The organism is Halobellus marinus (assembly GCF_032113415.1).
Lineage (GTDB): Archaea > Halobacteriota > Halobacteria > Halobacteriales > Haloferacaceae > Haloquadratum > Haloquadratum marinus.
This window is the reverse complement of record NZ_CP134946.1, coordinates 337,028-563,892: the sequence shown is the minus strand read 5'-3', so window position 1 is coordinate 563,892 and position 226,865 is coordinate 337,028. Positions and strand designations below refer to the sequence as shown.

The window sequence follows — 226,865 nt, the reverse complement described above, 5'->3', positions numbered from 1 at the left end:
CCGCGTTCGTGAGAACTACACCGATCGGCTGCCGGAACGTTTGCGGGAGACGTCTCAATCGACTGAAATGCACCGACGCGAACCCTTTTGAACGATCCCGGGCGTAGCTCTCGACGTGTCCGATCCCGCAGACGACTCCGACGCGTCGTTTCGGACTGTCGCCGATCCCGGGGAAGCCAGCTTCGAGGTGAGGGGTTCGGAGTTCATCGGCTACGTCGCACCCGCTAATACCGTCGAGGAAGCCGAATCGTTCGTCGAGACGATCCGCTCTCGACACCCTGACGCGACCCACAACGTCCCCGCGTACCGCGTGCCGGCGGGCGCGGACTCGTCCGGGGGCGAGACCAACGCAGACACCGGTGCCACGCCTCCCAACACCGGAGTGATGCTCCGAGAGTACCAGTCGGACGACGGGGAGCCGTCGGGATCGGCCGGCAAGCCCGCCCTGAACGTGCTCGTCCAGCGCGACGTCCGGAACGTCGCTGCGGTCGTCACCAGATACTACGGCGGGACGAACCTCGGCGTCGGCGGCCTCGCCCGCGCATACTCCCGCGCTGTCAACGACGCCGTCGACGACGCCGAGGTGGTTCTGACAGTCCCACACGAGCGGTTCGACGTCACCGTCGCCTACGACGACTCCGGGACAGTCCGCGGACTCCTCGAAAGTGCCGACGTCGAGTTCGATGCGACGTACGAGGCCGAGGTCTCGTTTTCGGTCCGCGCACCCGTCGCAGCGGCCTCGGAACTCCGCGATCGCATCCGAAGCGCGACCAGCGGGCGGGCAGATATCGACCAGTGACGCTGTTACCAGAGACGCACGACTGAAGTCGTGCGCTTCCGCCCTGTATATCGGTGAATACGGTATCTGTATCCAGCGATGCGGTTACAGAAACCCGACTATCGGGATGTATATTCTTCGGCAACAGAGCGAGTACCGCTTCTCCGAGTCAGGAACAGACCAGCTTGATTTTTGAGAGAGACGGCAGTAGTTTGCAGTGAGATGCCTGCCGAGAAGTCCTGTCCAGATTGTGAGACTCCACTAGAGCAGATGAGACTACAAGGGACCGACGCTATCGGAGAACTGTCTATCGTCTCAGAGTCGACGGACGATGGCTTCCTAAGCAGTCTCCGGGCGGACGAAATACTCACACCAGTTCCATATGTCTGCCCTGATTGCCGACGAACGCTTTTGTACGCCGAGGAGTGATCGGTGCTCGGTCGCCTTTTTCGATCACCAGTTTCGAGGCGGACCCCCCGGCCCCGAGGAGCGAGGGCTTCCGACAGGTCGGATGCGCGAAGCGAGTAGGCCGGAGAGGACAGCGCGAAGCGAGCAGGCCGAAGAGGACAGCGCGAAGCGAGTAGGCCGGAGAGGACAGCGCGAAGCGAGCAGGCCGAAGAGGACAGCGCGAAGCGAGTAGGCCGGAGAAGACAGCGCGAAGCGAGCAGGCCGAAGAGGACAGCGCGAAGCGAGTAGGCCGGGGAGGACAGCGCGGAACAGAGTTCCGCGGGCCGTGCGAGCGGGCAAAGCCCGCGAGCAGAAGCCGACACTCCAAAATACTAACCACGAGACAGTGGCTGTCTGATTCCTAAATCATAAAGTACCGTTGAAATAACATCTTAAATATGGAAGTCAGGCGTACCGCGCCGGTTAATTGTCGCTGTGGGCGGCTACCCCTGTTCGAGACGGTGAAAACCGGCGTGAGGATGTTCACGATGCTGGGACATCCGAGCGGGCGTTCAAATGGCTTGACAACGACGAGCGGAGAGCGAGTTATTCGAGGCTGAAACGTCGCTTTGTGCCACCCTTGGATACTTCATACGGGCTACTGTACCTACCAATATGGTCGACATCGACTCCGAGACGCTGTTCAACGGCGCGGCGGCGACGCTCACCACGATTGCCGTCCTCTTTTTTGTGTTCAACGTTGAGCTCAACTTCTCCCCGGTGACGAAGATCGCGATCGTCCTCGCCTTTCTCTCGCTCGTCCTCGCTATCTCCCAGCGCACCGCCGATCCGCAACTGACGATTCTCGGGTACGGCGTCGTCGTCATCTCGATCGTGGGGCTCTTTTTCGATCTCGTCAATACCTTCGATCTCGGGAGCGAACTGACGGTCCTCGGTCTGCTCGTCCTTGCGGCTATCCTCTTTGCGCTCAGGACCCGGTTCGATAGCCAGAATCGCCTTCTGAACCCGCAGCAGGCCAGATATCTCATCGCGGTCGTCTCCGTTCTCGCGGCCGTGATCCTCATCACCGACGTCGTGACTGGCGGCCTCGCCTACGAACTCCAACCCGAGAGCAGGATCGAAATCGACGAGTCGCCACGGGAGAGACTCCAGGTCGCGACCGTCACTGTCACCAACCCGACTCCCCTCCCGGAGCGAGTCGAGACCCCCGACTATTCGGCCTGTGCCGCGGGCGACTGGAGCGAGTACAGATATCCGGCAGATCCCGACCGGGAGGAGCGGCCGCCCGTCCGGGCGCACCTGAACGTCGAGGACGGCTACAACGAGCACGTGATGAGCTTCGGCTCGAAGACGTATCCGGTGAGACTCCACATCGAGGCGACGAACACGACCGGAGAAACGTTCCGCGTCGAGCGCACCGACGAGTGCCCCGACGACGATTCCGGTGCCCGGTACATCGCGATCTACGAGGGAGCCGGCAACGGGCCGCGAATGTTCCCGTAGACGTTTTCACATCGATTATCCACAACATCCAACCGGCTCGCCCCTGTCGCCGCCGTCAGTCGACGATAATGTCGGCGTCGTCGTCGCCGACGTTACGGCTTCGCGGCTGCATCTCGGTCCGATAGCGCTCGATCCAGTCGGCGAAACACCCCGGACAGAGCCGCTGGCTGTCCACTTCGGATCGATCGACGTTCAACTGTACCGTCCGCGCGAGGGGGTCGTCGGTCGGCTCGCCGCAGGCGTCACAGGGCTGGCTCCCGGCCATACGTCCCCCTGCGTAGCCCGTCGGTAAAGGTGTTCACCAGGTCCCGGCGGGATTCGACGTCGCAGCGGCGATCCCACTGGCCTCGAAGGCGGTAGCGCCACTCGCTCGTAACCCCACCCACTCATTATCAGGTCGTTCGGAACGCCCGATCCCCGGCGTCGCCCAGCCCGGGGATGATGTACCCGTCATCGTCCAGATGATCGTCGATAGCGACGGTCAGGAGATCGGCCCGAGGGAACTCCTCCCCGATTCGGAGGAGGCCGTCGGGCGCCGAGACCGCCGAGAGCACGAACACGTCGGCGGGCTCTGTGTCGCTGGCGTTGAGGACGTGATCGAGAACGGCACTCATCGTGGATCCGGTCGCGAGCATCGGATCGGCCACGATGACGGTGTCGTCTTCGGTGATCTCCGGCAGTTTGACGTAGTCGATGCTGATCGGGAACTCCCCAGCCTCGTTCATCCCCGCCTCCTCGTCGCGGCCGGCGCTGATGACGCCCTGTTTCGCTCGCGGGAACGCCTTCAACAACCCCTCGACGAACGGCGTCGCCGCCCGGAGGACGTTGACGATGACGACGTCGTCGAGCCCCTTGACCCGCTCGCCGGTCGTCTCGGTCAGCGGTGTCTCGACGCTGACGTACTCGGTTTCCATCGCGCCGTCGATGATCTCGTACCCGCAGATCCGACCGAGTTTCACCAGCCCCTTGCGGAACGCCACCTGCTCGGTTTCGACGTCCCGGAGTCGAGAGAGGGTGTCCTTCGCGAGTGCGTGCGTGATCAGATACGCGTCGTCGCGGTCTTCTATGGTCATCAGTTCCACAGTCGGGAGGCGGACCCACATAACTCACCGGGATCGTTCCGGCTGCCTGACCGAGCACGTCGGGCCGGCTGCCTGACCGAGCACGTCGGGCCGGTTTCCCACCTATCGGGTGATGATATGCGTCGCCGCCATAATGATCAGCGCCAGCGATCCCACGTTTACGAGCGTGAACTGCGCGATATCGACCAAGCTCAGTCCCCACACGACGAGGGTCGCAAACAGCGACGAGAGGACGAGGTTCATCGCGAAGAGCACGCGCGGGTCCCCTTGCGAAGTCGTCTCCATAGTCTGGTGTCGTGGCCGGCCTTCACATATTTTGCGCTGGCGCCCGAAACGGGAATGTGAACGTCCGCAATCGCGAGGGAGAACCCGTCGATCCGGTGCCGTTCGCCGTCGTCGCCGGGTCAGCGTGGCTGCTGTGTCTCTCGTTTGGTCCCCTCTACCTCGATGCGTTCGCCATCCCCTGGCCGCGCGGCCTCGCTATCTCGACGGCCATCGCGTTCCTTACCACTGTCTGGGCGTACCGGCGATACGTCTGGACCGTCGATCCCGTCGTCCGCCGCGAGGTCCCGGCGAAAGTCCGATTCCGGCAGATCTGTTACGGCGCACTCGTCTTCGGTATCGTCTTCCTCGTCTTGAGCGTTCTCGTCTTCGCTCGCGGCGCGTGAATTGCATTTCTCGTTCGACCCTTTGCTCTCCACCGGGTGACTTTTGCTTTGCCAGCGGATCAGACTCGCCTGTCGGCCGTGCGTGCCCCGCGGACGAGCGAGGCGGAATTAACAGGACGGACTCACATTTCCGGTGTATGGGACTGCTCGGAACGCTCAAAGACACGTTTGCGGCGTCGACGGAGTCGCCGAACCGGGGTGACGCGACTTCGTCCACGAGCGGCGCATACTGGTGTCACGACTGTGCCGAACGAACTCTTGCCGACGACGTCGCCGGCGACGCGCCGCCGACGTGCCCGGAGTGCGGCGACGAGATGGAACTCGAACGCTCGCCCGATTCGACGGGCTGTGCCTGCTGACTACGGGACATCTGTCGACTCCCGCTCCCGCGCAGATGATTCGGTCGGATCGGCGAGCGTGTACTCTTCGTCGGCCTCGGTCGGATAGCGATCGAGTCCCGACAGCGTCTCCCAGTCGCTTTCGAACTCCTCGTCGGTGAGGAGCGCGTCGTCGAGCCGTTTTCGCAGCGCCGCCTCGTCGATATCCTGTCCGATGAACACCAGTCCCGTCCGTCTGTCTCCCCACGTTTCGTCCCACTCGAATCCGAGATCCGACCGGTTGTTGCGGTAGCTTCGCTGCTCGAATTCGGGCAGGCTTGCGACCCAGCGACCGGTTGCCTCGACCGTCGCGGAGGGGCCCGCCTGCCCGTACGTCAGATGCGTTTCCTCCCGGCCAGCGACCCAAAGGTGGCCCTTCGACCGCAACACCGAGGGCGGAAGGTTGCCGAGCACGTCGGCAACCCGCTCGGGATGGAACGGCCGACGGCGCCGGTACGTGAACGAGGTGATCCCGTAGTCCTCCTCGGGATGAGTGTGGTCGTGATCGTCGTGACCGTCGTCGCGGTGGGCGTGATCGTCGTGACCGTCGTCGCGGTGGGCGTGATCGTCGTGACCATCGTCGCGGTGGGCGTGATCGTCGTGACTGTCGTCGCGGTGGGCGTGATCGTCGTGACTGTCGTCGCTGTGGGCGTGGTCGTCGTGACTGTCGTCGCGGTGGGCGTAGTCCTCAGAGTGTACACCCCCGCTCTCGGAGTTTGTGGCGGCGTCCGCGCTGCCGCCTCCTTCTTCGGCTGGGGCGTCCAACGCCTGCTTCCACCCGGCCTTCTCGCCTGCAGTCGCGGGATCGAACAGGTCTACCCCGAGCACCTGATCGATCTCGACGTCGCCGTAGGTGGTCCTGAGAATCCGCGCGTCCGGACGCAGCGATCGGACGACACCCTCGACTCGCTCCAACTCCGCGTCGTCGACGAGGTCGGTCTTGTTCAGGACGACCACGTCCGCGAACTCGACCTGTTCGACGAGCAGGTCAGACAGCGGTCGGCGGTCCCCGTCGCCGCCCTCCGCGACCGACTTCGTCGGGGTCGCATCAGCGTCAAACGTGTCGGCAAACAGCCGACTGTCGACGACGGCGACGACGGCGTCCATCCGGTACTTCGCTGCGGCGGGAGAGCCGCCGGTGAAGAGCCGGGCGACCGGTGCCGGCTCGCTGATGCCCGACGGTTCGACGACCAGGTGGTCGAAGGACCGCTCTCTGGCCAGTCGCACGACCGCAGTCTCCAGGTCGTCCCGCAGTTCACAGCAGATACAGCCGTTCGAGAGCTCCGTGACTGTCCCGTCGGCGACCGAGAGGTCCGACGCCTCGTCGACGAGGTCGGCGTCGACGTTCAGCTCCCCCATATCGTTCACCAGCACGGCGATGTTCCGATCCGAGGAGCCTTTCAGCAGCCGGTTGAGGAGCGTCGTCTTCCCGGCGCCGAGGCTCCCGCTGAGCACTGTCACTGGTGTCTCATCCGACGACTTCAGCATACGCTCTGTGGGCGCTGCCGACACTTCAACGTGCGGGCGCTGTTGTCGCAACGCACGTGCGCGACTGTATCGACCCGTTCTCCCCTCCCCACCCCGGTCTCCCGGTGCCGCGGGCATCCCGCTGGCGACGAGTTTGCGACTCCTGCGGACTGGCACGCTGGGCACATCCGGGCAATACGCTTTTGTTGCGGCGTCCGTACCTCGCGCTATGTCCCTTGTGGAACGGATCAGACGCTTCCGGACGGCTCTCGCCGAGTGGGCTCGGGGGCTCTACCACGGGATGATCTCCCATCCCGCCTACGAGAAGATCGAAAACGAAGCCGAGGACCTCGAAGACACGTTTATGCTCGCCTGCTTCCCGGAAGCCTTCGGGATCCCCTCGCCGGTGTCGTACTACACCGCCGAGTTGCTCCCGTATCTCGAAGACGAGTTCGAGGCCTGGGAACGGCGGATGTGGGATCGCGGGTCGATGCTCGAACGAAAAGGCCAGCAGTACCACTTCTGACGATGCACAAACACGTCTTTTTCGGCGGAAAGGGCGGGGTCGGGAAGACCACCGTCTCCTCGGCGTACGCGCTCCGGTGTGCCCGTGCAGACCTCCGCACACTGATCGTGTCGACGGATCCGGCCCACAGCACCTCCGACGTCTTCGATCAGCAGTTCGACGACGACCCCTCCTCCGTGGAGGGGATCGACGGTCTCGACGCGATGGAGATCGATCCCGAAGCCGAGACCGAGCGCCACCTGATGGAGACCAAACGCGCGATGACCGATCAGGTGAGCGCCGCGATGGTCAACGAGATCGATCGCCAAATCGAGATGGCCCACCAGACACCCGGTGCCTACGAGGCCGCGTTGATGGATCGCTTCATCGAGGTGATGCGCGAGGCCGACGAGTACGACCGCGTCGTCTTCGACACTTCGCCGACCGGCGGCACGCTCCGGTTGCTCTCGCTTCCGGAGATGCTCGAAGGGTGGATCGATCGGCTCGCACACAAGCGCGAACAGGCGATCGAGTTGTACGAACGAGCGGCGATCGGCAACAACGAACCCCGCCGGATGATGGACGGCGATCCGATCCTCGACCGACTGCGGACGCGCAAAGAGCGCTTCGAGTTCGCCGGACAGAAACTCAGAAACGACGCCGCCTTCTTCCTCGTCGTCAACCCCGACGAACTGTCGCTGCGGGAGACGAGCCGTGCCGTCGACGAACTCCAGTCGTACGGTCTCGACGTCCGCGGGCTGGCGATCAACCGGCTCACGCCGGAACCGGAACCCCACGAGGAGGGCCGCGGCGCGACCTTCCTCCGCGACCGGGTCGAAACCGAGCGGGAGCACCTCGAAACCCTCCACGAGGCGTTCGAGCCGCCTGTCGTCGCGGAGATCGAAACCCGCGTCTCCGAAGTGAAAGGGAGTATCCTCGAGACGGTCGCCTCGGAACTGGATATTGAGGTCCGTCCGGACCCGCCCTCGTCCTCGGCGGAGTGACCACACGAATCGGCCTCACTCACACACGAACAGGCTTCACTTTCAGACAGACAGGCTCCACTTTCGGACGACCTGGTCGCCGGCGGCTGTTTCTCCGGGACACCCTCTCCCGTTTGCTCACACCGAACCTGTAACCCGGACCGGTTTCATTACCAGCCCATTGATCGTTAACATTATACGTGATTCTTCCGCAACGATGTGTGGGGCAATCACAATATGGTCCAGGTACTATGGTTAGTCATAGCGATACTCGTGCTGTTCAGCATCGGGTATCTCGGATACTCGAGGTATCTCGCGCAGTTCGTCGACCTCGACGACGACCGCGAGACACCGGCACACAAGTATGAGGACGGCCAGGAGTACGTCCCATCGAAGAAGCCGGTGCTCCTCGGGCACCACTATTCGAGTATTGCAGGCGGCGCACCGATCGTCGGCCCGATCACGGCCGGCGTACTATGGGGGTGGCTTCCCGCCCTCGCGTGGATCGCGATCGGCAATCCGCTGATGGGGGCGGTGCACGACTTCTCCGCGCTGTCGGCCAGCCTCCGACACGAGGGGAAGTCGATCGGCTACATCATCGGGGAGTACATCGGCGAACGCGGCAAGAATATGCTGCTGTGGTTCGCGTTCCTGACGATCATCCTCGTCGTCGCCGTGTTCGCACTCGTCGTTGCCATCGTCTTCAACGCGTTCCCGCAGGCGGCGACAGCCAGTCTGATCTACATCGGACTGGCGGTGCTGCTCGGCGTGTGGCTGTACCAGTTAGATCTCCCGTTCCTCGTTGGGACCGGGTTGTTCGTCGCGCTGATGTTCGCCGGGGTCTGGGTCGGCATCCAGTACCCGCTCGCGCTGGTTCCGGGCGATTACCCCGCCGGAACGATCGTCCTCCTCGGATCGGGGATGTCGTGGCTCCCCGCTGCCGGCGCGTTCGGCGCCAACACGGCGGCGTGGATCCCGATCATCCTGATTTACGGCGCCATCGCGAGCGCCCTGCCGGTCTGGTTCCTGCTCCAGCCGCGTGACTACCTCTCGTCGTTCCTGCTGTACACCGGCGTCGGCGGCGCGCTCGTCGCCGTCATCGTGGGAACGCTCCTGGGTACGGCGAACCAGCCGCTCGTGACCAGCCTCGAACCGTTCTACGGCTTCATCGGCCGCAACGGCGCGCCGCTTTTCCCGCTGCTTTTCATCACGATCGCCTGCGGGACCATCAGCGGCTTCCACTCGCTGGTCTCCTCGGGGACCACCGCGAAGCAGCTGAACCGCGAAACCGACGCTCGCGCGATCGGATACGGCGGGATGCTCGGCGAAGGCCTGCTCGCGACGGTTGCACTCATCTGTGTCGCGGTCGTCGCGCCCGACGTCGGCGGCGGGATCGGCCTGGCGCTGCCGACGTTCGCGTCCGGTGGCGCCATCCTACTCACCAGCTTCGGCATCCCCACCTCGTTCGGGGGGCCGTTCATGGCGCTCGTGCTCGTGAGCTTCCTCCTCACGTCGACTGACACGGCCGTGCGCCTCGGCCGCTATATGATGGAGGAGATCGTCGGCACGCCCGAGACGTCCGTCGAGTCGTTCGCTTCGGACCGCTACGGCAACGCCGCGCTCCAGACGATCCCGGCGTACGTCCTCATCGCCAGCGGGTCGTGGGCGACGCTGTGGCAGCTGTTCGGCGGCGCGAATCAGCTGCTCGCGGCGCTTGCGCTCCTGACCGCGACGGTGTGGCTCGCGAACTGGGACGACTCGAAGCAGCTTCTCAGCACCGGCGGCCCGATGGCCGTGATGGTCGCCATCACCGTCTCCGGGCTCCTGTGGCTCGCCTTCCACAGCAACCTCTACACCAAGTTCCTCGATCCCTCGTGGATGGCCGAGGCGACGACGGTGCAGATGATCTCGGCGGTGACACAGATCGCCCTCGCGCTCGTGTTGGTGTATCTCGGCCTCTCCTTGGTCAAGATGGGCTACGACAACATCGACGAAGTCCGCAACGGCGAACGGGCGGGCGGCTTCTCGCCGGGCGACGACTGAGCGTCGGCCGCGAAACCGCATCGTACCAATTTTCCATTTCTTCACCCGGCGAGAGCGTCGTAGTTCCGCTGGAGTGGCTTACCGACTGTTCGTCTTCCTTTCTCGCAGGGGAGATTCTTTGTGAAGTTCGACATCCTGCCGACGCGTCTCACCGATTAGATTATTTACTGTCATATCTCTCTATCATCTATGGCTGAGTCGGCCTGTCACGTCTGTGGCTCGGAGACTACAGTTGATGGGATGCCATATCGGTGTGCGTACTGCGGAAACCCTGTCTGTACTGATCACAGACTGCCCGAGAACCACACCTGCACAGGTAGTCGACTTCCTGACGATGAATCTCCGGAGGGCCGTGAGTCGATGGCGATGCGTCTGAACGAGGACCAGACTGTCGGGACGACGCCGAGTGATATCGGTCAATCGAGCCCGGATGTTGCTCTCGATGGCTCCGTTGTTGGGGCGGAAGAGAAATCAGAGGTTACCGAATCGGATCCTTGGTGGCGACGACTGCTTCCGTGGTGAGTCCCGTTCCTCTCTTCACTCCTCAGTAACCAAACTTCGTATGCAGATAGTCTCATACAGACGTTTCCCAGACGAGAATCAATAATTGCTCACCACGGCTCGTCTCCCTATCGACGTAGTAACAAATAGATAATTAATTAGGAAAAACGTGATCAGTTCAGCAGTAAACCCTGCGAGCGTGGAAACGTCTACTCGGCAAAATCGACGCCTGTGATCTCGAACTGTGCCCCGCCGTCGGGGCTTTCTGTGATCTGTATCCTCCAGTTGTGTCCAGTGACGATCTGCTGGACGATGCTCAGTCCGAATCCAGTCCCGTTCTGCGCCGTCGTAAATCCTGTCTCGAAGACACGGTCGCGCTTCTTCTGGGAGATTCCCGGGCCGTTATCGGCGACGTAAAATCCGTCTGCCGTCGTCCCGACAGTCACGCGGACGTCCGGGCCGGCGTGTTCGACTGCATTCCGAAAGAGGTTCTCGAATAGTTGCTGGAGCCGAGAGTGGTCGGCCATCACTCGTGGATTCGATTCGGGCGACTGCAGGACCGCTTCCGAGGTATCTACATTGTCCCACGCCCTCCGTGCGACGATTTGAAGCGGGACTGGCGTCGTCTCACCGACCTTGTTCTCACTCTGTGCGAGTTCCAGAAGTTCGGTAATCAGCGCGCTCATCCGATCGAGCGCGTTGTCGACGAGTTGCAGTTCGTCCCGATCGATATCCTCTTGCAGAATATCAAGGTATCCCTGAGCGACATTCAGCGGGTTCCGTAGATCGTGTGAGACGACGCTTGCGAAGTTCTCGAGCCGTTCGTTCTGGCGCTCGATCTCTCGTTCCCGGGCTCTCCGTTTCGAGATGTCTTTGATCGTTCCAAAGTGATAGGCAATGCCGTCGATCGACCGCCGAGTTGTGACCGTTGCGACAGGAACCTCCCGATCGTTATATTTGTGCACCGTTTCGGCCTTTCGTGTCTCGCCGTCCGCAAACGACGACCAGTATCCGTCAAACTTGCTCGCTTCGACCTCCGGAACGATTTCCCACAGCGTCTTTCCGATCAAATCCGAGGGTGCGACATCGAACAGATCCGCGTACGACTGGTTGACGTAGGTGTATCGACCATTCTCCCCGTAGATCCCGACGCCGACGCCGACCGATTCGACCATTTTGGCGAAAAACTCGGGCGCCAGATCTGTTGACGAATCAGAAGTCACGTTGTCCGATGAATGATATTAAACGATTTAATATGTTCGCTCGGCCGTCCCCCGCTCCGGGACCTCGTCCCGAGGGACGATTCGACCAGCAAGCCTGCACACGGCCGTATGGACGGTCGACGACCGTACAACCACCGTATAGATATTCTGCGGTCGTGCCAACCACCGTATAGACATTTAGCAGCGTACCAACCACTGGATGGACATTCAGCGGTCGTAACAACTACAGGATAAACAGTCAGCGGTCGTCAACACGTTCTGGACGGTCTATGACTGGCTTCTGATTCCTACCCGTCGCCGAGTCGCCGCGCCACCGCGTCGCGGATCCGTCCGAGTACCGTGCGACGCTCGGCAGGCGGCACGTCGCGCCACAGCGCGAACGCCTCGGCCGAGGCCCCCTCCTCGCTTTTGACGATAGACTCGTGGTCGGGGACGACGACGGCGAGGTTGATCTCATAATGCCCGTAGTAGCCGAATTTCAGCAAGGTCCGATCGCGGAACCCGTCGACGAACTCCGCGACGTCCTCGGGGAGCGTCTCGGCGACGACGACGAACGTGAAGTCAGTCCCGAAGTGTTCTTCGTCGGGGACGAGCCAGTCGGCGTCGTCAGCCAGGTCGTGACCGAGGTCCACCAACCGCTCTAGGTCCGCGACGGTCGGCCGGTCGGTCCGGCGAGCGAAGATGAACTCCCTGTGCTCGTGGTTCGCGTAGTCTAACGCCGGATGGAAGAAATGCTTCTGGCTCTCCATCCGCATCTCCGCGAACAGGGGGAACCGCTCGCCGTTGACCATCTGGTCCTGTTCGAGATTGTAGTTGAACATCAGCCGATCGGAGACCCGATCCAGGTACTCGTCGTCCCAGACGGGGATCGACGAGCGGTCGATTCCGGCCTCCTCGGCCGCTTCGTCCGGATCGAACGGTTCGTGGGACTCGTCGGCCATTATTCGTCGTCGTACGGGACTGCGTCTCCGTCGACTGCCGGCGCCCCGACCGCGAGCACCACGACGTCCTCGGTCGAGTCCTCGGGGTTGTAGGCCCGCTGTGGGCTCTCGGGATCGACCGCGAACAGTTCGTCGGCGTCGACCTCGAACGTCTCCTCGGGCGTCTCGACCCGCAGCGTCCCCGAGAGGACGTAGAACGCCTCCTCCTGCTCTTCGTGGTAATGATACGTCAGCGGCAACTGCTCGCCCGGTTCGGCCCGGAAGCGGTTGATCGCGACGTTCGAGAGCTCCGCTGCCGTCCCGAGACGACGCAGTTCACACGGTCGGCCCTCGGCCAGCGGCACGTCCTCGGCATCGACGACTCGGTATCCCATACGGGGACACTCCACACACACACACAAAAGCCGCTCGGGAGGGATCCTCCCACAATTTTAATGTCGATTGGTGCCCACAATAGTGTAATGCGAACGAACAGTAACACTGAGTCCTGCGGCCGGTGTTCGATGTCGACAGTCGTGGAGGCGGCAGACGTCGAGAGCGAGGGTCCGTTCGATGGCGAGCGAATCGAAGTCGACGACGACACGCTCCGTCAGGTCTCGCCGGGCGCGTGGCTCGGTGGGGTCGTGGGCCGGCTGGATCGGTTCGCCACGCGATTCATCCACGGAAACCGCTGAATTCCGGATCACTCGCACCTCTGACGTCCGTTTTCGGCATTCGTTACGGACTGGCGGGTGTGTCGGACGCCCGCAAGACCCGGAGTAGAGTTTTATACTCCCGGGTCCCTACCTCGCCCGAGACGATGGAAGAGAGTGTCTCCGGATTCAAAGTTCGGGGGTCCTGGGGAGATGTCGTCGAACATGGCGAACGAATCACCCGCGCGCTGCGGGATGCCGGCGTCGACGGCGACGCCTTCGAGGAGTGGGACGAGTGGCGTCCGAAGTCGCACGAACGACTCGGGGAAGACGTCAACGAAAAGACCGCAGAGCAAGCCAGCGTCGCCGAGGGCGAAGGCGAGAAGGCGGGCAAGGGTCCTGACGAGGACCTCCAGACTGCCGGTGAGCGCCTCTCGGAATCGTACGAGCACGTCGAGGAGGGCAAAAGCGACGAGGCGGTCGAGCGCTGGTCCGAGTCACTCGGGTACGTCGCCCGCGCGGCAGACTCGGCGGGTCGCCGGGCTCTCCGTCGCGTGGAGAACACCGTCTACCGCCGGGTTATGACCCAGCTTGCCCCCTACTACTTCGACAACGAACTCGTCTCCGCCAACATCCAGAAGTCCACCCGCGGCGAGGGCGAGGTATCGTTCATCTTCGAGGTAAACATCAACGACGACGACCTGAAAGACGAAGTCAGTGATCGACTCAGCGAGTTCGACGAAGAAGTGACTCGCTGGCACGTCACTACCGAAAAGGAGACCGGAACCGCAGAGGCCGCCGAAGGCGTAGAACCGCCCCAGTCCGAGGACCGGACCCAGTCGACGACGAACTGACGCCCGTTTCCGGACCGCTACCGCCGTTCAGAAACGCGTTCGCTCCCGCTCACGCGTCCCCGTCGGACTGATGGGGCTCCCCGACTGCGTCCATCGGCAGGAGGCTCTGGAACTCCAGTGCCAGATCCGCACTCGACGTGAACTGGTCCGCCGTGGACCGCTCTATCACTTCGTCAACACGGACCGTCCCCTCCGCCAGTCTGACGACGACGTCGTCACACTCGGCTGCCACGTCTTCCGGACCGAGCGGATAGTCGAGTTCCTCGAAGACCGTTTCGATGCGATTGAGTTTGATCTGTTCGTTCACGACGGTAGGTACGTGCACAAACATAATAAATATATATTATATTTCTCGGGCCCTCGCTCCCTTGCGAGGAGTATAATGATACTTCTGGGGACGAATTGCCAGGTATGTCTCCCCCACTCCGCATCGAATCCGGTGAGCTGACCGCCGAGGAAATCATCGCTGTCCTCCAGGAGGGACGCCGTGTCATCGTCGAGGCGGAACTCCTCGGCGGCGTCCACGAGGTCTCCCTACGCCACGATGGCGAGACGTACTATTGTGACACGCCGACGACGCTGCACAAACATCCCGACGAGGAGGGGATGCGAACGTGCATCGAGCGGATGGGGTACGGACGGTCGGAGTAGGCTTTTTCCTCGTCAACACGCGGTCTGCCGTCGAGCGTCCTGCCGCCGCCGCGCCCTTTAATCGTGACGGCGCTGAAACAGACAGGTATGAGCGACGTGCCAGAGATGAGCGACCTCCTCGAAACCGAAGATCCGGGCTTTCAGCAGGTACTCGCCTGCGTCTTCGGCATTCAACGCCACGAGAGTCGGACGTATCTCGCACTCCTCGATCATCCGGGCAGCACCGTCGCGGAACTCGCGGACGTGCTCGACCGCGACCGGAGCAACGTCAATCGGTCGCTGACGACACTGATGGACAAAGGACTCGCAGAGCGGCGGCGTCGCCTGCTCGATTCGGGTGGGTACATCTACCAGTACACCGCGACCGAACTCCCGGAGGCCAAGGAGATGCTGCACGGCGCGCTCGACGAGTGGGTCGAACGCGTCCACCGGAGCATCGAGGAGTACGGCGCCGACGACGAGGCGGACGCCGCTACCGAATAGCGGAGGGCCCCTTCCGGAATCACGACGGTTGTCGCCGCTCCCGCGAGCGCCGGCGCTCGACGTCCCACGCTCGAACCGTCCCCCTTTTCACGGCTGAACGCGACGGTTTCGACAATGAGTCTCGAACTCACCGCACCCGCGCCCGACGCCCCGGCGGTCGCCGACGACGGGGTCTGGCTCGCGGACATCGAGACGGGCGAGACGTACGCTCCCTTCGACGAGATCCGGTACACCGGCGACGACGGCAACCTGCTGGAGGTGCGCTACGCCGACCCGCCGACGTTCGAGGACTTTCAGGGACAGGGCCGCGGCGTCTGGCGCTACCGCGCCGCGCTGCCGTTCGAGACGGGCGTCACGCTCCCCGAGGGCGACACGCCGCTGCACGAGGCCCCCGGACTCCGCGAGGAGATCGGCGTCCGAACGCTCCGTGTCAAACACGAGGGAATGAACCCGACGGGATCGTTCAAGGACCGCGGGATGACCGTCGGCGTCCGCGTCGCGAAGGAACTCGGGGTCGGCCGCCTGGCGTGTGCCTCGACGGGGAACACCTCGGCCGCGCTTGCGGCCTACGGCGCCCGCGGCAATATGCAGACGCTCGTGCTCCTTCCCGCCGGAAAGGTCGCGGCGGGGAAGATCGCGCAGGCCGCCCTCCACGACGCGCGCATCCTCGAAGTCGACGGCAACTTCGACTCCTGTCTCGACATCGTGCAGGACCTCGCCCGGCGCGGCGAGGTGTATCTCCTCAACTCGCTGAACCCCTTCCGCCTGGAGGGACAGAAGACCATCGGCCTCGAAATCTTAGAGGAGTTCCGCGACGACTACGGGCGGTTCCCCGACCGGATCGTCCTCCCGGTCGGCAACGCGGGCAACACCTCCGCGCTGTACAAGGCCTTCCGCGAACTGGTCCAGTCCGGCGCCCTCGATCCCAGCGAGGTCCCGAAACTCACGGGCGTCCAGGCCGAGGGCGCCGCCCCGATGGTCGAGGCGATCGAGAACGGCTGGGCGGACACCGAACGCTGGGAAGAGGTCGAGACGCGCGCGACCGCGATCCGGATCGGCAACCCGGTCAACGCCCCGAAGGCGCTGCCGGGCATCCGCGAGACCGGCGGCACCGCGGTCGCTGTCTCAGACGAGGCGATCACCGAGGCCCAGCGCGAACTCGCCCGCGAGGGGATCGGGGTCGAACCCGCCTCGGCGGCATCGGTCGCCGGGCTGAAGAAGCTCCGCGACCGCGGCGTCGTCGACGCCGACGAGGACGTCGTCTGTCTCACGACCGGCCACCTGCTGAAGGACCCCGACGCGGCGTTCGAGGCGGGCAACGAGCCCGAACCGGTCCCGAACGACACCGCGGCGGTGCTCGAACACATCGGCGCGCAGTAGCTGAGCGGGGTTCCGTTTTCCCGATTCAGTGGACTTCCGCGAGCGAGTCGAAGCCGGTCCAACACGCACAGTCGAGATCGTCCAGAGAGTCCACCTCGTCCGGCAGATCAGAGATCGGCATCCCGTCGTCGACTTCCTCACAGCCGTCGGCGTGAATCGTGAAATCGTCGCTCGACATAATCGGCATATGACACGATAGACACATCGGGCTCAAGAACCTTATTGCCACCCCGGCTCCGATGACTCGACGGCCTACTCGTCCTCGTCGCCGTTGAGCGTGAGGTACCGGACGTCGATCATCCGGTCGTCGTCGAGGAGCGTCTCGATCACCGACTGCGGTACGGGATCGTCGAGGTTGTAGACGGTGAGTGCCTCGCCACCCTGCTCGTCGCGACGGGCGTTGTACATCCCCGCGATGTTGATATCGTGGTCGCCGAGGACGGAGCCGATGAAGCCGATCACGCCGGGCTTGTCGGCGTTGCGGGCGACGAGCATCTTCCCGTGGGGGACGGCGTCGACCCGGTAGTCGTCGATCCGGACGATCCGCGGGTCGTCACCGGCAAAGAGCGTGCCACAGACGCCCAGCGACGTCTCGCCGTCGCCGACAGTGACAGTCACGAGGCTCTGGAAGTCCTCCGACTGGAGCCGTTTGGACTCGGTCACGTCGATCCCGCGCTCCTCGGCGATCGAGGGGGCGTTGACGGCGTTTACCTGCCACTCCAGTGGCTCGAAGACGCCTTTCAGCGCCGAGGCGGTGACGAGCTCGATGTCTTCTTCCGCGATGTCGCCCTCGTAGGAGACCTCGATCTCGGAGATGCGGCCGTCGAGCAACTGCGCGGCGATCTTCCCGGCCGTCTCGGCGAGGTCGATATACGGCCGGATGCGCGGGAAGACGCTCTCGTCGACCGACGGCGCGTTCAGCGCGTTCATAACCGGTTCACCCGCGAAGGCCGCGTCGATCTGGTCGGCGATCGAGGTCGCGACGTTCTCCTGGGCGGCCTCCGTCGAGGCGCCGAGATGCGGCGTGACGACGATCTCGTCGACGTCCAGCAGGGGACTGTCCGGCGAGACCGGTTCGTCGGCGAAGACGTCGATCGCGGCCCCGTCGAGCGTCCCGTTTTCGACGGCCGCCGCCAGCGCGTCCTCGTCGACAACGCCGCCGCGGGCGCAGTTGATGAGGAAGCCGCCGCCCATCAGTTCGAGTTCCTCAGTGGAAATCATCCCCTCGGTCTCGGGCGTCAGCGGCGTGTGAACAGTCAGGAAGTCCGCGCGCTCCAGACAGGCCTCGAACTCGACGAGTTCGGCGCCGAGGCGATCGGCGCGTTCCTCGCTGATGTAGGGATCGTAGGCGACGAGATCCATCCCGAGGCTGTCGAGGCGTTTGGCGACCTCCTGGCCGACCCGGCCGAGGCCGACGACGCCCAGCGTCTTGCCGTTGAGTTCGGTCCCGAGGTAGTCGCTTTTGGCCCACTCGCCCGTCTTCAGGCGGGCGTGCGCCTGCGGGATCGAGCGCGCGACCGCGAACGACATCGCGACGGTATGCTCGGCGGCGGCCCGTACGTTCCCCTCGGGCGCGTTCGCGACGATGATCCCGTGGTCGGTGGCGGCGTCGATGTCGATGTTGTCGACACCGATGCCCGCGCGGCCGACGATGACGAGGTCTTCGGCGGCCTCGAACACCGCCTCGGTCACGTCCGTTCCGGATCGGACGACGAGCGCGTTGGCGTCTGCGACTGCTTCGAGCAACGCCTCACCTTCGACGTCGTAGGCCGTCTCGACGTCGTGACCCGACGCCCGAAGCCGTTCGAGCCCCGCATCGTCGATCGGATCCGTAATAAGGACCTTCATATAGTAACCCATCCCCGGTCCGGGGTTAAACGTTTCTTCATCGGCCTGCACGGCCGTCTGTGGCCTGTTACCGACTGACGAGGGGCCGCCGGATAGGTGGCTTGAAAGCCTCCGCGGACGACGTCTGCGTATGCGTCTCGTGGCCTTCGACTTCGACGGAACGCTCTCGGATTCCGAGATGACGATCCTGCTCGGCGAGCGGATGGACGTCGCCGATCGGATGGCGGATATCACCGAACGGGCGATGAACGACGAACTCTCCTATGCCGAGAGCCTGCGGGAGCGCGCGTCACTCCTGGAGGGACTCTCCGAGGAGGACGCCGAGGCTGCCTTCGACGGGGTGCGCCTGCGCCCCGGCGCGGCTGACCTCATCGAACGACTCCACGACGCCGGCCACCACGTCGCGATCCTGACCGGCGGGTTCGAGCGCGGCGTCGAGCACGCCCTCGAACGCGAGGGCGTCTCTGTCGACACGATCGTCGCAAACCGGCTCCCGATCGAGGGCGGACGTCTCACGGGTGGTGTCGAAGGGCCGCTCGTGACGGGGACGAAGGACGAAGCACTCGAATCGCTCGCAGAGGACCTCGACGTCCCGCTCTCGCGAACCATCGCCGTCGGCGACGGCGCGAACGACCTCCCGATGCTCGAAGTCGCCGGCCTGTCCGTCGGCTACCTCCCGAAAGACGCCGTCCGGCCCGCCTGCGACGCCGTCGTCGCCTCGATGTACCGGCTCGGGAAGCTCTTCGAGGGACACGGCATCGTCCGACGAACCGAGCAGTGAGCGGGGATGCTGCCGTCACTGCACCGGTGACTCCTCGCCGGCTCATACTGCTTACGCTCGTCTCTTCCCGCCGAATGCCACCCCCGGTGGCGGCGCTCGGCGGTAACACGTGAGAGTAATCAGTATCAGAGCGTCCGCGACATCCGGTGTGTCATCCCCATTGGATTGACGGCGGAGAACCCGGCGCGGCTGTAAAACCGTTGCTGATACCGCTTCGTCTTCTCGACGGTTAGCCACACGTAGCCGACGCTGTCCTGCTGTGCCTGCCCCATCCCACCCGCCAGGAGATGGCTCCCGATTCCGGCCTGCTGGTAGTCCTGGTGGACGAACACGAAGAGTTCGTGACGACCGGTTCCGTCGGGCACGAACCCCACGTGGCCCACGATCCGGCCGTCGCAGGAGGCCACTACGTTCACGCCGTCGAGGACGTCCGAGAGCCACGACCGGATCCCGTCGATGGCGAGCGGGGGGACACCCTGGGCTCGCTGCGTCGGATCGAACGAATCGTACATTTCGACCAGTTCCGCGAAGTCGCTGTCACGGTACGGTCGGATCTCGATCTCTCGGCCGTCTGCGTCAGTCGCAGCGAACGGCGCACCCGTCGGTGTGATCTGCCGGGGCCGGAAGCGGGCGGCGAGTGTCCTGATGCCGTCGAGGAGTCGTGGGATCGAAGTCGAGTGGGTCGTGTCTGGTTTCATATGCGGAGAACAGTGTATTTTTGATGGTCGTTAGGCCATAATAGTGGCCGTATACCCACTATTTTGTCTCTATCTTCCTTGTCTATCCGATAATACTTAGATTTGTTGAAATATTGAACATACAAAATGATGAGGAAGACACGAGTCGCTGACGGCTGATCTGACCGCTTCAGCGTAATTCAAGGTGGAGCCTCCGGCCTCAAGGAGCGACCCAAGCGTGGCGAAGGGAGTGAGTAGGCCGGAGAGGAAACCGACATAGTCCGATGCAACTGGCATACTGCGACCGACCGACTCCCAAACGTATAAGAACCGTCGGCGTTCCTCTGAAGTATCGACGTGCGTCGAACCGCCGTCGTGAAACTCGCCGTTTCCGACGAGCAACGCGACGCGCTCCACCGAACTGCCGAGCAATACCTGTACTGCGCGAATCGAACCGCCGACTACTGTTGGTCCGATACCTCCTACACCGAGTGCAAAACCAACAAACGGCAGGTCCGAGACGCGCTCTACTCCGAACTTCGACAGGAGACAGAGTTACAGGCACAACTCGTCCAGGCCGCGATCAAACGCGCCGTCGAAGCCGTCAAAGGCGTTATCGAACGATGGAAGAAGGGACAGCGCGTCTCTTGTCCCACGTTCACCGCCGAAACGATGGACTATGACACGCGGAGCGCGACCTTCTACCGACGCAAGGTGTCGCTGGCGACTGTTGAGGGCCGGGTCGAACCGTCGTTTGTTCTCCCGGCAGACAGCCCGACGCCCTACGAGCAGTACGTACTCTCCGAAGACTACGAGTTCCGCGAGAGTACGCTTCGGTACGACGCAGCGACCGACGAGTTCTACCTCAACATCTCGACTCGGCGGAGTGACAGCCACAACGCGGAGGTTCCGGCAGATACGGGGCACCCCGACCAAACGGTCCTCGGTATCGACCTCGGCGTCAACAGTCTCGCGGTCGCCTCAACCGGGCGCTTCTGGCAGGGAGACGACTACGACCACTGGACCCGGGAGTTCGAGAAGCGGCGTGGTGAGATGCAACAGCGCGGCACCCAAGCCGCGCACAATGCCCTGCTTCGACTCGGAAAGCGTGAAGAAGCGTGGCGCAAACAGTACATCCACACGGTCGCTAACGAACTCGTCACGGAAGCCGTCGAACACGACTGCGACGTAATCGTGTTCGAGGACCTGACCGACATCCGCGAGCGGCTTCCAGAGGCGAAGTGGCACCACATCTGGGCGTTCCGACGCCTGTACGAGTACGTCTCCTATAAGGCACCTGAACAGGGTGTCTCCGTAGAGCAGGTCGAGCCAAACCACACGTCCCAACGCTGTTCTCGGACGGACTGTGGATTCACACACGACGACAACCGCTATGGTGAACACTTCAAGTGCCAGAAGTGCGGGTACGAGGTGAACGCGGACTACAACGGCGCGAAGAACATCGGACTACGATACGCTCGGAAGCGGACGCACAAACTCCGGTCCTCGCCCAAGTCGGGGAGCGGAGACGCAGAAGTAGACCTGCGTATAAATGGTGGGACGTTGAACGGCAAGAGTCACCGGCCTATTGCTGGCGACTGATTGCCAGGAGTCCACATCAAAGCCCCATCACCAGAAATCGGAGATTTCTGGTTAGCAGTCAGAAGCGGAGCTTCTGACGACACCCTCAAGGACCGAGGTGCGTATGCGCCGAGGGAGTAGGGTGGGGTAGTTTACTGCCGAAATTACCCGTGGAGACGGCTGCCGGAACACGCCGATGACTGTCTCTCGTACTGATTACTCTCACTTGATACCGCCGAGTGCCGTCAACGGGGTGGCGATCGGCGGAAAGACACGAACGTACTCAGTCTCAGTCCCCGTCCGCGACGGCGGTCCGCTCCATCGCGGCCAGGTCCTCGGCCAGCGCCGCCGCGACCGCCTTCGCGAGCCGCGGGGGGACGGCGTTGCCGACGACTTTCAACTGCGTGCTCTTGGGGCCCTGGAAGACGTAGTCGTCGGGGAACGACTGCAGGATCGCACATTCCCGGACGGTGCCGACGCGGTCCGCCTCGGGGTGGACGAACGGCGCGTTGTGGTTCTCCTTGATCGTGATCGACGGCTCGTCCCGCCGGAGCCGCCGCCAGCTGTCGCCGTAGCTCTCATAGAGGCTCTCGCCGGGTTCGACCTCGGCGATTCGCTCGACCATCTCCGCGGAGTGGTCCGTCGTCTCGTGGTTCGGCAGGGCTTCGATCGGTTCCTCGCCGTCGCGCTCTAAGAGCGCCTCCTCGACGGTCACGTACGGCTCCAACTGTTTCCCTGTGAGCGTCGTCTGCTTCGAGGGCCCGTGCGTCCGGTCGGGGTACGTCGGGATTGAGCCGTCGCGGCGGCCCTGAAAGATGACGCGGCGGCGCTTCTGCGGGACGCCGTAGTCGGCGGCGTTCAGCGTCTCGTAGGCCGGTTTCTCGAACCCGGCGCGCTCGAAGCCTTCGAGGATCGCCCGGAGCGTGTCACCGCCCTCCATCGACTTGATCCCTGGGACGTTCTCCATTACGAACGCGTCAGGCTGGACGAATTCGAGGAAGTCGATGAAACTCCCGACCAGATAGTTGCGCTCGTCGTCGGGGTCGCGGTGGCCCGCGATGCTGAACCCCTTGCACGGCGGCCCGCCGATCACGACGTCTACGCCGTCTGGATCGATCGGGTGGGTGTCGAAGAACTCCTCGGGGTCGACCGCAGCGAGGTCCGCCTGGATCGCCAGCGCGTCCTCGTGGTTGTGTTCGAAGGTGGCCAGGAAGTCCTCGTTCACGTCGACACCCGCGACGACGTCGTAGCCCGCCTGCAGGAAGCCCTCCGAGAGACCGCCGCCGCCGCAGAACAGATCGAGCACGGTGATCGTCGAGCGGTCGATGTCGGCGTCCGGCATTCGATGTCTGTCCGCATCTCTTCGCCGGTCGTATTTAACAGTTCGTTAGCGTGCCATCGAACAGCCGGCGTCCGCGACCGAGAGTGGGGTCTCGACCCGCCCGCCGAACCGGTCGGCAAGTCCTATATCCGTCGCCGACCCATCTGCGGATATGGACTCCGAGACTGACCCTGGCACTGAGACGGCATCTGAGGACCCTGATTCCGGGACTGACCCCGACACCGAGACGGCATCCGAGGACACCGACACCGAGACGGCGCCCGACGACGATGCCGAGGACCGGACGGTCATCCGATCCGGCCGGGAGTTCGAACAGGAGTACCGGCTCGACGCCGACGAGGCGGGCCAGTTCCTGATCGACCTGGGTGAACAGCTCCGCGACGGCGACGAGCTGACAATCGTCGAAGAAGAGTGGGAACTGCCCTTCGCGTTCGGCGAACCCGTCCGCCTCGAACTCGACTACGACGGCGTGGGCGAGCCGGAACTCGAGATCGAACTCGAACTCCCCGGCCGGACCGACCAGGCCGCGCCCGACGTCGAGTAGGTCCGTCGTTTCGGCCTCGACGGCGTCGTCCTTTCACACGGCCTCGACGGCGCCGACGGTCACCGCGTGTAATCGACCGATTTCGTTCCCTCCTCGCGCAGCACTTCGGTCGTTCGCGGCTCCGTCCGGGCGATCGGCTCCCCGTCCCGGAGCACGAGCGTCCGGGGGGCCTGCCTCCGGAGCGCGTTGAACGGGTCGGGGGCGTCGTAGACGACGAGCGATCCCTCGCCGCCCGCTTCCAGTCCGTACCCCTCCGCGCCGAACACCGCCGCGTTGGCCTCGGTCAACATCTCCCAGAGGGCGGCGACGTCGCCGTGGCCCGCCATATGGGCGTAGTGGGCGAGGATGAACGCCGCATCCAGCGGGTCGGCGGCGCCGTAGTGGTACCAGGGATCGAGCACCGAGTCGTGTCCGAGGCCCACGGTCACGCCCGCATCGCGGAGTTCGTCGATGCGGGTGTGGCCCCGCCGGCGCGGGTAGTCGTCGTACGACCCCTGGAGGACGGAGTTGTCCGGGGGGTTGGTCACGACCGTGATGCCGCTTTCGGCGATGAGTGAGATCAGTTTGCCGGCGTAGGCGTTGTTGTACGAATGCATCGCGGTCGTGTGACTCGCCGTGACGCGGTCGCCGATCCCGCGCTTCAGCGCCTCGCTTGCGAGCACCTCTGTGAACCGGGAGTTCGGATCGTCCGTCTCGTCGATGTGGAGATCCAGCGGCCGGTCGTGCCGCTCTGCGATGTCGCAGGCGATTTCGACGCTCTCGACCCCGTCGTCGCGGGTGTACTCGTTGTGCGGGATCGCCCCGACGAGATCGACGCCCATCTCCACCGCCTCCCGGAGGAGGTCCTCGTGGGACTCGTCGGTGAGGAGGCCGTCCTGCGGGAAGCCGACGACCTGGAGGTCGACGATGTCCGAGACCTGTGATTGCAGTTCCAGGAGCGCCTCGACTGTCGTCAGCGTCGGTTCGGTCGTGTCGGCGTGAGTGCGGATCCGCGTCACGCCGTTGGCCGCGTACCACTCGACGGTCTGTGTCGCACGCTCGACGATGTCCTCGACGGTGATGTCCTCCTTGTACGCCGCCCAGATGTCGATCCCCTCAGCGAGCGTCCCGCTGTCGTTCCACGAGGGGTCGCCCGCCGTCCCGGTCGCGTCGAGGTGGACGTGCGGTTCGATAAGCGGCGCCGTCACGAGGCGCCCGTCGGCGTCGTACCGGCGGTCGGCGGGGAACCGCTCCGGGTCTCCCTCGCCGGCGGGGACGACCCGCTCGATCGCCCCGTCGCGGATTTCGACGTCGACGGCGTCGCCATCGCGCGTCCTGGCGTCGGTCACGATGTACTCGGACATACCGGAATGCGACGCCGCACCGACGCTTGAGTGTTTGGACCGGGCGTTCGATCCGCTGCCTACCCAGGCTGACTCGCGTCCTACACGCCGCCGAAACGCATCCGAACTTCGCCCGAGCGACGATCGCCCCGCTGTCTCCCGCGGTTCTTTACAAACGCGAACGTGGCAGTCGGTATTCCGGAGTAGCGACAACTCTCTCGGCGTTCGGCCGTACGCTTCGCCCACTCGCGAACAAATGTGGACACAATCCCCAATTTTATCAAAGCGCGCGATGAGCCGAGACCGATGGCAACGGAAGACGACACGCCCGCGTGGCGACGGTTCGTGTTCGGTAACGAGGACCTCCCCGACCCCGACTATCCGCTGGATCACGTCCCGGGGGACGAACGAAAAGGGCTCGCGAGTATCTCGGCGGTCCTGCTCGGCTTCGTGTTCTTCGCCGGGACGCTGTGGGCCGGCGCTGAGGTCGGCGCCGCGATGGGATTCGGGCCGATGCTCACGGCGATGGCGGTCGGGTACGCAATCCTGGGCGTCTACGTCGCGACGCTGTGTGGCATCGCGGCGAAGGCCGGGCTGACGACGGTACTGCTCGCGCGGTACAGTTTCGGCCGCTGGGGCGCGAAGTTCGCCGACCTGATGCTCGGGGGCACGCAGGTCGGCTGGTTCGGCGTCACGATCCCGATGGTTGCGATTCCGACGGCGACCTTTTTCGGCCTCGACACGCCAACGTTCACGGGTGCGCTCATCCTGATCTGGGGCATCCTGCACCTCGCGACGGCCTACTTCGGCTACGAGGGGATGGAGCGGCTCTCCTTCGTGGCGGTCCCGATCCTGGTGATCGTCGGCCTGCTGTCGATCTTCATCGCAGTCGGCGACGTCGGCGGTATCGGCGGCCTGTTCAGTGGCGCTGCCGGCGGCGGGATGGGCTTTGCCGCCGCCGTGACGGTCGTCGTCGGCACGTTCATCAGCGGCGGGACCCAGGCGCCGAACTGGGCGCGCTTCGCCAGTAGCACCCGGGTCGGCTTCTGGGCGGGTCTGATCGCTTTCCTCGTCGGGAACGGTTTCCTCTTCCTGTCGGGCGCTGTCGGCGGTTCGGTCTACAGCGTCACGCCCGCCGGCGACCTCTACGAGGTGCTCGCGGCTCAGGGTCTCGCCGCAATCGGCCTCATCGCGCTGATCCTCAACATCTGGACGACCAACGACAACGCGGCCTACGCCTTCGGCGTCGCTGGCAGCGAGGCCTTCGAGTTCGACCGCAAGCGGCCGTTCATCCTGGCCGGCGGGTCGATCGGAATCGTCCTCGCGTTGGTCGGCGCCGACAGCCTGCTCATCCCGTGGCTGTCGACGCTCGGCCAGTACATCCCGCCGCTCGGCGGCGTGCTCATCGCGGACTTCCTGCTGTGCTGGCGGCTACAGGTCCCGAAAATGGACGACGTTCGCTTTGCGGGCGTCCGGTGGACCGGCATCCTCGCGTACGCCGTCGGGGCGGTCGTCGCAGTGCTGACGGCCGGACAGGTGGTTCCGGGCGTCCCGGCGCCGCAACTGATCCCGGGCGTCGCCGGCGCGGCGCTGAACGGTCTCGTCGCCGGCTTCCTCGCCCACGTCGCGGCGTACTACCTGCTCGAATCGACGGGTGTCCTGCCCGGCCACGAGATCGACCCCGACGCTGAGCGGCTGTGATCGGCGTCGAGAACTGAGCGGCGCAGAACGGGTCTTCCGCGCTGATCGCTCCGATTTCCGCGGATCAGCCGTCGAGTTCGTCCTGCAACGCCGCTCGCCACTTCTGGGGATTGTACCAGCCGCAGCCGACACAGCCGACCTCCTCTTCGTACTCCTCGCCGCCCTCGTAGTAGAAGTCGATCTGCATAAACGGCGGCCGCGTGCCGCTCTCGACGCAGGACTCGCACTTCCGGCTCTTCAGGAGGTTGTGCGTCCGCGTGAGGATCTGGAAGTGCTCGCGGATCTCCTCGTCGCTCATCGACTCGTAGTCGAAGCTCTCCGAGTCCTCCCAGCGGACCTCCGGCACGCGGTGGTCGACCTCGAGCGTCGTGCTCGGCGAGGAGCCGTCGAAGGCGTCGCGGTGGTCGTAGAGGTCGCGGACGCGCCGCTTGAACGAGTCGGGCATCTCCTGGCGCGTGATCGGCTTCTGCGTCGGAAACGGATACTTGAGTTTCCGGTGGAACGTGGTGGCGTCGCAGTTCTCGCAGTGTAGGTAGTCGCCCTGTCCCTGGCCGGTGTTCTGGACGAACTCGAAGCCCTCCTTCCGGAGCATCTGGATGTCCTTCGCCGGCTGTGAACTGGGGAGTTCACACGCCGAGCAGTGCCACTCGCAATCGGAGAGCGTCTCGAACGTGGCCGCGCGTTTGGTGCCCTCGTTGGAGGGGTTCCAGTCCCGCGTCGCGTACTCGTGGACGCGCTCGCCGAAGTCGGTGAGGCGGTACGTCGACCCATCGCGCTCGGCGATGCCGTCGTCGACGAACGCCGCGAGGATCGTTTCGGCGTCGGACCCCTCCGTGACGGTCTTCGGCCCCTCTGCGAGCTTCGAGAGCACCGCCCGTCGACGGGAGTCCTCCCGAACCGACAGGATCAACTCGGCCGTCGCCTCGTCCATTCCGGGCATACCGACGACTCGGGTGCGCGGGACCAAAGCCGTGTGGGAATTGCTGCCCCGACGTGTCTCACAGCGTGATCAGCGACAGGCGACTACACGGCCACTATCAATCATCCGATACCGCCCCGGCTGGCGCCGATCCGGCCCCTTCCAGCGAGCCGTCGATGGTCCGGTGGGGGTAGGGGATGGTGATCCCCTCCTCCTCGAACCGATCCGTAACCGCCTGCACGAACTGGCCGCGGATCCCCAGGAAGTCCGAGCCGCCGGGATCGCTGATCCAGATGCGGCTCTGCAGCCCGAACGACGCCTCGTTGATCTCGATCAGCCGGACGGACGGCTCGGGGTCCTCGAGGATGCCCTCCCGCTTCCGTGCCTCCTCGACGATGATGTCCGTCGCCCTGTCGACGTCGTCCTCGAAGCCGATCCGGAAGGTGAACTTCAAGCGGAGTGTCCCGTTCCGGTCGTAGTTCTTTATTACGCCGTCGGTCAGCTGGGAGTTCGGCACCGTGAGGTGTTCGTTGTCGAAGGTACGGACGCGGCTCACCCGGAGGCTGATGTCCTCGACGTAGCCGGAGTTGCCCTCCCACTCGATCCAATCGCCCGTCCGGAACGGCTCGTCCGTGTAGATGAACACCCCCGCGACGAAGTTTTTGATCACGTCCTGCATCGCAAAGCCGACCGCGAGGGTTGCGGCGGCCGTCACCGTCGAGAGTGCGATCAGGATGTTTCCGAAGCCGGCGACGGCGAAGGCGACCGCGACCGCGGCGAAGAGCAGCGCCCCGTAGATCACGAGCACCACCGGCTTCCGGACGTGTTCGTCGAGGCCGCGCCGATCGAGGAGGCGGGTGACGAGCGGGACGACCACGATCTTGCTGACGGCGTAGATCCCGAGAAATACCACCGCGAATACCACTGCTGCGGCGGCCGCGTCGGCTAACTGCGGCGGGAGCCCGATGTCAGATAGCACCTCACCGAGATAGCCCCCGATCCCCGTCGCCGCCTGGAGTCCCGCAACGGTCATTCTGCCCACCGCCTTGGCTGCGCTACCGTTTCCGTACCACCGGTACCTGGATCCAGCATATCCCGTTCATCACCCGGCCGGGTGTTGATACCATCGCACGGTCTGCCGGACGACTGCGCGGGCTCGGGCGGCCTGCTCTCGGACACTCTGGCTCACGGTGAGGTTTCCGGAGACAGCTCCAGGCGCCTCATCCGCCGGCCGCGCGGGCCTCGCGGCGCGCGGCGGCGACGCTCTTCCCGTCGCGGAGGACGGCGTCGACGAATAGCTCGCCGGCCTTGTAGGAGGACCGCACCATCGGTCCCGAGGCACAGTAGAGGAACCCGAGCTCCTCCTCGGCGACGCGTCGCCACGTCTCGAAGGCGTCGGGATGGACGTACTCGAAGACGTCCAGATGCGAGCGGGATGGCTGGAGGTACTGTCCCAGCGTGACCACGTCGACGTCGGCCTCCCGGAGGTCCGACAGCGTCCGGTAGATCTCGTGGTCGTACTCGCCGAGTCCGAGCATCAGGCTCGTCTTCGTGTAGATGTCCGACTCCTCGGAAACCTGTTCGAGCACCGACAGGGACTGCTCGTAGCCGGCGCGGCGGTCCCGGACCGGCCACTGGAGGCGTTCGACGGTCTCGACGTTGTGGGCGATCACGTCGGGGCCAGCGTCGATGATCTTCCGGACGAGGTCCGGTTCTCCCTGGAAGTCGGGGATGAGCACCTCCACGAGGATCCCCGGATCGCGGTCTTTGATCGCCCGGATCGTCCGCGCGAAGTGCCCCGCGCCCTGATCGGGCAGGTCGTCGCGGTCGACGGACGTGAGCACGACGTAGTCGAGGCCGATCTCGGCGACGGCGTCGGCCACGTCTGCGGGCTCGTCGGGATCGAGCGCCTCCATCCCGCCGGTCTCGACGTCGCAGAAGTTACAGCCCCGCGAGCAGCGATCCCCCATCAGCATAAACGTCGCCGTCCCCGGGCCGTCGCGGCCGCTCCAGCACTCGCCCATATTCGGGCAGTTCGCCTCCTCACAGACCGTATGCAGGTCCCGGTCGCGGAGCGTCTCCTTGATATCGGTGAACTGACGCCCCGACGGCGGGCGCATCTTCAGCCAGTCGGGTTTCCGCCTACCGCTCATACCACAGTCTTCGGCCGGTCGAGCAAAAGCCTGGGGGTCGGACCAGCACCCAGTCTGCAGTGCAAGCCAGTAACGGCAAATCAAAGCGAACAGTCGGCACAGCCGCTCTCCCCGCGCCGACGTGCCGAACAACCGCAGAGCGACGCGGGACAGTCGCTACGTCACAGGCGCGCTGGCCGCCCGATCGCATATAAACCTCGGCCGCTCGCGCCGTCGCGCCGGATGGAGAAACGACTTTGCCGCCGGAGGCCCCGGGTTCGCGTATGACTCGCTTCGCTTCCTGCTCTCGTCCATCCGGCTCGGTTCCGATCAGATCGGCTCCGAGCAGGTCTGTTCCGACGAGTGTCTCTCTCTCGCCGCCCGATCGGAGGTGCGACGCGTGAAAGTCGCCGAGGTCGTCCCCGAGTTCGCCGACGCGTTCGGCTTCGAGGAGTTCAACCGGATGCAACGGGAGGCCGCGCCGGCGATCCTCGACGGCGACGAGAACGTCGTCGCGGCCGCGCCGACCGCCAGCGGGAAGACCGCGCTCGCGGAACTCGCCATCTGCCGGACGCTCGCCGACGGCGGCACGGCGCTCTTCATCGCGCCGATGCGCGCGCTCACGAACGAGAAGGAGGCCGAGTGGGAGCGCTTCGAGGACCTGGGCTACTCCGTGTACGTCGTGACCGGCGAGCGGGATCTGAACCCCCGACGCGCCGAGCGCGCCGACATCCTGGTGATGACGCCGGAGAAGACCGACTCGGCGACGCGGAAACACGACTCCGCGCGGTACTCCTTCGTTGCCGACGTCGACTGCTGTGTCATCGACGAGGTCCACCTGCTGGACTCGGACACCCGCGGCGGCGTCCTCGAAGTGACCGTCTCGCGACTCCGCCGCATCTGTGACCCGCGGATCGTCGCGCTCTCAGCGACGATGCCGAACATCGAAGACGTCGCGGCGTGGCTGGACGCGCCCCCGGAGACGACCTTCGAGTTCGGCGAGGAGTACCGGCCGGTGAAACTCCACGCGGGCGTGAAGACGTACACCCACGGCGACAACGCCTTCGCCGACAAGTACCGGCGGCTCTACAGTGCGCTGGACCTCGCCGAGGAGCACATCCGCGAGGACGGCCAGGCGCTCGTGTTCGTCTCCTCGCGGCAGGACGCGGTGCGGGCCGCCGGCAAGGCCAGAGACGTGATCGCCGAGCGCGACATCCCGATGGGCGCCCGCGGCGACTTCGACTTCCACACCGAGGCGAAGGACCTCGACGACGACGACCTCGCGAAGGGCGCCCCCGACGGCGTCGCGTTCCACCACGCCGGCCTCTCGAAGGCCGACCGCGACCGGATCGAGGAGTGGTTCAAGGCCGGCAAGATCCAACTGCTCTTTTCGACGTCGACGCTGGCGTGGGGCGTGAACCTGCCGGCGCGCTGTGTCGTCATCCGCGACACGAAGTACCACGACCCCCTCGAAGGAGAAGTCGATATGTCGCCGCTGGACATCCTCCAGATGCTCGGCCGCGCGGGCCGGCCCGGTTACGACGACGTCGGCTACGGCTGGGTCGTCTGCGACCGCGCGGACGCCGACAAGTACCGACGGCTCCTCCGGGAGGGCAAGGAGATCGAATCGCGGCTGGCCGAGGACCTGGACTCCCATCTCAACGCCGAGATCGCGATGGGGACGATCCGCGACCTCGACGACGTGCTCTCGTGGCTGGAGACGACGTTCTACTACCGGCGGGCGCAGTCGAAGCCCGACGAGTACGACTTCGAGAACCTCCGCGAGCGCGTGCGTGAGACGCTCGAATCGCTCGTCGCGCGCGGCTTCGTCGAGATGGGAGAGGATCTCTCGGTTCGCGGGACCGCACTCGGCCGCCTCGCCTCGAAGTACTACCTCCGGCTCGAAACCGCGGAACGCTTCCACGACCTCTGTGCGCGCGAGACGATCGCCGCCGCCGGCATCCTGGAGGCCGTCGCGGGCGCCGCGGAGTTCCACTCGGTCTCCGCGCGGCAGTCCGAGGCCGACGCCGTCGACGCGGTGCTCTCGGACGTCGCGACCGACCTGGAGGACGGCCCCCGGAAGGTGCTCGCGATCCTCCACGCCGGAATGCAGAACAGCACGCCCGCGGACCTCCGCTCGGACGCGTGGATCATCCGCCAGAACGCCCTGCGGCTGCTCTCTGCGCTCCGGGAGTTCCTCGAGGAGTTCGCCGGGCCGCGAGCGGCCAACCTCGCCCGCCGGGTGGAAGCGCGCGTCGAACACGGCGTTCCCCGCGACGCCGTCGGTCTCACCGCGGTCGACGGGATCGGCCCGACCCGGGCGCGGACGCTCGCGACCGGCGGCCTCCACAGTCCCGCTGCGGTCGTCGACGCCGGCGCCGAGGAACTACAGCGCGCGGGCCTCTCGGCGGGCGTCGCCGAGCGGATCGTCGAGAACGCCCGCTCGTTCCCCGCGATCGACGTCTCGTGGGGCGACTTTCCGGACGTCATCGCACAGGGTCAAAACGAGATGTGCGAGGTCACCGTCCGCAACGATGGCGGCGGTGCGGCGGTCGGCGTCCGCGTGACCGTCAACGGCGTCGAGATGACGACGAAGGAGGCGTACCTCTCGGACGTGGTGACCGTGCCAGTCGGCGTCTTCGGCGCCGATACCGACGAACTGGCGTTCGCCGTCGAGGTGACGTTCCCCGACGAGCCGCTGCACCCCGTCGAGGCGACCCGGACGGTCGAGGTAGAATAGTCAGCCCAACAGGATTTCGCGGAGTTCCGCGGGACTTCCGACGACCGCATCGGCGCGGGAGAGGTCCGACCCGGCGTTGTGCGTCGACCGGTAGGCGATGGTAAAGGCCCCGGCGCGGACGGCGGCCTCGATGCCGTTGACCGAGTCCTCGATCACGACACACTCAGCGGGATCGAGGCCGAGTTCGGCCGCAGCGTGCTCGTAGACGTCCGGATCCGGCTTTCCAGGGACGTCGAGGTCTTTGGCGCTCGCGACGACATCGAGGGGATCGAGACCGAACCGCTCGCGGACGATATCGATCCACGCTTTGGGTGCCGAAGAGACAATCCCGAGGGAGCGCCCCGCGGCGCGCAGTTCGTCGAACAGTTCTCGGATGCCGTCTGTCAGGGTTACTTCGTCACCGTACAGTGATTCTGCGCGCTCCTCGTAGGCTCTGGCGAACGCAGCTTTCGTCACCGTCGTGCCGTACTCGGCGTCGAGGTAGTCGTAGATCTCGTCGTAGGGCGTCCCCGTGATCTCGTCGTGCTCGGGCGCGCCGTCGGCAACGGCCTCGGCGAACACCCACTCGTCTTCGAAGCGATCCCAGTAGGTCTCGGAGTCGATCAAGACGCCGTCCATATCGAACAGGACAGCGCCGGTGGGTACGTTCATACCTGCCTCTCACACTCGCCGGCAAAGACCTTCGCGGCGAGCAGACCGCGACCCCCCGGACGAGCCGTGGCCGGAGACGGCGAGGCGACAGTTTATGACCGATGACGGGACCACGACGCCCGTATGTCCGAGACGATCCGCGTCTTCGCCGGCGACTGTACGACGACGTTCGAGGGTGCCCGCACGCGAACCCAGCGGGGTCGCGTCGCAGTCGTGGTCAAGCCCGACCGCACGGTCCTCGTCCACGACGCCGACGGCTACCAGCCCGTGGCGTGGCTGACGCGTCCCGACTCGCTGACCGTCGAGAGCGACGAGGGCGGCTTCGGTCTCGTCGCCCGTGCCGACGAACAGGTCCTCAGAGTCGTGTCGCACGAGTCCACCGGCCGGGCGGAGTATCCCGTCACAGAGGCCGGCGTCCCGGTCGGGACCCGCCCCGAGACGGGCGACCCGCTGGTCCGCGCGGGCGGCGACGTCCGCGGCATCGACTCCGACGTCCGCTACTCGCTGCCGGCCGGCGCAGCCGTCCTGGAAGAAACCTGCACCGACTGCGGACTCCCGAAGATCCGCGCGGAGGCGGGCGCAGCCTTCGAGATTTGCCTCGATCGCTCGTGTGAGTCGCTCGACGACGCCGTCCGCGAGCGGTTCGACCGCGAGTGGACCTGTCCGGACTGCGGGTCGGATCTCCGGATCATCCGCCGCGGCGGGCGGCTGCTCGCGGGCTGTGACGCCTATCCGGACTGTGAGGCGGCGTTCTCCATCCCCGCGGGCGTCGTCGTCGACACCTGCGACTGCGGGCTGCCGGTCTTCGAGACCGCCCGCGGCCGGCGCTGTCTGGACGGGACCTGCGAGGCGTTCACGGACTGAGGAACGTCATCGGCCGCCCCGCAACATATGTCATCTGAGAGAAAAGATTTAGTTACCGACCTGCACAGTCGGTAGTATGGATAGATCGACCTCCATCGGGAGGCGCGGCTTTCTGTCCACCGCGGTGGGGACGGCGGCGGTCGTCGGCTGTGCCGGGACGAGTGGGGCAACGGTCGATCCGGGATTGAAAGGGCGTTCGGGACGGGTCGAGGGCGTCGTTCGGCTTGAAGCGGGAGCAGTCGACGAGGTCCGAAGCCGTCCGCCACGTGAACGGACAGTACCCGAACTCAGGCGACACGCGGCCCGGACACAGAGACCGGTCGTCGACTACGTCGCGGAGACACCGGGAATCGAAATACGGCGACAGTTCTGGGTTGCGAACGCAGTTTTGGTTGCCGTCGACACCGAACTGGCGTCGTTCGCCGACCTGTCCGCTCTCGACGGCGTCGATCGGGTCCACCGGACGGATTCCGGCCTCGACCGGCAGCGTCCGGAACTCGACAAATCCGGTTCCTCGGTTGCACAGACCGAATCGGACGGGATGGTCAGCTACGGCCTGGAGATGATGCACGTCCCGGACGTCTGGGAGCGGTTCGACACCCGCGGCGAGGGAGCGAAGGTCGCGATCATCGACACGGGCGTCGACGCTTCACACCCCGATATCGACCTCGCGGCGTGGGCGGAGTTCGACGCTGAGGGGGAGCGAGTCGATAGCGATCCTTACGACTCCCAGGGACACGGAACCGGGATGAGCAGTCTCGCGACCGGCGGCAACGCAAGCGGGACACAGATCGGGGTCGCACCCGAGGCCGAGTTGCTCGTCGCAAAGCTGGCACCGGACGGGATCTTCGCATCCTCTTTGGCCGCACTGGAGTGGGCCGTCGAGAACGGCGCCGACGCCGTCTCGATGAGCTTCGACGTCGGCCCGCTGAAACACGAGACCATCGAGGCCGTCGCAAACGCGAACGCGGCCGGAACCGTCGTCGTCTCGGCGGGATACGGACCGGACTCGTTTCTGTCGCCGGGCGCGCTGTACTCCGTGCTCAGTGCCGGGGCGATCGACAGCGAGCGGAACCCGTTCAGGGGCGGGAACGGTGGCGAGATACGGACCGAGCGGTACTGGCGCAGCAGCACCGTTCCCGACGACTGGCCGGATCGGTACACCGTCCCGGAGGTCGTGACCGCGGGTGTCGACGTCCTCGCGGCAGTCCCCGACAACGACGAGTTCGACGGCGGACACACTCGGGAGGACGGGTACAGCAACGGGCCGCCGCACGTCTCGGGGGTCGTCGCGCTCCTGCGCTCGCTGGAGGGTGATATCCCACCCGGGGAGATCCAGCGGATTCTTCGGGAGACCGCCGAGCAGCCGGGCGAGCCGCACGAGCATCCGGATCCGAACGGCGATTTCGGCCACGGGATCGTCAACGCGGCCGCGGCCGCCGCCGAGATTCGGGGCCGCGGCCGGGAGGTTTCGGGGGCGGTGACAGACCCCGACGGCAACCCTGTCGCCGGCGCGACCGTTTCGGCGGTGACCGGCGACACCGCCCGGACCGACGACCAGGGACGATACACGCTGTCAGTTCCGGAGGGGGAGGCGACGATCACCGCCGAAGCGGTGGGCTACGGGCCCGTCACCCGGCGCACCGCGCCCGGCGACGGTCGTGATCTGACCTTCGATGCCGAACGTCGGCCGGATATCCAGCGAGCGGGACGGCCGCCGACCCACGCCGCCCCCGGCGACTCGGTCTCCCTCGAGTTCGACGTCGAACACGCCGAGTTTGCCACTCTTCAGGGACGCGAGTCGCCGCACCTCATCGATCCGTCGGCAGTATCCGTGCGGATGAACGGCGAGCAGGCTCAGGTCGAACAACCGACGGACATCTCCGAGGCAGCGACACTCCGGATCGAACTCGATATCGACGACGGGGCCCGGGGGCTCGTCCCCCTGAGCGTCTCGCTGGCGAACGGCGAACAGAACACCAACGTCGACCTCGATCCGATTCACGTTCACGAACGGCCGCTGCGGGTCGCTGAGGGCGAGGACGTCCAGGCGGCCATCGACACTGCTGCCCCCGATACGACCGTCGCGCTGGCCGGCGACAGGTGGGAACTCCCGATCGAACCCTTCGAGTCGCCGCTGCCGGAGTCGCGGTTCGGGAATCCGATCTTCGACTCGACGCGCGAGGACGAGGCGGGGCTCGTGGTGGGGAACCCGATCACACTCGCGGCCGCCGAGGGACACGACCCGACGCTCGTCGCTCGCGGCGGGTCCGGAGACCGAACGTTCGGCGTCCGGATCGCTAGCCACTTCGCGACGCTCCGGGGAATCGAGGTGGTCGCTGAGGGCGCGACGGCCGCCGTGAGCGTCCTCGACGGCGACGGCGTCCGCCTCCGGAATCTGACGCTCTCCGGAGCCGCCAACGGCGTGTCCGCGCAGTTCACGAAGAGCCTCGTGGTGAGGGGGTGTCGGATCGCTGCGGGCGAGACCGGGGTCGCGCTGCGGGACCTCAGCGTCAACGGGCTGGTCCGGGACACCACCATCCAGGACGCCGACCAGGGGGTGTTCCTCAGCGGGCAGGTCGGCGAACGGCTGTTCGACGTGGACGCGACCGTGACGGGAAACACCTTCGAGAGCATCGGCACCGACATCGACACAGAAGGCCGGGCGACGATCACGGGCAGCGACGGGGAGAAGCGACAGCTCGGCGGGGCGCCACCGGGGGACTCACGGCTCGACCTCCTACTCTACGCCGCGACGGCGGGGGCCATCGGGGCCCTGTTTTACCCCTACGGGCGGCGGCGACTGGGGAACAAACGATGACGATGATAGAGACGAGCGGCCTGACAAAGGAGTACGGGGACGTGACTGCCGTAACGAACGTCGATCTGACGGTCGAACGCGGCGACATTCACGGCTTCGTCGGGCACAACGGCGCGGGCAAGACCACGACGATGCAGATGCTCACAGGGCTGGTCACGCCCACCCGCGGGGAGGCGTACATCGGCGGCGATCCCGCGGGGACCCGCGCGGCGACGAGAAAAATCGGATACGCACCACAGGATCCGGCGTTCTACGAGTCGATGACTGGCCGGGATTACCTCACCTATATGGGCAAACTCTCGGCGGTCGAGGGGTCGGCGCGGGACCGGGCCGACGAACTCCTAGAGCGACTGGACCTCACGGAGGCAGCCGACCAGGCCGTCGAGGGGTACAGCGGCGGGATGCTCCGTCGGCTGGCGGTCGGGCAGGCGATGCTCGGCGACCCCGAGTTACTGATCCTCGACGAGCCGACGGCGGCACTGGATCCCGAGGGGCGGGCGATGATCATCGACGCGCTCGAAACCCTGACTGACGACGGGACGACAATCTTCGTGAGCAGCCACGTGCTCACCGAACTGGAGCAGTTCATCGACACCGTCACGTTCCTCAAGGAGGGGGAGGTGGTGACCTCGGGACCGCTCGCCGAGGTGCTCTCGTCGACGGCGGCCGATCGGTACATTGTCGACGCCTCGAACAACGACCGCCTGGCCGACCTGCTCGCGGATCAGGAGTCGGTTTCCGGTATCGACCGCGCCGACGACGGGGAGCTCGTGGTCACGACCGACGATCCCGAGGCCTTCGCTGTCGCACTCCCGCGAGTACTCAGCGATGCGAACCTCGGACTCTACTCGGTGGATCGGGAGGGTGGCCTCGAGGAGCGATTCCTCGACATTCTCGACGACGGGGGTGAGGAGTGACGATGTTCCTCGCGATCTACCGGAAGACGCTGGGCGATCTCTCGGAGCCGAAGGCGATCCTCACGTATCTGGTCGTCTTCGCCGCCGTACTGTGGTTCCTGCTGCTGGGGTTCACGAACAACGAGATCCCCGACGCAGTCGCGGACCTCCCGCTGGCCGAGCAGGAACTGGAACTACTCGCGGCCTACGTTCCCCTGGCGTGGCTGTGGGGCGTCGGCATCGGACTGCTCGCCGCCGGGTCGCTGTTCGTCGCGCTCACCCTCGCGACGGAAGCCGACCGTGGCACCCTCGATCTGCTCTTGAGCAAGCCCGTCCGCCGCTGGGAGGTACTTTTCGCCACCTTCCTCGCGAACGTCTCCTTCCTGTTTGCCGTCGGGGTCGCCAGCCTGCTCCTCGTGGCCGTCTTCCTCTATCAGATGGGCGGGTTCAGCGCCGCGGCGCTCGGCGAGGGCGTGTTCGCGGTCCTCCCAGCGACGCTCCTGTATCTGCTCGTCGTCTGTGCGCTCGTCAACGCCGTGGGGATGGCGGCCAGCGTCGCCACGCGGAACCGGCTCCAGACTGCCGCCGTGACCGCTGTCGTCCCCGTGCTGTTTTTGGTCCTGTTCGTCGCCCGCCTCGTCCCCGGGAGCATCTACGAGGACTACTACCTCTACGCCGTCGACGTGAGCTACCACCTCGGCAACGTCTACGCGCTGCTTCTCGGGGCCGTCGGGGGCCCTATGCCGGTCGAGCTACAGGCACAGCTCGGGTTCTGGGCGGGCGTCTACGAAGTCCCCGGCGGGCAGGGGATGCCCGAGGAGTCGCTCGAACTGGTCGGCTACGTCGATCCCGCCGTCTCGCTTGCCCTGTGTCTGCTCTTGACGGGCGGGTTGCTCGCTGCCGCCCTGGTGAAATTCCAGCGGCTCGACGTCTGATACCGACTGTTGTAGTCTCCTTTCGGTGCTCGCCGGTACCGGGAGTGGCGAGCACCGGTAAACAGTCACAACAGCCATTTTGATGTATCGCAGCCCCTATGCCGACGCCAGCCGATCACACGGGTATGGACGGGACACTGGCCGACGGCGTGGTCCGCGTCGGCGGCGACGCCAGACAGCGGTTTCACGACGCCCGCGGGTACGGCCGCCCGCTCGACCGCAACCGCATCGAACTGGCGCCCGTCGAGGCGGCACACCTGCTGTCGCGCGGTGACCTCGACGCCGTCGCCGTGGCGGACGACGGCGACGGGGACGCCGAGGAGGACGAGAACGGTCCCGACGGCGACTCCCAAGAGCGCCTGGACTTCCGGGCGTTTCTGGCCCGAACCGGCGATCCGCTCCGGTTTACGGTCTACAAGGACCTCCGCGACCGCGGGTTCTACCTCTCGCCCGCGAGGGTCGAGTGGCCCGGCGTCGCCGGGGCGGCCGTGCCGGAGACGGACCCGGGCGAGGAGACCGCGAAGGCGGCCGGAGGCCTCGATTTCGTCGTCTATCCGCGAGGCAAGGGACCGTGGGACGAGGAGGTCGCCTACCGTGTCCGGGTCGTCGGCGAGCGCGCGGCCGTCCCCGCGGCCTCGCTGGGCGATATCGTCCTTGCGGTCGTCGACGAGGACGGGGAACTGACGTACTTCGAGGCCGATCCCGCTCCGGCGATCGGAAATGCGGACCGCGGCGACGGGGGGGACAACGGCGCCGCCGAGGGCGAGTCCGACGCTGCCGAAGGCGACTCCGATGGTGTCGAGTCCGACGCTGCCGAAGGCGACTCTGATTGTGTCGAGTCCGACGCTGCCGAAGGCGACTCTGATTGTGTCGAGTCCGACGCCCTGCTGCCTGCCGATGTCGATGCGGACCTGCTGGCGGACCGCGTGGTCTGCTACGAAGCGGCCGACGCCCTCTACGAGCGGCGGTTCTACGGTCAGCGACTGTTCGGACGCAACGCCGACTCGGGGCCGCTCCAGTTGTCGCTCGTCGAGGGCGCATACCTCGCTCAGCGGGACGTCGTCGGCGTCGATCCCGCGGCGGTCGTCGAGCGCGGCCGCGACGTCGAGGGCGACCGATTCGACAGACGGCTCCGGGTCTACGCCGCCCTGCGGGACCGCGGCGTCGTGCCGAAGAGCGGCTTCAAGTTCGGCGCCGACTTCCGGGTGTACACCGACTTCACCGACGTCGACTCGCTCAGCCACTCGACGGACCTCGTGCGGGTCCTCGACCCCGGTCACGACTTCTACCCGCGGGATCTCTCCCTGGACGTTCGGCTCGCGGGCGGGGTCCGGAAGCGAATGGTTTTTGCGCTGGCCGCGGCCAACGGCGAGATAGACTGGCTCTCGGTAGCCCGACTCACCCCATGACACGAGACCACGACGAACGCGACTCCGAGCGCGAGGACGCGCAGTCGACGCCCGACGGCGACGTATCGTCCGACTGCGACCGCCCCGTGACCGACGGCGGCACGGAACGCAGCGACGCCGGCACGGACAGCACCGACGGCGCGGCTGGCGCCGACGACGTCGCGCTCGACCCGTGGGGCTCTTCGACGGTCGCCGACTACCGGAAGCTCTTCGAGGAGTTCGGCATCGAGGAGTTCGACGAGCTTCTCCCCGAGGTGCCGAACCCCCACTACCTGATGCGCCGGGGGGTCATCTTCGGTCACCGCGATTACGACCCCGTCGCGGAGGCGCTCCGGGAGGGCGACGAGGCGGCCGTCCTCTCGGGCTTTATGCCGACGGGCGACCCCCACATCGGCCACAAACTCGTCTTCGACGAGATCATCTGGCACCAGGAGCAGGGCGCCGACGCCTACGCCCTGATCGCCGATCTGGAGGCACACGCTGCACGGGGGATGACGTGGACCGAGATCGACGAACACGCCCGCGATTACCTCCTCAGTCTGCTCGCGCTGGGATTCGACCCCGGGGAGGGCGAACTCTATCGGCAGTCCGACAACCGGGAGCTGCAGGATCTCGCCTTCGAGTTGGGCTCGAAGGCGAACTTCTCGGAGTTCCAGGGCATCTACGGTTTCGACGGCGAGACGCACGTCTCGCACATGCAGTCGGTCGTCACCCAGATGGCCGACATTCTCTACCCGCAACTGGAGGAGCCGAAACCGACCGTCATCCCCGTCGGGCCCGACCAGGATCCGCACGTCCGGTTCGCTCGTGACCTCGCGGCGCGGATGCGCTTCTTCAAGGTGACCGAGGCGTACGCGAGCTTCGAGCTCACCGACGCCGAGCGAGCGCTCGTCGCGGCCGTCTACGAGCAGCGCGAGGCGTACGCCGAGGACCCCGATCGGCCGCGCTGTGAGGAGGCCGGCGAGTGGCTCGCCGGGGCCGACGTCGAGACGCTCGACGAACTGGGCGTGGTCGTCGCCGACGACGTGCGCGAGTCCGCGGTCGCGAAACTCGACAACGGCGGGATGGAGCCGCTCCGCCCCCGGGTTCGCTTCCTCGACGCCAACGCCACCGACGAGGCCTTTGAAGCATTAATCGAGGCGATCGACGGCGAGAAGCGCCGCTACGACGAACACGTCGACGCCTTCGATCTGGACGCCGGGGCGGCCGAGGAACTCGCCCGCGAGGTCGAACTCGACCACGGCGGCTACGGCTTCGTCCCACCGTCGTCGATCTACCACCGCTTTATGACCGGGCTCACCGGCGGAAAGATGTCCTCGTCGGTCCCGGCCTCGCACATCTCGCTTCTGGACGATCCCGAGGAGGGCTACGAGAAGGTGAAGGCGGCGACGACCGGCGGCCGCGAGACGGCCGAAAAACAGCGGGAACTCGGCGGCGAGGCCGACGAGTGTCCGGTCTACGAGCTGTACGCCTACCTGCTTTCGGGCGACGACGACGAGTTTGCAAAGCGGGTCTACGACGAGTGCGTCGGCGGCGAGCGCCTCTGCGGCGGCTGCAAGGAGCAGGCCGCGGAGCTAATGTATGAGTTCCTCGAAGACCACCAGGAGAAGCGCGCGGAGGTCGAGGATGTGCTCGAGGACCTCGACATTTCGCTGGAGTCGCCGCGGCGGGGCGTCGCGCCCGGCGACGGGTGAAGCGCGGTCGCAGAAACGCTCTCGACCGGCTACTCGACCGCCAGTTGTCCTCGATCGCCAGGTGTCCTCGGCCGGCTACTCGACCGATAGCTCGCCGCCGCTCCCGCCGTTCTCCGCGCCTTCCGTCCACTCGATTTCGAGTTCGATGCTCAGTTCGCCGTCGCCGTCGGCCGGCCCCTCGCGTTCGGCTTTCACCTCGAACGTCGGCTGTGCGGGCGGCTCCATCGTCACCGACTGGTCGCCGGCCGAGAGCGTGATCGCCTCCCCGGCGTCCAGTTTGTCCGCGACGTCCCGCAGGTACGACGCGATCGCCTCTCTGCTCTGGCTGTGCTCCGATTTGAAGAGTACTTCTTCGACCATACTACACCATCGTTTTCCACCGTCATAAGCCCGCCTCCGTTGGCACTGCGCTCTGTCATCGCATCACACAGATTCCGGAACCGTTTAGTCCGGCCGTGCTATTCGATCACATATGCGCACCGGACCCACCCCGATTGGCGGCAGCGTCGCCATCGAACCGACCGAGAGCGACGGGTCCGGGTTCTTTTTCGGGATCGCGTGAGGGCAGCGGACCCTCCGACCGGCACGTCTCAGCCACACGCTGACACGTCGCGGTCGGGGGCGAAACCGCCCGGATCGATCCGCCGCGGACGCTCCCGCGTCCGCAGTCTTCGGAACTGCTAACTGCCGGCCGGTCGGTAGACGCGATAACGACCGGCTTACAGCCATCGATATTTCCCCACTACACAGAATGCAACTTCCCGAACCACAGGTCGCGGTGCTCAACACCGCGAGCGCGACGGACGAAACGCCGATCGACCGCCTCGCCGCGGAGGCGGAGCTGAAACCGGAGACGGCGACGCAGGCCGTCTTCGAACTCCGCGACGAGGGGCTGCTCGACGTCACCGAGTCCGAGGCGGTCGAGTACGAACTCACCGACGAGGGCCGCGAGTACGTCGACGCGGGCCTCCCCGAGATCCGACTCTACCGCTCGGCCGTCGAGGCCGGCGCCGACGAGGAGCCCGTCGAGATGGGACAAGTCATCGGCGCGGCCGACCTCGACAGCCCGGAAGTCGACATCGCCCTCGCGAACTTCGGCCGGAAGGGCTACGGCGAGATCGAGGCCGGCGAACTCGCGGCCGATCCCGACGCCGACGCGGACGAGGATCCCGAAGCGGCCGCACTCGCCACACTCGCCGGGGCCGCCGACGCCGACGACGGAAACGGCTCGCCCGACGACGCGGCCGACTCGTCCGCCGATACCGATGGAACTGACTCGCTCGCCGACGTCGACGACGCGGTCCTCGATCAACTCGTCTCCCGGAACCTCCTGGAGCGCCACGAGCGCACCGTGCGCTCGGTCACGCTCACCGACGCGGGTGTCACAGCGCTGATGGAGGGCGTCGAGGCGGCCGAGACGGTCGATCGGCTCACGCCCGAACTGCTCACCTCCGGCGAGTGGGAAGACGTCAAGTTCACCGAGTACAACGTCGAGGCCGACGCCCCGGAGGTCCGGAGCGGCAAGATGCACGTCCTGCGACAGACCGCAGAGCGCGTGAAGGACGTCCTCGTCGGGATGGGCTTCCAGGAGATGGAGGGCCCCCACGCCGACGCGGACTTCTGGATCAACGACTGTCTGTTTATGCCGCAGGACCACCCGGCGCGGACCCACTGGGACCGCTTCGCGCTCGACGTCCCGCCGATCGAGGACCTCCCCGAGGACCTCGTCGACCGCGTCGAGAGCGCCCACCGCGAGGGCGTCGGCGACGACGGCGACGGCTACCACTCGCCGTGGTCCGAGGACTTCGCGCGGGCGATCGCGCTCCGTGGCCACACCACGTCGCTGTCGATGCGGTATCTCTCCGGAACCGAAGTCGGCGAACTCGAACCCCCGCAGCGGTACTTCTCCGTCGAGAAGGTGTACCGCAACGACACCCTGGATGCGACCCACCTGCTGGAGTTCTTCCAGATCGAGGGGTGGGTGATGGCGGAGAACCTCTCGGTCCGAGACCTGATGGGGACGTTCGTGGAGTTCTACGAGCAGTTCGGCATCACCGACGTGCAGTTCAAGCCGCACTACAACCCTTACACGGAGCCGTCCTTCGAGCTGTTCGGCCGTCACCCCACGACCGGCGAACTCATCGAAATCGGCAATTCCGGAATGTTCCGCGACGAGGTGCTCGAACCGCTCGGCGTCGAACACGACGTGATGGCGTGGGGACTCGCCTTGGAACGCCTCGCGATGCTCACCACCGGCGCCGAGGACATCCGCGACCTGCACGGGACGCTTGCGGATCTTGAGTTCCTCCGCGGTGCGGAGGTGACCTACTGATGCCTGTCGTCGACATCGATCCTGACGAACTCAGGGAGCTGACCGGCCACGAGGAGAAAGGCGACGAGGAACTGAAATCGGACCTGTTCGGCCTCGGCCTCGAATTCGAAGGCGAGACCGAGGCGGGCCTGCTGCAGTTCGAGTTCGGTCCCGACCGGCTGGACCGGCTCTCCGTCGAGGGCGTCGCGCGCTCGCTGCGGTACCACTACGGCGACGACCGCGGCGTTGCCGTGCCCGACACGAACGACCCGGACTTCACGTTCGTCGTCGACGAGGACGTGCCCGACGAGAGGCCGTACGTCACGGGCGCGATCATCCGCGGCGTCGACCTCGACGAGGCCGCCCTGGATTCGCTGATCCAGTTGCAGGAGAAGCTTCACGCCACGATGGGCCGCAAGCGCGCCAAGGGCGCGATCGGGATCCACGACCTCGTGGCGATCAAAGGCGACAGCCTGACTGAGGATAGCGGCGGCAACTCGATCACCTACACGGGAATCGATCCCGACGGCGACACCTTCGTCCCGCTCGACAGCGACCGCGAACTGACGCCCGCAGAAGTGCTCGAAGAGCACTCGACCGGCCGGACGTACGCGGATCTGGTGGCCGACTACGACCGCTACCCGGCGATCTACGACGAACTCGGCCTCTTTTCGTTCCCGCCGGTCATCAACGGCCGCCGGACCGAGGTCTCGACCGACTCGCGGGAACTCCTGGTCGAACTCACCGGCACCGACCAGTGGACGATCGACCGGATGTGCAACATCATCTGCTATGCGCTGGCGGCCCGCGGCGCGACCATCGAGGCAGTCGAAGTCGAGTACGCGGGAGGCGGCGACGGCGAGTCAGCCGGGGGCGGCGACGGCGAGACGTCCGGCGACAGCGAGGCATCCGGTGACGGCCGAACGCTCCGACGGCCAGACTTCGAGGTGGAGACCAAATCCGTCTCCCACGACCGCATCGAGACGATGCTTGGCGTCGAGTTCGAGGAACGCGAGGTGATCGACCTCTTCGAGCGCTCCGGCCTCGAGGCGGTCGTCGCAGACGACGAGGAGAGCGCTACTGAGAGCGCGGAAGCGAGCGACGCGGACACCGTCTACGAGGTGTCCATCCCGCCGTACCGCACCGACGTCCTCCACCCGCTGGATCTGATCGACGACGTCGGCCGCGCGTACGGCTTCGGCGACCTCGAACCCCGGTACCCCGACGTCGGGACTGTCGGCGGCCGCCACGAGCGCTCGCGACTCGAATCGGCCACGCGGAGCGCCCTCACCGGCCTCGGCTTCGAGGACCTGCTGAACTTCCATATGACGAGCGAGGCGGAGGCGTACGATCAGATGAACGTCGAACCCGGCGACGACTACCTCGGCGGCGGCGACCCCGTCGAGATCACCGAACCGTACAGCGAGGACTACACGATCCTCCGGCAGTGGGTGCTGCCCTCGCTGGTGATGGTCTTAGAGAACAACACCCATCGTGCGTACCCGCAGGATCTCGCGGAGGTCGGTCTCGTGGCCGAGCGCGACGACGACGTCAACACCCGCGTCCGGGAGCGCCGCCACGTCGCGGGCGTGCTGGCACGTCACGACGCGACCTACGAGGACGCGAAGGCCCGCCTGCAGGCGCTCTGCCGGGACTTCGGCGTCGACCTCGCGACCCCACCGACGGCCCATCCCTCCTTCATCGACGGCCGCACTGCTGCCGTCGAGATCGACGGCGAAACCGTCGGTATCGTCGGCGAACTCCACCCGAAAGTGCTGGTCGAACACGACCTCGAACTGCCGGTGGCGGCCTTCGAGTTCGAGCTCGCGGCGTTAGGTGAGTAGGGACCGCTACAGGACGACCGTCTCGATCTCGTCGATATCGGCGAAGTCGGGATCGCCCGAGTAGAGGACGTCGCAGTCGTCGTGGACCACGGCAGTTGCGAGATGGATCGCGTCCGCGTAGGATGGTTCGCGTTCTCCCCCTTCGTAGTATTCGAATCGGAGTTCGGCGGCGTATTCCGCGATCTCGTCGATCAGGGGGACGCTGTCGATGTGTTCGTAGTCGTGGATCGCACGGACCGCTTCATCGGCCGTCCCGTCGTCATCGACGACGCGGAGTCGGTAGGAAACCTCCGCGAGCACCGTCGGTGTGATGATGCCGCCCTCTCCGGAGGTATTCGCTCGCTGGATGACAGCCTCGGCCTCGTCGTCGCTATCGCCGCCGAAGAGGTACTCCAGCCATACCCACGAGTCCAGAAAGATCACGCCTCGTCCCCGTCGTAGTGTGACTCCCACTCGGCCTTCGACTCGCGGCGCATCCTCTCGACGTCGACGTCGCGATCCGCTAACTGCTCTTTGATCGCCCGGAGACGGTCCATCGCGGGCTCCTTCTGTCGGACGCGGATCGTTCCGTCCTCTTCGAGGATGAACTCGACTTCCGTCCCCGCGTCGAGTCCGAGTTCATCGCGGATCCGTTTCGGAATCGTCACCTGCCCTTTGCTCGTGATCGTCGCGTCTTCTGAGACGACCATTTCCTTACTGAATTATCCCACTCTTACTATTAAAAACACGTCTTACTCCCGTGTCGCGCGGCGAGACCCTTTGCTCCCGGTCCCGAGTCGCCCGCGATGGGTCCGCAGGACGAGTAATCGAGTAACTTAACACGCCACCCGCCGGTATTTCCTCCCGAGAATGCCGAGCGGAGAATACGACCCGGAGACCGTCGAGGCGAAGTGGCAGGACCGGTGGGTCGAGGAGAACCTCTACGCCTACGAGGGCGACGCGGAGAACCCCGACACCGCCTTCTCGATCGACTCGCCGCCGCCGACGGTATCCGGGAGCCTGCACTGGGGCCACGTCTACGGCTTCACGCTGCAGGACTTCGTCGCTCGGTTCAATCGAATGTGCGGGAAAGACGTCTTCTTCCCGTTCGGCTACGACGACAACGGCATCGCCTCCGAGCGACTCGCGGAGGACGAACTCGACGTGCGCCACCAGGACTACGAGCGCCGGGAGTTCCAGCGGCTGACCCAGGAGGTCTGTGCGGAGTACGAGGCGGAGTTCACCGAGAAGATGCAGAGCCTCGGCATCTCGATCGACTGGAACCAGACGTACCAGACGATCTCCCCGCGGGTCAAGCGGATCTCGCAGCTCTCGTTCCTCGATCTCCACGAACAGGGCCGGGAGTACCGCCAGCGCGCGCCGGCGATCTGGTGTCCGGAGTGTGAGACGGCAATCTCGCAGGTCGAAACCGAGGACGACGAGCGGCCGAGTCACTTCCACGACATCGCCTTCGAGGTCGTCGAAACCGGCGGCGACCCCCCTGAGGGCGCCGACGTGGAGACGTTCACCATCTCGACGACGCGCCCGGAACTGCTGCCGGCGTGTGTCGCGGTCTTCGTCCACCCCGACGACGACGAAAACGAATATCTCGTCGGCGGCGAGGCCGAGGTCCCCCTCTTCGGGCAGACGGTGCCCATCCTCGAAGACGAGCGGGTCGATATGGAGACCGGCTCGGGCGTCGTGATGTGCTGTACCTTCGGTGACCAGACCGACATCGAGTGGTACCAGGCGCACGACCTGGACCTCCGGCTCGCGATCGACGAGTCGGGGACGCTGACCGACGTCGCCGGCGAGTACGAGGGGCTCTCCGCCGACGAGGCCCGGGAGGCGATCGTCGAGGACCTCGACGACGCGGGCGCACTCCTGGACCGCTGGGCGATCACGCACACGGTAAACGTCCACGAGCGCTGCGGCACGGGTGTCGAGTTCCTCGTCAAAGAGCAGTGGTACGTCGAACTGCTCGACAAGACCGACGAGTACCTCCAGGCGGGTCGGGAGATGGACTGGTACCCCGAAAAGATGTTCACGCGGTACAGAAACTGGATCGAGGGGCTCCAGTGGGACTGGGCGATCTCCCGGCAGCGCTCCTCGGGGATCCCGTTCCCGGTGTGGTACTGCGCCGACTGCGACGCCGTCGTCCTCGCGGAGAAGGCGGATCTGCCGGTCGACCCGCTGAGCGACGATCCGCCGGTCGACACCTGTCCCGAGTGCGGCCACGACGAGTTCGTCCCCGAGGACGACGTCCTCGACACGTGGGCGACGTCCTCGCTCACGCCGCTGATCAACGCGGGTTGGGACTGGGACGACGAGGCGGAGGAGTACACCTTCGAGAACCCTGAACTCTACCAGTTCGACCTCCGGCCGCAGGGCCACGACATCATCTCGTTTTGGCTCTTCCACACCGTCGTGAAGTGCTACGAACACACCGGCGAGGTGCCGTTCGACAGCGTGATGATAAACGGGATGGTCCTCGACGAAAATCGGGAGAAGATGTCGAAGTCGAAGGGCAACATCGTCGCGCCCGACGAGGTCGTCTCGAAGTTCCCCGTCGACGCCGCGCGCTACTGGGCGGCCGGGTCGGCCGTCGGCGACGACCTCCCCTACTCGGAGAAGGGCCTGCGGGCGGGCGAGAAGCTCCTCCGGAAGCTCTGGAACGCCTCGAAACTCGTCGAGAGCCTCACCGCCGAGGCGCCGGATCCCGACTCGGTCGATCACGACGACCTGCGGGAACTCGACCGCTGGCTGCTTGCCTCCTTAGATCGGGAGATCGAGCGGCTGACCGACCGATTCGAGAACCGGGAGTTCTCGAAGGCACGGGACGGCCTGCGGGGCTTCTTCTGGCACACGTTCTGTGACGACTACCTGGAGGTCGCAAAGCAGCGCGTCCGCGACGGCGGCGACGAGGCGGCAGCCTACACCCTGTCGGTCGCCCACCGGCGGTTCCTCAAGCTCTTCTCGCCGATCCTCGCACACGCGACGGAGGAACTGTGGCACGATATGCACGATACGGACACGAGCGTCCACCGGAGCGGCTGGCCGGAGCCGCTCGGAATCGACGCCGACGTCGAGGCCGGCGAGACGGCAATGGCCGTCGTCGGCGCCCTGCGGAAGTACAAGAGCGACACGAAGCTGTCGATGAACGCCGAACTCGACCGCGTCGAGGTCTGGGGCGAGGTCTCCGGCTTCGAGGCGGACATCTCCGGCGTGATGCACGTCGACGAACTGGAGATTCTCGAGGAGCGCCCCGCAGTCGAGTCGGTCGTGACCGGCGTCGACCTCGATTACTCGCTCGTCGGACCGGAGTTCGGCAGCCAGGTTGCCGACATCGACGACGGGATCGAGGCCGGCGACTACGAGGTCGTCGACGGCGAACTCCACGTCGCCGACGTCGCGCTCGACCCCGAGATGTTCGAGATTGAAGAGGAGCGGCAGTATTTGGGCGACGGCGAGATGATCGAGGCCGACGGCGCCATCGTTATCGTCCACCACGAGAGCGAGACGTAGCGCCGGCCGTCGTTTCGCGACCGCGTTTTTACGACCTACAGATCCGCACCGACGGCGTCTTCGACGCTCGCGAAGCCGTCCCGCTCCAGCAGTTCCAGCAGTCCCTCGTTGATGTCGCGGGCGAGCGTCGGCCCCTCGTAGACCAGCCCGGTGTACAACTGCACCAGACTCGCCCCCGCACGGATCTTCGCGTACGCGCCCGCGGCGTCGGCGACGCCGCCGACGCCCACTACGGGGACGTCGGTCCGCTCGGCGACGAACCGGACGGCCTCGGTCGCGCGCGCTTCGATCGGTGCGCCTGAGAGGCCGCCCCGCTCGGCGCGCTTCGGGCTCTGGAGGTCCGCCGGACGATCGGTCGTCGTGTTCGTGGCGATGACGCCGTCGAGGTCGAAGTCGTCGACGACCGCGAGCGCGTCCTCGATTGCGGGCTCGGGGAGATCCGGCGAGAGCTTCACGAGCAGCGGTTCGGCCCCGGCGTCGACGAGTGCGCCGACGATCGCCTCCAGAGAGTCGCGGTTCTGGAGCTCCCGCATCCCCTCGCTGTTGGGGCAGGAGACGTTGACCGCGAGGTAGTCCGCGGCGTCGGCGACCTGCTCGTAGGTGTAGCGGTAGTCCTCGGGGGCGTCGTCGGGGTCGGTCGCCTCCGAGAGCGCGACGTTGACGCCGACCGGGATTCCGGGGTCGGGGCTCGTCCGGAGGCGCTCGCCGACCGCGTCTGCGCCCTCGTTGTTGAGGCCCATCCGGTTGATCAGCGCCCGATCCGCGCGGAGACGGAACATTCGCGGGCGCGGGTTGCCCGGCTGGGCGCGTGCGGTGACCCCGCCGACCTCGACGTGGCCGAAGCCGAGCGCACCGAGGATCGAGGGGAGTTCGGCGTTCTTGTCGAAGCCGGCGGCGACGCCGACGGGGTTCGGGAACGACTGGTCGAAGGCGTCGACGTGGAGGCGGTCGTCGTCGACGCGGAGGCGGGCCCGGAGGGTAGACTCGATCGGCGTGTGTTGAATCGTCCGAAGTCCGGTGTGGACCGCCCGGTGGGCCGTCTCCGCGGGCAACGAGAAGAGTGCCGGTCTGAGCGTGCGGTACGCCGCGTGTATCACGGCGTCCTCCGCAGGTCCGTCGATCGATTCGGCGTCGGCCGGTCGGTGCCTGGGTTCATCGCCGTTCAGAGGTCGTGATCGACCGTATCCGGATCGGCCTTCTGGATGACGATCTTGCCGTCCCGAACCCGAACGAACACCTCGTCGCCGATCTCCATCCCCGCGACGGCGAGTTCGTCTTCGTGGAGGTTGACGTGAACGTTGTGGTACTCGCCGTCTTCGTCTTTCGCACCACTCGGGCTGAGCTTCTTTTTCCGGACCATCGGAGCTGTCTACCCGTAGCTTCGCCACAGGATATACATAAGTGTTGGTTACGCTTCGCCCCCGATTGACCGCGCAGGTCACTCCGTCTCCCAGATGGCTGATACTGATTATACTGTCGGCTGTAACTATTTCAAGATATTTGCGACCCCGAGGTCGCGAAATTCTTCACAGACGCACGGCTGACAGGATACTGTCGTCTCTTCCCGCCGAGCGCACCCCTGTTGACGGCGCTCATCGAGAAAAAGTGAGAGTAATCATTACGATCTCGACCCCGGCGCTGCAGCCTATTTTGCCGATATATTTATGCCATACTATGTGTTTCCTTGACATAGAGGTAGACACCTATGGTGCGCGAGGACGGCAAACGGAATTTCGTGATGCTCGAGGACGGGGAGAAAACCAAACAGTTCACCGGGCAGATGCCTCGGCAGGCGGCACTGAAGGCCGCCCGGCGACTCGAGGGGTACGACTCCTATGAGTCCGAGGAGGACGCAAAGGAGGATCCGACCGAGATCAGACTCCTCGAACGCGGGACTGACCGGGTGCACATCTACCACGCGTGGGCGTGGACGGACACCGCGCCGGACGACAAGCCCGGATGGATGCAGGAAAACGAGGTCTCGGCGGTCACACGCGGGAACGTGTCCAAACAGGGAATCGAACACCTCGACGACTGATACTGATTACTCTCACTTTTTACCGCCGAGCGCCGCCAACGGGGATGGCGCTCGGCGGGAAGAGACGAGAGTAATCATTATGGGGGTTCTCCCTCCGGCTACGCTGTGAGTGACGCACCAGGCCGCATCTGCGCGGCCGTAGTCCCGTCCATCGTCTCTTCGCACCCGACACTGCTTTGGGTGTCCCATCTTCACTCTCTCGTGCGCGGTTACTCTCCGGCGTGACCGAACGCGACCTGCGTGGGATGACGCGTCGGCCTCCGACCGCGCAACACGGGCCACTCGGTCCACTTTGTTGCTGCCGGGAAAGCAAAACCGGACGAATCACTGTCGACTCGAGATCCGCTCCCACGAGCGGTCGCTTCGCCTCGCTCGATCGGTCGGTTTTCCCAAACGATCAGCGCCAGCTCCCCCGTGACACGCTCGGGCGTTCGGTGTGAAATCGCATAACGAAGCGGGGACGGTTCGACGGTCTTTTATGTTACCCCGGCATTCGTTTAGATACGCGGAAGCCCACCCGGGAATACCCGGCCGGGTCCTTCGTCGGGCCGGTCTCGAACCGCCCGTCGGCGTCTCCGGTTCGCCGGGGGCGACACGACGGGCTTAAGTGTTCGACTCCGTTCCGGACGAATGCGAACGACACACCGCGACCGGGGACGGTTCGATTCCGCCCCCACTCGGACGCGCCGACTTCGGTCGGCGGCGGGGTCGGACCGGTGCCTTTATGGCTCCGTCCGTCCTACGCTTACGTCCGCAAGAGATGAGGATTCCACCCCTGCGGTCCGCCGTACAGATGGAATCTGATGTTAGCCTTGGTGGTTCGGTGACACCTGTCTGGTGGCACTGAACGACCAACGAACGGACCACGCAATGAAGTGATTTGATGGTGATTCCCTTCCCTCTGGGAAGGAATCCCGCCACACCCTCTTCCCCTCGCGGGGAAGAAACATTCCGGTTGATCCTGCCGGAGGCCATTGCTATCGGAGTCCGATTTAGCCATGCTAGTCGCACGAGGGTAACCTCGTGGCGGATAGCTCAGTAACACGTGGCCAAACTACCCTACAGAGCGGGACAACCTCGGGAAACTGAGGCTAATCCCGCATACGGCTCTCAGGTTTGAACGACAGAGAGTTCCAAACGCGTCAGCGCTGTAGGATGTGGCTGCGGCCGATTAGGTAGACGGTGGGGTAACGGCCCACCGTGCCCATAATCGGTACGGGTTGTGAGAGCAAGAGCCCGGAGACGGTATCTGAGACAAGATACCGGGCCCTACGGGGCGCAGCAGGCGCGAAACCTTTACACTGCACGCAAGTGCGATAAGGGGACTCCGAGTGCGAGGGCATATCGTCCTCGCTTTCGTGTACCGTAGGGTGGTACACAAACAAGAGCTGGGCAAGACCGGTGCCAGCCGCCGCGGTAATACCGGCAGCTCAAGTGATGGCCGATCTTATTGGGCCTAAAGCGTCCGTAGCTGGCCTCGCAAGTCCGTCGGGAAATCCACACGCCCAACGTGTGGGCGTCCGGCGGAAACTCCGAGGCTTGGGACCGGAAGGCTCGAGGGGTACGTCCGGGGTAGGAGTGAAATCCCGTAATCCCGGACGGACCACCGATGGCGAAAGCACCTCGAGAAGACGGATCCGACAGTGAGGGACGAAAGCTAGGGTCTCGAACCGGATTAGATACCCGGGTAGTCCTAGCCGTAAACGATGCTCGCTAGGTGTGGCACAGGCTACGCGCCTGTGCTGTGCCGTAGGGAAGCCGAGAAGCGAGCCGCCTGGGAAGTACGTCTGCAAGGATGAAACTTAAAGGAATTGGCGGGGGAGCACTACAACCGGAGGAGCCTGCGGTTTAATTGGACTCAACGCCGGACATCTCACCAGCTCCGACTACAGTAATGACGGTCAGGTTGATGACCTCATCACGAGCTGTAGAGAGGAGGTGCATGGCCGCCGTCAGCTCGTACCGTGAGGCGTCCTGTTAAGTCAGGCAACGAGCGAGACCCGCACTCCTAATTGCCAGCAGCAGTTTCGACTGGCTGGGTACATTAGGAGGACTGCCAGTGCCAAACTGGAGGAAGGAACGGGCAACGGTAGGTCAGTATGCCCCGAATGAGCTGGGCTACACGCGGGCTACAATGGCCGGGACAATGGGTTGCAACCGCGAAAGCGGGCGCTAATCTCCGAAACCCGGTCGTAGTTCGGACTGAGGGCTGAAACTCGCCCTCACGAAGCTGGATTCGGTAGTAATCGCATTTCACAAGAGTGCGGTGAATACGTCCCTGCTCCTTGCACACACCGCCCGTCAAAGCACCCGAGTGAGGTCCGGATGAGGCTGTCGCAAGACAGTCGAATCTGGGCTTCGCAAGGGGGCTTAAGTCGTAACAAGGTAGCCGTAGGGGAATCTGCGGCTGGATCACCTCCTACTGACCGGGATCAGGCCGACGGCCTGACCCACCTTTCACACTCATCACTCCATCGTGACCGATCGTTGGCACGCCACTGTCGCCAGACAGGCACTTTAGAACCACCAAGGCTAACAGGGCCCGTAGCTCAGCGGTAGAGCACCTCCTTTGCAAGGAGGACGCCCTGGGTTCAAATCCCAGCGGGTCCATGTTGGCGGCCTCAGTCTCACCACGAAACGTGCCCCTTAAGTGGGGCCGACGGTGAGGCTGAGTCCCCACCGAACTGATGCACTATCCCGTGAAAGCGCGGATAGGAAGGGTTCGACGGACGCTCCGGACGCCACCGGACGTTCCATGACAACCGTATGTACGCGTGCAATCCAGACGCCCACTGAACTCGTCTGGCCGACGTGACGTCAGTCACTCGCCCAGACGCAGTGTGGACGTCTACAGATCACCGTTGCCACAGTACGTGACAACGATGACGATTAACGACAACAGCAACACAGTAAACGACACTCAAACTGGCTACTGTGCTGGCTGGTGAATGGCTCGGCTCGAGAGCCGACGACGGACGTGCCAAGCTGCGAAAAGCCTGAGGGAGCCGCACGGAGGCAAAGAACTCAGGATCTCCGAATGGGAATCCCCACCGCAATTGCCTCGCGCAATGGGGAACGCACCGAATTGAAACATCTCAGTAGGTGCAGGAACAGAAAGCAACCGCGATATCGTTAGTAACCGCGAGTGAACGCGACACAGTCCAAACCGAATCCGCAAGGAAATGTGGTGTGACGGACTAGCCATAAGAGATCGACAACGCCGGAAAAATCTCCTGGAACGGAGTGCGACACAGGGTGACAGCCCCGTATCCGGTCGCGTCGATCTTGGGCTACCTCCAGAGTAGCGAGGGTTGGATATCCCTCGTGAATCCCGCAGGCATCCCCTGCGAAGACTAAACACTCCTCGAGACCGATAGCGAACAAGTAGCGTGAGCGAACGCTGAAAAGCACCCCGAACAGGGCGGTGCAATAGGGCCTGAACTCAGTCAGCGATAGAACGACGGGGCATACAAGGTCCCGAGATAAACGACCGTGGAGCGATCCACCAGTAGGACTCTCGGGAAGCCGATGTCGCGTCGTGCGTTTTGAAAAACGACCCAGGGAGTGCACTCACATGGCGAGTCTAACTGGATTATCCAGGCAGGCACAGGGAAACCGATACGGCCGCAGTCTCCGATTCTTCGGAGACCAGGGCCACCGTGCTCAAGCGCGGGGAGCCACGTGAGTGCGACCCGAAACCGAGTGATCTACGCGCGGGCAAGGTGAAGCGTGGCGAAAGCTGCGTGGAGGCCTGCAGGGATGGTGTCCTACAATACCCTCCCGTGACCCGTGCGTAGGGGTGAAAGGCCCATCGAACTCGGCAACAGCTGGTTCCAGCCGAAATATGTCGAAGCATGACCTCAGCCGAGGTAGTCTGCGAGGTAGAGCGACCGATTGGACGCCCCGCCTCCGAGAGGAGTCGGCCGTCCTGTCAAACTCCGAACTTGCAGACGCCGGAGACGCTGGGAATCCGGATTGCGGGGTAAGCCTGTGATCCGTGAGGGAGACAACCCAGAGCCGGGTTAAGGTCCCCAAGTGTGGATTAAGTGCGATCGAAGGTGGTCTCGAGCCCTAAACAGCCGGGAGGTGAGCTTAGAAGCAGCTACCCTCTAAGAAAAGCGTAACAGCTTACCGGCCGAGGTTCGAGGCGCCCAAAATGATCGGGGCTCAAATCCACCACCGAGACCTGGCAGCGTCCTTCATCGGACGACCTAGTAGGCTAGGCGTACTGATCGGGCGGAAGCACGGCCGAGAGTTCGTGTGGACCGATTAGTAACGAAAATCCTGGTCACAGTAGCAGCGAGAGTCGGGTGCGAACCCCGACGGCCAAACGAGCAAGGGTTCCTCGGCACTGCCACTCAGCCGAGGGTTAGCCGGTCCTAAGTCCTACCGTAACTCGACTAGGACAAACAGGGAAACTGGTTAATATTCCAGTGCCGCCGTACATTCTGTCGACGCTTTTGGAAACAGCGAGCGAGGCTTTCGCCTCGTCCAATCGCGGAAGATCGTGGACGCCGTAATGGCACGAAGCGATCGAAACGCGAGAGAGCGCAAGTCGCTGGTACCGAGAGCCCGTGAAAAGACGTACGGCGACCGTACCGAGATCCGACACAGGTGCTCAGGCGGAGAAAGCCACGGCCTGTCGGGAGCAACCGGCGTTAGGGAATTCGGCAAGTTAGTCCCGTACCTTCGGAAGAAGGGATGCCTGCTTTTGATCGAGCAGGTCGCAGTGACTCGGACGCTCCGACTGTCTAGTAACAACATAGGTGACCGCAAATCCGCAAGGACTCGTACGGTCACTGAATCCTGCCCAGTGCGGGTATCTGAACACCTCGTACAAGAGGACGAAGGACCCGTCAACGGCGGGGGTAACTATGACCCTCTTAAGGTAGCGTAGTACCTTGCCGCTTCAGTAGCGGCTTGCATGAATGGATCAACGAGAGCGTCACTGTCCCAACGCTGGGCCCGGTGAACTGTACGTTCCAGTGCGGAGTCTGGAGACCCCCAGGGGGAAGCGAAGACCCTATAGAGCTTTACTGCAGGCTGTCGCTGGGACATGGTCGCTGATGTGCAGGATAGGTAGGAGCCGTTACACAGGTACCCGCGCCAGCGGGCCACCGAGGCAGTCGTGAAATACTACCCGTCAGTGACTGTGACCCTCACTCCGGGAGGAGGACACCGGTAGCCGGGCAGTTTGACTGGGGCGGTACGCGCTCGAAAAGATATCGAGCGCGCCCAAAGGTTTCCTCAGGCGAGTCGGAAACTCGCCGGAGAGCGCAAGAGCACACGGAAGCCTGACAGTGATCTTCCCAACGAGGATCGCTGACGCGAAAGCGTGGTTTAGCGAACCAACGAGGCTCCAGGATGGGGCCCGTTGATGACAGAAAAGCTACCTTAGGGATAACAGAGTCGTCACCCGCAAGAGCACATATCGACCGGGTGGCTTGCTACCTCGATGTCGGTTCCCTCCATCCTGCCTGTGCAGAAGCAGGCAAGGGTGAGGTTGTTCGCCTATTAAAGGAGGTCGTGAGCTGGGTTTAGACCGTCGTGAGACAGGTCGGCTGCTATCTACTGGGGGTGTTATAGGTACCTGCGCGGAACGCTCGTATAGTACGAGAGGAACTACGAGTGGGTGCCACTGGTGTATCGGTTGTCCGAGAGGGCAGATGCCGAGCAGCCACGCACCACGGGGTAAGAGCTGAACGCATCTAAGCTCGAAACCCACCGCAAAAAGAGGTACCACCGAGGATACTCGTAGAAGACGAGTTAGATAGACTCGGGGTGTACGCACCGAGGCAACGAGGTGTTAAGCCCGCGAGCACTAACAATCCGAGCCACACTCATACCACAGAGGACATATCGAGTGTCACTGTGTTGGTAAAGTCGTGGACACTACCTTACTCGCAACGAACACGAGCAAGGTCTCTAAGACACAGCACTGCACTGTCTGGCCGAAGTGACCGGACGTCACTCGGGCAGGCGAGTTCAGGCGGAAACTGGATTGCACGCATATACATACGGTTGTAGTACGCAGCGAGCGTCCTGACCGACGATGGTCACCACGCGCTCTTTCGAGCGTGTGTAGACGGTTCGAGTCCGTCAGTCGGTTTTGAGGCGGCCACAGCGGCAGGGTCACACCCGTACCCATCCCGAACACGGAAGTTAAGCCTGCCAGCGTGTGAGGTAGTACTGGAGTGAGCGATCCTCTGGGAACACTGACTCGCCGCCTCGCCACTCATACTCATAATTTCAAGCGCCCACGGGGCAGTACAAGACTGTCCCGTGGGCGTTTTTCATTTCGAACGAGACCGCTAGGCTTAAGCGCCGAAACGGAATAGAATCACCTGTGCCAAGGTGGCAGAGTTCGGCCTAACGCGTCCGCCTGCAGAGCGGATCATCGCCGGTTCAAATCCGGCCCTTGGCTCTCACACGTTACCCTAAAGCCCAAGACGAAATTGTCTTGGCACGTCCCTCTTTTCTCATCGGAATATCTGGAATGCGACAATCCTACTCGAGTGGGTTGTCCAGCCGGATTCGCTCGTGTCGTCGTATCTTGACTGAGAAAGTCACCGTCACCGTCGATCTTCCAGAGCGTCGAGCGCACGTCGGAACTGCTCCTCGTTGATCCGCGGTTCGGACATCGCCTGTGCTTCGAGTGCGCCTGCGTATTGTTCGAATTCGCCGTCGCTTGGGTCGGCCGCGAGCACGCAGTCGACGTACCCATCGAGCGCGGACTGCAAGGCCTTGGCGTAGTGATCGTATGCGGCGTCGATGCGGACGTGGTTGTCGTCGATTCCCTCGAACAGCGCACGGTAGACGGTCACAGCCGCCCGGTAGCGCTCGCGCTCGCGGTACTGCTCGGCTACCTCGAAGAAGCGCGAGAAGTCGATGGCCTCGGTGACGACTGGATAGTGCTCGGTGTGCTGATCGAACAGCTCTTCGATCTCGTCACGGTACGCTTCGACCGACTTGTGGTCGTCGCCGAACCGTGCGAGAAACTGCTCACGCAGGTCCGGGTTTTCGGCAAGTGCATCGCGCACGAACGAGCGTAGGTCGTCGGACGAGACATCTTGCATAACCCTTTCGACGTGTTCGCTCTTGTCTTGGGGCGGATTGGCGACGACGTCCAGTAGCACCGCGACGACGTGCTTGCACTCGCCCGGTCCTTCGTAAGGACACGTACACCGCGCATCGACGGTGTTCTCGCCCAGTTCGACGGTCACATCGTACAGGCTCGATCCCCGAACCGCAGCTGTGACCACGTCGCCAAACCGTTCGATTCGCTGAATGCGTCCTTCATCCCGGTAGTTCCGCCCGCGCTCGAACACCGCGTCGGTACAGATCTCCCGGATGTTCACGTTCTCGGGGTCCATAACTGTAGAATGCTTCTGTAACCCGTTTTACCAGTCTGCAGCCCTATTTGTCTAGTAGTTCGGTGACGCTCTCGACGGGGGCGTAGTAGCCGCGTTCATCCTGCCAGACCTCTAGCCATTCGTCCGCAGTTTCGCTGTCGATACGCTCGCGTTTGATGCCGAGGAGGAGGCCTATCGATCCAGTGACTGGAACATCCAGTCCTGTCGAAAGACGGCGTGCTGCGATGTCATCGGTGCCGATAGTCCATTTCGTTCAACGGCTCCCCGCAACGCTTCTGTTTCTCTTGGATCAAGTCGCTTATGGAGGCTCACCCTTCCTATTTCGGGTAGAACGTCACTGACTGTCAGTCCGTTGTCGAACGCCTCGACGGCGCTGGTCAGATACTCGTGACCGTGTTTGACTCCCCGTTCAATCTCGTCACGGACTGCAGGGACTACGATTGGAGCTTCGGGTAGGTGAACGAGAAATTCGACCGAGCTCGTACTGGCGAAATTACTGATGACAGTTGCGTCGAGGAGAATCGGTTGTGGGTAGCCGTCCGGCATCTATTCGTCGAGGTCGAGTGCAACGTCGATCTCGCGCTGTAACTGGTCGTCAGTTCGTGGCCCGTAGAGCGACGTGAAGCCAGCGTCTTCCAGCACTTCTTCGAACTCCCACCGGGACAGTCCGGCCGCTTCCGCAGCACGTCCGAGCGAGAGGTCGCCGAGAACGTACCGACACACTGCGGTCGCAAGTTCGTCGGAGGACTTACTACTGGAAGAGGCCATCGTACGTAGTAATCGGATCCACCGATCTAATAATCTATCGTGGGACGGGACACTCGTCGACTCACCGGTTGCAATCCCCGTAGCAATCAAAGATAGAAACGTCGTTCTATCCATTATCTGGAGGGATCTGGCGATAATTCATTTGATGTGATGGTTTATAATACTTAAGCCAATGTCTTAATTGGGGTCCTTGGCTCTCACGTTCTCCCAAAGCTCGAGACGGCTACGTCTTGGCAAATCCTCTTATTTTGAGATACTGTGTGTGATCTCTGAGACGAATCCCGGAGAGGAAATTCTCTACTTCGAATCGGCGTCAGACTCGTCGCTCACTTCGAGAATCTCCGCTGCTACGTCTTTCACGTGCTCCCGGTGAGAAGTCGAAGTCTGGAGGCTTTGGGCCGCATCGAGCTGGTCGTTGACGACTGCGTTCTGCTGTGGTCCCCACGTCTCGGGGGGTTCGGACTCGATGTAATCGACCCAGCGCTTGATACCTTCGATGCGCTGCTCACGGTTGCGTTCGTGCTTCGCATCGAGGCGCTCACGCGCGTTTGAGTCGCTCATATTCGGCTTCGACGTCGAGTCGCGTTACCCACTCTTCGAGGCGGGGGACACTAAGACTTTCCTCGAAAAGGGCGTAGAGGTGGACCGCATCCTCGACGTCCTTCTGCGCGCCGAGGTAGAGTTTGTATGCGATCTGGAGCTCTATGGGGCCTATCGGAACTGTCTTTCCACCGATTCGGGCAGTGGTAGCGTTTTCGAGGGACGCGCGGTCGAACTCGTCACGCGTGAACTTGACTTCGAGGTGCGGCGTGATCTGATCCGTTGGCGCGACCCAGATGTTATCCCCGTTGTCGAGCATCTCGTACATCGACGTGAGTGGCATTGCCGGTCCCCAGAACCCCTTCTCGTCGAGCGTCTCTGCGAGTTCGTCTGCAGTTCCCTCGTTGATCCGTTCGATGAGGACGTCGACGTCTTCGGTAGAGCGCGCTCGACCAGCGAGGATGGAGACATACCCCGCAATGTAAACGTGCTGGATATCAAAGTGACCGAGAATCTCGGAGAACTCAATCGCCAACTCGTCGAGCTGATTCGGTTCACGCTCGACGACGAGTGTTCCGCTCCGTAGCTCGATACCGCCCATAGAGGTTCGTTTGCAGGCGGGCGCATAAATTGTCGGGAGTCGATAGTCAACTCCCGAATCCGACTTTGATTCTAGTAGTTGGTTCTCTGCTCGAAGGATCGTTCGGTACGGAGTGACCGAATCTTTTCCTGATATCTGACCGTCATCGTCGCTCTTCGAGGTCGTCGATCGCTCGGCAGAACTGTTCGGTGTTAGCCGGATGCTCCGACTCGCTTGATCTTCTATCGCACCGATGTACTTCTCGAACTCGTCTTGGTCAGGATCGGCCGCGAGCACGCAGTCGACGTATCCGTCGAGGGCAGACTGCAAGGCTTCGGCGTAGTGGTCGTACGAAGGCGTCGACGCGGACTTCGTTATCGTCGATCCGCTCGAACAGCGCGCGATAGACGGCCGCGGCATCAAGGTAGCGCTCGCGCTCACGGTACTGCTCGGCTACCTCGAAGAAGTGCGAGAAGTCGATGGCCTCGGTGACGACCCTCGGTTCACTCTTCACTTTGCCCGGGCGTAGAGGACGGTCTCGGATTCGTCCATCCGGACCGTTGAAAACCGTGACCGCCGGCACCTTCACCCGGGACCGGCGTTCTCGTCGTCGATAGCAAATTAGAGCTAAAATGGAAGCCGGCTCAAAATCTAGAATACTGATTGAGAGGTACTAATATGATAGCTAACGAAATATAACAGTGTCTCATAGAACCTCTGATGGAGGATAAGAAAATTTAAAAACACGGGTTTAATCTCAGGTAGTAGGAATCTATCTCACTGTTGATACAGACCAGATCCTACTGCGGGGTAACCGTGGGCTCGCTCTCACCCCTGTGGGGTAGCCGTCCGGTGGGAGACACGCTGCCACCGCGGGCGGAAGAGCCCGAAGCGACCGCAGAAGCAATCGATCTCGAACGTGACGACCGCTCCCGGAGGTTTCCGGAGCGACCACCCAGATGATGACACCCAAAGAGAAACGAGCCGAACCCCGCCATCGAGTAGCGAGGACGATCCCGGCCGAGCGGGCGATCAGGGTGTTACTTGTCGCCGACACGGACGCCCTCGATCCCGTCTCGACGTACCTCGACGACGAGCACGGCTGTGACGTCGCCACCGCAACGACCGCCGACGCTGCCCTCCAGCAAATCGCGGAGGCGCGAGTCGACTGCGTCGTGAGCGGGCACGCCGGGTCCGGTATCGACGGCCTCGCGCTCTTAGACGCCGTCAGGGACCGATCCCCGGATCTCCCGTTCGTGCTGTTCGCGACCGACGGGTCCGACGAGGTCGCACGGCGGGCGATCGAGCGAGGCGCCGACGACTACCTCGAACGCGGCGACGACGAGGTCCACTACGAACTGCTGGCCAGGCGCATCGAGGGCTGTGTCACGCTCGGCCGCCGACAGCAGAAACTGGAGAACATCTACGAGGCGATCGGGCACGCCGGCCACGCGATGTTCGTCACCGATCCCGACGGGACCATCACCTACGCCAACCCCACGATGGCGGAGGTCTCCGGCTACTCGCAGGAGGAACTCTTGGGGGCGACCCCGTCGCTCTTCAAATCGGGCGAACACGACGAGGCCTTCTACCGGGACCTCTGGGAGACGATACTGAACGGCGAGGTCTGGGAGAGCGAGGTGATAAACGAGCACAAGCAGGGCCACCAGTACGTCATCGACCAGACCATCGCGCCCATCACGGACGACGGCGACATCGAGGGGTTCGTCGCGATCAGTCGGGACATCACCGTCCGGAAGCGACGCGAGCGCAACCTCGCCTTTTTCCAGCAGGCCGTCGAACAGATGGGCTCCGGCATCGCCGCCTACGACGACACCGGAACGATCCGGTATGCAAACAGCGCGTACGCCGAGATGCTCGGAACGACGTCCGGAGACCTCGAAGGACGGCACGTCGCGGGCCTCAACCCCGAATTCGAAGCCGACCGGTTCCACGAGTACTGGGAGTCCTTCGGTCCTGGTGAAACCAAACGCCGAGAGACGCGCCACAGGCGATTCGACGACGGCACCACGTTCCCTGTCGCCACGACCACGACGCACATCACCGCGGGCGGCGACGAGTATCACGTCGGGACGATCCAGGACATCACGGAACGGAAAGCGCGCGAGCAGGAGCTCAGGATGTTCCGCGAGGCCGTCGAACAGGCCGGTCACGCCGTCATCGTCACCGACACCGACGGCGTCATCCAGTATGTCAACCCCGCCTTCGAGGAGCTGAGCGGCTACAGCGCGGCGGAGGCCATCGGACGAACGCCGGCCATCAACAAATCCGGCGAGCACGGGGATGATTTCTACGACGACCTCTGGGAGACGATCCTCGACGGTGAGGTCTGGACCGGCGAGATCGTCAACGAGCACAAGAACGGCGAGCGGTACGCCATCGACCAGACGGTCGCGCCGCTGACCGACGACGGCGAGATCACCCACTTCGTCGCGATCAACCGCGACATCTCCGAACTCAAAGAACAGCGTCGCGAACTCAAGCGGCAGAACGAACGGCTCGAAAAGTTCGGCCGGACCGTCGCCCACGACCTCCGGAACCCCCTGAACATCATCGACGCGCACCTCGATCGGGCGTCCCGGGCCGACGATCCCGCCGACGCCCACGAGCGGATGCAGACGGCGCTGGATCGGATGGGCGAACTCATCGAGGAGTTGCTCGCGCTGGCCGAACAGGGGAAGACGGTGCTGGACCCCGAACCGGCGGGGCTCGAGGCCGTCGCCACGAACGCCTGGGACCACGTCGACACCCGCGAGATGCGTCTCGAGGTGGTCGACGACGCGACGTTCCTGATGGACGATTCCCGGACCGAACAGCTGCTTGAGAACCTCTACCGGAACGCGCGCGAACACGCTGGAGAAGACTCGACCGTTCGGGTGGGGATGCTCGAGGACGGTTTCTACGTCGAGGACGACGGCCCCGGAATCCCCGAAGCGGATCGCGACAACGTCCTCGAATCGGGGTTCACAACCTCCGATGACGGAACCGGCTTCGGACTCGCGATCGTGAGCCAGATTGCCGACGCCCACGACTGGACGGTAGCGGTCACCGAGGGAAGCGATGGCGGGGCCCGGTTCATCTTCCGCGGCGTCGACGTCGAGTAAGCGATCGACGAGCGACCTAACCGAGTCGTTCGAGTGGGGTGACCCGATCCGGCGGGTCGACGTCGATCGAGATTCCGGTCCAGGCAAGCGGGGTGCGCTGTATACGGCGAATTTTCCGCGCATCGATCGTCAGGCGTCGATTCCCTCGGACGTGAGACGACGACTGGAGCCAGACACGGCTCGTCCGTGCCGTTGTTCTGTCGCTCGACGGTCCCACAGCGCAACCAGCGGCGAGGAGACGACACCAGTCCGTCTCATACTGGTTACTCTCACTTGTTCCAGCCGAGTGCCATCCCGGTCGACGGCGCTCGGCGGGAAGAGACGAGAGTAATATCAGAGCGACTGGAACGCAGCCCGCGGCTCCTCCTCGATGAGATCATCGAGCGTCTCGTTGAGTTCCGACCGAAGCGCCTCCATCCGGTCGACGAGCTCCTGATACTCCTCGCTGGCCGTGTGATCGAAGGAATCCTGGGTCTCGAGGGTGGCTCGCTTGGAGGCGAGCCGGTAGAATTCCCGACTCTTCCGGTCGAGGTGGGCCTGCGAGGCCAGGACGTCGATCTTCGCGAGCAACTCCTCACGGTCGATTGGCTTGACGAGGTAGTCGTCGAACGGCATCGTGATGATGTCTTCCTGGGGATCGACAGCCGTCACCATCATCACCGGAACGGTGTACCCTCGCTCGCGGAGCGTGTCCAGCACCTCACTGCCCGACATCCGCGGCATCCGGCGGTCCAGCAGAACGACGTCGACGTCGTCGTCCATCGTCGACAGCGCCGCCTCGCCGCCCGCTGCAATTCTCACCTCGTAAACTTCCTCGAGGAACATCGCATAGATCTCCCGGAGCGCAGGCTCGTCATCGACAGCCAGAATCGTCGTCTCGCCGCCGGTGGTGCCCATACTGCAAAGTGCAATATCTCTTTGTAAAATCTACCGGTACGTTATCGATATTGATAATCAGACGGAGGCTACATTCATTCCGAATGAACCCCCTGGAACAATTTCGGCAAGTCGACGCGGATCGGGCAGTTCGCTCGCGGCAGTTGCGAGAGCGCCGAGACGTACGCTCTGCCGACGCCACCCAAACTGTTAATCGGATCGGCAGCGACCCACGGCTGTGTCCCGATTTGTCATCTCCGATCACCATTTCGGCCACGCGAACATCATCGACTACTGTGACCGGCCGTTTTCCTCCCCCGGCGAGATGGACAGCGTGCTCCTCGATCGCCACTACGAGACGGTCGGCGCCGACGATCTCCTCGTGCATCTCGGCGACGTGGCGATGGATATGCGGGACGGCGAGGAGACGATCGACTACTTCCAGCGCCTCGATGGCGACCTCCTGATCCGGGGGAACCACGACGTCGGACTGGATCCGGCTGACGCGCCGTTTCCGGTCCTCGATTCGTGCACGCTGGAACACGGTGAATTCCAGTTTTACTGCACCCACCGGCCCGAGGACGTCCCCGACGACTGGGACGGGTGGGTCCTCCACGGCCACCACCACAACAACCGTCCCGAGGAGTATCCCTTCGTCGCTACCGACGCACAGCGGGTCAACGTCAGCAGCGAACTCCTGGAGTACCGGCCGCTGGCGCTCGATACGCTGACCACCCTCCTGCGGGAGTGTCCACCGGGGACCCGGCTCCGGGACGTCGCGGCCGCGCGGGAACACTTCCGGCTGTCGGGAACCTGATCCTGAGTCGTTGTCCCGGTTTTCCGCCCCTCCGACATCGTAACTGAAAACGATAACCGTTATACGCTACGTGGTCAAACCCGGAGATATGCAACGACGCGCCGCGGCGATCTACGTCGCACTCTTCATCGTTATCGGTGCGGCCTCGTATTCCCTCATCGCGACCGCACAGACGCCTGAGGTGGAGTTCCAGAACCCGGAGTACGAACTCACGGCGGGTGACGAACTCCAGGTCGGCGACCGGACGTACACGGTATCGAGCGCCTCGGACGGCTCGGGCGAACTCAGTTACACGGTCGAATCCGCGGAGTACACCGCCGTCTGGGAGAACGATTCGACGGTGACCTACGACGGCGAGGAGTGGCGCGTACTCGTCGAGGGCGGCGAGGATCCCTCGGCGTTCACGCTGGAAGAGGAGATCAACGAGACCGCGATCCTCCAGGAGGACCCCGACGCCAGCGAGGAGACGGTCGAACAGGACGGTGAACGCTACGTCGTGATCAACGGCTCCGAACTCGTCGCCGCCGACGAGTACTTCCCCGAACCCCAGACCCGGACGTACGCCGAAGGCGACTCCATCGAGTACGAGGGCAACACCTCCACCGTCGATTCGGTGACGACCTCAGAAGTCACACTGGCGTGGACAGCACCGCGGACGAACGCGGTCAGCGTCTCGGGAGGGGCGAACGTCACGCTGAACGGCGAGACGTACTTCGCGCACTTCGCGGACGACTCGACCCTGCAACTGACCCAGAACTTCGAGCGCTACAACGCACAGACCGACGATATCGACCGCTTCAACACCTACAAGAACGGTCTCTGGGGTGTGAGCATCGTCTCCTTCCTCACGGCGGTCTTTATGATCGGCTTCGCGTACCTCCCCTCGCGGTACTGATACTGTCGGCTGTAAGCCCCTGAAGAATTTCGCGACCCCGGTCGCGAATATCTTGAAATAGTTACAGCCGACAGTATGACGACGTCGACGGCCCGCGCGTTTTCGCCGCTCGTTCCCCCCGCTCCGGAGGGGGCTTTCCCTTTTTCACTCCCGGAAGGCCGATGTGGTGACACCGGTGTCACTCCGGCGTTTATGCCGACGGCGATCCTACTGGAGGTATGAGCGACGAGACGCCAGTCACCGCGGACCGACCCGACAGCCCGATCACGACGACCGGGACCGATCACATCACGATCTGGGGGAGCAACGAGGCGGACACGATCGCGTTCTACCGCGACCTCCTCGGGATGCCGCTTGTGCTCAGACAGCCGAACCTCGACGACCCCTCCCAGACACACCTGTTTTTCGACACGGGCGACGGCCGCATCCTGACGGTGTTCGTCGGCGACCGGGAGTCCCACCGCGGGCGGCAGCGCGGCGGCACCGGCTCTGTCCATCACCTCTGTTTCAGCGTCGCGCCCGAGGACTTCGAGGACGTCGCCGCTGCACTCGACGACGACGGCCGCAGTTACAACGTCTTCGACCGGGGGATCTTCTTCTCGCTGTACACGCACGACAACAACGGCCTGGTGATCGAACTCTCCACCGACAAGTACGACATCCCCGACGACCGCCGCGGCGAGGTCCTGGCGAAGGCCCAGGAACTGCGCGTCGAAGACGGGGAAGACTACGCCAAGGACGAACACCTCGCGGCCGCCCTCGAGGAACTCGGCCTCAATGCGGATCCCCACGACCTCCCTGACGCTGCCTCCGGCGTCGGCGGCGTGCAGTGAGGCGGGCTGTTAGAGCCCGAAACGGAAGCGAAACTCACCGGCGCCAACCTCTATCCCGGCTTACACTTCGACGAGCACCTTGATCGCCTCCCGCTCGTCCATCGCGCGATAGCCCTCGGCGACGTTCTCCAGGTCGACGGTCTTTGTGAACACCGGCGCGGGATCGAGCGTCCCCTGGAGGATGTCCGCCAGCAACTCCTCCGCGTAGGCGCGGACGGGCGCGACGCCGCCGCGGAGCGTGATGTTGTCGCCGAAGAAGGAAAAGAGGTCCAGCCCGCCGTCCAGCCCGTGAGGGACGCCGACGTAGCCGACAGTGCCGCCCGGTCGACAGACCGCCGCGGCCGTCTCCATCGACGAGGCGACGCCGACGCACTCGGCGACGTGCTCGGCCCCGCCGCCGGTCAGTTCGCGGATCCGCTCGATCCCCGCCTCGCCGCGCTCGGCGACGATGTCGGTCGCGCCGAACGACGCAGCCAGTTCGAGTCGGTCCTCGTGGTGGCCGACAGCCACAATCCGCTTGGCACCGAGACGGCGCGCCGCGAGCACCGCACAGAGGCCGACGGCGCCGTCGCCGACGACGACGCAGGTGTCGCCGGGGCCGACGCCCGCGCTGACGACGGCGTGGTGGCCCGTCCCCATCACGTCCGTCAGCGGGAGCAGCGACCGGAGCGCGTCCTCGTCGTCGGCGTAGCGATCGGGGACGCGAACGAGCGTCCCGTCGGCGTGGGGACAGCGGATCACCTCGCCCTGTGCGCCGCCGTTTTTGCCGCCCCAGCCCTCGCCGTTCACACACGAGGTGTGCAGCCCCGTCCGGCAGAACTCACAGCGCCCACAGCTGATCTTGAACGGCGCGAACACGCGGTCCCCCGGTTCGACCGAGCGGACGTCCTCGCCGACGGCCTCGACGATACCCATCGGTTCGTGACCGACCGTCGATCCCGGATCGCGGTCGCTCTCGCCGCGGTAAAACCAGAGGTCCGAGCCGCAGACCGCGGTGTGGGTCACGCGAACGATCGCGTCTGTCGGTGACTCCAGTTCAGGCTCCGGCAGGTCCTCGACCCGAACGTCGCGGGGCCCGTGATAAACAGCTGCACGCATACTTCTACTGCCGTCCGACGTGCGGAAAAACCCGCGGATCGGGGTGGTCCGACGCTCGGGACGCGTCCCGAGCGGAGCGAGCCGTAACCGTTATGACATTGTTTAGGCATACCTAAAACTATGCTCGATGACGGATCGATCTGGAGCGCGATTGACGCCCGTTCGGCGCTCGTGGCCGTCGTTCCGACCGACTGCCGGGGTGAATGCAACCGTGTCTGACCTCGAAGCGGCCGTCGGTGACCTGACTGCGGCCCGTCGCCTCGTTCGGGAAGAGCGGCGTGTGACAGAGCGGCAGCAGCGCGGTTTCGAGCAGTTCCGCCGGACTGTCGCCGACGTCGAGCCCGCCTCTCCCGCGGACGCCGCCGGCGCGACCGGGTCGGTTTCGCCGGGGTGGACCACAGGATCGGCGGCCTCCGTCGACACCCGATGTCGTCGCGTCCGGGCAGCCTTCGAGGAACAGATTATGCCCCACGTCGACGACGAAGCGACGGACGTCTACGAGACGCTGGCCGCGGAACTGAGCGGCGACATCGCCGTCGCGCTCGCTTCGGAGGGTGGCGGCAATCAGTTCACCGAGCCACTCCGGCGGGCGATCCTCGAGCACGTCGACCAGCGCCTCGCGGAGAGCCGTGTGATGGTCCGCGCTCTGGCGCAGGAACGGACCGCGCTCGACGACGCGATCGGGACGCTCAAGGCCGTCTCCGAGTCGATCCCGGCGGTCGACGAGTCCGTCAGAATCCTGTGTGCCGACGGGGAACTGTGGGAACGCCGGACGCGGGTCGTCTCGCTCGAAGCGGAGATCGATCGGGCGGTCCGGGAGCGACAGTCGACGCTCGACGACGTGACCGCCGCCGACATCAAGGCCGGGATCAGCCACGACACCGTCGTGGAGTATCTTTTCGCCGACCACGATACCACGTATCCCGCGCTCGACGCGCTCGCCCGTGGCGCGCGGGAATGCCGCCGCCGTCGGGACGTCCTCGATACTGCGCTCGGGGAGTAGCTGTTCACGCTCCTCGCGCCGGGGGAGGGGTGCCGCGTCCACCGGGCGAGACGACAGCAATCCGAATGAAGTCGCTGCCGGACGGGAAAATGCTTAACTCGTCGTATCTATATAAGCTATATAGTGAAATTACTAGTATATATCTACGGGGTTTCCCGTGACTTACTGCGAACGGTAGGTGATGAGGATGGCGATCGGCCCTGAGAGCCTCCTCGTCGACGACACCATCTTCCGCCTCTTCGTCGCGGGAGCGCTGGGTATGCTTCTCGGCCTCGAACGGGAGTGGTCGAACAAGTCCGCCGGGATCCGGACGTTCACGCTGACGAGCCTCGTCGGCGTGGCGGCGGCGACGGTCGGCGAACCGATCCTGCTGGCCCTCGGCGGGGTGCTGGTCCTCGTCCAGGGGCTCTTGCTCGGCGCCCGCGGGGTGCTCGTCGACGCCCAACTCTACGACGAGGAGTCGGAGGATGGCCCGGGACTCGCCCTGACGACGTCGACGTCGCTGCTCGTCGCGTACGTCGTCGGCGTGCTCGTCGGCTTGGAGTACGTCCTCGTCGGCGTCGTGATCGCGATCACCTCGTCGTTCCTGCTCGTGTTGCGCCGGGAGCTCCACGGGTTCGCGAGCCAGCTCTCCCACCAGGAGGTCCGCGGCGCGGCGGAGTTCGCCATCATCGCGTTCGTGGTCTACCCGCTGCTCCCCGCGGGGACGTACGGCCCCTGGGAGGCGATCGACCCCCAGCTCATCTGGATGCTGGTGATCGCCGTCAGCGGGATCGGCTTTGCGAACTACGCGATTATGCAGCGCTACGGCGGCCGCGGGATGCTCCTCACGGGCTTTTTCGGCGGCCTCGTCAACTCCACGGCGGTCATCGGCGAGATCGCAAACCGGGCGAAGGCGAACACCGGCATCCTGGATCTCGCGGTGGCGACGATCCTCGTCGCCGACGCCGCGATGGCCGTCCGGAACCTCGTGATCGTCGTCGCGTTCGTTCCCGAGTCGGCGCTCAGCGTCGGCCTCCCGCTCGGCCTCATCGCCGTCGGCGGCGTGGGGCTTGCGGCCTACGAGCGAAACTGGACCGGCGAGATCGATCTCGACCTCGACTCGCCGTTCAGCAGCAAGAACGCGCTGACCTTCGGCGGGCTGTTCCTGCTCGTGCTTCTCCTGACCGCGGGCGCCCAGCAGATGTTCGGGACCGCCGGTTTCCTGGCCACGAGTTTCCTCAGTGGCCTCCTCTCCAGTGGCACCACGACGACGACGGCTGTCTCGCTTGCGAGTACCGGGCAGATCACCCCCGACGTCGCCGCCCAGGGTGTCCTGGCCGGAACCCTCGCGAGTATTATCGTGAAAGTCTGGCTTGCTGTCGGGATCAACCGATCCCTGTTCGGCCCGGTAGTCGTGCGCGCGGCGTATCTCGCCTTACTCGGCGTCGCCGGCGTGGGCGCCGTTCAATTGCTCTGATACTGATTCCTCTCACTGTTTACCGCCGAGCGCTACCCCCGGTGACGGCGCTGGGCAGGAAGAGACGAGCGTAATCAGTATGAGGTCTGCTGTCCCCCCCTTGCGGGCGTCGCTCCGGCGGGACTCACTCCTCGACGGCGTCGACGACCTTGTAGCTGATGTTCTCCTCGCGGAGGTTGTCGGTGTGCGTCGAGAGCGCGTCCGCGGTGGCCAAAAGCAGCACGTCGAGTCCCTTGGCGGCTACCTCCTTGACAGCCGCGGCGGTCCCGAACCGGATGTCGGGTTCGAGTCCCACGGCCCGGACGGCGACGAGCGCCTCGACCCCGCTGACCGCGATCAGATCGTGACGTTCGGCCATCCCGCCGAGGTCCTCGGATTCGACCGCCCGACTGCCGCCGTTCTGGACGCGCGGCACCGAGACCACTGTTACCGTCCCCAGTTCGTAATCGAGGACGCCCTGGAAGTCGGTGACGCCGACGTCCCGGCCCGCCTCTGCGTCCGAGACTGCGACCGCGGTCGCCGTCCCGCTCTCGCCGGCGATCGCTCGGAGCACCCCGTCCTGCATCGCCAGGCTGACCGTCTCGCCTTCCTCGATCGCGGTCGTGGCGATCGCCGTCTCGACGTCGACCTGCCCGATCACGTCCTCGGAGACGTGCTGGACGAACGCCCGCAACTCGTCGGTCTGTGAGATCAGCCAGTCGACGCCCTCCTTCGTGACCTCGTAGCGCCCCCGACCGTGTTTCTCGACGTACCCTTCCTCGTCCAGTTGCCGGAGGTAGTCGCTGACGGCCTGGGCGGTGATCCCGATTGCGTCGGCGATCTCCTGTTGGTTCACCGCTGGCTGTCGTTCGGCGATCTCTACGAGAATCTGATACCGCGTGGCGTTCCGCTTGCTCCGGAGCACGCCGAACTCCTCGGCCGCCTCCGTGTTCTTCGCCATCATCGGTGTTCCGGCGCTCGGCGGGAAATACCTTTTGTCGAATGAGGGTTGAGTTGGGTAAACACCCCGAATTAGTTGAATTTGAACAAGTGAATTTGTACCGAGGCGAGTGTGCGGCGATCACTCGGTACGAGCGGCCTCATAGCGACTCACTGTTTCCCGCCGAGCGGCGCCAGCGGGGATGGCGCTCGGCGGGAAGAGACGGGAGTGATCATTATCACTCGCCGCGACAGACCGCCGCGAGGTCACAGTCCTCGATCACGATGCCGTCGACGCCCCGTGCTCGCAGCGCACGCACCTCGGTTTCGGTTTCGGCGGTCCAGGCGTTGACCGCGAGGCTGCGGGCGTGGGCGTCGCCGACGACGTCGGTTTCCAGACAGAGCGCGACCTCGGGGTGGGCGTACTCACACCCGAGATCGACCGCGGTATCGAGGGCGTCGGCGACGTCGAAGTCGGCCGTGTCGTCCGCGGCGAACAGATACGCCAGCGCCGTCGCGTCGGTGTCCCCTGCGACGGCGAGGTCCTCCGGGCGGAACGACGAGATGATCACGTCGTGGTCGTACTGGTCGGCAATCGCGATCGTATCCCGGGCGAGGTCTCGCCCTTTCAGTTCGAGATTCAGCCCCACCGTCGGCGGGACCGTCTCGAACAGTTCGACCAGTCGCGGGATCGACTCCCCGCTGTCGAGGATCGAAACCTCCCGGAGTTCGGCGAGCGACAGCGACTCGACCGCGCCGGTCCGGTCGGTCACGCGGTCGAGCGTCTCGTCGTGGAAGACCACGAGTTCGCCCGATCCGCACCGGCGGACGTCGGTCTCGATCATATCCACCACGCGGGCGGACTCCCGGAACGCATAGCGGGTGTTCTCGGGATACTGCGCCAGACAGCCCCGGTGGGCGATCACGCGCACTGTGGGTCACTGCTCCGTCGATGGTGTCCCTCGCGGTCGCTTTTCGAGTGGCCCCGTCCGTCGGCAGCCTTCGCCAGCGCCGTTTCACTCTCTCTTGCGTGGCGTCCGGCCGTCTCTCCCGGCATTACGGCTGTCAGAGCCGTCGATCGAACAAAAGACTTCACACCCGAACCGGCCGGCACACCGAAGGGCACTGCGAATTAGCGCACCTTCCGGCGGAGGTACGCCGAGACGACCTCGCTGATGACGACGATCACGAGGATCGCAAGCAGAATCGTCAGCACCTGTTGCCACGCGAAGAAGTTGATCGAGGTGTTGAGTTCGACGCCGATGCCGCCGGCGCCGACGAAGCCGATGATCGTCGAGGCGCGCACGTTGATGTCCCACCGGTAGGTGGAGACGCCGATGAACGCGGGCTTGATCTGCGGCGCGATGCCGTAGATGGCTGCCTCGATGGAGTTCGCCCCGGTCGCCTTGACGGCTTCCACCTGTCCCGGATCGATCTCCTCAATCGCCTCGGCGATCAGTTTCGAACAGAACCCGATCGAGCGGACCGCGATGGCGAGCGTTCCGGCCAGCGCGCCCGACCCGAAGACGATGACGAACACGAGCGCCCAGATGATCACGTTCACCGAGCGCGACGCCGAGATGATGAACTTCCCGAGCAGGAATGTGTACCTGTTCGGCGTGGTGTTGTCGGCGCCGAGCAGCGCGACCGGCACCGACATCAGCACCGCGAGCGCGGTCCCGAGGATCGCGATGTGCATCGTCTCGATCAACGGCGAGATAACCTGCCGGCTGTAGCCGACGTTGGGCGGGTACATCCGGTTGATCAGATCCATAAACTCCACGGGCGCGGTGCCGAGGTAGCTGTAGTTGATCTGCAACAACTGCCAGGAGATCGCGGCGGCGACGAGAATGAGCAGCGTCAACACGTACCGACCGATCCGCTCGCGGGGCGACCGCCGCTCCCAGGTCTGGTAGTCGGTCATTGTATCCGCCCCCGGACGTAGGTACTGATGAGTTCACCGACCATGACGATCGCGATGATCGCGAGGATGATCGTCAGGAAGAAGTCGTAGTCGTACTTGTCGAACGAGTTCAGGAGGGTTCCGCCGATGCCGCCGGCGCCGACGATGCCGACGATCGTGCTGTGGCGGATGTTGATGTCCCAGCGGTAGATCGTCAAGCCGATGACCCGCGGCATCACCTGCGGGACGACGCCGAACAGCATCGTCTGGGTCTGGTTGGCTCCGGTGGCCTCCGTCGCTTCCATCTGTCCAGCGTCGATGTCTTCGATCTCCTCGGCGAGCAACTTCGCGAAGAAGCCGATCGTCTTGTACGACAGTGCGATCACGCCGGCGAGCGCGCCGATGCCGACGGCCTTGACCGCGATGATCGCGATGATGAGTTCGTGGAACGACCGCGAGACGGTGATGATCCCCCGGCCGACCCAGTACACCGGCCGCGGAGCGATGTTCTCGGCGGACATAAACGCCACCGGAATCGAGAGGATCACGCCGACGATCGTCGCGATGACCGACATCGCGACGCTCTCGACCAATCCCTCGATCAACAGGTCGGTCTTGAACGGCGTGAACTCCGGCGGGACCATCCCCTGGATGAGCCCGACGGCAGCGCCCCATCCCTCAACCACCCGGGCGAAGGAGATCCGCATGTTCCAGGCGCTCCACAGCAGGAACACCGCGATGACGATGTACACGGCCCACTTCACGTAGTAGTTGTAGAACGCTGTCGGGCGCTGCCACGTCCGCTGTTCGGGTTGTTCTGTCGCCATCGCTTAGCCTCGTCTGACCTGCCCTTCTTCCTGTGAGGACTCTCCGGGTGTCTCTACCTCCGGTACCTTCCCTGTCGGGCCCGCTCCTTCCGGAATCTCCTCGCCGCGGTAGATCTGTCCCCGGGCGGTCTCGTCGAGTTCTTCCGGCAGCCCCGAGAAGACCTTCTTGCCGTCGCGGAGTCCGACGATGCGGTTGGCGTACTCCTCGGCGAGGTCGACCTCGTGGATGTTGATCAACACGGGGATGTCGTCCTCGTTTGCGATCTCGGTCAGCAGATCCATCACCGCACGGGAGGTCTCGGGGTCGAGGCTGCTCGTCGGTTCGTCGACCAGCAGGATCTTCGGCCGCTGGAGGATCGCCCGGGCGATCCCGACGCGCTGCCGCTGTCCCCCGGAGAGTTCGTCGGCCCGGTTGTTCTCGTGGCCTTCGAGGCCGACACGCTCTAACACCTCGTAGGCCCGCTCGATGTCCTCGCCTGCGAACTTCCGGCGGAAGGCGTCCCAGGTACTGACGTACCCGAGCCGCCCGGAGAGGACGTTCTCCATCACGGTCAGCCGCTCGATGAGGTTGTACTCCTGGAAGATCATCCCCATGTCGCGGCGGGCCTTCCGCAGTTCCTTGCCGGAGAGGTCGGTTATTTCGAGGCCGTCCAGTTCGACGCTCCCGGCGGTGGGTTCGGTGAGGCGGTTGACACAGCGGATGAACGTACTTTTGCCGGCACCGCTGGGCCCGATCATCGCGACGGTCTCGTTACCCGTCACGTCGAGCGAGACGCCCTTCAGCGCCTCGTCACCGGACGGATACGTCTTCTGTAGATCAGTGACTGAGAGCATACATTACTGTGGTGTAGGTGTAGTAGTTACTTTTTTGCTAGAAAAAGCGGGGTGTTGGCGATTACTCGCCGAGGTTGCCCGTCTTGTAATTGACTTCGAGCGACTCCTGGATCTGGAGGATGATGTCCCAGACCGTCGCGTAGTCGATCTCGACCCAGGTACCGCGGCCCTCGAACTCCTCCGCGATGGCGGTGTCCTGGTAGCTGTAGTCGAGGAACGCCTTGCGGACGCCTTCCTGGATGTCTGGGTGGAGCGTGTTCACGTACGAGAACGCCGTCGTCGGGAACGGCTCGGAGGCGTACACGGCCTTGATCTTGGTCGGGTCCAGCTGATCGTCGGCGGCGACGCGGGCGTAACACGTCGAACAGACCGGCGCAGCCTCGTAGTCGCCGTTCGCGACGCCGAGAGAACTCTGCTGGTGGCCGCCGGAGTAGCTCACTTCGTAGTCCTCGCCCGGAACGACGCCCTGGTTCGCGAAGAGCGCCCGCGGCGCGAGGTTCCCGGAGTTCGACGAGGGGTCGGCGTGGGCGACGTTCTCCTTCGGATCGCCGGCGAGATCCTGCAGCGAGCCGATGTCGGGGTTGTCGACCTGCGTGATCAACCAGAGGCGGTAGCCGAACGAGCCGCCCTCCCCGTCGATCTGCACGGAGAACGGAACGGCGTCGGCGATGTTCACCGCGAACGGAACCGCACCCGTCGAGAAGCCGGCGAGGTGCAGCCGTTCGGAACGCATCGCCTCAACCTGCGCGGCGTAGGAGTCGAGCGCGGCGTAGTTGACCGACTTGCCGGTCTCCTTTTCGATGTTGTCGAGAAGGGGCCTGAGCGTCTCCTCGTAGACGGTCGGGTCCTCCGTCGGCGTCAGCGAAAACTCCAGGGTGTCGGGGTCGAGCCACTCGCTTTCGTCGTCGGGCGTCTCCGCGACGGGATCTCCGTACCGGGGCTCGTCGCGCTGGTTCTCCTGCATCCGTTCGAGGTCCGCCATCGTCCCGGTCTCGAAGCCCTCTTCAATCAGCGTACTGGTCAGCTGCGGGAACTCGGGGTCGGCGGGGTCGAATTCGGGGTACGTGGATGGGTCAGTGTGGTCGGGCATATCACTGCCGCTGGTGGTCGTGCTCCCACCACTGTCGCCGCCGCTATCGCCGTCACTGTCGCCACCACTGTCACCGTCGCTGTCACCGCCGCCGCCGCCGCCACTACAACCAGCGACGCCCGCGAGTGCCGCGGCTCCGATTCCACTGACAAACTTCCGTCTATCAACTCGGCGCATACATTCCAATCAATTGTGTATGACTTAATTCTTTGGACACACTCGATAGGCAGTGTTCAGATAATAGTCGGTGAGGTAGTTGCGTCGTCCACAGCTTTGATGTGTGATCGTTGTCTGCCTGCGAGGCGCCCTTTCCAGTTCCAATTATGCGTCCGAGGAGCCGTTCTGCGCGTCGTACAGTCGGGCGAACGCCCGAGCGGGGAACCGGAATTCGACGCGACTCGGCGGGCGACCCTTCCCGGTGGTCTGTCTGTGCGGAACTCGCTGGATTATGCTGGCGTTCGCGAGTTGATAAAGGAAGCGTTCGACGGTATCCACCGAAAGCGTTAGCGCGCCATTCGCCGCAATCGCCGCTGCCGCGGTCGTTACCGACTCGCGGCTCTCGGCGTCGATGTCGACAAGCGCCCGCAGCACGGCCTGTTTGTTCGCCGGCAGCGAGACGATCTCGCTGAGCGACACCGCGGGGCGCGGGACCGCTTCGATCCCCGCCGTGATGTCCGCGGTCCGGAGCCGCGTCCGCCCGTCGGCGGTCGCGATATCTGTCGCACTCAGCAGTGCCGCCAGGGCGTCGTGGGCGTCGCCCTCGGCCCACTCGGCGATCATCTTTGCCCGCTCGTGGTCGATCCCCTCGCCCGGCAGTCCACCGCTGGCTCGCGTCATCAGAATATCCCGCAGCACGTGCTGCTGGTACGCCTCGATGCCGAATACTCGTGCGTTGTCAATTCCGACCGACGGGGTCGGTCGCTCTCGGCTCACGGTGAGACAGGCGACGCCCGGCAGCGGTTTGACGGTCTGCAGCAGCCACTCGACCGTCTTCGTCCCGGATTCGCCGAGGTGGTCGACGGCGGCGACAATGCCGGTCTCTTCGTCTTCCAGCGCCGCGGTGAGCCGCTCGAGGATCCAGTCGGTGCCGACGCCCTGCCTCGGGACCGTCTCCGCGATCAGGCCGTCGAGCAGGTTTCGATACAGGGAAAACCGCGTGTTCGCCGCACGGCCGTCGATGTACACGAAGCGTGGGAGTCGGGTCTCCGCAACCCGCGTCGAGGTGTGAATCGTCGCGTTCGACCGGTGTGTCACGGCGCTCAGACGATCGAACAGCGCAGAGACGACTGCTGATTTCCCGGCACCTTTGGGGCCGTAGAGGCAGCTATCGGCCGGGAGTTCCCCGTCGAAGGCCGGATCGAGGAGGTCGAGAAGTCGCTCGACGACCGACCCGCGGGCGACGGGGTCGTTGATGTGTTCGACCGGACTGAGCCACTCGTCATCGGTGGCTAGACGGCCGTCACTCCGGAGGCGCTGCCGACGTTCGATCCGAGCGTCGATGTCCATAGTATGCTCGTTTCGTGCGGTTTGGTCCCCTGTCGTCGGCCGATACGACCCCGTATCGCAGTGTCGGACGCCGTATGATTGTACCTAACCGGCGTTCATTGTTTCGGGGCCGAAAGTCGACGCGTGACGGAGTGATCGACACGGGACCTTTATCGATATTCGCTTATTGGACATAAAATTAATACGACTACGATAGTAGTTCACGGTATCTGATGGCGATGACCCGACCGCTGGCAATCGATATCGACGGAACGATGACGCGGCCCGACGGCGGCATCGACGAGCGATTGTTCGAACGGCTGCGCGCGTGGGACGCGCCGGTCGTCGTGGCGACCGGGAAAGCGTTCCCCTTTCCCGTCGCGCTGTGTACGTTCATCGACATCCCGGAGCGCGTGATTGCCGAAAACGGCGGCGTTATACTCGTAGACGAGGAACTCGCTGTGGAGGGAGACGCGGCCGCGGCCAGTCGCGTCGCCGAGCGACTCCGCAGCGACGGCTACCCCGGCGGCTGGCCGGAGCCGGATATGCACAACCGCTGGCGGGAGACCGAACTGTCCGTGACCCGGTCGGTGCCCCGGGAGTATCTCGACGCGGTCGCGGGCGAACACGGACAGACCATCGTCGATTCGGGTTACGCCTACCACGTCAAGTCACCCTCGGTGAACAAAGCCACCGGCCTCCGCCGTGCCTGCGACCTACTGGACATCCCGCCGGACGCGTTCGTCGCCGTCGGCGACTCCGCGAACGACGCCGAACTGTTCGAGACAGTCGGCACAGCCTACGCGGTCGCGAACGCCGACGACACTGCACTCGACCACGCCGACGTCGTCACCGACGGCGCCTTCGCCGACGGCGTCATCGAGATGCTCGACGAACTGGAGGCGACGGAATGACCCCGACGCTCCCGGTCCGACGATGATCGACCGGCTCCGGCGCCCCGAATACACCGGTGAGAACCGCTGTTGGCCCTGTACGGCGGTGAATCTCGCACTACTCTTTTTCGCCGTCGTCGCCACGGGTCGCGATCGACCCGGACTGGGAGCTGCCCTCGGTGCGGTCGGTGGCCTCCTGATCTGGGTCCGCGGATACGTCGTCCCGTACACCCCGCAGTTTGCACCCCGTCTCGTCGCCGCACTCCCCGGTGATCGCTTCGGGCACGACACGCCCTCGGATACCCTCGGCGACCTAGATCCCGACGAGGGTGACGGGGAGGCAGTCCTGCGGTCTCTGGTCGCTGCCGATGTCGTCGTCGCCACCGGGGACCGGCTCGCACCGACCGACGAGTTTGCAACGGCGTGGCGGGAGCGGATGGAGCATCTCGGGGATGCACCCGACGAACGGCTCGCCGAGGTCGCACGCGAGGCAAGCGAGGCGATCACGTCGGCGCGGATCGAGGACACCGGCTCGGAGACGTTTCTCGTCGTTTCCGGCGACGACGGGGCGAGTTGGCTCCGGCGACCGGTCGCCATCGCGGAGGTCGCCGCCCTCCAGGCGCTCGGCGAGGTCGGGTTCCCCGCGACGGATCGCGAACTGGCGGCCCACGCGGTCTGTGCGTTCCTCGAAACGTGTCCGGTCTGCGGCGACGACGTCGTCGAAGGGGCGCTCGACGACTGCTGTGGCCATACCGTTCCCGACGCTGGCACCGATCCGCCGCAGGTACTCGCCTGCGAAACTTGCGGTGTCGCGTTCTACCAGTTTGAGTGACCGTCCCGGGGTGAGGCCGTCGGGGAACTGACAGTTACCGTTCTGGTCTCGTCCCGGTGCTCACAGCAGATCGAAGACGTGGATCGGCCACTCCTCCTCGTAGGACAGGTCGAAGTCCGGATCGATATCGACTGTCTCGGGATCACAGACCCGGAGTTCGACGCGGTCGCCGATCGCAACCGCTTCGAGGGACGCGTCGACGCGACCTGTCAGTCGAGCCGAGGAGTCGAGTTTGACCACTGCGACGGTGATCGGCGCCAGGTGCTGGAACGCGGAGGGGGGTCGGTTGACCGACGTGTACGAGACTACCTCACCGGTCCGGGGCTGTTCCGATAGGGTGACGCTCCGGCTGCCACAGCCGTAACAGGCGGGGCGAGGCGGCAGCATCTGTGTATCGCACTCCGTACAGCGGGCGGCCAGTAGCCGGCCCTCGGCTAACGCGTCGAAGAAGCCGGGGAGCGTGAACGGCGAGTCGGCGGTGATGTCTTCCGGTCCGAGCGGTCCCGTCGTCGTGGAATCGGTGTCTGTCATCGGTGAATCACTCTCGTCGGTCATTCTGCGGTCAGGACGGTGGCCACGGTATGAGCGTCCGCGACGCCACCTTCGTTGATGAGCAACGCGGTGTCGGCGTCGGCCACCTGCCGGTCACCGGCCCGTCCGGTGAGCTGTTCGTAGGCTTCGACCGCCTGCAACAGCCCGGTCGCCCCGATCGGGTGGCCGCGGGCCTTCAGTCCGCCGCTGGTGTTGATCTGGACGTCCGTCCAGCCCGCTGATCTATCCTCGGAGTCCTCGACAGTCTCGATGCCGCGACCTTTGGGGGCGAACTCGGCGGCCTCGGCCAGCAGTGCCTCGCAGACGGTGAAGGCGTCGTGGACTTCCGCGACGTCGATATCCGCGGCGCCCACGCCGGCGTCCTCGTAGGCGGTCGAGGCAGCGACGTTCGCCCCCTCGACGAACGTCAGGTCGCGCTCCGCGACGGCGAGATTGTTGGCCGCCGAGCCGACGCCGGCCACGCGGATCGCGTCGGAACGACGCTGCAGGTCGGCCGCCACCTCGTCGTTCGCGACGACGACGGCCGCGGCACCGTCTGTCACCGGCGCACAGTCGTACAGTTTCAGTGGGGGCGCGACCTCGGGAGCGTCCATCACGGCCTCGATGTCGACCGCTTCCTGGAACATCGCCCGTGGGTTGGCCGCCGCGTTCCGGTGGTTCTTCACGGCGATCCTGCCCAGGTCACGTTCCGTCGCGTCGGTCTCGTGGAGGTATCGCCGCGCGAGAAGCGCGTACGTGGCGGGCGCGGTGATCCCGGATCGCTGTTCTAAGGCCCGCTCGAAGGCGGCACCGAGTGCGTTCGTGGCGCCTTCGGTCCCGCCGGCGGTCATCTTCTCGACGCCACAGGCCAGCACTGCGTCGTGGACGCCCGCCCGAACGTCCCGGACTGCGTTCTTGAGCGCGAGCGCCCCAGCGGCCGCACACGCCTCGACACGCTCTGCGGGGACGTTCCGCAGGCCGGCCCACTCGGCCATGAGTGTTCCCTGCATAATCTGATTCTCGTACCGTTCGGACTGGGCGCCGACGTACAGTCCGTCGACGACGTCGGCCGGATCGGGCAACTCCTCGAACGCCTCGGCCAGTGCGCTCGAGAACAGGTCGCGGCCGGGCAGGCCTGTCTTGCCCAGCGGCGAGGACCCGACCGCGATAAGGTGCGCTTTGGACATCCTCTATGGATCGCCAACTGGTAGGCTTAATAGTTTGGTCGCGGTGCCTGGCCCGCCCGCACCCGGGCCCGGACAGGACCGGAACTCGTCGGGTCCTGCCGGGCGACGGTCACACGTCTCGCCGGGTCCTGCCGGGCGACGGTCACACGTTCGACTCCGTCGGTGAGAAAGAACTTTACGTTTCACCGTTACCCCTTGGGATAGTATGCATCGACCGATGACGACGCTCGATTTCCTCGACAGGGGAGTCGACGTCTACGGCGACGCCGTCGGCGTGATCGCCCACGACGGGACCGAGTACACCTACGCCGAGTTCGGCGAGCGGGTCGACCGCACAGCGGCGGCGCTCTCGGATCTCGGCATCGAGAAGGGCGACCGCGTCGCGCTGCTCTCACCCAACACACACTGGTTTCTGGAGACGCTGTTCGCGATCAACGTCCTCGGGGCCATCTCGGTCCCGCTCAACTACCGGCTCATCACCGAGGACTACGAGTACATCCTCGACGACTGCGGGGCCAAGGCGGTCGTCGCCGACCACGAGTACGCCGAGAAGGTCGAGGCGATCCGCGATCGGGTCCCCGCCACGGCGTTCGTCGCCAACCCGGCAGACCGCGTCGACGGCGACTGGCGCGACTACGAGTCACTCCTTGCGGAGGCAGACCCCGGGGAGGTCGAGCGCCCCGACATCGACGAGGACGACCCCGCGACGATCAACTACACGAGCGGGACGACCGGCGACCCGAAGGGCGTGGTCCGGACCCACCGCACCGAACACTGGCACGCGCTGATCACCACCCACCACACCGAGATCAGCGACGACGACGCCTACCTCTGGACGCTCCCGATGTTCCACGTCAACGGGTGGGGCTACCCCTACATCATCACCGGCGTCGGCGGGACACACGTCTGCCAGCGCCACTTCGACGCTGCGGGCGCCTTCGAGCGCATCCACGACCACGACGTGACCTACCTCTGTGGCGCGCCGACGGTCCTCGATCGGATGGTCGACCACTACCAGGCCCACGACGTCGCGGCGACCGGTGACAAGCCAGTCAGGATCGCGACCGCGGCCAGCCCGCCGCCGGAGGCCACCATCCGGACCGTCGAGGACGAACTCGGCTGGAACATTTTGCACGTCTACGGGCTGACCGAGACCGGCCCGTTGATCACGACGAGCAACTCGCCGCGCCGGATCGAAAGCGAGGGTCGCTTCGCGATCAAGACCCGCCAGGGCCACGCGATGCTCGGGACCGAACTGCGCGTCGTCGACGAGGGCGGCGCGGACGTCCCGCCCGACGACGAGACGATGGGCGAGATCGTCGTCCGCGGCAACCAGGTGATGGACCGGTACTGGAACAAGCCCGAGCGGACCCGCGAGGCCTTCTCCGGCCGGGCCGACGGGTGGTTCCACACCGGCGACTTCGCTACGATCGACGAACGCGGGATGGTCGCGATCAAGGACCGCAAGAAGGATGTCATCATCAGCGGCGGCGAGAACATCTCCAGCGTCGAGGTCGAGGACGCCCTCTACGACCATCCCGACATCGAGCGCGTCGCCGTGATCGGCGTCCCCCACGAGAAGTGGGGCGAGACGCCCAAGGCAATCGTCGTCCCCGCAGCCGGCGCCGACCTCACCGAGGAGGGTGTCATCGAATTCGCCCGCGACAACCTCGCGCACTTCAAGTGCCCGACCGTCGTCGAGTTCGTCGACGACCTCCCCGAGACCTCCACGGGCAAGATCCGCAAGGTCGAACTTCGGGAATCTCACGGCACCCCCGTCGAGTGACTCCATCCTTCCGGGGTAGTCCTCGGCAATCTCGGTCGACGGTGAGCGTCAGTGAACGTGACTACGTCGGGGCAGTGAGCGGAGCGAACGGACCCGACGGGATTTATGCCGGCCGAACGCGAACCGGCGACTATGTTCGAGACGGTCGTCGTCGCCACAGACGGCTCCGAAAGCGTCCGCCGGGCTATCGACGTGGCGCTCGATCTCGCCGAGCGGTTCGACGCCGAAATCCACTGTCTGTACGTCGTCGACGAGGGCGACGTGGCGTCCTCGCCGGAACGCCTCCGTGGCGAGATGCGTGATGCCCTCGAAGAGCGCGGCCGCGAGGCGATCGCCGAGGTCAGAGAATCGACGAACAGCGAGGTCATCACCGCCATCCGGGAGGGGCACCCCGCGTCCGTGATCGACGAATACGCCCGCGACGTCGATGCGGATATGGTCGCGATGGGGACCCGCGGTCGCCACGGCGAGAATCGGTTTCTCCTCGGCTCGGTCGCCGAGCGGGTGGTCAGGACGTGTCCCATCCCGGTGTTGACCGTCCGACAGCTCGCCGCCGACGAGGGTGAGACGGAGTTGAGCGGCACCCCCGAGCGGCCGTAGCCAGCGGGAACGGCTTTCTCCTCCTCGTTTGCGCGGAACGGCCGTTTGAACGCTTCTACCTGGATCTTTCGCTCTGCCTTCTCGCGGTGGCGCTTCAGCCGTGCCATCGAACCGCGCCGGTTTTCACCCGGGCGCCCGTCGCGAACGGTATGGAAGACGAACTCATCGACAGCGCGAGTCTCCCGCTGACCCGGAAGTCACAGCTCCCGGGCACGGGCTTTTTTTACCCCGACTCGCTCGACGAGGACCGAACCGAAGAGCGTGTCGAGGCCGCCGTCGACGGCGCCGAGGCAGTCGTCATCGCCGACACCGACGCCGACGGCCTGGGCTGTGTCGCGCTGCTCCGCGAGATGTACGACGCCACTCTCGAGTGGGCGTCCTTCGAGTCCGACGTCACGGACCGAATCGAGCGCTGGGAGCGTGACGCCCCGGCGGACGATGACGACGAAGCCGACGAGACGGACGAACCTCGCTCGACCGTCGCGCTCGTCGGTGCGGGTCCCTACTCGCTGGACGAGGCCCTGGAAAACGTCGCCGAATACGCGCCCGAGGGCATCGACCTCTACGTCTGTGATCTCTGTCCCGACGAGTACGGGTGGATCGAGGCCGAACTCGCTGCGGCCAGCGACCTCGCGGCGTCGGTCTCGTGGTACGACCACCACCAGTGGGACGAGGCGACCGCCACGGCGGTCCGCGAGGCGGGCGTCGACCTCGTCGTCGGCGAGTCCGACGAGGAGTGTACCGTCGACGTGGCGCTCCGGTCGCTCGACTACGACTTCGACGACCAGTGGATCGAACTCGCGGCGGTCACGCGCGATCACGACCTCTGGCAGAAGAACGACCCCCGTAGCGACGATCTCGCGGACTACGCCTACTGGGTCGATCCCGAGGAGTACGTCACCGTCGTCGGGACCTTCGGCGCCGACCTGCCCGACGTCGTCGAGGAGTATATCGAACTCCGTCGCGTCGAGAAGCGCGAACTGATCGAGGCCGCGGTCGACCGCGCAGAGATGAAGCGCGTGGGCCCGTGGACGGTCGGGGTGACGTACGGGCGCTGTTCGCAGAACGAGGTCGCTGAAGCGCTCCGCAAAGAGGGTGCCGACGCCGCCGTCGTCGTCAAACCCGCCGGCAGCGCGAGCATCCGCGGTTCGGAGGGGTTCGAGCGCGCCCACGAGGTCGCCGGCTACGTCAACGGCGGCGGCCATCCGCGGGCTGCGGGCTGTAAACCCAACATCTACGACGATATGCTCGACTACGCCCACCACTGGACGACGCAGGGCGCGACTGCAAAGCGCGTCATCCTCCGGGCGTTCGAGCGAGTGGCGGCGGAGGTCGAGGCGGCGGACGATACTGACGGGGACCCCGACGAGGACTGATACGAAAAGTACTCATCGCGCTGACGTCTCTCCGGACATATGTCATTAGTCGTCCCGTTCGACGGATCGCGACTCTCGCAGGCGGCGCTCGTCCGTGCGGCGCAGTTCGACACCGTGCTGAACGAGGGTGTCGTCGTCGTGAGTGTGATTCCGAAGGGCAACACGAGGTACGCGAGAGAGCGAGGGTGGATCGATAGCGGAGAGCAGTTCGACGCCGAGGCCGTCGTCGCACACCTCCGGGATGCGGTCGCGGAACTGGCCCCGGACGCGGAGTTCCAGCACGTGTTCGTCGACAGGTACGCGCCGCGGGGGACGATCGCGGGGCGGATTCGACGGGTCGCCCGGGAGAAGGACGCGAGCATCGTGTTCGTCGGCAGCGACAACGCGGGCCGGATCGTCACCGGGATCACGGTCGGCCAGTCAGTCGCGGGGGACGGCGCCTACGACACGTTCGTGGTCACTCGCGAGGAACTCCCGGAGATCGAGGTCCTCGAGGAAGAGCTCCCGGCGGACGGACTGCTGTCCTGATACTGATTACTCTCGTCTCTCACCGCCGAGCGCCCTCCCCGTTGGCGGCGCTCGGCGGTAAAAAGTGAGAGTAATCAGTATGAGAGGCGAGAGCGGCCGGTGGATTGTTCCAGCACCTCACTCGCTCTCGGATCGCCCCGGGACGACCTGCCCCCAGACGTACTTGTCCAGCAGGCGGACGCGCAGTGGTTCATCGACCGTGAGACAGCAGGAGAGTCGCGGGTAACCGAACCTGACCGCCGCGGCGTCGTGCCAGTGGGTCGGCTCCGGCGCGGGATCGACCTCGACGGTACAGGTCGCACACAGCCCTCGGCCGCCGCAGTTGGCGTACTGGGAGACCGTTCCGTACACCGGGAAGTCGTGGTCGAGCAGCGCCGCTCTCAGGTTTACACCGCACTCGACTTCGATGGTCGTCTCCTTTCTGTCGGCTACGACCGTAACCGGTACCTGCTCGGCCATAGCCGCTGGTTCGGCTTCCTCCATCCTGGATTTACCGGCCGTCGGATGACCGGCGCGTCGGGTGACCTACTCGGCCGCGTCGATCGGCTCGGTGTCGCCGGGCTGGACGCCCGTTTCGGTCTCGCTGCCGACGACCCACTTGTCGGAGTAGCTCACGCCGCAGTCGCAGTGGGCGTACGCGTGGATCACGTCGCCGTCGGCGTAGAGCCCGCCGACTTCCTCGTTTTGCGCCTCGGAGAACGCGAAGATGAACTCGACCTCGTGGTCGCCGTTTCCGGGCTCCGCCTCGTCGCCCGAGGTCGTATCGGCCGATTCGGTCGCTGCGGGGCACTCGCCGCCGTCGAGGTCTCTGGAGATGTGGCCGCGCGTCTCCATCGCGCCGCGGGCGAACTCCATCGCGTCCATTCCGGTGCCGGCGCTGAAGGCCCGGCGGCCGTCGTCGCCGTCGACGACGAGCACGTAGCCCGAGTCGACTGCCTCGCCCATCTTTGGGAGTTTGCCCTCGCTGTCGAGATACGCGTCGGTGAGAAACAGCGCGACGTCCTCGTGGCGCTCACCCGCGAGGAACTCCTCGAGTTGGCTCATACCGTCGGAAAGGGGCGGAGGGTGAAAAGACGCGTGAAACCGGCGTCAGTGTCTCGTCGCGCGCGCCTCACGGACGTCGGCACCGTCGCGGACCTTGTCCTCGCAGTTCGGGCAGACGCGGGGGTGCTCCATCCCGTTCGGTGCGAACACCCGGACGTACTCCGCGGTAACGAACGAACCGCAGTTCTCGCATGTCGGCATCGGCCGGGGATTTGTATTGAATCGAAATAATATTTAGGGACGGATAAATCGCGATTGAACCGAACGCAATCGCCCGACTGCACCACTACACGAGAATCTGATGACGACCCGGACGGTCAGCTTACAGATCGCCGCTTCCGCCCCCATCCCCGACCTGATCGCCCCCATCACTGACCTTATCGCTCCCATCGGCGCCGACCTGATCGCCCCCGTACTCGACCCGGTCGTCCACATCGGCACCGACCCCGTCGACCAGGCGACCTGTCACCCGTGCGCGGCGCAGCGCCTCCCGTCGCCGGGTTTCGAACACTTCGGCCGCGCTCGCTGCCGCCTCGGGATCCCGCTCGAACGCGACGTCGGGATACGAGACGTCCGTCAGCACCAGCGGCTCCGGGGGTGCTGCGGGGACTCCGTCGGGGCCGTCGAGTGCTTTCGCACCGAGCAGTCGGCGCACGTCGGCGAGTGTCCGATCACCCGCTGCGACACCCCGCACGAGCGAGGCGAGTCGTCGGACGAGCTGTCGCGGGAACCCGTCGGCGGCGACCCGGAGCGGCAGGAACGCGCCATCGCGCTCGATCCGGATCGAGAGGTCGCGGACGGTCCCGTTCTCGTCGGGCGTGAGGTTGTGGAAATCGCGTTCGCCGCGGAGTTCGTCCGCAGCGGCCGCCGCTCGTTCTGCGTCGAGGTCGGGACCGTAGAGATCGTAGACGTATTCGCGGCGGACCGCGTCGTGGGTCGCGTGGAAGTCCTCGGGGACCGCTGCGGCGGCCCAGGCGCGCACGTCGGCCGGGAGTTCGCCGTTCAGCGCCCGCGGCGTGCACCACTCGGGGCACTCGACGGCGATCGTCTGTCCGAACGCGGAGACGCCGGCGTCAGTGCGACCCGCGGCGGCGTAGCCGGGTGGTCTGTGCTGCGTCTCCGGATCGAACACCCCCAGCGCGTCGAGCGCGTCGAAGATCGCGTCCTCGACGGTCGGCACCGTGGGCTGTCGCTGGAAGCCGTGGAACGGCCGGCCGTCGTAGGCGATCCGGAACGCGCGCACCGTCATACTGAGTACTCTCGTCTCTTCCCGCCGAGCGGCGCCAACGGAGATGGCGCTCGGCGGTACAAAGTGAGAGTACTCATTATCACTCCGCGAGGTCGTCGTACGTCGGCGAGCCCTCGCCGGGGAACGAGTCGACGTCGACGGTGGTCTGGTCGCCGGACGCCATGTCCTTCACCGTTACCTCGCCGTTCGCGAGGTCCTGCTCGCCGACGATGACGACCGTCTCGGCGTTGATGCTGTCGGCGTACCCCATCTGTGCGCCGAAGCTCCGGCCGGCGACGTCGGTCTCGACGACGTTGCCCGCCTCCCGGAGGTCGCCGGCGATCCGCGCGGCGACGTCGCGGGTGTCGCCGACGGTCAGGACGTAGTAGTCGGTCGAAAGCGCCTCCTCGGGCCAGATGCCGGCCCGCTGACAGAGCAGCGAGAGGGGAGCGAGCCCGGGAGCGACCCCGACCGCGGGGGTTGGCTGACCGCCGAAGCTCTCGATGAGGTCGTCGTAGCGGCCGCCGCCGAAGACCGAGCGTGAGATTTCGCCCGTCGAGTCGAAGCACTCGAAGACGACGCCGGTGTAGTAGTCCAGGCCGCGGGCCGTCGTCAAAGACACCTCGCAGTACTCCCGCGCGCCGAAGTCCTCTGCGGCGGCGAGGACGTTCCGGAGGTTCTCGACTGCGGCCGCGACGTCGTCGCCGCCGAACGCAGCGATTTCGTCGAGGTCGCCGGTCGTCACGAGGTCGTCGAAGGATTCGGCCTGCTCGTAGGACAGGCCCGCATCAGAGAGCAGCCCGAGGTATTCGGTCTCCTCGACCTTCGCCCGCTTGTCGACCGCGCGGATCGCCGCCGGCACGTCGACATCGGCGTCGAACTCCCGCAGCAGTCCGCCGAGAATGTCGCGGTGGGAGACCCGGAACTCGAAGTCCTCGCCGGTCAGTCCGAGGCTCGTGAGCGCGTCAGCAGCAAAGGCCAGCACCTCGGCGTCGGCTTCCGGTTCCGACGAGCCGAAGATGTCGACGTTCGCCTGGTAGAACTCCCTGAAACGCCCCTGCTGGACCTGCTCGAACCGCCAGAACGGCCGCGTGGAGTACCACTTGATCGGCTTCGAGAGCTCCTGCTGTTTCGCGACCACCATCCGCGCGACTGTCGGGGTCAGCTCCGGCGTCAGCGAGACCTCGCGGCCGCCCTTGTCCGCGAAGGCGTACAGTTCCTCGACGATCTCCTCGCCGCTTTTGTCGACGTACATCTGCGTCCGTTCCAGGGCGGGCGTCGAGATCTCGCGGAAGCCGTACCGGGCGGCGGCGTCCTCCAGCGTGTCGATGACCTCCCGGCGGGGGGCCATCTCCTCGGGGTAGAAGTCCCGAAAGCCCTTGAGTCGGTCGTACATACCGCGTGGTTCGGCGGTCTCGCGCTTGAAACTGTTGAAGCCGCGGTGGGCGGGGCGCCCGCCGATCGGGACGTTTCACGCGAAAAGCTCGGGGCTTGACCTCGAGGCGATTTGCGGAAAACGGGGGGAAGACCCCGCGCTGCAGCGCGGGGAGGAAGTCAACGCGTCTGTTCGGGAGCGCGGCCGGAGAGGTGTGTCACGAGTTCAGCCTCAGTCACGGGTTGTGTGTCAGGATCGAGTCCCAGATCGCGTGCCACACGGACTGCGCTCGGCGGGTGGAGGTTCGCCCGCGCCAGCAGGGCGTCGTCGTAGAACACTTCCCGCGGCGTCCCGGTTCCGACGACGTTGCCGTCGGCCATCACGCAAAGGCGATCGGCGACGGCGGCGGCGAACTCGAGATCGTGGGTCGACAGCACTACGCTGATTCCCTCCTCGCGGATCTGCTCGATCCGGTCGGCGACCCGCCGCGAGCGCTGTGGGTCCAGCCCGGCCAGCGGTTCGTCGAGGACGACCACACTGGGTTCCAACACGAGGACGCCCGCGAGTCCGACGAGACGCTTCTCCCCGCCGCTGAGGTAGTGCGGAATTCGGTCTTCGAGATGGGCGGCGTCGACAGTCGCGAGTGCCTCCCGGGCCCGACGTTTCGCCGCCTCGCCGGACACGCCGTAGTTCTGCAGGCCGAACATCACGTCGTCGAGCACCGTTGGCGCCACGAGTTGCGTATCGGCGTTCTGGAAGACGAAGCCGACTTCGCGGCGGGCACGGCCCCGGTTGTCCGCCGTGATCTCCGTTCCGTCGACGACGAGTTCGCCGTCGTCGGGGACGAGCGTCGCGTTGAGATGTTCCAGAAGCGTCGACTTTCCCGCGCCGTTGCCGCCGACGAGTGCGACCAGTTCGTCCGGATAGACGCTGAAGTCGACGTCGTGCATCCCGACCGTCCCGTCCGGGTACGTGTGGGCCTCACAGTGGAGGTCGATGAGCGGCGACCGATCGTCGGCCGCGTTCGCGCTCATAGTGACACCACCCCGGAGACGGCGAGCGCGTAGCCGACGACGCCGACGTAGCAGGCCACGACCGCGAGCACCTCACGACGGGGCGGCCGCGGGACGTCGCCGTACAGCGTGACGTCCCCGTCGTAGCCCCGAGCGTCCATCGACACGACCAGCCGTTCGGAGCGTTCGATGGCGGTCAGAAGCGTCATTCCGAGGATTCGGGCGTACGTCCGCCGGTTCGTCCAGAACTCCGTGAGGGTCGCCCCCCGGGCGAGCACGGCTTTGACCAGTTCTTCGAGCGTTTCGAGCATCACGAAGGTGAACCGGTAGGTGAGAAGCGCAATCTGATCGATCGGTCGCGGGAGGAGTCTGCCGAGCAGGTAGGCGATATCCGCGTATCTGGTGGTCATCGTCGCGGCGAGTGCGAACGTGACAACAGTGAGCGATCGGCAGGTGAGCTCCCCGAACAGCGCCGCCCCTTCCCACGTGACCGACAGGTCGCCGACGGGCGTTGTCAGCACACCGCCGACCGGTGTCCCCGGTTCGAGGAACGCGAGCGGCCCCGCCACCGAGACGAGGAAAAGCGACGGCAGCGTGTACCAGGCGCCGAGCCGACGGTACGGGAGGCCGGCGATTCCGTAGACCGCGAGCGTCACCGCGTACAGCCCCGCGAGGACGGCGAGGCTGTCAACCACCGTCACCGCGAGGACGAGCGCGCCCACGACGCCGACCTTCGTCCACGGATTAATCCGGTGGAGCGGGCCGTCCCGGTGTTCGGCGTAGGCGGTGATGAGCCGCGGGTCGGGAACGTGATTCGAGAGCGTCGTCACGGTGATCGGGGAGCCTGTTCCGCGTCGTCTACTCCACGGTAGCGGCTGGCGTAGACGTAGAGGCCGACACCGATGGCAGCCAGGAGAACGACGGCGCCGAGGTACTCGACCAGCAGCCCGCCCTCGCGGATCGGTCCGGCGACGACGATCCCGCGTCCGAGATCGACGAGCGCTCCGCCACCCTCCTGGACGCCGCGCTGGAGTGTCTGGGCAGATCGCTTGGCCCACGGGAGCGCGCCGCCGGTCGACGTGAATCCCCAGAGGCCAGCGGCAAGACAGACTGTCAGCAGCCCGAAGAGCCCGCCGTACTGCTTCCAGCGCTGCATCAGACTGCCACCTCCGTAGCGCCCTCCTGGGTGTCGCCGTCGACCACGCCGAGGAGATCCGGCCGCACCGACACGAGGAACTGAACGACGAACCCGGTCAGGATCCCCTCGACAACTGCCACCCCGAGGTTGAGCCCCACCAGTCCGGCGACGGCGATCGTCAGGTCACCGCGGGGCAGGGCGCTTCCGTTGACGCCGCTGACGACGATGATCGCCCCCATCAGAACGGCACCGGCCGACAGTCCGAGCGTGGCGGCGCCGGTGCTCGCGGGCAACGGGTCCCAGTCTAATCGAAGCAGCGTTCTGAACACGTAGTAGGCGACGACCGCCTCGGATGCGTTGACCAGCGTGTTCGCGCCCAACAGTCCGACGGCCCCGTGGCCGAGCGCCGCCGAAAAGATGTTGACCACGAGCGCGATGAGCGTGCCGAGGAGCGGTCCGGCGAGGATACCCACAAGCCCAGTGAGATTCATATGGATCCCTCCCCACACGGGGATGTTCAACTGGAAGATTGCGAAACTCGCCGCCGCACCGATACCGGCGAGCGCGATGTGGTGGCTCTTGATTTCCTCCCTCCGGATACGGTAGACCACCGCGCCGATCAGGGCGACACCGAGTGTTGTCCAGAGGACCAGTGCCCAAAGCGGGAACGATCCTTCGCCGAGATGGATGTGCGCCATACTGTTAACAACTATTGACTCAGTTATATTAAAATATGCTATTCGAACAATTCGTATTGTTAATCCGTCGGGATTGTCTGTCCGGTAGCACGGTTCGTTTGTCTGTCACCAACCAGACCGGCCGCCTGCGGCGCACCGAGGGTACGTGAGCGCGCACTGGTTTGTGCCGGACGCACCGAGCCGATGTTGACGCTACAGTGACTGGAAACGGCGAGGAGCAGCCGTGACCTATCCGCCGCTGACGGGGAAGCGACGAGTCCACGTCCGTCCGCTGACGTACAGCGTCCCGCGATCCAGCGTCGCGTCGGTGACCCGCCGGACGTCGCCCGGCCACCCACAGCGGTCGCCGCTCGGGCGCTCGACGATTCGGACGTGAGACTCGCGACTCCCCTCCTCGGTGAACCGATGGAGGCGTCCCGTCCGATCGACGGCGACGACGCCGACGTCCGGATCGGCCGCGATCCCGTCGACGGGTGTTCCGAGGTCGTACTCCCAGCGGACGCGGTCGCTGTCGGCTGCGACGGCGACGACGAGCCCGTCTTTTCCGCCCACGTACAGCGTGTCACCGCTCCACTCGGAGGCCGTGGTTTCCCGGACGAGGGACTGCGTCCGACGGAGCGTCGCGTCGGGAACGTCCACGTACCCGACTGTCCCGTCTTCGGTGAGTAGACTCACGAACTCCTCGCCGACGGTGGAGAGCGGCGCTTTGACCCCGCCGGGGAGGGAAAACTCGAACCGGACGCCGCCAGTCGCCGGATCGAACCCGTAGAGCATCCCGCCCCGTGACGCCGCGACGACGGTGCCGTCGACCCACGCCGGGCCAGCCCAGACCATCCGGGACACGTCGGTCGCCCACAGTTCGGTTCCGTCGCCGGGGTCCAGTGCGACGACGCGGTGCGTGTAGGCCGTCCCGTCGGTGGGGTCGGCGTCCGGATCCATCGAGTGAGAGATGCCGACGTAGATCCGATCGGCTGCCACGAGCGGCGCACCCCACGCACCGCCCCCATACTCCTCGCGGCCGCCCGCCTCGTACGCCCACCGGCGAGCGCCCGTTTCGGCGTCGAGGGCGCGCACCGTGTCGCGTCCGGTGCCGACGTAGACGGTGCCGTCGTGCCGTGTCGGGACGCCGAATCCACCCCCCTCGGCGACGACAGACCAGCGGGCCTGCCCCGTGTTTCGGTCGACGGCGGCGAGTCTGTACTGCGATCCGCCGGTGACGCCGTACCCCTCCGGGAGAAGGAGCGTTCTCTGGTTCGGTATCACAGGCCCCCAGTGCTCGCCGCGGTACGTCCAGCGCGGCTCACGCCGCGGGCGGCAGTGGGGACGTTCGGCGAGATACCAGCCGCCGCCGGCGAGGCCGACGGCACCGATCGCTGCGAGGAGGCGCCTGCGGGACCAGGAGGGCATCGTCGCGACTACTCGCTCGGGACGCAAATATCTCCGGTGGGAACTGCGGACGGCTGGGCGTACTCGGTCTGACGACGGCAATCGAGGGACTCACTCATACTGATTACTCCCGTCTCTTCCCGCCGAGCACCGTCGACGGGGGTGGTGATCAGCGGGAAAAAGTGAGAGTAATCAGTATCAGGCCCCGGTATCTGCGTCCCCGTCCGATCGAACGCCGCGCACGTACGACTGCTCGTGGTCGGGAAACACCGACGCGACGGCGTCGTCGCCGGCTTCTGCTGCGATCAGCGCCCGGAGTTCGGCCTCGTAGTCGCCCTTCGGAATCGATTCCGAGGGACCGGTCTGGACGTCGAGCGTCTCCGCGACGAGCCGATCGACGGCGTGGCGACCGAGGCCGGCGAGCGGCGAGAGGTAGTCGACGCCGTGACGGTCTTCGAGGCTCTGGGCCTGCGCCCGGGAGATCGTCGGCACCCGATCGTCGCGGCGCGTCCCGTCGGCGACGGCGTCGACGTCGAGATCGGCCGCCCGTTCCAGCGCGTGTTCGTGGACCTGCTGGATCCCGTTTCGCGGGTAGCCGTCGTCGAGCATCCGCTCGGCGGCAGCTTCTGCGACCGATCGGTCCAGGTCGACGGCCTCGAAGGGATACCCGACCCGTTCGGCCGCGGCCGCGGCGTGTTCCCAGTCGTCGGTTACCCCGAAGCGCCCGGTGACGAGCCGGACGTCGTAGAAGGAATCGAGAAACAAGGCGGCGAGTGTCGAGTCTTTCCCGCCGCTGTAGCAAAGCGCGAGCTCCACGAACCCGCTACCGTCTGCGGATGTCGAAGCTCTTCGACTCGGGCTGGAGCTCCTTGAGCAGGTCCCGCATCTGCTCTTCGTCGATCCGGTCTTGGATGCGGCCGCTCTGGGCGAGTGCCAGGATCTGTTTCTTCGCCGACTCCGCGAAGTCGGGCTTCGACATCTCGACGGCGTTCAGCCGCTGGCGGGCCCCGTCGGTGAGATACTGTTTCAGCATCGCCTCCTGTTTGGCTTCCGCCTGCTCGCGGGCGGCCTCCTGTGCGGCCTCGTTCGCCTGGCCGCCTCCCTCGCCGCCGGCCTGTTCGCGAAGCTGCTGCATCTTCTTTTCGCGCAGTTCCTCGAGTCGGTCGTCGTCGGGTGTTTCACTCATCGTGATAGTGATTCCGTCGCAGCGCTAAAAACGGTTACGTCGTCAGACGTCTGTGAACTCGGCTGGTTCCCGTCGGACCGGTGCTCAAGCGTACCGTTCGAGCTCCGGCCGGTCGAGGTCTTCGAGGACGTCGTCGGCGGCGTTGTCGAGGAAGCTTCGGCCGTCGTCGGTCAGCTTGCGGCCCTGCCCCTTGGCGGTCTCGATGAGGCCTTCCTCTTCGAGCTGCTGGAGCGCCGTCCGGATGATCTTCTTGCTGCCGCTCGCGGAGCTGTTGCCCGCGACGCGGTAGCGGTTCGAGCCGCGCTTGCGCCCGCCGTACTCCGTCGAGAGCCGGTCGACGCCGATCGGGCCTTCCTTGGCGACCTTCCGGAGGAGCGACGCGGCGCGGACGTGCCAGAAGTCGTCCTGTTCCGGCGGCATCTCCTTCGTCTGGCCGGTCTTGACGAACTCGATCCAGTCGGGCTCCTCGATTCGATCCGAGAGGCGGTCGGCGACGTCCTCGATGAGGGCGTCGGCCGGAACGTCGTAGACGCTTACCATAGCTACGCGTACCCGACGGCGTCGTTTAAAGCCATCGTATCGGGGCTACGCGCCGTGAGACGGATTCTCAGGAGGCCGGACGGACCGCGATTTCGATCGGCGACAGCGATCTCAGCCCGGGTCGCCGATACCGAGCCCCGTGCCGATCCAGGTGACGACGAGCCCGCCGAGGATCGTCGGCACCCAGTAGACCGCTCCTCGGAAGATCACAACGGCCGCGACGGCGGTCGCCTCCCGGACGCCGGGAAGCGGCGCTGCCAGCAGCAGAATTACCAGCACGGTCTCGATACCGCCTGCACCGCCGGGGAGCGGTGTCACGCCTGCGATCGCCGCGATCGGCACGACCACCAGCGCGATCGAGAGCCGCACGTCGACGCCGATGGCCTCGAAGGCGAGGCCGAGTGCGGCCATCTGACAGAGCCAACCGACCGCCGACGCCGCAAGCGCGAGCGCGAGTCCGCGCGGGTTCGACGCGACGCGTTCGATCGCCCGGAAGAACCCGTTGATCCGCCGTTCGATCCCCTCGGGCGTCGGCACCGGCACGCGCGGAACCAGATCGGCGACCCGTCGGATGACCGGCGTCAGCGCGTCGACGACGCGGGTTTCGAGCCGGTAGCGACGCTGCCATCCGAGGTAGAAGAGCGTCGGCACGACGACCGCAAGCCCCACGACGGCGCCGACCGCCGCGAGGAGGTTCTCGTTCGCCCCGAGTGCGACCTCGGAGGCGAAGTAGCCTGCACCGACGAGTGCGATCGTGATCGAGGGGACGAAGTTGAGCGTGTCGACGCTGGCGATCGCGGCGAGGCTCTGCTCGTACTCGGTGTCCGCGACGCGGGAGATGAGGTAGGCGGTGATCGGCTCCCCGCCGGCCTGCCCGAACGGTGTGACGTTGTTCGCGAACGTCGCCCCGGCGAAGACCAAAAAGGAGGTCGAATACGCGAGATCGACACCGAGAACGTCGAGAACGGTGTTCAGAGAGAGGCTCCACGCGAGGAGCCACCCGAGCGTCGCGACCAACACGAGCGCGACGTATCGGAGATCCGCCCGTCCGAGCGTCGCGAGCAGTTCGTCGATGCCCGCGAAATAAAACAACAGCGCAAAGACGCCCGCGGTCGCCGCGAAGCCGACGGCGGTCGCACGGAGGTTTTCGCGGGTCATACGCGTCCGGTCGGCCGTTCCGGGCATCAACCCATCGAAACGGACGGCGGTCGACCACTCCCGGGCGCGGCGTCGGCACCGCAGTCGGCGTCGTGACGCGGGAAAACCAAACTGTATTCTTTCGGGCCTGCGAACACCCCTCTATGGGCGATTCGGACCTCACTCACTACGAAGTCAGTGCATCGCGTCTCAGTCCCAAACGGACGCAGGTCGACACCGGTGACGCAGAGTTCGTCGTCGGAAAAGACGTAAATCCCGTGGAGTACTTCCTCGGCTCGGTGTTAGCCTGCCTCAACTCGACAGGGACGATGGTCGCACGGGATATGGACATCGACATCGAGTCGCTCGAGGCAACAGTCGAAGGCGACATCAATTACGCTACCTACCGAGGGGAAGATGTCGACGAACGTGCGGGCCTCCAGGGACTGGACGTGAGGCTTTCAGTCGAGACAGAGGGCGACGCGGATCTCGACGCCTGGCTCGCGTCGGTAAAGGACCGGTGTCCGGTCACTGACAACGTCGAAAACGAGACCGGTCTCGACGTCACGCTCGGGTGACGTCGGCTTTTTGCCCGGGCGGGCCGGATGCGACCTATGGACGAACGCTCGGCGCTCCGTCGACTCGCGGTCGCCCTCCCGTCCGCGGGTGACGACGCCGCCGTCGTGGACGGCCTCGTCGTGACGACGGATATGCTCCACGAGGCGACGGACTTCCCGCCGGGAACGACGCGCTACACCGCGGGCTGGCGGGCCGTCGGCGCGTCGCTCTCGGACGTCGCCGCGATGGGCGCCGAGCCGACCGCCGCTGTCGCCGCCTACGCCGCGCCGGCACTCGACGAAGTGGAACTCGACGCCTTCCTCGACGGCGCGGTCGACGTCTGCGAGGGCGTGGGCGCCGAGTACGTCGGCGGCGACCTCGACACCGCCGCGGAGTTCACCGTCGCGACGACCGCTCTCGGAGAGACGGATGCGCCCGTCCGACGCCGTGGTGCCAGTCCGGGCGACGCCGTCTGCGTCACCGGTTCGCTCGGACGGACGGCGGCCGGCCTCCGGGCCTTCGCGGCCGACGACGTCGACCGCGGGAACGAACTCTTCCGGTTCCAGCCACGCACCGACGCAGGCCTCGCGCTCGCGTCCCACGCCACCGCGATGATGGACTCCTCCGACGGGCTGGCGCGCTCGCTGCACCAGCTCGCGGAGGCCTCGGACGTCGGCTTCGAGGTCTCGTGGGATGCGATCCCGGTCCACCCGGCGGTCGACGACTACGCGGCCGACGCGGCTGACCGGCGGCAGATGGCGACGACAGTCGGCGAGGACTTCGAACTCGTCTGTACCCTGCCCCCGACCGCCGTCGAGAACGCCCGTTCGGCGGCACCGGTGCCGCTGAGCGTCATCGGCGAGGTCGTCGCCGACGGCATCCGCCTCGACGGCGAATCGCTCGAAGACGAGGGGTACACGCACGAGTGACGCATATCGGCGGCGACAGCGAAGTCGCGCTCTGCTGAGTTCGGCCCGGCAGGTCACCTCATACTGATTACTCTCGTCTCTTACCGCCGAGCGTCACCCCCGGTAGCGGCGCTCGGGGGTGAAAAGTGAGAGTAATCAGTATCAGACGCTCATCACTTCGATCGGAACGAGCAGGAAGCACAGCGCCCCGAGCGCGAACGTCGCGACGCCGACGAGCAACCGCGGCGTGCCGAGCGGCGACTCGTCGATCGGGTTCGCGGGTCCCTTGAACGCGATCACCGCCGAGAGCAGGCCCCAGAAGCCCCAGAGCCCGACGGATTCGTCGATCGCGTAGCCGAGCACGTAGTGGAGATACGCGGCGAGGCCGAACAGGGCAGCGGGGACGAGGGCAGCAACGCGCTCCTGGGACTCGCCCAGCATCGCCCGGACGATGTGGCCACCGTCGAGTTGGCCCACGGGAAGCAGGTTCAGCACGGTGAAGAACATCCCGACCCAGCCGCCGATGATGACGGGGTTGACCGAGACCGCCGGATCGGTATACTCCGTTGGCTCACCGAGAGCTGTCGCGATGAGGTCCAAGAGCGGCGGGTTGTTGAACACGATGACCCGGCTGCTTCCCTCCAGCGCCCACGGCGGCACCTCGACCGGCGGCAGCGACAGGCCGACCGCGGTGACGACGATCGTCGCCGCCAGCCCCGCGAGCGGCCCCGCCACGCCGATATCGAACAGGGCCTCCCGATCCGGCATCTGGCCGCGCATCCGGATGACGGCTCCGAGCGTCCCGAACGGGAAAATAAAGGGGATTACGTACGGTAGCGACACGTCGACGCCGTGGTACCGGCCCATCACGTAGTGGCCGAGTTCGTGCGTTGCGAGGACGCCGAGGACAGCCGCGGTGAAGGGCCACGCCCGGAAGACGGAAAACGGGTTCGCGAGCAGTTCGTCGGCCGGGATGTAGTACCACGTCAGCGCGCCGACCAGGAGCGTCGAGGCGATCGTCGCGAGGAACAGTCCGATATTCTTCCAGGGGATGCCGTCGATCCCGGACTGGACCGGCCGGGCGACGACGATGTCCTCCTGGCCGCCCCGGGCTGTGGCCACCTGGACTTCGTAGCCGGCCTCGCGGAACGCCTCCCAGACCTCACGGACCAGCATCCGCTCGGGCACCAGCGACTCGCCGTAAAACAGCACCCGATCGCCGTCGCGTCGCGTCTCGTGGAGATGAAAGACGGACCGAAGGGCGTCGACCGGCGGTTCCGCCGCCGTATCGCGGGAATCCATCGGATACCGGTACGTGATACAGCCGGATAAACTCCGCGACGGCGGACAGCGGGACCGGGCGGCTGGGGACCTCGGGGCGGCGAGGCAGTTGCGTCTCGTCGGGGTGTGACGTTCGACCGGTTACGCCGTCTCAGCGGGTTCGACTCGCCACGTGGTCGCGCTCGTGTACGACCACTTCTCGACGGTCAACTCGGAGGCCGAGTCCTTGAGCTTCACCATCAGGGCGCCGATCTCCTTCGGTGAGAGACCGACCTCGTCGGCGATGAACTTCGATTTGAAGTACATCTCGCCGTCTTCTGCCTTCGTGAGCAGATAGGATTTCAGCCGTTCCTCTTTGGACGGCTCTTCGCTCGCGGACTCGGTGGAGGGTGTCGCGGTTGCGCTCATCTATGTCACCTCGCTCTCGGCTTGTTCTCGGGGGAGTATATAAACGGATGAACGTTAGTGGAAATTCGGGTCTCTTTACCGGTAAAATCGGGGAGAATCGATGTTTCAAAGACTGTTTAAATTGAACCAGACGTTTTAAAAACTTCTTAGAGTTTTTATTTCTTCTCTTAAACTAAGAATATTATATCCGCACACAACGGGTTCATCTCGCAGTTTTCGCCGGCGTGCACGGTGAAGATCCGCCGACTACGGCCGGCGCGCGCGGTCGACAGCGACTCTGCTTGCGGAACAACTACCGCGTGAGAGGCGTTCGAGTAGCCGGACTCCGGATCGTAAGAGGTGCTTTCGGCACACCACTACGGCCGATCGTGGACCCAGAAGTCCTCCTCGACAGTCGTCTCTCTTTTGAAGATCGGGACTTCGTCCTTCAGCCGATCGATGCCGTCCGAGACCGTCTCGAACGCCTCGTCGCGGTGGCCGGCGAGGACGACGACGAAGACGATGTCCTCGCCCGCGTCGATCGTGCCGGTCCGGTGGAAGAGCGCCACTTCCTCGACACCCTCACGCTCCATCAGCTCGGATTCGATCGTCCGCAGACGGTCGTCGGCGACGCCCTCGTACTTCTCGAACGTCAAAGAGAGCGTCCGGGGGTCTTCCTCGCCGTCTTTCTCCCGGACGCACCCGGTGAACGTCGCGATGGCGCCCGCGCGTTCGGCGCGTGGTGACGCTTTCACCCGTTCGACGAGCGTTTCCAGTGTCACGTAGGGTTCGGCGTCCGCGAGCGCGTCGAGAACGGGTTCGAGGTCCACGTCGGTCGCCGTCGACGCCTCGACGACGACGTTCTCCGCTTCGGCGCCGTCGATAGACACCGTCGGGACGTCCGCATCGGGGAAGTCGACGAGCAACGCGTGGTCGTAGGTCGCCGCGAGGTCATCGAGGAGCGTATCGAGGCTCCGGTCGGTTCCCGTTCCGGTCCACGTGCCGTCGGCTGTGAGACCGTAGGCCGTCTCGACGCCGTCAGGCCGGGATGGACCGTTTCCGGACGATCCGTCGTCACGCTGTTCGACGACCGCAACGCGCCCATCCAGATGTGGGCCGACGCGCTCACACAGCCGCCGCGATTCGGGGCCGACGATTCCGAGTATCTGCATACTCCGCAGTCGGGGCGGCGATCGGCTTTATACTGTCGCCTGTGCCACCGTAGGTGGCCCGTCGGATCCGGCCGAGCGCTCAGAGCCGGCGCCGGGAGACGACTGGCTGCATCGTGGTTGACAACCCTTAAGCCCGGTTCGCGGCAACGACGGGGCAATGAGAGTCGTCGTCTCCATCGGTGGGAGCGTGCTCGCGCCGGACCTCGACGCGGGGCGCGTCGAAGGCCACGCAGCGGTCGTCGAGACGCTCGTCGCCGAAGGCTGTGAGGTCGGTGCCGTCGTCGGCGGCGGGGGCGTCGCGCGCGAGTATATCGGCACGGCCCGCGAGTTGGGCGCGAACGAGGTCCAGCTGGACCAGATCGGCATCGACGTGACGCGAATCAACGCCCGGCTGCTCATCGCTGCGATTGGGTCGATTGTCGATCCGAAGGTGGCGCACAGCTACGAGGACGCGGGTGACGCGCTCCGGCGGGGCGACGTCTCGGTGATGGGCGGCGTGATGCCAGGGCAGACCACGGATGCGGTCGCGGCAGCGCTCGCGGAGTACGTCGGCGCCGACCTGCTCGTGTACGCGACGAGCGTCGACGGCGTCTACAACGCCGATCCGAGCGTCGACGAGAGTGCAGAGAAGTACGACCGCCTGACGGGGACAGAACTCGTCGACGTGGTCGCCCCGATGAGCCGCGATGCGGGCGCGTCGGCGCCGGTCGACCTCCTGGCGGCGAAACTCATCGAGCGCTCGGAGATGCGGACGATCGTCCTCGACGGGACCGATCCCGAACGGATTCAGGACGCTGTCCTTCGCGGGGAGCACAACGGCACTGACGTGGTCCCGACGGGTGTCGACGGCGAGCCGAGTTACTGGACGGTGCGATAACGATGGCCGGAAACGGGGACGGTGAGGGCGAGTCCGCGAGTGAGCGAGAGACTTCCCGTCGCGCGTTCTGGGCCGAGGAAATCGCCGACGAGATCGAGGCGAGAGCGCCGGAGGAGCCGATCGTCATCAAGGGCGGCGTCTCTCCCTCCGGCGTCGCTCATCTGGGCAATTTCAACGAGGTGATGCGCGGGTACTTCGTCGCCGCAGTCCTCCGCGAGCGCGGGTACGAGGTCCGGCAGGTGTTCACCAGCGACGACCGTGATCCGCTCCGGAAACTGCCTCGCAAACTCGCCGACACGGACGGCAACATCGTCGGCCTCGGCGACGTCGACGCGGGCGCGCTCGGGCGGAACCTCGGGAAACCGTACACCGACATCCCCGATCCGTTCGGCGAGTCCGAGTCCTACGCCGCGCACTTCGCGACGCTTTTGCAGGCCGACGCAAAGCGGCTCGATATTCCGGTGGAGATGCTGTCGAACACCGAGATGTACGAATCCGGTGCGTTCGACGACGTCGTAGCGCACGTCCTCGAACACGCCGATACCGCCCGGGAGGTCCTTTCAGAGTACCAGGCGAAAGTCGACGAGGACTACGTCCCGTTCAACCCGATCTGTGCGGACTGCGGGAAGATCACCGAGACCGTCACGTCGGTCGATCTGGACGCCGGGACCGTCGAGTACGTCTGCACCGATATGACCGTCGGCGACAACACCATCGAGGGATGCGGCCACGAGGGAACGGCGACGTTCCGCGAGGGTAAACTCCCCTGGCGCTTCGAGTGGCCCGCCCAGTGGCAGGTACTCGGCGTCGACTTCGAGCCGTTCGGCAAGGACCACGCCGAGGGGTCGTGGCCCTCGGGCCAGGACATCGCTCGCACCGTCCTCGGCATCGAACCGCCCGAACCGATGGTCTACGAGTGGTTCACGCTCAACGGCGAGGCGCTGTCGTCCTCGGCGGGGAACATCGTCACCGTGCCGGAGATTCTGGACCTGCTCGAACCCGAGGTGCTCCGGTACTTCTTCGCTTTGAACCCGCGGAAGGCCCGCGATCTGGACATCTCCCGGCTCGATCAGCTGGTCGACGACTTCGACCGCTTCGAGCGGGCGTACTTCGGCGACGTCGACGACGAAACGCTTTCGGCGTTCGCCGAGCGGGCGTACCCGTTCGTCGTCGACGAGATGCGCGAAGAGCGCGTCCGCCTTCCCTACACGTTCGCGGCTGTCCTGGGGATGACCGACGACCGCGACCTCCGGATCGAGATGGCCCGAAACGAGGAGTACTTCGACGACGATACTCCGGCGTGGGCGATCGAGGAGGCCCTCGAACGGGTCGATCGGGCACGCGCGTGGGCCGAGCGGCTGGACAACGAGTACAACTACCGGATTCAGGAAGCCCTGCCGGATGTCGACCTCGCTGACGATGTCGCCGCTGCGCTCTCGGAACTGGCAGACTTCGTCGCCGAGGGCCACGACGGCGAAGCGATCCAAGGCGAGATGTACGAGACGGCGCGCCGCCACGACATCGAGGTGGGCGACTTCTTCGAGGCGGGCTATCTGCTCTTCTTCGATCAGCCGCAGGGGCCGCGGCTCGGGGAGTTCCTCGGCGAACTCGACACGGAGTTCGTGGTAAAGCGGTTGCGACGCGAGGGGTAGTTGATCCTCGGCGGTCGCACCCGACGGCACCTTCGCGGCTGCGTCGGTTCTTTCAGGTGGCCTTCGAGGGCGACCACGTGTTCAGTCGGTAGATGAGTCGCGCGACGGCCAGCACGATCACTCCCCCGACCACGACGTCGATGTAGGCCGGGAGGGTCGTCACGGCTGCAAGCACCCCGACTGTCAGGAGAGCGGTCCCGATTCGGAGCACCGTATTGCCCGCGATATCTTGAATCACCGCGTCCGGAACCGGCGACGATGACTCGCTGTAACCTGCCAACAGCCACGTCCAGCCGACGTATTTGATGAGCACACCCAGCGTCGTCACGAGCACGCCGGCGGCGATCCACTGTAATGCACGGGGACCAACACCGAGCATACGCGGACGAACGCCGGGGTCGAATAAATAATCTTAGTGCAGGCCAAAGCATCGTCACGGATAGCTTCGTGGGGGCACAGACGAGCGAAGTGCAGACCGACCAGTCACCCGGAGTCCGAGCAGCCACGGAAGTTATCAAGGATTTTGACCGCGAGCGAGGCCGAAGGCCGAGCGAGCGGCCTTTTTTGGTCCAGCTTTTTGCAAGGAGTGGTCGCGCGTAGCGCGACCCGACGCAGTAAAAAGGTGGATGAGGAACATCTTTCCCCACCGGACTCTTCGAATCTAGTGATGAATACGCTTCTGTGGGTGCTCGTCGGACTCGCGGCCTACTCGGCGGTCGCGCTCGTCCTCTCACAGCGCGGGCTGTTGCCCTCCTCGGTCCGCATCCAGGGACCGTTCACGACCGTCCACACCAAACGCGGGCGGGACTTTATCGACTGGATCGCGACGCCGAAACGGTTCTGGCGGGCGTGGACAAACCTCGGCGTCGGCGCCACGCTCGTCATAATGACGGGAATGTTCCTGTTTCTGCTCGTGCAGGGGATCGCGATCCTCCGGGACCCGCCGCCGGCCTCCTCGGTGAACCAGCCGCAGAACTTCCTGGTCATCCCGGGCGTCAACGACTTCCTGCCGCTGTCGGTCGCTCCCGAGATCGTCTTCGGGCTGCTTGTCGGACTGGTCGTCCACGAGGGCGGCCACGGCATCCTCTGTCGCGTCGAGGGGATCGACATCGAGTCGATGGGCCTCTTCCTGTTGACGATCATCCCGCTCGGCGCCTTCGTCCAGCCCGACGAGGAGAGCCAGCGGAACGCCGACCGAGGGGGTCGCACGCGGATGTTCGCGGCCGGCGTGACCAACAACCTCTTCGTGACGTTCGTCGCGTTCGCGCTGCTCTTCGGCCCCATCGTCGGAAGCATCGCTGTCGCACCCGGGATGGCCGTGCAGGGGTCTTACGGCGGCTCCCCTGCAGCCGACGCGGGGATCGAGCAGGGCGATCGGATCACCGCCGTCGGTGGCGTGCCCGTCAGCAACGAAACGACCCTCGATGCGGCGCTTCTGGACACGAACGCGCGGACGGTCGCTGTCGAACTCGACGGCGGTGAGAGTGCCGCGGAGACGGAGGTACGCTCTGTCGACGTCGAGCGGTCACTCGTCGTCGCGGGCTCTGTCGCCGGCAATCCCGCGAACATCAGCGTCGAGGACGATCCGGTCGCGGTCACACACGTGAACGGGACGGCGGTCTACACGCGGGCCGGATTCGCCGAGGCCGTCGGCGAGGACCGATACGCCACCCTCGACACCGAGCGCGGGACGGTCACGATCCCGATCGGTGCGTATCTCACCCGAGTCGCGGCCGACGGCCCGCTCGCGAACGCCGGCGCGCCGACCGATCCGGGCGTCATCGTGACTGCGATCGACGGAGAGCGCGTCGTTTCCTCGACCGAACTCTCCCGCGTGCTCGATACGACCGATCCCGGCGACGCGGTGACCGTCGAACTGTATCACGACGGCGCGATCGAGACCCACGAGGTGACGCTCGGGAAGAACCCGCAGGACGGCAGCGGCTTCCTCGGTGTCAACATCTTCCCCGGGACGAGCGGGTTGCTCCTGACCGACTTCGGCGTGGAGTCGTATCCGGCCGGGACGTACCTCGAACTGCTCGGCGGCGATGGTGGCCCCGACGCCTCCGGCCTCGCCGGGCAGGTCGCGGATTCGCCGCTGTCGACCGTCTACATCTCCCTGGTCCTGCCGTTGGCCTCGCTGGTGCTCGGGATTCCGAACTTCCCCGGCTTTACCGGAGCCGTGTTCAACTTCTATAGCATCACCGGACCGCTGGGCTTCCTCGGGACCGGCGTGTTCCTCCTCGCGAACGTCACCTTCTGGATGGCGTGGATCAATCTCCAGCTGGGACTGTTCAACTGCATCCCCGGCTACCCGCTCGACGGCGGCCGGATCCTCCGGACGAGCGTGGAGGCGGTGGTCTCGCGGCTCCCCGTCTCCGATCGGAACCGGGTGGTCACCACCATCACCACCAGCATCGGCGTGACGATGCTGCTGTCGCTTTTGTTGCTCGTGTTCGGGCCGACCGTACTCGGCGGGTGATCACGACGGCCGCGGGAGGCGGATCTCGACGGTCGTCCCCGTCTCCGCCTCCGTCACGTCGACGTCGCCGTCGAGACTCGTCGTGATCCAGTAGACGAGCCACAGTCCGAGCCCTCGCCCGTGGACGAGTTGGGTCTCCTCGCCGGACTCTAAGACGGACCGTTCGATCTCCGGGAGGCCCGGGCCGTCGTCGCTGATCCGCAGTCGCACGACGTCGGGATCGACTGTGATTCCGATCTCGATCGACGGCCGCTCGCCGCCGTGTTTCGCGGCGTTGTCGACGAGTTCCCACAGCGCGATCTCGATCCGGGGCAGCGTCTCAGCGATTGCCGTCTCCGGCGCGTCGACCGACACCGACGCGTCAGCGTGCTGGGTCTCAAGTTGCGTGACGAGGCGTTCGACCACCGGCACGATGTCCGTCGGTTCCAGATCGGCCGACAGCTCCCGGTTCTCCTCGATCACCTGCGCCGACTCGCTGAGGTCCAGCAGCCGGTTGGCGGTCGAGCCGATGACCGCCGCTCTCGCCGCCTGCTCCCCGTCGAGTTCCGATTCCAGCATCTCGGCGTAGCCGGTGATGACTGTCATCTCGTTTCGCAGATTGTGGCGTAACACGCGGTTGATGACGCTGATCAGCCCCTCGCGCTGCCGTCGTTCGGTCGCATCGCGCGTCATCAACTGGATCCCGACGATGTCGGCGGGGGTGCGCTCTTCGGTCGGAACGCTTCCGTCGTACACCGGCGTCCCTCGGATGTCGGCGTAGACCGTCGTTCCCGCCTTCGTCTCCAGCGGAAAGTCGCGCACCTGGATCGTCTCGCCGCCCAGGATTCGATCGAGTTGTGTTTGGGCCCGCTCGACCGCCTCGCTGTCGGCCACGACGACGGCGATCGGCCGGCCGTCCAGTTCCTCGGCCGTGTATCCCAGAAAGTCCTCGACCGGCGCCGAAACGTGGGTGAACCGCCCGTCGGGATCGAGTCGGGACATAAAGTCGAAACTCGCGTCGATGATGGCGCGGTAGAGTTCGTTCTGTTCGTCGAGTTCCCGTTCCCGTTCGATCAGCGCCCGTCGCTGTCGCTCCGACTCGGTGACGTCAGAGAGCAGTATCACTCTGGCGTTCGAGTCGCCGAACGTGACGCCGCTCATCGAGACGAAGTAGTACTGCTTCCCGTCCGCCGTCTCGTGGGTCAGGATCTGATCGTCGCTCTCGATGGCCGCCGCAAGCGCCGGGAACGCCCCCGAAAGTTCCTCGCCGACGGCATCTTCCAGTTCGGGGAATACAGTCGGGACCGCCCGCGAGTAATCGCGGATCCGTCCTCCGTCGTCGACGTAGATCGACAGATCATCAGCCCGTGTCGTGCTCTGGACGGCAATGAACTCCTGCTGAAAGACGAACAGCACGCCGATACTGAAGATTGCGACCCCGATCGGCGCGTAGATCACGTTGATAATCCGTGGTGTCGTGAGCGCAGCGACGTCGAGTGCGACGGGTAGGCCAAGCAATCCCGTTAGCACCCCCAGCGGTTTGGCGTCGTAGCCGGACTCCAAGTAGAGTTCGAAGACCATGAACATCCCGACCGCCGCGAGCACGTAGGACAGGCCGGTGACGCTCCAGTGCAGGATCCCGTGTTCGATCACGAGGTAGTTGAACGGGGTCGTCGCCTCCTGCGTCGTGAAGTACAGCCCGTGCAGCGGGTTCGTGAGCTTGACCGACACGACGGACACGAAGGTGCCGACGCTGAGCCAACGCACCAGGCGGTTTCTGTGATAGACCCGGTCCGTGTACGCAGAACAGAAGTAAAGCCACGCCCAGACGGTGGCAAAGCCGAACACGAGCCCAATCGTGTAGGCGGTTTGCCGGAACGGGTCCGGGACGGTGAAGAAGGCAACTTTGAAAACCGCCCAGGTGCCGGTCGTCCCGAGCAGCCAGACGAGTCCGCGGTGAATCTCTGGGTCATCGAACTTCTGTGCCCGGGGGATCGCAGCGAAACAGACGAGTCCGCTGACGGCAAACATCCCGACGTAGGCCCAGCCGATCGGGTTCAGCAACCGAAGCACCTCAGAGTCATACGTCTGAACAGGAGTGACTTCGAGCGCAAATACGTTGCTGTACGCTCCCGAAACACCGCAATCAGTCGTCGCCCGTGTCTTTCGGCGTTGGGATCGTGCGCTCCCCCGCAACAGCCTCTCCCGCGAGCGACTCGCAACGCCCATAGGGGTGGCGTGCCAACCGATTCGTATGCCAGACGCCCCACCGACTGACGAGGGCTGGTTCGTGCTGCACGACTTCCGTACCGTCGATTGGGACGCGTGGCGGGACGCCCCCGATCGCGAGCGCGAGCGGGCGATCGCGGAGGGGACAGAGTACCTCCGCCGCCACGAGGACGTCGTCGACGTCGCCGAGCGAAGCTCGGCGGGCAATCGGACGGAGTCCGATGACGCCGACGAGGGTGCGTCGGCGGTGTTCTCCGTGCTCGGGCACAAGGCCGACCTCCTCGTCGTTCACTTCCGCCCGACGCTCGACGACCTCTCGCGTGCCGAGCGGCGCTTCGAGGCGAGTGCACTCGCCGGCTTCACCGAGCAGCCGACCTCCTACGTCTCCGTCACCGAGATCTCGGGCTACTCCACGCCGGAGTATTTCGAGGACCCCGAATCCGTCGACGAGGGCGTCCGCCGGTATATGGAGGGGAAACTGACGCCTGACATCCCCGACGACGAGTACGTCTCCTTCTATCCGATGTCGAAGCGGCGCGGCGAGGAAGACAACTGGTACGACCTGCCCTTCGACGAGCGCGCGGAGATGATGGAAACCCACGCCGAGACCGGCAAGGAGTACGCCGGCAAAATCAAGCAGGTCATCGCCTCCTCGGTTGGCTTCGACGACTTCGAGTGGGGCGTCACGCTCTTCTCGGACGATCCAACGCACATCAAAGACATCGTCTACGATATGCGCTTCGACGAGGTGTCCTCGAAGTACGGGGAGTTCGGCCAGTTCTACGTCGGTCGTCGTTTTCCGCCCGCGGACCTCGGCGCGTACCTCGAAGGCGCGGCCGTCCCGACGAGCGAACACGACGCCGACCCGGCCGGCGAACCACAGGCGCACGGCGAAGCACACGGCCACGCCCACGGCGACGCCGCTCACGGTGGCTCGGGCGGCCACGGCGGCGCCCACGGCGGCGGCAGCGCTCACGGCGACTCGCCGCACGGCGAAGACGGAGACGCCACCGCCGCGGACGACCCGGACGACATCCGCGAGGAACTCGCGGACCTGGACATCTACGCCGGCCAGCCGCACGGCGAGGACGTCTACGCGACTGTCCTCTACTCGGAGGCCGACACCGACGAGCTGTTCGATGAGGTCGACGGGCTCCGCGGGAACTTCGATCACTACGACACGCACGTGAAAACCGCGGTCTACGAGGCGCGGGGCCGCGACCGCTCGGCGGTCGTGAGCATCTGGGACACCGCCTCGGCCGCCGAGACGGCCGCGGGCTTCCTCTCGGAACTGCCCGAGGTCGTCTCTCGCGCCGGCGAGGAGTCCGGCTTCGGGACGATGGGGATGTTCTACACCGTCAAATCCGACTACCGCGAGGACTTCCACGACACCTTCGACGACGTCGAGGACATCCTGGAGGGAATGGACGGCCACCGCGACACCGACCTGCTCGTGAACGTCGAAGACGAGAACGATATGTTCATCTCCAGCCAGTGGGACGCCCGCGAGAACGCGATGGCGTTCTTCCGGTCCGAGGAGTTCAGCGAGACCGTCAAGTGGGGCCGCGATGTGCTGGCCGACCGGCCGAGACACGTCTTCCTCGCGTAGCGACCGCGGTTCCCCCGTTTTTCGACCACGCTTTCACTCCGGCGACCTGCTGTGTATTGATCCCCGCTTCCACTCCGGCGACCTGCTGTGTATTGATCCCCACTTCCACTCCGGCGACCTGCTGTGTATTGATCCCCGCTTCCACTCCGGCGACCTGCTTGGTACCGACCCCCACTTCCACTCCAGCGACTGCAGCGTCCGACGCGCCGCAGTCCCTCGGTTTCGAAGCGAAATGAAGGGGTTGCGTGACTGTCGATTTCGAGTCGAAATTGTGCCGTATAGACAGTCTCGACGGTAGAGGCCGCCGTCACCGACGCCGCCGGTAGCCGACGGCGCCGACGATCCCGGTCAGCAGCGTCAGGGCGTCCCACGGCGAGGGGTCGACGTCGCGCTTTCGAGCGTCGCGTCGGACCCACGCCGTCAACAGGAGATGGGCGACGGCTGTCACGGCGAGGAGGGTCTTGCGGTTCACGCTCGAAGGGCTCGAAGTTAATCCGACGAGGCCGGGTTCCGCGGCCCGGTCGTCGCCCGTTTGTCGATGCCCGCGGCGCGGATGTCCTCGCCGCCGACAGAGGAGCGGAGTTCGTCCATCCCGTCGTCGCGGTCGACGCCGAAGTTCGTCTCGTAGAGGTCAGCGACGCGGGACAGTTCCTCCGCAGAGAGCTTCGGCACGTCCGAGGCTGCGGCCCACTCGGTGATGTCCGCCTTCGTGTGGAACGTCGGCGTCACGGTCGCGACGGGGTCGTGGCTGAGGAGGTACGCGATCGCGGCCTGGCCCATCGTGCGCTCGCCGTCCTTCCCGGATTTGCTCCGGGAGCCTGACGAGTTCGACTCGTCTCGGCGTTCGAGGAAGCGCAGCGCTTCGAGTTTCTCCCATCCGGTTTCGTACCACGCGTCCGGGCGGAACCCGCGGTGGTCGTCGAGGTCGTGGCCCGTCTCGGGCGTGACCTGCTCGTTCAAAAGGCCGGAAGAGTGCGGGACGCGCGGGATCAGGCTCGTCGAGGAGCCCGTCTCCTCGATCGTCTCGAGGAAGTGGTTGCCGACCTCCTGCTCGAAGAGGTTCCAGACCAGCTGGACGGCGTCGAACTCCTCCTCGATCGCCATATCGCCCTCCGCGAGCCACCCGATCGACGGGCCGAGCGCCCAGCCGACGGCGCGCACGAGACCTTCCTCGCGGAGTTCGTCGAGCGCTTCGAGGACGTCGGCGTCGACCTCCTCGACGTTGGCGTTGTGGAGTTGGAGGACGTCGATGTAGTCGGTATCGAGCCGTTCGAGGCTCTTTTCGGTCGCCGAGCGGACCCATTCGCCGGTCATCTCCTTCGGGAGTTCCCCGTGGCCGGCCTGGGGGTTGTTGTAGAAGTCGTAGCCGACCTTCGTGGCGAGCGTGACGTCCTCGCGGTCGTCGCCGAGGGCCTCGCCGAGGAGTTTCTCGCTGTCGCCGTGGCCGTAGACGTCGCCGGTGTCGAAGTAGGTGATCCCCTCGTCGATCGCGTGTCGGATCAGTTCGATCGAGTCCTCACGGGTTCGGTCGCCCCACCAGTCGGTGCCGACGACCCACGCGCCGAAGCCGACCTCGCTCACTTCGACGTCGGAGTCGCCCAGTGTCCGGTATTGCATATCTCCGGGTTGGGCGTCGCGTTATTTATACTGCCCGCTGCGGGGGCGGTGGCCGTCGAATCGTACGGCCGCGGGGAAGCGTCCCCGCCGACTCCCAACTCCCGCGGTCACGCGCGTTCGTATTCGAAGATACCGTCGGGATCGTACCGGTCTCTGATCGCCCGGAGTCGCTCGGCGTGCCCCGAGTACACATCATCGGCATCGGGCTCGCGCCCGCCGGCGAAGTTCGGGAGCGTGCCGGCGGTCGCCCCCAGATCACGGAACCGCCCGCAGGTCTCCCGTACCCACTCGACGTTCGCCGGCGTCGCCGCGGGGTCGTCCCACGCGGCCTCGACGTTGACGACGGCGGCCGCGTCGCGACCGGCGACCGGGCCCGCGATATCCGGTGGGCGCTCGACCGCGCCGTGCATCGGCCAGACGACGATCGTCGAGCGGGGGGAAGGCGCGCGGTCGGCAGCGACCTGCAACTCCGCGATCGCCTCGTCCGTGAGGTCTGCGACGGGGACCGACTTCCAGTAGTAGAGCCGGCCATCGGGGAAGTCCTCGTCCGACAGCGACTGGAGTTCGGTGTACGACATCGCGTCGGTCGAACCCGCGAACGCCGCCGGCCGATCCCGGAACGGTTCGAGTTCGCGGCGTCCCGTGTCGGGGTCGCCAGCGTAGACGCCAGCCAGAACGAACGCCGCGTCTCCGTGACGGTCGGCGGGGAACTCGTCCGTCACGGGGACCGACGTGAAGTAGGGAAAGACGCAGGATTCGTCGGGGGCGTTCCGCTGGTACCGGCGATACTCGCGGAGCGCGTCGGGGGCGTCGTCGACGGCCAGCCACGACTCGAAGTACAGGAGGTCGTGATCGAGCGGATGCAGATCGAACTCGAAGGCGGTGACGACGCCGACGCTCCCGCCGCCGCGAGCCGCCCAGAAGAGGTCCTCGTGCTGTGTCGGGTCCGCGGTCACGTACTGTCCCCGCCCGGTGACGACGTCGATCGACCGGAGGTTGTCCGCGGTGAATCCGTGCTTCGGCGAGAGGTAGCCGGTTCCGCCGCCGAGGGTGAGTCCGGCGACGCCGGTGTCGGTGTAGACGCCGCCGGGGGTCGCCAGCCCGAACGACTGGGTCGCCCGATCGACGGTCCCCCAGGTCGCTCCCGGGCCGACGCGGGCCGTCCGCTCGTCCGGATCGACGCGCACCCATTCCATCCGCGAGCAGTCGATCACGAGGCCGCCGGAGACGACCGACGCGCCCGAGACGCTGTGGCCGCCGCTTCGGACTGTGACGTCGAGGTCGTGATCGCGAGCGAATTCGACGCAGCCGAGAACGTCCTCGACCGTCTGGCAGTAGGCGATCGCCGCCGGGTACTCGTTTATCATCCCGTTCCAGACGCGGCGTGCCTCGTTGTAGCCGTCGTCGGTGGGGCAGACGAGAGAACCGCCGAGCAGCGCAGCCAGTCGTCCGAGCGGGAGGCGCTCTGCGAGCGCCCGCGCTTCCCGGTTCGGGTCCATACCCGAATCCAGCCGGCGAGGTCGCTTACCGGTTGGGGTTCGCCGGCGAGCGTTTATATACGATCACGGGACCACGGTCTCCGTGACGTAACGGCAGCCCCGCGCCGGGACGCGATTGCCCGGCACGTCGGCGCGGGGAGCGGTGGTGCCGGCTGTTCGCCCTCACGGCCGGATCAGAGGCCGTCTCTCACCGCCTCGTTCGACCGATACCGACGCTACTCCGCCGCGAGCAACTCAGCCATCCGGTCGAGATACTCGTCGTAGACCGACAGCGCCGAGTCGATCGGCTCCGGAGATGCCATATCGACGCCGGCGGTTTCGAGCACCTCGATGGGATACGCCGACCCGCCCAGCGACAGCGCCTCGCGGTACGCCTCTGCGGCATCGTCGCCCTCTTCGAGGATCCGCTCGACGATGGCGACGGCCGCGGAGATTCCGGTGGCGTACTGGTAGACGTAGTAGTTGTAGTAGAAGTGGGGGATCCGCATCCACTCTCTGGCGATGTGATCGTCGAGTTCGGCCGGTTCGTAGAACTCCGCTTTCAGCTCGCGGTACGCCTCGTCGAAGCGGTCTGGCGTGAGCGCGCCGTCGGCCTCGGCGATCTCGTGGATCCGGAGCTCGAAGTCCGCGAACATCGTCTGCCGGTAGAGCGTCGACCGGAACCGTTCGAGGTACTCGTCGAGGACGCACGTTCGCAGTTCGTCGTCATCGACGGTGTCCAGCAGGTGGTGGGTCAGGAGCGTCTCGTTGACCGTCGAGGCGACCTCCGCGACGAAGATGGTGTAATCGGCGTAGTGCCAGGGCTGGGCCTCCTTCGCGAGTTCGGAGTGCAGCGAGTGCCCGAGTTCGTGCGCCAGCGTGAACATCGAGGCGATGTCGTCCTGGTAGTTCAGCAGGATGAACGGCTGGGTATCGTAGGTGCCCGCCGAGAAGGCGCCCGAGCGCTTCCCGCGGTTCTCGTAGACGTCGACCCACCGGGAGTCCAGGCCGGCTTCGACCCGGTGCTGGTAGTCCTCGCCGAGCGGTTCCAGCGCGTCGACGATGAACTCCGTCGCCTGCTCGTAGGGGATATCCGGTCCCTCGTCGCCCGTCAGCGACATATACAGGTCCCACATCCGGAGGTCGTCGACGTCGAGCGCCTCCCGCTTCAGTTCGGCGTGCCGGTGGAGGCTCCCGAGGTTGTCGCGGACGGCGTCGACGAGCGTGTCGTACACCTCGACCGGCACGTTCGGCCCGTCGAGTGCGGCTTCCCGCGCCGTCTCGTAGTTCCGCGCACGGGCGTACTTCACGTCCTTCTTGACGCTGGTCTTCAAAGACGTCCCGACGGCGTTGCGGACGTCGGCCCACTCGTCGTAGAACTCCTCGTAGACCTCCCGTCGGAACGCCCGGTCGGGGTGTTTCTGGAGTTTCGTGAAGTTCCCCTGCGTGATCTCGACGTCCTCGCCGTCGGGCCGTTCGACGGTCGGAAACGTCATATCGGCGTTCGAGAGCATCCCGTAGATGTCCGAGGCACCCCCGGCGACCTCGCCGAGATCGGCGAGCACCTCCTCGACCTCCGCCGAGCGAGTGTGGGGCTTCATCCGCAGGACGTCGTCGAAGTAGTGGCCGTACTCGGCCAGAGCGGGCTCCGCGTCGATGAACGCCTCGACGTCCGTCTCCTCGAGTTCCTGCAGTTCGGGTTCGAGGAAGCTCGTCGCCGATCCCGCCGCCGACGAGAGCGACTCGGCCTTCGCCTTCAGCGCCTGGTACTCCTGGTTCCGGGTGTCCTCGGCGCTCCGGAGGTTCGCGTAGCTTGTCACCTTCGAGACCTCGCGAAGAATTTCCTCGCGGAGTTCCAGGAGTTCCAGCAGCGTCTCGGCGCTTTCGGTCACGCGGCCCTCGTATTCGCGGAGGTCGTCGATGCGCTCGTCGACGGCCTCGTAGGCGGCCTGCCAGGCGTCGTCGTCCTCGTAGATGCTCGTGAGATCCCACCGGTCGCCGGCGTCGATCTCCTCCCGTTCGGGAACCGAACTCATACCCGAAACAGCGGCCGAGCCGTCCTAAGACTTACTCACTCGCGATCGGCTATCTCGCAGTCGGCCACCGTGGTCCTCCTGGAGAGTGCGACCGTCACTCCGCTTCGTCACGGAGCGACGAGGCGATGTCGCGCAGCGACTGATCCGGGCGGGCGGGGACATCGTAGACGAGCCGGTCGCCAGGGCTGCGCAGGCCGTAACAGAATCCAGGATCGAGTGCGTCGAGTTCGACGGCAGCGTCCGGACCGAGGTCGTGGTCGTCACACCACTCGACGAGTCGGTTCTCCCCATCGCGAGGCGTTCTGGCCAGCCGCTCGTTGTCGTAGGCGCCCCGGAGGAGCAGTCCGCTGGCGTCGGTAGCGACACGGGCGTGGGTAGTCGTCCCGTCGAGCAACAGGCGGATGACGTCGTCTTCCGCGAGGTCGACGTCCTCAGGAAGGCGAAGACAGGGGCGTCTCGTGCCGCCGCTCCGGGCGAGTTTCGCCCGGTAGTTCGTCACCGAGTCGTGGTCGCTCGGGACGCGTTCGGCCACGGCTTACTCTTCGTCGTCGGCCTCGTCTCCGTCGGCCTCCGCTTCGTCGTCGGCCGCGTCGGCTTCGTCGTCGGCCGCGTCGGCTTCGTCGTCGCCGAGTGTCCCCCCGCCGACGATTGCGGCGTTGACCTGTGCTGTCTCTTCGGTGATCGTTCGCCCGCGGACAGTGACGCGCTTGCGCTCGCCATCGCGGGACGGCTCGTAGCCGACGCCGCCCTCTAAGAGTAGTTCCTTCAGATCTCCGCCTGAGACGTCGGCGCGCATCGGTCGGCCGGCGTTGTCGGAGCCGCCCGTGAGTTCGAGCGTCTCCCCGTCGAGATCGACGGCGCCGCCGTCGACCTCGTCGCCGAGATCGCGGCCGAGGAATCGATTCGCGTCCTGTCCGTCGACCTCGAACTGTTCCGTGCGTCCGGTCTCGTCGGAGACGACGACCTTGAATTCAGCCATAGAGGGGAGGAGACGGCCGCCGATAAAAAGCACGTCGAAAGCGACTCCCGCCGAACCCGGATATTTCAGTGGGCGAACGGCTTCAGCGACTCCCGTCTCGGCTCAAGATTCGAATCCCGTCTCCCACCGGAACCGCCCGTTCCGCTGGATCACCTCGCCGTCGACTTCGAGCCGCGACCGCTCGCTCACGTCCGTAATCAGGTCGACGTGGACCGCGGAGTCGTTGCCCGACTCGCCCTCGGGGAGGCAGGCATCGTAGGCGCGTCCCAGCGCGAGGTGGACGGTGTCACCCATCTTCTCGTCGAAGAGGATGTTGTCAGTAACGCGGTCGATGCCGCGGTTCATCCCGATCCCGAGTTCGCCCAGACGACGGGCCCCCTCGTCGGTGTCGAGGATGTCTCCCAGGGTCTCCTCGCCTGCAGCAGCGCTGTAGTCGACGACGCGGCCGTCCTCGAACTGGAGGTGGACGTCGCGAACGCGCGCTCCGGAGATGGTCATCGGCACGTCGAAAGAGACCTGTCCCTCGGTGTCGAACGGCGCGGTGAACACCTCGCCGGAGGGGAGGTTATGCGAGTCGTATGCCACCGACGCCGCGGAGTTGACCGCGATCCGTCCCTCGATCGACAGCCGCAGATCGGTGTTTTCGCTGACCAGCCGGACCTTGCTGCCGGCGTCGAGGATCTCCTTCAACTGCCCCATCTCCTCGGCCAGCGACTCCCAGTCGCGGAGGATTGCGTCGTAGACGAAATCGCGGTAGGCCTCCACGGACATCCCGGCCTGCTGGGCGAGCGATCTGGTCGGGTGGACCGTCGATACCCAGTCCGTCGCGAGGCGCGCCTCCCGAACTGGCTGAGTTGCCCGCGCGGCGGCCTGGCGTGTCTCGCCCGGGACGTCGGCCGTCGCGAAGGTGTTGCGGCCGCCCCCGAGCGAGAGGACCACGTCGGCACGCTCGTAGAGCGCGAGTTCGTGCGCCGGCGTCTCGAAGTCGGGGCCGTCATCGCTGCTGATGCTGTCCTCCCCGTACGCCCGGAGGTACGCGCGTGAGACCTCCGCGGAGTCGTAGGTGGTGACGACGGTGGCGCCGCGCTCACCGAGGACCTCTGCGACGGCGACCGCGAGGTCGTGTGCGCCCTCAGCGACGCGGACGACCACGTCGTCGCCGGCTTCGACTCGCGCGCTCCAGTCGACAAGCGTCTCGGCGTGCTCCCGAATTCGTTCGTCCATAGCCCGTTCTCGCGGCCGGGGTGAAAGTAGCTTACGCGCGCTGCCCCGCCGCCGAACCACAATCACTACTTCCTCCGGTCACCGACGCGGTGGTATGCAACTGGGTGTCGTCGGACTCGGCCGGATGGGACAGATCGTCGTCGACCGCGTGACGGCCGCGGGACACGACGTGGTAGCGTTCGACCTGGATGCGGAGGCGGTCGCGACGGCCGCCGACGCGGGCGCGACGCCGGCCGAGGACCTCCCCGATCTCGCGGATCGGCTCGGCGACGAGAAGCGGATCTGGCTGATGGTGCCCGCGGGCGACGCCGTCGACGCGACGCTCGACGAGCTAGAACAACATCTCGATGGCGACGACGTCGTCGTCGACGGCGGCAACTCCCACTTCGAGGCGTCCGTCCGTCGGGCGAAGTCGACGCCGGCGGCCTACCTCGACTGCGGCACTTCCGGCGGACCGGCTGGCGCGGACCTCGGCTTCTCGCTGATGATCGGCGGCCCGGAGTGGGCCTACGAGGAACTGACGCCCGTCTTCGATGCCGTCGCCACAGGGTCGGCAGGCCACGACCGGATGGGGCCCAGCGGCGCGGGTCACTACGTGAAGATGGTCCACAACGGCGTCGAGTACGCGCTGATGCAGGCCTACGGCGAGGGGTTCGAACTCCTCGCGAACGGCCGCTACGACCTGGATCTGGAGTCGGTGGCGCGGACGTGGAACAACGGCGCCGTCATTCGATCCTGGCTACTGGACCTCTGCGAGGAGGCGTTCCGCGAGGAGGGCTCGGACCTCGGCGACGTCGCCGACCACGTCGCAGGCGGCTCGACCGGCACCTGGACGGTCCAGGAGGCGCTCGAACAGGAGGTCCCGGTGCCGCTCATCTATCAGGCGCTCGCCGAACGGTTCGGGAGCCGGGCCGATGAGGGCCGTTTCGCCCGCCGACTGGCGAACCGTCTGCGCTACGGGTTCGGTCGACACGAAGTGAAGCGACAGTAATCCGCGGTCGCTGCGGAACTGGTCGACGGAAGGGAAGAAACGAGACTCGGTGTCGGCGGCCCGGCAATCACAATTTCCTTAACCCCCGACTCCATAGCGCCGATATGGTCGAAATCAACTTCGCGGGGCTGGGTCTCGGGGTGATCCTGACGCTCCTCGCGGTGTCGCTTCACTACGCCCGTGGCACTGGGTGGAACCCCACTGGAGACATCTCACAGGAGGTGCTCGAACAGCGGGCCAGCGCCGTCCCGGAGACGGACTTCCCGGAGCCGATGAACCGATCCATCGGTGGCGGCGGTGCCGTCCCCGCGGGCGCCGTCGGCGGCGACGAGGAGGGCGCAGAACTCGAAGAAGGCGAGGACAGCGACGAGGGTAGTCCCGCCGACATCCCCGAAGACGAGGTCGAGTACTTCGAGGTCGAGTTCGCAAAGCAGGGCGAGACGATCGAACTCGCGAACAACGAGACCATCCTCGAACAGGGCGAAGAGGAGGGCTGGGACCTCCCGTACGCCTGCCGACAGGGGCAGTGTGTCTCCTGTGCCGGTCAGATCACCTCCGGCGGCAACGCCGAGGACTACGTCGTCCACGACAACCAGGAGATGCTCGACGACAGCGAACTCGACGAGGGCTACACGCTCACCTGCGTCGCGTACCCCCGCGCGGACTTCACGATCGAGACGGGCGAGGCGCCCTGAGAAGAGCGCGTTCACAACCGTTTTACCGTCTGCCGGTCTACCCGTTTTCGAGGGCCCGTAGCTCAGTGGACAGAGTCCCTGGTTCCGGACCAGGATGTCGCGGGTTCAAATCCCGTCGGGTCCGTCATTTTCCGTGACGGCAAACATTCGCAGGACAGCGGCGGGTCTCTTATAAACAAACCCACTACTCGCCGGTTTGATTTCGTCACGGTTCGTAACGGGGGTCGCCGGTGTCATACGATTCGCGGTGATTTGATTGTCGCTAAAGGAATATAATACTCCGGGTTGGTGCGAAGCGGACTGCTGAACGTAGTCGTACCCGCCGTACGAGATCAACGCGAGACAGGCGACAATCAGAATAACGGCCCCTTTCGTGATTCTGATCGGCGTTCCTCGTATGGTGAACTCTATCTGTCCGAACACCAACAGCGTTGTGGACGTGTTCTGATCTGTCGAATCGACGCTTGAGACCCGTAGGAGCGTTACTCTGCGTGTTTCAGTATTTGCGGAGTGACAACTATTTCCAGGGCAGCAATTCCGAGTGCGACCCAGCGAATCGTGCCTTCGAGCAGGACGAATGCGATTATGGCGATGATCGCGGCATTAACGAGGCTGATGCCATAGCGGACGACTGGACTGTCGAAGATGGAGGGCATATGAATGATCCAATCGGGTACACAATCATATTCTTTTATATATCTGATTTTGAGGGAACGGCACATCAAGGCAGATTGTGAGGTCGAATAGGGTTCAATTCGGATTTGATCTTCAGAGACAGTTTTCATCCCGTAAATCGATCTGTTGCGTATGAGTTCTGCACAGGCAGCTACCGATGAGGTCTCACCACCTGAGGGGGAAGGGTTGTTGCGGTTTTCTCTGCTCTATCCGAGTCGTGATGGATGGGAAACAGTACTCTGGGGTGGACTCGTATTCCTGTTTTTCTGGTTGCTCGTCCCATTATTTATCGCCGCAGGGTATTTCCTCCGCCTGACTCGGGCAGCTGGACGCGGCGATGTGACGCCGCCATCGTTTGATGACTGGAAAGAGTTGCTCGTCGACGGTGTGAAGCTCGTTATTGTCTTGCTACCCGCTGCGATTATCTACGCACTGGCCGTGGCTCTCACAGCAGAAGTCTCTGATCCGCTTGCGCTCTTGATGGCTATCGCTGGCTTCTACGTGTACCCCAGTATCTATATGAACTATGCAGTCACTGGTGAGTGGAGAACAGCCTACAGCCCCTCGATCCTCTCTGAACAGCTTACGACAGTCACGTATCTCTACGGTTTCCTTCTCTACGTTCTTATTATCAACGGGGTTGGCGTCATCGTCGCTACGGTGTTGCTCGGGGTCTCGCTGTTCACGATCGTCGGCTGGATCATCATCTGGCCGGTGATCTACTTCTACTGGTACGGGATCGATGCAGCGCTCTGGGGGCGTGTGTACAACCGTCTCGAAACGAGCTGAAAGCGTAGTCACGGATCGATCGGTACTACCGTCCCCACAAGGCACTTACACGGAATACAGCAACTCTGGGTGATGAATCGCCGCCGAGTAGCCCTCCTGCTCGTTGTTGTCGGGATTCTCTGTCTCCCGGCACCGCAGTATCTCGGTTGGGCAGCAACGGCCACGGCTCCTCCTGCACAGACCTCTCAGGTATACGCCGCCGAATCGATCGATCTCGGAAACGGGTCCGATCAAGAGCGCTTCGTCGACCGATATGGCGACGAAGTCACGCTCGCTGACTATCAGCTCACGCCACGCCACGACGATGAGAGATATCGGTCACCTAATGCCACTCGTCGTACCGTCTCGTCAGCGATGGCAGACGGGTCAGCGACGGTCTCAGACGAAGACGTTCGTGCAGACCTGCGAGAAATCGCCGCGGAGTACGAGTTCGTTCGCAACAGCGACGCTGGTCCGGAAGGATACTACCGTCTCATCGTCGAGGAGAACGGATCTCTGGTCCGTGCTACCCCCGTCTCGCTTGCGGACGTTGCCAACGCTACTGCTGATCAAGCCCCCCGATACGAAGCACTCGCGCCCGGTGAACAGCGTACCGTCGACAACATATTAGAGAACTCTACGGGGAACGAGATTGGGTACCGTCCGCAGGTGACTGATCCGTACGTCGATCAGCTACCGACCGCGATATGGAAGGGCGAGACGCTCTATAGTCTCTACACGTACGGCCACGTCGACGACTTCGGCCCTGGGTTCGGTGGGTTTGTTGTCGGGCTCGGCATCGCCGCCCTCGGAGTCGCACTCGTTTTGGCTGGCGGGGGACTGTATGCGTACGACCGCTGGATGCCGTAGCTCACCATTTGAGATGGGCATTTACTCCCGTCAGAGACGTGTTATAATGTCGGCTCCGTTTGGAATCTGTAGAGCTGGAGTTGTTTTGATCTTCTTGCTCAGTACCGTTTACAGATCTATTGAGAAGTGGTTCCGAAGAGACGGTGGTCAATTTTCAACGCCAGGACAAAGCTCAGGAGTACGGCCAAGACACCGACTACGTCTAATGGCGCGCGTTGGGTGAGCGAGAGCGGGATTCCTCCTGCGAACAGCGCCCACCGTATCGACTCTCGGGTTTCACCGGCCCGGTACTGCGAGATGATCGACGGTACAAGAAGACTTCCACCGATAAGACCGACTATGACGGGCGTTTGGACGGTTGCACTACCGACAGATAGTGTTGGGTACTGCGTGACGATCCAAGCCCCTCCAGCGATGAACACAATGAGGATTCCGGAAGCGACGACAGTGGACCGATTCAAGGACACGAACGCGCGACGATAGGATTCCCACCGACATAGAAATTTCCGTGAGTCACTTTCACGTACCAAAATGTTCGAGACGCAGTCTATGTTGACTCAGAGTCAATAGCATACGCGGGTGACACTTTCACCCTGACAGGGCCATACTGGATCGTTACGTATCCTATCGAGAGTACGGCGATGAGTACAACCACACCGATGTTAACGAGTCCTGATACGCCGACGAATCGTGTGGGGCCGGTGAATTCCGGGCGAAGTAGCATAGCGGCGATCTCTGCGGTCGCCGGTCGGACATTACTCAAGCCGTAGACGTTGTTGAACGCGAGGTTCGTTGCGAAATGAAGGCCGATCGGAATTGCCAGCGAGTCGGTTGTGACGTACACTGTGCCGAGAACCAGACCCATTAACACCCAGAACCCAAGCGCGGGTAGCGAGGTCGCTTGGTCGGCGTGGACGATACCGAACAGTACCGAAGACACAACGAGTCCAGCCACCACTGCACCGCGTTCCGAGAACCACCGGGTGTGGAATCCTTCGGCCGCGTTTTTGAGCACGAGACCACGAAACAGAAGTTCTTCCCAGATCCCGACGAACAAGAACTGGACGACAAATGCGGTCAGAGCCAGTACAAAGGGGAGTGCGTTTTCGGTGGTGCCTGGCGACAGGACAGCCGAGATGTGCGCCCACCCCGTGGTGAGATGCACGAGAAGCGCCAGCCCCCAAGCGATGAAGGCGACAACGACACCGACGCTCGCATCACGAATCCATTCCGGTCCGATTTCGAGGCCATACGCGGTGATACGACGGTGATCGACGTACCGTGCCCAGATCACGACCACGAGGAGCACGGTACCGACAGTAAAACCGTTTTGAGCTACTCCTAGTACCGATGGGGGGAGATCGAGACTGCCGAACAGTACCGACGGGAGTACCTGTGATCCTATTGCGACCAGTACAAACGCACCAAGAATCCGCCAAAGCGCACGGGGGCGGTTCTCAGTACGATTCCAGAAGGGGGCGAGCAGCGTCCGTAACGTCGGGTTGGAGGGTTCGTCCGCATCGCGGGGCAAATTGGGCTTTGACATCGATACGAAACTTGGACGTGCTATTTCAAAGAGTACCATCGCCTGGTTTCAGCAGCTGAAGCCAAGCACAACCGAAACAACGTCCCGAACTGTTATTGAGAATGAAATTGATGTGGGAGTCGTGGTGGCGGACGGATCAGACGCGGCGGCACTCGCAGATCTCCTCGCGGATGACTGTGCCCGGCAGATCCTCATCGAAACGAAAAACGACCCCTGTTCGGCGTCTGAGCTCAGCACGCGACTCGACAGGTCAGAACCGACGATCTACCGTCGCCTCGAACGTCTCAGAGAGCACGACCTCGTATCCGAAGAGATCCAGCCGGTTCCGGACGGCAAGAACTACAACGTGTACCAAGCACAGCTCCACAGCCTCACGCTTGAACTCACCGATGAGGGCTTCGAGATCACCGTCTCTCGTCGTGAACGGATGGCCGACCGGTTCACTCGCTTCGTGGAAAACAGATGATCACACCTGAACTACTCCTTCAGTCGATCGATCTCGATACGCTGAGCCGTATTCGCACGTACAGTGAACTGATCTCTGTCGCACTCGGGTTAGCGATTAGCTATCTCGCATATCTCGGGTATCGACGGAACCAAAGCCGACCGATGCTGTTTATCGCCCTCGGATTCGCGCTCATTCTCGGTGTGCCAGGTGCCGCGCTCGTACTCTTGGGATTTGGTCTTAATGTCCCGATTCCGATCGTCAATAGCGTCGGCCAAGTCAGTGAACTCGCGGGACTCGTAGCGATCCTCTATGGATTGTGGACGCCGCACCGCACTTAGGGCACTTGGAAGCGACGTACGGGGTCTTCAGCCCGAAACAGTGGTAGTCGACCTGTGATGTCCTGTGAGCCTCTCACGGTAGATACGTTGCGAGAAAGTTGATGATTCGATCCAGTGTTTCGTTAATTTCTTTTTTCTCGTTGTCCGCGTCGGTCTCGTCTTCAGAGGGTGGCTGGCTCATATCTGGTTCGTCGAGCCGTAGCGTTCTGTATTTTTGCCGTATCTCACCCCGTCGGGAGCGCGAGGACGAATGCGAAGAACGCCAACGGGACAACGAAGATGGCGCTGTACCACAGTGCTGCACCGACGAGTAACAGCCACGTCCCGAGTCCGTAGTTGGTCGGATCCCAATCGATGCCGACCCGCGGTAAGCCGACGCTGGCGGCTACTGGCAGCACAGCTACGTATGCGATTGTGACTACGAACGCCATATTCAATAGCCCATTCGAGAGGGCTGCCCCGTCCGTACTTGTCGTCGTTAAGATGATCCCGGTACCGATCATAAAAGGGATCGACAGCGCGACGGCGACAAACAGATAGCTCGCAATCGTCGATCGGACTGGTGGTAACCGGGCGAACAGCGAACGGAATCGACCGCTGAGAAGGAACGGGCTCGACAGTACTGCAGCGATGATCCCAGGACCGACCACGAGGGCAAGCGTGTCGAGCATTAGGAATTATGCCAGTACGGATTGCGTCTCTATATGATACTATTCACTTGTTCTTTCCAACTACGAGTCGGCTAATTGGAACGACTGCGTGTCTGGGGGGATCATACGATTTCTCGGATATCCCGTCTAGTCATCGGTCTCTTCGGGCTGGAAGATATCCTCGACGTGGCACTCAAAGTGTGCGGCGAGTTTGAAAGCGAGTTCCAGTGATGGGTCGTATCGGTCGCGCTCGATGGCGTTAATCGTCTGTCGGGTGACATCGACTGCCTCGGCCAACTCACCCTGGCTGAGTCCCGCTGCCTCACGTCGTTGTGGAAGGTCATTCTCCATTATGGTTAGCGCCGCTTGACGACCCCGTAGGCGACACCCCACACCAGGAAGAGTCCCGAAGCGAGCAGTATCGCACCGGTCACCTCTGGGGGCGTCTCTATACTCCCGGCCGCCTCGAGGACATAGATCACTGGGATGATGGAGAGTCCACCGATGAATAATACGCCGAGCGTCAAGCCGCTTGCACGGTTGTAGAGTTCGGTGTCGCGCTCGTCTTGGAGCGGTACGTCAGTCAACCGTGGGGCGAGGAATGCGATTCCGCTGCCAAGCCACACACCGGCACAGTAGATGATCGTTCCGATGAGTTCACGTCCTACGACCATCCCGGCGAGTAATCCGACGATCGCTACGGTTACGATTGCGTACACGACCCGGTAGTAGACGCGACGGGCCCGTCCTGGTCGATCTGTATCGACGCCGATGGTGTCAAGCACCCTTTACAGTAAAGGAAGCTTTACATCTAATATAAACTTTCGCTTCCCCCATCGACTCAGATACCCTCAACGAGAGCGAGAATTCCGAACGCAACCGCCAACCCGACCGCGGCGACGAAGACATCGAATCCCCATCGAATAACCCAGTCGCGTGCTCGTCCCCCTTCGGGGCGAATACCGGCTCGGACTGAAAAATGTCGCACGATCATTACCCACGTCACGAGGACGAAGCCGAACAGAAACGGCCAGACATCGATTCCGAGCCGGACCTGTACGATGTAGATCGGCAGCACGCCGATCAATACCGGCGTTGCCGCGATCCGAACTACAGCCCGGAGCGGTCGGCGCTGCGGCGTCGGACGGTCGCCGGCTCCTAATTCAGGCACTGACACCCCATATGATCGAAAGCTAGCGACGACTTGACGCAATTGTTCGCGCGGAATGAGGACCCCTTCCGGCTTCGTGAACGTGTGCGAACGGTAACTGAGTCGAGCACCAACGAACGTACCGAGCGGAATCAAGTTGCCTTGTTTTGCCGCTAGCTGACTGTAGTTTCAGACGCTCTCACAGGAAAATACCGTCAAGCTAACCGGGAATTGGACGCCGTCTGGCGATATGGGATCGCTCAGACGGCTCGCTCGGATGTGTCGAGATCTTGCCAAACAGCACGTAGATGACCCTGACGTACCCGCCGCGCCGAACGGCGCGGACGGGTACGCCAAGTGGACACAGATTGCGTTGATTTTGTTCCGCGTTGAGTTGGAGAAGAGTCTTCGTGAGACTGAAGACTACCTCAACGAGATGCCCGGTATCCTCGCCGTATTTGATCTCAACGAGGCACCACACTACAGTTCGTTCTGCCGGTGGGAAGACGAGTATCGGATGCGTGAACTCCGCCGCCTGCTCCGCGCTTCGGCGGAGCAGGCGGGCTGGAGTGGTGAAGCCGCAATCGATGCAAGTGGCTTCCAGCGTGATCAGACCAGCTATCACTACCGTGACCGTGCGAACTACTCGTTCCAGTCGATGAAGACAACCATCTTGATCGACGTGAACTCGCTAGCGATCAAAGACGTTCATTTCACGACACAGAAGGCGTGGGACGGCCACATCGGGATGCAGGTCTTCCGCCGGAACGCGGAAGACCTGCGTGTATTGTCTGCTGACGCGAACTACTCGTGGGGCGAACTCCGTGAGGAGTGTCGCTCGAACTCAACGCGACCACTGATCAAGCACAGGGAACAAACACCGTTGCAGAAGGCCCACAACGCCCGAATGACCGAGGATTACAACCAACGCTGGATGAGTGAGACGGGCTTCTCGCAGTTGAAAGAAGACGACGGCGAGAAGCTCCGCTCCCGGAGCTGGCACGGCCAGTTCCGGGAGCTGACTCGGAAGTGCATCGTCCATAACCTAACGCAGGCGGCGAGTTAGGGCTCGCCGCCTGCTCCCCTTCTCCGGACGTATCCGGGAGAGGCATCGCCGTCGTCACCGAAACAACGAAGCAAGATACCATAGTTTTGACCCTTCGGCAACCGCTGTCAGTAACAGCCGCTGTATCTTCTGACTGTAAGAACGCACCTCTGACAGCGTGAGACTACAAACAATCGACCCTACCCCGTCGCTGTCTTGCGTTCAACAAGGCAAATCAAGTGCAACGAGTCTACTTCATCGATATTGACAGTCCGTTCGTCAGTGCCGGTCACCGTGGCGAACCGTTGGGTGTCGGGATCGTCGAATTCGGGTGTGATCACTAAGGTGCGGTGCTCGGGATCGAGCAGGTAGTGGTTCGTTTTGAATCCCGCACTCGAAAACCACACCATCAACCACAGACACGCGCACACGATCACGTACGCGACGGCGGCACGAGAACCGAAGACAGTCATCGAACCGAGAACAACAAGCGGGAACACGACGAAGAGGCCGATCCAGAGGAAAGGGTGCATCGTCACGATGAACGCCGCGAATCGATGCGGAAGTCGACGCAAACCGTGGAGCTTCGTCTCCCAACTGAGGCGGGACTCTGCTTGTGCGGTGCTTGTGGAGGGCATATCGAACCACTCACGAGATATCGAGTTAGAAGTGGTGGTGTCAACTACTGTCTCGCGGATCCCAAGTGACCGCCAGATTAACGCGTTGGTCGAGGCTCTCTCCGAACGGGCAGGCTCTGTTGAAATCCTATTCGTTAGACATATGCCCGCTTGAAACAGCTGGTCACTGAAAGGTACAGAGCTCCCGACTGTCTTAGAATACCACCGAAATACTTCAGACACTACCCAAACCCGAGCACTTTCGCTACTCGAATAGTAATTCAGGAACTGATGCGAGGAGACCGAGGAACATAACGAGAATACCAACGGCGACTATTCGAAGTATCCCGGCTAACCGTCGTCGCTCTATAGGCAGCGATTCGGCGAATCCAGATAATCCAAGCGCGAGACCAGTAAAGAGGAAGAAGTGAGAACTATTGAGTACGATACTAGTGTACACCCACGCAAGGAGACAGATGGACGATAAGGACAAAAAGATGAATCCTTTCCTTCGCCCATCTGGCTTACGAAACACTATCCGCTGGAATATTCCCATACGTACAGGCAAGAGTTCGACCCGATAAAGTGTCTGGATGAATGAAATGTCGTTTTTACTATTTCTCTCCTCGTATTAACCCCCACCGGGTCAGAACATACCAATTTCTGATGATTTCAACAGAGCCAACGGAGATGAATACCCGGACAGTTGTTCGAGGAGTTATTGCTGGGCTCTCGGGAGTGGGGTTCGTGCTGATCTTTCTGTTTGTACAGACGAGACTGGTTTCACTGCCGGTTCTACTGGGGGTAGGGATTGCTACGATCATCGCCCTCTTCGCGGCTGGCGGGACGACAGCTGTCCGACGGCTGGCCGGACGTACGGAAACGACCACGGACGAAAAGCGGGAAACGGACTGGTGGCTTACCCGAGTCGAGCCAGCACTTGAGGACTCTTGGAATGCGTGGTCCGATATCGTGTTGGCGGTGTGTCTCGGTGCCGTTGGAATTGGATCGTTCGCACTCCTCGTTACGTCATCAACTAACGATCCACCACTAGGGCTTCTCATTACAGGGTTTCTGGGTATCAACAGTGCTCTCATTTCGCTCGCATTCGCCCTCGATTAATTGGCATACGCGACTCTATGATGGTGGAATAACGCGTCCAAAGCGGTGCCATAGAAATCTTGCCACGATTTCCATTTCACGCTTCAGTGATTGAACCCCTCGTTAGAACGAGTGTGCGTGTTGAGCAGATGTCCTCTGCCGTTACCGGTTATCCTGGCGTGGGCGCACCGGGTCCGGTCGGCTTTTCGTCATCCTCCGAGTCATCGCGATTAAGAATTGCATCTCGAACGCGGTCAAACGCTGATCTGTCTGTGTGGGCAACGAGGGAGTGCATACTGGACCCGTATGTTAGTTGTTGGCACCCTTAGGTCTGATGGGAGCGGTCACTCGGTAAGTGGTTTAACTGAACTGAACGATTCGATTCGCTGTGACTTGGGTGTGAGAATAGTTCTATGACACCGTTATAACGCGTCCAAAGCGGTGTCAAGATATTTTACCTACTGTAGAGACATCGAAGATATGAGTCAGGACTGGGACGGGACTAAGATCCCGGTGAATCACGCTGTTTCGATCGTTGTCCTTGCGAGTGCTATTGGTGGGGCTGTCGGGTATTTGTTCACGATTCATCTCATTGAGTCATTCGCGTCTGAACTCGAAGCGGTCTGGCTGACGACCGTTGTGTTTGCAAGTGCCGGGTTGTATCTGTGGGGCGCATTTCGATCGTAGTTCCGGCTGTCTCGGAACCACCTATAGTAACAATAGACCGATTATGACGACTGGTCCCCTCCAAGATTCAGTTGATATCCTCGCCGTCCCCGGGGAACGATTCCTGCGGCACAGGCCGTTGAAGGCCTCGTGCAGACACTCAGTTGTTTGTTGGAGTCGTCATCGCATTTTGTGGAAATTCTTCTTCGCCGACTACAACAGACGCCGTCGCATCGGTAGACACAGTGAACGAGAATTGGAGCTACTACTGATCTCAGATTCGAATGGATAGCTTCGGGATCAGTTTGACACAACGGGGAGAATATGGGCTTCTTGATTGAATTGGTCGATATGGAACTAGATTGGTTGTTGGAAGAGGATACACCAACGTATGTGTACGCGCTTTTTGGCGGGGTAGTCAGTATTCTGGTGGTGACTATACATAATCTGTTCGTCGGTGCAGAGCCGTATTATAACCTCTCGGGAGTGATTATTGGCAGTGCTCTCGCCGGATTTCTCGCCGCAAACGGGTCGGGTCAGTTCAAAAAAGCTGGTATGGGTGCTGGCGTTCTCGGAACGGTTCCTGCCTTTGCGTGGTCGTCTGGCTTTCTACGTGACTGGTTCCTCACGTCGGCTTCGGAAGGCGGGCTGGTATTCGGGGTTGTGCTTCTGTGTATGCTTGTCCTTGCTACGGGGATATTAGCGATACTGATCGGAGTTTTCGGCGGCTTCTTGGGTGGATGGATTGCGGGGAAGGTCAATCCAGAAATCTGTGGATAAAACTCGACAGCACGCCTCTTCAGTAGTCTCAGTTCTCTATCTCAATGTCGGCAGATCGGGAAATGCTGGTGGTGTAAATCGGTCGTAGATCCCATAGGCGATTGATACGGTTCCAAGTGCGGCGAAGCCGTATCCCATCACGAGTGATGCTCCCGAGCCAGCGATATTATGCAGTCCCCACGTGAGGACCATCGCTCCGAAGAGCACACTCCACGCCCAAGATGTGCGGAACGGACGATACGGGAGTGCTACCAAAACTGCGATAATCAATCCAACCCACACGTAGCTAGCCGGACTGTAGACCCTGATCATATAGTCCGAATCGTAGGCAAACCCCACGACGAACAGGCTTAAGAGCGCGACTGAGGTAGCGAGTCCGAGTCGATCGATGTGTTGCACGGAAGGCATTATAGATACTATATCGGAAGTGCGTGGAGCACGATTTCGTGGAGTGTGACGGTCCAGACCATCGCGTGTGTGACTGCCGTGACCACGAGGTTTTCCGTGCGTTCGTACGCGTACCCCCAAGCCAACCCGGGGATCACTGTGTCGATCCCCCAGTAGAGGCTGCCACCGAAACTCACGCCTTGAGTCATCAGTCCGACGAGGAAATGCAGCACACCGAACAATAGTCCGGCGAAAATCACGACACCAAGTGTATCGAAGGCAGCGCGAAGCCGACCTTGAACGATTCCGCGGTAGACAAGTTCCTCAGCCGGCGCAGCGAACAGATACATCCCGACGAACGCGACCGGCCAGAGCAAGGGTCGAGTCTCCAAGGCGAGTTCTTCCATCCCGGTCCCTGGCTGTGGATGGGGGAGTCCGACCGCAGCTAGTACTGGCGGGAGAACGACTCCTTGGGCCGCGAAGAGGAGCGGCAGCGCGACGATCCAGCCGAAGTCTTCGAGCGTCGGCCGTCGGATCTTGACGTACCGATCCCAATTCCCCTGCCATACTAGGTACGCAACGGCGAAGCCAGCGAATCCAACTTGGATATAGTTCCCTTGAAGAACGCGAACGACGGGTGAATCACCGAGATTGAGTACCGATACGAAGCCTCGCATCGAAATGACGCCGATGAGGCCGGCGAGCAGCGCGCCGACGGTGATCCCGAGTCCGGCGACAACCGCACGAGCCTGTCGGCGGCGCCTCGTCTCCAACGCTGCCGAGATGGCGGACGAGAGACTCATAGCGAATCACATACCGACACGACATCTGAGCAGTTCAGGGTGCCCTGCCTACGGAGTGACGACGACCGATCCCGCTGGTCAGGGCCCGAAATCGATGTGTGGAGGGCTGGCATAGTTGCTCCGTTGCGATCAGGAATGCGGATCAACTCCGCGCGTTGTCTCGTGTCCACCGCGAGACGGGTGTTCGGTCGACGCCTGCTGGGAGGGCATATCCACTACTCGACCGTAAACGAGAAAAGGATAATTCAGACTGAAAAATTGATTTTAGACAGTGTCGGCTGTGGGTTACGAACCGTCACGGATCGCTCGACGACCGAAGCCGGTCGATTCGATCCCCGAGGGCGACCTTGATAGAGAGGGGATTCGGAATGCGTCGTCGTGTCGGTTCGAGGGCGTGTACGTCGGCGTACTCGCCCAGCGCATCAGCAACAGTCGTTCGCCCGACCTGTTCGGCAGCATACTCGTCAGCCGTACGGATCCGCCGTTGCGAGAGCCAAAACCCAACGAGAATTGATCCGAGTGCGAGACCGAGTAACGGCCACCGTGGGCCGATACCGATAACTGACGCAATCAGTACAATCCCAGCCACGAGAACCGTCCCGACCCTGACCTCGAAGACGTAGGTTCGAAGTTGCCCGGCCTCGATCGCCAGCAACGCAGTGGCGGTCTCGTCGTCGAAAGCGTCGAGAAACGTGCTCGTGACGAAGAGACGACGGTAGGTTGGCGGACCGCGGACGAGCGTTTGCGCCGTTTCCTCGTTTTCGGTGTCGAGGATCCGCACGTCTCGAACGGTGAGGCCTGCGCGATCACAGAGCCGCGCCAATCGATCAGCAGTGTCTCCAGTCGGCTTCGATGTCGAGCGAAGGACGACGATCAACCACGGTGCCGCGTACAGCATCCCAAGCAGGAGCACTGCGAGCCCGACAGCGAGGGCGAACGGTGAGGACTCGATTGAGCCTACTTGCAGTGGGATGAGCACCACGGAGAGAAGCGCACTTACTCCGATAACGTACCGCGTCATCTTCCAGATCGACGTACTGGTGGCGAGATCAATGTCACGCACGTCCCGGATGCCCCGTACCGTGGGGAAATACGAGACGATCCAGACACAACCGGCGGCGAGGAACGTGACGAAATCCGCGAGAATTCCGGTCATAAGGTCCGGCGCGGCGGGTAGTCCCGTGAGGATTGCAGCGCCGAATCCTGTGAGGGCGAACACGGCGTAGGCGAGCAGTGTGTACGGGAAGAGGACAGCTGCATACAGCAGCCGGTACTTTCCGACGGGGTTCCCCAGCCGGCGAACGACAGCGCTACCGATCGCTCCGAGGAGACCCCCGACGAGTGCGAGCCCCACGAGCGCGGCAATCGCAGCACCGACCGAAGGCGGTGTCGCTTGGAGGGCGAACATATCTGCGTCTTCCCGTACCCCGCACTAAAATCATAGCGGAGTACGGCGAAGGTCCGACCGAGGAACAGGTCGATCGCTCAGAGGCTGTTTTCATTCTCCCCGGTTTTTATACGTAGACTGACCGAATCACATCGTATGCCCTCCATCACACGACAAAACAGCCTGACGCCGCTCACGGAGAGTGGCCGACGCCGATCGACTGGCGGTGCCGTAGCATGTTCGGCACGCAACGGAACCCGGTCCGCTCGTGACCAGTCGAACGGTGACCGTTCAGGATGACCTCGAAATACCGACGCGGCTTCGAGATCACCCGTGGCAGTCTCCGCATCTTCACCCAGCGACCGACGCTGCTGATCCTTCCGGCCTTGAGCCTCCTTGCAGTCGGGAGTGCCTTTGCTATTCTGGGAGCGATCGTCTTCGAACAGGGGCTCGTCGAGTCGCTTCTCCTCAATGACCTCTACAAGTACAGTGCGTTGTTCTGTGCGATAGCGATCTCGTCGAGCGTAGCGACGTTTTTCAACGCTGCCGTGGTGCACTGTGCGGCGCAACTGTTCGATGGGAATCCGACATCCGTTCGAGATGGCCTCGCCGCGGCGTGGCGCGCCCGCCGGCAGATCGCTCTGTGGGCGGTCACCGCCGCGACGCTCGGCACGGTCTTGTACATCCTCGACGAGAAGTTCGGCGTGGTCGGGAGCCTGACGCGGGCGGTCTTCGATCTCGCGTGGGCGCTCCTGACGTTCTTCATCGTGCCGGTCATCGTCCTCGACGAGCGCCGGAGCCTGCGTCGGCAACTCCGTCGGAGCGGATCACTCTTCCGAGACACGTGGGGGGAAAGCGTCTCCGCCACGCTCGGCGTGAGTTTCGTCTTCCTGATCGTTGCGCTCCCCGGCGTCGCGCTGGGAGCGGCTGGATACTTCGTCCTCGATGGCGTGGTCGCCGTGGGCGCGCTCGTCGGTGGCGGCGGGATCGTCGTCGCTGCAATCGTGGGTTCGCAGACGGCATCCGCGGTCGTCCGGACCGCGCTGTACCGCTACGCGACGACGGGTAACCAAGTTGGTCCGTTCGAGGGTCGGGATCCGGATACGGTCTTTCCTGAGAACTGACGATGCCGATCTACGACCGGCGGCCCCCGTCGGAGTACGAGGCCGTCGATCGGTGGGACGGCGGGATCGGATGGCTCGCACACCCGAACGAGACTGGTCGCCGGACGAGTCACGCCGTCGTCGGCGCGGACGGTGGCGTGTGGGTGATCGACCCGCTCGACGCACCGGGGATCGACGAGGAACTCTCGGCACTTGGCAACGTGCGCGGCGTTCTCGTCTGTTCGAACTATCATGTCCGTGACGCCGACAGGTTCGCCGCGCGTCACGACGTACCGGTGTACTGCCCCTCGTGGCTTTCCCGCGCAGTATCCAAACTCGATTCTCCGACCGACTCGGAGACGGATACGGTCGGTACTTCCGGGTTCGAGTTGCGTCGCTGCCGCCCGTTTCCGGGCTGGTCCGAAGTGGTTGCGTACCGTGAATCCGACGAGACGCTCTACGTTCCCGACGTACTCGGGACTACACCATTATTCACAGTCGGTGCGGAGCGACTCGGGATGTACCTCCTGTGTTGATTCGTTCCTCCCCGAGCCGTGTTCGATGGCCTCTCCCCAAACAGGGTCCTCGTCGGACACGGAGCTGGCGTCTTCGAGAACGCCTCGACTGCCCTTGCGACGGCACTTGAGGGCGCACGCCGACGGTTGCCCGCAGCAATCCGCTTGAACGGATGGGAACAGCTCCGGGCGCTGACAGCGGCACTGGTGGACTGAGGAAGCATTCTCCTCGGAGAGAATAGCCAATACAAGCCCTCATATTGCTTAAATCTGGTTTTGATACTCCAGTCGTTCTAATATGTGGCACCGGTAAGTCGTAGACACGATGGTCCTCGTCTCCGCATTCAAAGACGGATACACTGCCCTCCGAGCGAATCCGATCCTGCTCGTCGCCGGTCTCTTCGTCGGGGGTGGAAGCCAACTTCAGTACGTTGAGCACCTGATTGACTCACCGTTGGTTTCGGCAGGCGCATCACTTGCGTGGCTGGTCGTTTTCCCGTTCGTACTCGGTGGCTTCCTCGGAACTGCCCGTGCCGCGGTCGAAGGGACAGACGCATCGGTCTCTCACTTTGTCACTGCCGCGCGGACACATTACCTCCGACTTCTCCTTGGTACTGTATTGTTCGTGGTTCTCGTCTTCGGAACCGCTATCGGGCTCGGACTCGTCGGATTCGTCCTCGGGATCGGGTCAATGGCACTCGCAGCGATACACGAGATGGCCGCTTTCGCCGCGGGTGTCGTCTCCCTACTCCTCTGGCTGATGGCCATCCTCGCCGTCATACTGTTCGTACAGTTTTACGATGCGGCGATCGTCATCGAAGACCACAGCGTTACGGATGCGTTCCGCAGAAGTGTTGGACTCGTCCGCTCAAATCTCAAAAGTGTGGTCGGATTCTCGCTGGCCTGGCTCGTCCTGTTGAACGCCTTCCTCATCCCCGAGTACCTGCTCCAATTGACCCTGACAGACGCTGCTCCAGCTGACGTATTACCGGTCGACCTCGGTATTCCGATAGCTGTCCTACTTCCGATCGGAATCGTGCTGTCGGCGGTTGGCTTCGCGTACTTATATACGGTGTACACGGCGTACTACCTGCGATTAATCGCTATCTCTCCCATCACCACGGAATCAGTATGACCACTCACCAACAACTACGTACGACGGTTTCGAACAGCCACTGAGCAGAACAGATCCCGACGACTCACCTCACCATTCACCTATGGAAACGCTGCTACCCGGACAAACCACCGCTGGCGACAAAATGGTTACGCCGTATTGGAATCTGCTATTCCCACAGCCGACAGGCGGTCCTGCTCGTGATGCGGTGCGGTCGCTGTCTAGCGATAGCTGACGCTACGGAGGGCCTCGGCCGGCCACTGAGGGCCGCCCACTTGGCGGCCCTCAGTTCCCTCGTCTATGCGCTCACACCAGGTGGATCGTATACGTCTCCCCGATCAAGCATATGGTAGATCGACACCAGCATCTTCCGAGCTGCCGCTACGATTGCTTTCTGTGAGTTCTTCCGGCTTGCTAACCGGTCATAGAACCGACTCAGATACTCGTCGTTACACGTATGGACTGCAGTATTAGCTGCTTGGACGAGCAGCCATCTTACACGACCTGATCCACGTTTCGAGATGCTCCCTTCGATCCGCGAGTCGCCTGACTCGCGGATCACCGGATTCAATCCGACGTAACTAACCACCTCCTTGTCTCCGTCAAACCGGTCGATGTCGCCTAACTCCGCATAGATCGTCAACGCCGTATAGTAACTCACGCCAGGAATCGTCATCAGCAGCTGGGTCTCCTTCAGAGACCCAGCGCGTTCTTCAATCGTCTTCTCGAGCTTCTGAATCTCGTCGGTGAGCGACTCGATCAGGTCGAGATACGACTCAAGCAACGCGTCGAACGGCGTCGGGAGCGAGAGTTCCCGCAGGAACTCTCGTCCCCTCGCAGTCAGTGGTTTCACGTCTTCAGTGATACCGTGATCGGAGAGGAGTCCGTGGACTTTGTTGGCGTACTTGGTACGATTTTCGACCAACGTTTGTCGCCCGCGCACGAGTGCGCGGGCTTCCCTCACTTCCTCGGTCGGAACATAGCTCTCAGGCACCGAATTCAGCCGCAACATTCGCGCGAGTTCTTTGGCGTCGACGCGGTCAGTTTTCTTGTCGGTGTCTGCGATCTGGTTGATTTTTTTGGGATGAGCAACGGTCACATCCAAGTGCTCCGACAGCGTATCGTGGATGTGGTAGTAGTTGGAGGTCGCCTCAAGCACAGCTTGTGCGCCGGCGTACCGCTGGGCGAGGTCGTCGAGGTTCGCGTTCTTGACGCGAACCTCTTCGACAATCTTCCCAGCCTCATCCATCACTGCCACCTGTGCGTACCGTTTGTGGACATCAATTCCGAGGTACATAGTCTGTTCACCCGGGACGCCAGTGCGTGAAGCAGAGATTCACCTATTCGGGCTTTCCCGGATGCCGCGCCGCGCGGCATCCGGGCTGTCACGCCCATGACTCGGCTTCTTTCGCACACGGACCAGTCAACACGACGTGCTCTGTAGCACGGAATAGCGGTCGGTCTCTTGCGCCCCATATCTTGTTTCACGCTCTCCTAGGGTAGCAGCGTTTCCATCAAGTCAACACACCAATGCCACAACTCCTTCCGACCCAAACGGACGCCGCCGTCGAACGAAGCGATACCCCCGCCGTCCTGAGTCTCGATGACGAGGCGACGAGAGACGTGATCGAAGCGTTGTCGTCCGAGACCGCTTACGAGATTTTCCAACTGCTCAACGAGACCCCGGCGACGCCAGCCCGAATCGCCGAACAACTGGACCAGAGCGTACAGAACGTGCACTATCACCTGTCGAACCTCGAATCGGCCGGTGTGATCGAGGTCACTGACACGTGCTATTCGGAGAAGGGCCGTGAGATGAGCGTCTTCGTCGTTTCGGAAGACCCGACGCTGCTCTTTCTCGGCACCGAGGACGATCGGCCGAGTCTCAAGCGCGCGTTCAAATCCTTCGCCTCGCTACTCGGGCCGCCATCAATCCTACTTGCCGCCGGAGAATCCATCTCACACTTCGTCACTGGGGAATGACCGAACACACCGACGCATCGGTCCGAAGGGCTTCTACTGTCGCCGACCAAACCACGTGTGACGTGGCACCAACGATCAAAGCCAGAGACGACATCGATGGCTGCGGTTGTCTCGAATGCCGAAACATCGAGACGACCACCATCAACCGGACCGTCCTCGACGCACTCGTCTGGTCCGTGCGCCTGTTTCGATCCTATCCGTCGATTGTCGTCTTCGCCGGCGTGATCATCCTCATTAACCGACTTCTCGAAACGAATGCCGTCACCGTGCTCCCGACGCCTGCGGTCGGCGTGGTCGAGGCTGTGACGGCGTTCGCGTTCATCATCTCGATTCGGGCCTACGTAGGAACGATCGTCGCCGGCGAACTCACTGGCAAGTCCGTCACGATACGTGAGGGACTGCGTCGAAGCATCGCTCGGACACCGGCGTTAGTCGGCGTCGTCCTTCTCGTGGTGTTCTCCGTGATGACGATCCCGTTCTTCCTGTCGCTTCCGCTCTTCGTTCTAGTCGGCGTTATTCCGGGCAATCCGGTAGAAATGGTTGGTTTTCCTGTCGCTGCAGCGGTCGGTGGGATCGTATTTGCCGTCCCGTTTCTCCTCCTCCTGTTCAAGTTCTGGTTCGCACCCGAAGCGTGCGTCATCGGGAAGTACGGCCCGATCGAATCACTGTGGGTTAGCTGGCGCATCACGACGAACTACCGCGGAAAGTTCCTGCTCATCCTCGTAATCGTAGTTGGCAGTGCACTCAGCCTTTATTTGCCAACAGTTCTTCCCGATCTTGGGACGGGGCTGGCGCTGGTGCCACCCGCTTTGGACGTGATCTCATCAAGCATCGGTGAACTACTCTCGATCGTGTGGGCCAGCGCGTACGCGCACATCTACGTCCAGGGCGTCGTTTCGTGAACCGGCAATCGTGCTTGGAAGTCAATTCCCCTGGATCGCATCGATAACGATCGCGGCGATCACGATCGGTTCTGTCGGGACTGAACTCGTATCAGTGAGCGTGATCTCGTACTGATCGAAGTCGAATAGAGCGAACTCGCCCTCGATAGAACCGACTGAACCACCCTCTGAATCGGCTATCTCGTACTTGTGAGCGATGCCTTGACCGACCGGCAGGAGTTTCCGTGCGAGGGTGAATAATGCGCCACGAGAGGATATCGTGGCAAGCAGCGACCGGTCGTCGGGGTCGCGGAGCCGCCACGTGTCTTGCAACAGCGAGAGGTCGTTATCGAAGATAAGGAGATCCTCGTCGGTACGGCTGTCCGTGAGGAGATAGTCGCCGGCGATGTCCCACGTGTCGATGGCCTTCACGTGACAGATCTCAGTTCCGTCGGCGTCGACGAACGGGAACTCGTCTTTTTCCTCGTACATCTGGTACGTGGTGCGAAAAAGCGTGTCACCCGCAACGTCCCTCGCTTCGTACTCGGGCCGAAAGTTCTTATCGCGTCCCGTCTGCTCGACAGTATACTGGCTTCCGGAGAGATCGATCGCGGACAGTCCATACTGTTGGAGGGCTGTCATCGTTCGATATTCTGCATCATAACAAAAGTAACTACTGCCTGGGCTTTGTTAAAATCCTCTTACTGCGTTGCAATATGCTAAGATTCCTGGTTTGGATTAAATCCGTGAAAATTGGCAAAGAGAACAGATGGTCTATCTCGATTCTCTGGTGATCTATGCGCCGAACGAATGTCGCTCGATCGTTCCGAAACGCATAGGCGAACAGTGTGACAACCACTCTCTGTGATTTATGCCCTCCACTAACGATGACATCGCCATTCAGACGACGGATCTCAGGAAGACCTACGGATCCGAGGTGGCCCTTGATAGCCTGTCGCTTGCAATCTCCACAGGAACCGTCTATGGGTTTCTCGGCCCGAACGGCGCGGGAAAAACGACCACGATGCGGCTCCTTACCGGCCTTACACAGCCAACAAGTGGATCTGTCCGTGTCTGTAGTGTCGACGTAGCCGACCGACGTGCCCTCACTCCACACGTCGGCTACCTCCCCGAAACGCCACCGCTTTACGAGGAATTCAGCGCTCGTGAACAACTTGAGTACGTTGCCGATCTCCGCGATGTCCCGCAGGATGTTGCCCGCGAACGGATCGACGAGTACCTCGATCGGTTTGATTTGACTGACGACGCCGACAAACGAATCGAAGCGTACTCCAAGGGAATGCAGCAGAAAACCGCGTTCATCCAGAGCGTCCTGCACGATCCGGATGTCCTATTCCTTGATGAGCCGACATCAGGGCTTGATCCACGCGCGGCTCGCACCATTCGGGAGTCCATCACCGCCTTTGCCGATCGGGGGACGACCGTGTTCCTCTCGACACATATCCTCCCTGTCGTCGAAGCCGTTGCCGATGAGGTCGGCGTGTTGTTCGACGGGAGACTCGTTACTGAGGGGACACCCACAGAGGTGCAGGAACGTGCGGAGACGGGTGAGAGCGGATCGTTGGAAGATGCGTTCCTCGCTGTCACCAGCGAGCACGAAACACGGGCACCCTCCGTGGAAGAATGAGCCTGCAACGCGACGTTCGTCACGGGATCCGAATCGGCAGAGCGGAGTTCGTTCGGAGCTTCCGAGGGTACCTCGAAAATACACGGCAGCTTGTCGGGTTGGGGATTGCGGTATTGTTCTTTGGCGGGAGTCTGCTGTTTGCGCTCCCGACCGCGTACCTGCTCGGTCGAACTGCACGCTCCGTCACTGCGATTCCATTCTTCGGGCCTGCTGCGAGCGCTATGCCTGTTGTGCTTGTCCTGTTGGCGGTGCTCAGAACACTGGAACGGATCGGCAGCATCGAAGCTGAAGCCCTCGTCTTGACGACAGTCCACCCACGTGCGGTGGTCTTCGGGCTCATCACCGCGGAGATCGGACGGCTTCTCCTGTGGTTCGGGCTTCCCCTCGGGGCGTTTGCCGCCGCGTTCGCGCTGGGATTAGGGGCACCGGCACTCGTCGTTACGGGCGGGCTTGTCGCACTACCACTCGTCTGCTGTGCTGCCGTCTGGGGATACGCTGGTGGGCTCGGTATCCTGCGACTCCTCCGACATCTCCCTGCTGTGCGTCGCCTTCTGAAAGTAGGTGGCGCTCTCATAATGGTCGGGATCGTGGTCGCCTCGCAGTTCGTCGGGCAGTACATCGTCGAGGCGGACCGCTGGATACAGTGGCTGCTCTCGATGACGACGTACGACCCGCTCATCGAGTACGTTGCGCTTGCCTTCACCGGAACCCCACTCGCACGCCCGGCGTCGATCCGTTCGATAGCGGTGCTCGGTGCGATGCTTGTATTGACACCGATTGGACTCGCAGTCGCCACCAAACAGGCATCTACCCTCTGGTTTACGGACGCACCGGCTCGGAACACGTCGAACCAGGTACGCAGATCAAGCGGTGGCTTCACTGCGCCGCAGCCGTTCGCGTGGACCAACGCGGGTCGAATCGCGTGGGGTGTTCTTGTACGCGCTCGCCGACGACCACAGGAACTGAGTCACCTTGTGATGATCCTCTTTTTCATCGGTCCGGTTGGAACGACCGTCGTTCAGTCGTCAGGTGATGCAATCGGCGTTCTCATCGCGGGGACGGGCGTCGGTCTCGGGACGTTCCTCGCGGGAGCGACCTTCGGATTGAACCCGCTCGGGGACGATCGACCCCAGTTACCGCTCCTGTTGCTTACCACAACCTCGCCACGAGCTCTCGTCCGCGGGCGGTTGCTCGCCGGCATTGCCGTTGGTCTCCCGATTGCCGTTCTCATTCCGCTTGCGTCGGTCGGTCTCGGAACACCGGTGCTGCGAGCTCTGGCCTTCGCAGGGGTCGGAGTCGGTACCTGTCTGGCCGCGGCGATGTTCGCGCTCGGCATCGGTGCGGCGTACCCGATCTACGAGGAGCGTGAGTTCTGGGGTACCGAAACGGTCGTTCCGTCGACGCTTGTGATGATAGGATACCTGTTTGTTGTCGGTGGGGGCACGGTTCTTGGACTGTTGATGATCTGGTTTGCGGCACCGGCAATCTCGTCTTGACGCCCGTCTTCCTCGTGGGCTTCGGGATGTACCTCTTGTTGACGGTAGGAGTGCCGTATGGAGCGTACTACTGCGCAATTCGACGATATCGACGCTATACGTTCGATTGATTGGCTCGGTACAGATAGTCGAGGCTTGAGGCTTTCCTGCACAATCCATTAACACGATCCACAGAGCATTCACTTACGGTTTCGATTCACGCAGACCCGCGCGGCTGATGGTGAGTGTTTGCGCAGTGTTCTGCATACTGACATAGAAAGAACGGGGGACGGGGATTACAGTGACCGACCCGGGACGATCTTTTCAACCGGTTTCAACTTTAGCCTCTGAGCGCCTCCACCGGAAGGTCGTTTGCTGCCTTCCACGCGGGGTACAGCCCGCTCAGGACGCTCGCGGCCACAGCGAACCCGAACCCATACCCGAGATACCGGAGGCTGGCCCACTCGAATACAAGGGTTGGATCGCCCGCGAGCACCTCGAAGATCACGAGGCCGGTGCCGAGCGAGGCCGCGGCGCCGACCACGCCACCGATCACACCGAGGAACGCCGCCTCCGCCAGGATCATCCGGAGTACTTCGCCCCGGCGGATGCCCACCGCGCGGAGGACGCCGATCTCCCCGCGGCGTTCGATCGTACTCATCAACATCACGTTGAGGATGGCGACGCTAGCAACGACAAGCGAAATCGCTCCGATCCCAAGAAGCGCGAGGTTGAGTGTGTTGAAGAAGGAGTTTACGTTCTCCTGGACGCCCGCGAAGTTCGTGATCGCTAGCTCCTCCTCGTCACCCTCGTTGAACCGGGATTCGAGCGACGAGACGATCTCCTGGGCTTCGTCACCGTTCGCAGCGACGATGGTCACCGAATCGTAGTGTTCCTGCTCGTCAAGCGCCGAGATCGGAACAACGAGTTCGTTCCCGCCGCCAAACCCGTCCTCGGATTCGATGATCCCTTGCACGCGGTAGAGCCGCCCATCGTACGTCACTGGATCACCGAGTTCGATCCCTAGCCGCCGCGCGGTCCCGTTTGTGAGGAGCGCACCGGATCGCAACCGTTCCGGGGAGTCGCCAGCGGAGACGGTGTACAGCGCGTCTGCGTTCGTTACCCCGGTCACGCTCACGAACGTCTCCTCGCCGTCACGCGAGGACAACGTCGTACTGTTAGTTTTCTCGGGGACGACGGGGGCGTCAGCGACGACGCTTCGGATCGCTTCGACCTGCTCGTCGGTCACGCCGTCAGTATCGCTGTCCGCTCCCGATCTGACGGTCACCTCGTTAGCAAGACTACCAAGGTCGGTTGTCGCCTGCTGTTGGAGCGCGACGCCGGCGATTCCTAGCGACGCAATGGCGACGACTCCGATCACGATCCCGAGGGTTGCGAGAGCGGTTCGAACTCTGTTCCGGCCGAGGTTGCGCCACGCCATCCCGAAACTCGGGAACCGCCACACCAGGTCGGTGATCCGGCTCACTGGATCACCCCGTCCACGAGCCGCACCACCCGATCAGCGTATTCAACCAACTGTTCGTCGTGAGTCACGGCTACAATGGCGATATTCTCGTCCTCTTTGAGTCGAGTGAGTTCGTCAAGGATCGTCCGGCCGGTGTCCTGATCCAGATTCCCGGTCGGCTCATCAGCCAGCAGGATGTCGGGTTCGTTGATCAGTGCTCGAGCGATGGCGACTCGCTGTTTCTGTCCGCCCGACAGTTCCTCAGGGGTGTGTTCGAGCCGGTCGCCGAGGCCGACCCGACGGAGCAGGTCAACCGCGCGATCCGAGCGGTCCCGGGTGGTGTCCCACATCGACGGGAGTTCCACGTTCTCCACCGCGGTGAGCATCGGCAGCAGGTGAAACGCTTGGAACACGAACCCGATCTCCGAGCGGCGCTCCTCGGTCAGTTCGTCCTCCGAAAAGTCGGTCACGTCGCGGCCGTCGAGACGGACCACCCCCTCCGAGGGGGTGTCAAGCAGGCCGACCAGGTTGAGCATCGTGCTCTTTCCCGAGCCGGAGGGCCCGATCACCGTGACCATTTCGCCGCGTTCGGCCTCGAAGTCGATGCCGGCGAGCGCTTCGATCACCTCTCCGCCGGTGTGGTACCGCTTGACAGCGTCTTCAAGCTCGATGACCGTCATTGGCTGCGCCATCGGTAGAGCGCGACGCCGCCCACGATGCTGGCCACGGCGATCGCGCCGACGACGAGCCGGAGCGGGAGCCCGCCGGAGCCGTCCGAACCGGGACCACCGGGGCCGTCGCCCGAAGCGGCGTCGCCGGGTGATGCGCCGACGTTTGGCGACGCGGACACGCTGGTCGTCAGGTCGACCCGCTGGGTGGTCGTCACGCGCTCGTTATCCACGATGTACGTGATCTCGACCGGGACCGACGACACGTTCCCGTCGGTCTGTGCGGTGAGTTCGAAGGTGGCGAACTCGCTAGCTTCGACGGCGCCGACGAAGTACTCGCCCGACGGGGGTGCGGGACGCACGTCGTCGGCGTCACCGATCCGGACCAGTACCGAGTCGGCGTCGGTGCTGCCGAGGTTGGCGGCGTCACCCTGGATTGTCACCCCGGTGCCGGCCTGCGAGGCCTCAATGGCCGTGAGCCGGATCTCGCCGGGAACCTGCGTCTCCTCGTCGATGTCGACCGTGAGCGACGTGTTGTGGCTGTCGCCCGCGGCGGTGTACGTCGCGGTGAACTCCACGGTGTCCGAACCGACATCGTCGGTGTCGAACGCGGTGGTCCGGCTGGATTCCGGGGGCACGTCGTAAACGAAATTCCGGTCGAAGACCTCGCCGTCGACGGCGGCGGTGATCTCGACATCGGAGAGGTTGGTGTTGCCGAAGTTCGTGAGCGAAACCTCGGTCGTCCCGGAGTCGTTCTCCAGCGTCGTCGCCGACAGATCTGCTTTCACTGTCGGTTTGGACACATCGACATAGACCGGGTAGGTATAGGAGTGGTACTCGCCGTCACCGTCCTGCACCACCAGGTTGAGGTCAAGCCGCTTCTCGCCGGGGGTCTCGAACGTAGTCGAAATCGGTACTGAGAGGGAACCGCCCGGAGCGACAGAGCCGACCTCCTCTACCCGGGCGAACTCCTGGGTCGTCCCGGGAGTCCGGACGTAGAGATCACGGATATCAACGGTCGTGTCGCTGTTTTCCAGGTTCGAGATCGTCGCCTCGATCGTGACCTGCTCGCCGGTGTTTGGATCGTCGGGTGTCACCGTCACCGACGACAGCTGTACGGCCGGGTTCGCTGCCGACACCGCAACGGCACCCGTGCCTCCGATCAGTACGAGGAGGGTAACGAACAGTCGTGGAAGAGGGGACCAACGCATCGGCAGCGATTAGGAGCTTCATATAGTAGATACTGCCGATTTTGAGATCCCGAGCGCGACCAATTACGCGAGGCCATACCCCATATCGAGGATAGCGTCTGGAAAGCCGAGCAACGCAGGGATGATCATACAGGATCGTTCTCTGAGACTACCAAGGTATTTGCGGAGCACAAGAGTGAACTGAGGAAATAGCAGACGATACCGATACTACGTCGTCAGACGAGGATGACGAACGGCGGGATCGATTAGACAAACCCATCAATATCGTTCTGGAAGTGCGGCGCCTGATATGAGACTGGCCAAAATAGAGACTCGCTGACTTACTGACACCGATCTGCCGTTTGAACCCAGCATTGAGCTACCCACGACTAAACAGCAGTTGCTGAATCGCGTGCAGTTAGCGTTTCGGCGATGGAACGGACACGACTCAGAACTCCGTGCACCGGGTGCACACAGTTTAGAGCCAGTAAGAGAACCAACCGAATCTGTCCTCTTTCCCACTTCAGCAACTACTGTAAAGTCGTGGGATTCAGCGTGGACTCCCGTTCTGGCCTCTGACGAAGCAGGAGAATAGCCTCCGTCCACGTTCACCATCCCGCTGTTCAAGCGCACGCCCAAGGGTGCGCCTGTATTGATCATTTGGATACCCCAAACTGGAAGAATCGCCGTGAAAGCCTCAGGGGGTCGTTTGCTCCTCGATGTCGGTACTGCGGCTGTCCCACCATCGGATCCCAGCAACGATCCCAGTTAGGAAAAATCCGGCTGCGAGCCCCACGACGAGTATCTCGGGTACCCCCGAGACTGCAGTTGAAATCTGCAGCAGACTGTATGCGAGCCAGAAAGCACCCACGGACACGACTGCCAGGAATTGTTCCGGAGATTGACTGCCGGTCAGGTAGCGATACGTAGCGATTCCGAGCACGAGCAGCCACGCGACGCCTAAACCCGCACCGAGGGTCGCGTCTGGAATTCCGAGCAACGCGGGGACGATCATATAGGACCGTCATCCGGGACCACCAAGCCATTTGTGGGACACAAGAGTGCATTAGGATATGACAGATGATACCGATACTACGTCGTCAGACGAGGAGTATGAACAGCGGGGTCGATTGGACAGGCATCAATATCGTTCTGGAAGTACTGGGCCTGATATGAACCACACCGAGAATAGTTCTCGTTGACTCATACCCTGCCGGATGGATGGCACTACATTCTTTCCATACGTTCGGTGCCGCTGGCACGACGGTCGAACACGTCGAGAATCGGTTCGGGGTCGTACAAATGTGAAAGCCGTAGTTCACGGTCTGGACACTCGATCACGACAGTTAATGTGTCGAGCCATCGGTCGATTCGATCACGTTCGACGCGGAGCCCGGTTTCGTCCCACGGTTCGATCCGCCACAGACGCGTCTGGAAGAACCGATCGTACGCGACAACCGCGTCGTCGGAACTGCGGTACTCAACAGCGCCGTACCGCAACCCGTAGTCGATCGTGAGAAGCCCCATCGGCACGACGAGACTGGCTCCGACAAGGGAGAGAACGATGTCCCAGACGCGGCCGAGCGCGAAGAGGAGCGAAACCGTGAGGATGAACCCGCTGACGACCAGCGCACCCGGATGGCGCCGAACGTTCGACGGGGAGAGACCGCCGAACAGTCGTCCCCGGGCGGCCGGCCGCATCCGATCGCCCACTGCACTTACTGGTTCGATCGTCTCCTCGGTTGGTGGCTCGTACGCCCATCCGAGTTCGAGCGCGGACGCCTCGTCGAAGGCGACGAGTCGGTTTCGGTACAGGCCGCCGAGATCGAAGCTAAACTTCACGAGGACGATCCCGACGAGAATCGGAGGACCGACGAGCGTCGGATCGATGGCCGTGATCGGATCATCACCGGAAACAGAGTCTGCGGCGAGTCCGACGAAAGTTGCTGTGAGCAGTCCTCCGATCCCGATCACTCCACTACGAATGAAAATGCCTTGAATCGCTGTCTGCGCGCTGTGGTCGCGGTATCCCTGCCGATAGAAGTACTCAACGAGCGTCGAAGCTCCTTCGCTGAGAAAGATGCCGACTGAGGAGAGTACTACCATTTCTAGCGCACTCGATTCAAGCGTGTTGGGACCGACTACCCCAACGGTCGTGACACCCACGAAAAACCACACGAGTGTGAAGATCGGAATGGTAACAGCGAGGACAGGTAGTGTCGATAGCTGAATCTCGACGTTAGTGAACGGGAGCGGGACTGCAGTTCGTTTGCTCGCTAGTGCGCCTGCGAATAGCGGGTCAGAATCAAATTCCGAGGGTCGGCCAGCAAATACGGCTTTTACAAGCGCCCAAAATGAAAGGATCCCGAGTTCAAACCAGTACAGAAAGACCAGTGCAGCGAGATCCCACCCGAGGGCAACAACTCCGATGAGCGGCAGTGCGTTCGCAACGATAATGGCAGTCGTCTCAGACGGCGGGGTGTAGTGCTGTAGAGTTTTACCGGAGACCATTTCTTGAATTTCTAATGCCTTGTTTTGCCGCTAGCTGACTGTAGTTTCAGACGCTCTCACAGGAAAATACCGTCAAGCTAACCGGGAATTGGACGCCGTCTGGCGATATGGGATCGCTCAGACGGCTCGCTCGGATGTGTCGAGATCTTGCCAAACAGCACGTAGATGACCCTGACGTACCCGCCGCGCCGAACGGCGCGGACGGGTACGCCAAGTGGACACAGATTGCGTTGATTTTGTTCCGCGTTGAGTTGGAGAAGAGTCTTCGTGAGACTGAAGACTACCTCAACGAGATGCCCGGTATCCTCGCCGTATTTGATCTCAACGAGGCACCACACTACAGTTCGTTCTGCCGGTGGGAAGACGAGTATCGGATGCGTGAACTCCGCCGCCTGCTCCGCGCTTCGGCGGAGCAGGCGGGCTGGAGTGGTGAAGCCGCAATCGATGCAAGTGGCTTCCAGCGTGATCAGACCAGCTATCACTACCGTGACCGTGCGAACTACTCGTTCCAGTCGATGAAGACAACCATCTTGATCGACGTGAACTCGCTAGCGATCAAAGACGTTCATTTCACGACACAGAAGGCGTGGGACGGCCACATCGGGATGCAGGTCTTCCGCCGGAACGCGGAAGACCTGCGTGTATTGTCTGCTGACGCGAACTACTCGTGGGGCGAACTCCGTGAGGAGTGTCGCTCGAACTCAACGCGACCACTGATCAAGCACAGGGAACAAACACCGTTGCAGAAGGCCCACAACGCCCGAATGACCGAGGATTACAACCAACGCTGGATGAGTGAGACGGGCTTCTCGCAGTTGAAAGAAGACGACGGCGAGAAGCTCCGCTCCCGGAGCTGGCACGGCCAGTTCCGGGAGCTGACTCGGAAGTGCATCGTCCATAACCTAACGCAGGCGGCGAGTTAGGGCTCGCCGCCTGCTCCCCTTCTCCGGACGTATCCGGGAGAGGCATCGCCGTCGTCACCGAAACAACGAAGCAAGATACCATAGTTTTGACCCTTCGGCAACCGCTGTCAGTAACAGCCGCTGTATCTTCTGACTGTAAGAACGCACCTCTGACAGCGTGAGACTACAAACAATCGACCCTACCCCGTCGCTGTCTTGCGTTCAACAAGGCAATTTCTAATCAGCGGAGTGTTTTTACGGAGTCTCTTTTGCGCGTTCGTGGTACCATCCACCGAACATACCGAGTGGAACCACCAGCCATCCAGCGGCAACAACAGCGAACAGAAATCCAACAGGTAAGAGAAGTACGAGAAAGCCTAGCCCCTCAACTACTGTCATCCGCCCGTTAACCACGTTTGAGACTGCAAGGACCAGTGTAGGGCTAAGAGCCCCAACACCAAGGCTTCCAAGCCCTGTAAGCCCACCGTACAGAGCGCCGTAGACACGGCGGCTTTCTTCCGGGTAGTACTCCCGCCAGAGAACGAATCCGAGAGTGAACGCTGTTGGAATCACGAGCGGGATGAACAGTAACCCGACGCCGATCAGAAACCCGAGCGTTCCAGTACCAGTTCCGGCACCTATAACAAGAAGAGTGCTGGCACCACCGAACCAAAGAACCGCTGTCAACACCCCAGTTGCTGCCATTGCAATCCCACCGCCGACATCACGACGTGAAGCGTACGGCAGGGCTCCGGGACCATATCGGTGGCAGAAACGCCGAATCATATATTGATTTACCACAGAGAATTGCGTAGCTGAACGGGTAGTGTCTTGTCAAGAGAGGAAGCGTACAGACCGGTTGTATTGTGGAGACAGAGAGAAGTTTTCTTCATAGGTTGCTCTTCCTGCTTCTGATCCACGCATTGGGAGAGAGTAGATGCGATCGTTGAGTCCGGCAATTGATGCGACTGTAAACCCCGCTTCGATGGCTCTTAGCGTTTGTCTCGGAGAGATTTGATTTCGAGATGTGGTATCGGGCGAGCATAAACGCAAAACTTCTTCTGAACCAGTTAAATAAATTGAAGACTGAAAATCGGATAGTTCCTACGGGCTTCAGTATTTCGGGTCTCTCCCGCGCAGTCTCTGTCAACCGAACGAGCTAGTTCTACGGGGGGCTTCCTTCGAGGCCCTTCCAGCAGTCCAATACCGATATGCGTACGTTACGCTGAAGTAAATGCACGCGGTGCCGAGCCAGAATGCAATTAGCGAGGTCCCTGACCAGTTTGCCCACTCGACAACGATCGGCCACGTGTTGCCGAACCCGTGCAACAGGGCGACAAAGTACACGTTGTGGGTCAGTTCGTAGAAAATGCCGAATAAAACCGCAGTGACTGTGGGCGCGAGGGCAGCACCGACAACACCGCCGAGCGAATTCCCGGCAACGATCGCAGCAGGAGTATGCAGTACGCCGAACACTATCGTCGTCACACCGATTCCGAGAGCGATTCGTAGCCTGGTGTTGTGGCCGAACACGTCGATTATCTTTGACTGGAAATATCCACGGAATGTGATTTCCTCAATGAGACCGATTACGAGGAAATTGAGAAGGATGACGACAAGAGATGTTGCAGGGAGTGGTGAATATCGCTGTACTTCGGGTGCGGCTTCCGGGAACTGCCAGATCATACTTACAGCCAAGTCGTTCCCAGTGAGGACTGCCATCACGAATCCGAACGCATTCATCGCCATCCAGAGCCCTGCAAACGCGAGAACTGCAGTGCGGAGATGCCAACGAGAAAGCCCAAGTTCGAAAAACCGAACCTCGTCGAGACGCAAGAGCACACCCACGGCGCCAATGATCACTGCGAATTTCCCGATCTCAGTCACTAACTGAACCCACGCCGATGCAGTGGACACGGCAGCCGTCAGCGGAACCCAGATCACAGTCACAAGTGCAAACGCGGCAGCGAACCCAACCACTGGTCGCCACCCTCCCTGAAACGCGGGTCTCTGCTGCGTCATCGAATCATCTCCTCAGCGTCATCGTTTCTTAGTTTGATTTCGATCGGCTCGCCAGGCTTGAGGTTCGTGCTGGCGATTAGGTCTGGGTCCGGGTTGGATGCAAGTTCGAACGTGTACTCGCTGAGGATCGTCGCTAGGACGACCTTCATCTCCATTCGCGCGAAGCGCATCCCGATACAGTGACGGGGCCCGCCACCGAACGGGAAGTACGCGTATTCTGGCCTATCGGTGTCGCTGATGAACCGTTCCGGACGGAATGTCTCAGGATCGTCCCACCACTTCGAGTCACGGTGGACAGCCCACTGTGGTATGACTAAGGTCGTGCCTGCAGGAATATCGAAACCCTGTAGTTCTACGTCCTGCGTCGCCTCGCGGAAGAACATATACACTGGTGGATAGAGACGCAGCGCCTCGTCGATCACGTGCTCCAGTCGTTCGAGTTCTGGTAGGCTTTCTGCGGTTACTACGCCCTCACAGACAGCATTCACTTCGGCCTGGAGTTTGGCTTGCTCGTCGGGGTGCTGAGCGAGACAGAGTAACGTGTACGTCAGTCCTAGAGCCGTCGTCTCGTGCCCCGCAAAAAGGAACGTAACGATGTTGTCACGGAGTTCTTCTTGGGTCAAATCGCTTGCCTCGACAAAGTTCACGAGGATCGATAGTAAGTCATCACCACGGTTCTCGGGCTGTTGTTCTCGGCGCCGATCAGCTAGCTCATCAACGAACGTCTGGAGTTCGGTGAGCTTCCGTCTATACCGTCGATTCGTCGGTGTTGGAAGCCGGTCTGGCAGGAACGACCAGAACCGACTCGTATCGAACCGTGCAAGGATTGCATCCGATGACTCCGAAATGACGGGGTTCTCCGTCACATCCACACCGAATAACGTCCGACCGAGCACGGCAATCGTCGTCTCAGTCATCCAATCGTTAACGTCGACGACCATCCCGTCGCGCCACTGTTCGACTGTCTCTGCAGCAGTAGCACGCATCTCGGGCACGTACGTGTTCAACCGATTGCGGTAGAACGCTGGTTGGATCTGTGTCCGCTGGTTCTGCCACTGATCCCCGCCGGTCAAAAATAACCCCTCTCCCATCGTGTCGGAGAGATTCCGCGTTAGAACCTCACCTTTCTCGAAAGCCTCGTGGTTATCAAGGAGCACCTGCTGAATCGCATTCGGGTGGGCGACCATACACGCGTCTGTCCCGAACACTTCGTAGCTTGCGACGCGACCATACTCATCACGTAACTGTTCGTAAAACTCGAGGATGTCACGGCTCAAATCAACAGTATTACCGATAACAGGAAGTCCGCGTGGACCGGGTGGATACGCCATTTTTGAACTCATATATACGTATTTACGATACTCGAACTCCGGTTTTCTGTCGGACACGTCCACCTCTTTTTAACTATCTTTGGAGATATCCCTCTAGTAATGCGGTACCTCCAGTTACAGATCCGGTTCCCTCCCGAGGAACGGCACCCAATGCACCAGTTCCTCACCGAACAAGACTCGATTCAACGGGTGTACCTGCGGCACTGGAACTTCTCGAACCCTGAGTACGTCGCTACTTTACTCCACATCGTCGGAAACATTGAGAGCGAACGTGAGGAGTACCTTGCGGCACTCGAAGCTACTGAATCCATCCAAGAGTTCGATGTGACACTAATCGATGACCGCAGCTTCTATGTCTACGTCCGGGAGAGCGCTCAAGGCTTCGCCGGTCGTCTTCGGGGTCTCCTCACGGATACGGAACTGCTCATCGTGCCACCGGTTGAGTACGGCACTGAGAGTGAGATGCTCTTCGAGATCGCCGGTGAACAGGACGCTCTCAAGAGTCTTGTCGCTAACCTCTCGGACCACCTCTCGGTATCAGTCAATCGACTTGGTGAATACGACGCGTTCAGAGAACCGCACGTCACAGCCCTCACTGATCGGCAAGAAGAGGTCCTTGAAACTGCACGGAAACTCGGATACTACGAAATCCCCCGACGCACCAGTGTTCGAGAAATCGCTGACGAACTCAACTGTTCGAAAAGCACCGCTGCAAACCATCTCCGCAAAGCAGAGTCTCGACTCGTCGCGCTCTATGAAGAGCGGTCACGGCTGTCATACCAATCAGAAGATTCCTGATTTCAACACTGCTTATCGGAATCGTCCCAAGTATTATTTACGTTTTCCTACAAGATCTGAGTATGCCGCCCTCCTACCAGTCAACACTCCGAAAGGCGTGCGAACGATACGGCCCTAGTCGTCTCCCCAAAGCTGACCGCCCCGACATTGGTGCTGGATACGCAGCTGCATCAGCCGCGGTTTTTGCAACTATCCTGTTCGGCATCCTGCTGAGTGTGTCTACCATTCAGGGGATGAACGGTGATTGGCTGCCGAGTTTCCTGTTTCCTGCTCTCGCACTCCCGATCGTCGTACCTTCAGCATTTTTTCTCGGCGTCATCGGCTGGCGTTTGTCGCCAACCTCTTCCACGCTCACCGGGATTATTACCGGCGGTATCGGAGCTATTGCGACGTATCTCGTATCACTCTTGCTTGTCGGGGGAGTTCTCACTGCTGGAGCTCTGTTTTCACTGAGCGGTGCTACCCTTCTGGAAGCTGCTGAGATCTCGGTCGGTCTTGTCACACTCGCGTTTATTCTCACGTGGTGGATAACCATCCCAGTCGGCTGCCTCTCAGGAGCCGTGTATATGAATGTGACCGAAAACGCTGTGAACGCCACTTGAACGGCTCGCGGTCAGTTGTTCCCTCAGCGGTGGTGACCGTTGCTAGTCATAGTAATTGGTTGAAGCCCGGGATATTTTATTGAAGGTCGTTGTTTCTCCGGTATGGCAAACGATAAACAAGAATCCGAGACCGAAGCGGAATCGGCAGATGATGAGACGGAACGGGAAGGAGAGCGGATAATGAGTCGAGCAGACGCTGCGGGAGTTCTCCGTGAAGTCGCTGCTGGTGTCGAGAATGGGAGAATTGACATTGAGGGGGACAACGGCTTCACAGTGGCAGTTCCAGAACGGTTTGAACTGGAAGTTGAGTACGAGGTCACCGAGGACGAGGCCGAATTCGATGTCGAATTTGAATGGCAGATGGAAGAAGGCGAACCGGTATCCGTAAAAGAATCTCACGAATGACTGCCTTTACCGTAGCTAAACACAACCGCAGCAGTAGCAAGAACATTCGAGGAGTGATACCAGTCCGTCTATGACCTTGATTGGTAGTCCACACGACTTACTCCCGCTGAGTACGAAACCCTAATCAGAACCTTCAGATGGACTCCAGAATCTCTCTTTCTCCTCAGTCAGAAGAGTTTGCTGGTGCGCCAACGGTTCCCTGTACTGCCTGTGAAGCTGCACTGCAGTCACCAGATCAGCAGCACCTCTCATTTTTGCTTCTTGATCAATATACAATCCCAGTGGTTGGGTGTGATGAGCATCAGGAAGAGTTTACCACTATCTGTGGGCATACGACCGATGAAAGAGCAGATCTCGTTGAGCATCAACCCGCTGGCGGAATTGGATGTCCGAGTTGTCATCTCGCTCCCTATAATCTACAGCAGCCCGCCGTTCCGGTGGGGACCGGCGCTGTGAGCATCCTCGCCTGTCCCGAACATCAATCGGAGATCATCAGTCGCTTCCAGGCCGGACTTGAAACCCGGCAGCAGCTTACAGCATCTCTTCATACAGGGAACTCGTAGCCCAACTATCCTATTACAAGTCGCTGTTTGATGCGTACATTCGCACCCATTAGCGACCAACCTGCTCGTGGAAACCCGACTAAAAAATCAGATTGTACCCTTCGATTCCTTTAATAAAACAGGTCAAACATCTTAGACCAGTATGGCCCTCTAACTCGGCGATGCGATTAGCGATGGTATTCGACGTACATTCACCCAGATTGGTGGAATCCTATTTATAGGACTGCTCGCCATCCAACTCGGTATCCAAACAAGTATCAATAGTGCCCTGCTGGGATTTCTCCCCCCAGCAGCTGCCGAACAGTTTAGCAACAACGCAGGACTCGTACTTCCAATTCCCGGAAGCGTCGGTCTCGCCATCTTCGTCGTACTCGCAATCCTGAGTTCGGCGTTTTTCGTGATCCTTTCCCGAACGCTGGCTCAACCGCGGAGCGAATTTTCGACGTTCCCAGCAACAGCGACGCGACGACTCGGGCGTACCACAGTCATTGCCATCGTCGGTGGCTTGATTGTGAGCGTCTCAATAATGACTGGTACCATCTTCCTGTTTCTCACTGGAATTTTCCTCGCTGTGTCGTTTCTATTCTTCATCTTCGCTGTCGCCGTCGAAGATCTCGGGCTCATCGGAGCCTCAAGCGAAGCTGGGGACTCGCTCGCGGCTCCCGCATCAAACTCGGCCTCCTTGTGGTGGCCTCCGCGATATTCGGTGGGATCATCGGTGTCATCGCACCCCTGTTCGATCTCGCTGGCATTCCAGTTATTGCCGACATAGCAATTAGTGTTCTCACCACCGTGTTTTTCCTACCGTACTACGCGATTATCGCAGCCGCGTACCGCCAGCTGCGGGATGACCAAATCTCTCACCAATCTCCATCCGGCCCAGTCAACACCTCACAAGTGCCGTGAATCGAAGTCCATAGCCGTTGAAAGCTGTTGAGTCGAATCGCGCTTTTCGCTGGTCTCGTACAACCATATTATTTCTGCTATTTTATCAACACACAATATATATTTACCTCGAATTTACTCAGATTGTCTTCGAAGAAAAACCGCGACTTACGGCTTCTGAGTCAAAAATACGCAAATAAACTTATTTGATTCACGAGAGTTTAAGTCAATAAAGAGTGTATTCATATTTACTGGTAATACAGCGTAAGGGCGGTCACTGCCAGCCGTCGAACCCGAACAACCGGTTCGACTATCAAAAAGCAACTATGACAGACTATCCCGACACTGAGCGATCAACCAGTACTGAAACGACAACAGAAGCCGACGACCAAACCTTCTCACACCTTGATCGTCCCAGAGAATGGGACGAATTAGAATCGGGACAGAGTAAGCCAGACGCCGATCCTGCCAGCGATCCGCCGGACCGTGGAGTCAACTACTATAATTGTCTTATTGATCTCGATACCTGCTCGTACAGCTATATTGAGACCGGGTCGATGCTCCAATTCAGGTCCCGAGGAGTGGTACAGGATATGAATGAGTTCAAGACTGTATTATATGAGCTATATAAATCGGCGTACCGCTCAGAACTCCCAGCGTCGAAGTTCCGGCCGAAAGCGTTCCTCTCATTTGCCGGCACCGTGGTGACCGACGAGCTCAAGCACACACTCCACAGGAAACTCGTGCAAGAATCCTCTGGACCTCGAAGACCAGTGGGTCACGCCAAGCCTGTAGACGATCAAATCATCAACCTACTGTATAAAGCCGCAGCTCTCGGCTGTAAACACCGCACGCAGGTCGGTCGAAGAGCACGATCAAAGGATGCTGTCCTCAGATCAATACTCCCTAAATCAGTCCGCGTCCAAGCAGAGTGAAAAAGGCGCCGTCTGAGACCTGACGTAAACTATGCAAAAAGAATTGCGTACAGTACGACACAGAGACCGATTACTGTCACGAGGCCCCGTACAAGTAAGACAACGCCATTCCCCGCGCCAGCGATGTCCGTAAGCAACACCGCCACGAAAACAACAGTTGTCAACAGACCGATCCCGAGAGCAAGCGCCCGCATCTTTGTGGAACCATTCCGACGATATCCGCGATACGCCAGCGCAGCGACAAACAGTCCAACGATAGCAGTCACACCGCGCGCAACCAAACCCACAGTGAGCAGTTCGATCACCAGCAGACTGTCTATTATCACTGCATCCCACCCCTGTACACGGTCCACAGGATCGTCCCAAGGCCGAGCAACTCACACCCGCTGACAAGCACTGAACGACCGACGTTCCCGATGTTAGTAGCTGTTGGCAGCCCAACGCGAAGGACTTCGGGAACTGTTATCAGGAAGATGAGACCGACTGCAAGCCAAAGCATCCCCCGGTGAGCCGGTCCGCGACGATATCCACGAATCAGAACCACAGCGATTGTCAGCGACAGCACTACTGAGACAACAGAGAGAATGAGTACGCCGAGTGCAATCGAGGGATTAGCCCCAGTCGTATCCAATTGTACTTGGAGCATCTTAGGACAACCCCTCGAATAGATCCGTGAACCGATCAGCAGGGTCGGTTCTCGACCGCGTCACCTCTACCTCGTAGGCCCCATCAGCGAATGCGATGGTGACAGCCTCGACCGTCGCCGCGTACCGCTTGTAGTGGTGACCATCGGGGTCAATTTCTTGCTTCTCGGTCACGAGATCAACCTCCTGTAACCGATTGAGACGGCGATATGCCGTCGCATCGGACATCTCACAGGCCGTACAGAGTTCATCGACTGACATCGGTTCAGTTGTGAGGTGTGCGAGGATCGCTCGGGCGTACTCGTCGTCAAGTAACGCCAAGACAGCATCCTCGTCCTCGTCCATAGGTATGCCAGGCTCGGGTCCCAGTAAAAAACCCGTCACAGCTTCTGACCCGGAAGCTGTGCTTGGGGGGCTACTTGTACTGGTCCTCTTCTCCCGTATATGTCGTTACAATCGACGATTGCTCGTATCCTCACGCCCTCCCTTCGTGAGAGGATCCTGCACCTCGTCTGGCCGGTCTGGAATACTGAGCACCACCGACTCCGTGCACCGTTACGCGCGCTACTACCGACGGTGCTGACATTTCTTCTCCTTGCATTCCTCCAGACTGCGATCCGAGCGAGATTCGACCATCCAGTACGAGAACTCTTCGAATTGACTGCGATCGCGGGAATTCTCACCGGCTCAGTCATTCTCAGTGCACGCGTTATCGACCGACGGCCTGTGAGCGGATTCGGTCTCTCGTTCGATCGAGAATGGTGGCACTCGGTTGCTGTCGGTGGGCTCGTCGCCACAGCAATCAATGCAGGTGCACTCGTTGTGTGCCTCGGTACTGGCTGGGCCACGTTTGATGGTGTAATGCACGAGTCCGGCGAGCTACCGTTCGTGCCCGCGATGGTGATCGTGTTCGCGTATATCGCCTTCGCAGCTACTTGGGAAGAATTCATCATCCGCGGTGCGATGCTGACGAACCTTGCCGAGGGAGCGACCGGATTCGTCCCCCGGTGGATAGCTATTGGACTCGCAGTCACGATCAGTACACTCGTGTTCGCGTTTCTACACGGCGCGAAAGTAACACATTTGAGCCAGTACGGGTACTATCTGATAGCTGGACTCATACTGAGTGGCGTATACGTTCTGACCGGGGAACTCGCTCTCAGTATCGGCTTTCACGTGTTCTATAATTTCACACAAAGCGCGATATTCGGACTCGGACATTCACAGCAGACCCCGGAACTCCTCGCTGTCGACATCGTCGGCCCATCGCGGTGGGTTGGAGAGGAAGGACTCGTCTTTGTCGGCTTCGCCATCCTCGGCGGCCTGTTACTACTCGCGTATATTCGCTGGCGTGACGGGGCACTCGAACTCAATGACCGCATTACCACGTACAACACCCGATAACTTACCTTAACCAGAATCTATGCCAACTGCATTCCCCCACCACAACCCCGTCGACCACACACCGCGTGGACAAACCAGTGTCGTCGTTGACAATAACCACCCGACTAACGTGCTCCAAACAATTTCCTCGGACACGGCACAGCAGATATTAGCGGCGCTTGACGACGGGCCAGCGACAACCTCAGACATCGCTGAGGTAGCAGACACATCGATACAGAACGCGAAGTACCATCTGGAGCACCTTTGTGAAGCCGGCGTCGTCGAGGCTGTAGACACGTGGTACTCCACAAAAGGGACCGAGATGACCGTTTACGCGCTCGCCGTTGAAGAGTTAGTCATTCACTTCACAAACCACACCGGATAACCATAGCGGTGAATGTGATCTAATGACGGCATCCCGCTGGTAGGGATTCACCCAAAATCGTTCATATCTCGTGGTCCGATCGGAGCTCGGTTCCGGTTACTGTTCTTTCATTTCCCAAATCATCGAAGTCAGCGCAGACCTCTGGTATGAGCAACGTTTCGTCCCACAAGAGTTGGAATTGTCTGCCTCAGGGAGCCATAGAACTCATCTCTCGGTATGTATTCTACGACTCCACAGCCGCGAAAATGAACCTACAAACCAAATGAAAACGCTTCCCCGAAAGTTTGTTGTGAGAGTGGTTAGTCGTCGGTGAGTTGGGGATAAGCCACTTCCCAGAGATGTTCGTCGGGGTCGGCAAAGTAGCCAGAATAGCCGCCCCAGAAGACTTTCTGCGCTGGTTTCACAATCCGTCCGCCAGAGGCCTCTGCCTCGTCAAGCACCGTATCTACCTCTTCTTTGGTCGATACGTTGTGAGCGATAGTGATTCCAGAGAATCCGTTGCCGTCCGCAGAAATGGTGGCGTCTTCAGCGAGTGATTCTCTCGGGTAAAGCGAGAGCCACGTCCCGTCGAGTGGAAAGAAGGCGACGCCGCTGTCGTCGTCTCGCTCTTGCATCGGCAATCCGAGACCGTCTCGGTAGAACCGGATGGATTCCTCCAGGTTTGATACACCGAGCGTCACGAGTGTAATCCGTGGCTCCATAGTCAATAGAGGCGTACCGTAACGATAAGTCACTCCGCTGTACTGGACGATTTCTGTCTGGTATGGGAAGTCTTCTATGACACACTCAATTGTCTGGTAAGGACGGTCTCTCTCGCTGAGACCAGATGAGTGTTGGCCGATCACTCCCGGTCACGTGTACAGCTGAATAGACGATCGAAATAATTGCGGCGTATTCGATGACACCAACAGCGAAATGGAGTGTGGAAGGGACGCTCATTGTGACCAAAACTGGCGGATAATTCATTGTCGCATGTATGAGAGCGACCAGCCAGAGGTTTCGCGTAAGCACGTACACGATCCCGTACGTAAGACCCATAAGCAGCAATCCAAACAGGTGGAGCACCAGTGCAGTACCGACTCCGTGTCCCGACGCGAGAAACCACCGCGGAAGGTGGAAGCCAGCAAACAGAACTGCTGCGACTACGACGCCAGAGACAACCGCGCGACGCGTTTCGCCCCCGGCAATGGCGATGCATTTCTGCTGGAAATACGAACGGAATACCAGTTCTTCTGGGATCGCGGTGAACAGGAACGAGCTACCCAGGGCCGCAAAATAAGGAAGCGGATGGGCAGCAACTCTCGACCACGTAGCTTCAAACCCGATAACACCTCCCAGTGCGAGGCTGACCGCGGCGAGATTGTACACCCCCCAAAACGTAATGAGAACTCCGGCCACGGAGCGGACGGTCCGAGCAGACGGGAAGATGGCACGTGGCGAGACTCCCTCGATACTGAACGCACCGACAGCGAGTACAACAAGGAACCCGCCCCACACCATTCCCAAGAGAGGTGGCGGCGATCCGTCCGGGGTCACGAGCAAGAATAGAGACAGGACAGAAAGCACGACAAGATATGTGACGATGGGGACTGACAACCCACTCTCGAACGCCGGCAGATGCGTGTCAGTACCCAGCATCCTCAGCTTGTTCCCACTCTGGCTGTTCGACGTGTTGATTCCAGAACGACGCGTCAAGATACGCCTCATCAATACCGCTCGCTCCCGATAACCGAGCGATTCGACCGACGGTCGCCCATAGAAACCGTTGCGCCAGTATGGGGGCCATCGTCATCGTTGTCTCATCGTAGAGATCAGCCGCGATCACGAGCGCTTGTCCGAACCCCGGCCCGGGATACTCACCATTACCATCGCTGCCGCGCTCGTGAGCCAAGCCCCAGGTAGTGTAAAGGCCTGTTACCGTTCGAATCGATGGAAGCTCGGCCCTGAATGCAACGGTGTCATCCGTCTCGTTTCGAAACGTGTGTTCCTGCCCTGAGTTAACGGTCAGCGATTCCCCGGGACTGAGGTGAATCGGATCTCCGTCGCAGACAACGGTGAGTTGCCCTTCAAGCGCTCTGAACGTCTCTGTCGTCGGATGGTAGTGAACAGGTGGCGCAGGAGATCCCGGTGATACCCATTGAACAAGGACCGGGCGATCAGTCTCGTCTGGATCTGGCCGCTCTAGCAGTGTTGCCCACGTTCGGCTGACCGGATCGGAAACCAACGGGTGAGGCGACTGTTGCAACAGGTCACTAGCGGGACTCTCGGGATCTAGTTCGAGTGTTGGTCCGTTAACCGGCGTACCATCCACGAGCGGCCGACCAGTCAGAAGAGTTCCTCGTCTCGTTTCATCAGTGGGGAGTCTGCCATCACGGGAGTCTATCACAGCTTCCATCTTTGCTCTGTAGTATGCTCCGTTGTAGAATAGAGATTCTGTGAGGTATGTATCGGGGATTTATCCCTTCCCATATTCGAGAGGCCGTCAATGAAACACCTGCAGGTTACCGTCCACGTCGACGATGACCGATCACCGGAGTTTTTCGCGCTTCTGGCCGATTCATCGGTCATCGCAGAGGTTCGACTGATCGACTGGAGTCTGACTGCCGGCGAACAGTCGACGCTCCTGTATACTGTCGATGGTGACCCAACAGCCTTTGCCGAACGGGCAGCCGACACGGCCGGGATTGATTCGGTAGACCTGTCCGATACTACTCAGGGACAGACATACGTGATGGTCGTGATGCGCCCGCAAGAAACGCCACTGTTCGCTGCCATCCACCGAGCAAGTTCACAAGCGGGCATCATCGTCCGCAAACCAATCATCTACCGTAACGGGACGATGTCAGCCCGTGTTGTCGGCGACGCGGCAGCACTCCAACGTGCTCTCGAAGCCGCCCCGGATGGCGTCGACGTTCAGATCGACCAAATCGGTCGTCTCGAAAGTCACGACGACAACCCCGTGGCGAGGCTAAGCGACAGGCAACGTGAAGCAGTCACAGCTGCACTCGATCTCGGCTACTATAACCAGCCTCGTAAGGCAACTCACAACGATATCGCCGCCGAACTCAACTGCGCACCGCCGACAGCCAGCGACCACCTCCAGAAAGCTGAAGCAAACATCATCCGCACCGTGATGGACACGTATCGGAGCGGCACACACAGTTCGTCACGACAGCACGACAGTTCGCGTCGCTGAGAACTGTCCGTCACACAGGGCACGGACTCGTCGCTGAATAGTAGAAACCATTTTACTTATCGTTACTCTTCTCGGTCAACTCTCTGTTTCCACACACGCCTTCGTCTGTCTACCCCACCCGCCGTGAAAGCACACAAACCGCTCGGATTGTGTTCCGCCCCCTCGCGCGTGCACTATCGACTCGTGTACCCCAGCCAGTCATCCCAAGGCCTTTGCGGCCGGTCCATTCCGTTTCAGCTCACTCAGCGACCGCCCTGTTGACTAACTGGAAACAACTAACTCAGTTTCCAGAGGAGAGAGTTACCAACCTTTTTACTTTCAATTTCTCCTTCCTCTTCGAGCGATTTCAATTTCAGATAGGCAGTCCGACGGTCACAGCCGACATAATCCGAAATATCCGTCGTACCACTTGGTCCGAGTTCGACCAAAGCTTCTAGGAAGTCTTGAGCGGGGTACTCCTCAGTAAACTTTCCACTATTTTCGTCCCGATCTCGGTCTTCCATAGTAGTGACGTGAGTGCCATTTCACAAATGACTGCTGGACAATCAACCATTAGTCGAATGTCCAAAGGTTTATACCTATAGACGCTCGACTAATGGATACGGACCCACCCGTTGAGCACTCATCGACAGAAGTGCCCAGGTGTAGCAGCACCCAGGCTGGGTTCCCCACGGGATGTGAGATAACCCATGAAAGAAACAAATCTGCCAGATCAAGAGGTTGTCGGTAATCAAATAGTTGAAGATATATCACATATAATATGTGAAGCGCTCGGGGAAGGGGCGGTGGCTTGTCAGGCCTGCGACTCCACTTTATGGGAAGGTACACGGGTTGTCGTGTATGCCTTCCGGCCGGTTGGTGAGCCGACGTTCCAGATCGGGTATACGAAGTGCGCCGAGGGGCGGTATGCGCCGTCGGAGTGTTTCACGCTCGGTGTGCGTGAACTACTGGTTGAGGGTCGTGTCGGGAAGTGTTCGGATCAGGCGATGCAGTTGTCGTGGCCGGTGCTTGTGGCTCCGGAGCCGGTGGCGGTGAGTGCGGCTTCGACGACTTCGGTACGGTGGTTCTCGGACGATGCATGGGAGCGTGTACGCAATGACGTTGTTGGAGAGCCGGGGCCGGTGACAGAGTTGGATGAGGATGAGCCGGTGTCGTTGGTGGATCGAGTGTTGAGGGTCAGGGTTGCGGAGCAGTGTGCGGCTTTGCGTGAGTGTGAGGCGTCGTGCGGGGGTGGTGTTCGATGATAGACGACTCGCAGAGGTTCGAGACGGGTCACTTAGAGACGGATATTGAGCTTCCGTACGATGATGATGGTGGTCCGACGTTCCCGGATGTGTATGTTGGGTTGGAGATTGATTTGTTGGCGCCGGGTGATGGGATTGTGACGGATCGGCATCACGCGTCGGCGGATCGGTACGAGGCGGATGATCCGCAGAATCAGATTGGTGGGCAGGTGTCGCCGTTTCCGCTAAGCGGGTGGTTACGGCACGGATGCGAACGTGTACACCAGATTGTGGGGGCGTCGGCGTGTCACCCGGGTGAGTCGAATGCGGACTTTATGCTGCAGGATGTGTATAACCGGGATCTCGACGCTGGGTACCACGAGAAAGGCTCCTGTGTTGAAGCTGGAGATGACGATACCGGCTGCGTGATCTATGACTTGTTCGGTGGGTTCGGTGATCGTGCCGGCCGAGTGATTCGCCGGCCGATTAGTTTCTCACCGATTCGCCGGCAGGTGGACGTACTGAAAGGTGAGGCCGAAGCGCATTACCGGCAACTGAACACGCAGGTTCGCTCTCGAAACGAGGCTGATGAGGGCCAGCCGTTGCGGCAGGCGACGCGGGATGTCGTGGCGAATCTTGACGGGACGTGGCGGCTGACGTTGCGTGGGTTGAAGCCGGAGTACGTCGGGTTGCTTGTTGAGGCGGTCGATTACCTGAACGCTCACAGCGACGAGTATGAGATGCAGCTCGGTGGGGCGCGGAATTTCGGTTCGGGGATTGTTGACGCCGAGGTGATCAACCCGCTGTACACTGACGATGAGGTGCGGCGCGTGTTTAATCGGGCGCAAGATGCGACGGCCGCGATGGAGTCGAAGAATGACGTGTGGTGCGAGGACGTGCGGCAGCAGTTCGTCGAAGCGTTGCAGGAGCGAGTGGCTGCCGTGGACGGGGGTGAGGTATAATGCCCGGTGGTGATTGGGTGAACGCGGCTGTCTCGACGAGCGAGGGTGAAGAGCCTGCGGAGTCGGGTCATATGGATACCTCGGAGCTGCGGGTGGAGAGCCCGTTGGTGGCGGCGTTCCGGCACGATGTGCATAAGTTGTGTGGGCGGCGGCACGCGTCGGCGTGCGATGAGGCGTACGGTGTGCCGGTGAATGAGTCGGTGCCATTAGGCGCGGATGCGGATGCAGCGTTGCTGAGTCGGCCGCGCGGGAAGCCGGATGAGACGGTCGATAATCACGTGTCGCCGTTCCGCTTGTCGCTGCTGACCGGCGAAACGGCTGTAGATACTGACCGGATCGAAGCTGCGACCGGCGGTGGGTTTGAGGACCTCGTGACGCCGACGGATCCCGAACAGCTGCACGCGACGTGGTTAACGAGTCCGGTGCCGGCGGGGTTCAACGAGTCAGTGTATTACCCGTACTCGTCGTTGAAGTACCACGTGTTGCTCGTGGGGGCGTTGCTGGATAATTACCGTTCGGAGTACTCGTTTGATGACCTGTACCTCGCGGTGGCGCCTGTTGATAGTGCGGTTGAGTGTAGTGTTGAGGCGGCGTTAACGGCGGACGTGGTGGGGTCGGTCCGGACGGTGCTGTGGACTTCGGAGTTCGCACTGTACGTGACGGGTGAGCCGGGCGGGCGGCCTGCGGCGGAGCTGGGATCGCGGCCGACACGGTCGTTCGCGGATGTGTGGGCGCGGTTGCCGGTGTATCCGATTGATACTGGTGAGCGGTGCTGGCGGGTGTTGGATGCGCAGTTGCGACGGGTCCGGTCGTGGTCGACGGCGCTGCAGTTCATCGAGGACTACGTAGCGAGGCTGCAGGGTACGGCGCGACCGAGCGGGGGTGGTGGCGATGCTGCGTGAGGCTCGCCAGGCTGGGTGCCTGCTGAGTCAGGTACGTGGTTCGGGACGTGTTAGGACTGCTCAGGGTCGTTGCACTGGAAACAGGGTGTGTCGAGGAATAGCTGGGCAGTCGATGAAAGACACTGAAAACGAGGTGTGTTTCCGGTGTGGGTTGCAGGTCGGTGAGAACACTGGAAGCAGGGTATGGCTGGAGTGCCGTGACCGAGTAGTGCAGAACACTGGAAACGGGGTGTGTGGGGTCTCGCTCTCGTTGTGGAGTCTGTGGGGCGGGATGCCGGAATACTGGTGTGTCAGCGGGTGTTGGACTGATGGCACTGGAAATAAGGTGTGTCCGGAATCCCGTGACTGGCTGCTACAGGACACTGGAAATGAGGTGTGTGGCTCGGTACTGCATCGTGGTGGTGTGGGTCATCGTGGCGCTACTTGCAGTGGAAACACGGGGGGTGCGCCGGGTCGATGACGCAGATTCAACAGGTGCTCTTCAAACTGGAGACGGACTACCACGGGCACCCGTACTACGTGTCGGGGCACGCGTTGTTCAACGCGATCGCACAGCGTGTTGATGAGCGCACACGGCGATCGTTACGTGTGAGTCACGGCGTGTTCGTGCCGGCCGAGTACGGTGAGTACCCGGACGAGCATTCCCAAGACGGATATGCCGGGGTGCTCGGAGCGTCGTTGCCTGAAGTTGCGGCGTATGAAGACTTGTTCCTGTACCGCGACCCGGCGCAGCGGTGGTTGCTGGATTCCCGGGCGCGGGACGCGCACAACACGCACGATCTCAACTCGCACGGTGGCCGGACGACGTTCGCGCCGCAGTGTTACTTCGGGAGACCACCGGACGTTCGGAATCATAAGCGGTCCGTCGAGTGGTACGTGCAGTGCTACGTGCACGCTGGTGGTGACGACGAGATTCTCCCGCTGGCAACTGACGTGCTTGATGGGATGCGGGTTGGTGGGGCGCGGAATTACGGGCTCGGTGAGCTCTCGGTAGCGGACACGCAACTTGTGGACCTGGATACGCTTGACTACAGCCAGGTGACGGACGGTACGGGTGACGGGTTCGTGTTGGAGATCGTGTCGCCGTACGTGTTGGCGAGTGAGTATCCGGGGGCGGAGTCCCAATCGGTGCCGTGGTGGTGGGATCCGTCGGCTGCGTCACTACTAGGGTCGCGTGGCGGGGCGAGTGATGGGTTGCGGCGACGTGATGAGCGGCTTGTCGGTGATGATGACGTGCATACACTGGCGTGCATCGATCACGGGCAACGCGTCGGGTACGCGGGCAATGATCCGGTTGAGACGGCGAAGAATGGCGTGGTGCGTGTCGGGACGCATTCGCGGTACGGGTTCGGTGAGTTCCGGGTCCGGCCAGCACACGAGGATCGGATGCCTGGACGGTGTGTTGAGGATGCGGGGGGTGCGGTGTGATGCCGTTGGAGCAGGTGGCGTTCGATATTGAGACGACCGGGTTTGAGGTTGATGATGAGGTAACGATCGTGGGGTTCGCGGTACCGCTCGGTGTCCGGGTGTTCGCCCAGACAGGTGATGCTGACGGGGGTGCTGATGGACTCGAAGCGTCGGTGCGGGAGCGGACCGACGAGCACGTTGTTGTGTCGAGTCACGCTTCGGAAACCGAACTGTTGCAAGCGGTTGGTGAGTTCGTTGGTGAGCGCGTGTCTGGTGAGGATACGTTGCTTGTAGCATATAACGGGGAACGATGGCGTGACGGGTTCGATTTACCGTTCCTGCGGACGCGACTGGCGACAGCTGGTATCGAGTGGCCGTTCCGGGATGTGCCGTTCGCGGACGTAATGCCGGTCGTGACACGGCGATTCAACACGCGCGTGGACGGCGAGGATCAATCGGATCTCGTCTCCGTGTACGGGACGCTGTGTGATGGGAAACTGAACGCAGTGGATCCGTTCGCGGAGAGTCGTGAAGCCGTGACGGCGTTCGAGGATGGCCGGTTTGGCGATCTCGTCGTACATAATGTGGCAGATGTGCTGCGGACACGGCAGTTGGGACGGGTAGCGGAGCGATTCTGCGCGAAGTCAGAATTCGGCGTGAAATCGCTCACGCCGACAGAGTATGGATAACGTGGAGCGAGACTACCGGTCGGAGTTGCGACTACGAGTACTGAAGATGAGATGCGGATGCGGTGATTGAAGCGATACTCCACGAGATACCTGCGGTTCAGACTGCAGCAGCGGACACGACTCACAGAGGTTGTGATCTATGACACGAGATAACCCACAAACGTGGATTGACAGCGAGGAATCAACCGAACAAGAGACTGGCAGTGCTGAGGACGGCGATGCCGACGCGGCAGACCGGAGACCGCGCGGATCTGAGTCGCTTCCGGCTGATGTGCGGACGGCTGTGTTGGAGCGTGACGGGTACCGGTGCCAGGTGTGTGGTCGCTGTGGGCCGGAGCAAGGCGGGCTGGCGACGCTGCACGTGCACCATATTGAGCGTGGGCCGGATAGTGTCGACGAGGACGCACCGGCGAATCTGACGACACTGTGCCGGTCGTGTCACAATTGGGTGCATCAACAGTCGACGCGCGACGATGCACCGGTGACGCTATCGGAAGCCGATTTAAGCGTGTTGTTACCGCAGGATATCGAGATTCTGCGGTACTTAGCTGATGAGGGACCGGCACGAACGGGTGAGATTGCGGATGCGCTGACAGCTGACTTGTCGGTGACTGCGGTGCGGGAGCGCCTGGCGGTGCTGATGGGGCTCGATAATCAGGTCGAGTCGCGCGATCGGCAGATCGTCGATCAGGGTGTCGAAACCGGCGTGTGGGGATTAACGGAGCAGATCGAGCACTCAGCACGGGGACATATTCCATCTGATCCGCAGGCGTTAGTTCAACGAGTCGAGGATGAGCAAGTCAGGCGAGCCTTGGAACGCGGGTGTGACCGGCAGGAAGTTATAGACGTGCTCGACGTGTCGCGCCGGACGACGTTCCACAAAGAGAAGCGAGCCAAGGCGTACGATTTCCCGCTTGCTGCGTTCCGTCGCGGCGGTGACGGTGGGCAGCACCCGGCAGGTGATGCGGCGACCCAGGACACTGCTGAGGTGACTGCAAGTCCGGGTGACGGAGAGGACCAACAACGGCTCGATACCGTTATCGATACGCCGGGTAATGATGATCAGGATGATTCCGAAGAGCGGGAAGCGTCCGCACAGAGGAGTCGAGACGATGTAGGTGATACGACGACAGTGGATGCAGATGACGTAGTGATTCGTGAGCAGTTGCAGACAGCGATCACGGCGCTGCAGCAGATCAACGCGGATCTGTGATGCGTTGAAGAGTTAAGAGATAGAGGTCGCTTTTTTCCTAATACCGATTGGACGTTTCAGCTTCGTGATTCGTTTGTGTTGAGACGGTAGTATTTCGTCGTGCCGTCTTTCGTTTCGACTTCTTTTTCAGCGACCATTTCCTCTGCGACGAGTTCATCGAGCGCTTCGTCGATGTCGTCGACGACCATCCCGCTGGCGACGAGGTCACCGACGGCATCAACCAGTTCATCCTGGATCTCGGTGAGGACCTCCTGAATCGATTCGGGCCGGGCATCGTTGCCGAAATCAACGCCTCGGATGATCTCACTTCTCGTATAGGCCGTATCGACGTTTTCGGACAGGAAGGCGACGATCAATTCTTTCTCGTCGTCATATTCTCCGACCGGGCTTGTCGCTGCCGTATCTTTGCTATCATTCCGAGCGCCGGTATCCCATTCAGCATCGGAGATTGGCATACACACAGTACCTAGCGATCCCGTATCAGTGTTCCCGTCTCAAAACACACGCAGAATCGCCAGTCTCAGAACTTGTATGCGTATTGATCGTTGTAGTTTCTACTAATGTAGGGAGATATCCTAATCGCTATGTAAGAGACACAGCTCGATTCCCGCAGACTCCGCAGTCACCCGGTTTTGTGCAGTGTCTAGTGTGGGTTCCACGGTACGGCCTGCATCAAAGCAGTCAAACATTACTGATTCGGCCCTGAACCGCCTGTATGGTTCCGATCTCTCGGCTCGCTGTTTCTCCCTTCAAGCATCTCAACCGACTGCCACGTGGCGGAGATTGTGACATTGGTGCGGGGTACGTGATGGCAATTACGGCAGTCGGGGTCACAACTCTCTACTATTTCTTTGTCGGGGTTGGGATCCTACTGATTGGGGTGGGTTTTGGTGGTGAGTCGTTCTTCACCAACGCTGCAGTCGGACTCCTAGCCGGTGCTCTCAGTCTCTCCGTTGTCGTTGCCCCACTGTTGTTTGTCACCGGTATCGCGGCGTGGCGAGTCGTCCCACCGTCACAGCGGTATGGGGGTGCGATTGGCGGTCTGCTGGCGATGGCTCTGGCCTATCTTGTCGCCGGCGCAGTGGCCGTTAGTCTCGCCCCGGTCTACGACGTAGCCACCGGCAGCCCCCTCGTCGACTCCGTCATCGGTGGTATTGGTATCATCTTTGTCGCGTTCCTCTTCTCGTCGTGGATTGCTTTCCCGGCCAGCATCCTTACTGGAACACTATACGAGCGCTCGCTTGATGAGTGAGTCGCGGATCTCTCCGACCACGGTCTGGTACCATTCTGCAACCGTTGGCCTGCGAGACGGCTGTCCGATGAGCGAGCTATGAATCTCGGTCAAGGTAACCACTTCTGTCTCTTGCTACAGCTATTCTCGTTAGTGAACGGACATTGCAGAGAGGATGTTGACGCAGTACACGCCGGTGAGTATGAGGAGTATACCGATAGCACCAGCAAGGTCGATAGTTTCGTTGAAGATGATGACACCAATCGCTACGACACCGACGATGCCGAGTGCAGCCCACGTTCCATAAACAACCCCGATTGGAAGGTCTTCCATAGTTACCGACACTAGGTAGAACGCGAGCCCGTATCCGATGACGACACCGATGCTTGGGAGTGGATTTGACAAGCCGTCTGAGAGCTTGAGGGCGGTCGTGCCGATGAGTTCTGACACAATTGCACCAGCGAGCAACACGTATGGATTCATACGTGCCGCTACTGCGATGCCTGATATGATGATTCTGAAACTAACTGCCACTTGCGGGTCATTTCTCACACAGTCGTGAAAGGGAACCCGTAGCTTTAGCGTGGTCGGACATAAATCACCTCTCGTACACACCGCGGATATTCCAGTATCCGCACACAGGAATAACGATGACTGATCTCAGCGAACTTGGGCTTTCGAGCTACGAAGAGAAGGTCTACCGGACATTACTGGTTACTGGTGCAGCGACAGCGACTGACATTTCTGATGCCAGTGGTGTGCCGCAAGGTCGTATTTACGATGTACTCAACAATCTCAATGCCCGGCAACTTATTCGAACACAATCGACTGAGCCGACTCGATACGTCGCAGAACCGCCAGAAACCGTAGTTGAGCGGCTTCTTGCCGAACGTACCGTTGAACTGCAACAGGAATGGGCGCGGTATCGTGACGTAGCTACCTCCGTCCGTTCGAATCTCTTCCCGACATTACCGACTGACGGGAGTCTCTGGCTTGGCACACTCGGCAGTGAAGAGATGCAAACGGCTCTGCAAGAGCATATGCAGACGGCGACGAATTCAGTTCACGCCGTCGTTGGGCCGCCCTATGAGGCTGCGTCGTGGGAGACACTCAAGCAAGAGGTTGACGCGTTTTTTGATGGAGCACAGCCGGATCTTTCTGTGTCGTTACTCATTAGCGAGCAAGTGCTCGAAACGATCCCCAAAGCGCTCTTCGACGTGGCTGAGGATCACGTGAGAGAGATTCGTATCAGGGTGCTCCCCGAGATTGCAGTCTCCTTTGATGTGATTGATCAGACGGTAACAACTATCGATATCTTACATCCACAGGTGGTTGAAGACCGTATCGGCGTGGTTGCAGTCAACGATAGCGACATCGTTGACGAATTCGAACGCCAGTTCCAGGAGCTGTGGGGAGAAGCCGTGCCCCTTCCCGAATAGACGAACGAGCGATGAAGAGAATCACCAGTGAGAGCTCACGCACGAATAGGACGAAATGGCTTCGTGGTCAATTTAGGTGCTCCACCGAATGGTTATATTCGCTCAAGAGAGCTATTGGCTATGGATCTTCTTTCGGCCTACAACGGTGTCTTCATCCGACTTGGTCTATACATCTTGATTTTCTGGCCGATTGTGGGCTCGTACGTGTACGTGAAATCAAAGGAACAGAGTCTGTCAAATCCTAAAATGAGAGGTGTTGTGTTAGGGTTTCTCGGCATCCCGGGGTTGCTAATTCACCTTTGGAGTGTCCAATCAAGAAGATAGAAACAATCAGTCCGGAGGAAGTGTTTATCACCTATCTAATTTTACGTTCGCTATGGAATCGTGGTTCTCGGCGTTGATCGGTCTCGGAATCGGTGCCGTACTCGGCTATGTATTCGGGATACAGCGCGGAGATTTGTGGGTTGGCGGGACGATCGCAGTTACGTCGTCAATTGCAGGGTACGGATTTTTTCGCATATCCCCAGTACCGGACAAGGGGGTCTGGCCCGCACTCGAAATTCTGGTACAGTCTCGTCGGTGTGCTAGCTCCGGCAGTAATGCTGCTCACGCCAAACAGTACGCTTCTCCCCGATGATCTGTCCATAGTGGTTCTCTTAGGATGTCTTTGGCTCGGTGGCGTGTATGCTGGTGTCACACTTGTATGCGAATCTCCTGACTTCTCCGGTAGCGAGAAACGCTCTACTTCGCAATCATCTCTCAGTAACTACCGTCTAAGAAAGGTGAACTATCCTTTAGAGAAGTCCTGTGATACCGATGAATATCAGTAGCGTACCCAATCCTCGATACAGCCAGACAGGGGTGTTCGATGCTTCAGATTGGTCGGACGAGGACTGCCGAAGGAATTCAAATCCAAACTGGTGTGCACGTTTCGGACTGATGACGTAGGCAAGACCCAGGATTACAGCAACGAGGTGTCCGACTTGCCACAGGATACTCATAGGCTAGACACCGCAGAGAGAAGTGTTCCGAGTAGGCTCAGACAGGCGGCCCCAACTAACGCAAAGAGAGCGGCAGCGGAGATTGTAAACTCTTCAGGGTCGGTTCGTAGTGATTCGTAGCCAGCACTGACAATCATCCCACCTCCACCGAGTGCCATTAGCAACACCGGAATACTATGATCGCCAATAATGAGCGATTGTGCTGCCGGCAACCCGAGTGAAAGCCCAATTATTACGAGAGTGCCGTTGAAGACGTATAATCGTTTCATAGGCGTTGTATCCAAACTGGCATACTAATAGCTGCGGGAGTTCCGGTTCTTCCGTTGGATTCGTATGCGGATTCTGAGGCCGTATTCGATCTAACTGGATACGGAATCAACGTTTGATTGCTCAAGGCAGGGAACCCACAAGATATCCTGCGTATATTCAGCGTGTATTTGAGTCTTGAGGGCCTTTTTGCTGATATGATGTATAGGTGGACAAGATGACGCACCAGTCTCTCTATCCCGTGCTTGTCGGTTTGATTGATATTGGTCTCGCAGGGACCTTCATCCAGGTTGTCCCACTCCTCGGCGTGCTGATGGCTGTTGTTGGGTTCCTCGTCGTGGGAACCGTTCTTTGCCAACAACTTGATCAGTCCAGCCCGAAACCTCAGTCTCTGATGGTGCGTGACGTATAGACGATCGCTGTATTAATCCGGGCTGGGACCTGTCCGGAATGTGTACTGAATTTAGAGCACCCACTCCGAGTATCGACATCTGTGATTTCGATCCGAGCGTCGCCAGCCGTTTCCTCGGTGAACTCGGCGGTCAGTTCGTTAAATGCGCTTTCGTCGGAACGTTTTGGCGACCGTTCCGGAACGCTTCAAGCGCACCTCGCGTCAACACTACCGAGATCCCGTTTTGAACGAGACACACATCTCCAACGACAGAGTACCCCGACGGATTGAGTGATCGACGACTGAGACAAGTAATGGCTTCAGGGTGCAATAAATCCGGGAATTGGGAACGGAGCTAACGAATTATGCGCTGACTCGTGCCAGTTTCAAGCCGTCGGTATTCGGTCTTCGATCGAGCGGTAGAACGCGACGGAGTAAGTCGCGTAGAAGGCACCGAGGACGGCGATTATGACGACGTAGACGATTGCCGCGACGACGAGCAAGGGTAGCGACGGGTCGGGGAGCGGAAGACCGGTTGGCTGTGGCGAGAGGAGAAGTGAGGCAACGCCGGCAATACTACCGAAGAGGATACTCCCTGTGAGGAGTATCAGCGAGTATCCGAGGACAGTTAGCAGGTTGTGACGAACTAATCCGATGCTTCGTTTGAAGCCCGCCACGAGATCGGTGTCGGTCAGAACGATGGCGTGCGCATAGAACTGTGTGAAAAACATCACGAGCAAGTATACGAGCACGAACAAGACACCGATACCCAGCATAATGCCGAGGCCGGCGAGATTGGTGCCGCCTTCGCTCATATAGAAGCCCAGACCGCCAATGACGAACGCGAAGAACGCGACGATTCCGAGAACGAAGTTCACAGCGAAAATGGCGAGGTACGCCACGAGGAGAGTGACGTAGTTCGATTTCCCGTCAGCTACGAACGTTCCCCAACCTGTACGACCGGTGAGCGCCTCATCGGCCATCCCGAGCAGTCCGCCCTGGACGAAGGGCATCACGAAGATGAAGACACCAGTCAGCCCGAGTGAGAAGACAGCTGCGAAGAGCGGTTGTGACGACTGCAGGGCGAGTTGCGGCAGTTGTACGACCCCGTACAGGCCGACAAGAACGACGAGAATCGGATTACGTATCAGTGCCGTAACCGCTGGATGGAGGGACTTCAGGGCTGCCATACTGATCACTCAGCAGTGACCCTCCTAAACCTTGGCTTACTGACGAGACACTTGAGACCGTCTTGCGATCGAGCGTCGATCGATAGAAGCGTTTTCGACACTTGTCGATTCACTCACTGTCTGCCACGGAGAATATGTCAAGCAAGATCGTTCAGGATGCGTCGTTTACGTAGAGTCCGTAGCGATAGAGTGCGTCATCATACCAAAGGAGCTTCCCGTTTTCCGCCGTATTGACCGCTCCGAGGTGGAGTGCTTTGAGAAGTGCGACAAACGAGTCGGGAAGCGGTGCAGTCTCAGATGACGATCCTCGGTTAATTGTTTGTTCGAGACGGTCACGTGCATTTGCAGGGAGTTCGTCAGGGGTGAGGGTCGCATCGATGCGAGATCCAAACACGACCTCGCGGAATTCTTGGCGTGAACTTGCTACGTTGACAGCCAGAGCGGTGTAGGCAGTCTCGATGATTTGCTCGGTTGTGACGTGCACTCGGTAGGCCCACGTGCCGTCCTCGGTCATCGTGAAGACTTGCCCATCGAGTTCGCCGGTACCAAGTCGACTTTCTTGTTCGGCTGGGCGGCGAAGCACGTACTGATCACCGCGTACGAGTTCTGCAGTACTGGTTCTCCCACCCGTCTGCGTGTACGAGTGCAGGATCTTAAGAACCCGAGCGGCCGGTCGGTCAAGTGTGTCGATCAGAATTGCGTCTTCCGGAACGTTCTCCTCCGGAACAGGAGTAACGTGAATGAGTGACCGCTCCAGACGTTTCTGTCCGGTGACGACGTGTTTCGTCTGGAAATACGACCCGTCGTGTTCCACGTACGCGTCGCTCGGTAATGGTTTGTATCCGTAGGTCGTGTGACGGCCTTCAGGTACGATCGCTTGTAGCGCGGTTCGTGCCGGTGCACCGAACAATGCATCATCATCAGGTTCGTAAAGCGCATACTCTGTCGGAGACGCGTTGATCGCGTCGATATGAAGCGTGTACTCTTCGGTCGTCTCCTCTGTGTCGAGAAGACCAGTTGTCGAGCATCCTGCTAGTGCTGTTAGCGATACTGCACCGGTCACGTGGAGGAGTTGTCGTCGTGAAGGGACCATACTGTGTACGGGTCGTTCGAACTATTTTGATCTACTGAACCTCAGTTGGCCTCTGTGTGGTATTCCTGCTGATGGTGTCGTCAGAAACACGAGGGCGCTTACTCGACACAACGAAAATATTCATCCCGGTATCGCGTCTGCAGCCAGTATGGCAACGGATCAATCGAGTCCAACCCAGTTCGACTGGATTTCACTCGATGACGACGAAGAAGTCGTGTGGGCCGATACGCCCCACAAGAGTAGTCTCGTTCCAGCTCTCGTTGTGGGCGTCCCGCTCGCAATCGTGCTCGTTGGAATTCCCATCATCGTCGGTGCGTATCTCCACCGAGAGAACACCGAGTACGTTGTCACCAATCGGGCGCTCTACCGGAAAAGCGGTATTATGTCACGGAACGTGCAGCGAGTTGACCTTGGAAAGGTCCAGAATACGACGTACTCGCAGGGCTTTTTCGGTCAGCGGTTCGGCTACGGGACCGTCGAGGTATCGACCGCCGGAGGGTCTGGCGTCGAACTCACATTCGACTCGATTTCGGACCCGAAACGAGTGCAGGAACTCATCAATACGCAGACGAAGGATGATGGCTCCGATCGCCCCGAGGATAAAGCCGCTGTTCTCGACGAAATCCTGACCGAACTACGAGCTATCAGGGTCGCTGTGGAAGAACCTGACCAAGAAGAAGCCACGAGTTCTGACGAGGTATGACTGGTAACTGGGTGACGCTCGATACAGGTGAAACAGTTGCTTGGGACGGGCAGCCGAAACTCACGACTGCACTTCCAGGCGTTGGGATGGGACTAGCGTTGCTCGTCGGAGCGATCTGGTTTGTCATCGTGCAGAACGAGCTCGTTGTGGGTCTCCTTCTTGGAGTCGCAGGCATCATCGTCGGATTGTGGGCGTATCTCAGCGTCATACATACTGAGTACGTCCTTTCGGATCGAGCAGTGTACACGAAACAAGGCGTGATCGGTGTTCGGATCTCGGAGTCGTCGCTATCGAAGATTCAAAATTCCGCGTTTTCTCAAGATGCACTCGGTTCTGTTTTCGGATACGGGACTGTCACGTTTGAGATCGCAGGTGGTGATGATATTCAGTTCCGGCGGATCGAAAACCCCGAGGCTGTCCGTCGGCTTGTTGATCAAGCAACGAGTGAGGAAATCCCGGGAAGTCTCGAACAGTGGCGGGCAGTACTTGACGAAGTACGAGCGCTTCGGAAGGCGGTTGAGTCACAGGTGTCGTAGGCAGCGTTCATCGCCTCGTCCAATACGCTGCTGTGAATGAGGATGTGCGTGCAACGAAGCGGGATCGATACACATCAATTTCGTGCAGGGAAAGGCTCTCGACTGTTCTGTATTGACTCTTACTCAGCTTGGCTATTTGGGTCACGTATGTAATAGATCACAGACATTGTGACAGACATTAATGCTGCCTGAAAAGGTATCCAATGACCGAGTAGCCGGGCGAATATAAGGACTGCAAGACCAGTTATGAGACCGATCACAATTGCATACCCTCCCCGTGAGAGATTCCGTACCCACGCATCCACCCGATGGTAGAGGTGCTTCACAGTATCAACACACCATCATTTATTTATAAACCTGATTGATTCGTAAACTCGTCTTCTCAGCACAGTCGCTATGACTGAAGTGGACTTACAGCGGGGCCACTCTGTACAGATGATCCACTGCTTACTGTAGCATCTTCCCGGTATCCAAGGAGTCATAGAAGAGTTGCCACGATGTTCATTTCACAATCTCACAGCCGAACAAAAATAAGAATCCGCTGCATACTGACGTATTCAATCTCTAGTACCTACGTCCTATCCGATATGAATTTGAAGATTCACCAAACAAGATCGTTTATGGAGTTACGAAAGTTGGTCTCCGCTCACCTGCCAAACGCCGTAGTTGCTGCGATCATATTCACGGTCTACAACACCTACACTGGCGATATCGCAAATCCAGTTTCGATTGGTGTCGAATTTATTTCCTATGTTATCGCAATCTTCATCGGATTCGTAGTTATTACTCCAATTTTAAACAAGGTATTTGATAGCATTACAACATAAACACCCTGCACTGATTGATGTGGGGTCCCTGTTTTGAGCGATTCCTGTTTGGTGTGGGAAGTCTTCTATGACACTTCGCTCATAGGAAGCACGTTGTTGGTGAGTCAGAGCAGAGTTCGAACGACCTCTTTGAGAGCTTCTTGACCGGGTTTGCGTAAGATTCGGTGGCGAAGCTGGAACGCTCTGAGATACGCCGTGAGCTTGTCTTTTGAGACGCCTCGATGCGGCGAGAGCCACCGTCGCGCCAGCGACGCGTGGCTCTCGCAGGTGTTCACGTGTGCGTCTCCATCGACGTATTCGCCATCGCCGTGAATCACCGCTTCTCGCTGGAAGTTCTCGTCGTCTTCGAGTGGGTCGTATGCCCGAAATCCGTCGGTGTAGACGGTCAGCGACTCCTCCTCGCGGTCGCCGAGGAGGAGTCGCACGGTCGATTCGTCAGCCGATTTCGCTGGGATAACGTATCGCTGATCGCTGCCACGATCAACAAGTGTGAATACTGGCGGTTTGTCCTCGGCATAGCTTCCGCGACCACGTTTCGAGAGACCACGCGAGCGCGACTCCTGGTCGCGCTCGCGGCCTTTCAATCCCGCAGTCACATACACTTCGTCGATTTCGACCGGGCCAACAAGATCGATGGCTGGCGCGTCGAGCGTTCTGGCGAACTGCTCGACGCGCTGCCGAAGTGACCTATACGACACGTCGAGTTCAGCGTCGAGTTGGCGGATGCTCGTGTTGAACCGGAGCAACGTGTAGAACGCAAACAAGAGCTTGTGGAGGCCGATCTTCGCGTCGCGAAGATCGTGCCGGTCTTGGGATTGAACGTGCGGTCGCAATCCTTACACAGATACCGCTGATACTCTCGATAGCTGCCGTGTTTGATCACTGATTCAGACCGGCAGCGCGGGCAATAGAGGCCATCGCGCCAGCGAACCTGCTCCAGCAGGTTCGCGGCGCTCGCCTCTGAGTTCAGCAACTCAAACGGGAACATTGCATTCGGGTGACGCTGCCGCGTCACCCTTGCCCGCTACGCTTCTCCAGCGGCAGCTCTACCTGACCAACAACCTGCTTCCCAAGAGCGATGACACTTTTTCTTCCCGGTATCGGTAAGTGAAATACGATACAACAGCAAGATATGCGTGAAGCCCTCCTCCGATCCGGCATCGGTCTGTACTTCCTGTGGCTTCTATTCGTGGTACTACTCATACTCGGACGACACACCCCGTTTCCGTTGTTCGATCTCGTTCACTCGGGAGTTGTATTTGGTGCAGCTGTGTTAACAGTAGTTGGTGCTGGGAAACTGCTCCGAATCGGCTACCGACGGATCACAGGCTAAGAGTTCTTAATTGCAGAGGAGCCCGGTACCTGTGAGCCGTGACCCGTCGTCCTGTACAGTGCAGACGCGAAAGGTACGGTTCGACAGGATAGGTAGAAGGTGAGATTGACTCTACAGAACATCTAAAAGGACGACTGGAGATGCTCGGGGTGATGCGTTGGTCCCCGCTTGCACGCAAAGAAGCAAGAACAGTTGCAACGTCGAAAGGCGTCTGGCTACTCGCCCTTCTTATCGTTCTTTGGGGGTATCGTCCCAGCTATATTGGATGGGACGGTCTCGGCGCGAATATCACTGCCGGGTACGTCCAGATCGCCGGGACAGTGCTCCTTCCCTTGGGAGTGCTTCTTTTGAGCTACCAGTCGATCGTCGGTGAACGGACTTCTGGAAGCGTGAAATTCATACTCGGGCTCCCGCTGACGAGAACGGACATTCTTCTCGGGAAAGTAGCTGGGCGAACAGCCGGTATCGCCGGCCCAGTCGCGGCCGCGTGCCTCCTTCTCGGTATTATCGGACTGCTCGACCACGGCGTGTTCAATCCAGTCTTGTTCCTCGGGATAGTCCTCATCACGCTCGCGTACGTCGGCGTCCTCGTGTCGATTGGGACGGCAGTTTCTGCTGTCGCCAAGCGAACAGTCACCGCTGCCGGGACTGTGTTCGGCGTGATATTCCTCCCACTCGTGTTGTTCTGGACGCAGATCAGCACGGCTATTTTCACGCAGGTGACTGGCACGCCAGTCAACCCGTACGAACCCCCAGCGTCCGGCCCCCTGTTCTTGCTCCTTCGTCTATCTCCTGACGGCGCGTATCGTGTCGTCTCGAACTGGCTGCTCGGTGTTGGGAACTCCGCCAACACATACAGTCACGTCCTCACGAAACTGGAGCCGCAGACACAGACGAACGCGTACGTCGTGGAAGCGACGTTCGCCCCCGGGACAGCACCGCTGTATCTCCACGAAGCCGTCGGGCTCCTCATTCTACTCGCGTGGGCGGTCGTCCCATTGGGACTCGCCCGCTATTACTTCTCCCGGGGGGATGCCGTGTGAGTGAGCCTGCGATTCTGACCGAGGGACTGACGAAGCAGTATGGGTCAACGACAGCCGTCGACGAGCTCACGCTGACCGTTGAAAGCGATGAAATCTACGGGTTCCTCGGACCGAATGGTGCAGGGAAGTCAACGACGATCGGGCTGCTAATGGACTATCTCCGTCCGACGACAGGCTCGATTAGCGTTCTCGGTCAGGACCCGCAACGCGATGTTGTCGACGTTCATTCCCGCGTCGGTATTCTCCCGGATCGGTACAGTCTCTACGACGGCCTCACCGCGCGTCAACACCTTGAATTGGTTATTGATACGAAACGCGTCAGTGATTCACCTGAGGTACTGTTAGACCGGGTTGGATTGGAGGACGTCGACGGGCAATCAGTCGGGACGTTTTCGCAAGGAATGGAACAACGACTGGCGCTTGCGATGGCGCTCGTCGGTGACCCTGACCTGCTCGTTTTGGACGAACCGTTCACTGGACTCGACCCGCACGGCGTTCGCACCGTTCGAGAGATCGTTCACGAGGAGAACGACCGCGGTGCTGCTGTCTTCTTCTCCAGTCACGTGCTCGGACAAGTCGAGTTTGTCTGTGACCGGATTGGAATCCTTCACGAGGGACGCCTCGTGGCCGAAGGGACAATCGATTCCCTTCGTGCTGACACGAACGTCGGAGCCGACGCTCCAGTCGAAGAGATCTTCGTCTCGGTGACGAACGGCCCAGTACTGACCGACGAACCCTCCTCGGAGACCACATAATGAAGCGACGAACGCTACTCGGCGTTACCACTGCGTCGATGGTGAGCCTCACGGGCTGTCTCGGCACGACAGAGTACACTATCACGGACGTGCAAACAGAAACGACGACGCCACTCGGCATCTCGGTGCAGATCGTCGAACCGAATGCCGTTATCGAACATCCGGCACAGCTGGCGTTCACCGTTACGAACAAACAGGATTCCCCGATCGAGATCCGGAACACGGGGATTTGGCCGTTTGGCCTCTTGGAGCTCGTCCCGTCGCTTGACACACAAGACGCCGGACCAGGGACGATTCTCTGGACGAATCGGTACGAAGAAAGCCGGTACGTCGATGCTGAGACGAGACAGAATTACGGCGTCGAGTCAACACCGCTCGTACGAACGCTCGGTCCCGACGAGACGGTCGAAGAAACGTATGACATTCACGGCGCCGACATCATTCAAACAGGAACTATGTTCGTCCAAGGGAGATTCGAGCCACCGATCCTCGAATACACAACCGAGCACAACGAGGACTGGGACTCGCTCTTACCAGAGATCACCGTCGAACTATCAAAGAAAAGTCTGATCTAGAGATCAGGAGAGTACAAATTTAGGCGACGAACCGTGGAAGGAAGTGGGTTTTTGGTTCACTCAACGTAGGGGACTCACGTATCGGTCAGTACTGGCGCGTATTGGTTATCTGGTCGGCATCGCTCCTAACACGGTCATCAGGAGCACCGGGAGCATAATCACCAGAAATTGCCACTGGTACTCGTCTGTCCACCGTCGCACTCGTGATGAGCGAAGTCGTAAGGCGGCAGTCAAACTAAATAGGAGACAGCCAACTGCGGAGATTGAGCGGCTTGTGAGTGCCATCCAGACTACGAAGGGTAGCATCCCGATAGCAACACACAGGTCTGCCCTCCTCTCCCAGTCCATAACCTTCCGTAGCCAAGTCAGCAAAATAATTGTTCCTGAACAGAGAAACCGAATGTCTCTGAGCAACTACGTATTGCAGTGAATGAACTGTGATTGATTGTCCATCAGTAGGTTCGCAAACTTGTTCTATCGGGTGATTCACCAGCAGGGAAGTGGAACTAAGGATAGCGAATCGTCCAAAACAGCACTCCTAGCTAACGGCTGTTTCAGTAAGGAATGTCTCGAACCAATAGGATTCCAACAGATCCGTCGCGTCCACTACAGTACGACGAGGAGAAAGACTCCAAGTAGTATACCTGTGAAACTAACGAACAGTCCCAAAATGGAGAATTTCGCCATACGGAAGACTGTTTTTCCCGGTGGGCGGTCCGAGACAACGAGTGGATCTATACCCGTGGCATCCTCAGTAATGCGTCCAACTACTGTCACACTGTCACCGGGTTCAGCCCGCTGTTCGCTGTATCGACGGGATCCGAGCGAGAGGAATCGGAACAGGGGCTGGAGAACTGCCGGTGGATCACGCCACACTGTCGTTTCGGGAATATCATCGTGATCCCGTTCGAACGTCTGGATTTGTTCCAGCGGGGCCTCGTCAACCCCATTCGTTGCGATGATGCGTTTCGTGAGTGTGACTGTGCGTGCCGGTTTGACGATGGGAACCGAGCCTGACGTAGTTTCGACGGTGAATTCGACAGCACCGGTCGCTTCGTGAATCGTCACGTACCAAGGAAACAAATTCAAAAGGTTGAGCCGCCGTTCCTCGATTTGATAGCGGAGTGCGACGCACTTCGTTTCACTGAACGGCGCTACGAGAGCGTCATCTTTGTTGGCAACTGTTCCTGACACTCGGACAAGAGATTCAGCCACCGGTTCGCCCATATCCGGTATCTCGGTAGCACGGTACACGCTCGTTGCTCGCCATACATATCGTGCACTCACAGCGAATACAACTGTCCCAAGAAGAAGCATTGCACCGGCAAAGAGCGTCGTTATAGAGGGCTGGAATGGAGGGATAGCCACTATGTGATAGCTCGATGGACTTCTGGGTTATCAGATTACCTACTGAGATATCCGAATTACTGATCAGATTTATGCTGCAACTCCAGCGTCTCCCGAACAGGATTCCTCTTGGGGAGCCTATTCGGAGTGTTTGCATCAGACAGGAGATGATCAGTTCGCAGACTCATCTTCTCGGCTAATGCATCGCAAATGAACCTGAAACCACTATTTGAGGGACCACTCTACACGGGCTGACGATGTCTCACACCCACGAAGGGGCTTCAAGCGTGGTTGAATCGATTCGACTAAATCGGACTGTTTCCGTAATTCCCCGGGGGGCCAGAGCGGTACGCGACCGTTCTTCTCGTCTCGATCTGTTGCACGTATCCTGCCTGATTCACGAGGAGTGTCATCGAAGCGTTTGACGTGACGTGCGTATCGTTCAGGTCTGCGTGAATACGATAGAAGTGGGTTCCGTTCCTGGTGAGGGTCTCGACGGTCGCGTTCTGACGCGTGCTGTATTTGTAGAGAAGCTGCCGGTGGAAGGCTCTATTGAGCCGGACTGAGGAATTGAGCAGATCAGCCTCCCGAATGTGGGTATCGTTGCCGGCCTCGACACGGATCGTCGTGTCGTTCCCGTGTCGCCACGCCGTCACTCGGCTCGGAGCCTGTTGATAGCCTGCTGGTGTATCCCCAGAGACTGTCGGCGTCCGAACTGTGAGCGCTCGGACGGGTCGCTGCGGGTCAACCTTCCACGTTCGATTGATGGTGGCTTGGAACGTGTCGTTGGCGTCTCGAATCGTGGTCGTTGACCGGACGGTGAACGGTTGCGCTCGAAGCGTCGCAGTATGCGATCGGATTACTGTGTTCGCATCGGTAACTTCACTCTCTGTCAACGCGGGTGATGACTGCGGGGCGTTGGTTAGCGCGGCACACCCGGCAGTGAGCAGCAGACACGCGACGCAGACTGCGGTGATCTTCGTAGATACCTTCACTGGGTTAGCACCTCCGGAAACCCGAAGAAGTAGTAGTAGATCTCAGCGGCACCTGAAAAGACAAGGAGTGCTCCGGCGATGCGGTAGATCGTCTGAGTATGTGATCGAAGTACTGCCGTAATTGATGAGCCACCAAGGGCGGTTACGCACGTAAACGCGGCGAGTACGGTGCTCATTCCGAGGGCGTAGGTGAGTGCGATACCAACACCGAGTATCGGGCCAGCGGATACTCCCTGCAGGACGATGGCGATAAACAACGGTGCGGTGCAGCCGGCTGCTGCACCAGCGTACAGCGCGCCGAAGATGAAGAACCCGCTGAGCGACCGCTGTCGCTTTGGGAGCTGGACGGTGGATCGGGATGATAGCTTCCATCCCGTCATCATCAGTGCCCCGGCGATAACAAACACACTCCCGACGATGAGTTCTAGCACGGCGATATCAGCGAGTGCTTGCGCACCGAGATATGCGGTTGTCCCTGCTAAGCCGACGTACACGACGGTCATCCCGGCGCCAGCGAGTGTGCTCAATACGATCGCACGAGTGAGAGGGCGGCGGAGCCGTGCGACAACTGTTCGTGAATCTTCCGTCGAAACTGCGGTGTCACTCTCGGCAGTCGAAACAGTATCACTCAGGAAATACGAGAGGTAGCCGGGAAGCAGCGGGAACGCACACGGGGCGAAGAAGGTCGCAGCCCCTGCGGAGAACGAGAGTCCTAGCAGGGCTGGGAGCGCAAGTCCAGTCATCGTCACGCCTCCACTAACGGGTCGATGATGGATGTGAACTCCTCGAACGTCCGTGCTGTGACCTCCGGCGACTCTCCCGTCGCTGGCGTTCCATCCGTGTCGACCACGAGGTTCGTCGGGTAGCTGTTCGCGTTCCACCGGTCGGTCGCCACGAGACCCGGGTCTTTCACTACTGGCCACGTGCCATCGTACTCGTTCCAAAATTGCTTGATGAGTTCTTCGTCGACTTCTGGTGTGATCGACACCATATGGAGTGTCTCGGTGTCGTACTCCGCGCGTAATTTCCGGAAGTCCGGCATTTCTTTTTGACACGGGTGACACCACGTCGTAAAGAAATTCAACAGCACGATTTTCCCGTCTGGTTTGAGAACGACTTCTCCGTCTGGGAACCCGTCACGGGTGACAACCGACGGGAGTGTTAACTTCGTGTCTGGGTCTGTCTCTGTCTCATCGTTCTCGGCCGCTGTATCGGTTGCAGGCGGCGTACTTGCATCGGGAGATGACTGGTCGACACACCCGGCCAAACTCAGGCCCAGTCCGGTGCTGATTGCTGTAAGGACCGATCTGCGGGTACTGGAGGGCATCCGTCAATCGGGAAATTTAGCTTGATACTCAAAATCACCGCCGGAAGCTACAGGATCTATTTTTCAGAAATAGGGGGTGAAAGCCAACGATTTCCGCTGTGGGGAGAGGTCAAGGGACCTGTGATGTGTTGACTGGCTCGGATAGAGATCGGTCGCCAGCAGTTCCTTCATCACGCAACTGGCGGTACGCTGACGCGATAATCGCGTAGTACGGCAAGAAAAATACCGCTGTGAGAACACTGATTGCGATATCGGCAGCGACTGGAACGCCGGCGAGATCTAACAGGGGTGCGATGGCACCGATGATACCACCGAATATCGCAGAGATCACAACAAGGAGACCGAGTTTGATTCGGGAGCCGCGAGCGAGTCCCCAGCTCCGTTTGAGGCTCTTGATGAGACCGAGATCCTCAACGCTAACGGCGAAGATGAAGAAGAGGAACGACGCCGCGAGGAAGAGTCCTGGAAAGAACAGGAAGATAGTGCCAATCATAATCGAGATGCTCACGATCAGTCCGCCGACGAGGGCGATGGCTGTGGCACGCCCGAGCCGTCGCGTTGACGTTGCCGGGAACGTCGACAGTGTACTATCCGATTGAGCCAGCGTTCTAGAGAGGATCACGAAGAACGTCGAGCTCAGGATCACGAGTACGGCGAACAGAGCGAGTCCCACGCTTCCTGGTAGTGGAAGTACGAGTCCAGCATTGCTACTGAACTGGTCGGCCGCCGCTGGTGGAAGGAAACCTAACAAGGCCGTGTTGATACTTGCTTGAACACCGAGCTGGATGACGAGGAGTCCAATAAACAGGATCCCGCCAGTTCGGGTGAGTGTACGCCGAATACCGTCGCTAACCGCATTGCTGAGTTGGAGGGCCATACTGGTCCAATATATCTCACCTGTTTTAATAAAACACCCGTAGAGTAAAATCTGATTTTCAATCGATTGTTTCCGCAACCCGGCACATCGCTGAGACAGTGTAATCAGCCGAAGAGAGTGGACCGGCTTCGGGACACTGACAGGCAACGATTGCAATTCCAACGAGAAAGGGATTCCCTTGAACCACTCTCCGCTGTCAGAGTGATTCGCGTGAAGTGTATCCTTCAACAGCCAATATCGAGAATTCCGGTAAGGGGAGAGTGAGTTCGTATCTTTTTTTGCCAGTATTATTTCTCTATACAGATTGAGGTGATTGCTGGTATGGCGGACGATTCTGGTATCAGTATCGATGGTCCTGATACGCTTCGTGGTGCGTTGTTGCTTCTTGTGCTGGGCCTTGGTGTGACTGGGTACGGCGCGTACGATTACGTACAACAGTCTGATGCAATACGGAGTGCAGTTGAGGTAGATGCGACCATCACCGATGTCGGTGTCGAAACGACGAGTGCGCCTGCTGGGAACGCACAGGTCAAGTACGAACCTCGCGTTGAATTCACCTACGAATATCAGGGTGAGTCGTACACTGGTACGAATGTCTTCCCAGCGACGATCGCCCCGGAGTACGAACAGCGTTCGAACGCTGAATCAGTCATTGATGAGTACGAAGATGGAATGACTGTTACTGCGTACGTTGATCCCGCTGACCCAAACGACGCATTCCTGCAGAACAAAACGTCGAACACGCCCCTGCTTGCCGCCGGGATCGGCGCGGTTATTTCGCTCTTAGGAGCGGTATCAGCCCTGGAAAAGTACCGGAATAAATGAGGTTGGTACGCTCTGCTTTCGGTGAGTCTCGCGTCGCCCTTCGCGTCACAGATACACGAAGGCCGTTACTTTCGTATCTATAGTGAGTTGCGGCGGGGTTACTCTTGATTCTCGATTCACTCCCGTTCCTTGACTTGTCCACGTGATTGCGAGGCGTTGACCGCAGGGTACAGCGGGTCCATCAGTCAGAGACGAATCGAGTGAGGAGGTTATTTGACATTCGTCGTCGGTTGAGTCGTATGTCTCGAAGTGCCCTCCCTTCGATGACGCTCTCGAATATTCACCCTGGCTACGCCGGCCTAGTAGTGTTGCTCACCGTACCGATCGGATACCTACTTGGGGACAGTTTCATCGCACATTTCGTCCCCTCAGCGTTCATAGCCATTTATCTAACGACAGTCACAATCACGCTACTCGTGTTTTTCAGTGGTAGTTTGCTGTTCAACTTGGAAGGATAGACGAGATACTACGTAGCACGTTTCACCGCGTCCTTGGCTCCGACGAGGCGATACTCCAGACCCGTAGAGTTAACAGATGCATAGATGATCTTATATTATGGCTTCAGTTGGTCCGCGTGAATCGGAGACGGTGCTTGCGGATCTCGAACTGACGCGCGGGCTCACTATCCAGATGACTGCGCTCAGCACGCTCGGGTTACTCATCGCCGCTACCGTACTGAGCGGACTTTACCAGGCCGTTACTGGGAATCCGGTGTCGTTACAGTTCGCGCCCGGTGTCAGCTGGTGGACCAACGCGTTGGACGTTCTCGTCATCTTGGTGTTGGCGACTGTCTTCGTCGTTCCTCACGAGTGGCTGCACGGCCTTGCTATTCGATACTACGGCGGCGAAGCGAAATATGGCGTCGGAATTGCGCACTTCATTCTTCCGTATGCGTACGCCACGACTGATCACGAGTTCACTCGCAATCAGTTCATCGTCGTCCTGATGACACCGCTGCTCGTGATGACCGCCGTCGGTGTGCCAGTGATGCTTGTCTTTGAGTGGGGATGGCTTATTGTCCCGCTGGCTGCGAACGCCGCCGGGGCGATCGCCGACCTCTGGATGACGATGACGCTACTTGCCTTCCCCGCGGATGTCCGACTGGAAGACCATCCCAGAGGCGTCCGGATACTCGGCCGCGAAAGCGACCGTCGAGGGGCGCTGTCAGTGACCGGCGTCGTCTGGGACGCACTCGCCGGCGCAGCTGTCGCTGCCGTCGGTGTGTTTCTCGTATTGGCGGTTGGCGGGCCGATTGTGCTTGATATCCTTGGTGTCGATTCGCTCACGATCGGCACACCCGATACGTTCAGCTTCCTGTTTTCGTTCACGTCAACGCCGACTGAGATTTCGATGAGTGTCGGTGCCGGCGTGCTCGGTATTGGCGCAGCTGTTGGGCTGGCCTACGCGTTTATTCGGAGTTATCGACGTGTTCGGTCGCCGGCTGGTGAGTCACGGGCGCGGACTGACTGAGAGAGATGCAGAGTAAGGACTGTTCTGAGTTCCAAGCGAATTCAAGGTACTCGGGGTGCTCCGCTTACAGATGCCGCTCATCAACAGACCGCCCCACGTGGTGAAGCCAGGTAGTGAATTGCCAGTAGCGTGGATCATTTGAGGCTCGGAAAGTATCAGTCCCGGCGCTGTACAAGGCCCAAGTGAATGAGTAGCCCTACGACTCCTAAGAACCCCAAGACAAGACCACGAAGCCGTGGATTCGGTAATCCTCTCTTCTCCGAATCGGAGTATATATAGTACCCGACAGTGGGCCAGAAAATGAACAAGTAGAGACCGATACGGATGAGCGGTCCGCTGTATGCGGTTAGCAAACTCATCAAAGACTCACCGCAGTTTCACAGGGGACCATATCTTGGTCATCGTTTTGTACCGAGAAAGAAGTACCGCGTATTAGGTTCCTAAGCCCGTGAGCGATACTCACTCCGTTGTATCAAGTCAGACTGTTGCGTCGTATCCCGCGTCCTCTACGACGCGTTCGTCTTCTAGACTGCAAAATAAAGACGAGTAGGCTGGCGACGCTACGACAGTCTGGACCGAGACTATAGAGGTGCTCCTTGCCAGCTATTGTTCGGTGGTCGCAAATTTGTGATCGAATAGCTTGACTTACCAGGCCGTCATCAATCGGTAGCTCGACGTTTAGTGTACGTCCACAAGGCGAGGAGGGTATAGACGGCACCGATGAGTCTAATCCTATTGGTGAATTGGTCGTTCCATTCGACTTCGTCTGGGTGTTCGTAGAGGAGTGTCGTGGCGAAGTCGCGGTAGGCTTCGGGGAAAATGAGTACCACAGCACCGAACACGCCTGTGAGATTCATCAGCCACGCATACACGCGGCGGCCGATGACACTCACAACGGCCACTACGATTCCTTCGATCCGTATTCCGGAGTCGATCCACGGTTTTCGTGTACAGTCGTCGGGATTTTCGATAGCGACGGCCTCGAAGACCTCGATGATTCGGTTCGGGAAGACTGCGGTTAGCACGCCGAGTATTCCGATGAGCGCCCGTATCATATGTCGTTCATACGGCTGTTATAGATTTAATTGTATATCGTAGCTCCCAGCTTTAGTGGTCTGGGACTTCGGCACAGATTGAATACTGTAAACTTGCTATCGACTGGAGAAGGCATACAAACAGCTGACTAACGACCACCGCTTACCCCAGTTATACACTATAGCGTCACGCTCCAAACAATCGTGACTGGAAGCTACGGTCGTTGGTTTGACTGACCGAGCGATTAAGACACTGTGTCAAAAATGTACTGACTATGAGTGGGGCGGATACGCCACCATCTCCGGACGGGCTTCCGATTCTTGGACATGGTGTTGCCTTTTCCCGGAATCCCGTGAAGGCGATGGAGTCGTGGGCAGAGTATGGTGACGTGGTTCACCTGCAGTTTCTCGGTGAGTCGATGTACTTAGTGACACACCCCGATCTTATCAAGCAGATTCTCGTTGAGGAACAGCACAAGTTCACCATCGGCCCGGAACAGCAGGAGACATTTGCGGGTGTTGAGGACCACGCGATGACGACTGCGACTGGCGATCAGTGGCGTCGTCTCCGTCGGGCTGCCCATCCGGCGTTTACTCGTGAGCGCATCGCCGAGTATGGTGATCGGATGGCAGCTGTGACGGCCCAATTTGTTGACGAGTGGGACGATGGTGAGCAGTTTGACCTGCATGCGGAGATGCGTCGGTTAACGGTGCAGATTCTGGGGGAGACACTGCTGAACGAGGATCTTCGCGGACAAGAAGACGTGGTAATTGACGCTGCGGACGCACTCGTTGATCGAACGAATTTCCGACGCCCCGGGCAGTTGCTTCCGGATTGGATACCGACGCCGACCGATCGTCGGTTCCGCCGGACGGTACAGCGTCTCGATACGCTTGTGGACGAAATCGTCGAGGAACGACAGGGCGCAACAGGCGAGGCAAGCGACGATGTCTGCGCAGTATTGCTTGCTGCACATCGAGAGGGAGACCTGACGCTCACAGAGGTCAAGCAGAACCTCGTTGCGTTCTTGTTGGCGGGCCACGAGTCACCATCAGGTGTACTCACTCGGGTCTGGTACCTACTGGAAAGGCATCCGGACGTGTACGAGTCACTCTGTGACGAGTACAACCGGGTTGTTAGTGATGATCGACCGGGAATTGAGCAGTATGATGCGCTCGAATACACGCAACGCGTTGTTGCAGAAACGCTTCGCCTCTACCCGCCGACAACGGGCGTCAACCGGCAGGCAATCGAGTCAATAACGCTGGATGGATACGAGCTACCCGAGGGAGCCCGATTTTTGATTCCACAGTGGGTCCCCCATCGAGACGAGCGATTCTGGGATGCCCCTGAAACGTTTGACCCCGATCGGTGGGAACGAAACATAGACCGTCCAGAGTACGCGTACTTCCCGTTCAGCGGCGGCCCTCGCGGCTGCCCCGGGAACGACTTTGCTCGCCAAGAATTGACGCTGATGCTGGCGACGATGGTCGGTCGCGTCGATCTCGATGTGGTCGCTGACGACCAGTTGACGTTCATCCCGTCAGTTCAGCTTCGCCCTGCAACGAACATCAACGCGGAAGTTCGCCGAGCGGGGTGACTAATCACGGGAATCGACAAGCAGTGTGATCCCAGTTGATTTACTGAGCGCATATCAACACCCTGTACCGAGGCCTATGCTAGATCGTCATTCGATTTCGAAATTACAGGTAGTAGGGGTGTTCGCTGCGATCATCGGTGTTATCGGCTATGTCGTCTTCGGGTGGCGATTCGGTGAGGCAGACGGGATACTGCCGTTCGTCCTCGGTGCCGTTTTCGCGGGTGTAGCGATAGTCTGGACGCTCTATCAGCGAGTATCGGGTGAGACACCGTGATGAGATTATTCCTTTTTAAGCTGGAGATGTGTTGTTCGGTATGGTGATGTTGAATGCCAAGTCCTGATCGAAGCCGTCTCACGCTCTTCGTCAGTATTCTCGTTGTCTTTGCCGTCGCGCTCTATGTCGTCTCCGGGCTCACCGCGATGAGTCCGATCGCGCTTGCGCCAGCGTATATGTTCTCTCCGATGATCGCAGGCCTCATTGTTTGTTTCCGTCGGGACATCCCTCTGTCGGCAGTTGGTCTGCGAATCGGCCGTGTTCGATGGCTTGCTGTGGCTGCCGTGGTTGCCCTGCCACTCGTGGGATTGACGCTTCTCATCGCGGTGGCCGTCCCTGGTGTCGGGTTCGATCCGTCTGCCAATCCGACGCCGGGGCTCGGACTGCCGTCAGGAGTTCTCGGTGTGGTGGCGACATTCGGACTCGTGCTTGGACTCGGGGCGACCGTGAATGCGGTGTTCGCCTTTGGCGAGGAGTTCGGCTGGCGAGGGTATCTGCTGTGGGAGTTGGCTCCGTGGGGGTTCTGGAAAGCCTCAGCTGCTATCGGTGCGCTCTGGGGCGTCTGGCACGCCCCGGTCATCGTTGCCGGCTACAACTATCCTTCGTTCCCCGTAATCGGTGTCGTCGCTATGACGATCGCCTGTCTATCGTTTTCGCCAGTCTATACGTACCTTGTCATCCGCTCGGAGTCCGTGGTCGCAGCGGCGTTACTCCACGGGGTGTTCAACGGATCTGCCGGTCTCGTTATTGCGTATGCCGTCGCGGACGAGGCTGTGCTCAGTGAATTAGTCGCCAGTCCGGTCGGGGTTGCCGGTGTTATCGCGTTCGGACTGGCTGCTATCGGCATCGCGTTATCCGGAGCACCGCCGTTGACGCGTGAGTTCGCCCACGACACGGCCACGTCTGCATAGATTCACGAGGACTGGCAGCGTGTTGATCGTGATGGTGTTGCACACGATGGCGAACACGGCAGATATACTGCTGCCGCTCGCGCCGGATCTGATCGTCGTCGATGGTGTGATCGACGAAGCTGCAGTCGGGACGGTCGTGATGGTACAGTTGGCCGTCCAGTTGCTCGTTGTTGTTGCTATCGTTACGTACTACGGCCGCGACTCGCTCGCTCGTGGAGCGATTCCTGGCGTAGATGCTATTGGGGGTGAGTGAGAACGAGTGTGTAGGTATGGTCTCCGAGCAATCGGCGGCAGATATGTTCGCTCTGCTTTCGGATGAGAGTCGGGTGGACATTCTTCGGGCTGTCGCCGTCGCGCAATCTGAGCAAAATCCGTCGAACTCGGGGTTTGCCCCGTTGTCGTTCTCGGACATCTATGAGCGCGTCGAGATCGATAATACGTCGAAGCTCTCGTATCACCTTGGGGAACTCGCGGGGACGTATCTTCGGAAGGTCGAGAATGGCTATACGTTCACACACGCTGGTGAACAGATCGTCCGGTTTATCCTTGCGGAGAATTTCAGACAGCCATCCGGTATTGACAGTATCGAGACGGAAGGGATGTGCCTGTTCTGTGGGGAAACGCAGCTTGAGGCGGGGTTAGACGATCAGTATTTTATGGTACGGTGTCCGTCCTGTGAGCAGCCGGTGACTGGCTATATCGTGACGCCGGCGCAAGCGCGTACACGGTCGGGGGCGGCGCTGCTCGAGTCGCTCAAGCGCAAGCAAGCGACGGAGTTTAGTCTCGTTCAAGAGGGGATTTGTCCTGAGTGTGGTGGGGAGATTCAGACTGAGGTTCTAGATGCGAGTGAGCAGCCGCTGCCTAGTGAGGTACCGGTCTCATATTTCACGATCGATGCGTGTGAGGCGTGCCTCCGTCGGTATAGTGGGCCACTGACGTACAGCGCGGCGTTTCGACCCCCGTCGATTGCGTTTTACTGGGATCACGGTGTTGATATTCTGGGAACCGGGTGGTGGGAACTGCATAGCTATCTCAGAGACGGCCGCTGGAGTGCCGAGCAGATTGCAACTGATCCGGCCGAGTATCGAATCGAATTGCGTCACGAGGATGCAGTCCTTCGGGTATTCCTTGATGCTAATGCCCGGACCACGCGGACTGAGCGCGTGCGCGGTCGGGATCACGATTGAGAGATGGTTATCAAATATTTTTCAAAATGGCGGTTGAGCGTTTCGGAGCGGTTGTCCCTGATATGCTTCATTATGTCGTGATAAGGCTCCCTAATCAGATTTGTCGCTTAACCGTGATTTTGAAACCGGTCTGAAAATATATCAATTGTTCGATAATATTTATGCGTGGTGTTGTCCTCTCTTTAGATGGAGACAGAGGCAATCAGCTATGACCAATCACGAGACGATTAAGACGCCGGACTCCCCCCGGCACTCGAAAGACCGCGGAACGAAGTCGTCGAACAACGATCAGATGACCATCCCGGACATCCAAAACGCCTACGCGCGCTACGCGAAGTGGATCGATCGTCTGGGCTGGTTGAACCGCCTGTTAACTGGGCGATTTCGACGCCGTCAATTTTCGGAAGCGACGGGACGAGTACTCGACGTAGCGTGCGGAGCCGGGACGAACTTCCAGTACGTACCAGAATCAACGGAGATCGTCGGTATCGACATCAGCGAACCGTTGCTAGAACGCGCCCGATCGGAACTTGAGACTCTCGAACGAGACGGGACAGTCACACAGATGGACGCACAGGATCTCGAATTCGAGGACGATAGCTTCGACACCGTCATTTCCTCGTTTTCGACCTGTACGTTCCCGGATCGTGTCGCGGCGCTTCGAGAGATGGCTCGCGTCTGTCGACCCGATGGGCAGATTCTGTTGCTCGAACACGGCCGGAGTGACAATGATCTCATCGCACGGTACCAAGAATGGCGCGCTGACGCTCACTACGAGAAGTCGGGCTGTCGAGTGACCCAAGAGCCTCTTTCGGTGGTTCGTCGAGCCGGATTATCCGTGGATGAAGCCGAAACTGCGCAACTCGGCCGGATCACCCGAATCGTGTGTGACCCAGTTCTAGACGAGACCAACGAATGAAAGACCAGAAACCGAGTCTCCGAACCAGCGAAGGCGGGTGCGCAACCCGCCGAGCGGTTCTCACTGGACTCGGCACCCTCACTCTCTCCAGGGTCGGCAGTGCAACAGCCACAGCGACCGTCAGTGTCGAGTCTGAGGCCCGAACTAATTCATCCACCGAGAACCCGTTTCCTGATGCTGGTGAGCTCGAAACATTCGTCGATGACGTGCTGACGCAGCGAATCGGGACGACAACGCCGGGCGCGACCGTGGCTATTGTTCGAAGTGATGGTCCCATCCTCATCAAAGGATACGGCGACGCTGATGTGGACTCCAGTATACCGGTTCAGGCACCTGAGACCGCGTTTCGTATCGGCTCTGTTGGCAAGCTCGTGACGTGGACTGCTGTTATGCAAGGCGTCGAACAAGGCGTCCTCGACCTCGACGAGAACGTCAACAAATATCTCGAAGATTCTGCGGTCACAATTCCAGAGACCTACGAGGAGCCGGTGACGTTACGACACCTTGGAACCCACACCGCGGGGTTCGAGTCAGCAATCGATCCTGACGTTGTCGCTGACCCGGACGCCATCGCGCCGCTGGAAACAGTTCTCGTCGATCAGATGCCGCGTCGCGTGCGCCCGCCAGGTGAATTAGTCGGATACTCGAACTACGGGGCGGCGCTCGCCGGATACATCGTCGCAGAAGCTCACGATACCACGTTCGAGGAGTACGTCCAGTCAGAGATTTTCGAACCGCTCAATATGACGCATAGTACATTCGCCCAGCCCATCCCAGACGAGTCTCCTAGGAACCTCGCCGCAGGTCATACCCGAGATGGAGATGGCTTCCAGACTGCTGAGACGGTGTACATCAATATGCGTCCGGCAGGGTCGATGACCACGACAGCGCGTGATATGGCGGCGTTTATGCGCGCACATCTCGGTACCGGTGCGGTCGACAACACACGAGTCTTGCAGGCAGACACGACACGGGTGATGCACGACCAACATCACGTTCGACATCCGGCGGTCACCAACTGGCGGTATGGGTTCCACGAATACGGGGCTCCCGACGCTGGAGTGATCGGTCATTCAGGCGCGACAGTCCACTTTTCGAGCCATCTCGTTCTCGCACCTGCAGATGATGTCGGCATCTTCGTCAATTACAACAGCAACAGCAGCGAGCAGCCCCCACCGGGAACCGTAATCGACGATATTCTTGCTGCATACGGGCTTCAACCATCGCCGACTGAACCACCACCGTCAACAGAGCCGGAAAGTCGGGAACGCGCTGAAACCGTTACTGGCGAGTATAGCCTCTCCAGCCTGCCAAAGCGTGGTCCACTGCAGGTAGTTGATCTACTGGAACACGTGTCGGTTGAACCTGCAGCCAATGGTCGTCTCCGCACGACGACACTTGACGGCGATACGCGCCAGTGGGTTGAGACCGACCCGTATGTCTATCACGAGGTGGGTGGGAACGATGTCCTTGCATTCGAGGTCACAGACGGTGAGATCGAGGGAATGCATATGGCGAGCGAGCCGACCGGCGTCTATCAGCCAGTCCCGTTCCACGAACGTCAACTCGTCACTGGAAGTACCATAGGTGTATCCCTTGCCGGATTTGGTCTTTCCCTCGCTGGATGGGGCGGACAACGGGTTCGGCAGAAGTGGAATCAGTATCGTACGAATAGGGACTCAGTCACTGAGAGGGAGCGTTCCGAATGACAGACCACTCTAACTCTCCCCCGGTCCGGCAGGCAGGCCGCCCCAGCGAACACACCGATACCGATGAGAGGACAAGTAGTCTCACCCCTCAGGAACGCTACCTCACGTGGCTCGCTCGTACAGCCAGCGTTGGTCTGAGTGCCGTTTCCCTCGGGTTCGTCTTGCTCCTACTAGTTGTTATTGAGAGTGGCGGCGAGCTCACACTTATCACACGACCAGTCCCGATGCAAGTCGCGCTCACACTCCCATACCTCATCGTACTCTGTGCACTCGGGACGACTGCCGGCGCAGTACTTGCGTGGTGGAACCGGTACTGGTCCTGGAGAGCCCGTATTCACCACACACTACTGGCGCTTCTCGGACTCGGATTCAGTTGGCAACTCGTCAGGCTTGGCTTCATCACGTTGTAAGAGAATTACAGAAGGATTCTATTCTCAAGTCGTTGTATCGAGGAATGCGTCCACTTCCGCTGTGATCACTTCGGGCGCTTCACTGGGACCACTGTGGCTAATGCCCTCAAATTCAACGAGACGACTGTGCGGGAGTGCCTCGTGGACTGTGCGGGCGCTCTCTCGAAGGAAGTCCGGTCCATCAGTCCCGGTCAACACGAGTACCGGGGCGTCAACGTCAAGCTGGTCAGATAGCTGGTATTGCTCGACAGATTGGTTCATTCGGACGACCTCTTCGGCGAGCTCCACGCAGTCCGGCCAGACCGGCCACTCTTCTAACCACGCGTCAAGATCGTTGGTTTCCTCAGGATTGAGCACCTGTTCGATGTAGCGTTTCACCGCCTCGTGACGTTTTCCTTCGTCGATGAGGGAATCCATACGAGCGGCGAGATTAGCCTCTTCACGATAATCGTCAGGCAGGACCGCAGGCTCGTATGCGATGACCGCTCCGACAGGTGCGTCCGTCGCTGCTTCGATGGCCGTGAGTGCACCGTAGGAGTGACCAAACAGGATCGGTTCACCGTCAACGGCGTCGACGAGCGTGCGAACGTACTCGGTCTCCCGTTTGAGTACGTCATCGGCGCTCGTTTCAGCGAGGTCATCGAGACACGTGCCGAAGCCCGGTCGCTGCGGGACGATCGAAGTGTAGTCTTCGAGGTGGGGGATGACTGGATTCCAGTACTGTCGGGGAGCCATCCCGCCGTGAAGCAAGATTAGGGGCTGGCCGTCGCCGTGTTGTTCGACTGTGATACGAGTCTCACCTGTTGTTGTGAGTGTCTGCATCGGTACATCGTACTGTATGAGTGTGCGTCGAGAAGGACTGTCTCTCAATCATCCGGCCCTTTAAACACCGTTGAACGGAGCGATGGAGTTTACTGGGGGAGTGGGGGCCACGTGGGTGCGACTGTTTCTTCGATGAGTTCGGTTTGCGCGCGGCGGAGTCGTTCGGAAACTGAAGAGGCGGAAATCTCTAGTTCCGCGGCGATGTCTTCGAGAGATGCTTGACGTGGGATTTCGAAGTATCCTCGTTTGTACGCGATTCGAAGCGCCTCACGCTGCCGGTCAGTGAGCCCATCACCTGCGGGTTTGGATTCATCGTCGTGGGTGAGCCGTAGCAACTGAAAGTCAGCGTTCTGCTGCCAGAACGAGGAGAATTCGTTGAATGTATCTCGATTGGCGAACCACCCTGTCTGGCGCCAGCCGCTCGGTAATACTTCGATCCGCTCAATAATTGCATCGGCGGTTGCAAGAGCTTCAAGCCCAGCGAGGTCGTTGATGTGGTCCCCGAGTTGTTCTTCGAAACTGAGTGCTGAACGCACCTGGTATCGAAATGTATCCCCAGCTTGGCCGACGAGCGTCCACGCACCGACATCGAACGCGTCAGTAAAAGCAGTTTCAATAGTGGACTGAAAGCCGTTTTGGATAGTGACGAGAAATGGGGGTCGGTCACCGTGATTGAATTGGATGTCCAGCGTTAGGGTTGCTTCAGGTACGGTTGTCGCCACTTCCGTCAACGGAAGTGCGTCGCAATCGATCTGGTATTCAGCGACAAGCCCCATATGCACGCGTTTCTACCGATCATAATAGAAGTATTTGGATCTGTCTGGTCGTATCCCGGCGCGTTTGATATTCTCAGTCGACTCCACTCCGATACCCGCTCCATTGAACGGTAACTATTCAATTTGTATCGCTCGTACCGGTGCCAACAGGGACTGAGAGGTTTCGGTGGTGCTACCGCTACAAAACTCATCTCTCACATATGGGGCAGTGCGGGCGGGGGTGGTAGAACTATGTGAAACAGTAACGGTATCAGCCCCGTATGTCCGGTCTGCTTGATGCTTCTCTGCCACCGTCGATCGCTATGCAACTGACAGCAACACATCTCATACGATTCCCAATCCGTTTGCCAGCGCAAGGCTGGCGATGGCCGCTAATCCGCCCGATATTAATCCGCTCTTGAGGCTCTGGCGGCGAAGACGACTGCCGAACTTATCGAACCCCTGATCGGACAGTACCAGCGGCGTCTCATCGCTTCCACGGAGCACGGGGGTGCCCTGCTCGAACGTGACTTCCCCACGGACGGCCAGCCTCTCGCCGTCAAGGACGGCTCTCGCCTCGAAGTACTTATCGTCCAGACTTTCACCAACGGCGTCTACATCGAAGACATCGTCCATATCGGCAATAGGGATGACAGTCCGGTGTTCGTCTAACTGAATGTATTGCGACATCCAACTCAGCTTCGACAGCGGCGTCGATATCCGCCACTCTGGAGACACCACCGTGACATCGATGCTGTCGTGGGCCTCGGCCACCCAATCTGTGTCGATACGGATCTCGCCTCGCCCGTCGTCAACAGCGAACGTGCCCGACTCCACCCCAGAGGCGTACGTGATCAAATTCGAGCTTTCGTCACCGTACTGATAACTCTCGCGCTCCGTGAGCCGCCAAACGTACGCGCCAACCGGCCGCTTCTCGTCAATCGGCAGGGAGTTGCCAAGTGGCGGTAGTTCCTTTACCTTCACCGTCCCTTCTATAGCGACTGTCTCGCCGTCGACAAGCGTCGATGGATGTTCGTCGACGGCTGTCGACACTGACCGGTAAAGCATTCTGGCAGTGAACGCTCGGGAACCAAACCATAAGCAGCCGGCAAGCAGAACTAATCCGATAGTAGTTCTCACCACCTCGACCATACGCCTACGTATCGCTCGAACGTCTTTATACACGGCGAGAGGTCTACCACGGAAAGTCTGTGCTGGCCTGGTTTTCAGCACGCGGTAGGAAGGGAAACCAAGCGATATCTCGCTCATCAGCTGGGTGCTATGCACTCGAAGAAACGACCGCGCGGGTGATATACATCCTGTACTGAACGAGTTGTGTTAGTTAGTTTCGACAGACGCTACGGAATCACTCGGAGAAGAGCACTTGTGTATCGAACAGCGACGGGTGAATAGTAAGGAGTACTTATGAGTTCGCGTGCCGAATTACGCTATGCCAGAAAAACCGACCGGATACGGTTTCATTATACAATCCATTCTCATAGTGGGCATATCCTTTGCCACGATTCGTGCGGGACAGCTAGCTGGAACGCGGTTTCACTCACTAGAAATACCCTATGCAGGTGAACTGGGATTCGTGGTTGGTGCTACCTTCGCGTTCACTGTAATTGCAGGACTATATCGGGGATATGGTGCATATCAGGACAATAAGTTGGGAGTGCAACGTCATTAGGAATTAACTGTTCAATTGTCCCCCGATACCCAGTTATTCCACATCAGAGCCATAGAATAAGAAAATTATTCTATGATACGGTCATAGAATGGGGATATGGTCCCAGCTTTCCGTACAGTACTCGTCGGTCGTCCCCGCAGTCGTTTCCAGTGGGCGCTCGATGCATTCGTTGCCCTCTTAGTCCTTATCGGGACGTTCGGTGCGTACGCGCTTGATGTCTTTCAGGTGTCCGGTGGTGTAGTCGTCCTGCCGGGAGCAGCGACGCTTGTTGGATTCGCCGTCGCTGTTGGTGTCGGCGCTCGACGGAGTGGGTTGCTCGTGGCGTGGGTCAGCCTGTTCGCGGCATACCTTGGTTTTCAAGCTGAGTGGGCGTTCTTGGGGCTTTCGAGTCACTCCCTCGTCGGGAAGCTCGCGTTCCTTTTCGATCCAGTCGGATTAGTGGTGCTCGACGTTGCGAGCCTTGTCATCGGTACCATCGGGTTCACCACCGGATCTATCGGTCGATTGAGTATCGATCGACTCAGAGGGCGGACGGTGTCGCAATAGGCCGATGATGACTGAGCAAGCAGTGACTGCGATCGGAGCTGGGATTTCGTCGGTATTCTCGGTATCCTGATCAAGTACGTCGGTGTGATGGAGTTGATCGCTGGATACGATCCTGAAACTGTTACAGATGAGGAGGGTCTGGCAGATTTTATCGGAACGAATGCGCTCTACGTTGCCGTTTTGACGATCTGTGTCGGGATTCTGGAATTCCGAGCTGCGACTGCCGACAGAGAGTGGTACTGGATCGTGTTCGTAATCGCCGTCATTGCAATCGCTATCCGGATGATTCGTGGTGCTCGTCGTTTTGAATCGACTTCCGAACGGAACAATACTAACTGACGAGAGAGTATCAGACAACGAGTCGCATACCCGTTCGTTCGCCTTCAATTCGCTCGGTTGGGGTATGCTGACCGGATGGCGCACTTGCAAACACAATGTATTCTCTCAAGTGAATCCATCGCTTGATCAGATAACCGAACCACCGGCTGTTGCGATTGGCTGAATAAGACTTGAATAGCTGAAAGTGGTTTTTAACAGTTAGCCGGGTTCTTTACCCAGCAGTTCTTACACCGTACTGCCGACAGTATTCCTGTCGGTCCGATACCCGCACCCCGGCACCCCACGTCTCCCACCCCCCTTTTCACCGCTAAGACGATTACTCGTCGGAGTGTTCTGTATCTGGCCGGGGCACCTGATCGGTCGGAAACCCACACGCTTTATGGACCGACGGATCAAGCGGCGCTACTCAGGATCCGCGATATCGTTGCAGCAATAGAGCCGCTGAAGACGGCCAACCTCGACGATTACCTCAATCCGTCCGACTCGAACTCACGTTCGATGACGGGCTGTGTGAGGCCGAGACGGTTCGGATCGGTGTCCAGTGGACGGCACACGGAGAATACTAAGTCCACTATACAGATAACCAAGGGGTGGACTTCCGGTGGGGAAATCACCCACACAGGAGAGACTACGTTCACGTATCGGGACTCATCATACTATCATCCCCCACCTGATGCGAGTCTGGATCCCGACAAGGGTGAAGGATCCTATCTCACAGGCAGCCGCGAACCTCGTCACACGTGCTATGCTCAAACTCTGGCGAGTTGCCTACCATACCAACTCATCCAAACCGTTGAACGCAGGCTGGAATCCGCCATAGGAATCATTTTGCTGTGAATTGATTTGCTTACAGTCCTTCGGCTGCAGCTCAATCACACCGGCTCTGCATCGCTGATGTCGAGGTGGGATTCGGGGATCATTAGTCGATAGGTGATTTCAGCCTTCGACCGGTCAGGAAGGCCCATATTGGCATCTTGTATTCCACGTGCAGCTGCTTTACTGAGGAGCTGGGCAATCTTATATTCTGCCGTGACTGGGGACTTCACAGCGAGGGAGCGGAATAGCTTGGGGCGAACCTTCGGGGTGGATAATTGAGACCCTAACTCTTGACGGGCACAGTACATTGCGGTGTAAACCTGACCGACTGCTGCCTTCAGGTCCTCTTCGTCAGATAACGCTCCGTCGTAGCTAAACGTGATTCCACCTGGACCGTCACTGTCGAGATGCCAATAAATCACGTCGGCCGTACAGCCGTCGAGATCGATGAGGCATATTTCCGTGACGTTCTCAGTATCATGGAGACGGCTAGTGGGACCGATGTCGGAATCGCTGTGATTATCGGACTGATCGTTGCTGGTCGACCGCTCGTCGTTAATGTGTTCTGTCATAGGTTGTCTCCTGGTGTTCAGTCGAATCGAGCGCGGGCTCGATTGACGAGAGGGTAGGAACCAATTGTGTGGTTACTGCCAGCAAATATTAATTTATACTGTATTGACTTAAACGCTCGTGAATCGTTATTGCTTATATCGTGATATAGGGCTTTCTGAACCTTCTAAGTCGACTTTTACATAACAACATTCCGAATTAACACAACTCGTTATCGTAGAATAAGAACCCGATATATACTATTCGTTATATCTAATTCAACTGCTATTCAGAAACTGGTGATGGCATTCACTACGAACACGAGACTCACGCCCATCGTATCGCCCTTGAAACGAGCACTCTGCAAGGAATCCCCCAGAGAGAAGGCTGACGATCAAGCTAGACTTGACGATTTCTGATCGATACTCCGGGGCGATGTCCGCAAGCAGGAGTAAGACTCGGCCGGAGTCAGCTTCCGGCTGTATACCTCGCTACCGCAGGTGCCACCACACAGTGAGACTGTCAATCGTCGTTACCCTTACGCGAGTACTTGCAGTCTCCCGTCACCGACTGACAGTACCCAACGCGTCGCTAAGCGTCTCCAGTAGATGAATTATGGATCTGTATGCGGATAGGGTTTATTAGCGAAAGCGCCATTTCAAGAGATTAGACCGATGACATCTGACTCTGCGTTCACACCGAAACACGAAGTGCGTGCAGCAGTAACTGAACAGAATCAGATCCACCTCCCGGAATCCATCGTGGAGCGAGTCACCTTCGTGGAGAAAGGATTATTACCGAAGGTAGGTGGTCTTGTCTCTTGGTATTACCATACTGATCGAGATAAAGCAGTTCTCGCATCAGACACCGTTGATACTGAGTCGATTACACTTGTGGATACGTGCACCATCGTGGGAGTCAGCAACGAGGATGTTGATTCCGGTGACATTGGATCTGGACGAGTAACGATCAGTTCTGAACTTCCTGACGAATTGAGCCAGCGATTACGATCCGCTGATGAGGTCGTATTGAAGCCCTCATACGTAGAAAGATCCGGTAGCGTGACGTGGTTCATATCCGTTTATCCCGCAGAGGAGTACGACCGCGGGGAAGCTGCTGACGTAACGCGTGAACAGGTCCGAGAAGAAAAATCAGACAGTACTGCTGGAGAGCAAACGGTGGTTGGGTCTAAGTATGAATTTGTGAACATCATCTGATGAGCAAGACAGGTGATGATCCACGGGACTACTCCAGTGAAGCTACGCTGAGAGAGAAGTTTGGCTGAATCGACTGTTTCGTAGCGGCAAGTTGTTCCGTGGATTAAGGACACCAGCACTGACGAAGAGATCGTACTCACAGTTGGAAGTCATTCCGGCGTATCAGATACAACCGCGACCGGAAGCCGATTATTGCGTGAAATTATCAGTTTAGCTAGCACACTGTAGCGTAACTTGTCGGATTTGTGTTCTGAGGGACAGCGGCGGGGTGTTCAGAACAAATTACTCACACCGAAATTGAAGTGCTTGGCCAATCGGCTGCCGTCTATTGATTTTCTAGGTTGATGCACAGATGTCTGTGTCATAGAGTTCTAGTACGGGCGCGAATAAATATATAAGAACACATATGTTTCGTATGAGCGTGTGTGTACATAGGTGACGTATTAGTAATAGTGCCTAATATCGGTTCCTAACCGGTCTAGTACAATTACTACGATAACAATATTACTATTCTAACGATTACTATAGAACATAGTATTTGCTATCTGATAGAACCTATTATCCCCGCAGGTCTACATACACATATGGCAACAGATCCGACTGATGACCGATCGGATACCACGACAAACTATCAAGACTGGTCTCACGATCTCTCAGAACTCCAAACGAAAGGTGAAGAAATCCGGAAAGAATGGAAGGCACAGAACCCGTGTTCACCCCGAGGTTACCCAACGACAAGATGGCTAGACGAAAACGGACACGGGCACCTGCGCTGGATTCTCAGAGAGAAGCATAACTTAGGAATTCCTGAATTTTTCATATTGTTCACCGGGGCAGAGGACTCCGACGGGTACGACTGGATAATCGATGATACAGAGACAATAACTCGAGCTAACGAATTTATCCAGGACCGCGTAGATTGCCGAAATTGGAGTGAATCAACTGCTCGGACAACGCGCTCTCGGATAAATACGACCTTCGGGCGGTTCAGTAGAAAATACGGGAAAGATACCATTCTTCAACTGGCCAATGATCCGTCAGTCGAAACCAGAGTCTACACGACATTCAAAGAAGTGGCCTTGTTGAAATCCTCTTCTTCAGACACATTATCGACTGAAACAGCCGGTCGATGAGAATTGCGAAAAGAATAAACTGTTTCTCCTTGGAATATAACTCTCTCAACGTGATCGATCAGGAGTTACGGAGGAATTTCTATAGGGTGGGGCTCATCGTTGTTGCTTTCTTCGGAGCGGTTTTTGTTTCCGTCTACCTCGATTCGTATTTCCTCAGCGCCCTCTTCTCGTTAATCGCCGTCGCTGGTGTGTTCCTGCTCTTGAAGTTTCAGAAAGTGTACTCAGTCATTATGATCGTTGTTGGAGTTCTCTCACTTGCGTTCGCCGTTCTCGGCTATCTGAATCTCGGTCTCGTAAATATGCCCGTTCTGTATGCCCTCCTCGCGGTACTGGGAATCGTTCGTGGCGGTCAGGCGTATCGAGCAACGGAATAACTGTATAGACCGTTCAGAGCGACCGGTCGAGATTATGAACGAGACAAGCGATAGTGAGTTCACAAAACTGTTTCCACCAGCATCGTGATCGGACGAACGCACCGTACTTTCGCTTGAGCGTTGAGTTCACAGTCTCGGATTGACTCCGCTGGCCGTAGAGATCAGCGTCTAAGCGTGCGTTCCATGCCTTGTGGAGTGATGTGAACTCACGATGCTTAATCAGTGGCCGAACCTCGTGTTGCCGGGCGAGCCGCCTGATCTTCTGGTCGTCGTAGCCCTTGTCACCGAGCAGAATATCAATGTCTTCGGGATTGCGCTTGATCAACGATGGAGCGATCTGGCTATCGTGTTTTCGTGTCGTCGTCACGTGGAGATCGAGGATTGCGTTGACCTTCGCATCAACCAACAGCGTCACTTTGAGCTGCTGAATCGTGAGTTCGGCTCGTTTCGTGTAGTGTTTCGAGGCGTGACTGCGGTCAAATCCTGATGCATCAACTCCAACAATGCCGCTCGTCGGAAGTAGCGTGGCTGAGAGAGTCAATATAACACGCCATACTGCCATATCAAGCCGATTGAACGCCTTACAAAGCGTTGATGGCGTAGGAAGTTCGGATAGCCCGAGAGCGTGACGAATGCGTGGCATCTCGATTAATTCGTCAAGCAGGCCACGGTAGGTCGTGTTCTTCCGGACTTTGAGACACAGTAAAACAACGTGCTGGGGAAGTGTGTAGCGATGTTTGGAGAATTTCGAGGAGTATCGAGAAACCGCTCGGCGTGCCAGATGGATCGCCTTCTCAGTAAACCGGAGAATCTGCGACTTCGGGAGGGCCTTCATCTCGTCGAATTACACGGCGAATATGTAACTCTCTGAGGATTTCAACAGAGCCAAAGAAGTTGGAAAAGATCTCAGGGCTGATCTAAGTTCACACGAGTCAGCATATCGGTATCTCCGTGATACACATCGGTTCTTCGAGTGGCTTGCACGACCAAATCGGATCGAGTACGATCCGATGGCTGGACTTGAAGACGAGTTCAGATGGGATTGGAGTGGTGACCCTGAACCGTTAGAAGACGGTCAGGTAAGGCGGTTGTGGATAGCTGCAGACACTTATGAAGAATACGTACTCGTAATTGGGTACTGTGTATGGGGCGTCCGGACCCAGGAGCTTGCACCCACTCACGTTCGCCAGATTGATCTCGATTCCGAGGAGCCGAAAATACAGTTTGAGGACCGGGATCGAAAAAACGGTTTAGGGGAAGTGAGCCTGCTGTTCGGGTTGGATAAGCTGGGCACTCTTCTGGATAAACGAGCTCGCCAACCAGACTGGAACGGATGTCTGTATCCGAGCGACGACTTCGACTGTTCAGCGCTGTCGGAAAGACAGATGCGTCGACGTTTCAAAGACCTGTGTCGCAAAGCAGACGTAACAATCGATGGGAGTCCTGCATCCCCCAGAAACGGCCGGTCGTTCTACTATAATACACTGGCTGATGCGGAGACAGCCGTCCTTGAGATGGCAGAACGACTTGCTCAAGAGCAAGGCAGCATAGACGCCGAGGCAGTCAGGGACTACTACTTGACTGATGAGCGGCGACGACAGTTCCGACGCACGTTTTTCCGAGAACGTATCCGAAAGGTCCTGCCGGAAGACGCATACGTGAGCCCAGGACCGGTGGATTTCAACAGTCAGGTGACCGATTACAGCTGGTCTGGGAGCCAAGGCGCATAATCTACACAGCGTTCAGATGTCTGATCAGGTGAGCGATGCAGAAGTTTTGAAACAAATCCTTTCTGGAGACCCATCTGAGGAACTCGTAGAGAAGGTAGCCTCGGCAGTGGTTGAAGAGTTCGAGGAGTCATTTCCTGAACTGTCTCTGAAGAGCCGACCACTAGCAGATGCACTTGAGGACTTTCGAACGGACAAACTGGCTGAGGTCAGGTCTGAAAATGCCTTGTTTTGCCGCTAGCTGACTGTAGTTTCAGACGCTCTCACAGGAAAATACCGTCAAGCTAACCGGGAATTGGACGCCGTCTGGCGATATGGGATCGCTCAGACGGCTCGCTCGGATGTGTCGAGATCTTGCCAAACAGCACGTAGATGACCCTGACGTACCCGCCGCGCCGAACGGCGCGGACGGGTACGCCAAGTGGACACAGATTGCGTTGATTTTGTTCCGCGTTGAGTTGGAGAAGAGTCTTCGTGAGACTGAAGACTACCTCAACGAGATGCCCGGTATCCTCGCCGTATTTGATCTCAACGAGGCACCACACTACAGTTCGTTCTGCCGGTGGGAAGACGAGTATCGGATGCGTGAACTCCGCCGCCTGCTCCGCGCTTCGGCGGAGCAGGCGGGCTGGAGTGGTGAAGCCGCAATCGATGCAAGTGGCTTCCAGCGTGATCAGACCAGCTATCACTACCGTGACCGTGCGAACTACTCGTTCCAGTCGATGAAGACAACCATCTTGATCGACGTGAACTCGCTAGCGATCAAAGACGTTCATTTCACGACACAGAAGGCGTGGGACGGCCACATCGGGATGCAGGTCTTCCGCCGGAACGCGGAAGACCTGCGTGTATTGTCTGCTGACGCGAACTACTCGTGGGGCGAACTCCGTGAGGAGTGTCGCTCGAACTCAACGCGACCACTGATCAAGCACAGGGAACAAACACCGTTGCAGAAGGCCCACAACGCCCGAATGACCGAGGATTACAACCAACGCTGGATGAGTGAGACGGGCTTCTCGCAGTTGAAAGAAGACGACGGCGAGAAGCTCCGCTCCCGGAGCTGGCACGGCCAGTTCCGGGAGCTGACTCGGAAGTGCATCGTCCATAACCTAACGCAGGCGGCGAGTTAGGGCTCGCCGCCTGCTCCCCTTCTCCGGACGTATCCGGGAGAGGCATCGCCGTCGTCACCGAAACAACGAAGCAAGATACCATAGTTTTGACCCTTCGGCAACCGCTGTCAGTAACAGCCGCTGTATCTTCTGACTGTAAGAACGCACCTCTGACAGCGTGAGACTACAAACAATCGACCCTACCCCGTCGCTGTCTTGCGTTCAACAAGGCAAGTCAAGAGCCTTTGAATTCAGTTGGCAAGCAATTTCTTGTGTTTGTTCGCGGAATTTCTCAGTCAGCAGGACTCCATAAGCAGTTGTGAAGTACCACGTCCCCGGCTCATCTATCATAAAGGTAGCATCTTCTGAGATGTGCGCCTGAATTATCTTCGGGTTCTCGAACTTGCCGAGATTCTTGGGATAGATGTAGCCGTACCAATCATCCCTTCCTTCCATTCGACCACCTTCTCTACCCTCAAGCGCCTTTCTGTGATCGGTGAAGAACTCCCACGTCTTAGGCAAATTTTCACGAAGATAATCGCCCGAGTAGAGTCCCGCATTAAGCTCCCCGTCGTCGTCTTCCTCTGCAAAATAGGGATGGACGACGTGTAGACCTGACCAGTCTCCTCGCCAGCGTTTGACTTCATCACCTTGTAGAAATGGTCGAAGGAGGTCGGTCTCAATCTCGTACTGATTTGATTCGCCCGTAGGAACAACCCTTACAACGTCGCCGGCATCATCTGATTCGATCCGATCAGCATCCAATACGTCCACGATGTATATTTTGTTGGCACTTGTCCGAATCCCCTGAAACACGGCATCGGTAACGGACTCGATTTGCTCATCAGCGTGACCTTCGAGCTTCCGAAATACCTCTAACTCGGCCGGGGGCATCATCGACCAATAGCCGTCGCCAAGCTCGTTTTGAGGGAAGTCGAATACATCGATAAACTCGTCTGAGTAACCCGGTTCTCCCCGATGGTCACGGACGGCGGCGACGATCTCCTTATCTAACGCTCTTCCCGTGTCCTCATCGACGTTCGCCTTTACTCGAACACACCGAATCTTGTTGTCGTCCCGAGCTTTTTCATCCGGCTCGTCTTCTGCGATTACGATAGCCGGATAGTTTGTCGCATCTTTGAATACGCCCGAATCGCGGAAGTCGTACACTTCATCAAGCGCGGCGTCCCGACGGAGAACGCGACGGAGTCCCTCCCCGTAGTCCGTCACCATAAACTGATTCGGCGTGATGTAGCCGAGCTTCCCGGTCCCTTCCGCCAACCAATCGAGTCCGCGCTCGTAGAAGGGACAATAGAGGTCGTAGTTCCCTGTTGTGGACTCGTACAGTTCATCGAGAACCGCTTTCTGCTGGTCAGGGAGGTTTTGGATACGGACGTATGGCGGATTCCCAACGACGTACTGGTACTCCATATAGTTCTTGACGACGAGGGCGAGAACGCTGTCCTCGAACATCTTGAACAGCCGGCCGTCGCCGTGATCTTCCCGGAGGTATCGAACCGTAGCGAGAATGTCGTTGACGTACGGCTCAAAGAAGTCCTCAACGCCGTCGTACTCGCGGGTCGTATAGCGGTGGATTCCTTCTTCGAGGCCGCCGCCGTACTCCCACCAGCTTTCGTGCATATGGAACTTGACTACGTCCAAAACGCCCTGCAAGGCCGCATAATACTCTCCAAAGTTCCGAATCCCGGCGCTCATCTTCGCCGTGTCGTACTTCGGCATCCGCACCCGCTGAACAAGGAACCCATCTTCTAATTCGGAGTCTGCCACTTCGTCCTCATCGACCTCGATAGGAAGGGGAACAGGGATTTTCACGTCCTGATTGTCCTCCGTGATCGAGTCGAGCGTCATTTGCGTCTGCCCGTCGTCACCGAGATCTAACCCCGTCAGTTCACGCTCATTCCGCAGGGAGTCGGTTCGGAAGATCGGAAGACGGCGGATCGTGAAATCGTCTCTCTCCTGTTTCGCTTCGCGGTACTCCGGAAGGATAGTAACCATAAACCGAATCTGCGCCATCAACACCGCGAACGGGTGAATGTCGAGTCCGACGATATGGGGAGTCGTACAAAGTTCCGTCAGATGCTCCGACCACTCGGGATCGTCGTTGTATCGTCGCACGTCTTCGAGGTAGCGGTTGACGGCTTCCACGAGGAACGTACCAGAGCCACAGGAAGGATCAATGAGGCGCTCTTGGGAGACTCCTACGTTGTAGTCGACGCCGTCCATAATGTAGTCAATGACCGGCTGCGGCGTGTAGAACTCCCCGAGGGCTTTCCGTGTCTCCGGGTCGAAGTATCGCTGGTACAAATCTCCGAGCGGGTCGCCCTCGATTCGGGAAAAGTCGAATTTCAATACGGCGAAGGAAACGTGAGCCATAGCCCGACTGAAACGCTCGCGGGTCGCCGGACTGACACGGGTTACCTCGCTTCCCTCTTTAGCCACGTCGCGGAAGCGGGTGTATGGGTTGTCGTGTTGGCTTGCCGTCTGCTCGCCGTAGCCGTCAGTCCACCAGATGAAAATGTCGTCCTCGAATAGACTCTCGACGAGCTGGTTTCGCATATCCTCGATCATCCCGTTGGCCGCGACGGGGTAGGCGTCGAGATCGATGTTTCCGCTGAATCCGCCAAGCTCATCGAAATAGCGTCGAAGCCCTTTATCGGTCGGGAAGAAGTCGTGATCATCGGTTGCCTTCGCCAAGAGGAGACGAGCGAGAAGCGCGTGTCCGGACTCCAAACAGAACATAAAGTCACGGAGGGACTGCTTTCCGTCGATGAACGGTTCCCACGAGTCGGGCGTCTCGTCGGGTGCGCTTGCGTAGCTGGCTTCCCAAAAGTCGTAGGCACCCTTCACGAACTTCGCTTCTTGTTCATCCCGTAATTCTTCGAGCAGATCCATCATCGCCGTCACGAGATCCGCGAAGGGGCTGTCCTCCTCCAATCGGAACGTCTCGAAGAAGTGTTCCCGGCCGAGTTCGCCGTCAAGTTCCACTTCATCAAGTCGGTCAAGGAAGGATGTGACGCTCTCGGGGTCGGTAATGTCCCACTCGGGTTTCTGTAGAGCGGCTTCGAGGTCGGCGGCTTCACCCTGAGTTGCATCTTCGAGAGAGACGGAAAGCAGGCGGGAATAGCCCTCGCGCCGGTACAGCCTGATCTCCTCGCCGTTAGTGAGAACGCCGTAGTCAGCTTTCAGTTCGTCTACGTAGTGGAACAGTTGGTCTTCGTGTGGGCCGAGATCTCGCCCGGTGGTCTTGAATTCGTAGACAGCAGTGACGGATTCGTTGCTGTCGAGCGTGACGTAGTCGGGACGTCGGTTATCGGGAAGCGTCCACTCGCTCCGGAGATCGTGACCCGCTCCCTTGTAGCCGAGGAGATCGTAGAAATTCTCATTGAGGAACGCGTTTTCCACGTCTTTCTCGCTCATATCTCCGTCAAGACGAGAGGCGATTCCGTGGAGGGCGTCGAGAATCGCAGACGTATTCGACATACCCCTGCTGAAACAGTCAGTTGGTAAAAAGGATGGTGTCCGTTCGCCGGCTTATTCGAGAACCGGACTACAGACTATCGAGATACTCCTGCGAGATGTATGTGGCAGTCGCGCGGGTGCCTGTAAGTTCGGCAATTGCCCGCACTGCCTCGTATTGTGCCCGGTTTTTGATGGTTGCAGAGATTTCTGCTCCTGCTGTGTGTTTTACGGAGTAGGGCTTATACCGCGTTCCAACACTGTCCTCGAAGGGAACGAAACGGTACGTGAAAATGACGGGGCGGTCTGAGTTCCGATAGACCTCCAATCTGATGTATACTCCTTCAATATCGGAACCATTCGGTGAATGCTCCTCGCCGAATTCTACCTCTCTGATACTCACGTCGTCAGAATCAATTGATGGTAGTTCTGTCATTGTTCAATTTCTCCCGCTAATGCTCGCAGTTTGGTTCTCGCATTTTTTGCCGTATGGATGGGTGTTAGGCATAATATCGTACGCTGTTTATTGGGTTAGCCGTATCGATCAGGCCCGTACTCCCTTCTGATAGCAGGGCCAGCACGGGAGATCTGACAGGGTAGTACAGTCACACTCGCCAGCCAAGGCTGACTTATCACTCTCTGCTGATTGAGTCGAGAAGCCCGCCGCAGCCTCCAATACCACCCGACCGCCGACCGTCGCCAACGCCACCTTGTGCTTGCAGTCGTACTCCTCGTTGTACATATCAGCGGGACACTCGCACTCAGCCGGCACGAGGACGCCGTCACGATCTTCGACGCCGACGAGGTAACTGTGGTCGTCTTTCTCACACCCGTAACTCGCGTTCGTGACGCGGACGAGATGCGGAGCTTCAATCGTAAACTCCCACGACTCCCACGTGACGCGCTTCGAGGTTTTCACGCCGAAATTCAGGTGTTCAACAGCACTCTTTTGTCTACTGCTTTCGATAGTTCCCATTGGCTTTCTCTTCCCTGAGAAGCCGACTCCGGGTGTCATCACCACCCGGCGTTTCACCGCCCTGAGGGAGTCGTTCTTCTCACCTTCGCCTACGTAAGCATAGGATATAGCTGTATCGGTTTCCCACGTGCGTAGTGGGAAAGAGGTAATATCTCGTGCGTCGAATCCGGTGTTATGGGACGAAAACGCGACGAGGGGGGCAGGTATCAAGAGACTGTGTCTGTCGACGCCGTCCTTGAGCTGTTTACGGATACAGAACCTCGGACAACGAGCGAGGTAGCAGAAACCCTTGACGTAGCGCAGAGAACCGCTTACAACAAGCTTGAGGCGTTGACAGAGCGCGGCGACATTCGGAAGAAGAAGATCGGGGGCTTGGCTGTCGTTTGGTGGCGGCCTGATCCACCCGAGACGGAGGAGTGAGATAGGTTGTGACACGGTCAGCCCGGGCTTGGTCCGAGTGGAGGTAAGCTGCTCAGAATTTTTTGGAATTTTCTGCAGTTCGTATAGGCGGCGCGGGCGTCGCCATTTCTAATCTCACGTGAGAATAATCACTGGTACAGACGAACTGCACGCCGAGATATTGGCGTACTTCACCGGCTTTATCGCAAATTCGATAATCGGACTCGGATTCGTATAACACTCCCGATAGGTTTATTATCTCACAGCCCCTCTAATTGGTGAAGAGAAGCACCAGCGGTTGCTCTAATCCCTATTATCGCGAGCATAGATTCGTATTGAGTGAGTTAGTTCACACTGGCTATCTTTCTCAATGACGGTTTCATTATGACTTTGTAGGAGTAGAGAACTCGGTAGATGCTCTTCTATTTGTATATTTATGTCAACAAAATCACCCGGTGAATCAGGCGGTTGGACAGTCTCTGAGGCAATTGAGTACCTCGATGGTAGAGAAAAGGTGAGTGCGAGTGGTCTAACCAACTGTGATACAAAGCATCATACCTTTATCGGTTGGCAAGAGAATAAATCAAAGTGGGATGTTCCCTTTTTGTCACGGACTGATTGGTACTACGAAACAAAGTTAGATCTCTACAAACATATAGACAGACATAACGCTGGTCTTCAAAATGGAACGTGGGCCAACACTAACTATGAGACATACTGGCTGAATTATAATCTCATTGAGAATGCCGCTGACAGAATTGGCTTGACGCTGTTTGAGAAGGGAAAAGCAATTAGAATCTTCACAGGACTTGATCTTGACGAGTTTGGCCTACGAGCGTCGGAAGTTGCTGTAGCTGTCTGCGGATGGGTATTATATGAAGAAACAGAAAGGAAAACCCACCCGAATGCGCGCAATAACTATGATAGGCTGTATCAGGAAACGATTGAAGCGTTTGACTGCCGTCCAAATATGCTTAATAAGGCGTTCCATCGAGTAGGAATGGCAATTTCGTGGGTTGAAGGACCGAATTGGCAAGTACGGGCATCCGTCTTTAGCTAAGAGAGAAACCGCGTGACAGCAGCGGCTTATCGAGGCTTCTTTTCGAGAGGAATGAGGAGGCGGCAAGTGTGTACCAAGACGCCTCCTCATCGAGAATTATGCGTCGGCTCACTACACTGTTTCCCTCCGAGTTCCTCGAAGAGCACGCCGAGGAACTCGGCGTGGTCGAGCGTGAGGGGAAGCTTCAGATTCCCGTTCTCGTGTGGGCGCTCGTGTTCGGCTTCGCCGCAGGCGAGAGCCGAACACTCGCCGGGTTCAGACGCTGCTACAACTCAACAGCTGATGAAACGATCTCTCCCGGTGGCTTCTATCACCGGTTGACACCAACGCTGGCGGAGTACCTCCGCGACCTCGTCGAGCATGGTCTCGACGAGGTCGCTGTTCCCGACACCGTTGACGCTGATATCGACCGATTCAGGGACGTGATGATCGCCGATGGAACGGTATTGCGGTTACACGAGTTCCTTTCTGATGAGTTCCAAGCCCGTCACGAGGAGCAGGCTGGAGCGAAGCTCCACCTGCTCCACAACGCCACCGATGAGACGATTGAACGGATCGACGTGACGGACGAGAAAACGCACGACAGCACGCTGTTCAAGACGGGATCGTGGCTACAAGAACGGCTCGTTCTGTTCGATCGAGCGTACTTCAAGTACCGCCGCTTCGCGTTGATCGATGAGAACGACGGCTACTTCGTGAGTCGGCTGAAAGAGAACGCGAATCCGCTGATAACGGAGGAATTGCGGGAATGGCGCGGGCGCGCCATTCCCTTGGAGGGTAAGCAGATCCACGATGTGGTCGATGATCTCTCGCGGAAGTACATCGACGTAGAGGTCGAAGCGGAGTTCAAGCGGGGCCAGTACGAGGGAACGCGCTCGCTGGATACGAAGCGATTCCGCGTCGTCGGCGTCCGCGACGAGGACGCCGACGACTACCACCTGTACATCACGAATCTGCCGAGAGAGGAGTTTTTCCCGGCGGATTTAGCAACGTTGTATCGGTGTCGGTGGGAGGTAGAAACGCTGTTTCGTGAACTGAAGACGCAGTACGAGTTGGACGAGTTCGACACAAGCGACCCGGATGTGGTGAAAATTCTGCTGTATGCGGCGTTGCTGTCACTGCTGGTGAGTCGTGAGCTGTTGGATCTGGTCACCGAGCAGGCCGACGACGAGATCGTGTTTCCGCCGGAACGCTGGGCGGCGACCTTCCGGTCGCACGCCCAGCTCATCCTCCACGAACTCGGAGAGTACCTTGGCTACTCGCCACCGCCGTTGCTGGAGCGGCTGATCGAGGATGCTCAGAAGATCCACCAACAACGACCGATCTTACAGGAGACGCTCGCTACCGCTACACAACCGAGGTGTGAGTCTTAGCTAAAGACGAATGGCAAGTACGGGCCTATTGAGTCAATGTACAGTGTCGCAGATCCCTTTGCTGACGATGAAGAGTTGGGAAAGATTGGATCGGGTATATAAACCCCATTCCATTCCCTTTAGTGAAGGGGTTGAGATGAGATAAACGATTCAGATAGGCATAGAAATAGGGCTTCGACGGGCTCGACTGCCCCGAAATATAGCAACAATTGCCTTTTGTACATCCCGAGATGAAGACCGGCCAATTTCGTACAAGGACTTTTACCCTCTATGATTGTGGCCGTGCTGTGATCTTGTCGGGCGGCCTTTTCGATTTACAAGGAGATGTGGGAAGATGGGATTCCTCTCGTTTGAGGGAGACTTGGATCTTGGTTGATTCTGATACCGCCAGTATAGTGTCGAATCCTCCCTGTTGATCGGGGCTTGTAGATCGGGTATATAAACCCCATTCTATTCCCTTTAGTGAAGGGAATGAGATAGTACAAACCAGTTGAAGATTGATGAGAACAGAAATTGAAAGCGCTCAATCACTGTTATTCCCACATAGCTATGTGAGACTCCTCAGGAATTGCGGCCAAGGTCGGTGGGCCATTAAGTGATTGTGGTCGTGTTGGGATCTTGGTCGTGTTGTGATCTTGTCGGACCGCCTTTTCGATTTACCAAGCGTCTTGAAAAAGACCGATCTGATTCGTTTTGGGGGAGAGTATGGCTCTCAGCACGCATCAAACTTCCAAGGTGAGATCCCTCTCAATTTTTGCCTGAACGAGAAATACAAAACAGGTAGCATAGAGGGTTTCATAGTGAGTCTTACCACACCTACACAGGAATCGCTCAGTGCAGACGAAGGACTGAGCAACACGCCTGTCGGATTGCTCAAGCATATTTTCGGGGTACTCAGTAATCGACCTATCAGTGTAGTCAATTATAGCGTACTTATTGCACACTACTTATGAGACAGTTGGTCACACGTGTCGAGACCGGTCACACTAGAATATTTAACCGACGCGAAACAAGTTATCAGCGAGAAGGGAATCTCTGAAAAGATCTGTCACCCCGATAGCGACAAAGAATGGTTTAAGTAAAACAGATGAGACGAAGACGTAGATCTAAGCGCTCAGGCTTGCTTACTCGAAGGAATATTTTACTTCTTCTTGGAGCGACGGCTTCCGGGGGAACACTCATCGGAACAGGCGCATTCAGCAACGCTACTGCTGATCGGCTTGTTGATGCGTCGGCTACCGATGATGCCAGTGCTATACTCGGGATTGAAGGGTATGCTGATACAGCAACTGTCACGACGTTCACGAATATGACTACCTCATCAGTCACTACTATCCTGGATTCGAGCGAGGATGTCGAATTCGACGTTGGAGAGACCGGAAGCTATGAGCTCGTTCCAGTCACGTTTGGAATCGGTGTTGGGGTATCGGTTAACGTGGCCATCCAAGACGGTGGCAATGCAGGATCTGACGCCGACATCGACATAACAGCGACAGGCGACGATTTCTCGTTTCAAGCGACTCGGAATTTCGTGATCCCTGCGTCTTCAGCGGTCAAAGAGATCAAGCCGACTGTCACCGCTAGTGGAAACAGCGGGAAGTTCGAATTTGAGCTCGAAAACACGGGCAGCGTCACCGTTACGCTGACTGAAATCGGTGTTGTTCAGACGACCAACAACAACGTCGTGAAAGTCGGCGGCAAGAACAACGATCCGATCTTTGAGAACGTTACTACCGGCAACTCCATCGTGAACAATGTCATCACAGTCGGTGGAAGTAGACAGCCGCTCACGACGACTGTAGATCTAGCGCCCGGTGCGAATAACGCGATTACATTTGAGTTCGATAGATTCAGAGACGGACAGAACAAAAACGGGGCGATGAGTGGCGAAGACGTGAGAATCAGCGTGGGGTTCTCCGACGGGAGTTCCACAACTCTGGATCTGTGTATCGGCTCGTGTGACTTCGCCTCTACTCCGACCCCTACCTCTACGCCCACAGACACCCCCACGACAACGGGGACAGCCACGAGCACACCGCCATCGAACCAACCGCCAACGGCAGCCTTCACCAGCAGCCGGAAAGGAAACTCGTCGAATGTCGATCTTGATGCATCATCTTCGTCTGATCCCGACGGATCAATCAACAGCTACGAATGGGATATTGGTGCCAACGGGACTGTTGATCAGACAGGCCAAACGATTAGTGCGAAGGTCTCACCAGGAACTGAGGTGACGTTAACCGTGACTGACAACGACGGGGCTTCCGCATCTGTGACGAAAACAGTCAACTAAGTCAAAAACCGAGTGAATCGCTGCCAACTGTTTATGAAATATACTATTCTCTTATGATTTGGCAAGGATTACTATTTGTTAAGTGACAGTGGTTGATATCGTCCTCGCTGAGGATATACCGTCACAGCAGAATTTGATACAGTATTTTGTAAAAAAGTATGACGCGTCTATCAAATGCGCCAAAGATGGAGACGAAGCAGTTTGGTTTGCGAGTGTCTACAATCCCGACATCGCTATTTTGGATCTCAATATGCCCGTGAAAGACGGGTTTCAAGCAATGAAGCAGATCAAGCGTATCAATTCAGATATTAAAATCATTGTCAGCACTGCGTACGCATCCGAGCAGTCAATTGAAAAAGCAATTGAGAAAGGTGCTGACGACTACCTGATTAAACCCTATACGAAGCAAGATCTGATGGACTCAATCGAATCTGTGATTGAATGAGTGGTGCAGACAAACTTCTCCCTCTCGCTGCTCAGTATGCACGCTTGTTTTACTGACCGATTCTCCCACTTACTGCTTGAAATAATCACCGTGACAAGGGTTCTATGACACCCTATAGACGATCTGCAATTGCCTCCTGAATCCACCCCTACCTCTCAGATTGACTCAGGACGAGTTTTTCAGAGTGACCGAGGGCATTTGATCGTGGTTGAAAAACGCCGTCAGAATCCCCTCAGACGCACGAGGTTCACGTTCCGAAATTTTGAACCTCGATCGGACGACGACTCGATCAGAACGTGTTTTGACAACTACAATCCAACGAGGTCGTCGAGTTCAACATCGGTAACACGGCCTCCACAGACTGCACATTCTTCTACGTGATCGGGTGCGGCCCCGCCTTCCATATGGAGGTTTCCACAATCGGTACACACCTCGAATTCTGCGTTCAACATAATCCCGGATTTTGCAACCTGAAGTATAGGCTTTGTGCCGCCCTTCGACTACCACCTCTGTTGCGCTATCGGAGGGATAGGAGGCTACTGGTAGAGACGAAAAGCCGTGGGCAGGGATTGTTGCTGAAGTCCGCTTTTCGACTGAGCGCACAAAGCGTACACAGACAATCCGCGAATAGGCGTCTAAGTCGCCCCTGTCCCACCAGATTGAGCCGTGCTGCGTCTTCGACTGGTTCTGAATGGTTTTGATCGTACCTCCGTTTGCCGTCAGAATCCCCTCAGACGCGCGAGGTTTGGTTACAGGTATTTGGTCCGAGTTCGGTGAGTGTGCATTGCATCGCGGCCGCCTTTTCGACCGAGCACATTGGCTGCTGAAGGGTGATCTCGTTAGTGTCGCCTCGGAAAGACCACCTCGTCAATGGAGATGGTGACACTGAAGACTGAATATAAATTCACAGTAGAGAGACAGAAATGATCCCTCAAATACCCTTAGAAGGGCCATTTCGTGGAGTGGACCTGTTCCGTCTTGGAGAAAAGCTTATTACAGCCAAGGGCCGATTTAGAGGTACACTGGTTCCACGGTATACAATCGTGGGAGAATTTGGACGTTTCAAGGCCTAAAAAGCAGGTTTAGAATCTGACCCCTCCCGGCGGACTCAAGATCCGCTCTCGTAGGAGTCCGTGGGTTCAAATCCCTCCCCTCGCATCTCGTGCTCGAACGACAGTGAGAGCCGTGTATCTGACGAGGGATTTGAACCCTACTAGTCGCGCGCAGCGATGCACGAGCGAGCACGTCTGGTTCAGGTTCAAATCCCTCCCCTCGCATCTGAACCGTGAACGACAGCGAGCGCTGTCGTCGATACGAAGGATTTGAGCCCTGCCGGGCGCGCGCAGCGCGAAGCGAGCACGTCCGGTTTCGGTTCAAATCCCTCCCCTCGCACATTTTTCGCAGATCACGGCATCGTGACGGTCTCGGCGAGGTTGGAAATGACCGTGTATGTCGTCACATCTGAAGAAGTGGTCGTCCGATTTACCGATTCGACTCATCAGGAACCGGAGCGCCCCTCGAACAGCCGGTGAAGAGACGCGCACTGCCCTGCAAATCAGAAATATCGGTGAATAACGCCGTGGCTGTACTGATTCACGGCTCGGAGTAAGGGTCGCGCAGAGATGCGCCGAAGTATGGATTTTTCCGGCGTTGTGCTGCCGGCGAGAGATGTTACCCATCCGGTGTGCGTTTGGAGGCGTTCCCGTTCCCGAGTTGCCGCCGCGTGTACGCGCTCGACATCCAGTGCCCCGACCGACTTGTCTCTCATCAGGACTTCGCCGTCGACGACGACCGTCTCGATGTCGCCCGCAGTCACTGAGTTCATCAGCACTGATGGGAGATTACTGTACGGCTGGTGACGCGGCGTGTCGACATCGATAACGACGAAGTCGGCCCGTTTCCCAGGTTCGAGACTCCCAACTTGGTCGTCTAATCCGAGCGCGCGTGCAGCATCGATTGTAAGCATTTTGAGAAGGTCGTACGAGGACCATTGTTGAGCACCGTACTCGAAATTCGACAGGAGCCGTGCGTGTTTGGCTTCCTGTATCAGATCCCAGGAGTCGAACCAGAACGGATCATCTAACCCGATAACAACGTTCGCGCCGAACTCTTGGAGAGCAGGCAGAGGGAACCACGCCTGCTCTCCCGCTTGGAAGTAGCTGTACACTGTCGGGCAGTGAAGCACGTGCGCGCCAGCCTCGGCGATTCGCCGCGCATCATCCCGATCAGCGTGGAGTAAATGCGTGAGTAACGTTCGTTCATCAAGCAGTCCGTACTGATCGAGTAGGTCGAGCGGGTCGTCGGCACCGTTTCCAGCCGCCATCGTGTCTGCCGCGGCAGAATCGTAAAGGTGCGTGTGGAGTCGCAACTCAGGATAGTCGGCACGCAGTGCTGCGACACCCTCCCAGAGGGTCCGTGAACACCCGACCTCACCGCCCGGGGCGATACTCGCCGTGACGCGGCCATCGTAGGTATCGTGATACGAGTCCACGAATCGACGAGCGGCTTGGAGTTGTTCGTCCGCCGATGCAGGATTGAGTAGATCCGCAAGTTCCGGTCCGATCACGCCGCGTAACCCGGCTTCGGCGATCGCTTCCGCACCGAGTTCCGGCGTGAAGTCCATCGCATTAACCGTCGTGACGCCGTGCGTGAGTTGGCGTAGACAGGCGAGGTCCCACGCGGCTTCAAAGAATGAATCTCCCAGTGCCGACTCAGCAGTATGGTACAACGCGAGGGCCTCCTTGAGTAACTCAGTCCCGTCTAGTTCGCTGAAGAGCCCCTGAACGAGCGTAAAATCGGTATGTCGATGCGCGTCGATGAGGCCGGGAATAACGATCTTCCCGCTGGCGTCGATTACGCGATCCGCCGTCGCGGTTCGATCTCCGGATTCGGTTGACTCAACCGACGTAATGCGTCCGTCCGTCACTCGAATGGTACCGTTTCGCAGGATCTGGTTCTCTCGATTCACCGTCACTACAGTCGCATCGTGAACCAGGAGATCAGTCATCAATTGTGTCACATTACTCGGACGTGAAAAACGATTTCGAGAGTCATTCTGTTGGAGGCCCATTCACCGTTTTGCGCTAAGGTTGGAATCACAACGGACAGTTGCATAGAACCGGAATTATGGGATCCGCATTGCGGATCTTGACTTCCTAGCTACCGTGTTAGGCGTATAGGTTGGCGAGTATGAGCCCTACCTGGCAGCTAAACAGCACAGCGAGCGTCCCCAGCACACTAACGAGGTAGACCGGGCGAATCTCAGTGAATGCCCCAGTGTTTCGGAACAGCGCATCAATCACGGACGCGAGAACCGCCGTCCCGGCTACGAGCACCGGGAACAGAATCAAAACGAGCCACGCGGGGGCGAATTCCGGGCCGTAGTACGGTCCCATTCCGAGCGTCCAATGGATCCGTATCCGGTCCGGAAGCATACCGTGAGCAATGATACTTGCGACCGCGCTCAACAGGCTTAGACCGAAACCGCCCGCGGCAAGCATACGTGGAAAACCACTGCCGTCGTCACCACCGGCGAGCTGGTTGCATAGCGATGCGAGCCGTGAGTTGTGGAGTACCGCTGGAGGTTGCATCGGTACTTAGCCGTTCGATCTGTATCGCAAAAGGCGTGCGAGCAGGTCTTCAGGTCCTGAAGCGGTCGCCACCTCTTTATTTTCCTTCGATGATATGTATCCTGATGAGTGGGGATCCCCCGGACATCGAGACTGTCGCCGGTCTGCTCGAAGACCAGACAGTGCGAGAAATCCTCACCAAAACGAGTCAGGAACCGATGTCAGCAAGAGCACTGAAAGATCACTGTGACGCATCGGGACCGACGATCTACCGCCGTCTCGAACGGCTTCGAGACACCGACTTCGTCGTCGAACAGACCCGTCCGGACCCCGACAGCGGTCACCACCGACAGGTGTATGCACCGAACCTCGACCGTATCAGGATCGAGCTGGACGAAGGGACGCTATCGATGCAGATCACTCACCGAGAGCGGATGGCCGACCGCTTCACCCGGCTCATCGAAGAGATGTGACTATGCTTCAGGAACCAGCTAGTAGTCTCGGGGAAGTTATGCTCCAAGCCGGTACCCAACTGTCGGAGAGCCTCCGGATGGGGCTGTTGGCGTACGAACTGTTCGGAGCGGCACTTGGTGTGGTCATCGCGTATCTCGCCTATCGTGGGTATCGCCGCAATCAGAGCCGGCCGATGCTGTTCGTCGCGGTCGGGTTCGCCCTCGCACTCGGCGTGCCGCTGGTTCTCACAGTTGTGTATCTAGCCCTCCCCATCACAGGTGGGCGCGTCGCCGTGCAGGTTACCAGCCAGACTTTCGAGGTCGCCGGGCTGCTGTGTATCATCTATGGACTCCGGTTGTAGGTGTTACTTCCTCAGCGAGCGTGCCAGACTCTTGATTCCGATTTCCCCTCGGATATGAGAAACCCCGCTTTCGATGGTGGGGAATAACTTCGCTTCACTCAGGGGTGTCATAGAAGGGTTGTCACGCTGTTTATTTCACGATCCTATAGCTGAATAAGCCGTGAGAATCTGCCTGCGCACCTTTTTTCCGCTCGGGTCGGCTTCGCCGACCACTCGCGCAAAAAATCTGCACCAAAAAAACCCGACGGCTCCCGGCGGTCGCCGTCGGCGAACCGCTCGCTCGCGACGTTGGCTCGCGGATGCTATAGTAGCGTTTGCAAGTCTTCACTCACACGATCGCACGCAGTCGTGCGATCGGATGTGCAATCAGTTGCAAACGCTACTATATCGTACGGTAGACGTCCTGGGGAGAGCGTCCGCGAGCGAGGCCGAAGGCCGAGTGAGCGGTCCGTTTTTGACCACCGTGAGACGCTTGCGTCTCACGAACCTCGCTTCGCTCCGCTCAGCGAAATTTTGCAAGGAGGACGAGACGGCTTCGCCGTCTCGCTTCCCCACGGGCGACTTGCGGGCCGCCCGTGGAGAGTGGTCGCGCGCAGCGCGACCCAACGCAGTAAAAAGGTGGGCTGAACTGATCAATACCTGTTTGGGTGTGGTAATTCTTCTGTAGCACCGCCCTACTCAGTAATTAAGTCATATTTAGCTGGTGAAATGTATATCGAATAATATTTTGCGATTAATACTAAATCAATACATATGGCTAATTCCCCCCTCGATACAATCAAGCAGCTTGTAGAGAGTACAATCGAAGAAACGGAGAATAGTGAAGTACACTACAAGCTCCGAACTGCCAGCCAACTGGTTGACGTCGTCCAATATCACCACGATAATTTAGTGGAATCACTTGAGGATACTGACCTTGACGACGAATTACGGGAGGAGCTACGCGATATGGGTTACATTGATTAGCGCTATGTATCTCGCCCAATAGAATACCCGAATCAAGTGAAGAAGTCTCCGGCACGCTCACGATATGGATTTTGTTGAGGACCTGATTGACTCCTACGGCGACGAGTTTCTCGCGTTATGCCTGATATTCAGTGGCGCTATTATGATGACATTTGGGCCAGTATACGGCGGCCTCTTGATGTACGGAGGACTGTTTATTGGAATTGTTGGCATCATCTGGTTTCTCATCCCCGATCCTGAAGACGATCAACCATCGTGACTCAATTCCAAGAAAACGGTTTGAACGTCTATTAATCTATGACAATATAGTGAATCCATCCTGCTAAAGATTGGTGTAGCTCATTGATTCACAAGTGGTACGCCAAGAGGTGTGAGTAGACACTGTAGGGGAACCCTAGTTGCAGACTGTACTGAAGGATTCCTGTTTGGTGTAGGAAACCTTCTATGACACCTCTTCACTGAGTGAAGTTCTGCTGGAGGTGTTTTTCAGATCCTGTTCCAACCTCAGGGTGTAATGACGGATCACTCAGGAACACACCGTCCGTGGCGTGTCGCATCAATTCTCAATTCACACCCGATCGCAGCGTTCTTCACGTTGGCAGTGACGATCTCGTGGGGACTCTGGATCCCGCTGTTCGTGGCGTTCCCCTCTGCAACGAGTGTCGTTATGATCCCGGGCGCGTTCGGCCCTGCCCTTGCGGCAGTGGCCGTGCTGCGGAGTCAGGGAAAGTCGGTTCGGACGTGGGTTGCCGATGGGGTGGACCCGCAGATCTCGAAGCGGTGGTACGGGGTTGCTCTGGGGTTGCCACTCGGGCTGGCGGTCGTCCTCGGGATTGGGCTTGTGATCGGCTTGGGAGAACTGAGTACTGATCGACTTTCTCGCGCGGTAGCGATGTATCCGGTCTTGGTAGTGATTTTGTCGGTGCTGGGCGGTGGGCAAGAAGAGTTCGGATGGCGCGGATTCGCGCTCCCGCGGCTGCAAAATCGTTACGACGCCCTGACTGCGAGCGTCATCATCGGGGTTGTCTGGGCGGGATGGCACGTGCCCGCGTTCGTGTTCGAAATTCCAGGGTACACCGGGTCGTTTGCACTGTACACGCTGCTTGTCGTGGGTGTTTCGATCATCCTGACGTGGCTGTACAACCGCACGGACGGCAATGTCTTGGTGGCGATGCTGTTCCACGGCGGCATCAACGCGGCCCCGAGCGTCGGAGTGGCGTTCGTCAGTGAAAGCTCGACGGCTGCCGTATCTCCGTATCCGATCTTGGTCACCGCTGTATGGCTGGTCGCCCTTGTGCTAATGTTTCGATACGGGCACGAAGCAATTGGAAACTCAGTAGGTACCACAGTGAGACAGTTCGGGTCCTCGTAGACAGCTGAAGCTAGCTAAGGCCGAGGGCAACGACGCCGAGATACGCCCACAGATTGTTTATTTGATGCACGAGCCACGCGCCCGTGAGATTGTCGTACCGGAGCCGGAGCACAGTTAGCACGACTGCCCAACAACAGGTCACGATCACGCCAGCGACTCCCAGTAAGGCCACGTGAATCAGGCCGAACGCGAGAATCGACGCCCCGCCGGCCACGATCGGGTGCGCACCGCGGCTGAGAACGCTCCCAAGTACCAACCCTCGAAACAACAATTCCTCGGCGAACGGCGTGACGAGCACCGCTCCGAATATAACTGCGGCGACGGTCACGGGGTCGGTCAGTGTGTATTCGTAGCCGCCGATCGTGAGCCCAGCCGCACGTGTCGCAGCCGAGACACCGACGTAGAGCGCTGTACCGATCGGGAAGCCGAGGAATGCCCACGTCAGCTCGCTCTTACTCGGACGGGTGAATCGGAACACTGCGTTCCGCTCTGGCTGTCCCAGTGCGACGTATACGAGACCGACGACAAGGAGTGAGGATACGCCGTAGGTGATGTTCTTTCCGACGACACCGTACTCGCCACCAGTGACGATAGTCTGGTACCCGATGCCGAGCGCGATGGCTGCTGGAACCGGGAGTGCCGCAGCGAGAATCCCGAAGAGGAGGCGATCGTCGAGGGACGCGGCAGTGTGCCGGAGGTCGTCCTCTGGGAGAGCTTCTATCACCATCTGCGTTCACGACTAGCCGCTGACACGAGTGTTCGATAAATACCTTCAGGTGTCCGATGGTCGCGGACACGTGCCATCGTTGCCGACGGAAGTGTTTTCCTGCCAATAATTCAATGTTCGCAGGACAGATATGCACGATCTCGTCGTACACGGCGCAACGATCGTGACTGTCGATGGCAGCGACCGGATCATCGAAGACGGCACACTCGTTGTCGACGACGGGGAATTGACTGCTGTCCGACCGTCTCGGCTCGACGATGCTGATCTGCCTGCGGCGACCACGATCGACGGGACCGGGCGGATGGCGATGCCGGGTCTCGTCGACACCCACCGCCACACGGACTTCTGTCTCGTTGGTGGCTTGTTCAGCGATCTCGATCCGTTCGACGCGCTCGGCGAAGCGATCGCACTATACCACGACGACGCCGACGCACTCGGTGAGTCGTTTTTCGAGGCGAGTTGGCGGCTGGCGTGTCTGCGGCAGTTGTGCCACGGTGTGACGACGGTCAACGCGATGGACGCGTACCCGGCTCTCGGCGCGGAAGCGATCGGCGAAACCGGTCTTCGGGCCGTGATCGGCCTGGATTTCAGCGACTTGGTGATGCCCGCGACCGTCTCCGAGCAGGTCCAGGACATCGAAGAGTTCATCGCGGCATACCACGGGAGCTTCGACGGGCGCGTCCAAGCGAGTCTCGCGCCCGACGGGACCGGAGCGTGCTCACGGGAGGCGTGGGAGGCGACTGCCGAGCTCAGAGACCAGTACCCCGATCTTTGTCTCCACACCCACGCGTTCAACGTTCCGTACGGCGACGTCGTCGCCCGGGGGACCCGAGGTCAGGATCGACTCGATATGCTCGCAGAACTGGAACTCCTCGACGAGCGAACGGTCCTGGCACACTGTACCCACGCTGACACCGAGGACGTGGCACGCATCGCTGACGCTGGCGCAAGCGTCGCCCATTGTGCGAGCATCTTCAGTTACTTCCGTGCCGACAAACGGGACTGGTATCCGGTCGGTGCCTTACGCGACGCCGACGTGTCGATCGGCCTCGGCCTCGACGATCCGGGGTGGTTCGGCACCTGGGACCTGTTCCGGGAAGCGAGTCGGGCGCGCCTGCTCGCCAACTACGAGTACGGCGCCCACCAGTATCACTCACGTGATCTGCTGCGGATGCTCACCATCGACGGCGCGACCGCACTCGGACTCGACGATCGGATCGGGAGTCTCGAAGTCGGGAAGCGCGCCGACCTCATCTTACTTGATGTCGAGACGGCGACCCACCAGCCGTTGTACAACCTCCCGGCGTCGATCGTCAACACTGTCACTGCCGGTGATGTCGAGACCGTTATTGTCGATGGCGAGGTACTCGTTCACGAAGGGACGGTCCGAAGCGTCGACTCGGCGACGATCACTGCAGAGGCCCGCCGTGAGTTAGCCCGGTTCCTCGCCACAACCGACTGGGGGACGACACTCGAAGGGGTATCAGCACCGGATACCAGTCTGTGGCGGCGGGTGTCACCTGTCGTGCTGGCTCGGTACGCCCGGCAGGCACTCCGTGGTGTCGGCCCCACTATCCGCGCGCGACTGTCCCCCGGCGATTGAGACTGGTGACTGCCGCCGCCTACCTCTATAACCACTGTGAGGTTCGGTCGGAGCTGTCTGCCGTTGCGTACTCATACTGATTACTCTCACTTTTTACCGCCGAGATCCACCCCCGTTGGCGGTTCTCGACGGTAAGAGGCGAGAGTAATCATTATCAGCGCTTGTGCACGCGCATTCGGACGTCCTCGGCGGGTTGCAACGTCAACTCCATATTCACGTCCGGGGTCGGTGAACTCACCAGTTCGAGGTCGACACGGCGGGCGAGGATCGGGATGATGTGTTTCAGTTCCATCATCGCAAAGTGCATTCCAATACACTGGTGTGGACCACCGCCGAACGGGAAGTACGCAAAGTCCGGGCGCCGGTCGCTGCGTTCAGGAGTAAAGCGGGCGGGCCGGAACTGTTCGGGCGCGTCGAACCACCGGTCGTCAGTGTGAACAGTGAACTGCGGGAGCAGGACTTTCGTCCCTGCCGGGATCCGGTACCCGCCGAGTTCCGTCTCTTCGACAGCCTCCCGAAACAGCATCCCCGCCGGCGGGTACAGTCGTAGTGCTTCCTTCGCGACCCGCTCGGTCACCGTTAACTCAGAGAGGTCCGCAGCCGTTGGCGGTCCATCCAGTGCGGTCCCGGCTTCGGTCTCGACTCGATCCTGCGCGTCCGGATGAGTAGCGAGTAACAGCCACGTGAAAGTCAGGGCCATCGCGGTCGTTTCGTGGCCGGCGATGAGGAATGTGATCAGGTGATCGTGGATTTCGTCGTCGCTCATCGAGTACTCGTGATCGTCCTCCTTTTCGAGCATCATCGTCAGGAGGTCGTCGTACTGGTCCGGGTTCGCCCGTCGCTCCGCGATGAGCGTGTCGACTGTCGAGTCGAACGCGTCCATCGCTTTTGAGTACCGACGGTTCCCGTGTGTCGGAACCCACGACGGCAGTAGCATCTCGACGGCGCTCAGCCCACTCAGATCAGCAAGTGCCTGGAGTTCGTCGGCAGCGTCGGTAATCACCTGTCTGCGTTCTCCGAGGTCGAAGTCAAACAGCGAGTTCGTCAAGATCGAAAGCGTCAGACGGGAAAATTCCTCGTTGATACTGATTTCCGCGCCGTCGTCCCACTCTGCGATCAACTGTTCTGTGGCGGTGACCATCGCCGAACTAATCCCTGCTAACCGGTCGAGCCCGAACATCGGCTGGAGGAAATGTCGCTGCTTTTTCCACTCTTCCCCGCGAGTGAAAGTGAGTCCTTGCGGGGCGATCTCGTAGTCGAGGAGGTCTTTGAGTTCATCGAAGTTCCACCGCTCGTAGGTGCTCTGTCCCAGTAGGACCTCGCCGATGTAGTCGGGGTGGAATACTGCGACGGCGTCGATCCGCGGAAACTCACAGTGGACGATATCCCCGTACTCCGCTAATTCGTCGAAAAACCCCATCGGCTGCCGCACGTATTGGTGCGTGTTCCCGAGGACTGGAAGCCCGTCTGGTCCCGGTGGTAACTCCTCGGTATCTCTGGCCGAACCCGTATCCGTGTCACCATCTGCCATATAAATGTATATGATTTGTCACCAAATGAATTTTTTCCGACCCACAACTGCCACCGGATCGTTCCGACGGGCGTTATCAAGGGTTGCCCGTTGGTCACAAGGACGGGGTGAACGCCGCAAGTCTGCCCCTGACGAGTTTGGCTTCACCTTTCTGGAGGTGTTCACTCGCCGTGTTCGGCGCACAGCCCAACTCGTCTGCGACATCGGCGTGTGTGTCCTCTCGCGGCGTGTCGTAGTATCCTAACTCGACAGCTGTCTGAAGCGCTTCCTGTTGGCGGTCGCTCAGCGTTGTTGCCGGGTTTACGTCGGCGCTCCTGTACGGGCACAGCAAGTTAGAACCGTGTCATCTCGGAACTACTCTCCGTCGTCGCTCCCCCGTTCGGCGATCATCCGTGCGGCCAGATCCATCCAGTCCCCCCGGAGGATCCCCGACGCCGACGATCCCGAGTCGCGGAGCACCCGCCACGCCGAGTCCGAGCGTCACCGACAGGAGGATGTTGAGCCCCGTCGCGCTCCCGTTGACCAGCATCGGCGTGCGCGTGTCGCCGGTGCCCTGCAGCGCGCGAGCGCCGACGAAGCCGACGATCCGCATCGGCGCGGCCGCGAAGATGATGGCCAGGTAGCGCCCCCCAGTCGGACCACCGCCGATTCGGCGCCGAGGCCGTCGATCAGGAACTGACTGAACAGCAGGCCGACGACGACGAGCGGGAGTCCGCAGAGCGGGCCGACGAGGAGCGCCTGCGTGACGGCTCGGTCCCGGGTGACGTCCGATCCGCGGCCGGTCTCCTGGCTGGACAGCGCGATGGCGCCACTGCCGAATCCCATCCCCACTCTGAGCGGGATTCGGGAGTAGAGGTCTGCGAGGCCGATCGGGGGCGACCGCCGCCGGAGAAAAAAGCCGGTGACGAGGATATCGACCGTCCGCATCAGCGTGTTGAGCGTCTGCTGGACGGCGACCGGCCACCCGAGCGACACCGTCTGTCTCCAGACCGCACGGACCCCGTTACCGGGTCGGAACAAGGCCAGAAGCCGGTTCACGGACCGTGGAGAAATAGTTTCCGCGTCGATCGCCGATCACGGATTCACCCGCCCGGACCGTCCCGGAGACGGGCCTCACCCGCCGCGCCCCGGAGACGGGCCTCACCCGCCGCGCCCAGAATACCCCTTGGACCGTCGAGACTCACTCCAGGAGCGACTCGCCGGTCATCGTCTCGGGCTGTTCGAGATCCATAAGCTCCAGCATCGTCGGTGCGATATCCGGAAGCGAGCCACCGTCCCGAACCGTCCGGCCGCCGTCGTCGCCGTCGGGGGTCAGGTAGATCAACGGCACCGGATTCGTCGTGTGCGCGGTGTGGGGGTGTTCCTCGGTCCCCATATCGTCGGCGTTGCCGTGGTCGGCGGTGATGAGAACGTGGCCCCCTGCCTCCTGGATAGCGGGCACCAGCCGGCCGACGCCATCGTCGACGGCTTCGACGGCCTGTATCGCTGCCTCGAAGTCGCCGGTATGGCCCACCATATCGGGGTTCGCGTAGTTGAGTACGAGCGCGTCCGGGTCGTCGGCCTCGATCCGGTCGATCGCGGTCTGTGTCACCT

227 protein-coding genes, 3 tRNA genes, 3 rRNA genes and 4 pseudogenes (1 of these 237 cut by a window edge) are annotated in these 226,865 nt (G+C 60.8%); 119 read left to right on the top strand and 118 right to left on the bottom strand.

The features are described 5' to 3' along the window. Positions 1-115 precede the first annotated feature (115 nt). Positions 116-799, top strand: coding sequence for an IMPACT family protein (locus tag RJT37_RS02885; protein ID WP_313687636.1), 684 nt, complete (start codon positions 116-118; stop codon positions 797-799). 1,041 nt (positions 800-1,840) lie between these two features. Continuing rightward, positions 1,841-2,689, top strand: coding sequence for a hypothetical protein (locus RJT37_RS02880; RefSeq protein ID WP_313687635.1), 849 nt, complete (start codon positions 1,841-1,843; stop codon positions 2,687-2,689). Between the two features lie 55 nt (positions 2,690-2,744). On the opposite strand, the gene RJT37_RS02875 is transcribed toward RJT37_RS02880, so the two are convergent. From RJT37_RS02875 to RJT37_RS02865, 3 genes are all read right to left on the bottom strand, one after another. Further along, positions 2,745-2,954 (bottom strand): DUF7569 family protein, encoded by a 210-nt coding sequence (locus tag RJT37_RS02875; protein WP_311170217.1) that lies wholly within the window; start codon positions 2,952-2,954, stop codon positions 2,745-2,747. A 127-nt stretch (positions 2,955-3,081) separates the two neighbouring features. Next, positions 3,082-3,762, bottom strand: a complete 681-nt coding sequence (upp, locus tag RJT37_RS02870) for a uracil phosphoribosyltransferase (protein WP_313687631.1) — start codon at positions 3,760-3,762, stop codon at positions 3,082-3,084. 111 nt (positions 3,763-3,873) lie between these two features. After that, on the bottom strand, positions 3,874-4,056 hold the full coding sequence (locus tag RJT37_RS02865) for a DUF8107 family protein (RefSeq protein ID WP_313687629.1): 183 nt from the start codon (positions 4,054-4,056) through the stop codon (positions 3,874-3,876). Positions 4,057-4,112: 56 nt separating this feature from the next. On the opposite strand from RJT37_RS02865, the gene RJT37_RS02860 reads away from it, so the two are divergent. Beyond that, complete coding sequence (locus RJT37_RS02860; RefSeq protein WP_313687627.1) at positions 4,113-4,439, top strand: hypothetical protein; 327 nt, start codon at positions 4,113-4,115, stop codon at positions 4,437-4,439. 137 nt (positions 4,440-4,576) lie between these two features. Further along, entirely contained in the window at positions 4,577-4,798 is a 222-nt protein-coding gene (locus tag RJT37_RS02855) for a hypothetical protein (RefSeq protein WP_313687625.1), read from the top strand. On the opposite strand, the gene RJT37_RS02850 is transcribed toward RJT37_RS02855, so the two are convergent. Further along, the gene (locus tag RJT37_RS02850; protein WP_313687623.1) at positions 4,799-6,304 is read right to left on the bottom strand and encodes a CobW family GTP-binding protein; all 1,506 of its coding nucleotides are present in this window, start codon (positions 6,302-6,304) and stop codon (positions 4,799-4,801) included. Between the two features lie 208 nt (positions 6,305-6,512). On the opposite strand from RJT37_RS02850, the gene RJT37_RS02845 reads away from it, so the two are divergent. The 4 genes from RJT37_RS02845 to RJT37_RS02830 all read left to right on the top strand — a co-directional run bounded on the left by RJT37_RS02845 (position 6,513) and on the right by RJT37_RS02830 (position 10,336). Further along, the gene (locus tag RJT37_RS02845) at positions 6,513-6,809 is read left to right on the top strand and encodes a DUF7990 family protein (protein WP_313687621.1); all 297 of its coding nucleotides are present in this window, start codon (positions 6,513-6,515) and stop codon (positions 6,807-6,809) included. Between the two features lie 2 nt (positions 6,810-6,811). Further along, the gene (locus RJT37_RS02840; protein ID WP_313687619.1) at positions 6,812-7,792 is read left to right on the top strand and encodes an ArsA family ATPase; all 981 of its coding nucleotides are present in this window, start codon (positions 6,812-6,814) and stop codon (positions 7,790-7,792) included. Between the two features lie 216 nt (positions 7,793-8,008). Next, positions 8,009-9,814 (top strand): carbon starvation CstA family protein, encoded by a 1,806-nt coding sequence (locus RJT37_RS02835; protein ID WP_313687617.1) that lies wholly within the window; start codon positions 8,009-8,011, stop codon positions 9,812-9,814. Positions 9,815-10,003: 189 nt separating this feature from the next. Further along, positions 10,004-10,336, top strand: coding sequence for a zinc finger AN1 domain-containing stress-associated protein (locus RJT37_RS02830; protein ID WP_313687616.1), 333 nt, complete (start codon positions 10,004-10,006; stop codon positions 10,334-10,336). Positions 10,337-10,524: 188 nt separating this feature from the next. Here RJT37_RS02830 and RJT37_RS02825 read toward each other — a convergent pair whose 3' ends face one another. The 3 genes from RJT37_RS02825 to RJT37_RS02815 all read right to left on the bottom strand — a co-directional run bounded on the left by RJT37_RS02825 (position 10,525) and on the right by RJT37_RS02815 (position 12,853). Beyond that, positions 10,525-11,490, bottom strand: coding sequence for a PAS domain-containing sensor histidine kinase (locus RJT37_RS02825; RefSeq protein WP_313687615.1), 966 nt, complete (start codon positions 11,488-11,490; stop codon positions 10,525-10,527). Between the two features lie 335 nt (positions 11,491-11,825). After that, positions 11,826-12,479, bottom strand: a complete 654-nt coding sequence (locus RJT37_RS02820) for a DUF8052 family protein (RefSeq protein WP_313687614.1) — start codon at positions 12,477-12,479, stop codon at positions 11,826-11,828. Next, positions 12,479-12,853: a cupin domain-containing protein gene (locus tag RJT37_RS02815; RefSeq protein ID WP_313687612.1), complete on the bottom strand. Its 375-nt coding sequence runs from the start codon at positions 12,851-12,853 to the stop codon at positions 12,479-12,481. Before RJT37_RS02815 ends, RJT37_RS02820 begins: the two co-directional genes overlap by 1 nt. Positions 12,854-12,940: 87 nt before the next feature. On the opposite strand from RJT37_RS02815, the gene RJT37_RS02810 reads away from it, so the two are divergent. Beyond that, positions 12,941-13,153 (top strand): DUF8007 family protein, encoded by a 213-nt coding sequence (locus tag RJT37_RS02810; RefSeq protein ID WP_313687610.1) that lies wholly within the window; start codon positions 12,941-12,943, stop codon positions 13,151-13,153. A 125-nt stretch (positions 13,154-13,278) separates the two neighbouring features. After that, a complete protein-coding gene (locus RJT37_RS02805; RefSeq protein ID WP_313687609.1) occupies positions 13,279-13,965 on the top strand; it encodes a DUF5828 family protein in 687 nt (228 codons plus the stop codon). A 49-nt stretch (positions 13,966-14,014) separates the two neighbouring features. Here the strand turns inward: RJT37_RS02805 and RJT37_RS02800 are convergent, their stop codons facing one another. After that, on the bottom strand, positions 14,015-14,272 hold the full coding sequence (locus tag RJT37_RS02800) for a DUF5789 family protein (RefSeq protein ID WP_313687607.1): 258 nt from the start codon (positions 14,270-14,272) through the stop codon (positions 14,015-14,017). A 104-nt stretch (positions 14,273-14,376) separates the two neighbouring features. Between RJT37_RS02800 and RJT37_RS02795 the strand changes: the two genes are divergently transcribed. The 3 genes from RJT37_RS02795 to thrC all read left to right on the top strand — a co-directional run bounded on the left by RJT37_RS02795 (position 14,377) and on the right by thrC (position 16,479). Further along, positions 14,377-14,616 carry a DUF8001 family protein gene (locus RJT37_RS02795; RefSeq protein ID WP_313687605.1) on the top strand — a complete coding sequence of 80 codons (240 nt, stop codon included), beginning with the start codon at positions 14,377-14,379 and terminating at the stop codon, positions 14,614-14,616. A gap of 87 nt (positions 14,617-14,703) precedes the next feature. After that, complete coding sequence (locus RJT37_RS02790; protein ID WP_313687603.1) at positions 14,704-15,099, top strand: helix-turn-helix domain-containing protein; 396 nt, start codon at positions 14,704-14,706, stop codon at positions 15,097-15,099. Positions 15,100-15,213: 114 nt separating this feature from the next. Further along, positions 15,214-16,479: a threonine synthase gene (thrC, locus tag RJT37_RS02785; protein WP_313687601.1), complete on the top strand. Its 1,266-nt coding sequence runs from the start codon at positions 15,214-15,216 to the stop codon at positions 16,477-16,479. Positions 16,480-16,504: 25 nt separating this feature from the next. Here thrC and RJT37_RS02780 read toward each other — a convergent pair whose 3' ends face one another. Together RJT37_RS02780 and serA are read right to left on the bottom strand one after the other, a co-directional pair. Continuing rightward, the gene (locus RJT37_RS02780) at positions 16,505-16,666 is read right to left on the bottom strand and encodes a hypothetical protein (protein ID WP_313687599.1); all 162 of its coding nucleotides are present in this window, start codon (positions 16,664-16,666) and stop codon (positions 16,505-16,507) included. A 65-nt stretch (positions 16,667-16,731) separates the two neighbouring features. Continuing rightward, positions 16,732-18,327, bottom strand: a complete 1,596-nt coding sequence (gene serA, locus RJT37_RS02775) for a phosphoglycerate dehydrogenase (protein WP_313687597.1) — start codon at positions 18,325-18,327, stop codon at positions 16,732-16,734. Between the two features lie 130 nt (positions 18,328-18,457). Here serA and serB point away from each other — a divergent pair, with 130 nt between their 5' ends. Continuing rightward, positions 18,458-19,108, top strand: a complete 651-nt coding sequence (gene serB / locus RJT37_RS02770; protein WP_313687595.1) for a phosphoserine phosphatase SerB — start codon at positions 18,458-18,460, stop codon at positions 19,106-19,108. 125 nt (positions 19,109-19,233) lie between these two features. Here the strand turns inward: serB and RJT37_RS02765 are convergent, their stop codons facing one another. Then, the gene (locus RJT37_RS02765) at positions 19,234-19,806 is read right to left on the bottom strand and encodes a GNAT family N-acetyltransferase (RefSeq protein WP_313687593.1); all 573 of its coding nucleotides are present in this window, start codon (positions 19,804-19,806) and stop codon (positions 19,234-19,236) included. Between the two features lie 330 nt (positions 19,807-20,136). Between RJT37_RS02765 and RJT37_RS02760 the strand changes: the two genes are divergently transcribed. After that, positions 20,137-21,387 (top strand): RNA-guided endonuclease InsQ/TnpB family protein, encoded by a 1,251-nt coding sequence (locus RJT37_RS02760; protein WP_313689825.1) that lies wholly within the window; start codon positions 20,137-20,139, stop codon positions 21,385-21,387. Between the two features lie 268 nt (positions 21,388-21,655). On the opposite strand, the gene RJT37_RS02755 is transcribed toward RJT37_RS02760, so the two are convergent. After that, positions 21,656-22,708: a DNA cytosine methyltransferase gene (locus RJT37_RS02755; RefSeq protein WP_313687591.1), complete on the bottom strand. Its 1,053-nt coding sequence runs from the start codon at positions 22,706-22,708 to the stop codon at positions 21,656-21,658. Between the two features lie 289 nt (positions 22,709-22,997). Here RJT37_RS02755 and RJT37_RS02750 point away from each other — a divergent pair, with 289 nt between their 5' ends. After that, positions 22,998-23,252: an amphi-Trp domain-containing protein gene (locus RJT37_RS02750; protein WP_313689821.1), complete on the top strand. Its 255-nt coding sequence runs from the start codon at positions 22,998-23,000 to the stop codon at positions 23,250-23,252. A 59-nt stretch (positions 23,253-23,311) separates the two neighbouring features. Here the strand turns inward: RJT37_RS02750 and RJT37_RS02745 are convergent, their stop codons facing one another. Then, positions 23,312-24,595 carry a cytosine deaminase gene (locus tag RJT37_RS02745; RefSeq protein WP_313687589.1) on the bottom strand — a complete coding sequence of 428 codons (1,284 nt, stop codon included), beginning with the start codon at positions 24,593-24,595 and terminating at the stop codon, positions 23,312-23,314. Between the two features lie 285 nt (positions 24,596-24,880). Between RJT37_RS02745 and codB the strand changes: the two genes are divergently transcribed. Further along, complete coding sequence (gene codB, locus RJT37_RS02740; protein ID WP_313687587.1) at positions 24,881-26,275, top strand: cytosine permease; 1,395 nt, start codon at positions 24,881-24,883, stop codon at positions 26,273-26,275. 64 nt (positions 26,276-26,339) lie between these two features. Here codB and RJT37_RS02735 read toward each other — a convergent pair whose 3' ends face one another. The 3 genes from RJT37_RS02735 to lipA form a co-directional block, all read right to left on the bottom strand. Then, entirely contained in the window at positions 26,340-27,215 is an 876-nt protein-coding gene (locus tag RJT37_RS02735) for a hypothetical protein (protein WP_313687585.1), read from the bottom strand. Positions 27,216-27,312: 97 nt separating this feature from the next. Then, positions 27,313-28,227, bottom strand: coding sequence for a mechanosensitive ion channel family protein (locus tag RJT37_RS02730; RefSeq protein WP_313687583.1), 915 nt, complete (start codon positions 28,225-28,227; stop codon positions 27,313-27,315). Between the two features lie 187 nt (positions 28,228-28,414). After that, a complete protein-coding gene (gene lipA / locus RJT37_RS02725) occupies positions 28,415-29,347 on the bottom strand; it encodes a lipoyl synthase (RefSeq protein ID WP_345785380.1) in 933 nt (310 codons plus the stop codon). A 379-nt stretch (positions 29,348-29,726) separates the two neighbouring features. Here lipA and RJT37_RS02720 point away from each other — a divergent pair, with 379 nt between their 5' ends. After that, the gene (locus RJT37_RS02720; RefSeq protein WP_313687582.1) at positions 29,727-32,066 is read left to right on the top strand and encodes a DEAD/DEAH box helicase; all 2,340 of its coding nucleotides are present in this window, start codon (positions 29,727-29,729) and stop codon (positions 32,064-32,066) included. On the opposite strand, the gene RJT37_RS02715 is transcribed toward RJT37_RS02720, so the two are convergent. Then, entirely contained in the window at positions 32,067-32,717 is a 651-nt protein-coding gene (locus tag RJT37_RS02715) for an HAD family hydrolase (RefSeq protein WP_313687580.1), read from the bottom strand. Between the two features lie 123 nt (positions 32,718-32,840). On the opposite strand from RJT37_RS02715, the gene RJT37_RS02710 reads away from it, so the two are divergent. The 6 genes from RJT37_RS02710 (at position 32,841) to RJT37_RS02685 (ending at position 41,336) form a co-directional block, all read left to right on the top strand. Continuing rightward, a complete protein-coding gene (locus tag RJT37_RS02710; RefSeq protein WP_313687577.1) occupies positions 32,841-33,581 on the top strand; it encodes an endonuclease NucS domain-containing protein in 741 nt (246 codons plus the stop codon). A gap of 76 nt (positions 33,582-33,657) precedes the next feature. After that, positions 33,658-36,402: a S8 family serine peptidase gene (locus RJT37_RS02705; protein ID WP_313687575.1), complete on the top strand. Its 2,745-nt coding sequence runs from the start codon at positions 33,658-33,660 to the stop codon at positions 36,400-36,402. After that, a complete protein-coding gene (locus RJT37_RS02700) occupies positions 36,399-37,319 on the top strand; it encodes an ABC transporter ATP-binding protein (RefSeq protein WP_313687573.1) in 921 nt (306 codons plus the stop codon). The genes RJT37_RS02705 and RJT37_RS02700 overlap by 4 nt, the downstream gene beginning before the upstream one ends. Before the next feature lie 2 nt (positions 37,320-37,321). Beyond that, positions 37,322-38,233: an ABC transporter permease gene (locus RJT37_RS02695; protein WP_313687571.1), complete on the top strand. Its 912-nt coding sequence runs from the start codon at positions 37,322-37,324 to the stop codon at positions 38,231-38,233. Between the two features lie 125 nt (positions 38,234-38,358). Further along, a complete protein-coding gene (gene endA, locus RJT37_RS02690; protein WP_313687569.1) occupies positions 38,359-39,642 on the top strand; it encodes a tRNA-intron lyase in 1,284 nt (427 codons plus the stop codon). Beyond that, the gene (locus RJT37_RS02685; RefSeq protein WP_313687567.1) at positions 39,639-41,336 is read left to right on the top strand and encodes a tryptophan--tRNA ligase; all 1,698 of its coding nucleotides are present in this window, start codon (positions 39,639-39,641) and stop codon (positions 41,334-41,336) included. The genes endA and RJT37_RS02685 overlap by 4 nt, the downstream gene beginning before the upstream one ends. A gap of 75 nt (positions 41,337-41,411) precedes the next feature. On the opposite strand, the gene RJT37_RS02680 is transcribed toward RJT37_RS02685, so the two are convergent. Next, entirely contained in the window at positions 41,412-41,696 is a 285-nt protein-coding gene (locus RJT37_RS02680; protein ID WP_313687565.1) for an amphi-Trp domain-containing protein, read from the bottom strand. A gap of 391 nt (positions 41,697-42,087) precedes the next feature. On the opposite strand from RJT37_RS02680, the gene pheS reads away from it, so the two are divergent. Continuing rightward, positions 42,088-43,668 carry a phenylalanine--tRNA ligase subunit alpha gene (pheS, locus tag RJT37_RS02675; protein ID WP_313687563.1) on the top strand — a complete coding sequence of 527 codons (1,581 nt, stop codon included), beginning with the start codon at positions 42,088-42,090 and terminating at the stop codon, positions 43,666-43,668. After that, positions 43,668-45,491, top strand: a complete 1,824-nt coding sequence (pheT, locus tag RJT37_RS02670; RefSeq protein ID WP_313687561.1) for a phenylalanine--tRNA ligase subunit beta — start codon at positions 43,668-43,670, stop codon at positions 45,489-45,491. Before pheS ends, pheT begins: the two co-directional genes overlap by 1 nt. Before the next feature lie 6 nt (positions 45,492-45,497). Here the strand turns inward: pheT and RJT37_RS02665 are convergent, their stop codons facing one another. Continuing rightward, positions 45,498-45,944 carry a type II toxin-antitoxin system VapC family toxin gene (locus tag RJT37_RS02665; protein ID WP_313687559.1) on the bottom strand — a complete coding sequence of 149 codons (447 nt, stop codon included), beginning with the start codon at positions 45,942-45,944 and terminating at the stop codon, positions 45,498-45,500. After that, positions 45,911-46,180, bottom strand: a complete 270-nt coding sequence (locus tag RJT37_RS02660; protein WP_313687557.1) for an AbrB/MazE/SpoVT family DNA-binding domain-containing protein — start codon at positions 46,178-46,180, stop codon at positions 45,911-45,913. Before RJT37_RS02660 ends, RJT37_RS02665 begins: the two co-directional genes overlap by 34 nt. A 160-nt stretch (positions 46,181-46,340) precedes the next feature. Between RJT37_RS02660 and RJT37_RS02655 the strand changes: the two genes are divergently transcribed. Beyond that, on the top strand, positions 46,341-48,995 hold the full coding sequence (locus tag RJT37_RS02655) for a valine--tRNA ligase (protein WP_313687555.1): 2,655 nt from the start codon (positions 46,341-46,343) through the stop codon (positions 48,993-48,995). A gap of 35 nt (positions 48,996-49,030) precedes the next feature. Here the strand turns inward: RJT37_RS02655 and RJT37_RS02650 are convergent, their stop codons facing one another. Beyond that, positions 49,031-50,089, bottom strand: coding sequence for a quinone-dependent dihydroorotate dehydrogenase (locus tag RJT37_RS02650; RefSeq protein ID WP_313689818.1), 1,059 nt, complete (start codon positions 50,087-50,089; stop codon positions 49,031-49,033). Between the two features lie 68 nt (positions 50,090-50,157). Next, positions 50,158-50,355, bottom strand: coding sequence for a hypothetical protein (locus tag RJT37_RS02645; RefSeq protein WP_313687553.1), 198 nt, complete (start codon positions 50,353-50,355; stop codon positions 50,158-50,160). A gap of 345 nt (positions 50,356-50,700) precedes the next feature. Here RJT37_RS02645 and RJT37_RS02640 point away from each other — a divergent pair, with 345 nt between their 5' ends. The 6 genes from RJT37_RS02640 to RJT37_RS02615 all read left to right on the top strand — a co-directional run bounded on the left by RJT37_RS02640 (position 50,701) and on the right by RJT37_RS02615 (position 57,457). Next, the gene (locus RJT37_RS02640; RefSeq protein WP_313687551.1) at positions 50,701-51,033 is read left to right on the top strand and encodes a non-histone chromosomal MC1 family protein; all 333 of its coding nucleotides are present in this window, start codon (positions 50,701-50,703) and stop codon (positions 51,031-51,033) included. A 948-nt stretch (positions 51,034-51,981) separates the two neighbouring features. After that, positions 51,982-53,454 (top strand): 16S ribosomal RNA (locus RJT37_RS02635). Positions 53,455-53,571: 117 nt separating this feature from the next. After that, positions 53,572-53,643: transfer RNA gene (locus RJT37_RS02630), tRNA-Ala, on the top strand. A 310-nt stretch (positions 53,644-53,953) separates the two neighbouring features. Next, a 23S ribosomal RNA gene (locus RJT37_RS02625) occupies positions 53,954-56,876 on the top strand. Positions 56,877-57,143: 267 nt separating this feature from the next. Continuing rightward, positions 57,144-57,265: ribosomal RNA gene (gene rrf / locus RJT37_RS02620) — 5S ribosomal RNA — on the top strand. Together the 16S, 23S and 5S rRNA genes with 2 tRNA genes alongside form the textbook arrangement of a ribosomal RNA operon. A gap of 116 nt (positions 57,266-57,381) precedes the next feature. Continuing rightward, positions 57,382-57,457 (top strand) — tRNA-Cys (locus tag RJT37_RS02615). A gap of 148 nt (positions 57,458-57,605) precedes the next feature. Here RJT37_RS02615 and RJT37_RS02610 read toward each other — a convergent pair. The 5 genes and pseudogenes from RJT37_RS02610 to RJT37_RS02590 all read right to left on the bottom strand — a co-directional run. Further along, complete coding sequence (locus RJT37_RS02610) at positions 57,606-58,406, bottom strand: SWIM zinc finger family protein (RefSeq protein ID WP_313687549.1); 801 nt, start codon at positions 58,404-58,406, stop codon at positions 57,606-57,608. A 546-nt stretch (positions 58,407-58,952) separates the two neighbouring features. Then, positions 58,953-59,174, bottom strand: a complete 222-nt coding sequence (locus tag RJT37_RS02605; RefSeq protein WP_313687547.1) for a UPF0175 family protein — start codon at positions 59,172-59,174, stop codon at positions 58,953-58,955. Between the two features lie 297 nt (positions 59,175-59,471). Beyond that, a complete protein-coding gene (locus tag RJT37_RS02600) occupies positions 59,472-59,735 on the bottom strand; it encodes a DUF8150 family protein (RefSeq protein WP_313687545.1) in 264 nt (87 codons plus the stop codon). Then, the gene (locus RJT37_RS02595; protein WP_313687543.1) at positions 59,713-60,315 is read right to left on the bottom strand and encodes a hypothetical protein; all 603 of its coding nucleotides are present in this window, start codon (positions 60,313-60,315) and stop codon (positions 59,713-59,715) included. Before RJT37_RS02595 ends, RJT37_RS02600 begins: the two co-directional genes overlap by 23 nt. Positions 60,316-60,457: 142 nt before the next feature. Next, positions 60,458-60,790: pseudogene (locus RJT37_RS02590) on the bottom strand (SWIM zinc finger family protein); the annotation flags it as partial. A 466-nt stretch (positions 60,791-61,256) separates the two neighbouring features. On the opposite strand from RJT37_RS02590, the gene RJT37_RS02585 reads away from it, so the two are divergent. Further along, positions 61,257-63,419: a hybrid sensor histidine kinase/response regulator gene (locus RJT37_RS02585; RefSeq protein ID WP_313687541.1), complete on the top strand. Its 2,163-nt coding sequence runs from the start codon at positions 61,257-61,259 to the stop codon at positions 63,417-63,419. A 333-nt stretch (positions 63,420-63,752) separates the two neighbouring features. On the opposite strand, the gene RJT37_RS02580 is transcribed toward RJT37_RS02585, so the two are convergent. Further along, entirely contained in the window at positions 63,753-64,316 is a 564-nt protein-coding gene (locus RJT37_RS02580) for a response regulator (protein ID WP_313687539.1), read from the bottom strand. A 217-nt stretch (positions 64,317-64,533) separates the two neighbouring features. Here RJT37_RS02580 and RJT37_RS02575 point away from each other — a divergent pair, with 217 nt between their 5' ends. The 3 genes from RJT37_RS02575 to RJT37_RS02565 all read left to right on the top strand — a co-directional run bounded on the left by RJT37_RS02575 (position 64,534) and on the right by RJT37_RS02565 (position 66,840). Continuing rightward, positions 64,534-65,112: a metallophosphoesterase family protein gene (locus tag RJT37_RS02575; protein ID WP_313687538.1), complete on the top strand. Its 579-nt coding sequence runs from the start codon at positions 64,534-64,536 to the stop codon at positions 65,110-65,112. A gap of 88 nt (positions 65,113-65,200) precedes the next feature. Beyond that, positions 65,201-66,007, top strand: coding sequence for a hypothetical protein (locus RJT37_RS02570; protein ID WP_313687537.1), 807 nt, complete (start codon positions 65,201-65,203; stop codon positions 66,005-66,007). Between the two features lie 218 nt (positions 66,008-66,225). Continuing rightward, the gene (locus tag RJT37_RS02565; protein WP_313687535.1) at positions 66,226-66,840 is read left to right on the top strand and encodes a VOC family protein; all 615 of its coding nucleotides are present in this window, start codon (positions 66,226-66,228) and stop codon (positions 66,838-66,840) included. 60 nt (positions 66,841-66,900) lie between these two features. Here the strand turns inward: RJT37_RS02565 and RJT37_RS02560 are convergent, their stop codons facing one another. Then, positions 66,901-67,938 carry a zinc-dependent alcohol dehydrogenase family protein gene (locus RJT37_RS02560; RefSeq protein ID WP_313687533.1) on the bottom strand — a complete coding sequence of 346 codons (1,038 nt, stop codon included), beginning with the start codon at positions 67,936-67,938 and terminating at the stop codon, positions 66,901-66,903. 211 nt (positions 67,939-68,149) lie between these two features. Here RJT37_RS02560 and RJT37_RS02555 point away from each other — a divergent pair, with 211 nt between their 5' ends. Both RJT37_RS02555 and RJT37_RS02550 read left to right on the top strand, forming a co-directional pair. Further along, on the top strand, positions 68,150-68,941 hold the full coding sequence (locus RJT37_RS02555) for a DUF7260 family protein (protein ID WP_313687532.1): 792 nt from the start codon (positions 68,150-68,152) through the stop codon (positions 68,939-68,941). A 187-nt stretch (positions 68,942-69,128) separates the two neighbouring features. Next, complete coding sequence (locus RJT37_RS02550) at positions 69,129-70,400, top strand: MgtC/SapB family protein (RefSeq protein ID WP_313690058.1); 1,272 nt, start codon at positions 69,129-69,131, stop codon at positions 70,398-70,400. A gap of 124 nt (positions 70,401-70,524) precedes the next feature. Here RJT37_RS02550 and RJT37_RS02545 read toward each other — a convergent pair whose 3' ends face one another. The 8 genes from RJT37_RS02545 to RJT37_RS02510 form a co-directional block, all read right to left on the bottom strand. Then, positions 70,525-71,340, bottom strand: a complete 816-nt coding sequence (locus RJT37_RS02545; protein ID WP_313687531.1) for a DUF7839 domain-containing protein — start codon at positions 71,338-71,340, stop codon at positions 70,525-70,527. Between the two features lie 217 nt (positions 71,341-71,557). Further along, positions 71,558-72,250 carry a glycerophosphodiester phosphodiesterase gene (locus tag RJT37_RS02540; RefSeq protein WP_313687530.1) on the bottom strand — a complete coding sequence of 231 codons (693 nt, stop codon included), beginning with the start codon at positions 72,248-72,250 and terminating at the stop codon, positions 71,558-71,560. Further along, positions 72,241-72,375: a hypothetical protein gene (locus RJT37_RS02535; RefSeq protein ID WP_313687529.1), complete on the bottom strand. Its 135-nt coding sequence runs from the start codon at positions 72,373-72,375 to the stop codon at positions 72,241-72,243. Before RJT37_RS02535 ends, RJT37_RS02540 begins: the two co-directional genes overlap by 10 nt. Before the next feature lie 75 nt (positions 72,376-72,450). Continuing rightward, positions 72,451-73,242 (bottom strand): phosphonate ABC transporter, permease protein PhnE, encoded by a 792-nt coding sequence (gene phnE, locus RJT37_RS02530; RefSeq protein ID WP_313687527.1) that lies wholly within the window; start codon positions 73,240-73,242, stop codon positions 72,451-72,453. After that, entirely contained in the window at positions 73,239-74,048 is an 810-nt protein-coding gene (phnE, locus tag RJT37_RS02525; protein WP_313687526.1) for a phosphonate ABC transporter, permease protein PhnE, read from the bottom strand. The genes phnE (RJT37_RS02530) and phnE (RJT37_RS02525) overlap by 4 nt, the downstream gene beginning before the upstream one ends. A gap of 3 nt (positions 74,049-74,051) precedes the next feature. Further along, complete coding sequence (gene phnC / locus RJT37_RS02520; protein ID WP_313687525.1) at positions 74,052-74,882, bottom strand: phosphonate ABC transporter ATP-binding protein; 831 nt, start codon at positions 74,880-74,882, stop codon at positions 74,052-74,054. 61 nt (positions 74,883-74,943) lie between these two features. Further along, on the bottom strand, positions 74,944-76,149 hold the full coding sequence (phnD, locus tag RJT37_RS02515; RefSeq protein ID WP_345785379.1) for a phosphate/phosphite/phosphonate ABC transporter substrate-binding protein: 1,206 nt from the start codon (positions 76,147-76,149) through the stop codon (positions 74,944-74,946). Positions 76,150-76,293: 144 nt separating this feature from the next. Further along, positions 76,294-77,478, bottom strand: coding sequence for a Cdc6/Cdc18 family protein (locus RJT37_RS02510; protein ID WP_313687523.1), 1,185 nt, complete (start codon positions 77,476-77,478; stop codon positions 76,294-76,296). A gap of 212 nt (positions 77,479-77,690) precedes the next feature. Between RJT37_RS02510 and RJT37_RS02505 the strand changes: the two genes are divergently transcribed. Both RJT37_RS02505 and RJT37_RS02500 read left to right on the top strand, forming a co-directional pair. After that, the gene (locus tag RJT37_RS02505; RefSeq protein WP_313687521.1) at positions 77,691-78,371 is read left to right on the top strand and encodes a phosphoglycolate phosphatase; all 681 of its coding nucleotides are present in this window, start codon (positions 77,691-77,693) and stop codon (positions 78,369-78,371) included. A 22-nt stretch (positions 78,372-78,393) separates the two neighbouring features. Continuing rightward, positions 78,394-79,182 (top strand): DUF8054 domain-containing protein, encoded by a 789-nt coding sequence (locus RJT37_RS02500; RefSeq protein ID WP_313687520.1) that lies wholly within the window; start codon positions 78,394-78,396, stop codon positions 79,180-79,182. Between the two features lie 60 nt (positions 79,183-79,242). Here RJT37_RS02500 and RJT37_RS02495 read toward each other — a convergent pair whose 3' ends face one another. Next, positions 79,243-79,737, bottom strand: a complete 495-nt coding sequence (locus tag RJT37_RS02495) for a Zn-ribbon domain-containing OB-fold protein (protein WP_313687518.1) — start codon at positions 79,735-79,737, stop codon at positions 79,243-79,245. Continuing rightward, positions 79,734-80,900: a thiolase C-terminal domain-containing protein gene (locus tag RJT37_RS02490; protein ID WP_313687516.1), complete on the bottom strand. Its 1,167-nt coding sequence runs from the start codon at positions 80,898-80,900 to the stop codon at positions 79,734-79,736. Before RJT37_RS02490 ends, RJT37_RS02495 begins: the two co-directional genes overlap by 4 nt. A gap of 205 nt (positions 80,901-81,105) precedes the next feature. Between RJT37_RS02490 and RJT37_RS02485 the strand changes: the two genes are divergently transcribed. From RJT37_RS02485 to RJT37_RS02470, 4 genes are all read left to right on the top strand, one after another. After that, positions 81,106-82,686: a long-chain-fatty-acid--CoA ligase gene (locus tag RJT37_RS02485; protein WP_313687514.1), complete on the top strand. Its 1,581-nt coding sequence runs from the start codon at positions 81,106-81,108 to the stop codon at positions 82,684-82,686. Positions 82,687-82,818: 132 nt separating this feature from the next. After that, entirely contained in the window at positions 82,819-83,286 is a 468-nt protein-coding gene (locus tag RJT37_RS02480; RefSeq protein WP_313687512.1) for a universal stress protein, read from the top strand. A gap of 149 nt (positions 83,287-83,435) precedes the next feature. Next, a complete protein-coding gene (locus RJT37_RS02475; RefSeq protein WP_313687511.1) occupies positions 83,436-84,662 on the top strand; it encodes a DHH family phosphoesterase in 1,227 nt (408 codons plus the stop codon). 39 nt (positions 84,663-84,701) lie between these two features. Further along, positions 84,702-85,190, top strand: coding sequence for a universal stress protein (locus RJT37_RS02470; protein ID WP_313687510.1), 489 nt, complete (start codon positions 84,702-84,704; stop codon positions 85,188-85,190). Between the two features lie 117 nt (positions 85,191-85,307). On the opposite strand, the gene RJT37_RS02465 is transcribed toward RJT37_RS02470, so the two are convergent. The 14 genes from RJT37_RS02465 to RJT37_RS02400 all read right to left on the bottom strand — a co-directional run bounded on the left by RJT37_RS02465 (position 85,308) and on the right by RJT37_RS02400 (position 95,956). Then, positions 85,308-85,649, bottom strand: coding sequence for a 2Fe-2S iron-sulfur cluster-binding protein (locus RJT37_RS02465; RefSeq protein ID WP_313687508.1), 342 nt, complete (start codon positions 85,647-85,649; stop codon positions 85,308-85,310). A 66-nt stretch (positions 85,650-85,715) separates the two neighbouring features. Continuing rightward, positions 85,716-86,234, bottom strand: a complete 519-nt coding sequence (locus tag RJT37_RS02460) for a DUF5807 family protein (RefSeq protein WP_313687506.1) — start codon at positions 86,232-86,234, stop codon at positions 85,716-85,718. Between the two features lie 45 nt (positions 86,235-86,279). Continuing rightward, complete coding sequence (locus RJT37_RS02455; RefSeq protein WP_175454551.1) at positions 86,280-86,435, bottom strand: DUF7563 family protein; 156 nt, start codon at positions 86,433-86,435, stop codon at positions 86,280-86,282. A gap of 121 nt (positions 86,436-86,556) precedes the next feature. After that, the gene (gene truA / locus RJT37_RS02450; RefSeq protein WP_313690056.1) at positions 86,557-87,477 is read right to left on the bottom strand and encodes a tRNA pseudouridine(38-40) synthase TruA; all 921 of its coding nucleotides are present in this window, start codon (positions 87,475-87,477) and stop codon (positions 86,557-86,559) included. A gap of 85 nt (positions 87,478-87,562) precedes the next feature. Beyond that, entirely contained in the window at positions 87,563-88,858 is a 1,296-nt protein-coding gene (gene hisS, locus RJT37_RS02445; protein ID WP_313687499.1) for a histidine--tRNA ligase, read from the bottom strand. A gap of 158 nt (positions 88,859-89,016) precedes the next feature. Continuing rightward, positions 89,017-89,871, bottom strand: coding sequence for an energy-coupling factor ABC transporter ATP-binding protein (locus RJT37_RS02440; protein ID WP_345785378.1), 855 nt, complete (start codon positions 89,869-89,871; stop codon positions 89,017-89,019). Beyond that, positions 89,868-90,680 (bottom strand): energy-coupling factor transporter transmembrane component T family protein, encoded by an 813-nt coding sequence (locus RJT37_RS02435; protein ID WP_313687497.1) that lies wholly within the window; start codon positions 90,678-90,680, stop codon positions 89,868-89,870. Before RJT37_RS02435 ends, RJT37_RS02440 begins: the two co-directional genes overlap by 4 nt. Further along, entirely contained in the window at positions 90,677-91,006 is a 330-nt protein-coding gene (locus tag RJT37_RS02430; protein ID WP_313687495.1) for a cobalamin transport operon protein, read from the bottom strand. Before RJT37_RS02430 ends, RJT37_RS02435 begins: the two co-directional genes overlap by 4 nt. Beyond that, the gene (locus RJT37_RS02425; RefSeq protein WP_313687493.1) at positions 91,006-91,686 is read right to left on the bottom strand and encodes an energy-coupling factor ABC transporter permease; all 681 of its coding nucleotides are present in this window, start codon (positions 91,684-91,686) and stop codon (positions 91,006-91,008) included. The genes RJT37_RS02430 and RJT37_RS02425 overlap by 1 nt, the downstream gene beginning before the upstream one ends. A gap of 228 nt (positions 91,687-91,914) precedes the next feature. Continuing rightward, positions 91,915-93,093, bottom strand: a complete 1,179-nt coding sequence (locus RJT37_RS02420) for a PQQ-binding-like beta-propeller repeat protein (protein WP_313687491.1) — start codon at positions 93,091-93,093, stop codon at positions 91,915-91,917. Between the two features lie 177 nt (positions 93,094-93,270). Further along, on the bottom strand, positions 93,271-93,888 hold the full coding sequence (locus tag RJT37_RS02415; RefSeq protein ID WP_313687489.1) for a DUF7411 family protein: 618 nt from the start codon (positions 93,886-93,888) through the stop codon (positions 93,271-93,273). A 7-nt stretch (positions 93,889-93,895) separates the two neighbouring features. Continuing rightward, positions 93,896-94,258 (bottom strand): DNA-binding protein, encoded by a 363-nt coding sequence (locus tag RJT37_RS02410; protein ID WP_313687487.1) that lies wholly within the window; start codon positions 94,256-94,258, stop codon positions 93,896-93,898. 84 nt (positions 94,259-94,342) lie between these two features. Then, a complete protein-coding gene (locus RJT37_RS02405; RefSeq protein ID WP_313687485.1) occupies positions 94,343-94,798 on the bottom strand; it encodes a 30S ribosomal protein S19e in 456 nt (151 codons plus the stop codon). Positions 94,799-94,909: 111 nt separating this feature from the next. Beyond that, positions 94,910-95,956 carry a lysylphosphatidylglycerol synthase transmembrane domain-containing protein gene (locus RJT37_RS02400; protein WP_313687484.1) on the bottom strand — a complete coding sequence of 349 codons (1,047 nt, stop codon included), beginning with the start codon at positions 95,954-95,956 and terminating at the stop codon, positions 94,910-94,912. Positions 95,957-96,099: 143 nt separating this feature from the next. Between RJT37_RS02400 and RJT37_RS02395 the strand changes: the two genes are divergently transcribed. Then, positions 96,100-96,513 (top strand): OsmC family protein, encoded by a 414-nt coding sequence (locus RJT37_RS02395; protein WP_313687482.1) that lies wholly within the window; start codon positions 96,100-96,102, stop codon positions 96,511-96,513. Between the two features lie 36 nt (positions 96,514-96,549). Next, positions 96,550-97,422, top strand: coding sequence for a thiamine-phosphate kinase (gene thiL, locus RJT37_RS02390; protein WP_313687480.1), 873 nt, complete (start codon positions 96,550-96,552; stop codon positions 97,420-97,422). Positions 97,423-97,563: 141 nt separating this feature from the next. Here the strand turns inward: thiL and RJT37_RS02385 are convergent, their stop codons facing one another. From RJT37_RS02385 to RJT37_RS02375, 3 genes are all read right to left on the bottom strand, one after another. After that, on the bottom strand, positions 97,564-98,703 hold the full coding sequence (locus RJT37_RS02385; RefSeq protein WP_313687478.1) for a site-2 protease family protein: 1,140 nt from the start codon (positions 98,701-98,703) through the stop codon (positions 97,564-97,566). A gap of 120 nt (positions 98,704-98,823) precedes the next feature. Beyond that, complete coding sequence (locus RJT37_RS02380; RefSeq protein WP_311173846.1) at positions 98,824-99,090, bottom strand: DUF7123 family protein; 267 nt, start codon at positions 99,088-99,090, stop codon at positions 98,824-98,826. A 356-nt stretch (positions 99,091-99,446) separates the two neighbouring features. Next, positions 99,447-100,241 (bottom strand): molybdopterin synthase, encoded by a 795-nt coding sequence (locus RJT37_RS02375; RefSeq protein WP_313687476.1) that lies wholly within the window; start codon positions 100,239-100,241, stop codon positions 99,447-99,449. 157 nt (positions 100,242-100,398) lie between these two features. Between RJT37_RS02375 and pyrH the strand changes: the two genes are divergently transcribed. Together pyrH and lysS are read left to right on the top strand one after the other, a co-directional pair. Continuing rightward, entirely contained in the window at positions 100,399-101,118 is a 720-nt protein-coding gene (pyrH, locus tag RJT37_RS02370; protein WP_311173844.1) for a UMP kinase, read from the top strand. Positions 101,119-101,120: 2 nt separating this feature from the next. After that, a complete protein-coding gene (gene lysS / locus RJT37_RS02365; protein WP_313687473.1) occupies positions 101,121-102,770 on the top strand; it encodes a lysine--tRNA ligase in 1,650 nt (549 codons plus the stop codon). 52 nt (positions 102,771-102,822) lie between these two features. Here the strand turns inward: lysS and RJT37_RS02360 are convergent, their stop codons facing one another. Beyond that, a complete protein-coding gene (locus RJT37_RS02360; RefSeq protein ID WP_313687471.1) occupies positions 102,823-103,149 on the bottom strand; it encodes a DUF3784 domain-containing protein in 327 nt (108 codons plus the stop codon). A 288-nt stretch (positions 103,150-103,437) separates the two neighbouring features. Between RJT37_RS02360 and RJT37_RS02355 the strand changes: the two genes are divergently transcribed. Next, the gene (locus tag RJT37_RS02355; RefSeq protein WP_313687469.1) at positions 103,438-105,252 is read left to right on the top strand and encodes a site-2 protease family protein; all 1,815 of its coding nucleotides are present in this window, start codon (positions 103,438-103,440) and stop codon (positions 105,250-105,252) included. Here RJT37_RS02355 and RJT37_RS02350 read toward each other — a convergent pair whose 3' ends face one another. After that, a complete protein-coding gene (locus RJT37_RS02350) occupies positions 105,253-107,304 on the bottom strand; it encodes an ATP-binding protein (RefSeq protein ID WP_313687467.1) in 2,052 nt (683 codons plus the stop codon). 181 nt (positions 107,305-107,485) lie between these two features. On the opposite strand from RJT37_RS02350, the gene RJT37_RS02345 reads away from it, so the two are divergent. Further along, complete coding sequence (locus RJT37_RS02345) at positions 107,486-109,069, top strand: heme-binding protein (protein WP_313687465.1); 1,584 nt, start codon at positions 107,486-107,488, stop codon at positions 109,067-109,069. Between the two features lie 307 nt (positions 109,070-109,376). On the opposite strand, the gene RJT37_RS02340 is transcribed toward RJT37_RS02345, so the two are convergent. The 7 genes from RJT37_RS02340 to RJT37_RS02310 form a co-directional block, all read right to left on the bottom strand. Further along, the gene (locus RJT37_RS02340) at positions 109,377-109,541 is read right to left on the bottom strand and encodes a hypothetical protein (protein ID WP_313687464.1); all 165 of its coding nucleotides are present in this window, start codon (positions 109,539-109,541) and stop codon (positions 109,377-109,379) included. 17 nt (positions 109,542-109,558) lie between these two features. Then, the gene (locus RJT37_RS02335) at positions 109,559-110,686 is read right to left on the bottom strand and encodes an aldo/keto reductase (RefSeq protein ID WP_313687462.1); all 1,128 of its coding nucleotides are present in this window, start codon (positions 110,684-110,686) and stop codon (positions 109,559-109,561) included. A gap of 107 nt (positions 110,687-110,793) precedes the next feature. Then, a complete protein-coding gene (locus RJT37_RS02330) occupies positions 110,794-112,185 on the bottom strand; it encodes an FAD-binding oxidoreductase (RefSeq protein WP_313687460.1) in 1,392 nt (463 codons plus the stop codon). A gap of 215 nt (positions 112,186-112,400) precedes the next feature. Further along, the gene (gene pepF / locus RJT37_RS02325) at positions 112,401-114,200 is read right to left on the bottom strand and encodes an oligoendopeptidase F (protein WP_313687459.1); all 1,800 of its coding nucleotides are present in this window, start codon (positions 114,198-114,200) and stop codon (positions 112,401-112,403) included. Positions 114,201-114,294: 94 nt separating this feature from the next. Beyond that, complete coding sequence (locus RJT37_RS02320) at positions 114,295-114,732, bottom strand: DUF7112 family protein (protein WP_313687457.1); 438 nt, start codon at positions 114,730-114,732, stop codon at positions 114,295-114,297. A gap of 3 nt (positions 114,733-114,735) precedes the next feature. Next, positions 114,736-115,179 (bottom strand): 30S ribosomal protein S6e, encoded by a 444-nt coding sequence (locus RJT37_RS02315; protein ID WP_313687455.1) that lies wholly within the window; start codon positions 115,177-115,179, stop codon positions 114,736-114,738. Between the two features lie 102 nt (positions 115,180-115,281). Continuing rightward, on the bottom strand, positions 115,282-116,403 hold the full coding sequence (locus tag RJT37_RS02310; RefSeq protein ID WP_313687454.1) for an aminopeptidase: 1,122 nt from the start codon (positions 116,401-116,403) through the stop codon (positions 115,282-115,284). Between the two features lie 94 nt (positions 116,404-116,497). Between RJT37_RS02310 and gnd the strand changes: the two genes are divergently transcribed. The 3 genes from gnd (at position 116,498) to RJT37_RS02295 (ending at position 118,213) form a co-directional block, all read left to right on the top strand. Continuing rightward, a complete protein-coding gene (gene gnd, locus RJT37_RS02305; protein ID WP_313687453.1) occupies positions 116,498-117,394 on the top strand; it encodes a phosphogluconate dehydrogenase (NAD(+)-dependent, decarboxylating) in 897 nt (298 codons plus the stop codon). A 104-nt stretch (positions 117,395-117,498) separates the two neighbouring features. Beyond that, positions 117,499-118,089 carry a 2Fe-2S iron-sulfur cluster-binding protein gene (locus RJT37_RS02300; protein WP_313687452.1) on the top strand — a complete coding sequence of 197 codons (591 nt, stop codon included), beginning with the start codon at positions 117,499-117,501 and terminating at the stop codon, positions 118,087-118,089. A 51-nt stretch (positions 118,090-118,140) separates the two neighbouring features. Then, positions 118,141-118,213 (top strand) — tRNA-Arg (locus RJT37_RS02295). Positions 118,214-118,571: 358 nt separating this feature from the next. On the opposite strand, the gene RJT37_RS02290 is transcribed toward RJT37_RS02295, so the two are convergent. Then, a complete protein-coding gene (locus RJT37_RS02290) occupies positions 118,572-118,745 on the bottom strand; it encodes a hypothetical protein (protein ID WP_313687451.1) in 174 nt (57 codons plus the stop codon). Positions 118,746-118,896: 151 nt separating this feature from the next. On the opposite strand from RJT37_RS02290, the gene RJT37_RS02285 reads away from it, so the two are divergent. Beyond that, positions 118,897-119,553 (top strand): DUF4013 domain-containing protein, encoded by a 657-nt coding sequence (locus RJT37_RS02285; RefSeq protein WP_313687449.1) that lies wholly within the window; start codon positions 118,897-118,899, stop codon positions 119,551-119,553. A gap of 45 nt (positions 119,554-119,598) precedes the next feature. On the opposite strand, the gene RJT37_RS02280 is transcribed toward RJT37_RS02285, so the two are convergent. Beyond that, complete coding sequence (locus RJT37_RS02280; RefSeq protein ID WP_313687447.1) at positions 119,599-119,853, bottom strand: hypothetical protein; 255 nt, start codon at positions 119,851-119,853, stop codon at positions 119,599-119,601. 54 nt (positions 119,854-119,907) lie between these two features. Here RJT37_RS02280 and RJT37_RS02275 point away from each other — a divergent pair, with 54 nt between their 5' ends. After that, positions 119,908-120,402, top strand: a complete 495-nt coding sequence (locus RJT37_RS02275) for a hypothetical protein (protein WP_313687445.1) — start codon at positions 119,908-119,910, stop codon at positions 120,400-120,402. Positions 120,403-120,949: 547 nt separating this feature from the next. On the opposite strand, the gene RJT37_RS02270 is transcribed toward RJT37_RS02275, so the two are convergent. Beyond that, positions 120,950-121,948 carry a CPBP family intramembrane glutamic endopeptidase gene (locus tag RJT37_RS02270; protein ID WP_313687444.1) on the bottom strand — a complete coding sequence of 333 codons (999 nt, stop codon included), beginning with the start codon at positions 121,946-121,948 and terminating at the stop codon, positions 120,950-120,952. A gap of 124 nt (positions 121,949-122,072) precedes the next feature. On the opposite strand from RJT37_RS02270, the gene RJT37_RS02265 reads away from it, so the two are divergent. Together RJT37_RS02265 and RJT37_RS02260 are read left to right on the top strand one after the other, a co-directional pair. Continuing rightward, complete coding sequence (locus RJT37_RS02265) at positions 122,073-122,414, top strand: ArsR/SmtB family transcription factor (RefSeq protein WP_313687442.1); 342 nt, start codon at positions 122,073-122,075, stop codon at positions 122,412-122,414. After that, complete coding sequence (locus RJT37_RS02260) at positions 122,411-122,734, top strand: DUF7521 family protein (RefSeq protein WP_313687440.1); 324 nt, start codon at positions 122,411-122,413, stop codon at positions 122,732-122,734. Before RJT37_RS02265 ends, RJT37_RS02260 begins: the two co-directional genes overlap by 4 nt. Before the next feature lie 224 nt (positions 122,735-122,958). Here the strand turns inward: RJT37_RS02260 and RJT37_RS02255 are convergent, their stop codons facing one another. From RJT37_RS02255 to RJT37_RS02245, 3 genes are all read right to left on the bottom strand, one after another. Further along, positions 122,959-123,405, bottom strand: coding sequence for a DUF8162 family protein (locus tag RJT37_RS02255; RefSeq protein ID WP_313687439.1), 447 nt, complete (start codon positions 123,403-123,405; stop codon positions 122,959-122,961). 126 nt (positions 123,406-123,531) lie between these two features. Continuing rightward, positions 123,532-123,735, bottom strand: a complete 204-nt coding sequence (locus RJT37_RS02250; RefSeq protein ID WP_313687437.1) for a helix-turn-helix transcriptional regulator — start codon at positions 123,733-123,735, stop codon at positions 123,532-123,534. Positions 123,736-123,740: 5 nt separating this feature from the next. Further along, positions 123,741-124,169 carry a DUF2178 domain-containing protein gene (locus tag RJT37_RS02245; RefSeq protein WP_313687435.1) on the bottom strand — a complete coding sequence of 143 codons (429 nt, stop codon included), beginning with the start codon at positions 124,167-124,169 and terminating at the stop codon, positions 123,741-123,743. Between the two features lie 615 nt (positions 124,170-124,784). Between RJT37_RS02245 and RJT37_RS02240 the strand changes: the two genes are divergently transcribed. After that, on the top strand, positions 124,785-125,600 hold the full coding sequence (locus RJT37_RS02240; protein ID WP_313684617.1) for an IS5 family transposase: 816 nt from the start codon (positions 124,785-124,787) through the stop codon (positions 125,598-125,600). Positions 125,601-125,779: 179 nt separating this feature from the next. Here the strand turns inward: RJT37_RS02240 and RJT37_RS02235 are convergent, their stop codons facing one another. Both RJT37_RS02235 and RJT37_RS20785 read right to left on the bottom strand, forming a co-directional pair. Beyond that, positions 125,780-126,217: a hypothetical protein gene (locus RJT37_RS02235; RefSeq protein WP_313687433.1), complete on the bottom strand. Its 438-nt coding sequence runs from the start codon at positions 126,215-126,217 to the stop codon at positions 125,780-125,782. 244 nt (positions 126,218-126,461) lie between these two features. Continuing rightward, positions 126,462-126,752 (bottom strand): DUF8011 family protein, encoded by a 291-nt coding sequence (locus RJT37_RS20785; protein ID WP_465260723.1) that lies wholly within the window; start codon positions 126,750-126,752, stop codon positions 126,462-126,464. 110 nt (positions 126,753-126,862) lie between these two features. Here RJT37_RS20785 and RJT37_RS02230 point away from each other — a divergent pair, with 110 nt between their 5' ends. The 3 genes from RJT37_RS02230 to RJT37_RS02220 all read left to right on the top strand — a co-directional run bounded on the left by RJT37_RS02230 (position 126,863) and on the right by RJT37_RS02220 (position 128,743). Beyond that, positions 126,863-127,318: a hypothetical protein gene (locus RJT37_RS02230; protein ID WP_313687431.1), complete on the top strand. Its 456-nt coding sequence runs from the start codon at positions 126,863-126,865 to the stop codon at positions 127,316-127,318. A 459-nt stretch (positions 127,319-127,777) separates the two neighbouring features. Next, positions 127,778-127,984, top strand: a complete 207-nt coding sequence (locus RJT37_RS02225; RefSeq protein ID WP_313687429.1) for a hypothetical protein — start codon at positions 127,778-127,780, stop codon at positions 127,982-127,984. Between the two features lie 330 nt (positions 127,985-128,314). Then, a complete protein-coding gene (locus RJT37_RS02220) occupies positions 128,315-128,743 on the top strand; it encodes a DUF5518 domain-containing protein (protein ID WP_313687427.1) in 429 nt (142 codons plus the stop codon). A 416-nt stretch (positions 128,744-129,159) separates the two neighbouring features. Here the strand turns inward: RJT37_RS02220 and RJT37_RS02215 are convergent, their stop codons facing one another. Both RJT37_RS02215 and RJT37_RS02210 read right to left on the bottom strand, forming a co-directional pair. Beyond that, a complete protein-coding gene (locus RJT37_RS02215; protein WP_313687425.1) occupies positions 129,160-129,933 on the bottom strand; it encodes a CPBP family intramembrane glutamic endopeptidase in 774 nt (257 codons plus the stop codon). A gap of 295 nt (positions 129,934-130,228) precedes the next feature. After that, positions 130,229-131,341, bottom strand: a complete 1,113-nt coding sequence (locus RJT37_RS02210) for a peptidase (RefSeq protein WP_313687423.1) — start codon at positions 131,339-131,341, stop codon at positions 130,229-130,231. A gap of 275 nt (positions 131,342-131,616) precedes the next feature. Here RJT37_RS02210 and RJT37_RS02205 point away from each other — a divergent pair, with 275 nt between their 5' ends. The 3 genes from RJT37_RS02205 to RJT37_RS02195 all read left to right on the top strand — a co-directional run bounded on the left by RJT37_RS02205 (position 131,617) and on the right by RJT37_RS02195 (position 134,073). After that, a complete protein-coding gene (locus RJT37_RS02205) occupies positions 131,617-132,444 on the top strand; it encodes a DUF6159 family protein (protein WP_313687422.1) in 828 nt (275 codons plus the stop codon). Positions 132,445-132,446: 2 nt separating this feature from the next. Further along, entirely contained in the window at positions 132,447-132,959 is a 513-nt protein-coding gene (locus RJT37_RS02200; RefSeq protein ID WP_313687420.1) for an MBL fold metallo-hydrolase, read from the top strand. Positions 132,960-133,263: 304 nt separating this feature from the next. Continuing rightward, positions 133,264-134,073: a DUF7847 domain-containing protein gene (locus RJT37_RS02195; protein ID WP_313687418.1), complete on the top strand. Its 810-nt coding sequence runs from the start codon at positions 133,264-133,266 to the stop codon at positions 134,071-134,073. Positions 134,074-134,350: 277 nt separating this feature from the next. Here RJT37_RS02195 and RJT37_RS02190 read toward each other — a convergent pair whose 3' ends face one another. Then, positions 134,351-135,349 (bottom strand): IS110 family RNA-guided transposase, encoded by a 999-nt coding sequence (locus tag RJT37_RS02190; RefSeq protein ID WP_313687416.1) that lies wholly within the window; start codon positions 135,347-135,349, stop codon positions 134,351-134,353. Between the two features lie 233 nt (positions 135,350-135,582). Between RJT37_RS02190 and RJT37_RS02185 the strand changes: the two genes are divergently transcribed. Both RJT37_RS02185 and RJT37_RS02180 read left to right on the top strand, forming a co-directional pair. Beyond that, positions 135,583-136,035 carry an ArsR/SmtB family transcription factor gene (locus RJT37_RS02185; protein WP_313687414.1) on the top strand — a complete coding sequence of 151 codons (453 nt, stop codon included), beginning with the start codon at positions 135,583-135,585 and terminating at the stop codon, positions 136,033-136,035. Between the two features lie 62 nt (positions 136,036-136,097). Further along, positions 136,098-136,937 (top strand): DUF7847 domain-containing protein, encoded by an 840-nt coding sequence (locus tag RJT37_RS02180; RefSeq protein ID WP_313687412.1) that lies wholly within the window; start codon positions 136,098-136,100, stop codon positions 136,935-136,937. Between the two features lie 21 nt (positions 136,938-136,958). On the opposite strand, the gene RJT37_RS02175 is transcribed toward RJT37_RS02180, so the two are convergent. Continuing rightward, positions 136,959-137,558, bottom strand: coding sequence for an LURP-one-related family protein (locus RJT37_RS02175; RefSeq protein ID WP_313687410.1), 600 nt, complete (start codon positions 137,556-137,558; stop codon positions 136,959-136,961). 229 nt (positions 137,559-137,787) lie between these two features. Between RJT37_RS02175 and RJT37_RS02170 the strand changes: the two genes are divergently transcribed. After that, entirely contained in the window at positions 137,788-138,564 is a 777-nt protein-coding gene (locus RJT37_RS02170) for an ABC transporter ATP-binding protein (protein ID WP_313687408.1), read from the top strand. After that, positions 138,561-140,170, top strand: a pseudogene (locus RJT37_RS02165) (hypothetical protein). The gene RJT37_RS02170 and the pseudogene RJT37_RS02165 overlap by 4 nt, the downstream one beginning before the upstream one ends. Before the next feature lie 209 nt (positions 140,171-140,379). Here RJT37_RS02165 and RJT37_RS02160 read toward each other — a convergent pair. The 5 genes from RJT37_RS02160 to RJT37_RS02140 all read right to left on the bottom strand — a co-directional run bounded on the left by RJT37_RS02160 (position 140,380) and on the right by RJT37_RS02140 (position 145,873). Then, positions 140,380-141,480, bottom strand: a complete 1,101-nt coding sequence (locus RJT37_RS02160) for an ABC transporter permease (protein ID WP_313690053.1) — start codon at positions 141,478-141,480, stop codon at positions 140,380-140,382. A 41-nt stretch (positions 141,481-141,521) separates the two neighbouring features. After that, positions 141,522-142,184, bottom strand: coding sequence for an ABC transporter ATP-binding protein (locus tag RJT37_RS02155; protein WP_313687407.1), 663 nt, complete (start codon positions 142,182-142,184; stop codon positions 141,522-141,524). After that, positions 142,181-143,383, bottom strand: coding sequence for a COG1361 family protein (locus RJT37_RS02150; RefSeq protein ID WP_313687405.1), 1,203 nt, complete (start codon positions 143,381-143,383; stop codon positions 142,181-142,183). Before RJT37_RS02150 ends, RJT37_RS02155 begins: the two co-directional genes overlap by 4 nt. 676 nt (positions 143,384-144,059) lie before the next feature. After that, positions 144,060-144,377, bottom strand: a complete 318-nt coding sequence (locus RJT37_RS02145) for a hypothetical protein (protein ID WP_313687403.1) — start codon at positions 144,375-144,377, stop codon at positions 144,060-144,062. A gap of 212 nt (positions 144,378-144,589) precedes the next feature. After that, on the bottom strand, positions 144,590-145,873 hold the full coding sequence (locus RJT37_RS02140) for a DUF6498-containing protein (protein WP_313687402.1): 1,284 nt from the start codon (positions 145,871-145,873) through the stop codon (positions 144,590-144,592). Between the two features lie 107 nt (positions 145,874-145,980). Here RJT37_RS02140 and RJT37_RS02135 point away from each other — a divergent pair, with 107 nt between their 5' ends. Continuing rightward, entirely contained in the window at positions 145,981-146,796 is an 816-nt protein-coding gene (locus RJT37_RS02135) for an IS5 family transposase (RefSeq protein ID WP_313684617.1), read from the top strand. Between the two features lie 234 nt (positions 146,797-147,030). Here RJT37_RS02135 and RJT37_RS02130 read toward each other — a convergent pair whose 3' ends face one another. The 3 genes from RJT37_RS02130 to RJT37_RS02120 all read right to left on the bottom strand — a co-directional run bounded on the left by RJT37_RS02130 (position 147,031) and on the right by RJT37_RS02120 (position 150,191). After that, positions 147,031-147,480 (bottom strand): hypothetical protein, encoded by a 450-nt coding sequence (locus tag RJT37_RS02130; protein WP_313687401.1) that lies wholly within the window; start codon positions 147,478-147,480, stop codon positions 147,031-147,033. A 441-nt stretch (positions 147,481-147,921) separates the two neighbouring features. After that, positions 147,922-148,755, bottom strand: a complete 834-nt coding sequence (locus RJT37_RS02125) for a CPBP family intramembrane glutamic endopeptidase (RefSeq protein WP_313687400.1) — start codon at positions 148,753-148,755, stop codon at positions 147,922-147,924. 38 nt (positions 148,756-148,793) lie between these two features. Continuing rightward, on the bottom strand, positions 148,794-150,191 hold the full coding sequence (locus RJT37_RS02120) for a cytochrome P450 (RefSeq protein ID WP_313687399.1): 1,398 nt from the start codon (positions 150,189-150,191) through the stop codon (positions 148,794-148,796). 36 nt (positions 150,192-150,227) lie between these two features. Between RJT37_RS02120 and RJT37_RS02115 the strand changes: the two genes are divergently transcribed. From RJT37_RS02115 to RJT37_RS02100, 5 genes are all read left to right on the top strand, one after another. Beyond that, positions 150,228-150,926: a helix-turn-helix domain-containing protein gene (locus RJT37_RS02115; protein ID WP_313687397.1), complete on the top strand. Its 699-nt coding sequence runs from the start codon at positions 150,228-150,230 to the stop codon at positions 150,924-150,926. Positions 150,927-150,988: 62 nt separating this feature from the next. After that, positions 150,989-151,528 (top strand): hypothetical protein, encoded by a 540-nt coding sequence (locus tag RJT37_RS02110; protein ID WP_313687396.1) that lies wholly within the window; start codon positions 150,989-150,991, stop codon positions 151,526-151,528. Between the two features lie 102 nt (positions 151,529-151,630). Further along, positions 151,631-151,933: an amphi-Trp domain-containing protein gene (locus RJT37_RS02105; protein ID WP_313687394.1), complete on the top strand. Its 303-nt coding sequence runs from the start codon at positions 151,631-151,633 to the stop codon at positions 151,931-151,933. 998 nt (positions 151,934-152,931) lie between these two features. Beyond that, positions 152,932-153,402 (top strand): DUF7847 domain-containing protein, encoded by a 471-nt coding sequence (locus RJT37_RS20780; protein WP_465260727.1) that lies wholly within the window; start codon positions 152,932-152,934, stop codon positions 153,400-153,402. 305 nt (positions 153,403-153,707) lie between these two features. Further along, positions 153,708-154,316, top strand: a complete 609-nt coding sequence (locus tag RJT37_RS02100; protein ID WP_313687392.1) for a hypothetical protein — start codon at positions 153,708-153,710, stop codon at positions 154,314-154,316. A gap of 29 nt (positions 154,317-154,345) precedes the next feature. On the opposite strand, the gene RJT37_RS02095 is transcribed toward RJT37_RS02100, so the two are convergent. Together RJT37_RS02095 and RJT37_RS02090 are read right to left on the bottom strand one after the other, a co-directional pair. Then, entirely contained in the window at positions 154,346-154,642 is a 297-nt protein-coding gene (locus RJT37_RS02095; protein WP_390209180.1) for a DUF7521 family protein, read from the bottom strand. A gap of 321 nt (positions 154,643-154,963) precedes the next feature. Then, positions 154,964-155,305, bottom strand: a complete 342-nt coding sequence (locus tag RJT37_RS02090) for a winged helix-turn-helix domain-containing protein (RefSeq protein WP_313687388.1) — start codon at positions 155,303-155,305, stop codon at positions 154,964-154,966. 516 nt (positions 155,306-155,821) lie between these two features. On the opposite strand from RJT37_RS02090, the gene RJT37_RS02085 reads away from it, so the two are divergent. Both RJT37_RS02085 and RJT37_RS02080 read left to right on the top strand, forming a co-directional pair. Further along, entirely contained in the window at positions 155,822-156,364 is a 543-nt protein-coding gene (locus RJT37_RS02085; RefSeq protein WP_313687387.1) for a CPBP family intramembrane glutamic endopeptidase, read from the top strand. A 19-nt stretch (positions 156,365-156,383) separates the two neighbouring features. Further along, on the top strand, positions 156,384-156,728 hold the full coding sequence (locus tag RJT37_RS02080; RefSeq protein WP_313687386.1) for an ArsR/SmtB family transcription factor: 345 nt from the start codon (positions 156,384-156,386) through the stop codon (positions 156,726-156,728). A gap of 299 nt (positions 156,729-157,027) precedes the next feature. On the opposite strand, the gene RJT37_RS02075 is transcribed toward RJT37_RS02080, so the two are convergent. The 3 genes from RJT37_RS02075 to RJT37_RS02065 all read right to left on the bottom strand — a co-directional run bounded on the left by RJT37_RS02075 (position 157,028) and on the right by RJT37_RS02065 (position 159,123). Then, entirely contained in the window at positions 157,028-157,429 is a 402-nt protein-coding gene (locus RJT37_RS02075) for a VOC family protein (RefSeq protein WP_313687385.1), read from the bottom strand. Between the two features lie 85 nt (positions 157,430-157,514). Continuing rightward, positions 157,515-158,366, bottom strand: coding sequence for a CPBP family glutamic-type intramembrane protease (locus RJT37_RS02070; RefSeq protein ID WP_313687383.1), 852 nt, complete (start codon positions 158,364-158,366; stop codon positions 157,515-157,517). Beyond that, positions 158,353-159,123 carry a cupin domain-containing protein gene (locus RJT37_RS02065; protein ID WP_313687381.1) on the bottom strand — a complete coding sequence of 257 codons (771 nt, stop codon included), beginning with the start codon at positions 159,121-159,123 and terminating at the stop codon, positions 158,353-158,355. Before RJT37_RS02065 ends, RJT37_RS02070 begins: the two co-directional genes overlap by 14 nt. A gap of 90 nt (positions 159,124-159,213) precedes the next feature. Between RJT37_RS02065 and RJT37_RS02060 the strand changes: the two genes are divergently transcribed. Then, positions 159,214-159,924, top strand: a complete 711-nt coding sequence (locus RJT37_RS02060) for a helix-turn-helix domain-containing protein (RefSeq protein ID WP_313687379.1) — start codon at positions 159,214-159,216, stop codon at positions 159,922-159,924. A gap of 275 nt (positions 159,925-160,199) precedes the next feature. Here the strand turns inward: RJT37_RS02060 and RJT37_RS02055 are convergent, their stop codons facing one another. After that, positions 160,200-160,427 carry a helix-turn-helix domain-containing protein gene (locus tag RJT37_RS02055; RefSeq protein WP_313687377.1) on the bottom strand — a complete coding sequence of 76 codons (228 nt, stop codon included), beginning with the start codon at positions 160,425-160,427 and terminating at the stop codon, positions 160,200-160,202. 186 nt (positions 160,428-160,613) lie between these two features. Here RJT37_RS02055 and RJT37_RS20775 point away from each other — a divergent pair, with 186 nt between their 5' ends. From RJT37_RS20775 to RJT37_RS02030, 6 genes are all read left to right on the top strand, one after another. Continuing rightward, positions 160,614-161,168, top strand: coding sequence for a DUF8112 family protein (locus RJT37_RS20775; protein WP_465260726.1), 555 nt, complete (start codon positions 160,614-160,616; stop codon positions 161,166-161,168). Next, on the top strand, positions 161,165-162,109 hold the full coding sequence (locus RJT37_RS02050; RefSeq protein ID WP_313687375.1) for a hypothetical protein: 945 nt from the start codon (positions 161,165-161,167) through the stop codon (positions 162,107-162,109). Before RJT37_RS20775 ends, RJT37_RS02050 begins: the two co-directional genes overlap by 4 nt. A gap of 71 nt (positions 162,110-162,180) precedes the next feature. Then, positions 162,181-163,011, top strand: coding sequence for a DUF8168 family protein (locus RJT37_RS02045; RefSeq protein WP_313687373.1), 831 nt, complete (start codon positions 162,181-162,183; stop codon positions 163,009-163,011). 456 nt (positions 163,012-163,467) lie between these two features. Then, entirely contained in the window at positions 163,468-164,439 is a 972-nt protein-coding gene (locus tag RJT37_RS02040; RefSeq protein ID WP_313687372.1) for a hypothetical protein, read from the top strand. Then, entirely contained in the window at positions 164,439-165,107 is a 669-nt protein-coding gene (locus tag RJT37_RS02035; RefSeq protein WP_313687370.1) for a hypothetical protein, read from the top strand. Before RJT37_RS02040 ends, RJT37_RS02035 begins: the two co-directional genes overlap by 1 nt. Positions 165,108-165,246: 139 nt before the next feature. Continuing rightward, positions 165,247-166,320, top strand: coding sequence for an HNH endonuclease (locus tag RJT37_RS02030; protein ID WP_313687368.1), 1,074 nt, complete (start codon positions 165,247-165,249; stop codon positions 166,318-166,320). 56 nt (positions 166,321-166,376) lie between these two features. Here the strand turns inward: RJT37_RS02030 and RJT37_RS02025 are convergent, their stop codons facing one another. Next, positions 166,377-166,775 (bottom strand): hypothetical protein, encoded by a 399-nt coding sequence (locus RJT37_RS02025; protein ID WP_313687366.1) that lies wholly within the window; start codon positions 166,773-166,775, stop codon positions 166,377-166,379. 353 nt (positions 166,776-167,128) lie between these two features. On the opposite strand from RJT37_RS02025, the gene RJT37_RS02020 reads away from it, so the two are divergent. Further along, on the top strand, positions 167,129-167,572 hold the full coding sequence (locus tag RJT37_RS02020; RefSeq protein WP_313687364.1) for a hypothetical protein: 444 nt from the start codon (positions 167,129-167,131) through the stop codon (positions 167,570-167,572). Between the two features lie 129 nt (positions 167,573-167,701). Here the strand turns inward: RJT37_RS02020 and RJT37_RS02015 are convergent, their stop codons facing one another. Further along, positions 167,702-168,034 carry a DMT family transporter gene (locus RJT37_RS02015; protein WP_313687362.1) on the bottom strand — a complete coding sequence of 111 codons (333 nt, stop codon included), beginning with the start codon at positions 168,032-168,034 and terminating at the stop codon, positions 167,702-167,704. A gap of 167 nt (positions 168,035-168,201) precedes the next feature. Here RJT37_RS02015 and RJT37_RS02010 point away from each other — a divergent pair, with 167 nt between their 5' ends. After that, entirely contained in the window at positions 168,202-168,990 is a 789-nt protein-coding gene (locus RJT37_RS02010; RefSeq protein ID WP_313687360.1) for a TrmB family transcriptional regulator, read from the top strand. 794 nt (positions 168,991-169,784) lie between these two features. Here the strand turns inward: RJT37_RS02010 and RJT37_RS20770 are convergent. The 4 genes from RJT37_RS20770 to RJT37_RS01995 form a co-directional block, all read right to left on the bottom strand. Beyond that, a complete protein-coding gene (locus tag RJT37_RS20770; RefSeq protein ID WP_465260725.1) occupies positions 169,785-169,991 on the bottom strand; it encodes a DUF6199 family natural product biosynthesis protein in 207 nt (68 codons plus the stop codon). Next, on the bottom strand, positions 169,988-170,260 hold the full coding sequence (locus tag RJT37_RS02005; protein WP_313687358.1) for a hypothetical protein: 273 nt from the start codon (positions 170,258-170,260) through the stop codon (positions 169,988-169,990). Before RJT37_RS02005 ends, RJT37_RS20770 begins: the two co-directional genes overlap by 4 nt. 775 nt (positions 170,261-171,035) lie before the next feature. After that, the gene (locus tag RJT37_RS02000; protein ID WP_313687356.1) at positions 171,036-171,839 is read right to left on the bottom strand and encodes a DUF7847 domain-containing protein; all 804 of its coding nucleotides are present in this window, start codon (positions 171,837-171,839) and stop codon (positions 171,036-171,038) included. 151 nt (positions 171,840-171,990) lie between these two features. Beyond that, on the bottom strand, positions 171,991-172,932 hold the full coding sequence (locus tag RJT37_RS01995; protein ID WP_313687354.1) for a hypothetical protein: 942 nt from the start codon (positions 172,930-172,932) through the stop codon (positions 171,991-171,993). Between the two features lie 148 nt (positions 172,933-173,080). Here RJT37_RS01995 and RJT37_RS01990 point away from each other — a divergent pair, with 148 nt between their 5' ends. The 3 genes from RJT37_RS01990 to RJT37_RS01980 all read left to right on the top strand — a co-directional run bounded on the left by RJT37_RS01990 (position 173,081) and on the right by RJT37_RS01980 (position 174,998). Next, on the top strand, positions 173,081-173,635 hold the full coding sequence (locus RJT37_RS01990; RefSeq protein WP_313687352.1) for a PH domain-containing protein: 555 nt from the start codon (positions 173,081-173,083) through the stop codon (positions 173,633-173,635). Beyond that, positions 173,632-174,171 carry a PH domain-containing protein gene (locus RJT37_RS01985; protein WP_313687350.1) on the top strand — a complete coding sequence of 180 codons (540 nt, stop codon included), beginning with the start codon at positions 173,632-173,634 and terminating at the stop codon, positions 174,169-174,171. The genes RJT37_RS01990 and RJT37_RS01985 overlap by 4 nt, the downstream gene beginning before the upstream one ends. Before the next feature lie 620 nt (positions 174,172-174,791). Further along, positions 174,792-174,998, top strand: coding sequence for a hypothetical protein (locus RJT37_RS01980; RefSeq protein WP_313687349.1), 207 nt, complete (start codon positions 174,792-174,794; stop codon positions 174,996-174,998). A gap of 104 nt (positions 174,999-175,102) precedes the next feature. On the opposite strand, the pseudogene RJT37_RS01975 reads toward RJT37_RS01980, so the two are convergent. Continuing rightward, positions 175,103-175,986, bottom strand: a pseudogene (locus tag RJT37_RS01975) (IS1595 family transposase). 485 nt (positions 175,987-176,471) lie between these two features. Here RJT37_RS01975 and RJT37_RS01970 point away from each other — a divergent pair. Genes RJT37_RS01970 through RJT37_RS01960 form a run of 3 tightly spaced genes read left to right on the top strand, consistent with a single transcriptional unit; the run spans position 176,472 to position 178,704 of the window. Then, entirely contained in the window at positions 176,472-177,374 is a 903-nt protein-coding gene (locus tag RJT37_RS01970) for an ABC transporter permease subunit (RefSeq protein WP_313687347.1), read from the top strand. Further along, positions 177,371-178,129 (top strand): ABC transporter ATP-binding protein, encoded by a 759-nt coding sequence (locus RJT37_RS01965; protein ID WP_313687345.1) that lies wholly within the window; start codon positions 177,371-177,373, stop codon positions 178,127-178,129. Before RJT37_RS01970 ends, RJT37_RS01965 begins: the two co-directional genes overlap by 4 nt. Then, the gene (locus tag RJT37_RS01960) at positions 178,129-178,704 is read left to right on the top strand and encodes a DUF8130 domain-containing protein (protein ID WP_313687343.1); all 576 of its coding nucleotides are present in this window, start codon (positions 178,129-178,131) and stop codon (positions 178,702-178,704) included. The genes RJT37_RS01965 and RJT37_RS01960 overlap by 1 nt, the downstream gene beginning before the upstream one ends. A gap of 606 nt (positions 178,705-179,310) precedes the next feature. Here RJT37_RS01960 and RJT37_RS01955 read toward each other — a convergent pair. From RJT37_RS01955 to RJT37_RS01940, 4 genes are all read right to left on the bottom strand, one after another. Beyond that, a complete protein-coding gene (locus tag RJT37_RS01955) occupies positions 179,311-180,072 on the bottom strand; it encodes a hypothetical protein (protein ID WP_313687341.1) in 762 nt (253 codons plus the stop codon). A gap of 970 nt (positions 180,073-181,042) precedes the next feature. After that, complete coding sequence (locus tag RJT37_RS01950) at positions 181,043-181,789, bottom strand: cytochrome c biogenesis CcdA family protein (protein ID WP_313687339.1); 747 nt, start codon at positions 181,787-181,789, stop codon at positions 181,043-181,045. 2 nt (positions 181,790-181,791) lie between these two features. Next, on the bottom strand, positions 181,792-182,373 hold the full coding sequence (locus tag RJT37_RS01945; RefSeq protein WP_313687337.1) for a TlpA family protein disulfide reductase: 582 nt from the start codon (positions 182,371-182,373) through the stop codon (positions 181,792-181,794). A 109-nt stretch (positions 182,374-182,482) separates the two neighbouring features. Then, positions 182,483-183,250, bottom strand: coding sequence for a DUF7847 domain-containing protein (locus RJT37_RS01940; RefSeq protein WP_313687335.1), 768 nt, complete (start codon positions 183,248-183,250; stop codon positions 182,483-182,485). A gap of 321 nt (positions 183,251-183,571) precedes the next feature. Between RJT37_RS01940 and RJT37_RS01935 the strand changes: the two genes are divergently transcribed. Continuing rightward, positions 183,572-184,075, top strand: coding sequence for a DUF3592 domain-containing protein (locus RJT37_RS01935; RefSeq protein ID WP_313687333.1), 504 nt, complete (start codon positions 183,572-183,574; stop codon positions 184,073-184,075). 555 nt (positions 184,076-184,630) lie between these two features. Further along, on the top strand, positions 184,631-185,545 hold the full coding sequence (locus tag RJT37_RS01930; RefSeq protein WP_313687331.1) for a DUF3267 domain-containing protein: 915 nt from the start codon (positions 184,631-184,633) through the stop codon (positions 185,543-185,545). A gap of 659 nt (positions 185,546-186,204) precedes the next feature. Here the strand turns inward: RJT37_RS01930 and RJT37_RS01925 are convergent. After that, complete coding sequence (locus RJT37_RS01925; protein ID WP_313687329.1) at positions 186,205-186,600, bottom strand: hypothetical protein; 396 nt, start codon at positions 186,598-186,600, stop codon at positions 186,205-186,207. Between the two features lie 254 nt (positions 186,601-186,854). On the opposite strand from RJT37_RS01925, the gene RJT37_RS01920 reads away from it, so the two are divergent. The 6 genes from RJT37_RS01920 to RJT37_RS01895 all read left to right on the top strand — a co-directional run bounded on the left by RJT37_RS01920 (position 186,855) and on the right by RJT37_RS01895 (position 193,180). After that, positions 186,855-188,180 carry a cytochrome P450 gene (locus RJT37_RS01920; protein ID WP_313687327.1) on the top strand — a complete coding sequence of 442 codons (1,326 nt, stop codon included), beginning with the start codon at positions 186,855-186,857 and terminating at the stop codon, positions 188,178-188,180. 549 nt (positions 188,181-188,729) lie between these two features. Then, a complete protein-coding gene (locus RJT37_RS01915) occupies positions 188,730-189,365 on the top strand; it encodes a CPBP family intramembrane glutamic endopeptidase (RefSeq protein ID WP_313687326.1) in 636 nt (211 codons plus the stop codon). Positions 189,366-189,411: 46 nt separating this feature from the next. Next, positions 189,412-189,618 (top strand): hypothetical protein, encoded by a 207-nt coding sequence (locus RJT37_RS01910; protein ID WP_313687324.1) that lies wholly within the window; start codon positions 189,412-189,414, stop codon positions 189,616-189,618. A gap of 16 nt (positions 189,619-189,634) precedes the next feature. After that, positions 189,635-190,552, top strand: a complete 918-nt coding sequence (locus RJT37_RS01905; protein ID WP_313687322.1) for a DUF7351 domain-containing protein — start codon at positions 189,635-189,637, stop codon at positions 190,550-190,552. Between the two features lie 208 nt (positions 190,553-190,760). Further along, positions 190,761-191,471 carry a class I SAM-dependent methyltransferase gene (locus RJT37_RS01900; protein ID WP_313687320.1) on the top strand — a complete coding sequence of 237 codons (711 nt, stop codon included), beginning with the start codon at positions 190,761-190,763 and terminating at the stop codon, positions 191,469-191,471. Beyond that, positions 191,468-193,180 (top strand): serine hydrolase domain-containing protein, encoded by a 1,713-nt coding sequence (locus RJT37_RS01895; RefSeq protein WP_313687318.1) that lies wholly within the window; start codon positions 191,468-191,470, stop codon positions 193,178-193,180. Before RJT37_RS01900 ends, RJT37_RS01895 begins: the two co-directional genes overlap by 4 nt. A 434-nt stretch (positions 193,181-193,614) precedes the next feature. Here RJT37_RS01895 and RJT37_RS01890 read toward each other — a convergent pair whose 3' ends face one another. The 3 genes from RJT37_RS01890 to RJT37_RS01880 form a co-directional block, all read right to left on the bottom strand. Then, complete coding sequence (locus RJT37_RS01890) at positions 193,615-194,412, bottom strand: alpha/beta fold hydrolase (protein ID WP_313687316.1); 798 nt, start codon at positions 194,410-194,412, stop codon at positions 193,615-193,617. Positions 194,413-194,501: 89 nt separating this feature from the next. After that, positions 194,502-195,188: a helix-turn-helix domain-containing protein gene (locus tag RJT37_RS01885; protein WP_313687314.1), complete on the bottom strand. Its 687-nt coding sequence runs from the start codon at positions 195,186-195,188 to the stop codon at positions 194,502-194,504. Positions 195,189-195,512: 324 nt separating this feature from the next. Then, the gene (locus RJT37_RS01880) at positions 195,513-196,436 is read right to left on the bottom strand and encodes a hypothetical protein (protein WP_313687312.1); all 924 of its coding nucleotides are present in this window, start codon (positions 196,434-196,436) and stop codon (positions 195,513-195,515) included. 517 nt (positions 196,437-196,953) lie between these two features. On the opposite strand from RJT37_RS01880, the gene RJT37_RS01875 reads away from it, so the two are divergent. Together RJT37_RS01875 and RJT37_RS01870 are read left to right on the top strand one after the other, a co-directional pair. Further along, positions 196,954-197,403: a hypothetical protein gene (locus RJT37_RS01875; protein WP_313687310.1), complete on the top strand. Its 450-nt coding sequence runs from the start codon at positions 196,954-196,956 to the stop codon at positions 197,401-197,403. 87 nt (positions 197,404-197,490) lie between these two features. Then, positions 197,491-197,742 (top strand): DUF3784 domain-containing protein, encoded by a 252-nt coding sequence (locus RJT37_RS01870; RefSeq protein WP_313687308.1) that lies wholly within the window; start codon positions 197,491-197,493, stop codon positions 197,740-197,742. Between the two features lie 872 nt (positions 197,743-198,614). On the opposite strand, the gene RJT37_RS01865 is transcribed toward RJT37_RS01870, so the two are convergent. Further along, on the bottom strand, positions 198,615-199,130 hold the full coding sequence (locus tag RJT37_RS01865) for a hypothetical protein (protein WP_313687306.1): 516 nt from the start codon (positions 199,128-199,130) through the stop codon (positions 198,615-198,617). A 651-nt stretch (positions 199,131-199,781) separates the two neighbouring features. Here RJT37_RS01865 and RJT37_RS01860 point away from each other — a divergent pair. The 3 genes from RJT37_RS01860 (at position 199,782) to RJT37_RS01850 (ending at position 201,831) form a co-directional block, all read left to right on the top strand. Beyond that, positions 199,782-200,324: a hypothetical protein gene (locus tag RJT37_RS01860; protein WP_313687304.1), complete on the top strand. Its 543-nt coding sequence runs from the start codon at positions 199,782-199,784 to the stop codon at positions 200,322-200,324. A gap of 584 nt (positions 200,325-200,908) precedes the next feature. Further along, a complete protein-coding gene (locus tag RJT37_RS01855; protein ID WP_313687302.1) occupies positions 200,909-201,457 on the top strand; it encodes a hypothetical protein in 549 nt (182 codons plus the stop codon). Positions 201,458-201,507: 50 nt separating this feature from the next. Next, positions 201,508-201,831: a hypothetical protein gene (locus tag RJT37_RS01850; protein ID WP_313687301.1), complete on the top strand. Its 324-nt coding sequence runs from the start codon at positions 201,508-201,510 to the stop codon at positions 201,829-201,831. Positions 201,832-201,844: 13 nt separating this feature from the next. Here the strand turns inward: RJT37_RS01850 and RJT37_RS01845 are convergent, their stop codons facing one another. Beyond that, entirely contained in the window at positions 201,845-202,666 is an 822-nt protein-coding gene (locus tag RJT37_RS01845) for an IS5 family transposase (protein WP_313687300.1), read from the bottom strand. Between the two features lie 175 nt (positions 202,667-202,841). On the opposite strand from RJT37_RS01845, the gene RJT37_RS01840 reads away from it, so the two are divergent. From RJT37_RS01840 to RJT37_RS01830, 3 genes are all read left to right on the top strand, one after another. Continuing rightward, complete coding sequence (locus RJT37_RS01840) at positions 202,842-203,561, top strand: hypothetical protein (protein ID WP_313687298.1); 720 nt, start codon at positions 202,842-202,844, stop codon at positions 203,559-203,561. A 28-nt stretch (positions 203,562-203,589) separates the two neighbouring features. Further along, the gene (locus RJT37_RS01835; protein ID WP_313687296.1) at positions 203,590-203,799 is read left to right on the top strand and encodes a hypothetical protein; all 210 of its coding nucleotides are present in this window, start codon (positions 203,590-203,592) and stop codon (positions 203,797-203,799) included. Positions 203,800-203,872: 73 nt separating this feature from the next. After that, complete coding sequence (locus tag RJT37_RS01830; protein ID WP_313684617.1) at positions 203,873-204,688, top strand: IS5 family transposase; 816 nt, start codon at positions 203,873-203,875, stop codon at positions 204,686-204,688. Positions 204,689-204,889: 201 nt separating this feature from the next. On the opposite strand, the gene RJT37_RS01825 is transcribed toward RJT37_RS01830, so the two are convergent. The 3 genes from RJT37_RS01825 to RJT37_RS01815 all read right to left on the bottom strand — a co-directional run bounded on the left by RJT37_RS01825 (position 204,890) and on the right by RJT37_RS01815 (position 209,120). After that, positions 204,890-208,168 carry an Eco57I restriction-modification methylase domain-containing protein gene (locus RJT37_RS01825; protein WP_345785377.1) on the bottom strand — a complete coding sequence of 1,093 codons (3,279 nt, stop codon included), beginning with the start codon at positions 208,166-208,168 and terminating at the stop codon, positions 204,890-204,892. Positions 208,169-208,235: 67 nt separating this feature from the next. Beyond that, positions 208,236-208,580 carry a hypothetical protein gene (locus RJT37_RS01820; protein ID WP_313687293.1) on the bottom strand — a complete coding sequence of 115 codons (345 nt, stop codon included), beginning with the start codon at positions 208,578-208,580 and terminating at the stop codon, positions 208,236-208,238. A 108-nt stretch (positions 208,581-208,688) separates the two neighbouring features. Next, positions 208,689-209,120, bottom strand: a complete 432-nt coding sequence (locus RJT37_RS01815; RefSeq protein ID WP_313687292.1) for an SWIM zinc finger family protein — start codon at positions 209,118-209,120, stop codon at positions 208,689-208,691. Positions 209,121-209,294: 174 nt separating this feature from the next. On the opposite strand from RJT37_RS01815, the gene RJT37_RS01810 reads away from it, so the two are divergent. The 5 genes from RJT37_RS01810 to RJT37_RS01790 all read left to right on the top strand — a co-directional run bounded on the left by RJT37_RS01810 (position 209,295) and on the right by RJT37_RS01790 (position 214,690). Further along, on the top strand, positions 209,295-209,540 hold the full coding sequence (locus tag RJT37_RS01810; RefSeq protein ID WP_313687290.1) for a helix-turn-helix domain-containing protein: 246 nt from the start codon (positions 209,295-209,297) through the stop codon (positions 209,538-209,540). A gap of 415 nt (positions 209,541-209,955) precedes the next feature. Next, positions 209,956-210,579 carry a hypothetical protein gene (locus RJT37_RS01805; protein WP_313687288.1) on the top strand — a complete coding sequence of 208 codons (624 nt, stop codon included), beginning with the start codon at positions 209,956-209,958 and terminating at the stop codon, positions 210,577-210,579. 98 nt (positions 210,580-210,677) lie between these two features. Continuing rightward, entirely contained in the window at positions 210,678-211,952 is a 1,275-nt protein-coding gene (locus RJT37_RS01800; RefSeq protein ID WP_313689887.1) for an IS4-like element ISH8C family transposase, read from the top strand. 1,309 nt (positions 211,953-213,261) lie between these two features. After that, positions 213,262-214,245 carry a PKD domain-containing protein gene (locus tag RJT37_RS01795; protein WP_313687286.1) on the top strand — a complete coding sequence of 328 codons (984 nt, stop codon included), beginning with the start codon at positions 213,262-213,264 and terminating at the stop codon, positions 214,243-214,245. Positions 214,246-214,333: 88 nt separating this feature from the next. Continuing rightward, on the top strand, positions 214,334-214,690 hold the full coding sequence (locus RJT37_RS01790) for a response regulator (RefSeq protein WP_313687284.1): 357 nt from the start codon (positions 214,334-214,336) through the stop codon (positions 214,688-214,690). 1,555 nt (positions 214,691-216,245) lie between these two features. On the opposite strand, the gene RJT37_RS01785 is transcribed toward RJT37_RS01790, so the two are convergent. Next, positions 216,246-217,697, bottom strand: a complete 1,452-nt coding sequence (locus tag RJT37_RS01785) for an amidohydrolase family protein (protein WP_313687282.1) — start codon at positions 217,695-217,697, stop codon at positions 216,246-216,248. 160 nt (positions 217,698-217,857) lie between these two features. Continuing rightward, positions 217,858-218,124, bottom strand: coding sequence for a hypothetical protein (locus RJT37_RS01780; RefSeq protein WP_313687280.1), 267 nt, complete (start codon positions 218,122-218,124; stop codon positions 217,858-217,860). Between the two features lie 260 nt (positions 218,125-218,384). On the opposite strand from RJT37_RS01780, the gene RJT37_RS01775 reads away from it, so the two are divergent. From RJT37_RS01775 to RJT37_RS01755, 5 genes are all read left to right on the top strand, one after another. Further along, on the top strand, positions 218,385-218,732 hold the full coding sequence (locus tag RJT37_RS01775; protein WP_313687278.1) for a winged helix-turn-helix domain-containing protein: 348 nt from the start codon (positions 218,385-218,387) through the stop codon (positions 218,730-218,732). Between the two features lie 2 nt (positions 218,733-218,734). Next, positions 218,735-219,073 carry a DUF7521 family protein gene (locus RJT37_RS01770; RefSeq protein ID WP_313687277.1) on the top strand — a complete coding sequence of 113 codons (339 nt, stop codon included), beginning with the start codon at positions 218,735-218,737 and terminating at the stop codon, positions 219,071-219,073. 753 nt (positions 219,074-219,826) lie between these two features. Continuing rightward, positions 219,827-220,039: a hypothetical protein gene (locus tag RJT37_RS01765; RefSeq protein ID WP_313687275.1), complete on the top strand. Its 213-nt coding sequence runs from the start codon at positions 219,827-219,829 to the stop codon at positions 220,037-220,039. A 64-nt stretch (positions 220,040-220,103) separates the two neighbouring features. After that, positions 220,104-220,298 carry a hypothetical protein gene (locus RJT37_RS01760; RefSeq protein WP_313687273.1) on the top strand — a complete coding sequence of 65 codons (195 nt, stop codon included), beginning with the start codon at positions 220,104-220,106 and terminating at the stop codon, positions 220,296-220,298. 255 nt (positions 220,299-220,553) lie between these two features. Next, positions 220,554-221,411, top strand: coding sequence for a CPBP family intramembrane glutamic endopeptidase (locus RJT37_RS01755; RefSeq protein ID WP_313687271.1), 858 nt, complete (start codon positions 220,554-220,556; stop codon positions 221,409-221,411). 10 nt (positions 221,412-221,421) lie between these two features. Here the strand turns inward: RJT37_RS01755 and RJT37_RS01750 are convergent, their stop codons facing one another. After that, complete coding sequence (locus RJT37_RS01750) at positions 221,422-222,138, bottom strand: CPBP family intramembrane glutamic endopeptidase (RefSeq protein WP_313687269.1); 717 nt, start codon at positions 222,136-222,138, stop codon at positions 221,422-221,424. A gap of 130 nt (positions 222,139-222,268) precedes the next feature. Between RJT37_RS01750 and RJT37_RS01745 the strand changes: the two genes are divergently transcribed. Further along, the gene (locus tag RJT37_RS01745) at positions 222,269-223,741 is read left to right on the top strand and encodes an amidohydrolase family protein (protein ID WP_313687268.1); all 1,473 of its coding nucleotides are present in this window, start codon (positions 222,269-222,271) and stop codon (positions 223,739-223,741) included. Positions 223,742-223,895: 154 nt separating this feature from the next. On the opposite strand, the gene RJT37_RS01740 is transcribed toward RJT37_RS01745, so the two are convergent. The 4 genes and pseudogenes from RJT37_RS01740 to gpmI all read right to left on the bottom strand — a co-directional run. Beyond that, on the bottom strand, positions 223,896-225,272 hold the full coding sequence (locus RJT37_RS01740) for a cytochrome P450 (RefSeq protein ID WP_313687266.1): 1,377 nt from the start codon (positions 225,270-225,272) through the stop codon (positions 223,896-223,898). Positions 225,273-225,366: 94 nt separating this feature from the next. After that, positions 225,367-225,603, bottom strand: coding sequence for a helix-turn-helix domain-containing protein (locus tag RJT37_RS20475; RefSeq protein WP_345785376.1), 237 nt, complete (start codon positions 225,601-225,603; stop codon positions 225,367-225,369). A gap of 210 nt (positions 225,604-225,813) precedes the next feature. Next, a pseudogene (locus tag RJT37_RS01735) lies at positions 225,814-226,097 on the bottom strand (MATE family efflux transporter); the annotation flags it as partial. A gap of 355 nt (positions 226,098-226,452) precedes the next feature. Beyond that, positions 226,453-226,865, bottom strand: partial view of a 2,3-bisphosphoglycerate-independent phosphoglycerate mutase gene (gpmI, locus tag RJT37_RS01730; RefSeq protein WP_313687264.1) — the 3' portion only. Its footprint extends 1,102 nt past the window's final position; 413 of the gene's 1,515 nt are visible here — the last part of the coding sequence; its start codon lies beyond the right edge, outside the window; its stop codon occupies positions 226,453-226,455.

Bases quoted from the DNA above. Each gene is read 5' to 3' on its own strand.
- RJT37_RS02880 (WP_313687635.1), top strand. From the start codon at position 1,841: ATGGTCGACATCGACTCCGAGACGCTGTTCAACGGCGCGGCGGCGACG.
- RJT37_RS02875 (WP_311170217.1), bottom strand. From the start codon at position 2,954: ATGGCCGGGAGCCAGCCCTGTGACGCCTGCGGCGAGCCGACCGACGAC.
- upp (WP_313687631.1), bottom strand. From the start codon at position 3,762: ATGACCATAGAAGACCGCGACGACGCGTATCTGATCACGCACGCACTC.
- RJT37_RS02865 (WP_313687629.1), bottom strand. From the start codon at position 4,056: ATGGAGACGACTTCGCAAGGGGACCCGCGCGTGCTCTTCGCGATGAAC.
- RJT37_RS02855 (WP_313687625.1), top strand. From the start codon at position 4,577: ATGGGACTGCTCGGAACGCTCAAAGACACGTTTGCGGCGTCGACGGAG.
- RJT37_RS02850 (WP_313687623.1), bottom strand. From the start codon at position 6,304: ATGCTGAAGTCGTCGGATGAGACACCAGTGACAGTGCTCAGCGGGAGC.
- RJT37_RS02845 (WP_313687621.1), top strand. From the start codon at position 6,513: ATGTCCCTTGTGGAACGGATCAGACGCTTCCGGACGGCTCTCGCCGAG.
- RJT37_RS02840 (WP_313687619.1), top strand. From the start codon at position 6,812: ATGCACAAACACGTCTTTTTCGGCGGAAAGGGCGGGGTCGGGAAGACC.
- RJT37_RS02835 (WP_313687617.1), top strand. From the start codon at position 8,009: ATGGTCCAGGTACTATGGTTAGTCATAGCGATACTCGTGCTGTTCAGC.
- RJT37_RS02830 (WP_313687616.1), top strand. From the start codon at position 10,004: ATGGCTGAGTCGGCCTGTCACGTCTGTGGCTCGGAGACTACAGTTGAT.
- RJT37_RS02825 (WP_313687615.1), bottom strand. From the start codon at position 11,490: ATGGTCGAATCGGTCGGCGTCGGCGTCGGGATCTACGGGGAGAATGGT.
- RJT37_RS02820 (WP_313687614.1), bottom strand. From the start codon at position 12,479: ATGGCCGACGAGTCCCACGAACCGTTCGATCCGGACGAAGCGGCCGAG.
- RJT37_RS02815 (WP_313687612.1), bottom strand. From the start codon at position 12,853: ATGGGATACCGAGTCGTCGATGCCGAGGACGTGCCGCTGGCCGAGGGC.
- RJT37_RS02810 (WP_313687610.1), top strand. From the start codon at position 12,941: ATGCGAACGAACAGTAACACTGAGTCCTGCGGCCGGTGTTCGATGTCG.
- RJT37_RS02805 (WP_313687609.1), top strand. From the start codon at position 13,279: ATGGAAGAGAGTGTCTCCGGATTCAAAGTTCGGGGGTCCTGGGGAGAT.
- RJT37_RS02795 (WP_313687605.1), top strand. From the start codon at position 14,377: ATGTCTCCCCCACTCCGCATCGAATCCGGTGAGCTGACCGCCGAGGAA.
- RJT37_RS02790 (WP_313687603.1), top strand. From the start codon at position 14,704: ATGAGCGACGTGCCAGAGATGAGCGACCTCCTCGAAACCGAAGATCCG.
- thrC (WP_313687601.1), top strand. From the start codon at position 15,214: ATGAGTCTCGAACTCACCGCACCCGCGCCCGACGCCCCGGCGGTCGCC.
- RJT37_RS02780 (WP_313687599.1), bottom strand. From the start codon at position 16,666: ATGCCGATTATGTCGAGCGACGATTTCACGATTCACGCCGACGGCTGT.
- serA (WP_313687597.1), bottom strand. From the start codon at position 18,327: ATGAAGGTCCTTATTACGGATCCGATCGACGATGCGGGGCTCGAACGG.
- serB (WP_313687595.1), top strand. From the start codon at position 18,458: ATGCGTCTCGTGGCCTTCGACTTCGACGGAACGCTCTCGGATTCCGAG.
- RJT37_RS02765 (WP_313687593.1), bottom strand. From the start codon at position 19,806: ATGAAACCAGACACGACCCACTCGACTTCGATCCCACGACTCCTCGAC.
- RJT37_RS02755 (WP_313687591.1), bottom strand. From the start codon at position 22,708: ATGCCGGACGCCGACATCGACCGCTCGACGATCACCGTGCTCGATCTG.
- RJT37_RS02745 (WP_313687589.1), bottom strand. From the start codon at position 24,595: ATGTCCGAGTACATCGTGACCGACGCCAGGACGCGCGATGGCGACGCC.
- codB (WP_313687587.1), top strand. From the start codon at position 24,881: ATGGCAACGGAAGACGACACGCCCGCGTGGCGACGGTTCGTGTTCGGT.
- RJT37_RS02735 (WP_313687585.1), bottom strand. From the start codon at position 27,215: ATGCCCGGAATGGACGAGGCGACGGCCGAGTTGATCCTGTCGGTTCGG.
- RJT37_RS02730 (WP_313687583.1), bottom strand. From the start codon at position 28,227: ATGACCGTTGCGGGACTCCAGGCGGCGACGGGGATCGGGGGCTATCTC.
- lipA (WP_345785380.1), bottom strand. From the start codon at position 29,347: ATGAGCGGTAGGCGGAAACCCGACTGGCTGAAGATGCGCCCGCCGTCG.
- RJT37_RS02715 (WP_313687580.1), bottom strand. From the start codon at position 32,717: ATGAACGTACCCACCGGCGCTGTCCTGTTCGATATGGACGGCGTCTTG.
- RJT37_RS02710 (WP_313687577.1), top strand. From the start codon at position 32,841: ATGTCCGAGACGATCCGCGTCTTCGCCGGCGACTGTACGACGACGTTC.
- RJT37_RS02705 (WP_313687575.1), top strand. From the start codon at position 33,658: ATGGATAGATCGACCTCCATCGGGAGGCGCGGCTTTCTGTCCACCGCG.
- RJT37_RS02700 (WP_313687573.1), top strand. From the start codon at position 36,399: ATGACGATGATAGAGACGAGCGGCCTGACAAAGGAGTACGGGGACGTG.
- RJT37_RS02695 (WP_313687571.1), top strand. From the start codon at position 37,322: ATGTTCCTCGCGATCTACCGGAAGACGCTGGGCGATCTCTCGGAGCCG.
- endA (WP_313687569.1), top strand. From the start codon at position 38,359: ATGGACGGGACACTGGCCGACGGCGTGGTCCGCGTCGGCGGCGACGCC.
- RJT37_RS02685 (WP_313687567.1), top strand. From the start codon at position 39,639: ATGACACGAGACCACGACGAACGCGACTCCGAGCGCGAGGACGCGCAG.
- RJT37_RS02680 (WP_313687565.1), bottom strand. From the start codon at position 41,696: ATGGTCGAAGAAGTACTCTTCAAATCGGAGCACAGCCAGAGCAGAGAG.
- pheS (WP_313687563.1), top strand. From the start codon at position 42,088: ATGCAACTTCCCGAACCACAGGTCGCGGTGCTCAACACCGCGAGCGCG.
- pheT (WP_313687561.1), top strand. From the start codon at position 43,668: ATGCCTGTCGTCGACATCGATCCTGACGAACTCAGGGAGCTGACCGGC.
- RJT37_RS02660 (WP_313687557.1), bottom strand. From the start codon at position 46,180: ATGGTCGTCTCAGAAGACGCGACGATCACGAGCAAAGGGCAGGTGACG.
- RJT37_RS02655 (WP_313687555.1), top strand. From the start codon at position 46,341: ATGCCGAGCGGAGAATACGACCCGGAGACCGTCGAGGCGAAGTGGCAG.
- RJT37_RS02645 (WP_313687553.1), bottom strand. From the start codon at position 50,355: ATGGTCCGGAAAAAGAAGCTCAGCCCGAGTGGTGCGAAAGACGAAGAC.
- RJT37_RS02640 (WP_313687551.1), top strand. From the start codon at position 50,701: ATGGTGCGCGAGGACGGCAAACGGAATTTCGTGATGCTCGAGGACGGG.
- RJT37_RS02610 (WP_313687549.1), bottom strand. From the start codon at position 58,406: ATGGACCCCGAGAACGTGAACATCCGGGAGATCTGTACCGACGCGGTG.
- RJT37_RS02605 (WP_313687547.1), bottom strand. From the start codon at position 59,174: ATGGCCTCTTCCAGTAGTAAGTCCTCCGACGAACTTGCGACCGCAGTG.
- RJT37_RS02600 (WP_313687545.1), bottom strand. From the start codon at position 59,735: ATGAGCGACTCAAACGCGCGTGAGCGCCTCGATGCGAAGCACGAACGC.
- RJT37_RS02595 (WP_313687543.1), bottom strand. From the start codon at position 60,315: ATGGGCGGTATCGAGCTACGGAGCGGAACACTCGTCGTCGAGCGTGAA.
- RJT37_RS02585 (WP_313687541.1), top strand. From the start codon at position 61,257: ATGACACCCAAAGAGAAACGAGCCGAACCCCGCCATCGAGTAGCGAGG.
- RJT37_RS02580 (WP_313687539.1), bottom strand. From the start codon at position 64,316: ATGGGCACCACCGGCGGCGAGACGACGATTCTGGCTGTCGATGACGAG.
- RJT37_RS02570 (WP_313687537.1), top strand. From the start codon at position 65,201: ATGCAACGACGCGCCGCGGCGATCTACGTCGCACTCTTCATCGTTATC.
- RJT37_RS02565 (WP_313687535.1), top strand. From the start codon at position 66,226: ATGAGCGACGAGACGCCAGTCACCGCGGACCGACCCGACAGCCCGATC.
- RJT37_RS02560 (WP_313687533.1), bottom strand. From the start codon at position 67,938: ATGCGTGCAGCTGTTTATCACGGGCCCCGCGACGTTCGGGTCGAGGAC.
- RJT37_RS02550 (WP_313690058.1), top strand. From the start codon at position 69,129: ATGGCGATCGGCCCTGAGAGCCTCCTCGTCGACGACACCATCTTCCGC.
- RJT37_RS02545 (WP_313687531.1), bottom strand. From the start codon at position 71,340: ATGGCGAAGAACACGGAGGCGGCCGAGGAGTTCGGCGTGCTCCGGAGC.
- RJT37_RS02535 (WP_313687529.1), bottom strand. From the start codon at position 72,375: ATGCCGGGAGAGACGGCCGGACGCCACGCAAGAGAGAGTGAAACGGCG.
- phnE (WP_313687527.1), bottom strand. From the start codon at position 73,242: ATGACCGACTACCAGACCTGGGAGCGGCGGTCGCCCCGCGAGCGGATC.
- phnE (WP_313687526.1), bottom strand. From the start codon at position 74,048: ATGGCGACAGAACAACCCGAACAGCGGACGTGGCAGCGCCCGACAGCG.
- phnC (WP_313687525.1), bottom strand. From the start codon at position 74,882: ATGCTCTCAGTCACTGATCTACAGAAGACGTATCCGTCCGGTGACGAG.
- phnD (WP_345785379.1), bottom strand. From the start codon at position 76,149: ATGCGCCGAGTTGATAGACGGAAGTTTGTCAGTGGAATCGGAGCCGCG.
- RJT37_RS02510 (WP_313687523.1), bottom strand. From the start codon at position 77,478: ATGGACATCGACGCTCGGATCGAACGTCGGCAGCGCCTCCGGAGTGAC.
- RJT37_RS02505 (WP_313687521.1), top strand. From the start codon at position 77,691: ATGGCGATGACCCGACCGCTGGCAATCGATATCGACGGAACGATGACG.
- RJT37_RS02500 (WP_313687520.1), top strand. From the start codon at position 78,394: ATGATCGACCGGCTCCGGCGCCCCGAATACACCGGTGAGAACCGCTGT.
- RJT37_RS02495 (WP_313687518.1), bottom strand. From the start codon at position 79,737: ATGACCGACGAGAGTGATTCACCGATGACAGACACCGATTCCACGACG.
- RJT37_RS02490 (WP_313687516.1), bottom strand. From the start codon at position 80,900: ATGTCCAAAGCGCACCTTATCGCGGTCGGGTCCTCGCCGCTGGGCAAG.
- RJT37_RS02485 (WP_313687514.1), top strand. From the start codon at position 81,106: ATGCATCGACCGATGACGACGCTCGATTTCCTCGACAGGGGAGTCGAC.
- RJT37_RS02480 (WP_313687512.1), top strand. From the start codon at position 82,819: ATGTTCGAGACGGTCGTCGTCGCCACAGACGGCTCCGAAAGCGTCCGC.
- RJT37_RS02475 (WP_313687511.1), top strand. From the start codon at position 83,436: ATGGAAGACGAACTCATCGACAGCGCGAGTCTCCCGCTGACCCGGAAG.
- RJT37_RS02470 (WP_313687510.1), top strand. From the start codon at position 84,702: ATGTCATTAGTCGTCCCGTTCGACGGATCGCGACTCTCGCAGGCGGCG.
- RJT37_RS02465 (WP_313687508.1), bottom strand. From the start codon at position 85,649: ATGGCCGAGCAGGTACCGGTTACGGTCGTAGCCGACAGAAAGGAGACG.
- RJT37_RS02460 (WP_313687506.1), bottom strand. From the start codon at position 86,234: ATGAGCCAACTCGAGGAGTTCCTCGCGGGTGAGCGCCACGAGGACGTC.
- RJT37_RS02455 (WP_175454551.1), bottom strand. From the start codon at position 86,435: ATGCCGACATGCGAGAACTGCGGTTCGTTCGTTACCGCGGAGTACGTC.
- hisS (WP_313687499.1), bottom strand. From the start codon at position 88,858: ATGTACGACCGACTCAAGGGCTTTCGGGACTTCTACCCCGAGGAGATG.
- RJT37_RS02440 (WP_345785378.1), bottom strand. From the start codon at position 89,871: ATGAGCGCGAACGCGGCCGACGATCGGTCGCCGCTCATCGACCTCCAC.
- RJT37_RS02430 (WP_313687495.1), bottom strand. From the start codon at position 91,006: ATGCAGCGCTGGAAGCAGTACGGCGGGCTCTTCGGGCTGCTGACAGTC.
- RJT37_RS02425 (WP_313687493.1), bottom strand. From the start codon at position 91,686: ATGGCGCACATCCATCTCGGCGAAGGATCGTTCCCGCTTTGGGCACTG.
- RJT37_RS02420 (WP_313687491.1), bottom strand. From the start codon at position 93,093: ATGCCCTCCTGGTCCCGCAGGCGCCTCCTCGCAGCGATCGGTGCCGTC.
- RJT37_RS02410 (WP_313687487.1), bottom strand. From the start codon at position 94,258: ATGAGTGAAACACCCGACGACGACCGACTCGAGGAACTGCGCGAAAAG.
- RJT37_RS02405 (WP_313687485.1), bottom strand. From the start codon at position 94,798: ATGGTAAGCGTCTACGACGTTCCGGCCGACGCCCTCATCGAGGACGTC.
- RJT37_RS02400 (WP_313687484.1), bottom strand. From the start codon at position 95,956: ATGACCCGCGAAAACCTCCGTGCGACCGCCGTCGGCTTCGCGGCGACC.
- RJT37_RS02395 (WP_313687482.1), top strand. From the start codon at position 96,100: ATGGGCGATTCGGACCTCACTCACTACGAAGTCAGTGCATCGCGTCTC.
- thiL (WP_313687480.1), top strand. From the start codon at position 96,550: ATGGACGAACGCTCGGCGCTCCGTCGACTCGCGGTCGCCCTCCCGTCC.
- RJT37_RS02385 (WP_313687478.1), bottom strand. From the start codon at position 98,703: ATGGATTCCCGCGATACGGCGGCGGAACCGCCGGTCGACGCCCTTCGG.
- RJT37_RS02380 (WP_311173846.1), bottom strand. From the start codon at position 99,090: ATGAGCGCAACCGCGACACCCTCCACCGAGTCCGCGAGCGAAGAGCCG.
- RJT37_RS02375 (WP_313687476.1), bottom strand. From the start codon at position 100,241: ATGCAGATACTCGGAATCGTCGGCCCCGAATCGCGGCGGCTGTGTGAG.
- pyrH (WP_311173844.1), top strand. From the start codon at position 100,399: ATGAGAGTCGTCGTCTCCATCGGTGGGAGCGTGCTCGCGCCGGACCTC.
- lysS (WP_313687473.1), top strand. From the start codon at position 101,121: ATGGCCGGAAACGGGGACGGTGAGGGCGAGTCCGCGAGTGAGCGAGAG.
- RJT37_RS02360 (WP_313687471.1), bottom strand. From the start codon at position 103,149: ATGCTCGGTGTTGGTCCCCGTGCATTACAGTGGATCGCCGCCGGCGTG.
- RJT37_RS02355 (WP_313687469.1), top strand. From the start codon at position 103,438: ATGAATACGCTTCTGTGGGTGCTCGTCGGACTCGCGGCCTACTCGGCG.
- RJT37_RS02345 (WP_313687465.1), top strand. From the start codon at position 107,486: ATGCCAGACGCCCCACCGACTGACGAGGGCTGGTTCGTGCTGCACGAC.
- RJT37_RS02335 (WP_313687462.1), bottom strand. From the start codon at position 110,686: ATGCAATACCGGACACTGGGCGACTCCGACGTCGAAGTGAGCGAGGTC.
- RJT37_RS02330 (WP_313687460.1), bottom strand. From the start codon at position 112,185: ATGGACCCGAACCGGGAAGCGCGGGCGCTCGCAGAGCGCCTCCCGCTC.
- pepF (WP_313687459.1), bottom strand. From the start codon at position 114,200: ATGAGTTCGGTTCCCGAACGGGAGGAGATCGACGCCGGCGACCGGTGG.
- RJT37_RS02315 (WP_313687455.1), bottom strand. From the start codon at position 115,179: ATGGCTGAATTCAAGGTCGTCGTCTCCGACGAGACCGGACGCACGGAA.
- RJT37_RS02310 (WP_313687454.1), bottom strand. From the start codon at position 116,403: ATGGACGAACGAATTCGGGAGCACGCCGAGACGCTTGTCGACTGGAGC.
- gnd (WP_313687453.1), top strand. From the start codon at position 116,498: ATGCAACTGGGTGTCGTCGGACTCGGCCGGATGGGACAGATCGTCGTC.
- RJT37_RS02300 (WP_313687452.1), top strand. From the start codon at position 117,499: ATGGTCGAAATCAACTTCGCGGGGCTGGGTCTCGGGGTGATCCTGACG.
- RJT37_RS02290 (WP_313687451.1), bottom strand. From the start codon at position 118,745: ATGCCCTCCATCTTCGACAGTCCAGTCGTCCGCTATGGCATCAGCCTC.
- RJT37_RS02285 (WP_313687449.1), top strand. From the start codon at position 118,897: ATGAGTTCTGCACAGGCAGCTACCGATGAGGTCTCACCACCTGAGGGG.
- RJT37_RS02275 (WP_313687445.1), top strand. From the start codon at position 119,908: ATGGCAGACGGGTCAGCGACGGTCTCAGACGAAGACGTTCGTGCAGAC.
- RJT37_RS02270 (WP_313687444.1), bottom strand. From the start codon at position 121,948: ATGTCAAAGCCCAATTTGCCCCGCGATGCGGACGAACCCTCCAACCCG.
- RJT37_RS02260 (WP_313687440.1), top strand. From the start codon at position 122,411: ATGATCACACCTGAACTACTCCTTCAGTCGATCGATCTCGATACGCTG.
- RJT37_RS02255 (WP_313687439.1), bottom strand. From the start codon at position 123,405: ATGCTCGACACGCTTGCCCTCGTGGTCGGTCCTGGGATCATCGCTGCA.
- RJT37_RS02250 (WP_313687437.1), bottom strand. From the start codon at position 123,735: ATGGAGAATGACCTTCCACAACGACGTGAGGCAGCGGGACTCAGCCAG.
- RJT37_RS02240 (WP_313684617.1), top strand. From the start codon at position 124,785: ATGGGATCGCTCAGACGGCTCGCTCGGATGTGTCGAGATCTTGCCAAA.
- RJT37_RS02235 (WP_313687433.1), bottom strand. From the start codon at position 126,217: ATGCCCTCCACAAGCACCGCACAAGCAGAGTCCCGCCTCAGTTGGGAG.
- RJT37_RS20785 (WP_465260723.1), bottom strand. From the start codon at position 126,752: ATGGGAATATTCCAGCGGATAGTGTTTCGTAAGCCAGATGGGCGAAGG.
- RJT37_RS02230 (WP_313687431.1), top strand. From the start codon at position 126,863: ATGATTTCAACAGAGCCAACGGAGATGAATACCCGGACAGTTGTTCGA.
- RJT37_RS02225 (WP_313687429.1), top strand. From the start codon at position 127,778: ATGAGTCAGGACTGGGACGGGACTAAGATCCCGGTGAATCACGCTGTT.
- RJT37_RS02220 (WP_313687427.1), top strand. From the start codon at position 128,315: ATGGAACTAGATTGGTTGTTGGAAGAGGATACACCAACGTATGTGTAC.
- RJT37_RS02215 (WP_313687425.1), bottom strand. From the start codon at position 129,933: ATGAGTCTCTCGTCCGCCATCTCGGCAGCGTTGGAGACGAGGCGCCGC.
- RJT37_RS02210 (WP_313687423.1), bottom strand. From the start codon at position 131,341: ATGTTCGCCCTCCAAGCGACACCGCCTTCGGTCGGTGCTGCGATTGCC.
- RJT37_RS02205 (WP_313687422.1), top strand. From the start codon at position 131,617: ATGACCTCGAAATACCGACGCGGCTTCGAGATCACCCGTGGCAGTCTC.
- RJT37_RS02200 (WP_313687420.1), top strand. From the start codon at position 132,447: ATGCCGATCTACGACCGGCGGCCCCCGTCGGAGTACGAGGCCGTCGAT.
- RJT37_RS02195 (WP_313687418.1), top strand. From the start codon at position 133,264: ATGGTCCTCGTCTCCGCATTCAAAGACGGATACACTGCCCTCCGAGCG.
- RJT37_RS02190 (WP_313687416.1), bottom strand. From the start codon at position 135,349: ATGTACCTCGGAATTGATGTCCACAAACGGTACGCACAGGTGGCAGTG.
- RJT37_RS02185 (WP_313687414.1), top strand. From the start codon at position 135,583: ATGCCACAACTCCTTCCGACCCAAACGGACGCCGCCGTCGAACGAAGC.
- RJT37_RS02175 (WP_313687410.1), bottom strand. From the start codon at position 137,558: ATGACAGCCCTCCAACAGTATGGACTGTCCGCGATCGATCTCTCCGGA.
- RJT37_RS02170 (WP_313687408.1), top strand. From the start codon at position 137,788: ATGCCCTCCACTAACGATGACATCGCCATTCAGACGACGGATCTCAGG.
- RJT37_RS02160 (WP_313690053.1), bottom strand. From the start codon at position 141,480: ATGGCGTGGCGCAACCTCGGCCGGAACAGAGTTCGAACCGCTCTCGCA.
- RJT37_RS02155 (WP_313687407.1), bottom strand. From the start codon at position 142,184: ATGACGGTCATCGAGCTTGAAGACGCTGTCAAGCGGTACCACACCGGC.
- RJT37_RS02150 (WP_313687405.1), bottom strand. From the start codon at position 143,383: ATGCGTTGGTCCCCTCTTCCACGACTGTTCGTTACCCTCCTCGTACTG.
- RJT37_RS02145 (WP_313687403.1), bottom strand. From the start codon at position 144,377: ATGATCGTCCCCGCGTTGCTCGGAATTCCAGACGCGACCCTCGGTGCG.
- RJT37_RS02140 (WP_313687402.1), bottom strand. From the start codon at position 145,873: ATGGTCTCCGGTAAAACTCTACAGCACTACACCCCGCCGTCTGAGACG.
- RJT37_RS02135 (WP_313684617.1), top strand. From the start codon at position 145,981: ATGGGATCGCTCAGACGGCTCGCTCGGATGTGTCGAGATCTTGCCAAA.
- RJT37_RS02130 (WP_313687401.1), bottom strand. From the start codon at position 147,480: ATGGCAGCAACTGGGGTGTTGACAGCGGTTCTTTGGTTCGGTGGTGCC.
- RJT37_RS02115 (WP_313687397.1), top strand. From the start codon at position 150,228: ATGCGGTACCTCCAGTTACAGATCCGGTTCCCTCCCGAGGAACGGCAC.
- RJT37_RS02110 (WP_313687396.1), top strand. From the start codon at position 150,989: ATGCCGCCCTCCTACCAGTCAACACTCCGAAAGGCGTGCGAACGATAC.
- RJT37_RS02105 (WP_313687394.1), top strand. From the start codon at position 151,631: ATGGCAAACGATAAACAAGAATCCGAGACCGAAGCGGAATCGGCAGAT.
- RJT37_RS02100 (WP_313687392.1), top strand. From the start codon at position 153,708: ATGACAGACTATCCCGACACTGAGCGATCAACCAGTACTGAAACGACA.
- RJT37_RS02090 (WP_313687388.1), bottom strand. From the start codon at position 155,305: ATGGACGAGGACGAGGATGCTGTCTTGGCGTTACTTGACGACGAGTAC.
- RJT37_RS02085 (WP_313687387.1), top strand. From the start codon at position 155,822: ATGCACGAGTCCGGCGAGCTACCGTTCGTGCCCGCGATGGTGATCGTG.
- RJT37_RS02080 (WP_313687386.1), top strand. From the start codon at position 156,384: ATGCCAACTGCATTCCCCCACCACAACCCCGTCGACCACACACCGCGT.
- RJT37_RS02075 (WP_313687385.1), bottom strand. From the start codon at position 157,429: ATGGAGCCACGGATTACACTCGTGACGCTCGGTGTATCAAACCTGGAG.
- RJT37_RS02070 (WP_313687383.1), bottom strand. From the start codon at position 158,366: ATGCTGGGTACTGACACGCATCTGCCGGCGTTCGAGAGTGGGTTGTCA.
- RJT37_RS02065 (WP_313687381.1), bottom strand. From the start codon at position 159,123: ATGGAAGCTGTGATAGACTCCCGTGATGGCAGACTCCCCACTGATGAA.
- RJT37_RS02060 (WP_313687379.1), top strand. From the start codon at position 159,214: ATGAAACACCTGCAGGTTACCGTCCACGTCGACGATGACCGATCACCG.
- RJT37_RS02055 (WP_313687377.1), bottom strand. From the start codon at position 160,427: ATGGAAGACCGAGATCGGGACGAAAATAGTGGAAAGTTTACTGAGGAG.
- RJT37_RS20775 (WP_465260726.1), top strand. From the start codon at position 160,614: ATGAAAGAAACAAATCTGCCAGATCAAGAGGTTGTCGGTAATCAAATA.
- RJT37_RS02050 (WP_313687375.1), top strand. From the start codon at position 161,165: ATGATAGACGACTCGCAGAGGTTCGAGACGGGTCACTTAGAGACGGAT.
- RJT37_RS02045 (WP_313687373.1), top strand. From the start codon at position 162,181: ATGGATACCTCGGAGCTGCGGGTGGAGAGCCCGTTGGTGGCGGCGTTC.
- RJT37_RS02040 (WP_313687372.1), top strand. From the start codon at position 163,468: ATGACGCAGATTCAACAGGTGCTCTTCAAACTGGAGACGGACTACCAC.
- RJT37_RS02035 (WP_313687370.1), top strand. From the start codon at position 164,439: ATGCCGTTGGAGCAGGTGGCGTTCGATATTGAGACGACCGGGTTTGAG.
- RJT37_RS02030 (WP_313687368.1), top strand. From the start codon at position 165,247: ATGACACGAGATAACCCACAAACGTGGATTGACAGCGAGGAATCAACC.
- RJT37_RS02025 (WP_313687366.1), bottom strand. From the start codon at position 166,775: ATGCCAATCTCCGATGCTGAATGGGATACCGGCGCTCGGAATGATAGC.
- RJT37_RS02020 (WP_313687364.1), top strand. From the start codon at position 167,129: ATGGCAATTACGGCAGTCGGGGTCACAACTCTCTACTATTTCTTTGTC.
- RJT37_RS02015 (WP_313687362.1), bottom strand. From the start codon at position 168,034: ATGAATCCATACGTGTTGCTCGCTGGTGCAATTGTGTCAGAACTCATC.
- RJT37_RS02010 (WP_313687360.1), top strand. From the start codon at position 168,202: ATGACTGATCTCAGCGAACTTGGGCTTTCGAGCTACGAAGAGAAGGTC.
- RJT37_RS20770 (WP_465260725.1), bottom strand. From the start codon at position 169,991: ATGAGTATCCTGTGGCAAGTCGGACACCTCGTTGCTGTAATCCTGGGT.
- RJT37_RS02005 (WP_313687358.1), bottom strand. From the start codon at position 170,260: ATGAAACGATTATACGTCTTCAACGGCACTCTCGTAATAATTGGGCTT.
- RJT37_RS02000 (WP_313687356.1), bottom strand. From the start codon at position 171,839: ATGGCAGCCCTGAAGTCCCTCCATCCAGCGGTTACGGCACTGATACGT.
- RJT37_RS01995 (WP_313687354.1), bottom strand. From the start codon at position 172,932: ATGGTCCCTTCACGACGACAACTCCTCCACGTGACCGGTGCAGTATCG.
- RJT37_RS01990 (WP_313687352.1), top strand. From the start codon at position 173,081: ATGGCAACGGATCAATCGAGTCCAACCCAGTTCGACTGGATTTCACTC.
- RJT37_RS01985 (WP_313687350.1), top strand. From the start codon at position 173,632: ATGACTGGTAACTGGGTGACGCTCGATACAGGTGAAACAGTTGCTTGG.
- RJT37_RS01980 (WP_313687349.1), top strand. From the start codon at position 174,792: ATGGAGTTACGAAAGTTGGTCTCCGCTCACCTGCCAAACGCCGTAGTT.
- RJT37_RS01970 (WP_313687347.1), top strand. From the start codon at position 176,472: ATGCTCGGGGTGATGCGTTGGTCCCCGCTTGCACGCAAAGAAGCAAGA.
- RJT37_RS01960 (WP_313687343.1), top strand. From the start codon at position 178,129: ATGAAGCGACGAACGCTACTCGGCGTTACCACTGCGTCGATGGTGAGC.
- RJT37_RS01950 (WP_313687339.1), bottom strand. From the start codon at position 181,789: ATGACTGGACTTGCGCTCCCAGCCCTGCTAGGACTCTCGTTCTCCGCA.
- RJT37_RS01945 (WP_313687337.1), bottom strand. From the start codon at position 182,373: ATGCCCTCCAGTACCCGCAGATCGGTCCTTACAGCAATCAGCACCGGA.
- RJT37_RS01940 (WP_313687335.1), bottom strand. From the start codon at position 183,250: ATGGCCCTCCAACTCAGCAATGCGGTTAGCGACGGTATTCGGCGTACA.
- RJT37_RS01935 (WP_313687333.1), top strand. From the start codon at position 183,572: ATGGCGGACGATTCTGGTATCAGTATCGATGGTCCTGATACGCTTCGT.
- RJT37_RS01930 (WP_313687331.1), top strand. From the start codon at position 184,631: ATGGCTTCAGTTGGTCCGCGTGAATCGGAGACGGTGCTTGCGGATCTC.
- RJT37_RS01925 (WP_313687329.1), bottom strand. From the start codon at position 186,600: ATGATACGGGCGCTCATCGGAATACTCGGCGTGCTAACCGCAGTCTTC.
- RJT37_RS01920 (WP_313687327.1), top strand. From the start codon at position 186,855: ATGAGTGGGGCGGATACGCCACCATCTCCGGACGGGCTTCCGATTCTT.
- RJT37_RS01910 (WP_313687324.1), top strand. From the start codon at position 189,412: ATGGCGAACACGGCAGATATACTGCTGCCGCTCGCGCCGGATCTGATC.
- RJT37_RS01905 (WP_313687322.1), top strand. From the start codon at position 189,635: ATGGTCTCCGAGCAATCGGCGGCAGATATGTTCGCTCTGCTTTCGGAT.
- RJT37_RS01900 (WP_313687320.1), top strand. From the start codon at position 190,761: ATGACCAATCACGAGACGATTAAGACGCCGGACTCCCCCCGGCACTCG.
- RJT37_RS01895 (WP_313687318.1), top strand. From the start codon at position 191,468: ATGAAAGACCAGAAACCGAGTCTCCGAACCAGCGAAGGCGGGTGCGCA.
- RJT37_RS01890 (WP_313687316.1), bottom strand. From the start codon at position 194,412: ATGCAGACACTCACAACAACAGGTGAGACTCGTATCACAGTCGAACAA.
- RJT37_RS01885 (WP_313687314.1), bottom strand. From the start codon at position 195,188: ATGGGGCTTGTCGCTGAATACCAGATCGATTGCGACGCACTTCCGTTG.
- RJT37_RS01880 (WP_313687312.1), bottom strand. From the start codon at position 196,436: ATGAGCGAGATATCGCTTGGTTTCCCTTCCTACCGCGTGCTGAAAACC.
- RJT37_RS01875 (WP_313687310.1), top strand. From the start codon at position 196,954: ATGGTCCCAGCTTTCCGTACAGTACTCGTCGGTCGTCCCCGCAGTCGT.
- RJT37_RS01870 (WP_313687308.1), top strand. From the start codon at position 197,491: ATGGAGTTGATCGCTGGATACGATCCTGAAACTGTTACAGATGAGGAG.
- RJT37_RS01865 (WP_313687306.1), bottom strand. From the start codon at position 199,130: ATGACAGAACACATTAACGACGAGCGGTCGACCAGCAACGATCAGTCC.
- RJT37_RS01860 (WP_313687304.1), top strand. From the start codon at position 199,782: ATGACATCTGACTCTGCGTTCACACCGAAACACGAAGTGCGTGCAGCA.
- RJT37_RS01855 (WP_313687302.1), top strand. From the start codon at position 200,909: ATGGCAACAGATCCGACTGATGACCGATCGGATACCACGACAAACTAT.
- RJT37_RS01845 (WP_313687300.1), bottom strand. From the start codon at position 202,666: ATGAAGGCCCTCCCGAAGTCGCAGATTCTCCGGTTTACTGAGAAGGCG.
- RJT37_RS01840 (WP_313687298.1), top strand. From the start codon at position 202,842: ATGGCTGGACTTGAAGACGAGTTCAGATGGGATTGGAGTGGTGACCCT.
- RJT37_RS01830 (WP_313684617.1), top strand. From the start codon at position 203,873: ATGGGATCGCTCAGACGGCTCGCTCGGATGTGTCGAGATCTTGCCAAA.
- RJT37_RS01825 (WP_345785377.1), bottom strand. From the start codon at position 208,168: ATGTCGAATACGTCTGCGATTCTCGACGCCCTCCACGGAATCGCCTCT.
- RJT37_RS01820 (WP_313687293.1), bottom strand. From the start codon at position 208,580: ATGACAGAACTACCATCAATTGATTCTGACGACGTGAGTATCAGAGAG.
- RJT37_RS01815 (WP_313687292.1), bottom strand. From the start codon at position 209,120: ATGGGAACTATCGAAAGCAGTAGACAAAAGAGTGCTGTTGAACACCTG.
- RJT37_RS01810 (WP_313687290.1), top strand. From the start codon at position 209,295: ATGGGACGAAAACGCGACGAGGGGGGCAGGTATCAAGAGACTGTGTCT.
- RJT37_RS01805 (WP_313687288.1), top strand. From the start codon at position 209,956: ATGTCAACAAAATCACCCGGTGAATCAGGCGGTTGGACAGTCTCTGAG.
- RJT37_RS01800 (WP_313689887.1), top strand. From the start codon at position 210,678: ATGCGTCGGCTCACTACACTGTTTCCCTCCGAGTTCCTCGAAGAGCAC.
- RJT37_RS01795 (WP_313687286.1), top strand. From the start codon at position 213,262: ATGACTACCTCATCAGTCACTACTATCCTGGATTCGAGCGAGGATGTC.
- RJT37_RS01785 (WP_313687282.1), bottom strand. From the start codon at position 217,697: ATGACTGATCTCCTGGTTCACGATGCGACTGTAGTGACGGTGAATCGA.
- RJT37_RS01780 (WP_313687280.1), bottom strand. From the start codon at position 218,124: ATGCTTCCGGACCGGATACGGATCCATTGGACGCTCGGAATGGGACCG.
- RJT37_RS01775 (WP_313687278.1), top strand. From the start codon at position 218,385: ATGAGTGGGGATCCCCCGGACATCGAGACTGTCGCCGGTCTGCTCGAA.
- RJT37_RS01770 (WP_313687277.1), top strand. From the start codon at position 218,735: ATGCTTCAGGAACCAGCTAGTAGTCTCGGGGAAGTTATGCTCCAAGCC.
- RJT37_RS01765 (WP_313687275.1), top strand. From the start codon at position 219,827: ATGGCTAATTCCCCCCTCGATACAATCAAGCAGCTTGTAGAGAGTACA.
- RJT37_RS01760 (WP_313687273.1), top strand. From the start codon at position 220,104: ATGGATTTTGTTGAGGACCTGATTGACTCCTACGGCGACGAGTTTCTC.
- RJT37_RS01755 (WP_313687271.1), top strand. From the start codon at position 220,554: ATGACGGATCACTCAGGAACACACCGTCCGTGGCGTGTCGCATCAATT.
- RJT37_RS01750 (WP_313687269.1), bottom strand. From the start codon at position 222,138: ATGGTGATAGAAGCTCTCCCAGAGGACGACCTCCGGCACACTGCCGCG.
- RJT37_RS01745 (WP_313687268.1), top strand. From the start codon at position 222,269: ATGCACGATCTCGTCGTACACGGCGCAACGATCGTGACTGTCGATGGC.
- RJT37_RS01740 (WP_313687266.1), bottom strand. From the start codon at position 225,272: ATGGCAGATGGTGACACGGATACGGGTTCGGCCAGAGATACCGAGGAG.